The organism is Stenotrophomonas sp. WZN-1, assembly GCF_002192255.1.
Classification (GTDB): domain Bacteria; phylum Pseudomonadota; class Gammaproteobacteria; order Xanthomonadales; family Xanthomonadaceae; genus Stenotrophomonas.
Window position 1 is genome coordinate 2,075,331 of the sequence record NZ_CP021768.1, and the last position, 225,249, is coordinate 2,300,579.

The 225,249-nt window shown below is 65.7% G+C and carries 207 protein-coding genes and 3 pseudogenes (2 of these 210 running past the window's edge); 69 read left to right on the forward strand and 141 right to left on the reverse strand.

The features are described 5' to 3' along the window. The 4 genes from CCR98_RS09805 to betI all read right to left on the reverse strand — a co-directional run. On the reverse strand, positions 1 to 624 hold the beginning of the coding sequence (locus CCR98_RS09805) for a long-chain fatty acid--CoA ligase (RefSeq protein WP_087922447.1). Its footprint begins 1,053 nt before the window's first position; the window shows 624 of its 1,677 coding nt (coding positions 1–624); its start codon is at positions 622 to 624; the stop codon falls past the left edge of the window. A gap of 222 nt (positions 625 to 846) precedes the next feature. Beyond that, entirely contained in the window at positions 847 to 2,529 is a 1,683-nt protein-coding gene (betA, locus tag CCR98_RS09810) for a choline dehydrogenase (protein WP_049429885.1), read from the reverse strand. A 99-nt stretch (positions 2,530 to 2,628) separates the two neighbouring features. Then, positions 2,629 to 4,101, reverse strand: a complete 1,473-nt coding sequence (gene betB, locus CCR98_RS09815) for a betaine-aldehyde dehydrogenase (protein ID WP_087922448.1) — start codon at positions 4,099 to 4,101, stop codon at positions 2,629 to 2,631. A 39-nt stretch (positions 4,102 to 4,140) separates the two neighbouring features. Then, the gene (betI, locus tag CCR98_RS09820; protein ID WP_087922449.1) at positions 4,141 to 4,731 is read right to left on the reverse strand and encodes a transcriptional regulator BetI; all 591 of its coding nucleotides are present in this window, start codon (positions 4,729 to 4,731) and stop codon (positions 4,141 to 4,143) included. A 170-nt stretch (positions 4,732 to 4,901) separates the two neighbouring features. On the opposite strand from betI, the gene CCR98_RS09825 reads away from it, so the two are divergent. Further along, positions 4,902 to 6,452, forward strand: a complete 1,551-nt coding sequence (locus CCR98_RS09825; RefSeq protein WP_087922450.1) for a BCCT family transporter — start codon at positions 4,902 to 4,904, stop codon at positions 6,450 to 6,452. Between the two features lie 337 nt (positions 6,453 to 6,789). Here the strand turns inward: CCR98_RS09825 and acnA are convergent, their stop codons facing one another. Then, positions 6,790 to 9,543, reverse strand: coding sequence for an aconitate hydratase AcnA (gene acnA, locus CCR98_RS09830; protein ID WP_087922451.1), 2,754 nt, complete (start codon positions 9,541 to 9,543; stop codon positions 6,790 to 6,792). A 300-nt stretch (positions 9,544 to 9,843) separates the two neighbouring features. Between acnA and CCR98_RS09835 the strand changes: the two genes are divergently transcribed. Genes CCR98_RS09835 through acnB form a run of 3 tightly spaced genes read left to right on the forward strand, consistent with a single transcriptional unit; the run spans position 9,844 to position 13,105 of the window. Continuing rightward, positions 9,844 to 10,068, forward strand: coding sequence for an AbrB/MazE/SpoVT family DNA-binding domain-containing protein (locus CCR98_RS09835; RefSeq protein WP_005409505.1), 225 nt, complete (start codon positions 9,844 to 9,846; stop codon positions 10,066 to 10,068). A 6-nt stretch (positions 10,069 to 10,074) separates the two neighbouring features. Beyond that, positions 10,075 to 10,473 carry a type II toxin-antitoxin system VapC family toxin gene (locus CCR98_RS09840; RefSeq protein ID WP_010482492.1) on the forward strand — a complete coding sequence of 133 codons (399 nt, stop codon included), beginning with the start codon at positions 10,075 to 10,077 and terminating at the stop codon, positions 10,471 to 10,473. Positions 10,474 to 10,513: 40 nt separating this feature from the next. After that, complete coding sequence (gene acnB, locus CCR98_RS09845; RefSeq protein WP_049463414.1) at positions 10,514 to 13,105, forward strand: bifunctional aconitate hydratase 2/2-methylisocitrate dehydratase; 2,592 nt, start codon at positions 10,514 to 10,516, stop codon at positions 13,103 to 13,105. Between the two features lie 92 nt (positions 13,106 to 13,197). Here acnB and CCR98_RS09850 read toward each other — a convergent pair whose 3' ends face one another. From CCR98_RS09850 to CCR98_RS10175, 66 genes and pseudogenes are all read right to left on the reverse strand, one after another. Then, positions 13,198 to 14,682: an XVIPCD domain-containing protein gene (locus tag CCR98_RS09850; protein WP_087922452.1), complete on the reverse strand. Its 1,485-nt coding sequence runs from the start codon at positions 14,680 to 14,682 to the stop codon at positions 13,198 to 13,200. Continuing rightward, the gene (locus CCR98_RS09855) at positions 14,679 to 15,317 is read right to left on the reverse strand and encodes a hypothetical protein (protein ID WP_087922453.1); all 639 of its coding nucleotides are present in this window, start codon (positions 15,315 to 15,317) and stop codon (positions 14,679 to 14,681) included. The genes CCR98_RS09850 and CCR98_RS09855 overlap by 4 nt, the downstream gene beginning before the upstream one ends. 273 nt (positions 15,318 to 15,590) lie before the next feature. Next, positions 15,591 to 16,394 carry an alpha/beta fold hydrolase gene (locus CCR98_RS09860; protein ID WP_087922454.1) on the reverse strand — a complete coding sequence of 268 codons (804 nt, stop codon included), beginning with the start codon at positions 16,392 to 16,394 and terminating at the stop codon, positions 15,591 to 15,593. Between the two features lie 317 nt (positions 16,395 to 16,711). Then, on the reverse strand, positions 16,712 to 17,785 hold the full coding sequence (locus tag CCR98_RS09865; RefSeq protein ID WP_087922455.1) for a chemotaxis response regulator protein-glutamate methylesterase: 1,074 nt from the start codon (positions 17,783 to 17,785) through the stop codon (positions 16,712 to 16,714). Continuing rightward, positions 17,782 to 18,378, reverse strand: coding sequence for a chemoreceptor glutamine deamidase CheD (gene cheD / locus CCR98_RS09870; protein WP_087922456.1), 597 nt, complete (start codon positions 18,376 to 18,378; stop codon positions 17,782 to 17,784). Before cheD ends, CCR98_RS09865 begins: the two co-directional genes overlap by 4 nt. Then, entirely contained in the window at positions 18,375 to 19,244 is an 870-nt protein-coding gene (locus CCR98_RS09875; RefSeq protein ID WP_087922457.1) for a CheR family methyltransferase, read from the reverse strand. The genes cheD and CCR98_RS09875 overlap by 4 nt, the downstream gene beginning before the upstream one ends. A gap of 37 nt (positions 19,245 to 19,281) precedes the next feature. Next, the gene (locus CCR98_RS09880) at positions 19,282 to 21,552 is read right to left on the reverse strand and encodes a methyl-accepting chemotaxis protein (RefSeq protein ID WP_087922458.1); all 2,271 of its coding nucleotides are present in this window, start codon (positions 21,550 to 21,552) and stop codon (positions 19,282 to 19,284) included. A 748-nt stretch (positions 21,553 to 22,300) separates the two neighbouring features. Further along, the gene (locus tag CCR98_RS09885) at positions 22,301 to 24,679 is read right to left on the reverse strand and encodes a methyl-accepting chemotaxis protein (RefSeq protein WP_087922459.1); all 2,379 of its coding nucleotides are present in this window, start codon (positions 24,677 to 24,679) and stop codon (positions 22,301 to 22,303) included. A 101-nt stretch (positions 24,680 to 24,780) separates the two neighbouring features. Next, positions 24,781 to 25,164 (reverse strand): hypothetical protein, encoded by a 384-nt coding sequence (locus tag CCR98_RS09890; protein ID WP_014037087.1) that lies wholly within the window; start codon positions 25,162 to 25,164, stop codon positions 24,781 to 24,783. Between the two features lie 136 nt (positions 25,165 to 25,300). Further along, positions 25,301 to 25,792: a chemotaxis protein CheW gene (locus CCR98_RS09895; protein ID WP_014037088.1), complete on the reverse strand. Its 492-nt coding sequence runs from the start codon at positions 25,790 to 25,792 to the stop codon at positions 25,301 to 25,303. Positions 25,793 to 25,977: 185 nt separating this feature from the next. Further along, positions 25,978 to 26,751, reverse strand: coding sequence for a flagellar brake protein (locus CCR98_RS09900; protein ID WP_087922460.1), 774 nt, complete (start codon positions 26,749 to 26,751; stop codon positions 25,978 to 25,980). A gap of 158 nt (positions 26,752 to 26,909) precedes the next feature. Continuing rightward, positions 26,910 to 29,159, reverse strand: a complete 2,250-nt coding sequence (locus CCR98_RS09905) for a methyl-accepting chemotaxis protein (RefSeq protein WP_087922461.1) — start codon at positions 29,157 to 29,159, stop codon at positions 26,910 to 26,912. A gap of 382 nt (positions 29,160 to 29,541) precedes the next feature. After that, positions 29,542 to 31,530, reverse strand: coding sequence for a chemotaxis protein CheA (locus tag CCR98_RS09910; protein WP_087922462.1), 1,989 nt, complete (start codon positions 31,528 to 31,530; stop codon positions 29,542 to 29,544). A gap of 45 nt (positions 31,531 to 31,575) precedes the next feature. Next, a complete protein-coding gene (locus CCR98_RS09915) occupies positions 31,576 to 31,941 on the reverse strand; it encodes a response regulator (RefSeq protein WP_087922463.1) in 366 nt (121 codons plus the stop codon). Continuing rightward, a complete protein-coding gene (locus tag CCR98_RS09920; RefSeq protein WP_087922464.1) occupies positions 31,938 to 32,246 on the reverse strand; it encodes an STAS domain-containing protein in 309 nt (102 codons plus the stop codon). Before CCR98_RS09920 ends, CCR98_RS09915 begins: the two co-directional genes overlap by 4 nt. 329 nt (positions 32,247 to 32,575) lie before the next feature. Beyond that, positions 32,576 to 33,856, reverse strand: coding sequence for a chemotaxis protein CheW (locus CCR98_RS09925; protein WP_087922465.1), 1,281 nt, complete (start codon positions 33,854 to 33,856; stop codon positions 32,576 to 32,578). Further along, on the reverse strand, positions 33,853 to 34,635 hold the full coding sequence (locus CCR98_RS09930) for a ParA family protein (RefSeq protein ID WP_087922466.1): 783 nt from the start codon (positions 34,633 to 34,635) through the stop codon (positions 33,853 to 33,855). The genes CCR98_RS09925 and CCR98_RS09930 overlap by 4 nt, the downstream gene beginning before the upstream one ends. A 175-nt stretch (positions 34,636 to 34,810) precedes the next feature. Continuing rightward, positions 34,811 to 35,656, reverse strand: a pseudogene (gene motD / locus CCR98_RS09935) (flagellar motor protein MotD); the annotation flags it as partial. Between the two features lies 1 nt (position 35,657). Beyond that, positions 35,658 to 36,398, reverse strand: a complete 741-nt coding sequence (locus CCR98_RS09940; RefSeq protein ID WP_005409527.1) for a flagellar motor protein — start codon at positions 36,396 to 36,398, stop codon at positions 35,658 to 35,660. A 90-nt stretch (positions 36,399 to 36,488) separates the two neighbouring features. Beyond that, positions 36,489 to 38,339 (reverse strand): chemotaxis protein CheA, encoded by a 1,851-nt coding sequence (locus tag CCR98_RS09945; protein ID WP_087922468.1) that lies wholly within the window; start codon positions 38,337 to 38,339, stop codon positions 36,489 to 36,491. 2 nt (positions 38,340 to 38,341) lie between these two features. Next, on the reverse strand, positions 38,342 to 38,947 hold the full coding sequence (locus tag CCR98_RS09950) for a protein phosphatase CheZ (RefSeq protein WP_087922469.1): 606 nt from the start codon (positions 38,945 to 38,947) through the stop codon (positions 38,342 to 38,344). Then, positions 38,947 to 39,339 carry a chemotaxis response regulator CheY gene (cheY, locus tag CCR98_RS09955; RefSeq protein ID WP_005413247.1) on the reverse strand — a complete coding sequence of 131 codons (393 nt, stop codon included), beginning with the start codon at positions 39,337 to 39,339 and terminating at the stop codon, positions 38,947 to 38,949. Before cheY ends, CCR98_RS09950 begins: the two co-directional genes overlap by 1 nt. Before the next feature lie 57 nt (positions 39,340 to 39,396). Next, positions 39,397 to 40,140: an RNA polymerase sigma factor FliA gene (locus CCR98_RS09960; protein ID WP_049443479.1), complete on the reverse strand. Its 744-nt coding sequence runs from the start codon at positions 40,138 to 40,140 to the stop codon at positions 39,397 to 39,399. Further along, positions 40,137 to 41,024, reverse strand: coding sequence for a P-loop NTPase (locus CCR98_RS09965; RefSeq protein ID WP_005416424.1), 888 nt, complete (start codon positions 41,022 to 41,024; stop codon positions 40,137 to 40,139). The genes CCR98_RS09960 and CCR98_RS09965 overlap by 4 nt, the downstream gene beginning before the upstream one ends. Further along, positions 41,011 to 42,633, reverse strand: a complete 1,623-nt coding sequence (flhF, locus tag CCR98_RS09970) for a flagellar biosynthesis protein FlhF (protein ID WP_087922470.1) — start codon at positions 42,631 to 42,633, stop codon at positions 41,011 to 41,013. The genes CCR98_RS09965 and flhF overlap by 14 nt, the downstream gene beginning before the upstream one ends. A gap of 145 nt (positions 42,634 to 42,778) precedes the next feature. Further along, complete coding sequence (gene flhA, locus CCR98_RS09975; RefSeq protein WP_198361086.1) at positions 42,779 to 44,839, reverse strand: flagellar biosynthesis protein FlhA; 2,061 nt, start codon at positions 44,837 to 44,839, stop codon at positions 42,779 to 42,781. Between the two features lie 44 nt (positions 44,840 to 44,883). Further along, a complete protein-coding gene (gene flhB, locus CCR98_RS09980; RefSeq protein WP_014037101.1) occupies positions 44,884 to 46,014 on the reverse strand; it encodes a flagellar biosynthesis protein FlhB in 1,131 nt (376 codons plus the stop codon). Between the two features lie 133 nt (positions 46,015 to 46,147). Beyond that, the gene (locus tag CCR98_RS09985) at positions 46,148 to 48,277 is read right to left on the reverse strand and encodes a bifunctional diguanylate cyclase/phosphodiesterase (protein ID WP_087922472.1); all 2,130 of its coding nucleotides are present in this window, start codon (positions 48,275 to 48,277) and stop codon (positions 46,148 to 46,150) included. Between the two features lie 164 nt (positions 48,278 to 48,441). Further along, positions 48,442 to 49,233 (reverse strand): flagellar biosynthetic protein FliR, encoded by a 792-nt coding sequence (gene fliR / locus CCR98_RS09990; RefSeq protein ID WP_014037103.1) that lies wholly within the window; start codon positions 49,231 to 49,233, stop codon positions 48,442 to 48,444. A 13-nt stretch (positions 49,234 to 49,246) separates the two neighbouring features. Continuing rightward, positions 49,247 to 49,516: a flagellar biosynthetic protein FliQ gene (locus CCR98_RS09995; RefSeq protein WP_005413254.1), complete on the reverse strand. Its 270-nt coding sequence runs from the start codon at positions 49,514 to 49,516 to the stop codon at positions 49,247 to 49,249. A 60-nt stretch (positions 49,517 to 49,576) separates the two neighbouring features. Then, positions 49,577 to 50,356 (reverse strand): flagellar type III secretion system pore protein FliP, encoded by a 780-nt coding sequence (fliP, locus tag CCR98_RS10000; RefSeq protein ID WP_087922473.1) that lies wholly within the window; start codon positions 50,354 to 50,356, stop codon positions 49,577 to 49,579. Position 50,357: 1 nt separating this feature from the next. Then, a complete protein-coding gene (fliO, locus tag CCR98_RS10005; RefSeq protein WP_014037105.1) occupies positions 50,358 to 50,777 on the reverse strand; it encodes a flagellar biosynthetic protein FliO in 420 nt (139 codons plus the stop codon). After that, entirely contained in the window at positions 50,774 to 51,109 is a 336-nt protein-coding gene (gene fliN / locus CCR98_RS10010) for a flagellar motor switch protein FliN (protein ID WP_005409543.1), read from the reverse strand. The genes fliO and fliN overlap by 4 nt, the downstream gene beginning before the upstream one ends. Beyond that, positions 51,106 to 52,110 (reverse strand): flagellar motor switch protein FliM, encoded by a 1,005-nt coding sequence (gene fliM / locus CCR98_RS10015; protein ID WP_014037106.1) that lies wholly within the window; start codon positions 52,108 to 52,110, stop codon positions 51,106 to 51,108. Before fliM ends, fliN begins: the two co-directional genes overlap by 4 nt. A 10-nt stretch (positions 52,111 to 52,120) precedes the next feature. After that, positions 52,121 to 52,636 (reverse strand): flagellar basal body-associated FliL family protein, encoded by a 516-nt coding sequence (locus CCR98_RS10020; RefSeq protein ID WP_087922474.1) that lies wholly within the window; start codon positions 52,634 to 52,636, stop codon positions 52,121 to 52,123. Positions 52,637 to 52,808: 172 nt separating this feature from the next. Beyond that, positions 52,809 to 53,981: a flagellar hook-length control protein FliK gene (locus CCR98_RS10025; RefSeq protein WP_087922475.1), complete on the reverse strand. Its 1,173-nt coding sequence runs from the start codon at positions 53,979 to 53,981 to the stop codon at positions 52,809 to 52,811. Further along, a complete protein-coding gene (gene fliJ / locus CCR98_RS10030) occupies positions 53,981 to 54,448 on the reverse strand; it encodes a flagellar export protein FliJ (protein WP_005416437.1) in 468 nt (155 codons plus the stop codon). Before fliJ ends, CCR98_RS10025 begins: the two co-directional genes overlap by 1 nt. 3 nt (positions 54,449 to 54,451) lie before the next feature. Next, positions 54,452 to 55,846 (reverse strand): FliI/YscN family ATPase, encoded by a 1,395-nt coding sequence (locus CCR98_RS10035; protein WP_087922476.1) that lies wholly within the window; start codon positions 55,844 to 55,846, stop codon positions 54,452 to 54,454. Further along, entirely contained in the window at positions 55,843 to 56,484 is a 642-nt protein-coding gene (locus CCR98_RS10040) for a FliH/SctL family protein (protein ID WP_087922477.1), read from the reverse strand. The genes CCR98_RS10035 and CCR98_RS10040 overlap by 4 nt, the downstream gene beginning before the upstream one ends. Further along, a complete protein-coding gene (gene fliG, locus CCR98_RS10045) occupies positions 56,481 to 57,467 on the reverse strand; it encodes a flagellar motor switch protein FliG (protein WP_024958226.1) in 987 nt (328 codons plus the stop codon). The genes CCR98_RS10040 and fliG overlap by 4 nt, the downstream gene beginning before the upstream one ends. Before the next feature lie 7 nt (positions 57,468 to 57,474). After that, complete coding sequence (fliF, locus tag CCR98_RS10050; RefSeq protein ID WP_087922478.1) at positions 57,475 to 59,121, reverse strand: flagellar basal-body MS-ring/collar protein FliF; 1,647 nt, start codon at positions 59,119 to 59,121, stop codon at positions 57,475 to 57,477. Between the two features lie 13 nt (positions 59,122 to 59,134). Next, positions 59,135 to 59,500: a flagellar hook-basal body complex protein FliE gene (gene fliE / locus CCR98_RS10055; RefSeq protein ID WP_014037113.1), complete on the reverse strand. Its 366-nt coding sequence runs from the start codon at positions 59,498 to 59,500 to the stop codon at positions 59,135 to 59,137. A gap of 463 nt (positions 59,501 to 59,963) precedes the next feature. Continuing rightward, positions 59,964 to 60,380 carry a hypothetical protein gene (locus CCR98_RS10060; RefSeq protein WP_087922479.1) on the reverse strand — a complete coding sequence of 139 codons (417 nt, stop codon included), beginning with the start codon at positions 60,378 to 60,380 and terminating at the stop codon, positions 59,964 to 59,966. 185 nt (positions 60,381 to 60,565) lie between these two features. Beyond that, positions 60,566 to 62,068 carry a sigma-54 dependent transcriptional regulator gene (locus tag CCR98_RS10065; RefSeq protein ID WP_087922480.1) on the reverse strand — a complete coding sequence of 501 codons (1,503 nt, stop codon included), beginning with the start codon at positions 62,066 to 62,068 and terminating at the stop codon, positions 60,566 to 60,568. Beyond that, positions 62,065 to 62,442 carry a response regulator transcription factor gene (locus tag CCR98_RS10070; protein WP_010485922.1) on the reverse strand — a complete coding sequence of 126 codons (378 nt, stop codon included), beginning with the start codon at positions 62,440 to 62,442 and terminating at the stop codon, positions 62,065 to 62,067. The genes CCR98_RS10065 and CCR98_RS10070 overlap by 4 nt, the downstream gene beginning before the upstream one ends. Before the next feature lie 14 nt (positions 62,443 to 62,456). Then, the gene (gene rpoN / locus CCR98_RS10075; protein WP_087922481.1) at positions 62,457 to 63,866 is read right to left on the reverse strand and encodes an RNA polymerase factor sigma-54; all 1,410 of its coding nucleotides are present in this window, start codon (positions 63,864 to 63,866) and stop codon (positions 62,457 to 62,459) included. Positions 63,867 to 64,150: 284 nt separating this feature from the next. After that, positions 64,151 to 64,783 carry a response regulator transcription factor gene (locus CCR98_RS10080; protein WP_005413261.1) on the reverse strand — a complete coding sequence of 211 codons (633 nt, stop codon included), beginning with the start codon at positions 64,781 to 64,783 and terminating at the stop codon, positions 64,151 to 64,153. Between the two features lie 92 nt (positions 64,784 to 64,875). Next, a complete protein-coding gene (locus CCR98_RS10085) occupies positions 64,876 to 65,454 on the reverse strand; it encodes a PilZ domain-containing protein (protein ID WP_087922482.1) in 579 nt (192 codons plus the stop codon). Continuing rightward, the gene (locus tag CCR98_RS10090; protein ID WP_087922483.1) at positions 65,451 to 65,744 is read right to left on the reverse strand and encodes a hypothetical protein; all 294 of its coding nucleotides are present in this window, start codon (positions 65,742 to 65,744) and stop codon (positions 65,451 to 65,453) included. Before CCR98_RS10090 ends, CCR98_RS10085 begins: the two co-directional genes overlap by 4 nt. Beyond that, on the reverse strand, positions 65,741 to 66,157 hold the full coding sequence (fliS, locus tag CCR98_RS10095; RefSeq protein WP_005416447.1) for a flagellar export chaperone FliS: 417 nt from the start codon (positions 66,155 to 66,157) through the stop codon (positions 65,741 to 65,743). The genes CCR98_RS10090 and fliS overlap by 4 nt, the downstream gene beginning before the upstream one ends. 128 nt (positions 66,158 to 66,285) lie before the next feature. Continuing rightward, positions 66,286 to 67,704, reverse strand: a complete 1,419-nt coding sequence (gene fliD / locus CCR98_RS10100) for a flagellar filament capping protein FliD (protein WP_087922484.1) — start codon at positions 67,702 to 67,704, stop codon at positions 66,286 to 66,288. Between the two features lie 440 nt (positions 67,705 to 68,144). After that, the gene (locus CCR98_RS10105) at positions 68,145 to 69,323 is read right to left on the reverse strand and encodes a flagellin (RefSeq protein WP_049442739.1); all 1,179 of its coding nucleotides are present in this window, start codon (positions 69,321 to 69,323) and stop codon (positions 68,145 to 68,147) included. Positions 69,324 to 69,409: 86 nt separating this feature from the next. Then, a complete protein-coding gene (locus CCR98_RS10110) occupies positions 69,410 to 70,600 on the reverse strand; it encodes a flagellin (RefSeq protein WP_087922485.1) in 1,191 nt (396 codons plus the stop codon). 72 nt (positions 70,601 to 70,672) lie between these two features. Next, positions 70,673 to 71,893 (reverse strand): flagellin, encoded by a 1,221-nt coding sequence (locus CCR98_RS10115; protein WP_014037121.1) that lies wholly within the window; start codon positions 71,891 to 71,893, stop codon positions 70,673 to 70,675. 416 nt (positions 71,894 to 72,309) lie between these two features. After that, a complete protein-coding gene (flgL, locus tag CCR98_RS10120; RefSeq protein WP_087922486.1) occupies positions 72,310 to 73,512 on the reverse strand; it encodes a flagellar hook-associated protein FlgL in 1,203 nt (400 codons plus the stop codon). Then, on the reverse strand, positions 73,509 to 75,389 hold the full coding sequence (gene flgK, locus CCR98_RS10125) for a flagellar hook-associated protein FlgK (RefSeq protein WP_087922487.1): 1,881 nt from the start codon (positions 75,387 to 75,389) through the stop codon (positions 73,509 to 73,511). The genes flgL and flgK overlap by 4 nt, the downstream gene beginning before the upstream one ends. Positions 75,390 to 75,397: 8 nt before the next feature. Further along, entirely contained in the window at positions 75,398 to 76,597 is a 1,200-nt protein-coding gene (gene flgJ / locus CCR98_RS10130) for a flagellar assembly peptidoglycan hydrolase FlgJ (protein ID WP_087922488.1), read from the reverse strand. 1 nt (position 76,598) lies between these two features. Then, complete coding sequence (locus CCR98_RS10135; protein WP_087922489.1) at positions 76,599 to 77,735, reverse strand: flagellar basal body P-ring protein FlgI; 1,137 nt, start codon at positions 77,733 to 77,735, stop codon at positions 76,599 to 76,601. Between the two features lie 2 nt (positions 77,736 to 77,737). Further along, on the reverse strand, positions 77,738 to 78,430 hold the full coding sequence (flgH, locus tag CCR98_RS10140) for a flagellar basal body L-ring protein FlgH (protein ID WP_087922490.1): 693 nt from the start codon (positions 78,428 to 78,430) through the stop codon (positions 77,738 to 77,740). A gap of 22 nt (positions 78,431 to 78,452) precedes the next feature. Beyond that, entirely contained in the window at positions 78,453 to 79,238 is a 786-nt protein-coding gene (gene flgG / locus CCR98_RS10145) for a flagellar basal-body rod protein FlgG (protein WP_087922491.1), read from the reverse strand. A 103-nt stretch (positions 79,239 to 79,341) separates the two neighbouring features. Then, positions 79,342 to 80,091 (reverse strand): flagellar basal body rod protein FlgF, encoded by a 750-nt coding sequence (locus CCR98_RS10150; protein ID WP_087922492.1) that lies wholly within the window; start codon positions 80,089 to 80,091, stop codon positions 79,342 to 79,344. 32 nt (positions 80,092 to 80,123) lie between these two features. Next, on the reverse strand, positions 80,124 to 81,347 hold the full coding sequence (gene flgE / locus CCR98_RS10155) for a flagellar hook protein FlgE (RefSeq protein ID WP_087922493.1): 1,224 nt from the start codon (positions 81,345 to 81,347) through the stop codon (positions 80,124 to 80,126). Between the two features lie 32 nt (positions 81,348 to 81,379). Beyond that, positions 81,380 to 82,063 (reverse strand): flagellar hook capping FlgD N-terminal domain-containing protein, encoded by a 684-nt coding sequence (locus CCR98_RS10160; protein WP_087922494.1) that lies wholly within the window; start codon positions 82,061 to 82,063, stop codon positions 81,380 to 81,382. A gap of 23 nt (positions 82,064 to 82,086) precedes the next feature. After that, positions 82,087 to 82,494, reverse strand: a complete 408-nt coding sequence (gene flgC / locus CCR98_RS10165; RefSeq protein ID WP_087922495.1) for a flagellar basal body rod protein FlgC — start codon at positions 82,492 to 82,494, stop codon at positions 82,087 to 82,089. Positions 82,495 to 82,497: 3 nt separating this feature from the next. Next, positions 82,498 to 82,893, reverse strand: a complete 396-nt coding sequence (gene flgB, locus CCR98_RS10170) for a flagellar basal body rod protein FlgB (RefSeq protein WP_005409576.1) — start codon at positions 82,891 to 82,893, stop codon at positions 82,498 to 82,500. Positions 82,894 to 83,011: 118 nt separating this feature from the next. Continuing rightward, entirely contained in the window at positions 83,012 to 83,956 is a 945-nt protein-coding gene (locus CCR98_RS10175) for a chemotaxis protein (RefSeq protein ID WP_014037130.1), read from the reverse strand. Between the two features lie 129 nt (positions 83,957 to 84,085). On the opposite strand from CCR98_RS10175, the gene flgA reads away from it, so the two are divergent. From flgA to CCR98_RS10195, 4 genes are all read left to right on the forward strand, one after another. Then, positions 84,086 to 84,742: a flagellar basal body P-ring formation chaperone FlgA gene (gene flgA, locus CCR98_RS10180; protein ID WP_087922496.1), complete on the forward strand. Its 657-nt coding sequence runs from the start codon at positions 84,086 to 84,088 to the stop codon at positions 84,740 to 84,742. A 75-nt stretch (positions 84,743 to 84,817) separates the two neighbouring features. Then, a complete protein-coding gene (flgM, locus tag CCR98_RS10185) occupies positions 84,818 to 85,123 on the forward strand; it encodes a flagellar biosynthesis anti-sigma factor FlgM (protein ID WP_014647067.1) in 306 nt (101 codons plus the stop codon). Beyond that, complete coding sequence (locus CCR98_RS10190) at positions 85,120 to 85,458, forward strand: FlgN family protein (RefSeq protein ID WP_014037132.1); 339 nt, start codon at positions 85,120 to 85,122, stop codon at positions 85,456 to 85,458. The genes flgM and CCR98_RS10190 overlap by 4 nt, the downstream gene beginning before the upstream one ends. Positions 85,459 to 85,549: 91 nt before the next feature. Next, a complete protein-coding gene (locus CCR98_RS10195) occupies positions 85,550 to 86,770 on the forward strand; it encodes an ATP-binding protein (protein ID WP_014037133.1) in 1,221 nt (406 codons plus the stop codon). A 94-nt stretch (positions 86,771 to 86,864) separates the two neighbouring features. Here CCR98_RS10195 and CCR98_RS10200 read toward each other — a convergent pair whose 3' ends face one another. Beyond that, positions 86,865 to 88,637, reverse strand: a complete 1,773-nt coding sequence (locus CCR98_RS10200; RefSeq protein WP_087922497.1) for an EAL domain-containing protein — start codon at positions 88,635 to 88,637, stop codon at positions 86,865 to 86,867. 4 nt (positions 88,638 to 88,641) lie between these two features. Continuing rightward, the gene (locus tag CCR98_RS10205; protein ID WP_087922498.1) at positions 88,642 to 90,744 is read right to left on the reverse strand and encodes a PAS domain-containing sensor histidine kinase; all 2,103 of its coding nucleotides are present in this window, start codon (positions 90,742 to 90,744) and stop codon (positions 88,642 to 88,644) included. A 130-nt stretch (positions 90,745 to 90,874) separates the two neighbouring features. Between CCR98_RS10205 and CCR98_RS10210 the strand changes: the two genes are divergently transcribed. Next, positions 90,875 to 93,634, forward strand: a complete 2,760-nt coding sequence (locus CCR98_RS10210; RefSeq protein WP_087922499.1) for an EAL domain-containing protein — start codon at positions 90,875 to 90,877, stop codon at positions 93,632 to 93,634. Between the two features lie 109 nt (positions 93,635 to 93,743). Here the strand turns inward: CCR98_RS10210 and CCR98_RS10215 are convergent, their stop codons facing one another. The 8 genes from CCR98_RS10215 to CCR98_RS10250 form a co-directional block, all read right to left on the reverse strand. Then, the gene (locus CCR98_RS10215; protein WP_087922500.1) at positions 93,744 to 94,271 is read right to left on the reverse strand and encodes a hypothetical protein; all 528 of its coding nucleotides are present in this window, start codon (positions 94,269 to 94,271) and stop codon (positions 93,744 to 93,746) included. A 245-nt stretch (positions 94,272 to 94,516) separates the two neighbouring features. Continuing rightward, on the reverse strand, positions 94,517 to 94,756 hold the full coding sequence (locus CCR98_RS10220) for a hypothetical protein (protein WP_087922501.1): 240 nt from the start codon (positions 94,754 to 94,756) through the stop codon (positions 94,517 to 94,519). 103 nt (positions 94,757 to 94,859) lie between these two features. Further along, positions 94,860 to 95,075 (reverse strand): hypothetical protein, encoded by a 216-nt coding sequence (locus CCR98_RS10225; RefSeq protein ID WP_014037139.1) that lies wholly within the window; start codon positions 95,073 to 95,075, stop codon positions 94,860 to 94,862. 98 nt (positions 95,076 to 95,173) lie between these two features. Continuing rightward, on the reverse strand, positions 95,174 to 96,364 hold the full coding sequence (locus CCR98_RS10230; protein WP_087922502.1) for a methyl-accepting chemotaxis protein: 1,191 nt from the start codon (positions 96,362 to 96,364) through the stop codon (positions 95,174 to 95,176). Between the two features lie 171 nt (positions 96,365 to 96,535). Beyond that, entirely contained in the window at positions 96,536 to 97,150 is a 615-nt protein-coding gene (gene hflD / locus CCR98_RS10235) for a high frequency lysogenization protein HflD (RefSeq protein ID WP_087922503.1), read from the reverse strand. Further along, on the reverse strand, positions 97,147 to 98,289 hold the full coding sequence (gene mnmA, locus CCR98_RS10240) for a tRNA 2-thiouridine(34) synthase MnmA (protein WP_087922504.1): 1,143 nt from the start codon (positions 98,287 to 98,289) through the stop codon (positions 97,147 to 97,149). Before mnmA ends, hflD begins: the two co-directional genes overlap by 4 nt. Beyond that, positions 98,286 to 98,747: an NUDIX hydrolase gene (locus tag CCR98_RS10245; RefSeq protein WP_014647078.1), complete on the reverse strand. Its 462-nt coding sequence runs from the start codon at positions 98,745 to 98,747 to the stop codon at positions 98,286 to 98,288. Before CCR98_RS10245 ends, mnmA begins: the two co-directional genes overlap by 4 nt. Position 98,748: 1 nt before the next feature. Continuing rightward, the gene (locus tag CCR98_RS10250; RefSeq protein ID WP_087922505.1) at positions 98,749 to 99,222 is read right to left on the reverse strand and encodes a hypothetical protein; all 474 of its coding nucleotides are present in this window, start codon (positions 99,220 to 99,222) and stop codon (positions 98,749 to 98,751) included. 112 nt (positions 99,223 to 99,334) lie between these two features. On the opposite strand from CCR98_RS10250, the gene clpS reads away from it, so the two are divergent. Then, positions 99,335 to 99,661 carry an ATP-dependent Clp protease adapter ClpS gene (gene clpS, locus CCR98_RS10255; RefSeq protein ID WP_006444529.1) on the forward strand — a complete coding sequence of 109 codons (327 nt, stop codon included), beginning with the start codon at positions 99,335 to 99,337 and terminating at the stop codon, positions 99,659 to 99,661. Positions 99,662 to 99,796: 135 nt separating this feature from the next. On the opposite strand, the gene CCR98_RS10260 is transcribed toward clpS, so the two are convergent. Continuing rightward, positions 99,797 to 100,609, reverse strand: coding sequence for an APH(6) family putative aminoglycoside O-phosphotransferase (locus CCR98_RS10260; RefSeq protein WP_087922506.1), 813 nt, complete (start codon positions 100,607 to 100,609; stop codon positions 99,797 to 99,799). A gap of 138 nt (positions 100,610 to 100,747) precedes the next feature. On the opposite strand from CCR98_RS10260, the gene clpA reads away from it, so the two are divergent. Next, positions 100,748 to 103,033: an ATP-dependent Clp protease ATP-binding subunit ClpA gene (gene clpA, locus CCR98_RS10265; protein WP_010485852.1), complete on the forward strand. Its 2,286-nt coding sequence runs from the start codon at positions 100,748 to 100,750 to the stop codon at positions 103,031 to 103,033. A gap of 72 nt (positions 103,034 to 103,105) precedes the next feature. Here clpA and CCR98_RS10270 read toward each other — a convergent pair whose 3' ends face one another. The 4 genes from CCR98_RS10270 to CCR98_RS21295 all read right to left on the reverse strand — a co-directional run bounded on the left by CCR98_RS10270 (position 103,106) and on the right by CCR98_RS21295 (position 105,397). After that, positions 103,106 to 103,600 carry a hypothetical protein gene (locus CCR98_RS10270; protein ID WP_332454997.1) on the reverse strand — a complete coding sequence of 165 codons (495 nt, stop codon included), beginning with the start codon at positions 103,598 to 103,600 and terminating at the stop codon, positions 103,106 to 103,108. A gap of 89 nt (positions 103,601 to 103,689) precedes the next feature. After that, positions 103,690 to 103,908, reverse strand: a complete 219-nt coding sequence (gene infA / locus CCR98_RS10275; protein WP_005409596.1) for a translation initiation factor IF-1 — start codon at positions 103,906 to 103,908, stop codon at positions 103,690 to 103,692. Between the two features lie 86 nt (positions 103,909 to 103,994). Then, complete coding sequence (aat, locus tag CCR98_RS10280; protein ID WP_332454998.1) at positions 103,995 to 104,780, reverse strand: leucyl/phenylalanyl-tRNA--protein transferase; 786 nt, start codon at positions 104,778 to 104,780, stop codon at positions 103,995 to 103,997. Then, on the reverse strand, positions 104,780 to 105,397 hold the full coding sequence (locus CCR98_RS21295; RefSeq protein ID WP_232463107.1) for a hypothetical protein: 618 nt from the start codon (positions 105,395 to 105,397) through the stop codon (positions 104,780 to 104,782). Before CCR98_RS21295 ends, aat begins: the two co-directional genes overlap by 1 nt. A gap of 40 nt (positions 105,398 to 105,437) precedes the next feature. On the opposite strand from CCR98_RS21295, the gene CCR98_RS21300 reads away from it, so the two are divergent. Next, positions 105,438 to 106,064 (forward strand): hypothetical protein, encoded by a 627-nt coding sequence (locus tag CCR98_RS21300; protein WP_232463108.1) that lies wholly within the window; start codon positions 105,438 to 105,440, stop codon positions 106,062 to 106,064. Positions 106,065 to 106,194: 130 nt separating this feature from the next. Here the strand turns inward: CCR98_RS21300 and CCR98_RS10290 are convergent, their stop codons facing one another. Next, complete coding sequence (locus tag CCR98_RS10290) at positions 106,195 to 107,319, reverse strand: GNAT family N-acetyltransferase (protein ID WP_087922508.1); 1,125 nt, start codon at positions 107,317 to 107,319, stop codon at positions 106,195 to 106,197. Between the two features lie 583 nt (positions 107,320 to 107,902). Here CCR98_RS10290 and CCR98_RS10295 point away from each other — a divergent pair. Beyond that, a complete protein-coding gene (locus CCR98_RS10295; RefSeq protein ID WP_232463109.1) occupies positions 107,903 to 108,994 on the forward strand; it encodes an N-acetylmuramoyl-L-alanine amidase in 1,092 nt (363 codons plus the stop codon). Positions 108,995 to 109,115: 121 nt separating this feature from the next. On the opposite strand, the gene trxB (CCR98_RS10300) is transcribed toward CCR98_RS10295, so the two are convergent. Then, entirely contained in the window at positions 109,116 to 110,087 is a 972-nt protein-coding gene (gene trxB / locus CCR98_RS10300) for a thioredoxin-disulfide reductase (protein ID WP_014037154.1), read from the reverse strand. Between the two features lie 233 nt (positions 110,088 to 110,320). On the opposite strand from trxB (CCR98_RS10300), the gene CCR98_RS10305 reads away from it, so the two are divergent. From CCR98_RS10305 to CCR98_RS10325, 5 genes are all read left to right on the forward strand, one after another. After that, the gene (locus CCR98_RS10305; RefSeq protein WP_014037155.1) at positions 110,321 to 112,681 is read left to right on the forward strand and encodes a DNA translocase FtsK; all 2,361 of its coding nucleotides are present in this window, start codon (positions 110,321 to 110,323) and stop codon (positions 112,679 to 112,681) included. Between the two features lie 39 nt (positions 112,682 to 112,720). Then, positions 112,721 to 114,664, forward strand: coding sequence for a DUF3857 domain-containing protein (locus tag CCR98_RS10310; protein ID WP_087922509.1), 1,944 nt, complete (start codon positions 112,721 to 112,723; stop codon positions 114,662 to 114,664). A gap of 111 nt (positions 114,665 to 114,775) precedes the next feature. Further along, positions 114,776 to 115,414: an outer membrane lipoprotein chaperone LolA gene (gene lolA / locus CCR98_RS10315; protein ID WP_087922510.1), complete on the forward strand. Its 639-nt coding sequence runs from the start codon at positions 114,776 to 114,778 to the stop codon at positions 115,412 to 115,414. A 287-nt stretch (positions 115,415 to 115,701) separates the two neighbouring features. Further along, positions 115,702 to 116,979 carry a replication-associated recombination protein A gene (locus CCR98_RS10320; protein ID WP_014037159.1) on the forward strand — a complete coding sequence of 426 codons (1,278 nt, stop codon included), beginning with the start codon at positions 115,702 to 115,704 and terminating at the stop codon, positions 116,977 to 116,979. 175 nt (positions 116,980 to 117,154) lie between these two features. After that, complete coding sequence (locus CCR98_RS10325) at positions 117,155 to 117,526, forward strand: DUF805 domain-containing protein (RefSeq protein WP_087924167.1); 372 nt, start codon at positions 117,155 to 117,157, stop codon at positions 117,524 to 117,526. A 73-nt stretch (positions 117,527 to 117,599) separates the two neighbouring features. On the opposite strand, the gene CCR98_RS10330 is transcribed toward CCR98_RS10325, so the two are convergent. Further along, a complete protein-coding gene (locus CCR98_RS10330; RefSeq protein WP_087922511.1) occupies positions 117,600 to 117,974 on the reverse strand; it encodes a hypothetical protein in 375 nt (124 codons plus the stop codon). Between the two features lie 279 nt (positions 117,975 to 118,253). On the opposite strand from CCR98_RS10330, the gene CCR98_RS10335 reads away from it, so the two are divergent. The 9 genes from CCR98_RS10335 (at position 118,254) to CCR98_RS10375 (ending at position 128,311) form a co-directional block, all read left to right on the forward strand. Next, positions 118,254 to 119,282 (forward strand): alpha/beta hydrolase-fold protein, encoded by a 1,029-nt coding sequence (locus CCR98_RS10335; RefSeq protein WP_087922512.1) that lies wholly within the window; start codon positions 118,254 to 118,256, stop codon positions 119,280 to 119,282. A 122-nt stretch (positions 119,283 to 119,404) separates the two neighbouring features. Further along, complete coding sequence (locus tag CCR98_RS10340) at positions 119,405 to 120,781, forward strand: ATP-binding protein (RefSeq protein ID WP_087922513.1); 1,377 nt, start codon at positions 119,405 to 119,407, stop codon at positions 120,779 to 120,781. A gap of 51 nt (positions 120,782 to 120,832) precedes the next feature. After that, positions 120,833 to 121,879 (forward strand): ABC transporter substrate-binding protein, encoded by a 1,047-nt coding sequence (locus CCR98_RS10345; protein ID WP_087922514.1) that lies wholly within the window; start codon positions 120,833 to 120,835, stop codon positions 121,877 to 121,879. After that, positions 121,876 to 122,919, forward strand: coding sequence for an iron ABC transporter permease (locus CCR98_RS10350; RefSeq protein ID WP_087922515.1), 1,044 nt, complete (start codon positions 121,876 to 121,878; stop codon positions 122,917 to 122,919). Before CCR98_RS10345 ends, CCR98_RS10350 begins: the two co-directional genes overlap by 4 nt. Then, a complete protein-coding gene (locus CCR98_RS10355) occupies positions 122,916 to 123,677 on the forward strand; it encodes a heme ABC transporter ATP-binding protein (RefSeq protein WP_087922516.1) in 762 nt (253 codons plus the stop codon). Before CCR98_RS10350 ends, CCR98_RS10355 begins: the two co-directional genes overlap by 4 nt. Before the next feature lie 64 nt (positions 123,678 to 123,741). Continuing rightward, positions 123,742 to 124,491 (forward strand): hypothetical protein, encoded by a 750-nt coding sequence (locus tag CCR98_RS10360; protein WP_087922517.1) that lies wholly within the window; start codon positions 123,742 to 123,744, stop codon positions 124,489 to 124,491. A gap of 414 nt (positions 124,492 to 124,905) precedes the next feature. Then, the gene (gene fusA, locus CCR98_RS10365) at positions 124,906 to 126,942 is read left to right on the forward strand and encodes an elongation factor G (RefSeq protein WP_087922518.1); all 2,037 of its coding nucleotides are present in this window, start codon (positions 124,906 to 124,908) and stop codon (positions 126,940 to 126,942) included. A 230-nt stretch (positions 126,943 to 127,172) separates the two neighbouring features. Then, positions 127,173 to 127,445 carry a hypothetical protein gene (locus CCR98_RS10370; protein ID WP_005409616.1) on the forward strand — a complete coding sequence of 91 codons (273 nt, stop codon included), beginning with the start codon at positions 127,173 to 127,175 and terminating at the stop codon, positions 127,443 to 127,445. A gap of 110 nt (positions 127,446 to 127,555) precedes the next feature. Next, entirely contained in the window at positions 127,556 to 128,311 is a 756-nt protein-coding gene (locus CCR98_RS10375) for a SapC family protein (RefSeq protein WP_087922519.1), read from the forward strand. Here CCR98_RS10375 and CCR98_RS10380 read toward each other — a convergent pair whose 3' ends face one another. The 11 genes from CCR98_RS10380 to CCR98_RS10430 form a co-directional block, all read right to left on the reverse strand. Beyond that, positions 128,312 to 130,600, reverse strand: a complete 2,289-nt coding sequence (locus CCR98_RS10380; protein ID WP_198361087.1) for an ATP-binding protein — start codon at positions 130,598 to 130,600, stop codon at positions 128,312 to 128,314. Between the two features lie 32 nt (positions 130,601 to 130,632). Beyond that, entirely contained in the window at positions 130,633 to 131,259 is a 627-nt protein-coding gene (locus tag CCR98_RS10385) for a response regulator transcription factor (RefSeq protein ID WP_087924168.1), read from the reverse strand. Between the two features lie 313 nt (positions 131,260 to 131,572). After that, positions 131,573 to 132,106, reverse strand: a complete 534-nt coding sequence (locus CCR98_RS10390; protein WP_087922521.1) for a lipocalin family protein — start codon at positions 132,104 to 132,106, stop codon at positions 131,573 to 131,575. An 8-nt stretch (positions 132,107 to 132,114) separates the two neighbouring features. After that, positions 132,115 to 133,188, reverse strand: coding sequence for a cyclopropane-fatty-acyl-phospholipid synthase family protein (locus CCR98_RS10395; protein WP_087922522.1), 1,074 nt, complete (start codon positions 133,186 to 133,188; stop codon positions 132,115 to 132,117). Then, complete coding sequence (locus CCR98_RS10400; protein ID WP_087922523.1) at positions 133,185 to 133,970, reverse strand: DUF1295 domain-containing protein; 786 nt, start codon at positions 133,968 to 133,970, stop codon at positions 133,185 to 133,187. The genes CCR98_RS10395 and CCR98_RS10400 overlap by 4 nt, the downstream gene beginning before the upstream one ends. Beyond that, a complete protein-coding gene (locus CCR98_RS10405) occupies positions 133,967 to 134,512 on the reverse strand; it encodes a DUF2878 domain-containing protein (RefSeq protein ID WP_087922524.1) in 546 nt (181 codons plus the stop codon). The genes CCR98_RS10400 and CCR98_RS10405 overlap by 4 nt, the downstream gene beginning before the upstream one ends. A 1-nt stretch (position 134,513) precedes the next feature. Beyond that, positions 134,514 to 135,773 carry a cyclopropane-fatty-acyl-phospholipid synthase family protein gene (locus CCR98_RS10410; RefSeq protein ID WP_087922525.1) on the reverse strand — a complete coding sequence of 420 codons (1,260 nt, stop codon included), beginning with the start codon at positions 135,771 to 135,773 and terminating at the stop codon, positions 134,514 to 134,516. After that, on the reverse strand, positions 135,770 to 136,537 hold the full coding sequence (locus tag CCR98_RS10415; protein WP_087922526.1) for a DUF1365 domain-containing protein: 768 nt from the start codon (positions 136,535 to 136,537) through the stop codon (positions 135,770 to 135,772). Before CCR98_RS10415 ends, CCR98_RS10410 begins: the two co-directional genes overlap by 4 nt. Beyond that, on the reverse strand, positions 136,534 to 137,811 hold the full coding sequence (locus tag CCR98_RS10420; RefSeq protein ID WP_087922527.1) for an FAD-dependent oxidoreductase: 1,278 nt from the start codon (positions 137,809 to 137,811) through the stop codon (positions 136,534 to 136,536). The genes CCR98_RS10415 and CCR98_RS10420 overlap by 4 nt, the downstream gene beginning before the upstream one ends. Position 137,812: 1 nt before the next feature. After that, positions 137,813 to 138,763, reverse strand: a complete 951-nt coding sequence (locus CCR98_RS10425; RefSeq protein ID WP_087922528.1) for an acyl-CoA desaturase — start codon at positions 138,761 to 138,763, stop codon at positions 137,813 to 137,815. An 81-nt stretch (positions 138,764 to 138,844) separates the two neighbouring features. Then, on the reverse strand, positions 138,845 to 139,612 hold the full coding sequence (locus CCR98_RS10430; RefSeq protein ID WP_087924169.1) for a hypothetical protein: 768 nt from the start codon (positions 139,610 to 139,612) through the stop codon (positions 138,845 to 138,847). Positions 139,613 to 139,745: 133 nt separating this feature from the next. Here CCR98_RS10430 and CCR98_RS10435 point away from each other — a divergent pair, with 133 nt between their 5' ends. From CCR98_RS10435 to CCR98_RS10445, 3 genes are read left to right on the forward strand one after another with little or no spacing between them, the layout of a single operon-like run. Next, complete coding sequence (locus CCR98_RS10435) at positions 139,746 to 140,369, forward strand: sigma-70 family RNA polymerase sigma factor (RefSeq protein WP_087922529.1); 624 nt, start codon at positions 139,746 to 139,748, stop codon at positions 140,367 to 140,369. Then, the gene (locus CCR98_RS10440; RefSeq protein WP_087922530.1) at positions 140,366 to 141,040 is read left to right on the forward strand and encodes a ChrR family anti-sigma-E factor; all 675 of its coding nucleotides are present in this window, start codon (positions 140,366 to 140,368) and stop codon (positions 141,038 to 141,040) included. The genes CCR98_RS10435 and CCR98_RS10440 overlap by 4 nt, the downstream gene beginning before the upstream one ends. A 13-nt stretch (positions 141,041 to 141,053) precedes the next feature. Next, complete coding sequence (locus CCR98_RS10445) at positions 141,054 to 141,743, forward strand: oxidoreductase (protein WP_087924170.1); 690 nt, start codon at positions 141,054 to 141,056, stop codon at positions 141,741 to 141,743. Between the two features lie 2 nt (positions 141,744 to 141,745). On the opposite strand, the gene CCR98_RS10450 is transcribed toward CCR98_RS10445, so the two are convergent. Genes CCR98_RS10450 through CCR98_RS10460 form a run of 3 tightly spaced genes read right to left on the reverse strand, consistent with a single transcriptional unit; the run spans position 141,746 to position 146,839 of the window. After that, positions 141,746 to 144,145 carry a response regulator gene (locus CCR98_RS10450; protein WP_087922531.1) on the reverse strand — a complete coding sequence of 800 codons (2,400 nt, stop codon included), beginning with the start codon at positions 144,143 to 144,145 and terminating at the stop codon, positions 141,746 to 141,748. Beyond that, positions 144,138 to 144,605, reverse strand: a complete 468-nt coding sequence (locus CCR98_RS10455; RefSeq protein ID WP_049422003.1) for a response regulator — start codon at positions 144,603 to 144,605, stop codon at positions 144,138 to 144,140. The genes CCR98_RS10450 and CCR98_RS10455 overlap by 8 nt, the downstream gene beginning before the upstream one ends. After that, complete coding sequence (locus CCR98_RS10460) at positions 144,602 to 146,839, reverse strand: ATP-binding protein (RefSeq protein WP_087922532.1); 2,238 nt, start codon at positions 146,837 to 146,839, stop codon at positions 144,602 to 144,604. The genes CCR98_RS10455 and CCR98_RS10460 overlap by 4 nt, the downstream gene beginning before the upstream one ends. A 251-nt stretch (positions 146,840 to 147,090) precedes the next feature. Here CCR98_RS10460 and CCR98_RS10465 point away from each other — a divergent pair, with 251 nt between their 5' ends. Next, positions 147,091 to 147,384 carry a hypothetical protein gene (locus CCR98_RS10465; RefSeq protein ID WP_032127324.1) on the forward strand — a complete coding sequence of 98 codons (294 nt, stop codon included), beginning with the start codon at positions 147,091 to 147,093 and terminating at the stop codon, positions 147,382 to 147,384. A 16-nt stretch (positions 147,385 to 147,400) separates the two neighbouring features. On the opposite strand, the gene CCR98_RS10470 is transcribed toward CCR98_RS10465, so the two are convergent. After that, positions 147,401 to 147,886: a TspO/MBR family protein gene (locus tag CCR98_RS10470; RefSeq protein ID WP_087922533.1), complete on the reverse strand. Its 486-nt coding sequence runs from the start codon at positions 147,884 to 147,886 to the stop codon at positions 147,401 to 147,403. Between the two features lie 72 nt (positions 147,887 to 147,958). Beyond that, on the reverse strand, positions 147,959 to 150,154 hold the full coding sequence (locus CCR98_RS10475; RefSeq protein ID WP_087922534.1) for a hypothetical protein: 2,196 nt from the start codon (positions 150,152 to 150,154) through the stop codon (positions 147,959 to 147,961). 134 nt (positions 150,155 to 150,288) lie between these two features. Here CCR98_RS10475 and CCR98_RS10480 point away from each other — a divergent pair, with 134 nt between their 5' ends. Then, positions 150,289 to 150,768 (forward strand): GNAT family N-acetyltransferase, encoded by a 480-nt coding sequence (locus CCR98_RS10480; RefSeq protein ID WP_087922535.1) that lies wholly within the window; start codon positions 150,289 to 150,291, stop codon positions 150,766 to 150,768. Between the two features lie 19 nt (positions 150,769 to 150,787). Here the strand turns inward: CCR98_RS10480 and CCR98_RS10485 are convergent, their stop codons facing one another. Further along, on the reverse strand, positions 150,788 to 150,994 hold the full coding sequence (locus tag CCR98_RS10485) for a hypothetical protein (protein WP_232463111.1): 207 nt from the start codon (positions 150,992 to 150,994) through the stop codon (positions 150,788 to 150,790). 31 nt (positions 150,995 to 151,025) lie between these two features. Between CCR98_RS10485 and CCR98_RS10490 the strand changes: the two genes are divergently transcribed. Beyond that, positions 151,026 to 151,487 carry a DUF6265 family protein gene (locus CCR98_RS10490; protein WP_087922536.1) on the forward strand — a complete coding sequence of 154 codons (462 nt, stop codon included), beginning with the start codon at positions 151,026 to 151,028 and terminating at the stop codon, positions 151,485 to 151,487. Between the two features lie 236 nt (positions 151,488 to 151,723). Here the strand turns inward: CCR98_RS10490 and CCR98_RS10495 are convergent, their stop codons facing one another. Then, on the reverse strand, positions 151,724 to 152,122 hold the full coding sequence (locus tag CCR98_RS10495; protein ID WP_087922537.1) for a hypothetical protein: 399 nt from the start codon (positions 152,120 to 152,122) through the stop codon (positions 151,724 to 151,726). Between the two features lie 343 nt (positions 152,123 to 152,465). On the opposite strand from CCR98_RS10495, the gene CCR98_RS10500 reads away from it, so the two are divergent. Next, complete coding sequence (locus tag CCR98_RS10500; RefSeq protein WP_087922538.1) at positions 152,466 to 152,930, forward strand: hypothetical protein; 465 nt, start codon at positions 152,466 to 152,468, stop codon at positions 152,928 to 152,930. Positions 152,931 to 152,933: 3 nt separating this feature from the next. Here the strand turns inward: CCR98_RS10500 and CCR98_RS21070 are convergent, their stop codons facing one another. The 3 genes from CCR98_RS21070 to arsH all read right to left on the reverse strand — a co-directional run bounded on the left by CCR98_RS21070 (position 152,934) and on the right by arsH (position 154,367). Further along, positions 152,934 to 153,074, reverse strand: a complete 141-nt coding sequence (locus CCR98_RS21070) for a hypothetical protein (RefSeq protein WP_157721525.1) — start codon at positions 153,072 to 153,074, stop codon at positions 152,934 to 152,936. A 115-nt stretch (positions 153,075 to 153,189) separates the two neighbouring features. Beyond that, a complete protein-coding gene (arsC, locus tag CCR98_RS10505) occupies positions 153,190 to 153,630 on the reverse strand; it encodes an arsenate reductase (glutaredoxin) (RefSeq protein WP_087922539.1) in 441 nt (146 codons plus the stop codon). Continuing rightward, positions 153,627 to 154,367: an arsenical resistance protein ArsH gene (arsH, locus tag CCR98_RS10510; protein WP_087922540.1), complete on the reverse strand. Its 741-nt coding sequence runs from the start codon at positions 154,365 to 154,367 to the stop codon at positions 153,627 to 153,629. Before arsH ends, arsC begins: the two co-directional genes overlap by 4 nt. 40 nt (positions 154,368 to 154,407) lie before the next feature. Here arsH and CCR98_RS10515 point away from each other — a divergent pair, with 40 nt between their 5' ends. The 5 genes from CCR98_RS10515 to CCR98_RS10535 are packed head-to-tail and all read left to right on the forward strand — an operon-like array spanning position 154,408 to position 158,404. Then, complete coding sequence (locus CCR98_RS10515; RefSeq protein WP_087922541.1) at positions 154,408 to 154,722, forward strand: metalloregulator ArsR/SmtB family transcription factor; 315 nt, start codon at positions 154,408 to 154,410, stop codon at positions 154,720 to 154,722. A 26-nt stretch (positions 154,723 to 154,748) separates the two neighbouring features. Next, positions 154,749 to 155,240 carry an arsenate reductase ArsC gene (locus CCR98_RS10520; protein WP_087922542.1) on the forward strand — a complete coding sequence of 164 codons (492 nt, stop codon included), beginning with the start codon at positions 154,749 to 154,751 and terminating at the stop codon, positions 155,238 to 155,240. 20 nt (positions 155,241 to 155,260) lie between these two features. Beyond that, the gene (gene arsB, locus CCR98_RS10525) at positions 155,261 to 156,319 is read left to right on the forward strand and encodes an ACR3 family arsenite efflux transporter (RefSeq protein ID WP_087922543.1); all 1,059 of its coding nucleotides are present in this window, start codon (positions 155,261 to 155,263) and stop codon (positions 156,317 to 156,319) included. A 3-nt stretch (positions 156,320 to 156,322) separates the two neighbouring features. Further along, a complete protein-coding gene (trxB, locus tag CCR98_RS10530) occupies positions 156,323 to 157,309 on the forward strand; it encodes a thioredoxin-disulfide reductase (RefSeq protein ID WP_087922544.1) in 987 nt (328 codons plus the stop codon). A 24-nt stretch (positions 157,310 to 157,333) separates the two neighbouring features. Continuing rightward, positions 157,334 to 158,404, forward strand: coding sequence for an ArsO family NAD(P)H-dependent flavin-containing monooxygenase (locus CCR98_RS10535; protein ID WP_087922545.1), 1,071 nt, complete (start codon positions 157,334 to 157,336; stop codon positions 158,402 to 158,404). Positions 158,405 to 158,654: 250 nt separating this feature from the next. Here CCR98_RS10535 and CCR98_RS10540 read toward each other — a convergent pair whose 3' ends face one another. After that, positions 158,655 to 159,077 (reverse strand): MerR family transcriptional regulator, encoded by a 423-nt coding sequence (locus tag CCR98_RS10540; protein WP_087924171.1) that lies wholly within the window; start codon positions 159,075 to 159,077, stop codon positions 158,655 to 158,657. A 42-nt stretch (positions 159,078 to 159,119) separates the two neighbouring features. Here CCR98_RS10540 and CCR98_RS10545 point away from each other — a divergent pair, with 42 nt between their 5' ends. Genes CCR98_RS10545 through CCR98_RS21305 form a run of 3 tightly spaced genes read left to right on the forward strand, consistent with a single transcriptional unit; the run spans position 159,120 to position 159,992 of the window. Further along, positions 159,120 to 159,476 (forward strand): mercuric transporter MerT family protein, encoded by a 357-nt coding sequence (locus CCR98_RS10545; protein ID WP_087922546.1) that lies wholly within the window; start codon positions 159,120 to 159,122, stop codon positions 159,474 to 159,476. A gap of 8 nt (positions 159,477 to 159,484) precedes the next feature. Then, a complete protein-coding gene (locus tag CCR98_RS10550; RefSeq protein ID WP_087922547.1) occupies positions 159,485 to 159,778 on the forward strand; it encodes a cation transporter in 294 nt (97 codons plus the stop codon). Then, positions 159,771 to 159,992: a GDCCVxC domain-containing (seleno)protein gene (locus CCR98_RS21305; protein WP_087922548.1), complete on the forward strand. Its 222-nt coding sequence runs from the start codon at positions 159,771 to 159,773 to the stop codon at positions 159,990 to 159,992. Before CCR98_RS10550 ends, CCR98_RS21305 begins: the two co-directional genes overlap by 8 nt. A gap of 6 nt (positions 159,993 to 159,998) precedes the next feature. Here CCR98_RS21305 and CCR98_RS10560 read toward each other — a convergent pair whose 3' ends face one another. The 3 genes and pseudogenes from CCR98_RS10560 to merR form a co-directional block, all read right to left on the reverse strand. Next, positions 159,999 to 162,959, reverse strand: coding sequence for a Tn3 family transposase (locus CCR98_RS10560; protein ID WP_087922549.1), 2,961 nt, complete (start codon positions 162,957 to 162,959; stop codon positions 159,999 to 160,001). Positions 162,960 to 162,981: 22 nt separating this feature from the next. Then, positions 162,982 to 163,932: pseudogene (locus CCR98_RS10565) on the reverse strand (tyrosine-type recombinase/integrase); the annotation flags it as partial. Positions 163,933 to 163,945: 13 nt separating this feature from the next. Further along, on the reverse strand, positions 163,946 to 164,347 hold the full coding sequence (merR, locus tag CCR98_RS10570; RefSeq protein WP_087922550.1) for an Hg(II)-responsive transcriptional regulator: 402 nt from the start codon (positions 164,345 to 164,347) through the stop codon (positions 163,946 to 163,948). A gap of 326 nt (positions 164,348 to 164,673) precedes the next feature. On the opposite strand from merR, the gene merT reads away from it, so the two are divergent. The 4 genes from merT (at position 164,674) to merA (ending at position 167,710) form a co-directional block, all read left to right on the forward strand. Continuing rightward, a complete protein-coding gene (merT, locus tag CCR98_RS10575; RefSeq protein ID WP_087922551.1) occupies positions 164,674 to 165,024 on the forward strand; it encodes a mercuric ion transporter MerT in 351 nt (116 codons plus the stop codon). 18 nt (positions 165,025 to 165,042) lie between these two features. Continuing rightward, positions 165,043 to 165,330 carry a mercury resistance system periplasmic binding protein MerP gene (merP, locus tag CCR98_RS10580; protein ID WP_087922552.1) on the forward strand — a complete coding sequence of 96 codons (288 nt, stop codon included), beginning with the start codon at positions 165,043 to 165,045 and terminating at the stop codon, positions 165,328 to 165,330. Further along, positions 165,330 to 165,764, forward strand: coding sequence for an organomercurial transporter MerC (gene merC, locus CCR98_RS10585; RefSeq protein ID WP_087922553.1), 435 nt, complete (start codon positions 165,330 to 165,332; stop codon positions 165,762 to 165,764). The genes merP and merC overlap by 1 nt, the downstream gene beginning before the upstream one ends. A 218-nt stretch (positions 165,765 to 165,982) precedes the next feature. Further along, the gene (gene merA / locus CCR98_RS10590) at positions 165,983 to 167,710 is read left to right on the forward strand and encodes a mercury(II) reductase (protein WP_087922554.1); all 1,728 of its coding nucleotides are present in this window, start codon (positions 165,983 to 165,985) and stop codon (positions 167,708 to 167,710) included. A 197-nt stretch (positions 167,711 to 167,907) separates the two neighbouring features. Here the strand turns inward: merA and CCR98_RS21310 are convergent. Next, positions 167,908 to 168,075, reverse strand: a pseudogene (locus tag CCR98_RS21310) (Tn3 family resolvase); the annotation flags it as partial. Next, positions 168,072 to 168,485, reverse strand: a complete 414-nt coding sequence (locus CCR98_RS10595) for a helix-turn-helix domain-containing protein (protein ID WP_046982964.1) — start codon at positions 168,483 to 168,485, stop codon at positions 168,072 to 168,074. The gene CCR98_RS10595 and the pseudogene CCR98_RS21310, both read right to left, overlap by 4 nt. An 819-nt stretch (positions 168,486 to 169,304) precedes the next feature. On the opposite strand from CCR98_RS10595, the gene CCR98_RS10600 reads away from it, so the two are divergent. From CCR98_RS10600 to CCR98_RS10660, 13 genes are all read left to right on the forward strand, one after another. Then, positions 169,305 to 171,143: a copper resistance system multicopper oxidase gene (locus tag CCR98_RS10600; protein WP_046982963.1), complete on the forward strand. Its 1,839-nt coding sequence runs from the start codon at positions 169,305 to 169,307 to the stop codon at positions 171,141 to 171,143. 4 nt (positions 171,144 to 171,147) lie between these two features. Then, the gene (locus CCR98_RS10605) at positions 171,148 to 172,185 is read left to right on the forward strand and encodes a copper resistance protein B (RefSeq protein WP_046982962.1); all 1,038 of its coding nucleotides are present in this window, start codon (positions 171,148 to 171,150) and stop codon (positions 172,183 to 172,185) included. Positions 172,186 to 172,196: 11 nt separating this feature from the next. Continuing rightward, positions 172,197 to 173,060 (forward strand): cytochrome c, encoded by an 864-nt coding sequence (locus CCR98_RS10610; protein WP_087922555.1) that lies wholly within the window; start codon positions 172,197 to 172,199, stop codon positions 173,058 to 173,060. A gap of 21 nt (positions 173,061 to 173,081) precedes the next feature. Next, positions 173,082 to 173,573 carry a nuclear transport factor 2 family protein gene (locus tag CCR98_RS10615; protein ID WP_087922556.1) on the forward strand — a complete coding sequence of 164 codons (492 nt, stop codon included), beginning with the start codon at positions 173,082 to 173,084 and terminating at the stop codon, positions 173,571 to 173,573. Between the two features lie 239 nt (positions 173,574 to 173,812). Continuing rightward, positions 173,813 to 176,161: a heavy metal translocating P-type ATPase gene (locus CCR98_RS10620; RefSeq protein ID WP_265350065.1), complete on the forward strand. Its 2,349-nt coding sequence runs from the start codon at positions 173,813 to 173,815 to the stop codon at positions 176,159 to 176,161. Positions 176,162 to 176,186: 25 nt separating this feature from the next. Continuing rightward, positions 176,187 to 176,546, forward strand: a complete 360-nt coding sequence (locus CCR98_RS10625) for a hypothetical protein (RefSeq protein WP_087922558.1) — start codon at positions 176,187 to 176,189, stop codon at positions 176,544 to 176,546. A gap of 61 nt (positions 176,547 to 176,607) precedes the next feature. After that, positions 176,608 to 177,081 (forward strand): DUF305 domain-containing protein, encoded by a 474-nt coding sequence (locus CCR98_RS10630; protein WP_198361076.1) that lies wholly within the window; start codon positions 176,608 to 176,610, stop codon positions 177,079 to 177,081. A 337-nt stretch (positions 177,082 to 177,418) separates the two neighbouring features. Next, positions 177,419 to 179,377 (forward strand): cytochrome c/FTR1 family iron permease, encoded by a 1,959-nt coding sequence (locus CCR98_RS10635; protein WP_087922559.1) that lies wholly within the window; start codon positions 177,419 to 177,421, stop codon positions 179,375 to 179,377. Between the two features lie 24 nt (positions 179,378 to 179,401). After that, a complete protein-coding gene (locus tag CCR98_RS10640) occupies positions 179,402 to 180,019 on the forward strand; it encodes a cation transporter (RefSeq protein ID WP_087922560.1) in 618 nt (205 codons plus the stop codon). Then, positions 180,016 to 180,372: a hypothetical protein gene (locus tag CCR98_RS10645; protein ID WP_087922561.1), complete on the forward strand. Its 357-nt coding sequence runs from the start codon at positions 180,016 to 180,018 to the stop codon at positions 180,370 to 180,372. The genes CCR98_RS10640 and CCR98_RS10645 overlap by 4 nt, the downstream gene beginning before the upstream one ends. Positions 180,373 to 180,428: 56 nt before the next feature. After that, a complete protein-coding gene (locus tag CCR98_RS10650; protein ID WP_087922562.1) occupies positions 180,429 to 181,709 on the forward strand; it encodes a TolC family protein in 1,281 nt (426 codons plus the stop codon). Then, positions 181,706 to 182,653, forward strand: a complete 948-nt coding sequence (locus tag CCR98_RS10655; protein WP_087922563.1) for an efflux RND transporter periplasmic adaptor subunit — start codon at positions 181,706 to 181,708, stop codon at positions 182,651 to 182,653. The genes CCR98_RS10650 and CCR98_RS10655 overlap by 4 nt, the downstream gene beginning before the upstream one ends. An 8-nt stretch (positions 182,654 to 182,661) precedes the next feature. Next, a complete protein-coding gene (locus tag CCR98_RS10660; RefSeq protein WP_087922564.1) occupies positions 182,662 to 185,835 on the forward strand; it encodes a CusA/CzcA family heavy metal efflux RND transporter in 3,174 nt (1,057 codons plus the stop codon). Positions 185,836 to 185,896: 61 nt separating this feature from the next. Here the strand turns inward: CCR98_RS10660 and CCR98_RS10665 are convergent, their stop codons facing one another. The 5 genes from CCR98_RS10665 to CCR98_RS21320 all read right to left on the reverse strand — a co-directional run bounded on the left by CCR98_RS10665 (position 185,897) and on the right by CCR98_RS21320 (position 193,132). Next, the gene (locus CCR98_RS10665) at positions 185,897 to 186,307 is read right to left on the reverse strand and encodes a copper-binding protein (RefSeq protein ID WP_232462994.1); all 411 of its coding nucleotides are present in this window, start codon (positions 186,305 to 186,307) and stop codon (positions 185,897 to 185,899) included. Between the two features lie 102 nt (positions 186,308 to 186,409). Then, positions 186,410 to 189,574 (reverse strand): efflux RND transporter permease subunit, encoded by a 3,165-nt coding sequence (locus CCR98_RS10670; RefSeq protein WP_087922565.1) that lies wholly within the window; start codon positions 189,572 to 189,574, stop codon positions 186,410 to 186,412. Next, positions 189,571 to 191,019, reverse strand: a complete 1,449-nt coding sequence (locus CCR98_RS10675) for an efflux RND transporter periplasmic adaptor subunit (protein ID WP_087922566.1) — start codon at positions 191,017 to 191,019, stop codon at positions 189,571 to 189,573. The genes CCR98_RS10670 and CCR98_RS10675 overlap by 4 nt, the downstream gene beginning before the upstream one ends. Then, the gene (locus CCR98_RS10680) at positions 191,016 to 192,323 is read right to left on the reverse strand and encodes a TolC family protein (protein ID WP_087922567.1); all 1,308 of its coding nucleotides are present in this window, start codon (positions 192,321 to 192,323) and stop codon (positions 191,016 to 191,018) included. Before CCR98_RS10680 ends, CCR98_RS10675 begins: the two co-directional genes overlap by 4 nt. 71 nt (positions 192,324 to 192,394) lie before the next feature. Next, positions 192,395 to 193,132, reverse strand: coding sequence for a hypothetical protein (locus CCR98_RS21320; protein ID WP_232462995.1), 738 nt, complete (start codon positions 193,130 to 193,132; stop codon positions 192,395 to 192,397). On the opposite strand from CCR98_RS21320, the gene CCR98_RS10690 reads away from it, so the two are divergent. Continuing rightward, positions 193,110 to 194,156: a DNA-binding protein gene (locus CCR98_RS10690; RefSeq protein WP_087922569.1), complete on the forward strand. Its 1,047-nt coding sequence runs from the start codon at positions 193,110 to 193,112 to the stop codon at positions 194,154 to 194,156. The two genes, CCR98_RS21320 and CCR98_RS10690, sit on opposite strands and share 23 nt — an antisense overlap. A gap of 72 nt (positions 194,157 to 194,228) precedes the next feature. Here the strand turns inward: CCR98_RS10690 and CCR98_RS10695 are convergent, their stop codons facing one another. From CCR98_RS10695 to CCR98_RS10715, 5 genes are all read right to left on the reverse strand, one after another. After that, a complete protein-coding gene (locus tag CCR98_RS10695; RefSeq protein ID WP_087922570.1) occupies positions 194,229 to 194,825 on the reverse strand; it encodes a hypothetical protein in 597 nt (198 codons plus the stop codon). After that, positions 194,825 to 195,214 carry a hypothetical protein gene (locus CCR98_RS10700; RefSeq protein WP_157721528.1) on the reverse strand — a complete coding sequence of 130 codons (390 nt, stop codon included), beginning with the start codon at positions 195,212 to 195,214 and terminating at the stop codon, positions 194,825 to 194,827. The genes CCR98_RS10695 and CCR98_RS10700 overlap by 1 nt, the downstream gene beginning before the upstream one ends. Positions 195,215 to 195,385: 171 nt before the next feature. Continuing rightward, positions 195,386 to 195,802, reverse strand: a complete 417-nt coding sequence (locus CCR98_RS10705) for a hypothetical protein (protein WP_087922572.1) — start codon at positions 195,800 to 195,802, stop codon at positions 195,386 to 195,388. Continuing rightward, positions 195,799 to 196,317 carry a hypothetical protein gene (locus CCR98_RS10710; protein WP_232462996.1) on the reverse strand — a complete coding sequence of 173 codons (519 nt, stop codon included), beginning with the start codon at positions 196,315 to 196,317 and terminating at the stop codon, positions 195,799 to 195,801. Before CCR98_RS10710 ends, CCR98_RS10705 begins: the two co-directional genes overlap by 4 nt. A gap of 113 nt (positions 196,318 to 196,430) precedes the next feature. After that, positions 196,431 to 197,351, reverse strand: a complete 921-nt coding sequence (locus tag CCR98_RS10715; protein WP_087922574.1) for a DNA-binding protein — start codon at positions 197,349 to 197,351, stop codon at positions 196,431 to 196,433. Positions 197,352 to 197,457: 106 nt separating this feature from the next. On the opposite strand from CCR98_RS10715, the gene CCR98_RS10720 reads away from it, so the two are divergent. Further along, positions 197,458 to 198,537: a site-specific integrase gene (locus tag CCR98_RS10720; protein ID WP_232462997.1), complete on the forward strand. Its 1,080-nt coding sequence runs from the start codon at positions 197,458 to 197,460 to the stop codon at positions 198,535 to 198,537. Positions 198,538 to 198,544: 7 nt separating this feature from the next. On the opposite strand, the gene CCR98_RS10725 is transcribed toward CCR98_RS10720, so the two are convergent. Both CCR98_RS10725 and CCR98_RS10730 read right to left on the reverse strand, forming a co-directional pair. Continuing rightward, positions 198,545 to 199,246 carry an adenylate/guanylate cyclase domain-containing protein gene (locus CCR98_RS10725; RefSeq protein ID WP_087922576.1) on the reverse strand — a complete coding sequence of 234 codons (702 nt, stop codon included), beginning with the start codon at positions 199,244 to 199,246 and terminating at the stop codon, positions 198,545 to 198,547. A gap of 2 nt (positions 199,247 to 199,248) precedes the next feature. Beyond that, positions 199,249 to 200,169: a TIR domain-containing protein gene (locus CCR98_RS10730; RefSeq protein WP_087922577.1), complete on the reverse strand. Its 921-nt coding sequence runs from the start codon at positions 200,167 to 200,169 to the stop codon at positions 199,249 to 199,251. 133 nt (positions 200,170 to 200,302) lie between these two features. On the opposite strand from CCR98_RS10730, the gene CCR98_RS10735 reads away from it, so the two are divergent. The 3 genes from CCR98_RS10735 to CCR98_RS21085 are packed head-to-tail and all read left to right on the forward strand — an operon-like array spanning position 200,303 to position 203,179. Further along, positions 200,303 to 201,835, forward strand: a complete 1,533-nt coding sequence (locus CCR98_RS10735; RefSeq protein WP_087922578.1) for an adenylate/guanylate cyclase domain-containing protein — start codon at positions 200,303 to 200,305, stop codon at positions 201,833 to 201,835. Further along, complete coding sequence (locus CCR98_RS10740) at positions 201,835 to 202,710, forward strand: E2 domain-associated cysteine-rich protein (protein ID WP_087922579.1); 876 nt, start codon at positions 201,835 to 201,837, stop codon at positions 202,708 to 202,710. The genes CCR98_RS10735 and CCR98_RS10740 overlap by 1 nt, the downstream gene beginning before the upstream one ends. Continuing rightward, a complete protein-coding gene (locus CCR98_RS21085; protein WP_157721529.1) occupies positions 202,655 to 203,179 on the forward strand; it encodes a Pycsar system effector family protein in 525 nt (174 codons plus the stop codon). The genes CCR98_RS10740 and CCR98_RS21085 overlap by 56 nt, the downstream gene beginning before the upstream one ends. Positions 203,180 to 204,607: 1,428 nt before the next feature. Here CCR98_RS21085 and CCR98_RS10745 read toward each other — a convergent pair. The 5 genes from CCR98_RS10745 to CCR98_RS21325 all read right to left on the reverse strand — a co-directional run bounded on the left by CCR98_RS10745 (position 204,608) and on the right by CCR98_RS21325 (position 209,849). Further along, on the reverse strand, positions 204,608 to 205,621 hold the full coding sequence (locus CCR98_RS10745; protein ID WP_087922580.1) for an ATP-binding protein: 1,014 nt from the start codon (positions 205,619 to 205,621) through the stop codon (positions 204,608 to 204,610). A 7-nt stretch (positions 205,622 to 205,628) separates the two neighbouring features. Continuing rightward, positions 205,629 to 207,566, reverse strand: coding sequence for a hypothetical protein (locus tag CCR98_RS21090; protein WP_157721530.1), 1,938 nt, complete (start codon positions 207,564 to 207,566; stop codon positions 205,629 to 205,631). Next, positions 207,550 to 208,080, reverse strand: coding sequence for a hypothetical protein (locus CCR98_RS21095; protein ID WP_157721531.1), 531 nt, complete (start codon positions 208,078 to 208,080; stop codon positions 207,550 to 207,552). The genes CCR98_RS21090 and CCR98_RS21095 overlap by 17 nt, the downstream gene beginning before the upstream one ends. Positions 208,081 to 208,632: 552 nt before the next feature. Next, entirely contained in the window at positions 208,633 to 209,385 is a 753-nt protein-coding gene (locus tag CCR98_RS10755; protein ID WP_087922582.1) for a hypothetical protein, read from the reverse strand. Between the two features lie 29 nt (positions 209,386 to 209,414). After that, positions 209,415 to 209,849, reverse strand: a complete 435-nt coding sequence (locus CCR98_RS21325) for a hypothetical protein (protein ID WP_087922583.1) — start codon at positions 209,847 to 209,849, stop codon at positions 209,415 to 209,417. Between the two features lie 553 nt (positions 209,850 to 210,402). On the opposite strand from CCR98_RS21325, the gene CCR98_RS21100 reads away from it, so the two are divergent. From CCR98_RS21100 to CCR98_RS10780, 4 genes are all read left to right on the forward strand, one after another. After that, positions 210,403 to 214,125, forward strand: a complete 3,723-nt coding sequence (locus CCR98_RS21100; RefSeq protein ID WP_157721532.1) for a hypothetical protein — start codon at positions 210,403 to 210,405, stop codon at positions 214,123 to 214,125. Positions 214,126 to 214,355: 230 nt separating this feature from the next. Beyond that, a complete protein-coding gene (locus CCR98_RS10770) occupies positions 214,356 to 215,111 on the forward strand; it encodes a tetratricopeptide repeat protein (protein ID WP_087922585.1) in 756 nt (251 codons plus the stop codon). 457 nt (positions 215,112 to 215,568) lie between these two features. Continuing rightward, positions 215,569 to 215,925 (forward strand): hypothetical protein, encoded by a 357-nt coding sequence (locus CCR98_RS10775; RefSeq protein ID WP_087922586.1) that lies wholly within the window; start codon positions 215,569 to 215,571, stop codon positions 215,923 to 215,925. After that, positions 215,926 to 216,396 (forward strand): hypothetical protein, encoded by a 471-nt coding sequence (locus CCR98_RS10780; RefSeq protein ID WP_087922587.1) that lies wholly within the window; start codon positions 215,926 to 215,928, stop codon positions 216,394 to 216,396. A gap of 518 nt (positions 216,397 to 216,914) precedes the next feature. Here the strand turns inward: CCR98_RS10780 and CCR98_RS10785 are convergent. From CCR98_RS10785 to CCR98_RS10820, 8 genes are all read right to left on the reverse strand, one after another. Then, entirely contained in the window at positions 216,915 to 217,370 is a 456-nt protein-coding gene (locus CCR98_RS10785) for a hypothetical protein (RefSeq protein WP_087922588.1), read from the reverse strand. Positions 217,371 to 217,563: 193 nt separating this feature from the next. Then, a complete protein-coding gene (locus CCR98_RS10790) occupies positions 217,564 to 218,295 on the reverse strand; it encodes a hypothetical protein (protein WP_087922589.1) in 732 nt (243 codons plus the stop codon). A 54-nt stretch (positions 218,296 to 218,349) separates the two neighbouring features. Further along, positions 218,350 to 218,976, reverse strand: a complete 627-nt coding sequence (locus CCR98_RS10795) for a nucleotidyltransferase family protein (RefSeq protein WP_087922590.1) — start codon at positions 218,974 to 218,976, stop codon at positions 218,350 to 218,352. After that, on the reverse strand, positions 218,952 to 220,013 hold the full coding sequence (locus CCR98_RS10800) for an XdhC/CoxI family protein (protein WP_087922591.1): 1,062 nt from the start codon (positions 220,011 to 220,013) through the stop codon (positions 218,952 to 218,954). Before CCR98_RS10800 ends, CCR98_RS10795 begins: the two co-directional genes overlap by 25 nt. Before the next feature lie 9 nt (positions 220,014 to 220,022). Next, on the reverse strand, positions 220,023 to 222,227 hold the full coding sequence (paoC, locus tag CCR98_RS10805; protein ID WP_087922592.1) for an aldehyde oxidoreductase molybdenum-binding subunit PaoC: 2,205 nt from the start codon (positions 222,225 to 222,227) through the stop codon (positions 220,023 to 220,025). Continuing rightward, positions 222,227 to 223,177, reverse strand: a complete 951-nt coding sequence (locus tag CCR98_RS10810) for a xanthine dehydrogenase family protein subunit M (protein WP_087922593.1) — start codon at positions 223,175 to 223,177, stop codon at positions 222,227 to 222,229. The genes paoC and CCR98_RS10810 overlap by 1 nt, the downstream gene beginning before the upstream one ends. Beyond that, complete coding sequence (gene paoA, locus CCR98_RS10815) at positions 223,174 to 223,821, reverse strand: aldehyde dehydrogenase iron-sulfur subunit PaoA (RefSeq protein ID WP_087922594.1); 648 nt, start codon at positions 223,819 to 223,821, stop codon at positions 223,174 to 223,176. The genes CCR98_RS10810 and paoA overlap by 4 nt, the downstream gene beginning before the upstream one ends. Before the next feature lie 73 nt (positions 223,822 to 223,894). Then, positions 223,895 to 224,164, reverse strand: coding sequence for a hypothetical protein (locus CCR98_RS10820; RefSeq protein ID WP_087922595.1), 270 nt, complete (start codon positions 224,162 to 224,164; stop codon positions 223,895 to 223,897). A 149-nt stretch (positions 224,165 to 224,313) separates the two neighbouring features. Here CCR98_RS10820 and CCR98_RS10825 point away from each other — a divergent pair, with 149 nt between their 5' ends. Next, on the forward strand, positions 224,314 to 225,249 hold the 5' portion of the coding sequence (locus CCR98_RS10825) for a PAS domain-containing sensor histidine kinase (RefSeq protein WP_087922596.1). The gene runs 198 nt beyond the window's last position; the window shows 936 of its 1,134 coding nt (coding positions 1–936); its start codon is at positions 224,314 to 224,316; its stop codon lies off the right edge, out of view.

Below are 225,249 nucleotides of genomic sequence, written 5' to 3' on the forward strand. Positions count from 1 at the left end.
GTCGTCGTGGTCGATCTCGACCTTGGGCAGGCTGTGGCGGCTGCCGAGCTTGAGCGCCTGGCGGAAGCGCACGGCGCCCTTGAGATGGTAGTTGGGCACCATCTTCTTGATGTACTTCAGCACGAAGTTGACGATCACGCCCTTGGTGCCGAGCAGGTCGCCCAGGCCGGTGGTGATCACATGCTTGACCGGCGTATCGGCGATGACCTGCTCGACGGTGTCGCCGAAATTGTCGACCACCACCAGCGCGGTCACGCCGGCATCGACCAGCTGGTGCTTGAGTTCGCGGGCGGTGTACAGCGGATTGACGTTGACCACGGTCAGGCCGGCGCGCAGCACGCCGAAGGTGGCCACCGGGTACTGCAGGCAGTTGGGCATCATCAGGGCGACGCGGTCACCCTTCTTGAGCTTGAGCTCACCCAGCAGGTAGGCCGCAAACTGTTCGACCAGCGCGTCGGTCTCGCCATAGGTGAGCACCTTGCCGAAGCTGGAGTAGGCGGGACGGTCGCGGAATTTCGCGACGGAAGCGTCGAAGACCGAAGCTACCGAATGGAACTCGTTGACGTCGATCTCGGCGGGAACGCCTTTCGGATAGCTCTGCAGCCAGGGACGATCCAGACTCATATTCCCCCTCCAGGAATCGTGATGTATTAGGTTCCGGCCCTGAGCGTATCGACAACGGCCGGTCATTGCAGCATACCCCGCCGTAGGGAAAACGCGAAGAGGCCCCGAAGGGCCTCTTTGCTTGGTGGTGCCGGCCGCTGGCCGGCATCTGCGCTCGATCGGGATTCCGGTGGATGCCGGCCAACGGCCGGCACTACCGTGGCGCCAAGCGGGCCGCCTGCGTCAGCCCTGCTTGCGCACCGGTGCGCCGTTGGCCTTGTAGTAGGGCGCGGTGCTGCGGGCCAGCGGGGTACGGCCGCGGATCACGTCGGCCAGCTTCTCGGCCATCATGATGGTCGGCGCGTTGAGGTTGCCGGTCACCACCTGCGGCATGATCGAGGCATCGACGATGCGCAGGCCTTCCAGCCCGTGCACGCGGCCCTGGCCGTCGACCACGGCCATCGGGTCATCGGCGTGGCCCATCTTGTTCGAGCACGACGGGTGGTAGGCGGTCTCGGCATGCTCGCGCACGAACGCATCGATCTGCGCGTCGGTCTGCAGCGCGCTGCCCGGCGAGATCTCGCGGCCGCTGTACGGCGCCAGTGCCGGCTGCGCGAAGATCTCGCGGGTGATGCGGATCGCCGCGCGGAACTCGCGCCAGTCCTGGTCGTGCGACATGTAGTTGAACAGGATGCTCGGATGTTCGCGCGGGTCCTTCGAGCGCACATGGATGCGGCCGCGGCTGGGCGAGCGCATCGAGCCGACGTGCATCTGGAAGCTGTGCGCCTTGATCGGGTTGGAGCCGTTGTAATTGATCGCCACCGGCAGGAAGTGGTACTGCAGGTTCGGCCAGTCGAACTCGGCGTCGCTGCGGATGAAGCCACCGGCCTCGAACTGGTTGCTGGCGCCGATGCCGGTGCCCAGGAACAGCCATTCCGCGCCGATTGCCGGCTGGTTGTACAGCTTCAATGCCGGCGCCAGCGACACCGGCTTCTTGCACTCGTACTGCAGGTACATTTCGAGGTGATCCTGCAGGTTGGCACCGACGCCCGGCAGGTGGTGCACCAGGTCGATGTCCAGGCTGCGCAGCAGGTCGGCCGGGCCGACGCCCGAGCGCTGCAGGATCTGCGGCGAGGCGATGGCGCCGCCGCACAGCAGCACTTCGCGGCGGGCGGTGGCGCGCTGCGGCTGGTCGTTGTGCAGCCACTGCACGCCCACCGCGCGCTTGCCAGAGAACAGGATGCGGTCGGTCAGCGCGTGGGTGACGATGGTCAGGTTCGGGCGCGGCTTGGCCAGGTCCAGGTAGCCGCGGGCGGTGCTGGAGCGACGGCCCTTCGGGGTCACCGTGCGGTCCATCGGGCCGAAGCCTTCCTGCTGGTAGCCGTTGAGGTCGTCGGTGCGCGGGTAGCCGGCCTGCACGCCGGCTTCGACCATCGCAGCGAACAGCTCGTTGTTGCCGGCCTTCGGCGTGGTCACGCGCAACGGGCCGTCGCCACCGTGGTAGTCATTGGGGCCGATGTCGCGGGTTTCCGCCTTTCGGAAGTACGGCAGGCAGTCCAGGTAGGTCCAGTCTTCCAGGCCCGGCATGCTGGCCCAGTTGTCATAGTCCATCGCGTTGCCGCGGATGTAGCACATGCCGTTGATCAGCGACGAGCCGCCCAGGCCCTTGCCGCGGCCGCAGTCCATGCGGCGGTTGTTCATGAAGGGCTCGGGATCGGTCTTGTACGCCCAGTTGTAGCGCTTGCCCTGCAGCGGGAAGGCCAGTGCCGCCGGCATCTGGGTACGGAAGTCGAGCCGGTAGTCCGGGCCACCGGCTTCCAGCAGCAGCACGCTGACATCGGCATCTTCGGTGAGGCGGGTGGCCAGCACGTTGCCGGCCGAACCGGCGCCGATGATGATGTAGTCGTACTCGTTATGGGTGCTCATGGGTGTCTCCTGCAGGCCGGGGCGCGCTGCATGCAGGCGTCCCGGCGGAATGTCGGATCGGCGCGGTGGCCGGACGGAGGTGCGCGCTCAGGGCGCCGATCAGAACACGCTGGCGTAGTCGCCCAGTTCGACCTGCACCGACTTGATGCGGGTGTAGTGGCCGAGGGTGGAGATGCCATTCTCGCGGCCGACGCCGGATTCCTTGTAGCCACCGACCGGCATTTCGGCCGGCGATTCACCCCAGGTGTTGATCCAGCAGATGCCGGCTTCCAGGCGGTGGATGATGCGGTGGGCGCGGCTGACGTCCTTGCTGACCACACCGGCGGCGAGGCCGAAGGTGGTGTCGTTGGCGCGACGCACCACTTCGTCTTCGTCGTCGTAGGCGAGGATGCTCATCACCGGCCCGAAGATCTCTTCCTTGACGATGGTCATGTCATCGCGGCAGTCGGAGAACACGGTCGGCAGCACGTAGGCGCCGTTGGCCAGTGCGCCTTCGGTGGCACGGCCGCCGCCGGTCAGCAGGCGGGCGCCTTCGGCCTTGCCGCTTTCGATGTAGCGCAGCACGTTTTCCATGTGCGGGAAGCTGGTCAGCGGGCCGAAGTTGGTTTCGGCGGCCATCGGGTCGCCGATGCGGATGCGCTTGACACGCTCGACAACGGCGGCCTCGAATGCGGCCAGCATGCTGCGCGGCACGAACACACGGGTGCCGTTGGTGCAGACCTGGCCGGAGCTGAAGAAGTTGGCCATCACCGCGATGTCGGCGGCGCGGTCGAGGTCGGCGTCATCGCAGATCACCAGCGGCGACTTGCCGCCCAGCTCCATCGTCACTTCCTTCAGCGACGAGGACGCGGCGCTGGCCATGACCTTCTTGCCGGTGGCGACGCCGCCGGTGAAGGAGATCTTCTCGATCACCGGGTGCTCGGTCAGCCACTGGCCGATCTCGCGGCCCGGGCCCTGCACGACGTTGAACACGCCGGCCGGCACGCCGGCTTCGGCGTAGATCTCGGCCAGCCGGATCGCGGTCAGCGGGGTCACTTCGGACGGCTTGAATACCATCGCGTTGCCGGCGGCCAGGGCCGGGGCCGACTTCCACATGGCGATCTGGATCGGGTAGTTCCAGGCGCCGATGCCGGCGACCACGCCCAGCGGCTCGCGGCGGGTGTAGAAGAAGCTGGAATCGCGCAGCGGCAGCTGGATGCCTTCGATGGCGGTGGCCAGGCCGGCGTAGTACTCGACCACGTCGGCACCGGTGACGATGTCCACGGTGGTGGTTTCGGCCAGCGCCTTGCCGGTGTCCAGGGTTTCGAGGTGCGCCAGTTCGTCGTTGCGCTCGCGCAGGATCTCGACGGCGCGGCGCAGGATGCGCGAACGTTCCATGGCGGTCATCGCGGCCCACACCTTCTGGCCTTCGGCCGCGCTCTGCACGGCGCGCTCGACGTCGGCCTGGCTGGCGACCTGCACTTCAGCGATCACTTCACCGGTGGCCGGGTTGACGGATTTGAAGGTCTTGCCGCTGGTGGCATCGACCCGCTGGCCGTGGATGTAGAGCTGTTGGATGGGCAGGGCGGTCATGGGACGTACTCCTTGGAAGGGGGCGGGGTGCTGAAGCGCTTATAGCGCGACAGCCTGCAACTGGAAGTCGATATAGCCGTAAGCGATACGCCGGGACTTCTCGGCGTTGAACTGGCCGCCGACCAGGCTGCCACGCAGCCACAGGCCGTCGATCATCGCGGCCAGGCCGCGGGCGGCCAGGCGGGCCTGCGGGTGGGGCAGCAGGCGGTTGAACTGGTGGCACAGGTTGGAGAACAGGCGCTGGTCGTTGGCGCGCTGCAGGCGGGCCAGTTCCGGCTGGTGCATGCTGGCGGCCCAGAAGGTGAGCCAGACGCGCATCGCGGTGCCGTTGATCTGGCTGTCGTCGAAGTTGCCATCGACGATGGCGCGCAGCTGGTCGCGCGGGTCGTCGCCGGCTTCGGCGCGGTAGCGGGCAACGGCGTCTTTCAGTTCGCGCAGGATCTGCCGCATTGCAGCATTAAGCAGACCGTCCTTGTCGCCGAAGTAGTGGGCGACGATGCCGCTGGACAGCCCTGCCTTCTTCGCGATGGTGGCGACGGTCGCATCGGCCATGCCGATCTCGTCGATGGTCTGGAAAGTGGCCCGGATCAGCTGCTCGCGCCGTACCGGTTCCACGCCTTTCTTCGGCATTGTCTCTCCACGGATTGCGACCCGAAGGATCGGGTTGCCCACCATTATGCTTTTTATTGATTGAACGTTCAATCAATAAACCCTAGGATGCGCTCGCGCCCCACGCCATGGGCCCGGTTTACCGGTCCGGCCCCGCCCATGTGCTCCCTCGGACTTGATGAGACGACCCCATGTCTTCCCTGGCTCATCCCAAGCGTTCGCCCCTGCGCTTGAACCGTTTTGTCTTCTTCAGCTCCTCGGTGTCGATCGGCATCCTCGGGCTGCTCACCGTTCTCTATCCCGAATGCAGCGAGCACTGGCTGCAATGGGCGCAGGCCGAGGTGTCGGCCGCGTTCGGCTGGTGGTACATGCTGCTGATCGTGCTGTGCCTGGGCTTCGTGCTGTGGCTGGCGTTCTCGCCCTATGGCCGCATCCGCCTGGGCCACAACGAGGAATCACCGGCCTTCGGCTACGTCGCCTGGGTCTCGATGCTGTTCTCGGCCGGCATCGGCATCGCGCTGCTGTACTACGGCGCCTACGAGCCGCTGGACCACTTCCTGCATCCGCCCGGGCAACCCGGCGGGACCGTGGCCGCCGGCCGCGAAGCGATGGTGCTGACCTTCCTGCACTGGGGCCTGCACGGCTGGGCGTTGTATGCGCTGGTCGGCGTGGCCCTGGGCTATTTCGCGTACCGCCGCGACCTGCCGCTGGCGCTGCGCTCGGCGCTGTACCCGATCTTCGGTGAGCGCATCCACGGCCGCATCGGCGACATGGTCGATGGCTTCGGCATCCTGGCGACGCTGATCTCGATGGTGACCAACCTCGGCATCGGCGCGCTGGTGGTGCAGTCCGGCCTGGTCTACCTGTTCCATATCCCGGATACGCCGCAGGTGCTGGTGGCGATCGTGCTGGTGATGATGGTGGTGGCCACCATCGGCGTGGTCGCGGGTGTGGAGAAGGGCATTGCCTGGCTCTCCAACCTCAACGTTCGCCTGTTGTGTGGCCTGCTGCTGTTCGTGCTGGTCACCGGCCCGACCCTGCACCTGTTCGATGGCCTGATCCAGAACACCGGCGATTATCTCGGCGCATTCGTGCGCAAGAGCTTCGACATGTACCTCAACGACCCGAAGGGCCGTGAGTGGATGGGCTCGTGGACGCTGTTCTACTGGGCGTGGTGGATCGCCTGGGCGCCGTTCGTCGGTCTTTTCGTGGCGCGCATCTCGCGTGGCCGCACCATCCGTGAAGTGATCATGGGCGTGCTGCTGATTCCGCTCGGCTTCACCCTGGCGTGGCTGTCGATCTTCGGCAACACCGCCATCGACCTGGTGCTCAACCACGGCCAGGCGATCCTGGGCGACGTGGCCCAGCACGATGCGGCAATGACGCTGTTCAAGCTGCTGGAATACCTGCCCGCTGCGCCCTACGTGGCCGGTGCCGCGGTGGTGATCGGTTTCGTGCTGTTCCTGACTCCCGTCGATTCGGGCACGCTGATGATCGCCAACCTGTGCACCCGTCGCGTTGATGATGGCGTGGAAGACGGCCATGACGCGCCGATCTGGCTGCGCGTGTTCTGGGCGGCCGGCATCACCGTGGCCAGCGTCGGCCTGCTGCTGGCCGGCAATTTCAGCGCGATGCAGACTGCGGTGGTGCTGTGCGGCCTGCCGTTCTCGTTCACCCTGGCGTTCTACATGTGGGGCCTGCTGAAGGCGCTGCGCACCGACCCGGATGCACCGCGGCGGTGATCGGGCACCTGGCATCTATCCCGATGCCGTCGGTGACGCAGTAGAGCCAGGCCATGCCTGGCTGCGGAGAAACAGGAAGGGCCGGATCTGTGAGGATCCGGCCCTTCTTCCTGTAGAGCCGAGCCATGCTCGGCTGATGCAGTGGCAATGTAGCCGAGCGCGGGCTCGGCTCTACAGGTGACGCGTTACTTGCCTGCCAGCTGGCGCAGCACGTACTGCAGCAGGCCACCGTGGTGGGCGAGGAGGCGCGCTTGCGAACCACTGGTTCGCGCGTCTCCGCAGCGCCCCCGCGCTGGCGCGGGGGCCGGGCTTCCGCCCGTTGGTACCGCAGGACGGTTCAGCGACCTGCCAGCTGGCGTAGCACGTACTGCAGCAGGCCACCGTGGCGGAAGTACTCGACTTCCTTCGGGGTCAGCAGCATCACCGAGACTTCAAAGGTCTTCTTGGTGCCGTCGGCCTTCGTGGCGGTAACCGTGGCGCGCTTGCTGGCACCGTCCTGCAGGCCGGTGATGTCGATCACTTCCGAGCCGTCCAGGCCCAGAGACTGTGCGTTCTCGCCGTTGCGGAACTGCAGCGGCAACACGCCCATGCCGACCAGATTGGAGCGGTGGATGCGCTCGAAGCTCTCGGCGATGACCGCCTTCACCCCCAGCAGCAGGGTGCCCTTGGCCGCCCAGTCGCGCGACGAGCCGGTGCCGTATTCCTTGCCGGCCAACACCACCAGCGGCACCTTGTCGGCCTTGTACTTCATGGCCGCATCGTAGATCGCCAGTTTCTCCGGCTGGCCACCGCCGGCCGGGTAGTACAGGGTGTTGCCACCTTCCTCGCCACCGAACATCAGGTTCTTGATGCGGATGTTGGCGAAGGTGCCGCGGACCATCACGTCATCGTTGCCGCGGCGGCTGCCGTAGCTGTTGAAGTCGGCCGGCTGCACGCCGCGCTCCTGCAGGAAGCGGCCTGCCGGCGAGTCCTTCTTGATGTTGCCGGCCGGGGAGATGTGGTCCGTGGTGATCGAATCGCCGAACAGGCCCATCACGCGCGCGCCGTGCACGTCGTCGATGCTGCCGGTCTGCATGGTCATGCCATCGAAGTACGGCGGGTTCTTGATGTACGTGGAGGCATCGCTCCACTCGTACAGGTTGCCGTCCGGCGAGGCGATGGTGTTCCAGCGGGTGTCACCCTTGAACACATCAGCGTAGTTCTGCTTGAACATCTCCGGGCCGATGGTGGCGGCGATGACATCGCCGATTTCCTTGTTGCTCGGCCAGATGTCGCGCAGGAACACCGGCTGGCCATCGCTGCCGGTGCCCAGCGGCTGGGTGGTCAGGTCAATGTCGGTGGTGCCGGCGATGGCATAGGCCACCACCAGCGGCGGACTGGCCAGGTAGTTCATCTTCACTTCGGGGTGCACGCGGCCCTCGAAATTGCGGTTGCCGGACAGTACCGAGGTGACCACCAGGTCGCCGGTGGCGATGCCGGCGCTGACTTCGGTCGGCAGCGGGCCGGAGTTGCCGATGCAGGTGGTGCAGCCGTAGCCGACCACGTAGAAGCCGATCTTCTCCAGCTCCTTAAGCACGCCAGCCTTTTCAAGGTAATCGGTGACCACGCGCGAACCCGGCCCGAGCGAGGTCTTCACCCATGGCTGGCGGTTCAGGCCCTTGGCGGCCGCGTTGCGGGCCAGCAGGCCGGCGCCGATCATCACCGCCGGGTTGGAGGTGTTGGTGCACGAGGTGATGGCAGCGATGACCACCGCGCCATCCTTCAGGCGCACCTTGCGGTTCTCGATCTCGATATCGGCGAAGCCCTTGGCCAGCTGCTCGTTGCCGACCGCAGCACCGCCGCCCTCATTGACGAACGAGGAGACATCGTCGCTGCGCTTGTCACGGTTGGCGGTCATGCCGACCAGCGCTTCGCGGTAGTTCTTCTGCACGTCTTCCAGCAGCACGCGGTCCTGCGGACGCTTCGGACCGGCCAGCGACGGCTTCACCGTGCCCATGTCCAGTTCCAGCGTGGTGCTGTACTGGGCATGCGGGCTGCCCGGTTCGTGCCACAGGCCCTGTGCCTTGGCATAGGCTTCGACCAGGTCGATCTGCTCTTCGCTGCGGCCGGACAGGCGCAGGTAGTTCAGCGACTCGGCGTCGATCGGGAAGATGCCGCAGGTGGCGCCGTATTCGGGCGCCATGTTGCCGATGGTGGCACGGTCGGCCAGCGGCAGGTGCTGCAGGCCGTCACCGTAGAACTCGACGAACTTGCCGACCACGCCCAGCTTGCGCAGCATCTGGGTGACAGTCAGTACCAGGTCGGTGGCGGTGGCACCTTCGGGCAGCTTGCCGGTCAGCTTGAAGCCCACCACCTGCGGGATCAGCATCGACGACGGCTGGCCGAGCATGGCCGCCTCCGCTTCGATGCCACCCACGCCCCAGCCGAGCACACCGATGCCGTTGATCATGGTGGTGTGGCTGTCGGTACCGAACACGGTATCGGGGTAGGCGACCGGCTTGCCGTCCTTGTCTGCCGTCATCACCACGCGGGCCAGGTTCTCCAGGTTCACCTGGTGGACGATGCCGGTGTTCGGCGGCACCACCTTGAAGTTGTCGAAGGCCTTCTGGCCCCAGCGCAGGAAGCCGTAGCGTTCCTGGTTGCGCTGGAATTCGATCTTGCCGTTGAGGTCCAGCGCGTCCGGCTTGCCGAACACATCGACCTGCACCGAGTGGTCGATGACCAGTTCGGAGGGAATCTGCGGATTGATCTGCTCCGGCGAGCCGCCAAGCTTGACCACCGCATCGCGCATCGCGGCCAGGTCGACCACGCAGGGCACGCCGGTGAAGTCCTGCAGGACCACGCGCGCCGGCATGAAGGCGATCTCGGTGTCCGGCTCGGCGGCCGGGTTCCAGCGGGCCACGGCTTCGATGTGGTCCTTGCCGACGGTGACGCCACCATCCTCGTGCCGGAGCAGGTTCTCCAGCAGGATCTTCATCGAGTAGGGCAGGTGGGAGATATCGAAGCGCTGGCCCAGCGTGGGCAGGCTGAAGTAGTCGTAGGTCTTGCCGCCGACGTTCAGCTGGCTGCGGGTGGAGAACGAATCGCTCATGCGGGGTAACTCCTTCTTGCGGATGGCTTGCAGTGGCCCGCGCATGGGCGGGCCTGCTTGCGGTCGCCGTGGCCTGGGGGCCCCGGTGGTCCCAGTATGAACCCCAGACTGAATGGATTCATCCGGGCCGGGTCCCGGCCTGCGGCATCGGTTCCAGACTACAGGGGAAGGTGTATGGCGTATGTCACGTTTGTGGCCGATCCTTTGCGAGGCAAGGGCTGGCGGGTGCCGGTCCTGTTCAGGGTGGAAGTATGCCTGGGGAAGTATGTATAATTTGTGCATACTCTGGAGGGACTACCGATGGAAGCCACTGTTGCAGAACGCGGACAGATCACCCTGCCCAAGGCGGTGCGTGATGCCCTCGGCCTGACCAAGGGCACGCTGCTGAAGGTCGAGCTGGACGGCAGCCGCATCATCCTGCGCAAGAGTGTTGACGATGCCATTTCACGGGCGCGCGGCAAGTTCGCGCTGGACGGCTTCGAATCGTCCGACGCAGCGGTACGCGCGGTGCGTGACGAGGAATAAGCCGTGATGATCGCCGTCGATTCACCGGTGCTGGTCGAGCTGCTCAGTAATGGCCCGCAGGCCGATGCCGTGGAGGCCATCCTCAGGCAGAGCCTGGTCGGTGGCCGCGTGGTGGTCTGCGGGGCGACCCTGGCCGAGGTCTGCGCGTCGCTGCGCGGCGGCGCCGAGGTGCTCGAAGCGCTGGAAGAAATGGGCGTGCACTTCAACCCGATGGAAGCCAAGTCGGCGCTGCGCGCCGGCGAGATGCACCGCCGTCACCGCCAGCGCAGCGGCAGCCGCCGCAGCCTGGACGAATTCATGGTCGGCGCCCACGCACTGCTGCAGTGCGATGGCCTGATCACCTGGAACGACACGTTTTACCGCGACTACTTCAAGGGCCTGAAGCTGATCGTGCCGCACGCCTGAGCCCACTTTTTTTCAACCTACGCATTACCCGGGAGTTGTCATGTTGGAAGCCTACCGCCACCACGTCGCCGAGCGCGCTGCGCTTGGCATCCCGCCGCTGCCGCTGAGCGCGCAGCAGACGGCCGATGTCATCGAACTGCTGAAGAACCCGCCGCAGGGCGAGGCCGAGTTCCTGCTCGACCTGCTGACCCACCGCGTGCCGGCCGGCGTCGATGACGCGGCCAAGGTCAAGGCCTCGTACCTGGCGGCGATCGCCCTGGGCAGCGAGCAGAACCCGCTGATCAGCCGCGAGCGCGCTACCGAACTGCTGGGCACCATGCTCGGCGGCTACAACGTCGCGCCGCTGGTGCAGCTGCTGGACGACGCCAGCGTCGGTACCATCGCCGCCAACGGTCTGAAGAAGACCCTGCTGGTGTTCGATGCCTTCCACGATGTTCAGGAAAAGGCCAAGGCGGGCAACGCCAACGCCCAGGCCGTGCTGCAGAGCTGGGCCGACGCCGAGTGGTTCACCAGCAACCCGGAAGTGCCGCAGAGCCTGACCGTCACCGTGTTCAAGGTGCCGGGCGAGACCAACACCGACGACCTGTCGCCGGCGCCGGACGCGACCACCCGTCCGGACATCCCGATGCACGCCCTGGCGATGCTGAAGAACAAGCGCGACGATGCGCCGTTCACCCCGGAAGAAGACGGCAAGCGCGGCCCGATCCAGCAGATCCTCGACCTGAAGGACAAGGGCCACCTGGTCGCCTACGTCGGCGACGTGGTCGGCACCGGCTCCTCGCGCAAGTCGGCCACGAACAGCGTGCTGTGGTGGACCGGCGATGACATTCCGTTCATCCCGAACAAGCGCGCCGGTGGCGTCTGCCTGGGTTCGAAGATCGCCCCGATCTTCTACAACACCATGGAAGATGCCGGTGCACTGCCGATCGAGCTGGACGTGTCGAAGATGGAGCACGGCGATGTGGTCGAGCTGCGTCCGTACGAAGGCAAGGCACTGAAGAACGGCGAAGTGATTGCCGAGTTCCAGGTCAAGTCCGAAGTGCTGTTCGACGAGGTGCGCGCCGGTGGCCGCATTCCGCTGATCATCGGCCGTGGCCTGACCGGCAAGGCGCGCGAAGCGCTGGGCCTGGCCCCGACCGACCTGTTCCGCCTGCCGGTGCAGCCGGTCGATACCGGCAAGGGCTTCTCGCTGGCGCAGAAGATGGTTGGCCGCGCCTGTGGCCTGCCGGAAGGCCAGGGCATGCGCCCGGGCACCTACTGCGAACCGAAGATGACCTCGGTCGGCTCGCAGGACACCACCGGCCCGATGACCCGTGACGAGCTGAAGGACCTGGCCTGCCTGGGCTTCTCGGCCGACCTGGTGATGCAGTCGTTCTGCCACACCGCCGCCTACCCGAAGCCGGTGGACGTGAAGACCCACCACACCCTGCCGGAGTTCATCTCCACCCGTGGCGGCGTCTCGCTGCGCCCGGGCGACGGCGTGATCCACAGCTGGCTCAACCGCATGCTGCTGCCGGACACCGTCGGTACCGGTGGTGACTCGCACACCCGTTTCCCGGTGGGCATTTCGTTCCCGGCCGGTTCGGGCCTGGTCGCCTTCGCCGCTGCCACCGGCGTGATGCCGCTGGACATGCCGGAGTCGGTGCTGGTGCGCTTCAAGGGCAAGATGCAGCCGGGCGTGACCCTGCGTGACCTGGTCAACGCGATCCCGCTGTACGCGATCAAGTCGGGCCTGCTGACCGTGGCCAAGGCTGGCAAGAAGAACATCTTCTCCGGCCGCATCCTGGAAATCGAAGGCCTGCCGGAACTGAAGGTCGAACAGGCGTTCGAACTGTCCGACGCTTCGGCCGAGCGTTCGGCGGCCGGTTGCTCGGTGCGCCTGAACAAGGAGCCGATCATCGAGTACCTCAACAGCAACATCACCCTGTTGAAGTGGATGATTGCCGAGGGTTACCAGGATCCGCGTTCGCTGCAGCGTCGCATCGAGAAGATGGAAGCGTGGCTGGCCAACCCGGAGCTGCTGGAGCCGGATGCCGACGCCGAGTACGCCGCTGTCATCGAGATCGACCTGGCCGACATCCACGAGCCGATCGTGGCCTGCCCGAACGACCCGGACGACGTGAAGACCCTGTCCGAAGTGGCCGGCGCCAAGATCGACGAAGTGTTCATCGGTTCGTGCATGACCAACATCGGTCACTTCCGCGCGGCTGCCAAGCTGCTGGAAGGCAAGCGTGACCTGCCGACCCGCCTGTGGGTGGCACCGCCGACCAAGATGGATGCTTCCGAGCTGACCAAGGAAGGCGTGTACGGCACCTTCGGCGCTACCGGCGCACGCATGGAAATGCCGGGCTGCTCGCTGTGCATGGGCAACCAGGCGCAGATCCGCGAAGGTTCCACCGCGATGTCGACCTCGACCCGCAACTTCCCGAACCGCCTGGGCCGCAACACCAACGTGTACCTGGGTTCGGCGGAACTAGCCGCGATCTGCTCGCGCCTGGGCCGCATCCCGACCAAGGAGGAGTACATGGCGGACATCGGCGTGATCAACGCCAATGGTGCGGAGATCTACCGCTACATGAACTTCGACCAGATCGAGGAATACCAGGACGTGGCCAAGACGGTTGCTGCCTGATGCGGTAACGCCAGCCACTGGCCGGTAGCCCGTTGAAACGAAGAGCCCCCGGTGAAAGCCGGGGGTTTTTTGTGTGTGCCGGGCCAGGTGGCCTAGCCCATGCGCATCGCTGTCCGGGTCTGCTCCTGGATCTGCTCCAGGGCGTGGTCCTGCTGGGCAACCTGCTGTACCTGCGACATCTGTTCGACCTTGGCGAGCGACTGCTCCACGGGCGTGCTGATTGCCTCGCTGATCGCGACCGACGCCCGCAGGTGTGCCGGATTGTCGAGCGCTCCCTGCACAACGAACATGCGAGAGTCCGAGCCATCGCTGGTTGGATTGCCCAGGACCACATGATCGATGCGTTCCAGGCCGCTGCTCTTGGCCGCCGCCAGCAGGCTGGCCGTCATCCGCTCGCTGGTTTCATCGAAGCTGCGGCCGTGCCTGGCATCCACAGCGGATACACCGTCGCGAATCTGCCGGTAGAGAGGTTGGTCTGGGTGGCCTTCCTTCCTGGGATCCAGGCCCGCCTTGTCCAAGGTGGATTCGATGCTCTCCTGCAATGGGTTCCTGGGGGAGAAGCCGGGATTGCCGAGGGAGGGCGAGCCCTGGTCGGTTGCATCCTGGATCAGTTGCTCTCCAGGCTTGAGCGCATTGCGGGCCTGCTGCGCGACTTCGGCTTCGTGGCGGGCATGCGCACCAGCTTCCTCGGTGCCGCGCAGGTAATTGACCCCGTCGCGCAGCAGACCCGGTCCACCACCGACAAGCACGGTCGCCGCCGCGCGCAGCTGATGAACATCACTGCGGTAGTCGGCAATCCGGCGCAGGTCTTCAGGATCCGTGGCCCGGGCCTGGGGGTTGTCCAGTACAGACTGCACCGGACCCTTGTCGGTCATGCGATCAAGGAAATGAACCAATCGATGGGAGTCACCCAATTGGACCGCCACGGCGGCGGACATGACATGGCCGCTCTTCATCCCAAGCGTTCCGAGCGAGGCGATGCGCTGGCCGTGCTCGGCGTTGCGCAGAACCTCCAGTTCCCTGGGCAGCGCATACATCTCGACCTTGCCGTAATGAGGGCCGCCCGCACTGACCAGGTCGCCTGCCATCACATGGTTGGTGAAGGGCGCCGCATTGGCCGGCTGGCCTTCAGGGAGGCGATACGCCAGCCCCGCGGCACCGTAAGGATTGAAGGCGTCGCCGGGGAGGTTGTAGTGATGGGCGGTGATCTGCGCGAGGGCGCCGCCGAGGGAGTGACCGGTGACGTGTACGGGCCCAATCCCCCTTTCATCAGCCAGCTTGATGGCCTGCTTGGTCAGGGCGAGGGCATCGCCGAGTTGCGCGTTGACTCTGGCAGTGACCATCGCAGCGTCAATGCCGCCGTCCAGAAGGGGCTGGCGATCAAACTCGGTGCCGCGATGGGCAATGATGACTTCGTCGGTTTCAACTTTGCGATAGACAATGCCCTGGTAACCAGTGCTGGAATCCCGTCTAACTAAGATCTCGTAATCGCTTCCTGCAATGGTGACGGACGTGGCATCCGGAGATAATCCATTGTAGACATGGTCCGAGAGTGTGGCGCTGGTAATAGGGTTCATGGGGCATCTCCTTCAATCCGGGAGGAGATTTCTATGGGGAAGTACTTTGGGCGGTCGGCGAGTGGGCGCTTGTCAAACATCGTCTTTGACAGCGTCCAGGCTCGTTCAGGTGTCTGCCCTGGGATGAGAGGTTTTAGTTCCTTCTCTACGTATGTCGTAGAGCCTCCCGTGTCTTCAATTCTCTGGAAAGGGGCGCCGACTGTTGCGTAGATTGTGCGTCCATCACTGATCATCGGGAACGAAGCTTGCACAGTATTCGGCATCCATTTGCATGGGCCGCGCCCGTAATAGTCAGCGACCGCCATCCCGTCTTTGAACACGGTGGTGGTGAACTCGGTGTCGCTTATTCGCTGTGCTTTGAACTCGATTGAATGCCATTTGGGTTCGTAATGCACGCCCTCGTAGTTGTTGATCGGGGGGAGGCAAAGCGAGTCGATCTCGTACAAGACGGTGATCGTGGGGGTTGGGACATTCACGGGTGCGTCGTGGACCCGAATCACAATCGGCAGCGCATCCTTGGGTGCAGGGTTCTCGCGGTAGACCGGATATGAGCGTTCCTTGTTGCAGCCTGGAATGGCCAGTGTGATCAATGCGATCAACGCAACATGAGCAAAGCTGGGGGCGGATTTCAGCATGAGCGGTCCAGGTCGCTGATCAAGGTTTTGCGGGGTGCGGCGACACCATGAAGGGCACCTCGGGGCAAATGCGACGGATTGTGCATTTCATGCTGGGGGCACGCCGGTACTCCATCCTTGCGTACCCGTGCCACGGGGCATTGCGGCGTATCGTTCATCGGCGTTCCATTGCTCTGCGACGTCTGACTATACGACCCGGTGCAGCTGTACTCCAAGGCCGAGGTCCAGCGCCGGGGGCGTCGCGTGGGACGCCGCCCAGCATCCGGCCGCTTGCTAGCAGGCGACGTGCAGCGACTGCTGCAACCATGCATCAATGTGCACGCTGGCGAATGCCGGATTCTCCAGCGTGGAGATATGGCCGGCATCGGGGATCGATTGCAGCCGGCAGCCGATCTGGCCCGCCATCTGCCGCGCTTCGGTCAAGGGGCGTGGCAGGTCGTGTTCGCCACTCAGGATCAGCGTTGTTTCCGGGTCCAGATCCTTCAATGCGCCCAGCCGGTCCGGGCGGCCGAAGATCAGGCGACCCAGCGGCACGATCGCGTCGAGCAGGCGCTCGCGGGGCCAGGACAGCAGCCGTTGCAGGAACAGCACCCGGATCGGATCGTCGTTAGCGATGCCTGGACGGAAGAACAGCGGCACAATCTGTTCGGCTATGGCTTCGGGGATGCAGCCCAGCTGTTCGATCATGTCGAGCATGCCGAAATAGCGTTGCCGGGAGGCCTCCGGTTCCGCACCGAGGTAGGTGTCCATCAGGACAAGCGAGCGGACCTGCTCGGGGCGCTGCAGCGCCAGTTCCGCTGCCCACATGCCGCCGACCGACAAGCCAGCCACCGCGTACTGCCGGATGCCCAGCGCATCCAGCAAGCGGCCGACTTCGCGCGCGAGGCACGCAGGTGTGGTGAGGGCGGCGGACAGGGGCAGATCGTTGTCGTGGCCGGGCAGCTCCGGAAGGATCAGGCGATAGCGCCGCGACAGCAGCTCGATCTGTGGTGCCCACATGTCGCGGCCCCAGAGATAGCTGCCGCCGAGGACAAGCGGAAAGCCGGTGCCGATATCGTGATGGGTGAGAAGGGGCAAGGGGAGGCTCCATGGAAGGGAGCCTCACGCTGCGGGGGTAGGGGAAGCACGTCCAATGTGGCGGATCGACGAGGGGCCATCCCTGGGTGCAAGTGAGGTGATTACGACACCGATGTACGCAAGGCGCACTGTTGAAACGCCGCTGTCCGAGGTTGCTGCAAGCGCAAACGGGTTGAATGCGACGTCTGGCCTGTGTGTTTGGCCGATGCGGAGCCGAGCATGGGCTATGCCGGGCGTCCTTGCCCGGCCCCCTGCGGGCCGTCGCAAGCGACGTTGGCAACGGCTCCTGCCGTTGCCTTCGGCTCTACAGCTCCCCATCAGCCGCGGGCGAGTGACAGCAACCGCTCGGCAATCCGTTCCAGCGGTACCTGTTCCTCGGCGGCGCCGAGCTTGAACGCTGCACCCGGCATGCCCCAGACCACGCTGGTGGCCTCGTCCTGCACCAGTGTCGGCGCGCCGGCCTGGCGCATTTCCAGCAGGCCGCGTGCGCCGTCGTCGCCCATGCCGGTGAGGATGGCGCCGATGGCATTGCCGCCGGCGTTCTGCGCGACCGAGCGGAACAGCACATCGACCGCTGGCTTGTGCCGGTTCACTGCCGGGCCATCATCGACACGGCAGCGCCAGCGCGCACCGTCGCGGATGATCCGCAGGTGCTTGCCGCCCGGCGGCAGGTAGGCGTGGCCGGGCAGCACGGCTTCGCCGTCGCTGGCCTCACGCACGGCCATGGCCGAGTGGCGGTCCAGGCGCTCGGCGAAGGCGCTGCTGAAGCTGGCCGGCAGGTGCTGGGTCATCACCACGGCGGGCGCGTCGGCCGGCATGCCTTCCAACACCACGCGCAACGCTTCGGTGCCGCCGGCCGAGGAGCCGATCGCGATCAGCCGGTCGGTGGTGCGGAACTGCGGAGCAGCGGGGCGCATCGCAGGCGCGGCGTCCAGCAGGAGCTTCGGTGCGGCAGCGCGCACCAGCGGGCGAACGCGCGAACGCGCCGCCATCTTCACCTTTGCGATGATTTCATCGGCGTAGGCCTGCAGGCCACGCGCCACGTCCAGCTTCGGCTTGGAGACGAAGTCCACCGCGCCCAGCGCCAGCGCCTGCAGCGTGGTGTCGGCGCCGCGTTCGGTCAGCGAGGAGATCATCACCACCGGCAGCGGATGCAGGCGCATCAGGTTTTCCAGGAACGCGAGCCCGTCCATGCGTGGCATTTCCACGTCCAGGGTGATCACATCCGGGGCCAGGCGCTTGATCTTCTCGCGCGCCAGCAGTGGGTCGGCGGCGGTGCCGACCACGTCGATGGACGGATCGCTGGACAGGATCTCGGTGAGCATCTGGCGCACGACGGCGGAGTCGTCGACGATCAGGACCCGGCAGGGGGCGTTGCCGGTCAGGGTCATTCGAACAGCTCCACGCCACCGGTGACCGGGGCCCTGGACAGGCGCGCACGCACGGCCGATTCGGTCGCGGCCACTTCGGCTTCGTGAGCGTGCGGCAGGCGCTGGACGACCACGCGGCCGGTATCGGCAAAGAACCAGATCTTGCGCGGATGGATGCCGCACAGGTCCTCGGCAATGATCGGGATGTGCTCGGCCTGGAGGTACTGGCGCACGAATTCGGCGTTGCGGGTGCCGACCGGGTTGCTGGTGAAGCCCTTCAGCACGTTGGCGCCGCCGAACACCTTGGCTTCAATACGCTTGCGGTGGGCGCCGCGCTTGAGCATGTCGTTGATCAGCAGTTCCATCGCATAGCTGCCGTAGCGCGCGGGTGCGCCGTCGCCGGCGTTGCCTTCGGGCAGCAGGAAGTGGTTCATGCCGCCGATCTTCAGCACCGGGTCGCGCAGGCACGCGGCCACGCAGGAGCCCAGCGTGGTGGTCAGCGCAGTGGTGTCATCGACCACCAGGTACTGGGTCGGCAGCAGCTTGGCGGCGATGGTCTGGAAGCGCGCGTCCTGGTAGCGCATCACATCGTCGGTACGCAGCGAGGCATTCATATGCCGGCCTTTGCCGCACGGCGGTACAGGGTGCGGCCGCAGGGCTGGATCAGGTCGGCGGCGTGCAGGTAGTTCTCCGAGTGGCCGGTGTAGAGCAGGCCATCGTCGGCCAGGTGCTGCACCAGGCGGCCGAGTATGGCGCGCTGGGTCGGTTTGTCGAAGTAGATCATCACGTTGCGGCAGAACAGCGCGTCGAACGGGCCGCCAACGTCGTAGCGCGGCGCGAGCAGGTTCAGGGGACGGAACTCGATCAGCTCGCGCAGTGCGGGCAGCACGCGGCACTGGCCCTCGTTGGGGCCGCTGCCGCGCTGGAAGTAGCGGCGGCGCAGGTCCGGATCCAGGCTGGTGACGCGATCGATGTTGTAGACGCCGCGGCCGGCGGTGGCCAGCACCTGGGTGTCGACGTCGGTGGCGATGATGCGCACCGGTGGCTTCAGCGTGCCGAAGGCCTCGCAGGCAGTGATCGCCATCGAGTAGGGCTCTTCGCCGGTGGATGCCGCGCACGACCACAGCAGCAGCGGCGTGCGGCTGGAGCGCTGCTGCAGCTCCTCGCGCAGCTTGTCGAAGTGGTGCGGTTCGCGGAAGAACGAGGTCAGGTTGGTGGTCAGGGCGTTGGTGAACGCCTGCCACTCGTCACCATCTTCCTGCTCCAGATGGTCCAGGTACTGCTGGAAGCTGCGCATGCCCAGCGTGCGCAGGCGGCGCGACAGGCGGCCATAGACCATGTCGCGCTTTGCCGGCGCGAGGGCGATGCCCACGCGCTGGTAGATCAGGTCGCAGACGCGGCGGAAATCACGGTCGGCGAACTCGAATTCGCGCGGGCCGGTAACGATGGGAGTAGGACTTTGCACGGGGGACGTGTCCATCGGCGAGGGCGGTGGCCGCAGCCACCGCGGGTGGGTCTCAGAATTCCTGCCAGTCGCTGTCGGTGGCGACGAAGGTGCTGGCGTTGCCGCTGCGGCGGACCGGAGCGGACGTGCTGGCCGGCTGCGGACGTGCCATGGTGGCGATACGGGCCGGCTCGACGCGCGCGGCCACGGCCTTTACTGCGGCGGACACCTGGTTGTCGAGGCGGAAGATCGCCACGGCGTCGGCCAGCTGCGCGGCCTGGTCTTCCATCGCACGTGCGGCGGCAGTGGCTTCTTCCACCAGTGCGGCATTCTGCTGGGTGGTTTCGTCCATCTGCACCACGGTCTGGTTGACCTGCTCGATGCCGGCCGACTGTTCCTGCGAGGCGGCGGAAATCTCGGCCATGATGTCGGTCACGCGCTGCACCGAGGCGACGATCTCACCCATGGTGCTGCCGGCCTGGTGGACCAGGCTGGAGCCTTCGGCGACCTTGCCGACCGAATCGTCGATCAGGCCCTTGATCTCCTTCGCGGCGGCGGCCGAGCGCTGGGCGAGGGTGCGCACTTCGCTGGCGACCACGGCGAAACCACGGCCCTGTTCACCGGCACGGGCGGCTTCCACGGCGGCGTTCAGCGCCAGGATGTTGGTCTGGAAGGCGATGCCGTCGATGACCGAGATGATCTCGGCGATCTTCTTCGACGAGGCTTCGATGGCCGACATGGTGGTGACCACCTGGCCGACCACGTCGCCGCCCTGCGAGGCGACGCCATGCGCGCCGATGGCGAGCTGGTTGGCCTGGCGGGCGTGCTCGGCGTTCTGGCGCACGGTGGAGGTCAGTTCCTCCATCGACGCGGCGGTTTCCTCGAGGTTGGCAGCCTGCTGCTCGGTGCGGCGCGACAGATCGCTGTTGCCCGACGCGATCTCGCCAGCGGCGAGGGTGATGCTGGAGGCACTGGCCTGGATCTGGCCGACGATCTGGGTCAGCTGGGTGACGGTGGTGTTGGCGTCGTCACGCATGCGTGCGAACACGCCCTGGTAGTCGCCGTGCATGCGCGCGGTCAGGTCACCCTCGGCGATGGCCGACAGCAGCTGCGAGAGCTTGCCGAGGTTGTCATCGCTGACCGCCATCATCGCGTTTAGGTTTTCCAGCATCAGGCGGAAATCGTGATCGAAGCGCTGCGCATCGCCACGACGGCTGAAGTCGCCGGCCGCGGCGGCGCTGGCCAGCTGCTTGATCTCGGCGTTGATGCGGCCGAGGTTGGCCTTGACCGTATCGACGGTGGTGGTCATCGCGGCCTTCTCGCCCGGGTAGCGTGCGATGTCGCGGCTCAGGTCACCGACCGCGTACTGCTGCACCACGTCCAGCACGTCGTGCAGGGTCTGCACGTGGCCTCCGACCAAGGCGTTGGTTTCCTGCACCATCAGCCCGTACTCGCCGGGGAAGGCGCTGGCATCGATGCGGTAGCTCAGTTCGCCACCGTCGTGGCGGCGCGCCATTTCGCGCTGGCCGGTGATGACCGCATGCAGCTGCTGCTGCATGCCGGCCATGGCGTCCAGCAGGCGACCGGTTTCATCGTGCGGCTGCGGGCCGATGTGGCTGTCGAGCTTGCCGGCGGCGATGCCTTCGGCGACGGCCGTGGCCTGCTTCAGCGGTACCGCGATACGGTTGCCGATGACCCAGCTCAGGGCCAGCACGATCAGCACCAGCACGCCGCCGGAGACCGTCATGATGGCGGTGAACACCAGCGCCTGCTTCTGCACGTCGTCCATGTAGACGCCGCTGCTGACCACCCAATTCCAGGGCGCGAACAGGCCGGCGTAGGCGACCTTCTCGACCACGCCCTCGCTGCCCGGCTTGGCCCAGCGGTAGGTGACGAAGCCACCACCGGCCTTGGCTGCTTCGACCTGGTCGTAGTAGATGCGCACGCCGTCGTCGGTGCGGAAGTCCTTCATGTCCTTGCCGACCAGATCCTTGCGGAACGGGTGCATCAGCAGGCGGTAGCCGGTGTCGTAGATGTTGAAGTAGTAGGCATCGTTATCGGCGCGCATCACTTCCAGCGCCTGCAGGGCGGCGGCCTTGGCAGCGTCCTCGCTGAGCTCGCCGGTACCGGCCAGGCGATGGTAGTGCTGCAGGATGCCGTAGCTCAGTTCGACCTGGGTCTTCAGTGCGGTCTTGCGGGTCTCGGTCAGGTCCAGGTACTGCATGCGGGCGGCGATCACCGACAGCGCGATCACGCCGAGCGCGATGAGCAGCGTCAGCAGGTTGAGCTTGCGCCGGACGGAAAGATTGCGGAAGTAGTGTTGCCAGCGATGCAGGAGATTCATCGAGCAGGACCAGGTCGAAGCGGGCGGGCGGCGCCGTGCCGGTCACAGCGGGACAAGCGGTGACAACCCCGTTATCGGCCGCGCTGGCGGGGGATTGAGGTGCGGTGTCCGAACGTATTCAGGTTTCCTTGCAGCGGCGGCTGCGGCGCTGCCTGCGGCAGGCTTGTGAAGCGACGGCAAAAGCAACAGCAACAGCAACAGCAACGGCGGTTGGTCGGCTCTGACTTTTCAGTGGGTGGCTGGGGCGGGGTGGGCTGGCGGGACACGCCGTAAACCCATCCTTGGGGGCTCGATGGCGCCATCCATGGCGCCAACGGTCCCGCCAGCCCACCCCGACCCAACCCTCTCGGCATTTCGATGTCGGACGGCAAGAGCGTTGGGTTTCCAAGTGGAAAGAGGGGTCAGATCCGTTTTCCTGCGGAAAACGGATCTGACCCCGGAAGCGACCAGACTTCTGCTTTTTGCTCTTCTTTCTTCAATCCGGGGTGGACGCGCACGGAAAGTGTCCGTGGCCGGGAGGGTGGGTTGCGCAGGGGTGTCCGCGGCATGGATGCCGCGGCCAAGCCCCCAGGGATGGGTTCACGGCGGCCCCTGCGCAACCCACCCTCCCGGCCCAAACGAAGGAAATCCGCCGCTCTCCGCGACCACCCCGAGGGGCTTCGCCGTTGGCTGGATATCCAGATAACTCGTAAACAAAAACGCCCCAGCGCAGGGCCAGGGCGTTCTCGTACATCAGGTCAGGCAGGCATCAGAATTCCTGCCAGTCTCCATCGGCCAGTTCGGTGGCCATCGGACGACCACCTGCCGTGCGGCGGGCCGGCGGCGCGACCGGGGCCGGTGCGGCCGGTGCGGCAGCACGCGGGGCCGGGGCTGCGGCGATGCGCGGGGCGGCCACGGCCTCGGCTTCGTCCACCACGAAGATCGACACGGCCTCGCTGAGGTGACCGGCCTGTTCTTCCATTGCACGTGCGGCGGCGGTGGCTTCTTCCACCAGCGCGGCGTTCTGCTGGGTGGTTTCGTCCATCTGCACCACGGTCTGGTTGACCTGCTCGATGCCGGCCGACTGTTCCTGCGAGGCGGCGGAAATCTCGGCCATGATGTCGGTCACGCGCTGCACAGAGGCGACGATCTCGCCCATGGTGGCGCCGGCCTTGTGCACCAGCGCCGAGCCGTCGTTGACCTTGCCGACCGAATCATCGATCAGGCCCTTGATCTCCTTCGCGGCGGCAGCCGAGCGCTGGGCGAGGGTACGCACTTCGCTGGCAACCACGGCGAAACCGCGGCCCTGTTCACCGGCACGGGCGGCTTCCACCGCCGCGTTCAGTGCCAGGATGTTGGTCTGGAAGGCGATGCCGTCGATGACCGAAATGATCTCGGCGATCTTCTTCGACGAGGCTTCGATGGCCGACATGGTGGTGACTACCTGGCCGACGACCTCGCCGCCCTGCGAGGCGACGCCATGCGCGCCGATGGCGAGCTGGTTGGCCTGGCGGGCGTGCTCGGCGTTCTGGCGCACGGTGGAGGTCAGTTCCTCCATCGACGCGGCGGTTTCCTCGAGGTTGGCAGCCTGCTGCTCGGTGCGGCGCGACAGGTCGCTGTTGCCCGAGGCGATCTCGCCGGCGGCCGAACTGATTGCGCGGCTGGACTGCTTGATGCGGGTGACGATCTCGCTCAGTTGCGCGGCGGTGGCATTGGCATCGTCACGCATGCGGGCGAACACGCCCTGGTAGTCGCCGTGCATGCGCACGGTCAGGTCACCCTGCGACAGTGCGGCGAGCAGGCCGGAGATCTGTTCGATGCTGCCGGCGTTGGCGTCCAGCAGGCCGTTGATCTGCTGGGCCAGCTGCAGGAAGAAGCCTTCCTTGTCGTTGGCGTCGATGCGGCCGGACAGGTCGCCTGCGGCGGCCTGGGCGATCACGCGCGCCACTTCGGCTTCGACCTGCGCTTCCTGGGTGCGGTCGCGCCACTCCACCACGTAGCCGACGGTGTCGCCGCCTTCATTGCGGATGGTCGACACCACCTGGGCGAACTGGGCATCGCCGTACTGCATCGGGCGACGGGCGACGCCGTGTGCTTTCAGGTTGCCCAGCAGGGTCTGGTCCATCTCGCCGCGGTGTTCGAGCACGGTAACCGGCTTGCCGATCAGCGAGGCCTGCGCATCGAAGTCCGGCAGGTCGCGGCGCACTTCGTCCTGGTACTGGCTCAGAGTCTGCTGCAGGGCGCGGTTGCTGTAGACGATGGTGTTGCTGGTGTCGGTCAGGTAGACGCCGGTCGAGCTGTAATCCAGTGCGGTGCGGATGCGCAGGTTCTCGCGCGCCACGGCCTGGTCGGTTTCGATGCGCTCGCGCAGGTCGCGCTGCATGCGCTGCATGGCCTGCATCAGTTCGCCCACTTCGTCCTGGCGGCTGACGTCGATGTGGCCATCGAGCTTGCCGCCGGCCACGTCGTTGGCCACCGAGACGGCGCCACGCACGCTGCCGACCAGGGCGCGGGCGAACAGCCACACCAGCACCAGGCCAAGCGCGGCGCCGCCAAGCAGGGCGATCACGGTCAGCACGGCCGAGGCGGAATAGGTGGATTCGGCCTCTTCGCGCGAGGCCCGGGCGAGGCGGTTGTCTTCGGCGATCAGCGCTTCCAGCGCCGAAGCGGCCTTGCGGTGCTTGGTGCGGGTTTCGCCGACGAAGGTATCAATGGCGTCGTCCGGAAGGTCCAGTTCCAGCATCTCGGTGACGCTGTCATAGGAGGCCAGGGCGTCCTTCCATTCCTTGGCGAAGGTGTCGAACAGCTTCTTCTGCTGTGCGTTGTCGACCAGCTTCGGATAGTCCTTGATCGACTTGTCCATGCTGGTACGCAGATCCACGGTCTGCTTGCGCGCATCGGACTTGACGTCGTCGCTGGCGCGGATCAACTGCTGGTAGGCGGCATTGCGGTATTCACCCAGCATGCCGCGCATCTCGCCGGCCATGCGGATGCTCTCCATGCGGGAACCCGCCAGCTCGGTGGTGACGTTGTTCAGCGAGTGCAGGCCGCGATAGGCGACGATGCCCTGCAGCAGCATCACCAGCAGGAGGACACCGAAGGTCAGCAGCAGCTTCGGCATCAGTTTCAGGTTGTTGATCCACGGCATGGGCGTTGCGAGCTCCTAAGGCAGACGCGCCCGGGCATCGGGCCCGGTTGCAGCAGAAACCACGCCGGTACCAGGCCCGGCGTGGTTCGACGGACAGCGGATTACTTGATGTTGGCCAGCTTCAGTCCAGCCGGCGAGCTGACTTCGATTTCCGCGCGCGAGGCGTCGCGCTGGATCTTGCCGATGACGCAGACGGTCTTGCCTTCCAGGGTTTCCAGCGGGAAGGAGAACTTGCCGCGGTTCTCACCGGCGATGCGGGCCGAGAAGGTGTGGCGCGGGAAGGCACCGCCCATGTACAGGAAGGTCGGCTGGCCTTCGGAACCTTCTGCGTAGCGGGCCTTTTCGACCTTGCCACAGACCATGCCGTCCTTGCCGACCGAACGCGGTGCCATTTCCGGCGGAATCATGTCGGCCGACTGGGCGAAAGCGGAGGCGGCGGTAGTGGCCAGGACAGCGGCCGAAACGAACGCAAGCAGGGACTTCATCGAGGGGTATCTCCGGGGATGGTAACGGTCGGGCCGGTCCTGCGCGCTCCTGCGCGACCGGCTTCTGTCCCCCTATCGGCATCGCCGGAGGGAACTGAAGGGCTTTGTGACTGGAACGTGAAGCAGTTCCGTTTGCTCAGGCGGCGACGTCTTCGGCGAGGCTGGCCTGGCCCATGTCGGCGCTGTCGAGCAGGGTCTCGATGTCCAGCAGGATCAGCATGCGATCGTCGTGGGTACCGATGCCGGAGATGAAACGGGTGTCGACGGCGGCGCCGAATTCCGGGGTGGGGCGGATCTGCTCGGCCGACAGCGGGATCACGTCGGAGACGCTGTCGACCACGATGCCGACCACGCGGTCTTCCACGTTCAGCACGATCATCACGGTGAAGGCGTCGTAGCGGGCGTTGTCCAGGCGCAGCTTCAGGCGCAGGTCGATGACCGGGACGATGGTGCCGCGCAGGTTGATCACGCCCTTGATGTAGTCCGGGGCATCGGGCACGCGGGTGACGGCGTCGTAGCCGCGGATTTCCTGCACCTTGAGGATGTCCACGCCGTAGTGCTCGTCACCAAGGGTGAAGCTGAGGAATTCGCCACCGGCGCTGGCGGCGGAGCTGGTCTTGTCGTTCATCGAGGGGTCCTGGTTCTGCCGGAAGTCCCGGTGTCAGGCTCGATATCGGCCCCGCTGGGGGGGACTTTAGGTGCCGGGGAAGGCATCCATGCATGGCGTGGATGGTTCCTTGGCGCCGGGCCATGCCCGGCGGTGCGTGGGCGACCCGCCGGGCATGGCCCGGCGCTACCGTGCCTGGCTTCCCCTTACAGCTCGCCGTTGCGGCGGGCCTTGCGCTGGCGGTCGATGCGGAAGATGTAGCGCTGGATGGCGCTGTCGGCGCCGCGCGGCAGGCTTTCAAAGCGCATGCCCACGCGCTTGACCTCGATGCCATTGGGCTGGCGCTGCGGCAGCAGGTTGCAGACCACCAGTTCGATATCCAGGTCGGGGCCGTCCGGCAGCGACAACTGCGCCGGATAGCGCTTCTGCAGACCAAACACCGCACAGTCATTGGGGACCACCACGGCCAGGCCGCCACCGCTGATGTCCACCACCCGCATCGACAGCGCTTCTGCCCGCGCTTCGCCGGGCGGCAGCAGCAGCTGCGGCGAATCAGTGACCGGCGTCTCCAGCCGGTACAGTTCGCGGCGCTGCAGGTGCACCAGTTCGTCTGGCAGCGGGGCGCGGAAGGCCACGTGGCCGTCGTTGTCCACGCGCTGCAGTTCGTGCAGGCGGAACCGCACCAGCACGCGTTCGAGCTGGGCGAAGCACAGCAGGTGGTCGGCCTGTTCGGCGGCGCGGTTGGAGGCTTCCTGCGGGCTGCCATCGAGCAGCAGGTAGTCCTCGTCCTCGTCGAGATCAAGCAACGCGGTAGGGAACGAGCGGTCGCGGCCGTCGATATGCGCATTGATCAGTGATCGCTGGTCGATCAGCGAGCGCAGCAGCTGGCGCAGCTGGCGCGGGTTGCGGACCAGGAAGCGTTCGTCGGCGGCATCAGCCGCGTGGACATCATGCACTGCAGTGTCGTTGCCGTCGGACATGGAATCTACGGTCAGGGGCGGGCGCCAGCACGCGTTGGCGCGAGGCTCGATGGGGATATCGGCCTCTGCCACGGATTATGAAGTGAGAATCACATCACTTTCCATGCGTGTGGGGTCAGGACCCTCTTCCGCAGAAGAGGGCTCTGACCCCGGGTACATCAGAACTCCTGCCAGTCGCCGTCGGCGGCCAGTGCCGGCTGCGCTGCCGATGCACGTAGCGGGCGTGCGGGGGCGGGCCTGGCAACCGGCGCTGCGGTCGCCACCTGGCGCGGCTGCGGCGCGGTGGTCAGGCGAGCCGGCGCGACGGTGGCGCCCTGCGATGCCAGCCGGAAGCGGGCCACGGCTTCACCCAGCTGCACCGCCTGGTCTTCCATCGCACGTGCGGCGGCAGTGGCTTCTTCCACCAGTGCGGCATTCTGCTGGGTGGTTTCGTCCATCTGCACCACGGTCTGGTTGACCTGCTCGATGCCGGCCGACTGTTCCTGCGAGGCGGCGGAAATCTCGGCCATGATGTCGGTCACGCGCTGCACCGAGGCGACGATCTCACCCATGGTGCTGCCGGCCTGGTGGACCAGGCTGGAGCCTTCGGCAACCTTGCCGACCGAATCGTCGATCAGTCCCTTGATCTCCTTCGCGGCAGCAGCCGAGCGCTGGGCGAGGGTGCGCACTTCGCTGGCGACCACGGCGAAACCACGGCCCTGTTCACCGGCACGGGCGGCTTCCACGGCGGCGTTCAGCGCCAGGATGTTGGTCTGGAAGGCGATGCCGTCGATGACCGAAATGATCTCGGCGATCTTCTTCGACGAGGCTTCGATGGCCGACATGGTGGTGACTACCTGGCCGACGACCTCGCCGCCCTGCGAGGCGACACCATGCGCGCCGATGGCGAGCTGGTTGGCCTGGCGGGCGTGCTCGGCGTTCTGGCGCACGGTGGAGGTCAGTTCCTCCATCGACGCGGCGGTTTCCTCGAGGTTGGCAGCCTGCTGCTCGGTGCGGCGCGACAGATCGCTGTTGCCCGACGCGATCTCGCCAGCGGCGAGGGTGATGCTGGAGGCACTGGCCTGGATCTGGCCGACGATCTGGGTCAGCTGCGCGACGGTGGTGTTGGCGTCGTCACGCATGCGTGCGAACACACCGTTGAACTGGCCGTCCATGCGCGCGGTCAGGTCGCCGGCGGCGATCGACTGCAGCAGCTGCGAAAGCTGGCCCAGGTTGCCGTCGGCCACCTGCATCATGCTGTTGAGCTGCTCGATCATCACGCGGAAATCGTGATCGAAACGCTGCGCATCACCGCGCTGGCTGAAGTCACCGGCGGCTGCTGCCGAGGCCAGCTGCTGGATCTGCGTGTTGATGGCCAGCAGGCTGGCCTTGGCCGCATCCATCGACTCGTGCAGGATCGCGCGGCTGCCCGGCAGGCGGCGGGCGTCCGGGGCGAGGTTGCCGGTGGCGTACTGGTTGAGTACTTCAATGGCATCGACGATTGCATCGAGGTGTTCGAAGATCACCGTGTTGATGCCGTTGGCCAGCTGGCCATAGACACCCGGGAAATCTTCCGGAATGCGGTGGCTGATGTCCGGCCCAGCGTGCATCTGTGCCATCAACTGGGTCTGCTCGCTGAAACGGCGCAGCATTGCGGTCATCTCGGCGGTGGCGGCCAGCATCTTGCCGGCTTCGTCCTTGCTGGTGGCCTGGGTGCTGACGCTGAGGTCGCCGCGGGCAACCGCCTGGATGGCATGCACGGCCTTGCCCAGCGGGCCAGTGACGGCGCGCGAGATGACCGTGGCCAGTGCGGCGGCCACCAACGAAAGCAGCACGATGCAGCTGACGATCGCGATCATGCTGGTGCGATGGGTGGCGTTGGCGTCGGCAATCTTGCCGTCCATCTGCCCGGCGATGTGGGTGCCCAGTGCCTTCATTGCAGCGAACAGGTCACGACGCGCCGGGCGTGACTGCTCATCGGAGATCTGCTGGGCCTGCACGCCATCGCCGGCGGCCACGGCTTCGCGCATCGCCTTGTTGGCGGCGAAGTAGCGATCCAGCTGCGTGCTGGCCGCGCGATACAGTTCGCGCTCCTTGTCCAGCGCCGGCAGCGCCGAGTACGCCGCCAGTTCGTCATGTACGGCTTTGGCGGTGTCGTCCATGCGCTTGTTGTAGTCGGCGACCTTCTCCGGCTGGTCGAGCATGCTCAGCTGGGCCAGTTCGTAGGTGCGGAACTCACCGAGCTGCGAGCGCGCCTCGCCCAGGTGCTGGACAGAGGGGATATCGTTGTCGGCCATCTCGCGCAGCTGCGCGTTGGCTTCGCTCAGGCGCAGCAGGGCGAACGCGCCCAGGACCAGGGTCATCAGGGTGGTAAGGGTGAACCCCACGGCCAGCTTGCGGGCGATGGGCAGATCTTGGAACCACTTCATGCAGGGTGCTCCAGGTGGGCAGAGTGCCGGCGTCTGTGCGCCGGTTCGGGGGGGTTGCAGAGCGAACGGGGGTGCCCGGTGGGGTTCGGTGACAGCCGTCAAAGCGAAATAGCGGCGCAGTTCGGGTGGACTTTATGGACGCAGATCACATTCGGCTGCGTAGGGATGACGGCGCGAAAGTGCACGCCTGGCGGGGCTTGTGCTTGAGTGACGTGGTTGCGCGCGAAACCATCGCGTCGACAGAGTTCACGGAATGCGGAGCGCTGTGGGTCCGGGTCGGGTCCCTTTGCGCAGGGAAGGAATCCGACCCATTGGCAGGGCGCACACAAACAAAAACCGCCGCCCCGAAGGGCGGCGGTCCGGTACACGCATGCAGTGTGGATCAGGCGGCCTGCGGCATCCGCAGCGAACGCACCAGCCCGCCGATGTCGACGATCAACGCGACGCGGCCGTCGCCGAGGATGGTGGCACCGGACACCCCGCCGATGCGGCGGTAGTTGTTCTCGATGTTCTTCACCACTACCTGCTGCTGGCCAACCAGCTCGTCCACTTCCAGTGCGATCTTCTGGCCATCGCCTTCGACCACCACCACCAGCGATTCGCTGCCGGGTGCGCGGTTGCCGTAGCCGTAGTACTCGCTCAGCGACAGGATCGGCAGATACTCGCCGCGCACGCGCAGCACGCGGCCTTCGCCGGCCATGCTGCGGATGTCCTCGGCCTGCGGCTGCAACGCCTCAAGCACATAGGCCAGCGGCAGGATCAGGGTTTCACCGGCCACCGCCACGGTCATGCCATCGAGGATGGCCAGGGTCAGCGGCAGGCGGATCAGCGTGCGGGTGCCGGCGCCGAGGCTGCTTTCGATCTGCACCTCGCCCCCCAGTGCCTGGATGTTGCGGCGGACCACGTCCATGCCGACGCCACGCCCGGACAGATCGGTCACTGCATCGGCAGTGGAGAAACCGGGCTGGAAGATCAGGTCCCAGACCTGCGAATCGGTCGGGTTGTCCGGCACCGCCAGGCCGCGTTCGTGGGCCTTGGCCAGGATCTTGGCACGGTCCAGGCCGCGACCGTCGTCGCTGACTTCGATGACGATGTGGCCGCCCTGGTGCGAGGCCGCCAGGGTGATCGTGCCGGTTTCGTCCTTGCCCGCGCCGCGACGCACGTCAGGCATTTCCAGGCCGTGGTCGATCGAGTTGCGAACCAGGTGCACCAGCGGATCGGCGATCTTCTCGATCAGGCCCTTGTCCAGCTCGGTGCCTTCGCCGACGGTGCGCAGGCGCACCTGCTTGCCGAGGCGGCTGGACAGGTCGCGGACCAGGCGCGGGAAGCGGCGGAACACTGCATCGACCGGCAGCATGCGCACGCCGATCACCGCTTCCTGCAGGTCGCGGGTGTTGCGTTCAAGCTGGTCCAGGCCGGCGAACAGGCTCTCGGCGTGGACCGGGTCCAGCGCGTGCGAGACCTGCTTGAGCATGGCCTGGGTGATGACCAGTTCGCCGACCAGGTTGATCAGCGCATCGACCTTGTCGACGCTGACGCGGATCGAGGTTTCCGCTTCCTGGCTGGCACCACCGCTGGCGGCAGGCGCGGCGGGAGTGGGGGGGGCTGCTGCCGCCGGAGCGGAAGCAGCCGCGGCCGGCGCCTGGGTCGCCAGGCTCGGCGGCGCGGCCGGACGGATGTCCAGTTCGCAGTCGTCCAGTACCCAGGCGAAGGTGTCTTCGATCTTGCTGCGCGGCACCTTGCCGACCAGGCCCAGGTCCCACGCCAGGTGGGCTTCGAGCGGATCGAGCTGGGCGAAGCCCGGCAGGCGGTCCATGCGCGCGGCGACCTGCAGCGAACCGAGGTGTTCCAGTTCGCGGATGATGCGCAGAGGATCATTGCCGCTCATGAACAGCGACGGTGCCGGGGTGAAGCCGATCTGCCAGGCTTCCGGCGTATCGTCCACCTTGGCGGCGGCGGCCGCCGGGGCGCTCGCTGCGGCCTGGCCGGAAAGAACCGCTTCCAGGCGTGCCTTCACCGCGGCGACTGCGGCGGGGTCGGCAGCCTGGCCGTGTTCGGCTTCGCGCAGCAGGGCGCGCAGCACGTCCACCGAGGACAGCATGGCGTCGACGGCGTGGCCTTCCAGTGCCCGCTTGCCGGCGCGCAGCTCATCGAGCAGCGTCTCCAGCACGTGGGTCAGGCCGGCGATCGCGTCGAAGCCGAAGGTGCCGGCGCCGCCCTTGATCGAGTGGGCAGCGCGGAACACTGAATTGATGATCTCCGCGTCCTGCTGCCCCGATTCCAGGGCCAGCAGGCCAGCCTCCATCGCGTCGAGGCCTTCGCGGCTCTCCTCGAAGAAGGTGGCGTGGAAGCGTTGCAGGTCCATGCTCATGGCAGTGGTGGTCCGGAAGCGAAGAGGGGGAGCGGTGCGGGGCGATCAGCCCAGCACTTTCTGCACGGTGGCGACCAGCTGTTCGGGATTGAACGGCTTGACCAGCCAACCGGTTGCACCGGCGGCCTTGCCTTCGGACTTCTTGTCGGCGGCCGATTCGGTGGTCAGCATCAGCAGCGGGGTGAACTTGTAGTCCGGCAGCTGGCGCAGTTCGCGGATCAGCGCGATGCCATCCATGTTCGGCATGTTGACGTCGGTGACCACCGCATTGAAGCGCTGGCCCTTGGCGCGACCGAGCGCTACCGCGCCGTCTTCGGCTTCTTCGACGGAAAAACCGGCCGAGGTGAGGGCGAAGGACACCATCTGGCGCATCGACGCCGAATCGTCCACCACCAAGATACGTGCGCTCATGCAGCGTTCTCCACAGATTTCAGGTTGTCATGGGTTACGTCCAGGCCCAGGGCCTGGGTGACGCCCAGCAGGCGCGCGGCGTCACGGAAGGTTGGGGTGCAACCGTGGAAGCCGGTGCCCAGGCCTGCCTCGCGGCGCGCCTGTACGAACGCACACAGCACCTGCACGGCGGCCGTGTGGATGCGGGCGACCTGGCTGGCATCCAGGGTCAGCTCGCCTGCCTGCTCCACCAGGGGGGCGAGGCGGTTCTTGAGCTCGGTAGTGCTCTCGATGCCGAGATCCCCACCCAGTTCGACAGTGCTCATCGTTACTCCGGACAAACGGTTCCGTGATCCATAACGGCACCCCGGTGGGGTTCTTTAGGGGAATCGACGCGGTGCGTCGATGCGGTGTTTTTCGGGTCGCCGTTGAAAAGGGGACGGAGGGGATCAGGTCGCAAGCGGCCGCGCCCCTCTGCGGCTGCCAGTAGCAATGGCGACTGCGCAGTGGGGACGTAATGGGTTGATCCAACGGACCAACGCCTTGCGTCCCCGGCAGGCAACGCCTCGGCGCGATGCGCCGACCCAGTTGATGTCGGGCGGATCACGGGGGCCGCTTGCGACCTGATCCCCTTCGTCCCCTTTTTCGTTGCGGCTCAGCTCAACAGCCGGGTGGCGTCGAGCAGGATCATCGGGCGCTGGCTGACCCGGGCCACGCCACGGAACAGATCGTTGGAAATCTGGCAGATGCGTGCGGTATCGGGTGGCTCGATCTGCGAATCGGTGAGGTTGGCGACATCTTCCACCGCAGATACGCGCAGGCCGATGGTTTCGCCGTCTTCTTCCAGCACCACGATGCGGGTCTGCGCGTCGTCCTCGGCGGCGGCCGCGCCCAGGTGCAGGCCCAGGTCCATCACCGGGACCACCTGGCCGCGCAGGTTCATGATGCCCAGCATGGCCGCAGCGGTGCCGCGCAACGGCAGCAGCGGCACCGGCAGCACGACCTCCTGGACCTTCAGCAGTTCCAGGGCATAGGCCTGGGTGCCGCAGCGCAGGCGCAGCCAGCGCGAGGTGCGTTCGCCGGCGCGACGGTTCTGCGGATGCGGGCTGCGGACCGGTTGGTGGGCCTGCGCCTGCAGCTCCTGCCAGGTGCCGGGGCGGTTGCCTGCGGGGGCATCGACGGCGACGCGCGGCGGCGGTGTGGCGGCGGCGCGTGCGGCCGGGGCCGGTGCAGGACGTGCCGCCGGTGGTGCCACCGGCGCTGCGACCACGGCGGGCGGCGGCGTAGGCACGTCTTCGCCACCAGCGGCCGCCTCGAAGGCGGCCTGCAGGCCGGGGCTGTCGGTGTGGGCGAGACGATGGCTGTCCGCCGGATCGGTCTCGTAGATCACTTCGTCCGGCAGATCGTCCCAGGTGGGTTCCGGGCCGGTGTTCGCAGCGGCTGCAGCGGGTGCCGGCGCGGTTTCGTGGATGACTTCGTCGGGCAGGTCATCCCAGGTCGGCTCGCGTTCGGCGGCCGCGGTGCTGGCCGGTGCGGCGGCGGCCTCGAAGGCCGCCTCCAGCGCTGCCTCATCCTCGGCGGGGGCAGCGACGACGGCATCCGTTTCGTAGATCACTTCGTCCGGCAGATCGTCCCAGGTGGGTTCGCGTTCTGCATCGATCACGCTGACGGGCGCGGAGGCAGCGTCGAAAGCGGCTTCCAGTGCGGCGTTGTCCACGGCAGGCGCGGCGGCGACGGTCTCGGTTTCGGTTTCGGTTTCGGTTTCGTAGATCACCTCGGCCGGCAGGTCATCCCAGGTCGGCTCGCGTTCGGCGGCGGCTTCGGTGGCCTTGGCCAGGTCGGTGCTGATCGGCGCGGGCAGGGGAGCGGCGGCCGGGGCGATCGCCTCGCCCAGCAGTTCATCCAGGTAGTCGTCGAGGATGCCGGTGCTGTTCATGCGGCCTGCTCCAGGGCGCGGGCATCCTCGCCGAGGATCCAGTTCAAGGCGCGCCGGTAGGCAGCCAGGCCACGGCCCGGGTAGTCCTCGCCGACGCTCGGCAGGGTCAGGCCCGCCGCGTTGCTGATGCGGGTATCGATCGGAATCGCGTCTTCCCACACGCGGCCGCCATGGCGGTCCTGCATGGTGCGCAGCGACTCGTTGCCGGCGCGCGTGCGGCGGTCGAACAGGGTCGGCAGGATCGAGATCGGCAACGGGCGGCGGCGCGAACGTTCGACCATCTCGCCGGTGCGGACCATGCCATCCAGACCGTGCAGGGCCAGCGGCTCGGCCTGGGTCGGGATGATCAGGCGATCAGCTGCGGCCAGCGCGTTGATCATCAGCAGGCCGAGGGTCGGTGCGCAGTCCAGCAGGATGTAGTCGTGCTGGCCCTGGTGGCGCGCCAAGGCGTTCTGCAGGGCCAGGCCGAGGCCGGGCTGGTTGGCGCTGCGGCGCTCCAGCGTGGCCAGCGCGGACTGTGCGCAGACGTAGTCCAGGCCATGGATGTTGCTGGCATGGCACAGGCTGGCAAGGTCGGCCGGCGGGGCGCCGAACAATTCCAGCACGCCGGCCGGCGGCGGATCCACCGGCACGCCGAAGGCGCGGCTGAGCGAGGCATGCGGATCGAGGTCGATCAGCAGCACGCGATGGCCGAGCGCGGCCAGGCCGCGGCCGAGGGCGAGGGTGGTGGTGGTCTTGCCGACTCCGCCCTTCTGGTTGGCGACTGCCCAGATGCGCATCGGATTACTCCTTCATTGCCGGGGGAACGGCGGCGCCGACGCGGCTGCCAGCCGGCACGGGCGGCAACGTCACCGGTGCGATGGGGGAGGTGGGGGCGCTGGCCGGCGTTGCTGCGGCCTGTTCGGTGGCGGTGCTGTCAGTGGCGCCGGTGGCCGCGTTCAGGCGCTGGCCCAGCGGATCCACCGCGTGCGAGGTGTCGGCCAGGATGATGACCATCACCCGGCGGTTGCGGTTGCGGCCCTGCGCGCTGTCGTTCTCTTCGCGCGGGCGGAACTGGCCATAGCCGACCATCGCCAGTCGCGACGGCTGCACGCCCTGGTCGGCGAACAGGTGCACCACGCTGGCTGCGCGTCCGGCTGACAGCTCCCAGTTGGACGGGAAGGTGGCGGTGGCGATCGGCACGTTGTCGGTGTGGCCTTCCACGCGCACGCTGTTGGGTACGTCGCGCAGTACCTCGGCCAGGCTGGCCAGGGTCTGCCGCGCGTGCACGTCCAGCGCGGCCGAGCCGGTCGGGAACAGGATGTCGCTGTTGATCTCGACTTCGATCCACAGTTCGGTGCGGCGCACGCTGATCATGCCGCGGTCGATCAGCGGCGCCAGCGCGGCGGTGAGGCGGTCGGCGATGCGGTTGAGCTGGCGCTCGGCGCGCGCGATCTGTTCCTGGTTGTGTACCGAGACCGGCATGCGCATCTGCGAGGCCATCGACGGCAGCAGGGTTGGGTCGTGCGAGGGCGCCGGTGCGGACGGGCCGACCTTGGTGCCGGACTTGATCACCGACGGGCTGTCCCAGCCGCCGCCCTGCACCTGCTTGTTGCCGACCTGCACCGGATTGATCGTGCGCGGCGCGCCACCGAAGGCATCGGTGAGCGCGTCGGCCATGATCCGGTACTTGCCCTCGTTGACCGAGGAAATCGCGTACATGACCACGAAGAAGGCGAGCAGCAGCGTCATCAGGTCGGCATAGGGGATCGCCCATGCTTCATGGTTGGCGTGCTCTTCGTGGTGCTTGCGGCGGGCCATGTCAGTGCAGGAAGCCGGAGAGGTTGGTTTCGATGTTGCGCGGGTTCTCGCCCTGGGCGATCGAGATCAGGCCCTCGATGACCATTTCGCGGTCGCGCGTGTTGTGCGAGATCACGCTCTTGAGCTTGGCGGCGATCGGCAGGAACAGCAGGTTGGCCGAGGCGATGCCGTAGATCGTTGCGGTGAACGCAGCCGCGATGCCGTGGCCGAGCTTGCTGGGGTCGGCCAGGTTCTTCATCACCGCGATCAGGCCCAGCACGGCGCCGATGATGCCGAGCGTCGGTGCGTAGATGCCCATCGCTTCGAAGACCTTGGCACCGGCCTGGTCCTGGTGTTCCTGGCTGCCCAGTTCGATTTCCAGCATGTGCCGCATCGATTCGGGCTCGACGCCGTCCACCAGCAGCTGCAGGCCCTTGCGCAGGAACGGGTCCTGCTGTGCTTCCACCTGCGATTCCAGGCCCAGCAGGCCCTGGCGGCGGGCGATGTTGCTCCACTCGACGATCTGCTGGATCAGCTCGCGGCGATCACTGTGCGGCGGGCGCACGACCCAGCGCACGATCTTGAACGCATGCTTGAACACCGCCGGCGAGGTGTGCAGCAGGATCGCGGCGACGGTGCCGACGATGACGATCACGAATGCCGCAGGCGACCACAACGACGCCAGGCCGGCGCCCTTGAGGATGCTGCCACCGACCAGCGAGGCCAGGGCGAGAAAGAGTCCAATGAGGCTGAGTCTATCCATGGATCCGGTATCGGCTTGTATGAATGGGACTTGAGACACCGGTACGGGCTACTGGTGCGACTTCACAGTTTTTCGGGTTCAGCAAGCGGGTCAGTCGTGCGGGCTGCGCAGGCCGTCCACATCCAGGATCAGCGCCATGCGACCATCGCCGATCAAGGTGGCACCGGCGTAACCGCGTAGGCCGCGCAGGGCTTTCGGCAGCGGCTTGATGACCACTTCCTCGCGCCCGCGCACCTGGTCCACGACCAGGCCGAAGCGCGCTTCACCGGCCTGCAGCACCACGATCGTCAGCAGGGTCGACGCAGCGGGCGTCACATCCAGCCACTGGCGCAGATCGACCAGCGGCAGCGTGTGCGACCGGCGGTCGAGCACGGCGCGGCCATCGAACCAGCCCAGCGAGGTGGGCGGTGCGTGCAGCACTTCCATCACACGCGCCAGCGGCAGCGCATAGACGTCCTCGCCGGCCTGCACCAGCAGGGTCGGCAGGATCGCCAGGGTGAGCGGCACGCGGATCAGGAAGCGGCTGCCGCGGCCGAGCTCCGACTGGATCTGGATCTGGCCACTCAGCTCGCGGATGCGCGACTGCACCACATCCATGCCAACGCCGCGGCCGGAAATATCCGTGACCTGCTGCTTGGTCGAGAAGCCGGGCAGGAACACCAGGTGCAGGCACTCCTCGCTGCTCAGGCGGGCGGCGGCTTCCGGATCGATCAGGCCCTTCTCGCGCGCCTTCGCACGCAGCTTTTCCGGATCGATGCCGGCGCCATCGTCCTGCACCTCGATGCTGACGTAGTCACCTTCCTGCTGTGCCGACAACCGCACATGGCCCATCCGTGGCTTGCCCTGTGCTTCGCGCAGGTCGGGCATTTCCACGCCATGGTCGATGGCATTGCGGACCAGGTGCACCAGCGGGTCGGCCAGCGCTTCGACCAGGTTGCGGTCGAGCTCGGTCTCGGCGCCGATCAGCTCCAGGTCCACTTCCTTCTTCAGCGAGCGGGCGACGTCGCGGGCGACCTTGGGGAAGCGCGAGAACACCTTGCCCACCGGCTGCATGCGGGTGCGCATCACCGCCGACTGCAGGCGCGCGGTGGCGATGTCCAGGGTGGACACGGCGCGGTCCAGTTCTTCGTCGCGCAGGCGCGCACGCAGGGTCTTGAGCCGGTTGCGCGACAGCACCAGTTCGCCGATCAGGTTGACGATCGCATCCAGGCGCTTGGTGTCCACGCGCACGGTGTGTTCGGCTTCGGCCAGCGGCTTGGCGGCCGGCTTGGCCGCCGGTGCCGGTGCGGCCGCCGGGCGCGGGGCGGCGATCGGTGCCGGTGCTACCGCAGCCGGAGTCGCAGGCTTGGCGCCAGGTGCGGCGCCACCGTGCAGCTGGTCGAGCAGGGCTTCGAACTCGTCTTCGCTGATCAGCCCGTCGTCGGCCTTCTTTGCCGGCGCCACCGCAGTCGGTGCGTTGCCGCCGTGCAGCTGGTCGAGCAGGGCCTCGAATTCGTCGTCGGTGATCAGGTCGCTGCCGCCCGCAGCGGGTGCTGCTGCGGCAGCGGGTGCAGCCACGGCACCGCCATGCACGTCGAACTGGGCGATCAGGTCCGGCGGTGCATAGCCCGGCTCGGTGCCGGTAGACACGGCATCCAGCATCGACTGCAGGTAGTCCAGCGATTGCTGGGCGGCATCGAAGTGATGGGCCTGCAGCACGGCCTGGCCGGCACGTGCTGCGCCCAGCGCTTCCTCAGCGGCGTGGCACAGCTCGACCATGGCGGTGACGCCGAGGAAGCCGGCACCGCCCTTGAGCGTGTGGTAGCCCCGGAACACCGCGTTGAGCTGTTCGGTGTCCTGCGGTGCCTGCTCCAGCGACACCAGCTGTTCGCCGAGGCGATCCAGGATTTCCTGTGCCTCGATGATGAAATCGGCAGTGATGTCGTCGGATACCGCGCTCATACTTACAGCCCCAGATCCGACAACAGGTCGTCGGCGTCGTTCTGCGAGACCGCGTGGCGGTCCAGTCCCTTCAGTGCCGGCCCGGCCAGTTCCGGGTCGGTGCGATGCTGTTCCGGCGGCAGGCCGAGCGCGCCGAAGCCTTCGTGCACGCGGCGGACGATGCCCACCACGCGACGGATGATCTGCCCGGTCAGGTCCTGGTAGCTCTGGGTCAGGGCGATCTCGGTGAGGTTGTGGCGGATGCGCTCGAGCTGAGCGTCCTGGCCCGGCTGCAGGCCTTCGGCGCGCAGCTCTTCGGTCAGGCTGCGGCATTCCTCGGCCAGGTCCAGGGTACGGTGGGTGGCCTGTTCGGTCATCGCCACCACGTGGTCCAGGCGTGCGCAGGCATCGTCCAGTTCGCCGGCTTCGCTGGGCACGGTCGGCAGCTCACCCAGGGCCTGCCCCAGCTCGCGGGCCAGCCGCGAGAGGCCGCTCATCATCGGCTGCGTGCGCAGCGCGACCAGTCCGTCGATGCGTTGCCGCCACGCGGCTTCGTCGCCGGACTCCAGTGCGTCCAGGGCCTCCTGCAGGCGCAGGGCGAGGGCATTTTTGTCGACCGTGGTATCCATCAGGCGCTGGCCGCCAGGCGTTCGAAGATCTTGCCGAGCTTTTCTTCCAGCGTCTGCGCGGTGAACGGCTTGATGATGTAACCGTTCACGCCGTTCTGGGCCGCTTCGATGATCTGCTCGCGCTTGGCTTCGGCGGTGACCATCAGTACCGGCAGGGTCTTCAGCTTGGCATCGGCACGGATCGCCTTGAGCAGTTCGATGCCGGTCATCACCGGCATGTTCCAGTCGGTGACGACGAAATCGAACGGCTGGCTCTGCAGCAGCGACAGCGCGGCATGCCCGTCCTCGGCTTCGGCGGTGTTGGTGAAGCCCAGATCGCCCAGCAGGTTCTTGACGATTCGACGCATGGTCGAGAAGTCGTCGACGATCAGGATGCGCATGTTCTTGTTCAAAGCAGAGTTCCTTTGTTGTTCATTCCGGGTGGCCGGGGGCAGCCGCCTCGGGGATGTTCATTCTTCCAGGCCGGCGTCGACGGCCTCGAATATCTTCAGCCGGCCGCGCAGGCGCAGCACGGCCTGGCCGTGGATCTGGCAGACCCGCGATTCGCTCACGCCGAGCACCGCGCCGATCTCCTTCAGGTTCAGCTCCTGCTCGTAGTAGAGCGAGAGCACCAGCTGTTCGCGCTCAGGCAGGTGGCCGATGGCCTTGCCCAGTTCGCGGCCGAACTCGCCACGCTCCAGCACCTGCTGCGGGGTTGGGCCACCCTGGGCGACGGTGTCCAGCTCGCCCTGGTCTTCGATGCGCGACTCCAGGCTCAGCACCTGGCCACGTGCGGCGTCTTCCATCAGCCGCAGGTATTCGGGCAGCGGCATCTCCATCGCGGCGGCGACTTCGGTGGCGCTGGCGGCACGGCCCGTGCTCTGTTCCAGGCGGCGGATGGTGGCGGCGGCATCGCGGGCACGGCGGTGCACCGAGCGCGGCACCCAGTCGCCACGGCGGATCTCGTCGATCATCGAGCCGCGGATGCGGATCGAAGCATAGGTCTCGAACGAGGCGCCCTGGTCGGCGTCGTAGCTGCGCGAGGCTTCGATCAGGCCCATCATGCCGGCCTGGATCAGATCGTCGACTTCGACGCTGGCCGGCAGGCGTGCGGCCAGGTGGTGGGCGATGCGCCGCACCAGGTCCGAGTGCTGGGCGATGACCTCGTTGGCCGCCGAGCGCTGGACTTCCCTGTACTGGGCTGCGCCTTTCATGCGGCCACCCCGCGCTGCTTGAGGATGCGTTCGAGGAAGAACTCGACACCGCCTCGCGGTTCGGTCGGTGCCTGCCAGCGTGCGGTGCGGCGCGCGATCTCGGTGATCGCAAGCGCCGAAGGGCTGGACGGATAGGCCTTCACCACCGGCTGCTGGCGCTGCACCGACAGGCGCAGCCAGTCATCCTGCGGCACGCAGCCCAGGTAGTTCAGCGAGACATCGGCAAGGAACTTCTCGCAGACGCGGGTCAGCTTCTCGTACAGCACGCGACCCTCGTTCGGGTCGCGCACCATGTTGGCCACCACCTGGATGCGGTCCACGCCGCGCTCGCGCGACAGCACCTTGATCAGTGCGTAGGCGTCGGTGATCGAGGCCGGCTCATCGCAGACCACCACCACGGTGTCCTGCGCGGCCTGGCAGAAGGTCAACACGCCGTCGGTGATGCCGGCGGCGGTATCGACCACCATGATGTCCAGCTCGCGTTCCAGTTCGGAGAACACGTTGACCAGGCCGACATGCTCGGCCGGGGCCAGCTCGGCCATGTGGCGGCGGCCGGATGCGGCCGGGACCACCAGCACGCCGTTCGGGCCTTCGACGATGACGTCGTCCAGCGAGCAGCGGCCGGCAACCAGGTCGGCCAGGGTAAAGGTGGGGTTCAGCCCCAGGATCACGTCGATGTTGGCCAGGCCGAGGTCGGCGTCCAGCAGCAGCGTGCGCTTGCCCATGCCGGCCAGCGCCACGGCCAGGTTGGCCGACACGTTGGTCTTGCCCACGCCGCCCTTGCCGCCCGTCACGGCAATGGTGCGCACAGGGCCGAGCGGCTCGCTGCGGGTGGCCGACAGCGGGAAGGTCTTGGTCAGCTTGGCGTACTCACGCGACGGCATGGTTCAACTCCGGGTTGCAGGGCATATCGGCCGCTCGGCGCAAATCTTCAAGGCGAAGTACAAGATTGGCTGCACTGGCCCGGTGCAGGTCCTCCGGGACGTCCTGGCCATCGGTCACCCAGGTGATCGGCAGGGCGTGGTCCACGGCCACCGACAGGGCGTTGCCGAAGCGGCCGGTCTCGTCCAGCTTGCTCAGCACCAGCCCCTGCAGGTTGGCCGCACCGAACCGGCGCACCACCTCGTCCATGTCGCCGAAGCTGGTGTTGGCCGGCAGCACCAGCAGGGTGCGGACCTGGCGCGCGGCGCGCAGCCACTGCAGCTGGGCAGCCAGGGCGCGGTCGCGCGGGCCAAGGCCGGCGGTATCGATCAGCACCAGCTTGTAGTCCTTCAGGCGTTCCAGCAGCTGGTCCAGGTCGGTGCCGCTGTTGGCCTCGTGCACGGCGATGCCGAGCTGGCGGCCGTAGCCATACAACTGCTCGCGGGCGCCGATGCGGGTGGTGTCGGTGGTGACCAGGGCGACGTCACGCGGCGCGTGCTTCTCGGCGAAGCGCGAGGCCAGCTTGGCGATGGTGGTGGTCTTGCCGGCGCCGGTCGGGCCCACCAGAGCGATCACGCCGCCTTCTTCCAGCGGGTCGACCGGGGCGATCGGCAGCTTGCGCGAAATCAGCCCCAGCATCAGGCCGCGGCCGCGGTGGGCCTCGGTCTCCAGCGGGATCTGCATGGCCACGTCGCGGGCCAGGCCGGCATCGAAGCCATATTCGTCCATCAGGTCCAACGCGGTGGCGCGCACCGGGCAGCCACGCAGGCGCTCGTCGGTGAAGCGGTTCATCTCGCGCTCGATCACCTGGCGCATGCCGGCCACTTCCTGGCGCAGCTGGCGGATCTCGGCGTCGTCCTGGGCGACCACGGTCAGCGTCGGTGCCGGGGCCAGCACCGGGGCCGGGCTGGCCTCGACGACGGCTTCGACCGCTGCCGGTTCGCTGGCGGTGATCCCGGGCTGTGCATCGGTCACGGCAGCGGTCGGCAGCGGTGGCGGCTGCACGGCCGCCGCCGCGCTTTCGTGATGCGCCTCGTGCGGCGGGTCGATCTGGAAGCGGGCGCGGTTGGCCGGCGTGGCGCTGGCGGGTGCCGGTGCGACGATGGCGTCGGCGAACGGGGCGAAGACCTGGTCCGGCAGCGCCGGTTCGTTGACGACGGCACGCGCCAGGGTGGCGGCGAAGCCGGTGCTGCCGCGGGTCGGCACGATCTCGTCGGCGCTGTCCAGGGTGCGGCCGGTGGCACCGACGGCGGCGCGGGCGAGGGCAGCCACGGCCGAGGTGGTGGCGGCCACCGGTTCCGGCGCCGGGGTGTTGCTGCGGCGACGGGTGACGGCGGCGATCACCGCGTCGGCGGCGGTGCGCGGCTTCGGCGCCGGCGGCGGAGCGATGTCACGACGCGAGGCTTCCAGTGCACGCTGCACAGCGCTCTCATCGTAGTTGGCGGCGGCGACGATCTCGATGCCTTCCTCGATCCGGCGGTTGGACAGGATCACGGCGTCAGGACCATGTTCCTTGCGCACGAGGTTCATGGCCGAGCGCATGTCGGCGGCGACGAATCGTTTGATTTTCATGCTGTGGTCACGGGGCGAAGACGGCGGGGTGGCGGTCGGGGAACTCGGGTGGTCGGTGGTCTGCACGGTGCGGGTTCCCCTTGGTATCTGTCTGCTGCGTTGGTTCGAAAGTGGTGTCTGTTTTCTGGCGCATCGGAGGGCGGCGTCAGCTGATCGTTCCGACCAGCTTCAGGCGCTTGTCCTCCGGCACCTCGCTGTAGGCCAGGACCGACAGCGACGGAACGCTGTGGCGGACCAGGCGGGCCAGCGCGGCGCGCACCGGGCCAGGTACCAGCACGACCGCGGGCTCGTTGCGGGCTTCCTGCTTGCTGACACATTCGGCCAGGCTCTGGTGCAGTCGTTCAGCGAGTCCGGGTTCCAGCGCGGCGCCGTTGCCCTGCGTGGACTCCTGCAAGACACGTTCCAATTGCGGGTTGAGGGTGAACACCGGCAGCTCCGCCGACATTCCGGCGATCTCCTGCACGATGAAGCGGCCCAGCGCGGTGCGCACGGCGGCGGTCAGCACGGCCGGGTCCTGGCTGCTCGGAGAGTGTTCGACCAGTGCTTCGGCGATCTTGCGCAGCTGGCGGATCGGAATGCGCTCGACCAGCAGGTTCTGCAGCACGCGCACCACCGCCGACAGCGGCAGCGCCTTCGGCGTCAGATCTTCGACGAGCTTCGGCGCGCTCTTGGCCAGGTTGGCCAGCAGGTGCTGCACTTCTTCGTGGCCGAGCAGTTCCGGCGCGTGCTCGCGGATCAGGTGCGACAGATGGGTGGCGACCACGGTGGCCGGATCGACCACGGTGTAGCCCAGCGTTTCGGCCTGGGCGCGCTGGTGCGGCTGGATCCAGGTGGCATCCAGGCCGAACGCGGGGTCCTTGCCGGCGATGCCGTCCAGTGCACCGAGCGCACTGCCCGGGTCCAGCGCCAGTTCGCGATCAGGGTGGATCTCGGCGGTGGCCACCGGCACGCCATGCACCAGCACGCGGTAGCCGTTGGCAGGCAGTTCCAGGTTGTCGCGGATGTGCACCGACGGGATCAGGAAGCCGACATCCTGGGTCAGCTTGCGCCGCACGCCCTTGATGCGCGCCATCAGTTCGCCGCCCTGGTTGCTGTCCACCAGCGGAATCAGCCGGTAGCCGACCTCCAGGCCCAGCGGATCGACCGGGCGCAGTTCGTCCCAGCTCAGTTCGGCGGTCGGTGCCGGTGCCGCCGGGCGGCCGAGTGCGTTGAGTGCGGCAGCGTCGCCGCTCGTGGCCGCAGCATTGGCTGCCGGTGCCTTCTCCTTGCGGTACAGCTTCCAGGCGATGAAACCGAGGATCGCCGCCAGCGTCAGGAAAGCGACGTTGGGCATGCCCGGCACCAGTCCGACCAGGCCGAGGATGCCGGCGGTGATCGCGAGCGCGCGGTACTGGCCGAACACCTGGCCGGTCATCGCCTGGGCCATGTCCTGCGAGCGCGATGCGCGGGTAACCAGCATCGCCACGGCGCTGGAGACCAGCAGGGCCGGCAGCTGCGCCACCAGTCCGTCACCGATTGACAGCAGGGTGTAGGTGGCAGCGGCGTCGCCGAACGGCATGCCATGCTGCAACACGCCCACGGCCAGGCCGCCGAGCATGTTGATGAACAGGATCAGGATGCCGGCGATGGCGTCGCCGCGGATGAATTTGCTTGCACCGTCCATTGCGCCGTAGAAGTCGGCTTCCTCGCGGACTTCCTCGCGGCGCAGCTTGGCCTCTTCGCGCGTCAGCAAACCGGCGTTGAGGTCGGCGTCGATCGCCATCTGCTTGCCGGGCATGGCGTCGAGGATGAAGCGCGCGGTCACTTCCGAGACGCGGCCGGCGCCCTTGGTGATGACCACGAAGTTGATGATGGTCAGGATCGCGAACACCACGATGCCGACCGCGTAGTTGCCGCCGATCACGAATTCGCCGAAGGCAGCGATGACCTTGCCCGCGGCGTCGTGGCCATTCTGGCCGTTCAGCAGGATCACGCGGGTGGAGGCCACGTTCAGCGCCAGCCGCAGCATGGTGGTGATCAGCAGCACGATCGGGAAGATCGTGAAGTCCAGCGGGCGCTTCACGTAGACCACCGCCAGCAGCACCATCAGCGAGATGGCGATGTTGAAGGTGAACAGCGCATCGAGCACCGGCGCGGCCAGCGGCACCACGACCATGGCCAGCAGGGCCAGCACGATCAGCGGCGCGCCAAGGCCCTGGCGGATCATCTCCAGGGCGCGGCGGGTGTTGAAACCGGCGGAGGGCTGGGCGCTCACGGGCGGCCTCCCTTGCCGAATTCATCCACCTGGATGTGCGGGGCGTCCGGCATCGGGCCAGTGCGCCAGGCGCGCAGCTGGTAGACGTAGGACAGGACCTGGGCGACGGCCGAATACAGTCTCACGGGGATTTCCTTTCCGAGTTGGCCTTCCCGATACAAGGCGCGTGCCAAAGGCGGGGCGGAGACGATCGCGACCTTGTTGCCGTCGGCCACTTCACGGATGCGCAGGGCGGTCTCGTCCACGCCCAGGGCGACCACGGTGGGGGCGTTCATGGCGCCGCCCTCGTACTTCAGGGCTACCGCATAGTGGGTCGGGTTGACCACCACCACGTCGGCGGTGGGCACCGCTTCCATCATCCGGCGGTTGGCCATCTGCTGCTGCAGCTGGCGGATGCGGCCCTTCACCTCGGGGCTGCCCTCGCTTTCCTTCATTTCCCGGCGCAGCTCTTCACGGGTCATCTTCAGCTTGCGCATCCAGTTCCAGCGCTGGTACGGCGCATCGATGGCGGCCAGCACCAGCATCGCGCCGGCGGTGGCCAGCAGCAGGCGCAGGGTGAAGCCGAGGCCGTCGGTGATGGCGGTCTCCAGCGGGTGGTGGATCAGCCCGCGCAGGGTGTCGAAGCCGGTCCAGACCACCAGTCCGGCGGCCACGCCGACGAAGGCCACGCGCAGCAGCGATTTGGTGAACTCGGCGATGGCTTCCGGACCATACAGGCGCTTGAGCCCGCTCATCGGGTTCATGCGGTTGATGTCGGGCAGCAATGCCTTCTGCGACCAGCGCAGGCCGCCCATCACCAGCGGGGCGACGAAGCTGGCCAGCAGGCAGACCAGCACCAGCGGCGCGATCACCAGCATGAACTGCAGCAGCAGGTCGCCGAAGTGGCCGAACAGTTCCTTCGGGTTCTGCCGCAGGCTCTGTTCCGGGCTGAGCGCGTGCTTCATCCAGGCCGTGGCGCCACGGCCGATCGAGCCGCTCATGGCCATCACCGCCAGCACGCCGGCGCCGAACACGGCGGCGGTGCCAAGTTCGCGCGAGCGCGGCAGGTTGCCCTGTTCACGGGCATCGCGCAGGCGTTTTTCGGTAGGTTGTTCGGTCTTTTCGCCGGCGGATTCGTTCTCGGACATCACGGGCACTGCGGCAGGGGATGCCCCGGGGCGTGCAAGAAGTGTTCCGTGACCGGGCCCATCGCAGGTAGCGCCGGGCCATGCCCGGCGGAATCAAGGGCCGCGCTGGGCGCTCGCCGGGCATGGCCCGGCGCTACCCCGGGGGCCGGTCCTGCGGGCTCTGCGCCAGTTCCACCCGAGGCCGGGGCAGGTCGTGCAGTTGCATGAAGCGGGGGGCATCGACCGGGCGGCCAAGCAGGTAGCCCTGCAGGAAGTCGCAGCCCAGGCGCTCCAGGTAGGCGCGCTGGGCGGCGGTTTCCACGCCCTCGGCCACGATGTCCATGTCCAGCGCATGGCCCAGTGCCACGATCGCCGAAACGATCACCACGTCCTCGGCGCTGTGTTCCAGGTCGCGCACGAACGCATGGTCGATCTTGATCTCGGTGGCCGGCAGCCGCTTCAGGTACAGCAGGCTGGAATAGCCGGTTCCGAAATCATCGATGGAGATGCCCACGCCCAGCGCCGATAGTGCCTGCAGCAGGCGCAGGCTGGTGTCGGTGTCGCGCATCACCGTGCTTTCGGTGATCTCCAGCACCAGGTGGCGCGGGGGGATGCCATGGCGCTCGATCACCTCGCGCACATCCTGCAGCAGGTGTGGCGAGCTGAACTGCACCGGCGACAGATTTACCGACATCGACCAGCCTTCATGCCCGGCGTCGTGCCAGCGCCGCAGCTGCTGGCAGGCCTGGTCCAGCGCCCAGCGCCCGATCTCGTTGATTGCGCCGCTGCGCTCGGCCAGGCGGATGAAACGATCCGGCGGGATCAATCCCTGCTCCGGGTGTCGCCAACGGATCAGTGCCTCGGCTCCAGCCACCTTCTGCGTGGCCACGCGGATCTTGGGTTGGTAGTTGAGGAACAGCTGTTCGCTGCCGATTGCCCGGCGCAGGTCGGCAAGCAATCGGAACTGTTGCTCGGCGCTGTCGTTCATCCAGTCGGCGAACAGTACGAATGCGTTGCGCCCCGATTCCTTGGCCTGGTACATCGCGGCATCGGCGAAGGCCATCAGTTGCCGCTCGCTGGCGGCGTGGTCCGGGCAGATCGCCACACCGATGCTGGCGGTCACCTGCAGTTCGTTGTCCGGCAGCAGGGGGCCGCTGCCGACCGCCTGCAGGATGCGCCGGGCCAGGGTCGGCAGGTCTTCATCGTGCTCGATGCGCACCACCAGCACGAACTCGTCACCGCCCAGCCGTGCCAGCATATCGTGAGGGCGCAGCAGCTGGCGGGTGCGCTCGGCCACCGCCACCAGCAGCGCGTCGCCGGCCTGATGGCCATACGCATCGTTGACCTGCTTGAAGCCGTCCAGGTCCATGAACATCACCGCGAAACGGCTGCCGCCCTGTTCGGCCTCGGCCAGCGCCTGCACAATGCGACGCTGCAGCAGCAGGCGGTTGGGCAGGCGGGTGAGCGGATCATGCAGCGCGGCCTGGGTCAGTTCCTGCTGGGCGTCTGTCAATGAGGTGCTCAGCATGGAGTTGCGCAGCCGCAGCAGTTGCGCTTCCACGCGCTGGTCCAGCCATGAGACCACCAGCACCACGGCCAGGATCGCCACGGTCAGCACCACCACCAGCATCGCCAGCCACTCGTTCTGCAGGCCATCGCCGACCGCCGCACCGCAGATGCTGCCTTCCGGGAAGCGCGCGGCGGCCATGCCGGTGTAGTGCATGCCGACGATGGCCAGACCAAGCAGGCCGGCCGCGGCCAGGCGATCACCGATGCGGGTGCGCTGGGCGCGCAGGCGGAACGCCACATACAGGGCCGTCCACGAAGCCGCGACTGCCACCATCAGCGAAAACAGCAGCCAGCCCGGGTCGTAGTCGATGCCCGGCTGCATGCGCATGGCCGCCATGCCGACGTAGTGCATGCCGGCGATGCCGGTGCCCATCAGCAGCGCGCCGCCGGCCAGCCGCGGATGGGGCAGCGTGCGCAGCGAAACCAGCCACAGCGCGAACACCGACGAGGCGATGGCGAGCGCAAGCGAAAGCAGCGTGATGGGAAGGTCGTAGCCGAGCGGAATGGGCAGGTCGAAGGCCAGCATGCCGATGAAGTGCATCGACCAGATGCCCAGGCCCATGGCGAAGCCACCCCCCAGGCGCCACCACCAGGCGGCGCCCTTGCCGGGTGCGGTCACCGTGCGCCCAGCCATCGCCAGCGCGGTGTATGAGGCCATCACGGCGACCAGCAGCGAGATCACCACCAGCCACGGGTTGTACGTGCCTACCAGCATTCGTCAGTCTCCCGGACCTGCCTGTCGACGGAAACTACGGTGGGGCATGCATGAGGCAGGCAGACGCAGGGCGCCGGCCACGTGCGGCATCCCCCCGGTTGCCGCGCATTCACTCTAACGCGCAGACCGGGGGGGACTTCAAGCGGCAATTCGTGATGATCGGGTCAGTGTGTGACCGCGTCCGCAGCCTGGAAGGCGGCGTCGAACAGGCGCTGTACCGGCGGCCCCATTTCCCCGGCCAGCAGGGCCAGCAGGAACAGGCCCAGCAGCAGCGAGACCGGCAGGCCCAGCTGGATCGGATTCAGCGCAGGCGCGGCGCGCGCCAGCACGCCGAAGGCGAGGTTCACGGCCAGCATCGCCACGGTGAGCGGAATGGCCAGCGTCAGCGCGCCACGCAGCACGGTCAGCAGGAAGGTCGGGGCGATGCTGAAGAAGGCGTGCGGGTCCGGCAGCGGGGCGCCGATCGGCAGTGCGCGGTAGCTGTCCACCAGCAGCGAGATCAATGCGAGGTGACCGTTGGCGGTGAAGAACAGCAGTCCGAACAGCAGGTAGAACCACTGGCCGATCACACCCGAGGTGCCGCCGCGCAGCGGATCGCTCATCTGCGCGAAGGCCAGGCCGGTGCCCTGGGCGATCAGTTCGCCGGCCATCGCACCGGCTTCGAACACCAGCCGCAGCATGAAGCCGATGGATACGCCGATGGCCAGTTCGCGGGCGATGGTCAGCACGGTGGCGGCGTCGAAGCCGGTCCAGTCCGGTACCGGTGGCAGCAACGGCGCCAGTGCAATGGCCAGTGTACCGGCCAGTACCACGCGCACCCGCGACGGTACCGCGCGGGTCCCGACCATGGGCATGGCCATGGCCACCGCACCGATGCGCAGCATGGTCCACAGCACGGTGCCGATCATGCCGAAGGCCTGCAGGCCGTCGGCAGCCATCTGGGTGGCGGCGTCCATCGAAGCGCGTGTCCTAGCCGATCAGATGCGGAATGCGCTGGAACAGCAGCGTGGTGAATTCAACCAGGTGGCCGATCAGCAGGCTGCCCAGCGCGAACAGCACCGCGGTCAGCGCTGCTGCCTTGGCGACGAAGGCGATGGTAGGTTCATTGAGCTGGGTCGCGGCCTGCACGACACCGACCACCACGCCCACCACCAGTACGGTGAGCAGCAGCGGGCCGGCCACCCACAGCACGGTGATCAGGCCGCCACGCAGTTCGGTCAAGGCAAGTTCGGGAGACATTCGGGTTCCATCTGCTCATGTAGCGCCGAGCGCATGCTCGACTGCGCTTTACGGGGAAAATCAGGCCGGATTGAAGCTGGCCGCCAGCGTGCCCACGGTCAGCACCCAGCCATCCACCAGCACGAACAGCAGGATCTTGAACGGTGCCGACACCAGCATCGGCGACAGCATCATCATGCCCATCGACATCAGCACGCTGGCCACCACCAGGTCGATGATCACGAACGGGATGAAGATCAGGAAGCCGATCTCGAAAGCGGTCTTCAGTTCGCTGGTCACGAACGAGGCGACCAGCACCGGGAACGGGATCGCATCGGGGCTGGCGTAGGTGCCGTGCCCGGCGATGCCGGCGAAGGTCATCAGGTCGGTCTCGCGGATCTGCGCCAGCATGAACCCGCGCAGCGGCTGCGTGGTCAATGTCCAGGCGGTCTGGAAGTCGATGTCACCGTTGAGATAGGGCGCCATGCCGGTGCTCCACGCCTTGTCCCAGGTCGGCATCATCACCATCGCGGTGAGGAACAGGGCCAGGCCCAGCAGTACCTGGTTGGACGGCGTCTGCCCGGTACCCAGCGCCTGGCGCAGCAGGCCCAGCACAATGATGATGCGGGTGAACGAGGTCAGCACCAGCAGCATCGACGGGATCAGGGTGATCGCGGTCATCAGCAGCAGGGTCTGCAGCGGCAGGCTGACCGGCGCGCCTCCGATCTTGCCGACGTTGATGTCCGGCAGCGGGGTGGTCGGTGCGCCGGGCGCGGCGAACGCCAGTGCCGGCAACAGGCACAGGGCGAGCATCAGCAGCCACGGCATCAGGGTGGCAGGACGGGTACGGGTGACACGCATGTCAGGGATCCTTGCGCAGCCGCTGCTGCAGCAGCTGGGCGAAATTCGGCAGGTTCTTGAAATCCGGCACGCGCACCGGCGCCGGTGGCGGCAAGGGTTCGGGCAGGGTATGCAGGGTGTTGATGCCGCCGGCGGTGACGCCCAGCAGCAGTTGCTGGCCGTTGACCTCCACCACCACCACGCGCTCCTTGGCGCCGACGCTGAGGCTGGCCACCAGCTTCATGCCTTCGGCAGGGCGGAAGCCGCTGCCGGGCATGCGCTTGAGCAACCAGCCCAGGCCGATCACCAGCGCCAGCACCGCCAGCAACGCCAGCACCGCACCGAACAGGCTGGGTGCAGCGGCCGCGTGCTGGCCGACCTGTGGGCCGATCGGCGCGGCGGTCTTGCCGACCGCCAGCAGGGTGGAGGCCAGCAGGCTCAACGCAGTCTCCGGATCCGCTCGCTCGGGCTGACCACGTCGGTCAGGCGCACGCCGAAGCGGTCATTGATCACCACCACTTCGCCGTGGGCGATCAGGGTGCCGTTGACGAATACGTCCAGCGATTCGCCGGCACCGCGCTCCAGTTCCACCACCGAACCCTGGTTGAGCTGCAGCAGGTTGCGGATCGGCAGGCGGGCACGACCGACTTCCAGAGACAGGGTCACCGGCACGTCGAGGATCACGTCCAGGTTCAGGTCCGGACCGTTCGCCTCATCGGCCTGCAGGCTGCTGAACTGGGCCGGGGTCGGTTCGAGGGCGTCGATATCGTTCATTGCGGGTCTTCCTGGATGACGGGTACGCGCGGGCGGGTGCCCGGCGGATGGGTAGCGGTGATCTTCACGGCGTTCATGCCGTTGGCGATGCCGAACTCGCCGGTGAATACCGGGATGTTCTCCACGCACAGCGGCACCTGCGGGCTCAGGTCGATCGGCAGGATGTCGCCGACCTTCAGCTGGGTCAGGTCGCGCAGGGTCATGCGCTTGCTGGCCAGTACGCTGGACAGGGTGACTTCGGCGATGTTGAGCTGTTCACGCAGGGTCTTGCCCCAGCTCTCGTCGCGGTCGTTGCGGTCGCTCTGGATGCCGGCGTCGAGCAGTTCGCGGATCGGTTCCAGCATCGAGTAGGGCAGGGTGACGTGGATGTCGCCGCCACCGCCGTCGAGCTCGACGTGCAGGCGGCACACCACCACGTACTCGCGCGGCGTCACGATGTTGGCGAAATGCGGGTTGATCTCCGAGTTGATGTACTCGAAGTCGACGTCCATCACTGGTGCCCACGCTTCGCGCAGGTCGGCGAAGGTCTGCTTCAGCAGCAGGTGGATCACCCGCATTTCGGTGGCGGTGAATTCGCGGCCCTCGATGCGGGTGGGGTAGCGCCCGTCGCCGCCGAAGAAGTTGTCGACGATGGCGAACACCAGGGTCGGCTCGAACACGATCAGGCCGGTACCGCGCAGCGGCTTGAAGCGGATCAGGTTCAGGTTGGTCGGCACATACAGCGAGTGCATGTAGTCGTTGAACTTGATCAGTTCGATGCCGCGCACCGACAGCTCGGCCGAGCGGCGGATCAGGTTGAACAGGCCGATCCGCCACAGGCGCGCGAAGCGCTCGTGGACCATTTCCAGGGTCGGCATGCGACCACGGATGATGCGGTCCTGGCTGGCGAAGTCGTACGAACGCGCTTCGCCTGACGGGGGCTCCGCATCGGTCTCGACCGCGCCACTGTCCACGCCGTGGAGCAGGGCATCGATCTCGTCCTGGGACAGCAGATCATTCATCGGTGGGCCCTTACTGGGTCACGAAGCTGGTGAACAGCAGATCGTCGGCGCCGTTGCTGCCGGTCTCGGCCTTGAGCACTTTCTGCACCTCGGCCAGCGAAGCGGCCTGCAGCTTCTGCTTGCCGGCGACATCGGCGATCTGGTCCGGGCTGACCTGCGAGAACAGCATCAGCAGGCGCGCGCGGATGGCCGGGGCATGGGTCTTGATCGCTTCCAGCGCGGCCGGGTCGCGGGTCATCAGCTGCACTTCCAGCTGCAGGTAGCGCGGGCCGTCGAGCGGGCCGTTGAGGTTGACCACGAACGCCGGGTCCAGCGCGAAGTACTGTGCCGGGGCCGGGGTGGCACTCTTCTTCGGCGCCTGCGCGGTCTTCTCTTCGTGCTTGGACTGGGTGAAGAACCACACGCCGCCACCAGCGGCAGCGGCGGCCAGTACGGCCACCAGTGCGGTGATCAGGATCGGACTACGCGGCTTGGCGGCCTTGTCCTTCTCGGCGGTCTTCTTGGTTTTGTCAGCGGCTGCGGCCACGGGGTGAAGCTCCTGAGGGTTGCTTCACCGGGATATGCAAGGGGTGTGCCGAAGGCGGGGCAGAGGGGTGCGACGGAATTCCGTCGGAGGCCTGCGTCGGTAGCGCCGGGCCATGCCCGGCGGAAGATATCCGCGCTTCGCGCTCGCCGGGCATGGCCCGGCGCTACCGCGGTCAGGCGTAGGCGTCCAGCAACCCGCGCTGGCGGATCAACTGCGCGGACGACACGCTGGCATCGCCCGGCGACGGTTCTCCGTCACCGGCCATGCCGCCGCCACCGGCCTGGCCCGACCCATTGCCGTCACCGCCGGGCGCCTGGTGGCCGACATCGGCGTGGGCCAACTGGAAGCCCTGTTCGCCCAGCAGCTCGCGCAGGCGCGGCAGGCTGCTTTCCAGTGCCTGGCGCACGTCCACGTGCGGGCTGCTGAAGCTGGCATGCACCTTGTCGCCGTTCAACTGCAGGCGCACATCAACCGGGCCCATGTCGTCCGGGCTCAGGCGGATGTGGGCGTGGCCGATCTTCTGGTCGGCCAGCCAGCCCAGGCGCGCACCGATGGCCTGATCGAAACCATCGTCACCCAGCACGGGCTTCGGCGTGGGTTCGCCATTGAAGATCGCATTGCCGGTGGCCAGCGCGGCCTTCAGGTCCTGTACGGCGGCCGCGGCCGGTGCATGCAGCAGCGGTGCACTGGCGCGGTCGCCGAGGGCGGCTACGTCGCTGCCTTCGCCACGCTCGCTGCGCTTGCCGGGCAGGATCATCTCCGGCAGTGGCAGTGCGGTGGCATCGTCAGTGCTGGTCGCCGTCAGTTTGCTGTCGGGGGCCACTGGGGCTGCAGTTCCCGCTGCTGGCGCGGCTGCAGGCAGTGTCGGGGTCGCGGCGGGGGTAGTGGGCAGCGCCGTACTGTCGCTGGCCAGTGATGGTGCAGCGGTGCCCGGCAGAGCGACGGCCGGATCGGCAGGCGCCGGCATCGCCAGCACCAGGCCGGCCAGGCCGAGCGGTGGCCACGGGGCGTCCTCGGTCGCTGCGGGCGTGTCCTTGTCGGTGCCGGGTCCAGCCGGGGTCAGGGCAACGGGGGGCGGCGGCAGCGTTTCAGCGGTTGTCGCTTCGGCGTCGGCGCTGCGTTCGCCCGGTGCCTGGCCACTGCTGTCGGCGGTCGACGGCTGGCTTGGCGTGGATGGCGTCTGCGTCGGCGTCGTGGCGCTGCCGGAAGGCGCCGGCGCGGAGGGCGCACCGCCCTGAAGCAGCTGGCTGAAGTCCTTTCCGCCTTCGCTGCGCGAGGCGCGCGCGGCACTGTTGCTGGTGGCGGGCGTGGCCGTGTTGGCACTGCTGGCGAGCGGGGCGGGCATCACGAGCGGCCTCCCTGCTCGGCGCCGTCCTGGTCTTCGGCCTGCACCAGGCGTGCACGCCGCGCACCAATGTCGTCCATCTCGCGCTGGTCGCGGCGGTCGGTCACCACCTTTTCCTGCGCGCGGTAGCTGGCGGCCAGCTGCTCCAGCACCGCCTTGTCACGGCTGGCCAGGATCAGGCGGGCGCGCTCGGCCTCTACCTTTTCGCGGTTACCGTTGACCGTGGCCTGCTGCTGCTCGACCGCACTGTCCAGGCGATCAAGGAAGGCGCGGCGGTTCAGCAGTTGCGCCGGGCTGGTCGCTGCCATCTGCGCGTTCGCGTACTCCTCGGCATAGCGGCGCAGTTCGTCCAGTCGCGATAGATGGGTGTCGAGCACGCGCTGGCGTTCGGCCAGGTCGCGGGCGACCGCGTCCTCGTGTTCCTGGGCCCGCTTGAGCAGGGGATCGATGCGCTTGGACTGGTTCATGGCTTAACTCTCTTGTTCCACCAGGCGCTGCAGCGCCGCCTGGCTGTGCGGGAGATCTGCGGCCTTGGCAACGTCCTGGCCGAGGAACTCCATGATTTCCGGCCAGCGTTCCAGGGCTTCGTCGGTGGCCGCGTCGTTACCACGCTGGTAGGCACCGATCGCGATCAGGTCACGGTTGGCCGAGTAGGCCGAGACCAGCCGCTTCAACTTGCGGATGCGCAGGCGCCACGGTTCGTCAGCGATTTCCGTGACCACGCGGCTGACCGACGATTCGACGTCGATGGCCGGGTACAGGCCGCTGTCGGCCACGCGGCGCGAGAGCAGGATGTGGCCATCGAGGATCGCGCGCGCGGCGTCCGCGATCGGATCCTGCGGATCATCGCCTTCGGTCAGCACGGTATAGAACGCGGTGATCGAGCCGCGGCCCTTGGCGCCGTTGCCGGCGCGTTCGACCAGCGCCGGCAGCTTGGCGAACACCGACGGCGGGTAGCCGCGGGTGGTCGGTGGTTCGCCGACCGACAGGCCGATCTCGCGCTGCGCCTGCGCGAAGCGGGTCAGCGAGTCCATCAGCAACAGCACGTTCAGGCCCTGATCGCGGAACCATTCGGCAATGGCGGTGGCGCGGTAGGCACCGTGCAGGCGTGCCAGCGGCGGCCGGTCGGCGGGGCTGGCGACCACCACGGCGCGGCGAAGTCCTTCCTCGCCCAGCGTGGTTTCGACGAAATCGCGCACTTCGCGGCCACGTTCACCGATCAGGCCGACCACGATCACGTCGGCGGCGGTGTAGCGCGTCATCATGCCCAGCAGCGTCGACTTGCCGACGCCGGAGCCGGCGAACAGGCCGACACGCTGGCCGCGGCCGATCGGCAGCAGCGCGTTGATCGCGCGCACGCCCACGTCCAGCGGCTGGGTGATCGGTTCACGCGCCAGCGGATTGATCGAGACGCCGGCCATGCCGACATGGCCTTCGGCGCGGATCGGGCCCTTGCCGTCCAATGGCACGCCGTCGCTGTCGATGACACGGCCGAGCAGGCCTTCGCCGACTTCCACGCCACCGCGTCGCGCCGACGGTACCACCCGCGCATTGGGCAGCAGGCCGTGCAGTTCGGCGCTGGGCATCAGGTAGGTGCGCTCGCCGGCGAAGCCGACCACTTCGGCATCGACCCAGCCACCATCAACCACTTCCACCTTGCAGCTGGCGCCGAGCGGCGCCTCGCAGCCGACCGCTTCCAGGGTGAGCCCGACCGCGCGGCGCAGCACGCCCTCGCGGATCAGGCCGCGACCATGCGCGGTGTCCACGCGCAGGCCATCCAGGCGGCTGGCCAGGCGCAGGTTGCGGGCCACGGCCCAGTCGGCCGCTGGCGCCGGTTGCGGCGCGGCTTGCGATTCCGGGCTCATGCGCCTGCTCCGGTCTGGCGGATCACCGCATCCAGCGCGCCGCGCAGGCGGGCTTCCAGGGTGCCGTCGATGCGCACCGCTTCAGCGTGCACGCGCAGGTCGCCACGGCTGAGGCTGGTATCGGGTACCAGGCGCTGCGCCGGCGACAGGTTCAGCAACGGGGCGAGCGCGGCGATGTCATCCGGGTGCAGCCGCACTTCCACCTCGCGGGTGCTGCCGCCGACCGCGTCGATCGCCTCACCGACCAGCTGTGCCAGCAGTGCCGGCTCGGCTTCGTAGGCGCGGCCGACCAGCGCGCCGGCGATGCGCACGGCCAGTTCGCCAAGGGCGCCGACCACTTCGTTCTCCAGCCGCACCAGCGGCCGGCTGAAGTTGTCGAGGATGCCTTCGATCTGCGCGGCGAGGCGACGCACCTCGGCCTGGCCCTGGCCGTAGCCGTCGGCATGACCCTGATCGAACCCTTCCTTCTCGGCGCTGTCCTGGATCGCCTGGATCTCTTCCAGGGTGGGCAGCTGCAGCGGCGGCTCCGGTTCGTGTTCCGGGTCCGGCTCGGTGAGTTCGAACGCATCCTCCTGATCCAGCGCCGGTTCGGGCTGGGCCAGCAGGTCCGGGGCAAGCCAGCGCACGACGTTGCTCACAGCATGGCCTCCGCGCTGCCACCGATGGTGACGGTGCCTTCATCGGCCATGCGCTTGACGATGGCCAGGATCTCGCGCTGCGCGCCTTCCACGTCGGACAGGCGCACCGGGCCGCGGGCTTCCATGTCTTCCAGCAGGATTTCGGCCGCGCGCTGCGACATGTTGCGGGTGATCTTGTCGCGCACCTTGATGTCGGCACCGCGCAGGGCCAGGCCCAGGCGCTCGCCGCTCACTTCGCGCAGCACCAGCTGCATCTCGCGGTCGTCCAGGTCGACCAGGTCGTCGAACACGAACATCAGGTCCTGGATGCGGTTGCTCAACGGCGCGTCGATACGGGCGATCTCGCCCAGGATCGCCTGGTCCTGGCCGCTGTCCATGAAGTTGAGGATGTTGGCCGCGCACTGCACGCCGCCGATGTTGGACGACTTCAGGTTCTGGTTGCCGGCGAACTGTCGTTCCATGATCTCGTTGAGTTCATTGAGCGCGTTCGGCGGAATGCCGTCGAGGGTGGCGATGCGCAGCAGGACATCCACGCGCGTGCGGTCCGGCAGCAGCTTCAGCGCATCGGCGGCCTGGTCGGTTTCCAGGTGCGCCATCACGATGGCGATGATCTGCGGGTGCTCGTTGCGCACCAGGTCGGCCACCGCCCGCGGGTCCATCCACTTCAGTGCGTCCAGGCCGGTGGTGTTGCGGCCGAGCAGGATGCGGTCGATCAGGTTGCCGGCCTTCTCGCTGCCCAGCGCCTGCACCAGCATGTTGCGGATGTAGTCGTCCGAGCCGACGCCCAGCGAGGTCTTCGAGCCCAGCTCCTGGCCGAACTGGTCCATCACCCGTTCCACCTGCTCGCGGGTGATGTCGGTCATGGTGGCCATGGCGATGCCGATTTTCTGCACCTCCTTGGGTTCCATGTGGCGCAGCACTTCGGCCGCGTCCAGCTCACCCAGCGAAAGCAGCAGTACGGCGGCGCGCTGCACGCCAGTCAATGCGGCCTCAGTCATTGGCCACCCAACCCTTGACCACCTGGGCCACGCGCTTGGAGTCGGTCTTCACGGCTTCACGCGCCATCCGCAGTCGTTCCTCATATGAATCCACCGGCAGGGCCAGCGTATCCGGCCCGCCCAGGCTGGCCCGGTCGGCACCCAGCGCCGGCAGCGGCAAGCCATCGTCATCGACCAGTTGCACGTCCGCGGTGTGCGGTTCCAGTGCCTGTTCGTCGTTCTTCCTGTTCTGGCCGGTGATCGCGCGCAGCGCGGGGCGCAGCACGCCGAACAGCAGTGCCAGCACCACCACGGCGCCCAGCAGCATGCGGCCGGCATCGTGCACCCACGGCAGTTCCCACCAGGCCGGGCCTTCGACCGGCGTGGTGTCACGCACGAACGGGGCATTCATCACCGACACGGTGTCGCCACGCTCGGCGTTGAAGCCGACGGCCTGCTTGACCAGCGCCTCGACGCGGGTCAGTTCGGCGGCTGACAGCGGCTGCGGTGCGACCTTGCCGTTGGCACCGGCGCGCGGCACGTTGTCCACCAGCACCGCCACCGACACGCGCTTGATGCGGCCGGCCGGCTGGCGGGTGTGCTGCAGGGTGCGGTCCAGCTCGTAGTTGCGGGTCGCGTTCTTGCTGCTTTCGGTCGGGGTCTGCGCGGTGGCCGGTGCGGCCTGCTGGCCCGGCGGGCTGTTGCTGGTCGCGCCCGGCACGCCCTGCGGGCCCGGCGTGCTGGTGGTGTTCTCGCTCATCTGCTCGCTGCGCAGCTTCTGCGGCTCACCGTTGTAGAGCTCGCGGGCTTCCTCGGTCACCGAGAAGTCCATGTCCACGCTCACTTCCGGGTTGACGCGGCCGGGGCCGGTCATCGGTTCCAGCAGTTCGCGGATGCGCTGGTTGAACGAGGTTTCCTGGCGGCGCACCTGCTCGAACTGGGCCGCGTTGACCGCAGCCTCGCTGTTCGGGTCGGTGATGCTGAGCATGCGCCCACTCTGGTCGACCACGGTCACCCGTTCCGGGGCAAGGTCCGGAATGCTGGCGGCGACCATGTGCACGATGGCATCCACCTGGCTGCGTTCCAGCTGCTGGCCGCCACGCAGTTCCAGGGTGACCGAGGCGCTGGCCACGTCACGCTGGCGGGTGAAGGCGCTGGGCTTGGGAATGGCCAGGTGCACGCGTGAATCACGCACCGGGCGCAGCGTGTTGATGGTGCGCGACAGTTCGGTTTCCAGTGCATGCTGGTAGCGCGCGCTTTCCACGAACTGGCTGACGCCGAAGCCGGGGTCGCGTTCCATCAACTCGAAGCCGAGCTTGCCGCTGTCGGTCAGGCCGGAGCCGGCCAGCTTCAGGCGGGCGTCGTGCAGGTTCTTTTCCGGCACGGTGATGCCACCGGTGGCCGGGTCAAGCGCGAACGGAATCTGCGCGGCGCGCAGCAGGTCGGTCGCTTCAGCGGTCGCCTTCTGGTCCAGGCCGGTGTACAGCGGCACCATGCCCGGCTTCTGCGACCAGAAGAACACGGACAGGCCTGCCGCCACCGCCACCGCGATCATCGCCATCAGGCCCAGCCGACGGGTGATCTGCAGACTCTGCAGGCGGTCGAACCATTGCCCGGCCTTCTCGGCGTTCAGGCTGTCCTTGGAGAGCGTCAGTGCCATGCGTCAACGTTCCTTACAGCGGCATGTTCATCACGTCCTGGTAAGCCTGGACGAGACGGTTGCGGACTTCCACGGTGGCGCGGAAGGCGATCTGGGACTGCTGGGAGGCGACCATCACCTTGGCCAGGTCGGCGCTGGGGTCGCCCATTTCGAAGGCCTTGGCGAGGGCGCCGGACTTCTGTTGTGCATCGTTGACGCCGGCAATCGCACCACGCAGGGTTTCGGTGAAGCTGGCCGGCTGCACCTGCGGCGCATCCAGCACCGTGCCCGGCAGGGCATTGCTGCGCGGCGTTTCGCCCAGCGGGTTGAGCGCCGGCTGTCCCATCTGGGTCTGATAGGAGCGGATCTGCGAAAGGATCGAAGTGACGGAGTGGGACATCTGCAACGGTTCCAGAAACAGGGGATGGGGTTGTCTGCTGGAGCAGGTGCAAGTGCCGTGCCGAAACCGGTTTTCGATTCAGTGAAGTGAGGGTTGTGGGTGTGCTGGCAGGGCTGCGCCCTGCTCCCGCCGAAGCAACGTCAACGGCGGGCCATCCGTGGGGTGGTGGGGTGGGTCCGGTTGCGGGGGACGCTGCAAGTCCCCCTCCGGGGCCCGGCCCAGCCGCTGGCGGCTGTGCGTTCGGGCGCTTGCGAAGCGGTGCTTCGCATGCGGCTCACGCCCCTGCAACCGGACCCACCCCGCGTTCGACAGTTTCCCGCTGCTGCTGGAGCGGCAGGAGCTGCTCTCGGTGGGTGTCGACCTTGGTCGACACGCTCTGGTCGGCACGGGGTCGGATCCCGTTGCGGCGCAACGGACTTTGACCCCATTGGAGGCGCCATTTATCCGGCGTCGGTTTTCTGGCCTACGGCTGCAGGGTCCAGCGGCCGGAATTCTGGCGCTGGCGCGGTGCGATGGGGCCGTCGTGCTGGGTGTAGATGAAGCGGCCCTGGCGGTCGCCAAGGCAGGTCAGCAGCAGGGTGTAGCGGGCCGGTCCTTCGGGATGGGCTTCGGTCATCTGGATTTCCCCGATATGCGGGGCCAGGCGCTGGTAGCGGTAGCTGCCGCCGATGCGGAGGTCGGTGCCGAGGATGTCCAACACGTACTGGTTGTTGTCAAAGCTGACCTGGACCATGCGTCCGGCGTTCGGATTGTCTTGCGCGTACAACGGGTCGCTGATGTTGGTGAACTGGCGTTGGTCCAGCGTGGTGGGAAGGGTGCAGGTGGCGGCGGTGGCGATTGCCGGGAAGAGCAGGGTGGCGATCAGAGTAAGGCGATGCATGGTGGAACCTCCTTGGGATGTCCTTGCCATGCTCCGCAGTGCGGCCGTGCTGTCTCTAGGAAAACGTGCAAATGCAGTGGGGTCGGATCCCTTTCCGCAGGAAAGAGAGCTGACCCCGGGCGCCACAAACACCAACGCCCGGGCAAGCCCAGGCGTTCGTGCCCCCTTCATGCTGGCAACGCGGTTCAGCCGGCCAGTTCGGCCTGCTCGCGTTCGATGCCGTACTTGCGCAGCTTTTCCACCAGGGTGGTGCGGCGCAGGCCGAGCAGCTGGGCGGCATGGGCGACCACGCCCTGGGTGCGCTCCAGTGCTTCGTTGATCAGGCCCAGTTCGATGTTGGCCATGTGGTTGCGCAGGTCCAGGCCGTCGTCGGGCAGTGCCGCCGGGGCGGCGGCGCGATTGACCGCGATGCCGTGCTCCAGCGCTGGTTGGCTGCCGCTGCCAGGGGTATGGAACGAGAAGCTGCGCAGGTCCAGGCGCTCTTCGCTGGCGACCGGGGCCGCCGGCGCCGGTGCCGGGACGGCCAGCGCCGCATCGCCACGATAGCGCGCCGGCAGGTCCTGCACGCGCACCGAACCACCGGGATGCAGCACCGCCAGGCGCTCGACCAGGTTGGTCAGCTCGCGCACGTTGCCCGGCCATTCGTAGCCGGCCAGGGCCTGCAGCGCTTCCGGGGTGAAGCGCACTTCACCGCGGCCGGTACGGGCCAGCTGCGCGGCGATGGTTTCCACCAGCGCCGGCAGGTCCTCGCGGCGCTCGCGCAGGGCGGGCACGTCGATCGGGAACACGTTGAGGCGGTAGAACAGATCCTCGCGGAACTTGCCCTCGGCGATGCGGGTTTCCAGGTCGCGGTGGGTCGCGGCCACGACGCGCACGTTGCAGCGGATGGTCTGGTTGCCACCGACACGCTCGAAACTGCGTTCCTGCAGCACGCGCAGCAGCTTCACCTGCATCGGCAGGCTCATGTCGCCGATTTCGTCGAGCAGCAGGGTGCCTCCCTCGGCCATTTCGAAACGGCCCTTGCGCGCAGTCAGCGCACCGGTGAAGGCGCCCTTTTCGTGTCCGAACAGTTCGCTCTCCAGCAGGTCGGCCGGAATGGCGCCGCAGTTGATCGCCACGAACGGGCCATCGCGGCGCGGCGAGCGCTGATGGATCGCGCGCGACACCACCTCCTTGCCGGTACCGGATTCGCCCAGCACCAGCACGGTGGTGTCGAACGCGGCCACCTGTTCGATCATGGTGCGCAGCGCGGTCACCGCCGGGCCGTTGCCGGTCGGCCCCTGGTCCTGCGCGGCGCCGGCCTGGTGCTCGGCGTCCAGGCGCTTGAGGCTGGCACGGCGCAGCAGGGCCTCCATCTGCGCGTGGCGCAGCGGCGTTTCCAGCGGCCAGATATTGGCTTCGTGCAGCCCGTGCTGCTGGGCAAACGCTGCGGCATCACCATCGGCCAGCAGCACCGGCGGTGGCAGGCTGCTGCCGCCCAGCCAGTGGTACAGGGCAGTGCTGGCAGCGGTGTCGTCCAGGCTGCCGACGATCACCGCCATCCAGTCGTTCTGGCGCTGGCGGCCCAGGTCGAAGTCGGCCGCGTCGGAAACCCAGCGCGGGTTGAAGTCCATGAATTCCAGCAGGGCAACGGTGCGCTCTGCGCGCACGGCGTCGTTGTCCAGCACCAGGATGCGCGATTCGCTCACGATCGATCCTCCCTGAGGCCTTCCAGGATCGGCATGACTTCCTGGATGTAGGACAGCTTGCTGACAAAATTGTCGGCGCCGGCACGCAATGCGTGTTCGCGGTGTTCGGCGTCGTCGAAGTGGCTGGCGATCACGATGTACGGTGCATCGTCCTGCGACTTGATCAGGCGGGTGGCTTGCAGGCCGCCCATTTCCGGCATCGCCAGGTCCATCAGCACCACCTGCGGGCGCAGTGTTTCCGAGCGCTCGATCGCTTCCAGGCCGTTGCCGGCGCTACCGACGATCTGCAGCCAGTCGATCTTGCGGAAATGGCGCATCGCCGCGTTGATGAAGCCCTCGTGGTCATCGACCAGCAGGACCGTGAGCTTGTTCATGTCCAACATCCTTTTCAGCCCACCCGGGCCAGCTGGGGTTGCCTGGCGCTGAGCCGGCGCCGTTCGCGGGCCGGGGCGATATCCAGTTGTTCTCGGTATTTTGCGACGGTTCGGCGGGCAATGTTCACCCCCTGGCGTGACAGCAGGCCGGCAATGGCCTCGTCGGCCAGCGGCCGGCCGGCCGGTTCGGCGTCGATCAGGCGGCGGACCATGGCCTTCACCGCCTGGCCGGAGACGCTGGCACCTTCCAGACGCACGGCGAAGAAGTGCTTCAGTTCGAAGGTGCCGCGCGGGGTCTGCAGGAACTTGCCGGTGGTGATGCGCGAGACGGTGGACTCGTGCATGCCGATTTCTTCGGCCACTTCCTTCAGGGTCAGCGGCGCCATGGCCTCTTCGCCACGGACCAGGAAGGCGGCCTGGCGCTCGACGATCACCCGCGCGGTGCGCAGCAGGGTGTCGTAGCGCATCGACAGGCCGCGGCTGAACCAGCGCGCTTCCTGCAGCATCTCGCGCAGTGCCGGGGCGGCGTCGCTGGTTTCGGCCAGGGCCTGTTCGTACTGGCTGTTGATCGAGACGCGGCGGCTGGTGGCCGGGTTCAGGGCGACCTTCCATTGCCCATCGGCGTGCCAGGCGACCACGTCCGGCACTACCACGGCGTTGCGTTCGGGCAGCAGGCTGTCACCCGGGCGCGGCTGCAGCGAGAGGATCAGGCGCACCGCCTCGCGCACGTCGTCGATCTCGGCGTCGTGCAGGCGGGCGAGGGCAGGGTAGTCGTGGGCCGCGAGCGCGTCGAGCGCGCCATCGAGAATGCGGGCCGCCAGGTGGCGGGCGGGCACCGCACCGTGCAGGCTGCGCAGCTGGGCCTGCAGGCCTTCGCGCAGGTCCTGCGCGGCCATGCCGGCCGGCTCGCCATGCAGCAGTTGCTGGCGGATGGCTTCCACGCCGTCGGCGGCGATGTCGAACTGGGCGCTGGCCAGCAGCTGCAGCTGGGCCAGCGGCGCCTGCAGGTAGCCGGCCTCATCGCAGTGGTCCAGCCAGAACGCGGCCACCGCCAGCTGGCGATCGTCCATGTCCAGCGACAGGCGCTGCAGCACGCGCAGCTGCGGGTCGGTCGACTCGCCGGCGGCGATGCGCGCCATGCGGTCGTCGTCACCGTCCTGCCAGCTGGCACCGGCCACGTCCCACATCGACGACTCGGGCAGCTCGTCGAAGGCGGCGGTGTCGAGGGGGGTGGCACTCGCTTCGGTGGCCTCGGCAGCAGGCGCTTCGGCCTCTTCGATCTCCAGCAGCGGGTTGGAGTCCAGCAGGCGCTGGATTTCCTGTTCCAGGTGCAGGCCATCGAGCTGCAGCAGCCGGATCGACTGCAGCAACTGCGGGGTGAGGTGGAGTTGTTGGCCCAGCTGGGTCGAGAGTGCAGCCTTCATCGTGGTTCCCCGGCACCGCTCCCCGGCGCCTTGTGGAACGCATCTTGCTTTTGATCCAGCGGGGGCGGAATCGGGGGGTTCCTGAGGGCTTTCGTAGATATCCCGACAGGATGTAAGGGTTTCCCCTACATTGGCGCGGGATATTGGCGAAGGTTGCCGCCAAGTCATTGATTCGTGGTGCCGAGCCGACCGTATCCGTGGTGCGCCGTGTACGGATTCCTGTCGGGGCCTGTCAGGGTGACGGGAATTCGTCGCCGGTGCAGTGCCGGGCAGGGGTCAGGCAATCATTCCAGCTCGTGCTGATGACGCGCGGCCAACAGCAACAGGTCATTGGCGCGCCGGCAACCCAGCGACTCCATCATGCGTGCGCGGTGGGTCTCCACCGTCTTGACGCTGATGCCGAGATCGGCGGCAATTTCCTTGTTGCTTTCGCCTTTGCCGATGCGGCGCAGGATCTCGCGCTGGCGCGGCGACAGCGCGGCGATGCCGGTGGGCTTCTCGCGGCCCAGCATGGGTGCCAGCATCTTGGCCGAGATCTGTGGGCTCAGGAACACTTGGCCGGCGTGCGCAGCGCGCAGCGCCAGTTCCAGCTCCTGCGGTGCTGCATCCTTGACCACGAAACCGACCGCGCCGCGATCCAGCGCGTCGCGCACGTGCGCGGCGTCGTCGTGCATGGTCATCATCACCACGCGGGTGCCGGGCGCGCGCAGGCGGATGTCGCTGAGTGCTTCCAGGCCGGTGCGGCCGGGCAGCGAGAGATCCATCAGCACCACGTCCGGTGCGTGCTGCAGGGCCAGCTGCAGGGCCTGCTCGGCGTTGCTGGCCTCGGCGACGAGCTGCACGTCGGCAAACCCCTGCAGCAGCCGCGCCAGGCCGGCGCGGACGAGGGTGTGATCGTCGACGATGAGAACTCGCACAGGCACGCAACGGATCCGTGTAGGGGAGTCCACCTTAACTTAGCTGAACGGGCGCGCCAAGGGTCGGCCGTGCAGTGCCAGGGTGGCGGGTTTCAGCGTGCGCGGCGCGCCTCGGCCACCTGGCGGCGGTGCAGGCGGAACAGGTGCCGTTCCATCGCCATCTCCAGGCCGTCGCCCAGGCGCTGGAAGCGCAGCCACAGGAAGTGGCCGCCACTGCCGTCGGCCGCCTCGGCGATGACTTCCACCGGCAGGTCGATGTGGTCGGGCAGCCAGTCGCTGGGCTGCAGGCGCACCACGCCGGCCTGGCCGGGGCTGGCGCCACTGCGCGGGCCCAGCTGCAGGCGGATGCCTCGGCGCGACCAGCGCACCGGGCGCAGGGTCAGCTCCTGTCCCTGCTGGCGCACCAGCCGGCCGAGCAGCACCATCGCCAGGTCCAGCTTGGCTTCCAGGCGCTGCAGCTGCAGGCTGGCTTCGTTGCGTTCGTCATGCTCGTCGACGCGGCTGTCCTCGACCAGCGCCAGGCTGCGCAGCAGGCCTTCGGCGCTGCTGGTGCGGCCAGCCGCGCTGCCCGCCTGGAATTCTGCGGGCAGGGCCAGTTCGCAGCTGAGCGTCTCGTCGAACAGCTCGCTTTCGGCCGGGTGGTGCAGCGAGGTGGTCGGCAGCAAGGTCATGCCAGCGATTCTGCCTGCAGGTAGGCATGCGCCGCGCGAAGGGAGCGCTGGCCGTCGTTCATCAGTGCGGCCACGGCATCACGGCGCTGGCGCAGCAGGCCGAGCAGATTCTGCTGGCGCTCGAACAGGGCCGTCAGCGGAGCCTGGTCGGCGGCGGTCAGCGGCTGGCTGAGCAGGGCGTGCAGGGTGCTGTCATGGCCGTCGAGCAGGCTGTCGGCCTGGTCGAGGGATTCTTCGCCCAAGGCCTTCTCGAAGGCATCCAGCTGCGCATGCAGTTCGTGCAGGCTCATGGTGCCACCGCGGCCGGGCGGCGCTGTTCGTGCGGGATCGCATTCCAGGCGCTGTCGATCTCGCCCAGCAGCTGCAGCGATTCATCCAGCGCGGCACGGTCGTTGTGCAGGTTGGCCTCGGTCAGGCGCTGCAGCACGTAGTCATAGAGTGCCGACAGGTTGCCGGCGATCTCGCCACCGGCCTCATGGTCCAGCGAGCCGTTGAGGTGGCCGACGATCGCGCAGACTTCGCCGATCGCCTTGCCCTTGCCGGCCTGGTCGCCACGCTCGAGGCTTGCCAGGGCACGCCGCACGCGCTCCAGCGCACCGGCCAGCAGCATCGCCACCAGCTTGTGCGGATCGGCATCGGCGACCGCACTGGTCACTCCCACCTGGCGGTACTGCTCGGCATATTGACGGCTGGAACCGTACATTCGTGATTCTCCTTGCGCGGGGTGCCGTCGGGTGATCGTGGGGATCGGTGCCGACGGCGCGGCGATGATTGCTGTTGCGTCCGTTATCGGTGCGTTGCGCGGCAAACTTGAGTGCCGCGCACGCATCGTCAGCGGTTCAACTGTGCCAGCTGCTGCTGCAGCGCGGTATTGCTCTGCTGCAGCTTGCCCATCAGGCTGTCCAGCGCCAGGAACTGTTTCTTGTAGCGCTCTTCCACGCTCTTCATGCGCGTGTCGAGGTCCTTGCGGCGCTTGTCGATGTTGTCCAGCGTGGTGTTCAGGCCCTTGGTGCGGGCGACGAAGGCGCCTTCCTTGCCGACCGTGGTGCTGACGTAGCCGTCGACCATGGTGTACAGCGTGCCTGCGCCGCCGGTATCGCCGGTGATGGCCGAGCGGATCTTTTCAGGCTGGCTGGCCAGCGCGGCGGCAAACTTGGTGGTGTCCAGCACCAGGGTGCCGTCGGCGTTCGGATACCCGCGCGTCTGCAGGCCCAGCACCTTCGGGTCCAGGCCATCGGCGGAAAGCGCCTTCAACACCCCCGACATCACCGAGCGCAACTGGCTGGAGGCACCACGCATCTGCGCGTCGCCAGTCAGCGTGGCGGCTTCCTTGGTCTTGGCGTCGTACTTGGTTTCGGTATTGATCGCTGCGATCGCCGCGTTGTAGGCGGTCACGAACTCCTGCATGACCTTGGTCGCGGCAGCCGTGTCGGTACTGATCACCACCGTGCTCTTGCCGGGAACCTTGAGATTCAGGGTCAGGCCCGGCACGGCATCGGTCACCGTATTGCTGGCGCTGACCACCTTCACGCCATCGATGGTCAGTTCGGCGTCTGCTGCAGGCGTGTTCTCTTTCAGGCTGCCGACCAGCGCGCCCAGCTTGGGGTCACTGCCACCATATTCCAGCTTGATCGCATTGGCGGCGCCGGTCTTTTCCTGGGCGATCGACAGGTACTGGTTGTCGCCGGAGCTGATCAGCGTCGCCTGCACGCCTTCCTTGCGGCCCGCGGCATCGATCTTGTTGCGGATGGTGGTCAGCGTATCGCCGTCCTCCACCGCCACGTTCATGGTCTTGGCCTTGTCGCCAACGCCTACGGTCAGCGTCAAGGTTCCGGCGCCGAAGGTGTCGGTCTTCGGGAACGAGGTGTCGGCAATCAACTTGTGCGCGGTGGCGAGGGATTTCACTTCCACCTGGTGCGTGCCGTTGGAAGCCGCCGCCTTGGTCGTGCCGACGTCATACAGGGCCACCGATGCCGTCAGCACGTCGTCGGCGTTGGTCGGGCCAGCCTTGCCGGTCGCGGTCACGGTACGGGTGTCGAAGGCGGTGGTGGCCTTGAGCGCGGTCAGCGCAGTCTTCAGCTTGTCGAACGCCGCAGTGACGGTGCCGATCGACGACAGCTGCATCTTGGCCTTGGACTGCTGCAGGTTCAGCGCATTGTCGGCGGGCTTGCGGTCAGCTGCGACCAGCTGGTTGACGATGCTGGAAATATCCAGTCCCGAGCCGATGCCACCGTATCCAAAGTCTGCCACGTCGTTTCTCCTGGTATCCGGGCCTGGCCGCCGTGCGGTGGCCCGTCGTCAACGAAAATAGCGGCCTGCGCCGCTGGGTCTTGAGGACTTCGTTGATGCATGTGCCGTGCCAGAGGTCTGGCGCAGGTTCTGGCACGCAGGTTGCAGGAGGGCTGGGGCAGGTGCGGGTAGGTTCACCGCGGGCTGCCGGGAGTCTGCAAAAAGCCCTCCCCCAATGCAGGGGAGGGATCAGGCTACTGACAATCGGGGGGAGACGAAGCCACCCGGTACGTACAGTCAAAGGTACAGCGCTGAAAGAGAGGTCCGCAGGAGCGGGCGATGCCAAGCCGGTTCGGGAGTGATCCCGGGCCGGGCATGGCCCGCGCCTTCGTGCATCGTGGTTTCCCGGTTGCCGCTACCGTCGGTTCGATCCGACGGTAGCGGCGCCTTCTTGCCGTGGATCAGCGCAGCAGGCTGAGCACGCCCTGCGGCACCTGGTTGGCCTGGGCCAGCATGGCCGTACCGGCCTGCTGCAGGATCTGGGTGCGGGTCAGCTCCGCGGTTTCCTTGGCGAAGTCGGTGTCCTTGATGCGGCTGCGCGAAGCCGACAGGTTTTCCGACGAGGTCTGCAGGTTGGCCACGACCGAGGTGAAGCGGTTCTGGATCGCACCGAGGTCGGCGCGGGTGCTGTTGATCGCACCCAGGGCCTTGTCGACCACTTCCAGCGCCTGCTGGGCGCCGAGCACGGTGCTCACGTCCAGCTTCTGCACGTTGGCCGAGGTGTCGGTGCCGGCGGTGTAGGCGCCCGCAGCCGCCGCGGTGCCCCAGGTCTTGGCGGTCGCGTCGTAGTCGCTGCGCATCAGGGCGATATCGGCGGTGGCGACAGCCTTGCCTTCCTTCACCGAGCTCAGCTTCAAGGAGCCGTCGGCATTGGCTTCGGCGTAGATGCCGGCCTCGCCGATCTTGGCGTTGATGGCGGTGGCGACGGCCTTGGAGGCATCCGCCGTGGTGGCGCCGGCCTTCACTTCAACCGTGCCGATGTCCACACCCATCACGGTGCCGGAGAAGCGGGCACCGTCGGTGCTGGCGGCCAGGGCAGCGGTCGCACCGGTGGCGAAGGTCGAGGTGCCCAGCGAGCCGGCCTTGGCATCGATGGTCTTGTCGATGGCGATGGCCTGGCCGGCATTGGCGCCAACCTGGAACAGCTGGCTGGAGAAGGTGCCGTCCAGCAGCTTGGTGCCGTTGAAGTCCGACTGCTTGGCAACGCGGTCGATTTCCGAGACCAGCTGGGTCACTTCGGCCTGCAGTGCCTTGCGGTCGCTGGCCGAGTTGGTGGCGTTGGAGGCCTGCACCGACAGCTCGCGGACGCGCTGCAGGTTGTTGCCGATCTCGGTCAGCGAACCTTCTGCTACCTGGGCCAGCGAGATACCGTCGTTGGCATTGCGGATGGCGACGTCGGTACCGCGGATCTGCGTGCCGAAGCGCTCGGAGATCGCCAGGCCGGCGGCGTCGTCCTTGGCGCTGTTGATGCGCGAACCGGAGGACAGGCGCTGGATGGTGGTGGCCAGCGAGCTGCCGCTGGTGCTCAGGTTGCGCTGAGCATTCAGGGACATGGTGTTGGTGTTGATGACTTGTGCCATGGTGCTTTTCCTTTGGCGAAGGTGGAACGTGTTTCAGGATCCGGGCGCCGCGTCATGCGGCGCCCGGAGGTCGATCAGCGAGCGGATCAGCGCAGCAGGCTGAGCACGCCCTGCGGCACCTGGTTGGCCTGGGCCAGCATGGCCGTGCCGGCCTGCTGCAGGATCTGGGTGCGGGTCAGTTCGGCGGTTTCCTTGGCGAAGTCGGTGTCCTTGATGCGGCTGCGCGAAGCCGACAGGTTCTCCGACGAGGTCTGCAGGTTGGCCACGACCGAGGTGAAGCGGTTCTGGACCGCACCGAGGTCGGCGCGGGTGCTGTTGATCGCACCCAGGGCCTTGTCGACGATTTCCATCGCCTGCTGGGCGCCCTTCACGGTGCTGACGTCCAGGTTGCTGGCGTACTTCGCAGCCGGAGCCGTAGCAGCGGTGGTGGCGGTGAAGGTCGGCGCGGTGGCACCGGTCCAGGTGCCCGGGGTCGCGGTGATGGCCTTGAAGGAGCCGTCGGCGTTGGTGCTGTCCTTGACCGAGGTCAGGGTCACGCCGGTGGTGCCATTCACTTCAGCGTAGACGCCGGTCTCGCCGATCTTGGCGTTGATCGCGGTCACCAGCGCTTCACGCGAGGCCTTGCCGGTAGCAGCAGCATCGGCGCCCTGCTTGACCGAGACGTCGGCGATGGCCACGCCGTTGATGGACAGGCCGCTGGTGCTGAAATCAGCGTTGGTGCCCGGGTCCGCGAGGGCCAGCGAGTTGGTGTCGAACCTGGCGCCGCCCAGGGCATTGGCCTTGGCATCGATGGTCTTGTCGATGGCGATGGCCTGGCCGGCGTTGGCGCCGACCTGGAACAGCTGGCTGGAGAACGAACCGTCCAGCAGCTTGGTGCCGTTGAAGTCCGACTGCTTGGCGACGCGGTCGATTTCCGAGACCAGCTGGGTCACTTCGGCCTGCAGTGCCTTGCGGTCGCTGGCCGAGTTGGTGGCGTTGGAGGCCTGCACCGACAGCTCGCGGACGCGCTGCAGGTTGTTGCCGATTTCGGTCAGCGAACCTTCGGCGACCTGGGCCAGCGAGATGCCGTCGTTGGCATTGCGGATGGCGACGTCGGTACCGCGGATCTGCGTGCCGAAGCGCTCGGAGATCGCCAGGCCGGCGGCGTCGTCCTTGGCGCTGTTGATGCGCGAACCGGAGGACAGGCGCTGGATGGTGGTAGCCAGCGAGCTGCCGCTGGTGCTCAGGTTACGCTGAGCATTCAACGACATCGTATTGGTGTTGATGACTTGTGCCATGAGGAGAGGTCCTTGAGCGGTTGCACGTGAGTTGGGTTAGACGCCCCCGACGTGCCCCGGGGGCGGCTCATGTCAGCGCTGCAACAGGCTGAGCACGTTCTGCGGTACCTGGTTGGCCTGGGCCAGCATGGCCGTACCGGCCTGCTGCAGGATCTGGGTGCGGGTCAGTTCGGCGGTTTCCTTGGCGAAGTCGGTATCGCGGATGCGGCTGCGCGATGCGGACAGGTTCTCCGAGGAGGTCTGCAGGTTGGCCACCACCGAGGTGAAGCGGTTCTGGATCGCACCGAGGTCGGCGCGGACGCTGTTGACCGATTCCAGGGCCTTGTCGACGATCGACATCGCCTTCTGTGCTCCTTCGGCGGTGGTGACGTTCAGGTCCTTGACGAAACTGGCCGCTGCACCGGTCAGGGTGCCGCCGTTGGTGCTGGTCTCGGTCAGGCCCAGGCCGGCGATGGTCGCGGCGGTGGCGCCGGCCGGCGGAGTCGCCGCGCTGACACCCAGGGCGAAGGTCTGGCCATCCTTGACCGAGGCCAGGCTGACGACGCCGGCATTGACCGAGGCAACCACGCCGGTTTCACCCAGCTTGTTGTTGATCGCCGCCGCGGTGGCCGAGGTGATCGACTCGCCGGCCTTCACCGTGAAGTCGCTGATGGTGACCGTGGTGGCGGTGCCGCCCGGCGGGGTTACCGAGACCTGCAGGCCGGAGTAGGTGGTGTCGGCGGTGGCCTTGTCGGCCGCTGCCAGGCTGGTGCCGGTGTAGCCGTTGGCGAAGGTGGCCGCGCCCAGCGAATCCGCCTTGGCGTTGACCACGCTGTTGATGGCGATGGCCTGACCGGCGTTGGCGCCCACCTGGAACAGCTGGCTGGTGAAGCTGCCGTCCAGCAGCTTGGTGCCGTTGAAGTCGGCCTGCTTGGCGACGCGGTCGATCTCGCTGACCAGCTGGGTCACTTCAGCCTGCAGGGCCTTGCGGTCGCTGGCCGAGTTGGTGGCATTGGAAGCCTGCACACCCAGTTCGCGGATGCGCTGCAGGTTGTTGCCGACTTCATTCAGCGAACCCTCGGCGACCTGGGCCAGCGAGATACCGTCGTTGGCGTTGCGGATGGCCACGTCCAAGCCACGGATCTGGGTGGTGAAGCGCTCGCTGATGGCCAGGCCGGCCGCGTCGTCCTTCGCGCTGTTGATGCGCAGGCCGGACGAGAGGCGCTGGATGGTGGTAGCGAGCGAGCTGCCGCTGGTGCTCAGGTTGCGCTGAGCGTTGAGCGACATCGTATTGGTGTTGATTACCTGTGCCATGGGGTCGTCTCCTCTTATATGGAACCCGTTGGTGAATGAAACGAAGCGCCGCCTGTTTTTTTGTGTGGCTGTGTGCTTCGCCGTTGCCAAATGAATAACGGCGCTTTGTCAACAACCTTTAGCCGTGAATTCCGCTGGAGCCAGAATTCGTTGCCGGAGGCTGTTTTCCCGGGGTTTTTCAGCCTTGGTCGGGCGTGAAGGCGACCCCGGAAGGGGCGGTTGGGCATGCCCAACCAGCGCTGATGAGGGTATCGGCGGGGCAGGGCCGGGCTTGATGGGAAATCACGGAAAATGCGCCGGGGCACCTTTCCGGTAGCGCCGGGCCACGCCCGGCGCGCGATGGAATGGGCACGCAGAAACGAAAAAGGCCGCGATGCAGGGCATCGCGGCCTTCAGAGGGTGGCGCTTGGGAAGCGTCAGCGGAGCTTGTTGAACAGCGACATCGACTGCATCTGCGAGAAGATCGTCTGTGCCGCCTGCAGCGCGGTGCTCTGCAGCTGGTACTGGCTCAGCGCATCGGCGTAATCCAGGTCGCGCATCTGCGACAGCGTGGTCTTCAGGGTCACGCCATTGGCCTCGCGCATGTCGGCCGCGTTGTCCAATGCCTTCAACTGCGCACCACCGGCAGCGCGCGAATCGATCATCCGCTCGGAGGCGCGTGCCACGTCGCGCAGTGCACTCTGCAGCTGGTTCTGCTGCGCGGTCATCTGCGCGGTGGTGCCGGTGTCGGCACCCAGCGCTGCCACCAGGTTGTCCATGGTGGCGAAGATGTCGCGGCTGCTGGCGGCCTGTACGCTGAAGCTGTCGCCCGCCGCCGGTGCGCCCGTGATGCGCAGGCGCACACCGTTCACTTCCAGATCGTCGCCGGCCTTGTAGGTGCCGGTGCCGGTCACGTTGCCTGCGCCATCCACCACCTCGTACTGGTTGCCGGTGGTGAAACGGACGCTGAAGCCCTGGCCGTTCCAGCTGTCGCTGCCATCGCGGGTGACGTTGGTCAGCACGCCGTTGCCGGTGTTGCCGGCTGCGGCGCTGCCGTCAACGAAGCCATCGCCGGTGGGAATGCGCATGAAGATCTCGCTGCCTGGCAGGGCATCGCGCACATAGGTATCGGGGCCGACTTCGATCTGGCGCTGTGTCTGGTCACCGCGGTAGACCACCTTGCCGTTGATCTTGGCAAACGGCGGGTCGCCATCGTTGGTGCCGCCGAACACGTAGCGGCCGGTGCCGTCGTCGGCGTTGGCCAGCGACAGCAGGCCGTCGCGGATCTGGTTGACCTCGGTGATCAGTGTCTTCTTGTCGGCCGCGCTCAGCGCTGGATTGCTGGCCTGGATGGTCAGATCGTTGACGCGTGCCATCAGGTCGTTGACCTGGGCCAGGGTGTTTTCCTGCACGCCCAAGCGGTTCTGCACGTTGCCGGCGTTGAGCTTCATGCGGTCCAGCGCGGCAAGGCTGCGGTCAAGGCCGACCGCAGTACCGGCGGCAACCGGATCGTCCTTGGCGCTGACGATCTTGCTGCCGGTGGCGATCTGCTGCTCCAGATGGCTGAGCTTGGCCTGCTTGGCCATCATCAGCGACACCGACTGGTTGAACATCATGCTGGTGGAGATACGGCTGCTCATCGGCGGACGGCTCCCAGGATGGTCTGGAACATGCTGTCGGCGGTGGAGATCAGCTGCGAGGCGGCCTGGTAGGCCTGCTGCAGACGCAGCATGTCGGCGGCTTCCTCGTCCAGGTTCACACCGGATACTTCATCGCGGGCTTCCTGCGCCTTGTCATTGATCACCAGCTGCGCGTCGAGCGAGTACTCGGCCGAACGGGCGGCGGCACCGACCTGCGTGGTCAGGCCCCCCAGCGCGCCGTTCAGTGTCACCGTTCCGGCGTTGAACGCCTTCGCGCTTTCCACCTTGGCCAGCTTGGAGGCGTTGCTGTTGTCCGACGAACCGGCCGGAGTCGGGGTGATGTTGAAGGTATCGCCCACCTTCGGTGCACCGTCCAGCACGAAGCTCCAGCCGTTGGCACTGATGGTCTGGCCGGGCGTGTAGGTCTGCGGCGGGCCACCGTCGATGGTGTAGGTGGTGGCCGAGGTGAACACGATCGCCGACGGATTGCGCAGGTTGGCGTTGGTCGAATCGGTGACGGTGACGCCGCTCAGCTTGCCGGTACCGGTATTGGCGGTGGCGGCCGCGCCCTTCACCGCTGCAGCGGCGGCGATGCGCGAGGGGTCGGTGATCGCCATTTCCAGGCTGCCGGCCACGCCGGCGGTCGGCTGCAGCAGGAAGCGGTCATTTGCAGCCGGCGTACCGCCGACGACCAGCTTGACGCCGTTGATCACCAGCGGATCAGCGGCGGTGCCGGTGCCGGTCAGCGGAATGCTGGCGCCGGTGTCGGCGCGGCTGGCCTTCCAGTTGGTGCCATCGAACTGCAGCACCACGTTCTGCGCATCCAGCTTGCCCAGGTCGCCATAGGTTGCGCTGAGGCTGGCGGTGCCGGCATTGCTGTTGTTGGCGGTGACACGCGGATTGCCGATGTTGAAGAAGTCGCCGCCCATCTGGCCATACAGGTCGACGCCCTGGTGGTGTGCCTGGTTGAAGCTTTCGGCCAGGCCCACCGCCAGCTTGCCGAGTTCAGCCTGGGCAGGGGTCAGCACGGTGTCGCGGAACTCCAGAAGGCCGCCGATCTGGCCGCCGACGGCCTTCGGATCGAGGCGGATGGTGTTGCCCTGGGTCTCCAGTGCCAGCTGCAGGCGCTCGGGCTGGTACGGATCGGCCACGGTGGTGACCTTGGTCGCCGTGGTACCCACCACCAGCGCGTTGCCGCCGGCGGTGTAGACATTCATGATGCCGCCGTCCTGGATCACCGCCGTGCCACCGGTGTAGCCGATCAGCTGGGTGATCAGCTGGTCGCGGCGGTCGAGCAGGTCGGGTGCGGCAGAGGCGATGTTGGTGCCGATGGCGCCGTTGATCTGCGCGATTTCCTGCGCCAGGCGGTTGACCTCGGTGGCACCGGCCAGCAGGCCGTTGTTGACCTCGCTGTTGAGGTTGTTCAGGTGCGTGTTGAGCTGCACGAAGCGGTTGGCCAGGGCCTTGCCGCCGTCGAGCATGTTCTGGCGGTCGGCGGTGCCGGCCGCGTTGGACGACAGTCCGCTGACCGAATCGAAGAAGTTCGACCAGACGCCGGCCACGTTGGTTGCCGCATCGGAGAACAGGGCATTGACCCGGTCGGCCATGCCCGATAGCTGCTTCAGGCGCGCCAGTTCACCGCTGCTGTCCAGCAGGCGGGAGATCGCCAGCTGGTCGGCGGTGCGACGGATGTCGGTGATGCGGGTCCCGTTGCCGACCGTGCCATAGCCGTAGTTCTGTGGATCGGCGGTGGCGAAGTTGACCTTCTGCCGGCTGTAGCCGGGCGTATTGAGGTTGGCCACGTTGTGGCTGGTGGTCGCCAACGCACGCTGGAAGGCGAGCAGGGCACCGGTACCGGTGGAAAGTACGCTGGACATGGTGTTCCTCAACGACGAGTGATACCCAGCGCCGCGGTCGCGGTGCTGGCGAAGGTCTGGCCAAGGCGCGAGCCGGCGTCGGCCACGGCGGCGACGGCGCGCTCGATGGTCGGGCCACCGGCGATCGCGGCGATCTTGGCGGCGTAGCGCGGGTCGGTGGCATAGCCGGCGCGCTGCAGGCCACGGGCGAAGCCCTGCACATCGGTGCCGGCCTGCAGGGCCTGCTGGTAGCGCGGGCTGGTCTTCAGCAGGCGCACGTAGTCGGCGAAGCTTTCGGCCGGCGAACTGTAGGCGCGGAAGCTGGCGGTCTCGTTGCGGCGCACACCGTCCACATACTCATGGGTGCCGGCCGTGGCGCGCTGGCCGTTCCAGCCATTGGCCTTGATGCCGAACAGATTGTGCGAGGTGCTGCCGTCGGCATGCTTGATGTGCCGCTTGCCCCAGCCGGTTTCCAGTGCGGCCTGGGCGACGAGCGCACGGGCGTCCACGCCCAGTTCCCTGGCCGCGCTCTGCGCGTGCTGCCAGATGCTGGCGACGAAGCCCTCCGGGGTATGCTCGCCGAGCTGGGCCACGGCGGTACGGGTGGCCATCGCATCAGCCGGGTTGATCGCCGTACCGCGATTGCTGGCCGTTGCGGACCACTGGTCGTTGCTGGCCGCCCAGTCATTGCCCTGCAGGCTGCCGATGTACGGATCTTCGGTGCCCAGCGAGCGGTGCAGGCTGCTGCTTTCGCGCCCGGCGATCAGGTCCAGCGCCTGTTCCATCGGCGCAACCACGGCCTGTGCGCCGTGCTGTGCACCGGCCGCCATCTGCTGCAGCATGCGCACGGCCTGGCTGCCATCTTCCAGTGGCAGCGACGGGGCGGGCTTGGCCGGTGCGTTGAGCTGGTAGGCACGACTGGCCTTGGCCGCATCCACACGGGTATCCAGGGCCGGGCCTTCGGCGGCCTGGCCGGACAGCTGGCGGGTGATCATGCCGGACAGGCCCAGACCCTTGCCTCGGGTCATCGCCTCGGCGATCTTCTGGTCGTACATGTCGCGGAACATCTTGTTCTCGCCGGGAAACAGCGAGTCGCCGAAGCTGGCATCGCGCATGCTCTTGACCAGCATCTGTGCGAACTGGCCTTCCAGCTGGCGCGCGACCTTGTCGATCCTGGCCGGGTCGTTCTGCTGCGCCGGGTGCAGATCAAATGCGGGATTGATGCGCATGTCAGATCACCTCGAGCTCGGCGCTCAGTGCACCGGCCTGCTTCAGGGCTTCCAGGATCGCGATCAGGTCGCCCGGTGCCGCGCCCACGGCGTTCACCGCGTGCACGATCTCGTCCAGGGTGGTGCCGCCGCTGAACTTGAACATGCGGCTGCCATCGTTGGTGGCGGTAATGGTCGACTGCGGGCTGGCCACGGTACGGCCGCCGGACAGGGCATTGGGCTGGCTGACGTTGGTGTTTTCCTGGATCGTCACCGTCAGCGAACCATGCGAGATGGCGGCCGGGCCGACCCGCACCTGCTGGCCGATGACCACGGTGCCGGTGCGCGAATTGACCACCACCTTGGCCGGCGCGCTGCCCGGGGTCAGCTCCAGGTTCTCGATGCGCGCCAGCAGGCCGATGCGTGCGCCCGGATCGGTGGGCGCAGTGACGGCTACGGTCACGCCGTCAACCGCACGCGCAGCGCCTTCGCCGAACGCGTTGTTGAGCGCGGCGACCATGCGCGAAACGGTGGTGAAATCGTTGTTGTGCAGGTTCAGGGTGATGTCGCCGCCATTGGCGAGCGGATCGGGCAGGGCGCGTTCAACGGTGGCGCCATTGGGAATGCGGCCGACGCTGGGCACGTTCACCGAGACGCGCGAGCCATCCTTGCCCTGCGCGCCAAAGCCGCCGACGATCAGGTTGCCCTGCGCGATGGCATAGATCTGGCCGTCGGCGCCGCGCAGCGGGGCCATCAGCAGCGAACCGCCACGCAGTGACACCGCGTTGCCGATCGAGGACACGGTGATGTCGATCGGCTGGCCCGGCTTGGCGAACGGCGGCAGCTCGGCATGGATCGCCACGGCCGCCACGTTCTTCAGCTGCGGATTGACGTTCGCCGGCACGTTCACGCCCAGCTCGCCGAGCAGGTTCTTCAGGCTCTGCACGGTGAAGGGTGCCTGGCTGGTGCGGTCGCCGCTGCCGTCCAGGCCGACCACCAGGCCGTAGCCCACCAGTGCATTGCCGCGCACGCCACCGACCTGGGCCAGGTCCTTGATGCGTTCGGCGCTGGCCGGGGCTGCCATTGCCAGCAGCATCAGTGTGACGAACGACGCCACGCGGCGCTGCCAGGAAGAAGAGAGGAAGAGTTTCATGGCCATGCTCAGAACGGCGTCAGGCCGGAGTTGAAGAAGCGGCTCAGCCAGCCCATTGCGTTGGACTGCGCGACCGGGCCGCGGCCGCCATAGACGATGCGGGCTTCGGCTACGCGGCTGGAAGGAATGGTGTTGTCCTGGCTGATGTCACCGGGGCGCACGATGCCCTGCACCTGCACCAGTTCATCGCCCTGGTTCAGCCGCAGGTTCTTCTGCCCCTGTACCACCAGGTTGCCGTTGGGCAGGCGCTGGATCACCGTGACCGTGACGTTGCCCTGCAGGCGGTTGCTCTGCGCGCTGTTGCCCTTGCCGGTGAAGTCACGCGCGCCCTTGGCCGTGGCACTCAGGATGTCCTTACCGCCCAGGGTGACCGGGGCGCCGAGGATGGACGGGGTGCCCAGGCTCAGGTTGGATTCCTTGTTGGTGGCGGTGTTGGCACTGGTCTGCGCGGTGGTGTTTTCCAGCAGGGTGATGGTCAGCAGGTCGCCGACGTCGCGCGCGCGGCGGTCCGAGTACAGCTGCAGGGTCGGGCCGGCGGCGTAGATCGCGCCGGCGGTCGGCGCGGCCTGCGGCGGCATGATCGGCTGGATCGGCGCCATCGCCGGATAGGGGCGCACGTCGCCCGCGATCACGCAGCCACCGAGCAGGGCGGGCACGACGCAGGCAAGGGCAGTGCGGGTGAGTTTGAAGAAGGGCGACATGGCGGGTTCCCGGTTGGGCCGGTCAGATCTTGTTGTTGAGGTAGCCGAGCATCGAGTCGGTGGTGGAGATCGCCTTGGCATTCATCTCGTAGGCGCGCTGGGTTTCGATCATCGACACCAGCTCTTCGACCACATTGACGTTGCTGCCTTCCAGCGCACCCTGTACCACGGTGCCGAGGCCGTTCAGTCCGGGGTTGCCGTTCTGCGCCGGGCCCGATGCGGTGGTTTCCAGGAACAGGTTCTCGCCGCGTGCCTGCAGGCCGGCCGGGTTCACGAAGTCGGTCAGGGTCAGCGCGCCCACTTCCACCGATGCGGCGTCGTCGGCCATCTTCACGCTGATGGTGCCGTCGCTGCCGATGGTGACCGACTGCGCGCCCTCGGGAATCTGGATGCCCGGCTGCACCGGGTAGCCGCTGTTGGTGACCAGCTCGCTGTCCTGGTTGATCTTGAACGAGCCATCACGGGTATAGGCCGAGCTGCCATCCGGCATCTGCACTTCGAAGAAGCCGCGGCCGTTGACCATCACGTCCAGCGCGCGGCCGGTCTGCTGCTGGCCACCCTGTTCGAAATTCTTGGCGGTGGCGACCACGCGCACACCGGTACCCAGCTGCAGGCCGGTCGGCAGCTGGGTCTGCGCCGACGAAGAGCCGCCGGGCTGGCGCACCTGCTGGTACAGCAGGTCCTCGAAGCTGGCACGGTCCTGCTTGAAGCCGGTGGTGTTGGTGTTGGCGAGGTTGTTGGAAACCACCGACATGCGCATCTGCTGCGCATCCAGTCCGGTTTTCGCGATCCACAATGCCTGGTTCATCTTCGGTGTCCTGTCTGGGTGAAGCCGGCCGCGCGATGCGGCCCTTGGTAACGGGTGTGCAAGCGGTGTGCCAGCGCCGCGCCCGGGCGGCGCCGGAATTCCGTCAGCTGCCCAGGCGCAGCAGGCTGTTGGCACTGCGCGCGTTGTCGTCGCCGTGCTTGATCACCTGCACCTGCATTTCGTACTGGCGCTGCAGCTGGATCATCTGCACCAGTGCGCCGGCGGCGTCGACGTTGCTGCCTTCCAGCTGGCCGCTGTGCACGGCGGTGCCCTGCGCCGGGGCGAACGGCTGGCGCGGGTCGGTGTTGCGGAACAGGCCATCCAGGCCACGCTCGAGGCGCTCGTCCGGCGCCTGCACCACCTTGATCCGGCCGATCTGCGCCATCGTCTGCGGGCCTTCGCCCTGCGGGATGATCGAGATCGTGCCGTCGCCGCCGATCTCCATCGCCTGGTAGGGGGGAATGGCGATCGGGTTGTTGTTGTCATCCAGTACCGTGCGGCCGCCGGAGGTCACCAGCTGGCCGTTGGGTGTCACCGACAGCGCCGCGCCGCGCGTGTACGCTTCGCTGCCGTCGCTGGCCTGCACCGCCAGCCAGGTGCCGCTCTGCAGGGCAAGGTCCAGCGGCTTGCCGGTGATGTGCTGCGCGCCGGGCCGGCGGTTGAAGCCGGCGTCGACGTGCAGCGCATCCACCCGCGAGGCAAAGCCCGGGCCCTTGATCGGGAAGGCTTCGGTGTTGGCCAGCGCTTCCTTGAAGCCAGGGGTGTCCGAGTTGGCGAGGTTGTGGCTGAGCGTTCCCTGCGCCTGCAGGGAGGCGCGGGCACCGGTCATCGCCACGTAAAGGGCTTTATCCATGCGGGGAGTTCCGTGACAGGGTCAGCCGCTCATCAACGGATGTTGATGACGGTCTGGGTGATCTGGTCCTGGGTGGTGATCATCTGCGCGTTGGCCTGGAAGTTGCGCTGCGCGGTGATCATGTTGACCAGCTGCTCGGTGAGATCGACGGTGGACGCTTCCAGCGAGCCGGCCTGGATCTTGCCGAGGTTGGAGGTGTCCGGCATGCCGGTGCGCGGCGTGCCCGATTCGAAGGTCTCCACCCACAGGTTGTTGCCCTTCGATTCCAGGCCCTGCGTGTTGTTGAAGGTGGTCAGTGCGACCTGGCCCAGCGGCTTGTCGTCGCCGTTGGAATAGCGGGCGTAGACCACGCCGGATTCGGACACGGTCACTTCGTTGAGTTTGCCCGCGGCGTAGCCGTCCTGCTGGGTGTTGCGCAGCGCGAACTTCTCGCCGTACTGGGTCGAGCCACTGATATCCAGCGTCATGTTCAACTGGCCGGCACCGGTGGTCGGGGTGAAGGTGCCGAGGCTGACCTTGCCGTCGGCCGGTGCGACCAGCTTGCCGCTGTTGTCGAAGGTGACCGGGGTGGGTGCGCCTGCCGGCTGGCCATCGACGTAGTTGCGCACAGTCCACTCGTTGGGGTTGGCGCCCTTCACGAAGTACGAGACCTGGATGTGGCTCACGCCCAGCGAGTCGTACACGGTGATGCCACCGCTGGAGTGGTTGTAGCTGTTCGAATCGGTCGGGTCGAAGGTCGCCACCGTCGGTTGCTTGGCGTTGGCCGGCAGGGTGAAGCCAACCTTCACTTCGCTGGTCTGCTTCGGCGGGCTGTCGGTGGTCAGCAGCTGCAGGTCGACCAGGCGGCCGGCATCGAAGTTGGTGCCATCGGCATTCGGTGCGAACACCTGCAGGCGTGCACCCTGCGGATTGACCACGTAACCGGCCGAGTCGGTCTGGAAGTTGCCGGCACGCGAGTACACGCGCGAACCGTTCATGTTCATGGTGAAGAAGCCTTCACCGGAAATGGCCATGTCCAGGCTGCGCCCGGTCTGCTCGTTGTGGCCCTGGATGAACTGCTGGGCGACGTTGGAAACGCGCACGCCCGAGCCGGTCTGGTTCTTCGACAGGCCGTAGCTGGTCGAAGCGAACAGGTCGGCGAACTCCGCGCGCGACTGCTTGAAGCCGGTGGTGTTGACGTTGGCGACGTTGTTGGCGGTGACGCTCAGGTCGGTGTTGGCGGCATTGATGCCGGACAGCGAGACATTGAAGCCCATGGGATGCTCCTGGTTGATGCGGAATGTGCGGCTCAGCTGACGCGGAGCACGTAGTCGATCGGGGCCGTGCCCAGGCCCTTGAGGTTCAGGTACAGGCCGTCGGAACCGACGGTCACGCTTTCCACCGGCGCCTGCACGTAGGTGGACAGCTTGGTGCTCTTGCCAGCGGTGTCGACGTGGTTGGCGACGATGGAATACTTGCCCGGTTCCATGCGCTTGCCGTTGGCATCCTTGCCGTCCCACTGGAAGGCGGTTTCGCCGGCGGCCTTGGCCTCCACGCTCAGCGAGGTGACCTTGGCGCCGTTGGCATCGGTGATGTCCACGGTGATGATGCCGGCCGACGGCGCGGCCACCGTCCCTTCAACGCTGCCTTCCTTCTCCAGCACCAGTTTTTCCGAAGGCACCAGCACCTGGTGGCCGACCAGCGCCGCACCACGCAGCACCTGGTCGCTGGCCATCGATTCCTGGAAGCCCTTCACCGTCTTGTTCAGATCGGTGATGCCTTGCACAGTGGACATCTGCGCCATCTGCGCGACCATCTGCGTGTTGTCCATCGGCTTCAGCGGATCCTGGTGCTGCAGCTGCTCGGTCATCAGGCGCAGGAAGTCGGCCTGGTCAAGCGTGTTCTTCTTTTTCGTGGCATTGCTGTTGGGGGCATTCAGGCCCAGCGCGGAATAGACGTCCTGGCTGGTCTGGTTGTTGACGGCGGTGGTCATGGCGGTGTCCGGTGCTGCGGGCCTCAGCGGCCCATGGTCAGGGTGGCCAGGGCCAGTTCCTTGGCGGTGGTCAACATCTCCACGCCGGCCTGGTAATTGCGCGAGGTCGAGATCAGGTTGACCATCTGCGCCACCGGATCGACGTCGGGCTGGTAGATGTAGCCATCGGCGTCGGCCAGCGGATGACCCGGCTCGTAGCGCTTGATCGGCGCGGCCTCGCTCTGGCTGATCTCCTTCACCTTCACCGAGGTGATGTTCGGATCGTTCCTGCTGGTGACGGCCTGGAAAATCGGTTCCAGCGGCTTGTACACGGCGTCGGCGGAACCGGCGACGGTGTCGGCGTTGGAGAGGTTGGAGGCGATGGTGCTCATGCGCACCGACTGCGCCTGCAGCGCGGAGCCGGCGATATCGAAGATCGGCAGGTTGCTCATGGCTTATTGCCCCGTGATCGCGGTCAGCATGGAACGCACCTTGCTCTCGACGAAGCTGAGCGAGGCGCGGTATTCCAGTGCGGCGCGACCATAGGCGGCACGCTCGGCATCGGGGTCGACGGTGTTGCCGTCCAGGCTGGGCTGCACGCCTTCGCGCGCGATCTGGAACGGGTTCAGGCCACTACTGATCTCGTAGTGCTGCTCATGGGTGGTGGCCATCAGGCCGTTGGCATCCTGCCCCTGGGCGTGGCGCAGGGCGGCATCGAAGTCCAGGTCCTGGGCCTTGTAGCCGGGCGTGTCGGCATTGCCGAGGTTGCTGGCGATCAGCTTCATCCGCTGTTCGCGCAACGGCATGGCCTGGGCGTGGACGCCCAGGTAGTCGGTAATCAGGTTGCGCACGGTGCACTCCCACGGGAACGTTGCCCGGGAAGCTGCAAGGGGTGTGCCAAAGGCGTGGGGTCGACACGTTGCGATGCGGGGTCGGAGCCCGTTCCGGGTTCCGACCCCGCGGCCGGCCTTACGCCGCCAGCGCCACCTTGCGCAGGCGGTCCAGCACGAAATCGGCCAGTTCGTGCGGCGAGTACTTGGCGACGAAGGCATTGGCGCCGACGCGCTCGACCATGGCGTTGTTGAAGACGCCCGACAGCGAGGTGTGCAGCAGCACGTACAGGCCGGCCAGGCCCGGATGGCGCCGGATTTCCGTCGTCAGCGTGTAGCCATCCATGGCCGGCATCTCGATGTCCGAGATGACCATGGCATAGCGCTCGGCCGGGTTCTCGCCCGAGGCGTGGACCTGCAGCAGATGGTCCAGCGCCTGCTTGCCGTCGGAAAGCAGGGTGGCACCCACGCCCAGCTGGTCCAGCACGCTGCGGATCTGCTGGCGGGCCACGCGCGAGTCGTCCACCACCAGCACCTGCAGTTGCGGGCCGTCGGCGGGCATGGCCATCGCCGGGTCGAGTACCGCTTCACCGCGCACCTGCGCGATATCGGCCAGCACGCTCTCAACGTCGATTACCTGGATCAGCTCACCCTGGAAGCGGGTGACCGCAGTCAGGTAGCTCGACTCGGCGCCCAGCTCCGGCGGCGGGTGAATGTCTTCCACCGCGATGTTGACGATGCGTTCGACGCCACTGACCAGGAAGCCCTGGATCGAGCGGTTGAACTCGGTGACGACCAGGTAGCCCGGCGAGGTGTCCGCATCGGGTTCGCGCTCGGGGTGGCCGATCGCCAGGCCCAGGTCCAGTACTGGCACCGAGCGGCCGCGCACGTCGGCCACGCCGGAGAACTGGCTGGGCAGGCCGGGCACCTGGAACAGCTCCGGGCGCCGCAGGACTTCCTGCACCTTGAAGACATTGACGCCAAAAAGCTGACGTCCGCCGAGACGGAACAGCAGCAGCGCCAGGCGGTTGTGGCCGGCCAGTCGGGTTCGCTGGTCGATCCGGTTGAGCAGGTCATGGGACATGGCTGCTGTATCGGCGTGGTGGGTGCGGAACTTGAGCGTTTTTGTCGAGACCAGCCACGCTCGACTGCTCTGCTCTGGCACACCCCTTGCACGCACCTGGGCCAGGTCATGCCCATTGAAGGAGGCGCCATGCGCCGGGTCACATCCCTATTCGCCATCGTGCTCGGCATGGCCGCGCCGTGGGCGGCCGCTGCGGACTGGCAGCCGGTGGCCAGCATCCGCGCCGCGGCGCTGTCGACGCTGCCGGCCGGCAGTGAAGGTGAGGCACAGGTGGCCGATGCGCTGCGCCTGCCGAAATGTGGCAGCGCGTTGCAGGTGCAACCCACCGCCAACACCACGGTGGAGGTCAGCTGTCCCGATGCGGGCGGCTGGCGCCTGTTCGTGCCGGTGAAGGTACGACGCAACCAGACCGTGCTGGTGCTCAACCGTGGAATCGGTACTGGAGAAACCCTCACTGCCGCCGATATCACCACTGCCCAGCGTGACGCCGCCCGGATTGCTGGCGCGGTGCTGTCCGATCCCAATGCGGCGATTGGCCGCATCGCCCGCCGTCCGTTGCAGGCTGGAGCCCTGCTGTCGAACAACGATCTGGTGGTTCAGCGTCTCATCAAGCGAGGAGACAATGTGGCCCTGGTGTCGCGTCGCGGCTCGGTCGAGGTCCGCATTGCTGGCCGTGCGATGGGTGATGCCGGTGAGAACGAACGGGTTTCGGTCGAGAACCTGTCCTCGCGGCGGATCGTGCAGGGCACGGTCGATGCCGCAGGTGACGTAATCGTGGCGCGTTGAATTACCGCAAAATATCCCTAAAGATCACGGCCCTGCGGCCGTTATCCCTTGTGAACGGCAACTCCAGGACACCCCATGAGCCAGAAAATCGACGGCAACCTGCAGGTCCCCCAGGCACTGCGCAGCGTGACGACCCCGGCCAGCAAGCCCGGCGTCAGCACCGATGCGGCGGCGCGCCCGGTCGAGGCGGCCGACAGCCTGCGCCTGACCGGCGAGGCCACCAATCTGCAGGCCATCGAGCGTGAGCTGACCACCGCCCCGGCGATCGACGCCCAGCGTGTGGCGGCCGTGCGCGAGTCGCTGCAGAACGGCACCTACAAGATCAATCCGGACGCGATCGCATCGCGCATGCTCGATCTGGACCAGCAGCTGCACGGATGACTGCGGCGATGAGCGAGCCGCTGCAGCGTCTCGCCCAGGCCCTGGACGTTGAGCGCCAGGCCCTGGTCGAGCACGACGTGCACGCCCTGATCCGGGCCACCGGGGCCAAGCTGGAAGCGCTGCGTGCGCTGGAAGGCGCGCCGCCGGTGGGCGAGGGCGAACAGCTGCAGGAACTGGCCGAGCGCAACCGCGCCAACGGCGTGCTGCTGTCGCGCCGCCGCCGCGAGGTGAACTGGGCGCTGCGCCAGCTCGGCCGCACCGAAGACGCCTCGGCCTACGATGCCAAGGGCCAGTCGCACACGGTCAGCATCGGCCGGCCACTCGCCGTCGCCTGACGCGACGGCGGTCGCACAACGCCTCCCGGCGGGCTGAAGCCCGCTGCATGACCGCGTATATTGGGCGCCTGTTCGAACGCCCCGAGTCGCCGTGTCCGCCGCCAACGCCCTGGTTACCGCCCCCCTTCCGCCGCAGCCGGTGCTGCAGGCCCTGCTTGAGCGCCTGCGCGAAGGCCTGCTGCTGTTCACCGATGACGGGCAGGTGGCCCTGGCCAATCCGGCCGCACAGAACCTGCTGGCCAGTGGCGAGGACGGCGGATTGCCGCCGCCGCAGCGGCTGCGCGAACTGCTGCCCCCCGATGCACTGGAGCAGGCCCGCCAGCATGGCCACTGGAATGGCAGCCTGCCGCTGGGCGAGGGCGTGGTCATCGCCCACCTGTACCACCACGGTCCGGTCGGCGAAGGGCATTTCCTGGCCCTGTTCCGCCACATCGAAGGGCAGGAAGACTACGAACGCGAACTGCAGCAGCGCCACGCCGAGCTGCGCCAGGCCTACCTGCGCCTCAATGGCACCCAGGAGAAGCTGCTGCAGTCGGAGAAGATGGCCTCGATCGGCCAGCTGGCCGCCGGCGTCGCGCACGAGATCAACAACCCGATCGGTTACGTGCACTCCAACCTGGGCAGCCTGCAGGAATACCTGCGCAGCCTGTTCACCGTGATCGAAGCCTACGAGCGCGCCCTGCGCGCACCGGATCCGAAGGCACTGATTCCGGAAATCGACGACATCCGTGACCGCCTCGACATCGATTTCATCAGCCGCGACCTGCCGCAGCTGATGGCGGAATCGCGCGAAGGCATCGAGCGCGTCACCCGCATCGTGCGCGACCTGAAGGACTTCTCGTATTCCGGCCGCGACGAATCGTGGAAGCTGGTCGACCTGCACGCGGGCCTGGAATCGACCATCAACATCATCTGGAATGAACTCAAGTACAAGGTCACCCTGGTACGCGAGTTCGGCCAGTTGCCGCTGGTGGAGTGCCTGCCGTCGGAGTTGAACCAGGTCTACATGAACCTGCTGCTCAACGCCGGCCATGCCATCGCCGAGCGCGGCACGATCACCGTGCGCACCGGCGTCGATGGCGATCACGTGTGGGTTGAATTCGAAGACACCGGCGGCGGCATCTCGCCGGAACTGCGCCAGCGCATCTTCGACCCGTTCTTCACCACCAAGCCGGTGGGCAGCGGTACCGGCCTGGGGCTGTCGATCTCCTACAGCATCATCAACAAGCACCACGGCCGCATCGACCTGGACAGCACCCCGGGCGTGGGCTCGCGCTTCCGCGTGGTGCTGCCGGTGAAGCAGCCGCGCTGACCGCACCTGGTAGTGCCGGCCGCTGGCCGGCAACCTCATCCAACCCGACACCCCAGAGCAGCCGGCCAGCCGCCGGCTCTACCGGGCCGCATCATCAGCGCGGCGGCCGATCCTCGCCAACATCCCCAGCGTCCACCGGCGCCGGCCCGGCATTGCTGCGGCGCTGTTCCTCGTAGGTGCGGAATGCCTGGTGGATGTGCTTGCGCAGCTCGTCATCGTTCCACGGCTTGGTCAGGAACCGATAGATCGCGCCGCGGTTGATCGCATCGGTCACCGTGTTCAGATCGGTGTAGCCCGACAGCACCAGGCGGATCGTGTCCGGGTACAGCATCTTCACCCGGCCCAGGAATTCGGTGCCGCTCATGTCGCTCATGCGCTGGTCGGACAGGATCACCTGCACGTCGTTGATCGCCAGCAGGTCGAACGCATCACGCACGTTGCCGGCCGCCAGGATGCGGTAGCCGTCGCGGCGGAACAGGCGCACCAGCGAGCGCAGCACGTTTTCCTCATCGTCCAGAAGCAACAGCGTCCGGTCCGGGCGCGTCTCGGCGAAGGCTTCCGGACGCAGGTAGCGGCGGCGCAGGGTCATGCCGGCGGCATCGGCCGACATCGGTTCGCCGAACAGGTAGCCCTGGAACACATCGCAGTCGTTGCGGCGCAGGAAGCCCAGCTGGGCCTGCGATTCCACGCCGTTGGCGATCACGGTCATGCCCAGCTGGTGGCCCATGGCAATGATCGCGCGCGCGATGGCGGCCTCGCGGTTGCCGGCCGGTGCGCTCTTGATGAAGCTGCGGTCGATCTTCAGCTTGTCCACCGGGTAGCGCACCAGCGCGCTGAGGCTGGAGTCGCCGGTACCGAAGTTGTCCAGGCTCAGGCTGATGCCTTCGTTGCGCAGGTTGGCCAGCGTTTCATGGACGAAATTGACGTTGTTGGTCAACGCACTCTCGTTGATTTCCAGCGTCAGCATGTGCGCCGGCACGCCCGCCGCCTGCAGCAGGGACATGACTTCGGCGAAGAAGTTCGGCCGCAGCAGCTGCAGGGTGGACACGTTCACCGCGATGGTGAAGTCATCAAAGCCCTGGTCGCGCCACAGCCGCGCCTGCTTCAACGCGCCTTCCAGCACCCAGGTGCCGATCTGCACGATGATGCCCAGGCGCTCGGCGGTGCGCATGAAGCGCTCCGGCACCAGCATGCCCAGGGTCGGCGACTGCCAGCGCAGCAGCGCTTCCATGCCCACCACGTGGCCATCGCGAGCACTCACCAGCGGCTGGTAGCGCAGTTTCAGCTCGCCATTGGGAATGGCATCGACGATCTGGCGCGCGATGATGCTCTCGCTGTGCGCGCTCGGCGGAGTGTCCACCGCATGGATGCGCACGGCATTGCCGCCTTCGCGGGCGGCCTGGTACAGCGCATCTTCCGCATGGTCGAGCAGGCGTGAGGCACTGCTGGCATGCTCCGGGCACAGGCTCACGCCCAGCTTGCCGGTCATGAACAGCGTGTACGGCAGCACCGACAGTGGCAGCTCCATCTGCTGGCGGATCTCTTCGGCGAAATCCTCCGGCAGCGGAAGGTCTGCGGTGCGTGGCACCGCGATCAGGAACTCGTCGCTGCCATGCCGCCACAGCTTGCCGCGCCCGCGCAGGTAGGACTGCAGGCGCTGGGCGACCAGCACCAGTGCCTGGTCGCCCACTTCGGCACTCATGTTCTCGTTGACCGACGCAAAGTGGTCGATGTCCACATGCATCAGCATCAGCGCGATGCCGCCGGAGGCCGCCTCGGCAACCATCGCCTGCAGCTCGGGGTTGCCGGCGCCAAGGCGGTCGGGGGCATCATCGATGCTGACCGGGGGCAGGTTGGGATTCCACATAGGCTCAGTATTCCGGTGAATCGACGGCGGCCATGCTGGTCGCCTGGTAGGGGAGATGGACGTCGATCAGGGTGCCCTCGCCATGCGCGGACTCGATCCGCACGTGACCACCGACGCTCTGTGCGCGCTCGCGCATCACGATCAGGCCGAGGCCGCGCGGGCCGTCCGGATCGAAGCCCTCGCCGTCATCGCGGATCTGCAGGTGCAGCCCACGCTGGCCGACATCGCGCAGCTGCAGCAGGACCTGGCTGGCGCGCGCATGGCGCAGCGCGTTGGTCAGGCTTTCCTGGGCGATGCGGAAGCAGGCCTGTTCGATGCTGGTGTCGGGGCGGTGCGGCAGCGGCTCGATCTCGGCCAGCAGCTCCACCGGCGAAGAGCGGAACAGCACCCGTGCCTGCCAGCTCAGCGCCGCCTCCAGGCCCAGTGCATCCAGCTGCGGCGGGCGCAGCAGGGTGGAGATGTCGCGCAGCTTGGCCACGGTGGTGTCGGCCAGGCTGACGATCTGCGCCAGATCCTCGCCACGACGCTTTGGATCGTCCTCATCCTGCGCCGCATGCGCCGACAGCTTGATCGCGGTGATGGCCTGGCCGATGTCATCGTGCAGGTCGCGCGAGATCGCACGACGCTCGTCCTCCTGCAGCGAGAACAGCCGCCCGGCCATCGCCTGCAGTTCGCGGTTGCTGGTTTCCAGCGCGCTGCGGGTGCGTTCGGAATCACTCAGGTCGCGCACGATCAGCAGCTTGCAGTCGCGGCCGCCGTAGCGCACTTCGCCCACCGCCAGGCCGGCATGGAAGCTGCGGCCGTCGCCACGCTGCATGGCCACCACGCTGCTGTGGCCGGGCCCCAGGTGGGGCTGGCCAGCGCGCAGCTGGCTGCGTACCCGTGGCAGGTCGGCGGCAGCGACCAGGGCCGACAGCGGCTCGCCCAGCAGGGTATGGCTGCCGTAGCCGAACAGGCCGGCGGCCCAGGCGTTGGCGTACAGCACATGTTCGTCGGAGAGGATCACCACGCCGTCGGGCAGTACCCGCACCAGCTCGCGGAACTGTTCCTCGCGCTCGCGCAGCAGGCGCCGCGACTGCTCGCGCTCGGTCACGTCCTGCAGCGTGCCCAGCACGCGGCTGCGGCCGGCTTCGTCGATGCCGCTGGCCGCCCGCAGGTGCACCATCAACGCACGCCCATCCATCGACAGCAGCGGCAGCAGCACGTCCACCTGCACGGGATCGCCGGAGCACAGTTCGGCCAGCAGCTGCTCGGTCTGGGTGGCGGTGGCCGGATCGGCCGGCACCAGCAGCTCGTCGAAGCGGTGCCAACGACGGGCCTCGGGCGGGCGGCGGCCGAGCAGGCGGTAGACCTGGTTGGAATAGCGGCCCAGCCCGGTGGACGGGTCCAGTTCCCAGGCGCCGATGCGGGCCAGCTCATGCGCTTCCTCCACCCGGGCCAGCGCCTGGTCGCGGCGCAGCTGGGCCAGGTCCTCGGCGGTGCGGTCGATGGCGATCAGCAGGCGGGCGTTGTGGCCGTCGTAACTGATCGCGTTGGAGCGCAGTTCCATCTGCCGCAGTGAGCCGTCGCGCAGCTGCAGCTGCGCGCGCAGGATGCACAGCTCCTCGGGCGCTTCGCGGATCGCCTCCAGCTTGGTCTGCAGCGCCTGGTCCTGGCCTGGCGGCCACAAGGCGTCGATGGTCTGTTCCAGCAGCTCGTCGCGGTCCCAGCCGAAGGCGCTGCAGGCGGCGGGGTTGGCATCGAGGATCGCAAGCGTGTCCAGGTCATAGACCAGGATCGGGCCGGGGTTGCCCTCGAACATCTGCCGCAGGCGCAGCTCCGAGGCCTGCTGGCGTGCATGGGTATGCAGCACGTGTTCGGCCAGCGGGCGCAGCAGCAGATACAACAGGCCAGCGCTGGCCAGGGCGAAGAACGAACCCTTCAGGCCCTGCCACAGGGCCGCCTGCTGCGGGTCCGGCACCAGCGCCTGCACCACGCTGTCGGTGGAGATCATCCAGGCCAGCGCCATCACCAGGTAGCTCAGCACCACCCGGCGCCGGTCACGGCTCAGCGCCTGCGCCATCCGCGGGTCGGGAACTGGGGCGTTGCCGGTCGGTTCTGCGGGCATGGACGGGGCGGGTGAAAGGGGCGCCGGTCATCTTACCCCGCAGCGTGCCGTGACCACTCAATTATCCGTCGCAGGCGCCGTTAACCACTGCGTGCCCCGCTGACGGGCGTGTCATCCGGAGCAAGATCGCGTGGACCAAGGGATCATCGCCAGCCTGCTGCAGCACCCGCTTGCGTCGGCGCTGGTCATCGTCGACCGTACCGGGCGCCCACTGGCGGCCAACCCGGCTGCGCGCGAGCATGGCCTGCCGGCCACCGTGGCTGCCTACGCGCCGATGCTGGAAGATCTGCGCCTGATGGCTGCCGATGGCGGCATCGTGGCCTGCACGCTGCCGGGTGGCCCGCGTGGACACTACGACGGCCATCTGCGCGCCGTGCACGACGGCGCCGGCAATCTGCTGGCGTTCACCCTGAGCATTCCCGAGCCGGTGCCGGTCGATGGTGGCGGGCGCTGGGAGCTGGCACTGGACAGCGCCGGCCACAGCCTGTGGGACTGGGACATTCCCAGCGACCGCGTGGCGCGTACGCCGGCGCTGGGTGACGAGACCGCCACCGAAATGCTGTCGCGCGTGCACGGCGAGGACATCGCCCAGGTGCGCGCCGCGCTGGACGAGCACCTGCGAGGGCGCAGCGAGCAGTACAGCGCGCAGTTCCGCTTCCGCCAGGCAGACGGGCAGTGGCGCTGGGTGTTGGATCGCGGCCGCGTGGTTGCGCGCACCGCCGATGGCCAGCCATTGCGCATGGTCGGTACACATACCGATATCGAGCAGCAGAAGCAGCTCGAATCGCTGCTGCAGGAACAGCAGCTGCACCTGAGCGAGGCCCAGCGCATCGCCAGCATGGGCAGCTGGTCGTTCGACCCCAACAGCGGCCACTTCTGGTGGTCGCCGGAACTGCGCTCGCTGCTGGCGCTGGAGCAGGGCGCCGTGCCAGGCCAGCGGCGCTGGCTGAAGCAGCTGCACCCGCGTTCACGGGGTGCGCTGCGCGCGGCATGGCGGCGCCTGTGGCGTGACGGCCGTGCCGCCAATCTCGAGCTGGAGCTGACCCGCGGCCATGAACCTTCGCAGCACCTGCGCCTGTGGATGCAGCCATTGCTGGACATGGACGGGCAGCCCAAGCGCCTGCTCGGCCAGGTCCAGAACATCACCGAGCAGCACCAGACCGACGCGTTGATCCGCTGGCGCACCGAACTGCTCAACCGGGTTTCCGCGCTGGGCCGCATCGGTGGCTGCGAGATCGAGGTGCAGACCCGGCACATGCAGTGGACCGAGGAGTGCTATCGCATCCATGGCCTGCGCAAGGAGCCGATCACCCTCGCTCAGGCGATGGCGCTGTACACCGAAGACTCACGCGATGCGTTCGAGGCGGCGCTGGTCCGCATCGCCGGCGGCGGCCTGCCGGAGCAGCTGGACCTGTGCTTCTACCGCCAGTCCGGCCTGCGTGTCTGGGTGCAAGTGCTGATCGAGCTGGATCGTCGTGATGGCCTGCCACCACGCTTCGTGGTGCTGTTCCGTGACATCACCCGCGAGCGCGAAGCCAACGAGCGCATCGAGCTGCTGGCCCACTACGACCTGCTGACCGGCCTGCCCAATCGCGTGCTGCTTGGCGAACAGACCGCCGAAGCCATCGAGGAAGCCCGCGACCGCGGTACCTCGCTGGCGATGCTGTTCATCGACCTGGACGGCTTCAAGACCATCAACGACAGCTTCGGCCACGCTACCGGCGATGCGCTGTTGAAGGCCGCTGCCACCCGCCTGCACCAGAACCTGCGCAACAACGACCTGTTCGGCCGCTTCAGTGGCGACGAGTTCATCGTCGTGCTGCGCGACCTGGCCGAGCCGGAAGATGCGGGGCATGTCGCCCGCAAGCTGATTGCCTCGCTGGCCGAGCCGCTGCGCCGTGGCGAGACCACGCTGAAGGTCGGCGCCAGTGTCGGCATCGCGATGCTGGGCGATGCCCAGACCGACTTCGATTCACTGCTGCGCGCCGCCGACGCCGCGATGTACGCGGCCAAGGAAGCCGGGCGCAACACCTACCAGTATTACAGCCAGGACGCATTGGCCCGCATCCAGCGCAAGCTGGAGCTGGAGCACGCGCTGCACGGTGCGATCGAGCGCGAAGAGTTCAGCCTGGCGTACCAGCCGCTGCTGCACGCCCACCACGGCGAGCCACCGGCGATCGAGGCACTGTTGCGCTGGCACCGGCCCGGCATCGGCTACTGCAGCCCCGCCGAGTTCATTCCGATTGCGGAGAAGTGCGGCGAGATCGTGCGCATCGGCGACTGGGTGCTGAATGAAGCCTGCCGCCAGGCGACCGCCTGGGACCGTGCTGGACTGCATTTCGACCGCATCGCGGTCAATGTGTCGGCGGTGCAGCTGCGCGACCGCGGGTTCGCCGAGCGCGTGATTGAGATCTGCCACGCCCACGGTTGGCCGCCGCAGCGGCTGGAGCTGGAGCTGACCGAGTCGGCGCTGATCCGTGACACCGACATCCTGCGCCACTGCTTCGATGTGCTGGAACGGCACGGCGTACCGCTGGCGGTGGACGACTTCGGTACCGGCTTCTCCAACCTCAATTACCTCAATCGATTCCCGGTGGGGCGCCTGAAGATCGACCGCAGTTTCGTGCAGGGCATGCTGCATGACTCAGGCACGGCCGAAGTCACCCAGGCCATCGTGCACCTGGGCCACGCCCTGGGCATGAAGGTGGTGGCCGAGGGCGTGGAAACGCACCAGGAAGAAGACATGCTGCGCCGCCAGGGCTGCGACGAGATCCAGGGCTACCTGTACTCGCGCCCGCTCAGCCCGCGCGACCTGGCACAGTGGCTGCGCCAGCAGCACCCGGCACCGATGCGTACCGACGCCAGCAGCGAAGCCGTGCTGGTGCGCTGACAGTCTGCGCTGGCAGGCACGTGCTCTGGTAGGTGCCGATTTTTGGTGGGTGCCGACCGTTGGTCGGCACGGATGCCTGCGCTCGCGATCACCCGCGCATGGCGTGGTTCTACCGCCGCGGGTCGATGAATCGTCGAGGAAGCTCGCATCGCACCCGGGCGCGCACCACTTCCACAACTTCGGCATAGCCCCGCAGCTGGATGCGGTAGCCCATGTAGAACACCAGCAGGAAGGCCAGCATCGGCCATGCCACCGGATGGATCAGAATGATCGGCAGCAGCACCACCGTCATGGCCAGTGCGAACCAGCTGCACCGTCCGATCACCCGCACCTCACGCCGTCGCTTGTCGACCACCAGCTGCCCGCGCATCAGCGGGAAGTAGCGGCCAGCAAAATGCGGTGCGAAGCTTTCGCGGAAGGCCACGCTGCCATCGGGCAGTGCATGGAAGGCCTGGCTCATCCACCGCTCAGTCGGCAGGTCTTGCTCCAGGCCCGACAGCGACAACCGGGCCAGCTTGGCAGGGGAGGCGGCGATGCGCTGGTTGAACAGGACGATGCCGGTACGGAAGAAGAACGGCGCCCAGAAGATCAGCAGCAGGAGTTCCATCAGCATCACTGCGATCAGGGCGATGGCCATCGGTCTTCCATGAGCGGGACCGGGGCATCATGCCACAGCGATTACGTCACGCCAGTAGATCCACGCCATGCGTGGATGTTGCGGCGAGAGCCAGGCGGCACACCGGTAGATGAGAACCACCCCCGCAAGCCGTGGACCTACCGGTTCATCAATGCGATGCCTGCAATGGAATAGCTTGCGATCAGCAGTCCCAGCACATACGCCGCGACGATGATCAGCCAATACGTCACCGACTGGATTTCTCGTCATACATCAATGGTGCCGGCGCGGTGATGGCTCAGATGGACATGCCCGGTGCTGATGGCAGCTGCTGCCATCCAGGCGCACAGAAAGGCCATCAGCACGAAGAGCAGGCTGCCGAACAGGAACGCGACAGGTCGATGCCGGGGCGGCCGCAAGGTGGCGTAGGCGGGACGCCAGGTAAAGGTGACCGCGATGAGCGCCATCGCGGCAAATCCCGGCCAGGTCATGAACGTGGTGCTCATGCGACGACACTCCGTGTCCAGCCGTAGGGGGGGGGGGCGTGGGCGGATCATGCCATGGGTGTCGAACGGATGGCGGTGAATGCCATCCACGCATGGCGTGGATCTACTTCAGCGCTTCCCCGTCCAGCCCCAGATCCCACGCCAGTCCCAGCAGCGCTTCATCCGCCCGCGACGGGCCAGGCCGCGCATCCGCCAGCTGCTGCAGTTCGCGGATCTCCTCGCGTGCCACCTCTTCCAGCTGCTGCAGCTGCTCACGCACGCTCGCGTTGCGCGGGCGGTCGGTGTCGGCGAGGGAGGGCAGGGCGCGGATCAGGGTCATGGTGCGCGTACAGGATGCATCCAACGGCGGGTCACAGGCAAAGGCCCCGGACGAACCGGGGCCTTGCGGGCTGCCGGCGAGGGCAGCGGACATCAGGATCAGAACAGCTCGACGGTGCCGGCGCCCATGCTCTGCTGGGCGACCGGCTTGTGCGGCGGGCGCTCCCACTCGCTGCGCAGTTCGCGCAGGCGGCTGCCGGTGCGCTGCAGGGCGGTGGCGATCTCTTCGTCGAACACGCCGCCATTGCGGTGCAGCAGTTCCTGCAGGGCCACCGCTTCGCGGTTGATCGCGGTCAGGCGGTCCAGGTGGGTGTGCACGCCGCCCAGCGCCTGGGTGGCGATGTCTTCGAACTGCAGGGCGCGCACGGCTTCGGCCACGCTGCCATCGATCGAACGGGCGCACTCGGATACTTCACGCATGCCGTCACCCAGCGAGGCGTTGATCTGCGCGACGTTGTCGAGCATCGCCGCTGCTTCCTGGCGTGCTTCGCGGGAGCGGTCCATGTCACGCGAGGCCATGTGCGAGACCGTCTCGCGCACCTTGGCGATGGCGTCCTTGGAGCTGTGCGCCAGCTTGCGGATCTGCTCGTTGAAGGTGGTCGAACGCTCGGACAGGTTGCGTACTTCGTCGGCGACCACCGCGAAGCCACGACCGGCTTCACCGGCACGCGCAGCTTCAATGGCAGCGTTCAGGGCCAGCAGGTTGGTCTGGTCGGCAATCGACTTGACGTCTTCCAGCAGCGCGAAGATGCCATCCAGGTGCTGCGCCATCTGGTCGATGTGCTGCACGGTGGTGCTGCTCTGGCCGCTCACCTGTTCCAGCGCTTCCACCAGCTGCTCCATGCGGTGGCTGGCGTGCTGGGCGAAACGGGCAACGTCAAGGCCGGCATTGCCTTCGTCACCGGCGCGGTCGACGATGCGCGACAGGGCCTGGCTCTGCTGGCGCGACTTGCGGTTCATCGCATCGAAGCTGCCGCCCAGGCTGGACACCGCCTGGCGGATCAGGTCACGGGCGCGTTCCACTTCGCCGCGCGAGCCGTCGATCTCATTGCCGACGAAGCTGCGCAGCTCGGTCAGCAGCTGGTCCTGCTCACGCAGGACGCGGGCATGTTCCGGGGAGCGATGCGCCTGGGCGCGGGTGGTCCACCACGCAAAGCCGAGCCAGCTCAGCGTCATCGTGGTCAGGATCGCCCAGCGCAGGGCGGCCGGCCATTCGAAACCGATGGCGAAGGGGAGCAGCAGGGTCAGAGCCAGGGGGGCGGCCAGACGGATGAAAATGCGTGAGTACATGGACGTTCTCGGGAGGTGCACGGAGGATGTATCGGCCGTACCCCCCTTCTCTTTAACGTCGATGTGCTCTCTGAATGCGCCGGATTTCTGGCGCCGTCCGCCGGGCATGGCCCGGCGCTACCCTAGCGGTCGGTCGGTAGCGCCGGGCCATGCCCGGCGGACTCCGTGGCCTCACGCCAGCTGCCGGTCCACGGCCTCGATCATCGCCTTGCGGCCGAACAGGAAGTCCCAGTAGCTGCCGCCCAGCTGGCGCCACAGCACCGCCGAACGCACCGCGGCCAGCAGCAGGGCGCGGATCTCGGCGACCACGCCGGCCTGGCCCAGGTAGTGCGGGTTGCCCTGCACCATCACCCGCGGCTTCAGGTGGCTGATGGTGTCGGCATACAGGCCGCCCAGGTTGGCCAGTACGTCCGGGTGGCCACTGTCGCCCAGCTCGACGGCCTGGCGCTGGGCGCGCTCGATGCCCGAGGCGACCTTGTTCACGGTCGCCCCGTCCTGCACGAAGCGGCGCTCCAGCTGCAGCACCGACAGGGCCAGCTTGGGCAGGATCGGGTCCTGGCCCTGGCTGCGGAAGTAGTTGTGCAGCAGGCGCAGCCCAGCCTTCAGTGCATGGCGGTCACCGAACACCTCCTGCGGCGAGGACGCATCGACGCGGAACACGCTGTCCACGGCGGTGCGCACGGCGGCGGCGTCGGAATGGCCGGTATCGGCGATGCGGCGTACCTGCTGCAGGGCCTGGGCAATGCCGGCCAAAGCCAGGACGCGGTCGTCGACAGTGAAACTCATGCAGCGATTACCTCAAAAGGGGAAGGGGTGGTGCGCAGGCGCTGTTCCAGCGGCGCATCGGTGGCGGCGATCACCGCGCCACCCAGGCACACATCACCGTCATACAGCACCAGCGATTGACCGGGGGTAACGGCGCGCTGCGAGCGCGCGAAGCTGACCAGCACACTGCCGTCGTCCAGCACCTCGACCGTACACGGCTCGTCGGGCTGGCGGTAGCGGGTCTGGGCGGTGCATTCGAAGCGCCGTGCCGGCGGTGAGCCGGTGATCCAGTGCGCGGTTTCCGAACGCAGGCGGTCGGACAGCATCCATGGGCTGTCGCGGTCCTGGTCCACGTACAGCACGTTGCTGGCCACATCCTTGCCGACCACGTACCACGGCGCGGCCGGGCGGCCACGCACGCCGCCGATGTTCAGTCCCTCGCGCTGGCCCAGGGTGAAATAGAACACGCCCGGATGCTCGGCAATCACGCTGCCGTCGGCCGGGTCGAGGATCTGGCCCGGCTTGGCCGGCAGGTAGCGGCCGAGGAACTCGCGGAAATCCCGCTCACCGATGAAACAGATGCCGGTGGAGTCCTTCTTGGCGTGGGTCGGCAGGCTGACGTCACGCGCGATCCGGCGCAGGTCGGTCTTTTCCAGGTCGCCGATCGGGAACAGGGTGGCCGCCAGCTGCTCCTGGCCCAGCTGGTGCAGGAAGTAGCTCTGGTCCTTGGAACGGTCGGCACCACGCAGCAGCAGCCACTGGTGGCCGCGCTGGGTCACGCGCGCATAGTGGCCGGTGGCGATGCGCTCGGCGCCCAGCTCGCGGGCGGCGTCCAGGAAGTGCTTGAACTTCACTTCGCGGTTGCACAGCACGTCCGGGTTCGGGGTGCGGCCGGCCGCGTACTCGGCCAGGAAGTGCTCGAACACGCCCTGCCAGTACTCGCTGGAGAAGTCGCGGAAGTGGAACGGGATGCCCAGCAGGCCGCACACGGCTACCGCATCGCGACGGTCATCCTCGGCGCGGCAGTCACCGCTGCCGTCGTCGGCCCAGTTCTGCATGAACAGGCCGGCCACGGCCTCGCCCTGCTGTACCAGGCGCCAGGCGGCGACCGAGGAATCGACGCCACCGGAGACGCCCACCATTACACGTGGAGTGCTCATGCGACCTCCCGGACCAGCGAAAGGGGATGGCGCTGGCCACCCAGGTAATCCGCCACCACCTGCCACACCAGCGGGCTGCGCTGGCGCTCGCCGGCGGCCTGCAGCTCGGCCGGGGTCAGCCACAGCGCGCGGTCGATGCCAGTGTCCAGCGGCTGCGCCGGGTCATGCGAGACCGGGCGCGCCGCATAGCAGAAGCGCAGGAAGGCGGTGCCGTCGCCGGCGGTCCACTGGTAGCAGCCGATGAAATGGGTCAGCTGCACCGTCCAGCCGGTTTCCTCGCGGGTCTCGCGCAGGGCCGCCTCGGCCAGGCTTTCGCCCGGCTCGAGGTGGCCGGCCGGCTGGTTCAGCACCTGGCGGCCGTCGATGGTCTCCTCGACCAGCAGCACGCGGCCGCCGTCGATCACCACCGTGGCGACGGTGGCGTGCGGTGCCCAGCGCGGGTCCGGCGTGGCGTTCAACTCAGAACTCGTCCTTCTTGGTCAGTTCCAGCTCCATCGCGTCGGCGGTGCGGATGGCCGCATCGATGGCGTCGCTGAGCTGGTCGGCGGTGGCATCGGCGTCGATCTTCACCACGAACATGGCGGTGGTGTCCTGCTTTACCCAGCCGCCCATCTTGGCGTCCTGCGAATCTTCCAGCAGGCGGTTGGCCACGGCCACCGGGAACAGCTTGGTCTTGGCGCTGTAGGCGGGCGACCAGATTTCGCGGATGTTGTGGCTGCCGAAATCTTCCACCGCCGAGCGCACGTAGACCATCTGGGTGCGATCACCCTCGACGTCGAAGACCATGCGGTAGTCGCCATCCTCGTCGACTTCGTAGGTGTAGCCCAGCTTGTCCAGGTGGCGAGCCACGGACTTGTCGGCCTGGGTCTCGGCGGCGGCGGAGCCGGCGGCGGCCAGGGCGATCAGCAGGGCGGGAAGAAGGGTCCTTTTCATGAAGATCCTGTGAAACAGTGTTGAGAGAGGGTGCAATTGTGACGGTGGGCGTGCGTGCCGTCCAATCTGCGTCGGGCCGACGCAGGCTTGCGCGAGCCTTTATAATGGGCAGATGCCCCATGAGTCTTCCCCCGATTCCCATCACGAGCACGGCGTAGCCGTGGAGCCCGCGCGCCCGGAAGTGGCGCCGCCGCCGTTCTACCAGGTGATGCTGCTCAACGACGACTACACCCCGATGGATTTCGTGGTGGACGTGCTGCAGCAGTTCTTCAGCATGGACCTGGACAAGGCCACGCAGGTGATGCTGCACGTCCATACCCGCGGCCGCGGCGTCTGCGGGGTATTCACCCGTGAAGTGGCCGAGACCAAGGTTGCCCAGGTCAACGAGTACTCGCGGATGAACCAGCACCCGCTGCTGTGCACGATGGAAAAGGCCTGACCGGCTGCCGATTCTCGTCCGGGCACATTGTTCCCGGATGGGTGTGCCCACCAAGGTGGGCACCTGCCAGGGCATGAGGCCTGTATCGATCCCGAGCGCGCTTGCCCACCAACATGGGCACCTGCCAGGCGCGGGTCAGCCCTCCGCCAGCGCCTCCAGCGCCATCCGTGCCACCGCCTCGTCCACATCGGCCGGGTCGCCGTCATCCCTGAACCACACTGCCGACAGCGCCGTGCTGGCCGCGACCCAGCGCAGCAGGCGCGTGCGCTCCAGGCCGGCCAGTGCGCTGACCTGTTCCAGCCGGGCGGCAAACCGCTCGGGCCGGGTGGCCACATGGATGCCGGGGCCGCACAGGTCCGGATTGCTGAACATCGTCGTGTAATCGAACGCGCGGTCGCCCAGCAGCCGCTTCGGGTCGATCGCCAGCCAGCCACGCGCGCCGAAATCCAGCACGTTGTCGTGATGCAGGTCGCCGTGCAGCGGCCGGATCTCGCGCTCGTCCTGCAGCAGGCCTTCCGCCAGCAATCTGCACTGTTCCAGCAGTGGTGGCAGCGCCGCCCTTGGCTGCAGCAGGTCGACGAACCATCTACGCAGGTAGACCAGGTCGTCTGGCGGCGCGCTCCGTGGCCGGTGCAGCCGCTGCAGGACCTGGCACAGGAGGGTGGTGCAGGCGTCATCGTCGCCGTCGATCGAGCGTTGCCGCAGCGAGTCGCCGCCGGCACGCTCGATCAGGATCGCCGGTCCCTCGTGGGCCAGCAGGCGGGCGGCGCCGTCACCGTCCCACCAGCGCAGCAGGCGATGGCTGTTCTGCTCTTCGGTTTCGCTGCTGACCTTCAGCATCGCCGGTTCGCCGGCGGTGGTCAGCACCGGCCAGAGCTGGGCATGGGGCGTTTCGATGGCCGGGCCATCACGCCGCAATCGCCAGCGGCTCAGGTAGGGTTCGCTCATGCCGGGTGGGCTGTCCTGGAGTGAATGAAGATCAAGCGATTCGCACTGCTAACGCCATCTGAACGCAGCAATCCGCTAGGGTGATGGAAATCGCGTAGTCAGGCCGCATATTGTCCCCATCTGCCGCCGGAGTAATCCATGTTCAGCAAAGACCTCGAACACACCATCGGCCAGTGCTACAAGCGCGCCCGTGAGGCCCGGCATGAGTTCATGACGGTCGAACACCTGCTGTTGGCACTGCTCGACAACCCGTCCGCCCAGGCCGTACTGAAGGCCTGTGGTGCCGACGCCGAACGCCTGCGCCAGGAGCTGGAGCAGGCCATCGAGGCCTCCGTGTCCCGCCTGGCCGAAGATGACGGCCGCGATACCCAGCCGACCCTGGGCTTCCAGCGCGTGCTGCAGCGGGCCGTGTACCACGTGCAGTCCTCGGGCAAGAAGGAGGTCACCGGCGCCAACGTGCTGGTCGCCATCTTTGGCGAAAAGGACTCGCATGCCGTCTACTACCTCAACCAGCAGGATGTGACCCGGCTGGACGTGGTCAATTACCTGTCCCATGGCATCGCCAAGCTGGGCGAGGAGGGCGAGCAGCCGTCCTCCTCCTCCGAAGGCGAAGGCCGCATCGAAGGCGGGGAGGGTGAGCCGAAGGGCGATGCCCTGACCGAGTTCGCCAGCAACCTCAACGAGCAGGCCCGGGCCGGTCGCATCGACCCGCTGGTTGGCCGTGCCGACGAGATCGAGCGCACCATCCAGGTCCTGTGCCGCCGCCGCAAGAACAACCCGCTGTACGTGGGCGAGGCCGGCGTGGGCAAGACCGCGATTGCCGAGGGCCTGGCCCGCCGCATCGTCGAGGGCTCGGTGCCCGAGGTGCTGGCCGACGCGGTGATCTATTCGCTCGACCTGGGCGCGCTGGTGGCTGGCACCAAGTACCGCGGCGACTTCGAGAAGCGCCTGAAGAGCGTGCTGACCGCGTTGAAGAAGGTACCCAATGCGGTGCTGTTCATCGACGAGATCCACACCATCATCGGTGCCGGTTCGGCGTCGGGCGGCACCATGGATGCGTCCAACCTGATCAAGCCGGCGCTGGCCTCCGGTGAGCTGCGCTGCATCGGCTCGACCACCTTCCAGGAATACCGTGGCATCTTCGAGAAGGACCGGGCGCTGGCCCGTCGCTTCCAGAAGATCGACATCGTCGAGCCGACCGTCGGCGAGACCTACGAGATCCTGCAGGGGCTGAAGTCCAAGTACGAACTGCACCACGGCGTGACCTATTCCGACGAGGCACTGCAGGCAGCGGTGGACCTGTCGGTCAAGCACATCGGCGACCGCCTGCTGCCGGACAAGGCCATCGACGTGATCGACGAGGCGGGCGCCCGCCAGCGCCTGCTGCCGGAAGGCCAGCGCAAGGAGCTGATCGACGTCGAGGAAGTGGAGGCGATCGTCGCCAAGATGGCGCGCATTCCCACCAAGCAGGTCAGCGCCACCGACAAGGATGTGCTGCAGCACCTGGAGCGCAACCTGAAGATGGTGATCTTTGGCCAGGATCCGGCCATCGAGACGCTGTCCTCGGCGATCAAGCTGGCACGCTCCGGCCTTGGCAACCCGGAAAAGCCGATCGGCAACTTCCTGTTCGCCGGCCCGACCGGTGTCGGCAAGACCGAGGTGACCAAGCAGTTGGCGCTGCAGCTGGGCATCGAGCTGGTCCGCTTCGACATGTCCGAATACATGGAGCCGCATTCGATCAGTCGCCTGATCGGTGCCCCTCCGGGCTACGTCGGCTTCGATCAGGGCGGCCTGCTGACCGAGAAGATCGTCAAGACGCCGCACTGCGTGCTGCTGCTGGACGAAATCGAGAAGGCGCACCCGGACATCTTCAACATCCTGTTGCAGGTGATGGACCGCGGCGTGCTGACCGATACCAACGGTCGCGAAGCCAACTTCAAGAACGTGGTGCTGGTGATGACCACCAATGCCGGCGCGGCCCAGGCCTCGCGGCGCTCGATCGGCTTCACCAAGCAGGACCATGCCACCGACGCGATGGAGACCATCCGCCGCAGCTTCACCCCGGAATTCCGCAACCGCCTCGACGCGGTGGTGCAGTTCCAGGCGCTGGGCTTCGAGCACATCCTGCGCGTGGTCGACAAGTTCCTGATCGAGCTGGAGATGCTGCTGCAGGACAAGCACGTCAGCCTGTCGGCCACGCCGACCGCGCGCGACTGGCTGGCCCACCACGGCTTCGACCCGCTGATGGGTGCGCGCCCGATGGCCCGCGTGATCCAGGACAAGATCAAGCGTCCGCTGGCCGACGAGCTGCTGTTCGGCAAGCTGGTCAACGGCGGCAAGGTCAGCATCGATGTCCGCGACGACGAGCTGGTGGTCGAGACCCAGGCCGAACCGGAGCGCCTGCTGCCGGTCACGGTGGAGTGAGCTGACGCCGGGCCTGGCCCGGTGGACCTGAAACGACAAGGGCGGCTTCGGCCGCCCTTGTCATATGCGCCGTCAGCGGCTGCGCTGGCGGGCCTTCTTCTTGAAGGTTGCCGCGTCGACAGGCTCGATCTGCGCCACGGTGCAGCGACTGGAATCGGTCTGCAGCTGGCTGCGCCCGGCGGTGCACAACAGGCCCTGCTGCCCTTCCGTGGAAAAGCTCAACTTCCGCGAGTAGCCCGCAGCGGAACAGTCGTCCTGGAAATGCACGACGTAGTGGTCCTGGCCATTGCGCAGCAGGATGTTGCGCGAGGCGCCGGCGCGCACCAGTTGCTGATCGCTGCCCAGCTGGACGCAGTTGCTGGCGGCGGAGGGGGTGTCAGCGGCGCGCGCGGGCGATGCGCTGGCGGACGCGACAACGGCGACGAGCAGAGCGGTCAGCGGGAGCATGTTCATGGCGGGGCAGGGGGATGGCGATCCGGACTGGATCGGCTCCCACGATGCCGCCACGCGTGCAGGGTCGAATCTGCCGCAAGCTGGGCTGACCGACGTCACGGTGCGTTCGGTCACGATGACCTCCGGCAGGGCCGGATTTCAGGCATGACAAAAGGCCAGCAACCAGGGCTGGCCTTGTCGAAGTGGCGCAGCGCGCCGACCGCTTACTTCATGCGGTAGGTGATACGACCCTTGGTCAGGTCGTACGGGGTCATTTCAACCTTGACCCGGTCACCGGTGAGGATGCGGATGTAGTTCTTGCGCATGCGGCCGGAGATGTGGGCGATGATTTCGTGCCCATTTTCCAGACGAACGCGGAAAGTGGTGTTCGGCAGCGTCTCGCTGACGGTGCCCTCGAACTCGATGGAATCGTCTTTCGACATGTAGTCCTGTGCGGTTCAGAAAACGGCCACGCTGGGCCTAAGGCGCGGTATTTTACGCGTGACGGGCCCAGCTTGCAAAGTTTGTGTTAACCCCCGGCCAAACGCTGTGCTGGCAAGCGTCCTACCGCCTGGGTCCAGGGGCCTTCACGGCCGTCACGGTGCACGGCCTGGCGGACGTGCTCCAGAAAGTCCGCGCGCGGCAGGTGTTCGGCGCCCATCCGCAGCAGGTGCGGATTCTCCACCTGGGCATCGATCAGCGCCCAGCCCCAGCCGTGAAGCGTGGATGCCAGCGCGGCCAGGGCGATCTTGGAGCCGCCGCTGGCGCCACTGAACATGCTCTCGCCGAAGAACATCGTTCCGATCGCTACCCCGTAGATACCGCCGACCAGCGTCTGCCGGTCCCAGACCTCGAAGGAGTGGGCAAAGCCGAGGTCGTGCAACTGGCTGTAGGCCTCGACCATGTCGGGGCTGATCCAGGTGCCGTCCTGGCCGGGCCGCGGCGCTGCCGCACAGGCGCGCATCACGCGGCTGAAGGCGGTGTCGGCGGTGACCTCCCAGGTGCTGCCGCGCAACTGGCGCCGGAAGCGGCTGGACAGATGTACGCCATCGGTACGGAACACCATGCGCGGGTCCGGCGACCACCACAGGATCGGCTCGCCCTCGCTGAACCATGGAAAGATGCCGCCGGCGTAGGCATTGAGCAGGCGTGCCGGATGCAGATCGCCACCCACTGCCAGCAGGCCATCGGGCTGGCGCAGCGCGGTCTCGGCCGGCGGGAAGGGGGCGTCCGGCGCGTCGGCCAGGCGCCAGGGCAGCTGGCGGGTCATGCCACCATTGTATTCGCCGTGGTGATGGGGGATGTCTGGCACCATCAGCATCCAACGGCAAGGAGCCCCGCATGAGCGACCCGATCAGCGCCATCCTCGACCTGCATGACACCCCGCGCACGCGCAACGACAGCCAGAGCATGCTGCTGGCGCTGGCCACTGAGCAGCCGGACCAGCTCGGTGCGCTGATGCTGCTGGCCCTCGCCCGGCGTTCGCCCAGTTCGGCCTTTCTCGACATGGCGCTGGATCTGCTGCCCGACGAAGCGGTTGCGCCGGTCTGTGTCGAGGCCTGGCGTCGCTATCGAGATGGCGAGCGCGGCGAGCTGCTGGCCAGCGTGATGGAGTTCGCCAGCTATCAGGCGCCAAAGCTGCTGCAGGACGACTGGGAGGCATTGCTGGCGGTCGCCACTGAGGATGAGCTGCAGCTGGCGTCGCAGGTATGGCGTGGCCTGCCCTCTGCCATTGCCGCACCGTGGGCGCAGATCCTGGCCGAAGCCGATGACGATCGCGAGATGGCGCGAGCCCGGGCGCTGTTGCTTGCAGCCCAGCCGGAGGCCTACGCCGTTGCCCGCGGCTACGCGGTCGACTGGGGGCGGTTGGATGCCGAGGTCTGGGCGCACTGGGCCGGCGTCGCCGACGGACCGCAGCCGCGGCGCCTGCATGGGGAGCGGCCGTTGCACATCCGCTTCGCATCGCGCGCAGGTGGCCGAAGAGCCGAGCTGGCGCAAGCGCATCTGGCGCCTGCACCCGACCTGGAATGGCGGGCAGGTACAGCACGCCGGGCAGATGGGAGGGCGGCTGCAATCGTTGTGTGGCAGCTGCCATGCGCCGCTGCAGCGCCTGCTGCGAACCGATGCTGCCGCGCTGCAGCCGGGCGCGGCGGGCGAGATCACGCTGGGCCTGTGCCTGGACTGCTGCGGTTGGGAAGAGCCGCCCGTGCGCTTCTATCGCCACGACGCGGACGGCCTGCCGAGCTGCCACCCCAGCCAGCACTGCGCGGTGCCGATCAGTCCCACCGACAGCGGCGATCTGATGCAGTCCGAGGTGGGCCTGGCGCTGATGGACAGTCCGCGCTGGCAGCAGCAGGACTGGGGGCAGTCCAATCACCGGCAGAACCTGTCGCGGGTGGGTGGCGCGCCCAGCTGGGTGCAGAGTGCGCAGTATCCGGCGTGCATCGATTGCGGCGAGGAAATGCCATTCGTGATGCAGCTGGATTCGACACTGCCGACCACAAATGAAGGCACGCTGCTGTGGGGCAGCGGCGGTATGCTCTATTCGTTCTGGTGTGCGAAGTGCCAGGTGAGCGGGCACTTCTGGCAATGCACCTGAGTACAGCGGCCCCGCCAATGACCCCGGTAGATGCCAACCTTGGTTGGCATGCCTGGCCCATTGCCCTGGTAGGTGCCAACCTTGGTTGGCACGGCCTGGTAGCCGCTCCGCAGATCAAGCAACCTGGACGCTACAGCTCTGCGCGGAACGGCCCATGCGCCTGCAGCTCCTGCTGGTAACGCCGCACATCGCGCCGCTCCTGCCGGCACCACTCCCGCAGCGCTTCCGCGAACTCCGGATCGGCCACCCAGTGCCGGCTGCGCACCAGTGCGGGCAGGAAGCCGCGCGCCAGCTTGTGTTCACCCTGCGCGCCCGGCTCGAAACGGGTCAGCCCTTCGCGCAGGCAGTATTCGATGCCCTGATAGTAGCAGGCTTCGAAGTGCAGGCCGGGCAGGGTGGCGCCACCCCAGTAACGGCCATACAGCGTGTCACCACCGCGCAGACACAGCGCACCGGCAATGGGCTCGCCGTCCTGTTCGGCCAGGAACAGCACCAGTCCACGGCCCAGTGAAATCGCCAGATGGCGCAGGAAGGCCTCGGTCAGTGCTGGCGCGTTGCCGTATTCCAGGAAGGTCTGCAGGTAGAAGCGGTACATCGCCTGCAGATCGGCGCGGCTGGCTTCGTCGCCGTGCACCACCCGGAAGCTGATGCCTTGGCGGCTGACCTTGGCGCGCTCCTGGCGGATGTTCTTGCGGTGCTTGTGGTCCATCGCGCCGAGGAACTGATCGAAGGTCGCCCACTCACCCGGGTTCTGCCACTGGAACTGCACGTCCTCGCGCAGCAGCCAGTCATCGCCGAACAGCGCCTCGTCACCCGCGGAGTGGAAATTGATATGGGCCGACGACACGTCCAGTGCCGGCAGCGCATCACGCAACGCCGACAGCAACGCGGCGCGTTCCGAATCGTGACGGGCCAGCAGCCGCGGACCAGTGACCGGCGAGTACGGCACCGCGCCCAGCCATTTCGGGTAGTAGTCACGGCCATGCCGGGCATAGGCGTTGGCCCAGGCGTGGTCGAACACGAACTCGCCGTGGGAGTTGGTCTTCAGGTAACCCGGTATGGCGCCAACCAGGCGGTCGCCCTCCCACAGCGTGAAGTGCCGGGGCCGCCAGCCCCAGTCCTCGCGCAGGCAGCCGTGTTGTTCCAGGCCAGACAGGAAGGCATGGCTGACGAACGGGTTCTGGCCGTCGTGCAGGGCATCCCAGTCGGTGGCGGGAATGGACTGAAGAGAGTCGAGGAAGCGGGCGGAGGGCATGGTTGGCAAGGATAGGCCAGGTGGATCGCGAACGGTGTTGGCGGGGCTGGGTTGGTTTGTTCCGGTTGGGGGTGAGGGAAGTTTGAAATCTCCATCCGTGTGCGCTTGGTGCGGAATCACCGGCGCACGGCTCGGCAGGGTGGCGGGGCGCTGCATGAGCGGCGCGCATCCCACCCATGGAGGAATCAACAATAAAGGGAGCTAATCTCGTCGTGCTGGCACTTACGCTTGCATGCGGCTCGGCGTTTGCAACGTATGCTTCGGCCCCTGGAATCGAAGACTTGTCCCCAGTCGAAGATCCGGGATTGTATGCCGAACTGGTGGCAATGCTTGAGCGAGAAGCCGGAACCCGTTTGACGCATCATTTGCAGGAGCGAGGGAAGCTGCGTCAGGTGACTATCGGCATAGCGATTGAACCGCGAAAGCACAGGATGGTTGTCAACTTCGGTCCGCGGTACCTTCCGGGCAAAAAAGATAGCTATGGCGAGCTTTTCCTGGAGCCTCTGGCTGCGGATCTGAGACGCTATTCAGAGCGGTCTGGGATGGGATTCTTGGATGTGACGTTCTCTTCCAGGGGAAGTCGATGGAAGAGCACTTCCCCGATGATCACCCGCAGCCAGCGTTGGCAACACCTCGGTCAGCGCACAGCAAAGCCTTGGTTTCCTCGAGTCATGGATACATTGCCTTGCACCCGGGCAGAGAATGGGAGTTTCAGCGGCCGTCTCCGCTCGGGCTACAAGAGGATGTACTGAGCCCGATGTATGGTGACGCGCTTGAGGATCTGTTGGAGCAGCGGAGTGGTCTGGTCGTGTATCGCGCCCGAAGCCGCTCGGCTGAACCTCATCCAGAGGCTGCACATCCGTGGGAGCACATGTCGGCACGCTATCACCTCAAAGCGCTCTTCCCTGACCGTGCTGACATTTGGAATGAATTCCCAAATAGTCCCGACAGTGATCGCGAGGTGAAAGAGGACATCCGTGCCCGTCCAAACTATGCCAACCATTTGGCTGTGGACGTGATGCTGAGCTTGCACACCAATGGCAGCGATTCAGCCAGTACGCGTGGCACCGAGGTCTATTACCATCAGGCGAAACCACAGGATAAGGCCTTGGCGGACAGCATCCTGTGTTCGATGCGGGAGGTCATACGTGCGCAGCCTGGTTATCAGGATTTCCCGCTTCGCGAGAGTTCGAACGCGGGTGCGCACGGCGAAAACCGCATCGGGAGGATGCCCTCGGTGATCGTTGAAACCGCCTACCACTCCAATCCTGATGATGTGGCGGCATTGCAGGACCCCGTCTTCCGCTCGGCGTCCATGAAAGGCGTGGAGAAGGGCTATCGCCTGTGGGCAACAGGAAAGACCTGCGAGCCCCTGGCACTGCGTCCGGTGCCGGATACCGACGTGCCGATCCAGGCGGCCCGGGACATTGAACTAAGCTATGCCGGGAATCCCCAGTATCCGTTGTCGGTGGAGCTCTCACTGGCCTCCTGTTCGGAGGAAGGCGCATGCACGCCATCGGCGACGACGTTCGATGACCCTGCCAAGCCGCTGACCATCAATCTGGCCTGCAATGGCCCAGACCCGGGTGTCGCGCGCTGGAGTGCTGTATTGCGCGACGCGGATGGCGTTGCCACGACACCCGTCGAGTTCTCGCAGGCGTGCGTGCGAGCGTGAGGGCAGGCTTCGGTCTGCCAGGCATGACCTGGCACTACTGAAAGCACAAAGGCCGGCGCTCTCGCGCCGGCCTTTGGTCGGGGTCGAGCATGGCTCGACGCCACAGAGTGCGGTCAGCGACTCAGCTGGCCTTGCCCTGCGCGTCCAGGTAACGCTCGGCGTCCAGTGCGGCCATGCAGCCGAAGCCGGCCGAGGTGATCGCCTGGCGGTAGTGCTGGTCGGCCACGTCGCCGGCGGCGAACACGCCTTCCACCGAGGTCTGGGTGGCGTTGCCGCCCAGGCCCGAGCGGATTTCCAGGTAGCCGTTGTTCATCGCCAGCTGGCCGTCGAACAGGGTGGTGTTCGGGTGGTGGCCGATGGCCACGAAGAAGCCGTGGGCGTCGATGTCGCGGGTGCTGCCGTCCAGGGTGGACTTCACGCGCACGCCGGTCACGCCGGCGTCGTTGCCCAGCACTTCCTCCACCTGGTGGTGCCAGACGGTCTCGATCTTGCCTTCGGCCACCTTCTTGAACAGCTTGTCCTGCATGATCTTTTCCGCCTTCAGGGTGTCGCGGCGGTGGACCAGGTAGACCTTGCGGGCGATGTTGGACAGGTACAGCGCCTCTTCCACGGCGGTATTGCCGCCGCCGACCACGACCACGTCCTGGTCACGGTAGAAGAAGCCGTCACAGGTGGCGCAGGCGGACACGCCGCGGCCCTTGAACTCGTCCTCGGTCGGGATGCCCAGGTACTTGGCGGTGGCGCCGGTGGCGATGATCAGGGCATCGCAGGTGTACTCGTGGCTGTCGCCGATCAGCTTGAACGGGCGCTGCGACACATCGGCGGTGTGGATGTGGTCGAAGATGACCTCGGTCTCGAAGCGCTCGGCGTGGGCCTGCATGCGCGCCATCAGGTCCGGGCCCATCAGGCCGTGGGCGTCGCCCGGCCAGTTGTCCACCTCGGTGGTGGTCATCAGCTGGCCGCCCTGCTGCAGGCCGGTGATGACAACCGGCTTCAGGTTGGCGCGGGCGGCGTAGACGGCGGCGGTCCAGCCGGCCGGGCCGGAACCGAGGATGACGAGGCGCTGGTGGCGGGAGGGCAGGCTGGTGCTCATGTAGACTCGCGAAAAGGTAGATGGGACAAGGCGCTGGCGATGTTTGCGCAGCATCCGTGGCTGGTCATAGAGTGGCGGCTGGGGCAGGGCGATTCAAGCCGATGAACAGAACGCCGTCATCCAGCGGTGGTTCCGGCCCTCTGATTGCCCTGCCGGACGTCGCATAACTGAAAACTGACGCCGTCTCATTTATTATCAATCACTAACAGCGCATTCCAAAGGTATGGTCTAAGGTGGCGAAGCAGGTCCCCGAACGCTCCAAGTCCGACGACAGCAAGGCGTCACGTCGCACGGCCGCGGCGGCGACGACCGACAATCCACGCCGCCAGCGCCTCTGGCGCGATCTGGGCCTGATCGCGATCGCGCCGGCCCTGCTGTACCTGGCGGCCAGTCTTTTCACGTATTCAGCCACGGATCCGGGTTGGTCGCACACCGGCAGCGTGGTCGCACCGGTGCACAACCTCGGTGGCCGCGCCGGGGCCTGGATCGCCGATGTGCTGCTGCAACTGTTCGGCTACATCGCCTTCCTCTTGCCGGTGGTGCTGGGCGCGCTGGCGTGGATCGCCATGTTCGGCCTCAAGCGCGAGAGCAAGGGCGAGAACGACCTGGACCCGGCGCTGCGCCTGGTCGGCCTGGTCGGTTTCCTGATCGCCGGCACCGGCTTCCTGCATGTTCGCCTGTTCAGTGGCGACGTCTCCAGCGCTGGCGGCATCCTCGGCAAGCTGGTCGGCAATTCACTCACGGTGGGCTTTGGGGCGCTGGGTGCGAACCTGTTCGTGCTGGTGCTGCTGCTGGCCTCGATCACCCTGGCCACCGGGCTGTCCTGGTTCACGGTGATGGAGAAGATCGGCCGCGGCGTGATGTCGCTGGCGCCGTTGCTGGCTCGCAAGAAGGAGGAAGTCACCGAGTGGCAGCAGACCCGGGTGATGCGGGAGGAGCGCCAGGAAGTGCGCAAGGCCGATGCCGAGGTGCGCGCCAAGCGCGAGCCGGTGAAGATCGAGCCGCGCCCGGAGCCGGTGATCGAGAAGAGTGACCGGGCCAAGCGCGATACGCAGATCCCGATGTTCCGTGGTGTCAATGGCGACGGATCGGACCTGCCGCCGCTGGCCCTGCTGGACGACCCCAAGCCGCAGCCGGTGGGCTACGACAAGGAAACCCTGGACGCGCTGTCGCGGCAGATCGAGTTCAAGCTGAAGGACTTCCGCATCGACGCCCAGGTGGTCGCTGCCAACCCGGGCCCGGTGATCACCCGCTTCGAGATCGAGCCGGCGCCGGGCATCAAGGTCAGCCAGATCAGTTCGCTGGACAAGGACATCGCGCGCGGCCTGTCGGTGAAGTCGGTGCGCGTGGTCGACGTGATTCCGGGCAAGTCGGTGATCGGCCTGGAGATTCCCAACGTCACCCGCGAGATGATCTACCTGTCCGAGCTGCTGCGCTCGAAGGAATACGACAAGTCGGCCAGCGTGCTGACCCTGGCGCTGGGCAAGGATATCGCCGGCCGCTCCACCGTGGCCGACCTGGCGCGCATGCCGCACCTGCTGGTGGCCGGTACCACCGGTTCGGGCAAGTCGGTGGCGGTCAACGCGATGGTGCTGAGCCTGCTGTTCAAGGCCTCGCCGAAAGACCTGCGGATGCTGATGATCGACCCGAAGATGCTCGAACTGAGCGTCTACCAGGGCATCCCGCACCTGCTGGCGCCGGTGGTCACCGACATGAAGGAGGCCGCCAACGGCCTGCGCTGGTGCGTGGCCGAGATGGAGCGCCGCTACAAGCTGATGAGCGCGGTGGGCGTGCGCAACCTGGCCGGCTTCAACAAGAAGGTGAAGGAGGCGCAGGACGCCGGCCAGCCGCTGATGGATCCGCTGTTCAAGCCGAACCCGGAACTGGGCGAGGCGCCGCGTCCGCTGGAGACGCTGCCGTTCATCGTCATCTTCATCGACGAATTCGCCGACATGATGATGATCGTCGGCAAGAAGGTGGAAGAGCTGATCGCGCGCTTGGCGCAGAAGGCGCGTGCGGCCGGCATCCATCTGATCCTGGCCACGCAGCGCCCGTCGGTGGACGTCATCACCGGCCTGATCAAGGCCAACATCCCGACCCGCATCGCCTTCCAGGTCAGCTCCAAGATCGACTCGCGCACCATCCTCGACCAGTCCGGCGCGGAAACCCTGCTGGGCCACGGCGACATGCTGTACCTTCCGCCGGGTACGGCCATGCCTGAGCGCGTGCACGGCGCCTTCGTCTCCGACGAAGAAGTGCATCGCGTGGTCGAACACCTCAAGGCGATGGGCCCGGCCGACTATGTCGACGGCGTGCTGGACGAAGTGCAGACGATGGGCGACGGCGTGGTCGTCGGTGCCACCGGCCTGCCCGAGAACAGCTCTGCCGGCGATGAGTCCGACCCGTTGTATGACGAAGCGCTGCGGGTGGTCACCGAGACCCGCCGCGCTTCGATTTCCGGCGTGCAGCGCCGGCTGAAGATCGGCTACAACCGTGCAGCGCGACTGATCGAGGCCATGGAAGCGGCCGGCGTGGTCAGCCCGCCCGAGCACAACGGCGACCGCACGGTGCTGGCACCGCCGCCGCCGAAGTAAGGCCCGACGTATCCCCCACGACGTCCAAGGAACCGACGCATGCTTCACCCCGTACCAAGCGCGCTGGCACTGGCGCTGGCAGCCCTGATGGCTGCCGGCCCGGCACTGGCAGAAACCGCCACCTCCGCGCCCGCCACGGCGCCGCCTTCCACCAGCGGCGATACCGAAGCCAGCAATAATTTCAGCATTGTCCGTTACCGCGCCGACTACCAGGTGCGGCCGGATGCGGGCAATGTGCAGACCGAAACCTACGAAGTCCTGCTCAAGACCAAGGCCTCCGTCGAGCAGTTCAGCCAGGTGCGGCTGAGCTACAGCGAGAAGATGGAAACCCTGGAGGTGCTTGGCGCCTACACCATCACCGCCGACGGCCAGCGCCGCGACGTGCCGGCTGACCGCATCTACACCCAGGAAAGCTATTCCAGCGCCTCGGCGGCGATGTATGCCGACCGCAAGGTGCGGGTGATCGTATTCCCGAACCTGGCCCCGGGCACGCGCCTGTACTACCAGGTGCGCCGCACCCAGGCCACGCCGTACTTCCCGGGCTACTTCGGCCTGTGGGAGACCTTCAATGTCTTCACCGAGTACGAGGACGCCGAGGTCACCCTGAGTGCGCCGGCCAACCTGCCGATGTTCGTCGACAGTCGCGGCGTGCAGGGCAGCGATCGCCCGACGGTGAAGAACGGCCAGGCGCAGTGGCGCTGGCGCTACCAGCGGCGCGAAGCCATGCCGGCACAGAACTGGTCGGCGGCGGGCTGGGAGTTCGGCCCGAACATCATGGCCAGCACCTATCGTGACTGGTCGCAGATGGGTCGCGCCTACCAGCTCAAGGCGGGGCCGGCGGCGCAGGTCACCCCGGAACTGCAGGCGCTGGCCGACCAGGTCACCACCGGCATCAGTGACCGTCGCGAGCAGGCCGATGCACTGTATCGCTGGGTCGCTCAGAACATCCGCTATGTGGCGGTATACCTGGGCAATGGCGGCCTGGAGCCGAACAGCGCGCAGAGCATCCTCGACAACCACTACGGTGACTGCAAGGACCATGTGACGATTCTCGAGGCGCTGCTGGCGGCCAAGGGCATCGCCAGTTCGCCGGTGCTGATCGGTGCCGGCGGTGGCCCGACGCTGCCGAAGATTCCGGTGCTGGGCCGCTTCAACCACGCCATCACCTACATCCCCGAGTTCGATCTGTACCTGGATTCGACCACCGCGTGGGCGCGCTTCGGGCAGTTGCCCGAAGGTGACCTGGGCGCCCCGGTGATGCGTACCCGCGACGCTACGCTGGCGCGCACCCCGGCCAACACGCCGGAGCGCAATGCCACCTCGATGGAAGTGCGGTTCACCTTCGACGCCAACGGCAACCTGCGCGGCGAGACGATCCCGAAGCTGGGCGAGAACGCCGAGATCGGCATGCGTGCGCAGTTCTCCCAGCTCAACGCGCAGAACCGTGCGCGCGCCGAAGAGCAGATCATGGCCGCGTCCGGTTTCGACGGGCGAGGGCAGCTGCAGATCCAGGGTGTGCCGGTCGACCTGACCCGGCCGTTCGGCTACCGCATGGCCTTCCAGGCCGAGGACTACGCCGACTTCAGCGTGGCCGGCGGCATGGCCGTGCCGGACCCGCCGGGTGGCGAGTCGGTGCGTGGGCTGTACGCCACCGCCTCGGCGCCGGCCAACGAGACACCGTTCTACTGCAATGCCAGCCTGCGCGAGGAAACCTACCGCCTGCAGTTCCCGGCCAATGCGCCGATCATCGCCATCCCGGCCAGCCAGCGTTTCACCAACGCCGCCGGTGAGTACCGGGTGGACTGGAGTCGCGAGGGCCAGGATGTGATCGTGCATCACCGCCTGCAGCAGAACGCGGTGCGCGGCCCGGAGGCATTGTGCCAGCCGCAGGACTATCCGGCGTTCCGCGCGCTGTACCGCGAAGTACGGCGTGGCTTCCGTGGCCAGGTGCTGTACGGCAAGCTGCCGGGCTCCGGCGGCTGAATCGCCGATGGACGTTCAGGGCGGCATAATGTCGCCCTGATCGCCCATTCATCTTTATTTGGGCACACTGGCAACCACCTTTCCTGGCGCCCGCGCCCACAGGATTCCCGCATGAACTTCCGCTTCCGCCGTTTCCTTGCCACCACCACCCTGGCCGTGGCCTGCGCCGCCGCCGGCAGCGCCTGGGCTGGCGCCCGCGATGACCTGAAGACCTTCACCAGTGGCCTGAAGGGCCTCGATGGCCAGTTCAGCCAGCAGGTGTTCGACAGCCGCGGCAAGGTGAAGGAATCGACCAGCGGCCGAGTGGCTCTGTCAGCGCCGCGCCTGTTCCGGTGGGAATACGTGCGCCCGCACGAACAGCTGATCGTGGCTGATGGCACGAAGGTCTGGATGTACGAGCCGGACCTGGAACAGGCCACCGTGCGCGAGCAGGGCAAGGAAGAGCAGAACAGCCCGCTGACCGCGCTGATCAACCCGGCGCTGCTGGAGCAGCAGTACGACGTCAGCGAAGAGGCCGCGCAGCGCGATGGCCTGCAGTGGCTGTCGCTGTCGCCGAAGCGCGATACCGAAGCCAGCTTCCAGTACGCCGCGCTGGGCTTCAACGCGCAAGGTCTGGCCAAGATGGAGATCACCGACGCCGTCGGCCAGCGCACCGTGATCAGCTTCACTGGCTGGAAGCGCAACCCAGGCTTTGCTGCCGGCACCTTCAGCTTCACCCCGCCGAAGGGCACCGACGTCATCGGCAACTGATCGGGGACGCCGGGCATGGCCCGGCGCTACCTGGGTGCCAACCTGCACCGCCTTGAAGTGCCAACCGGCACCGCCTTGGTGGGTGTCAACCTTGGTTGACACGCTCTTGGTCTGCCGGCCAGCGGCCGGCACTACCGATCATGGCCCGGCCGCCGTGGTGGGTGCCAACCTTGGTTGGCACGCTCTCGCGGTACAATGAGCGGGTGGCAAGACATCGTTCAACTTCCTTCCCTGGCCCCGATCTGCTGAGCGTTGATCGGGAACATCTGCGCCCGCTGGCCGAGCGCATGCGCCCGCGCACCCTCGACGAGATGGTGGGGCAGAAGCGCCTGCTGGCGCCGGACAGCGCGCTGCGTCGTGCGGTCGAATCCGGGCGCGTGCATTCGATGATCCTGTGGGGGCCGCCGGGCTGTGGCAAGACCACGTTGGCACTGCTGCTGGCCGAGTATTCCGATGCCGAGTTCCGTGCCATCTCTGCGGTGCTGTCCGGCCTGCCGGAAGTGCGCCAGGTACTGGCTGAGGCTGCGCAACGGTTCGCCGAAGGTCGCCGCACCGTGCTGTTCGTGGACGAGGTGCATCGCTTCAACAAGGCGCAGCAGGATGCGTTCCTGCCGCACATCGAGCGCGGCACCATCCTGTTCGTCGGCGCCACCACCGAAAATCCGTCGTTCGAGCTGAACTCCGCACTGCTGTCGCGTTGCCGCGTGCATGTGCTGGAGGGCGTTTCGCCCACGGATATCGTCGAGGCGCTGGAGCGTGCGCTGGGTGACCGCGAACGCGGCCTGGGCGAGGAGGGCATCGAGGTCGCCCCCGAGCTGCTGCTGGAAATCGCTACCGCCGCCGACGGCGACGTGCGTCGTGCGCTGACCCTGCTGGAAATCGCCGCCGAGCTGGCGGGCGGGGAGGGTGGGCGTATCACGCCGCAGACCCTGACCCAGGTGCTGGCCGATCGCACCCGTCGCTTCGACAAGGGCGGCGAGCAGTTCTACGACCAGATCTCGGCGCTGCACAAGTCGGTTCGCAGTTCCAACCCGGATGCCGCGCTGTACTGGCTGACCCGCATGCTCGACGGTGGCTGCGATCCGTCCTACCTCGCGCGCCGGCTGACCCGCATGGCCATTGAGGACATCGGCCTGGCCGATCCACGCGCGCAGAGCATGGCGTTGGAGGCCTGGGACATCTACGAGCGGCTGGGCAGCCCGGAAGGCGAGCTCGCCTTCGCTCAGCTGGTGCTGTACCTGGCCAGCACCGCCAAGTCGAATGCCGGCTATGCGGCCTTCAACCAGGCCAAGGCCGATGTGCGCGAGAGTGGTACCGAAGAGGTGCCGCTGCACCTGCGCAATGCGCCGACCAAGCTGATGAAGGAGTTGGGCTACGGCGCCGAATACCAGTACGACCACGACGCCGAGGGCGGTATCGCGCTGGACCAGACCGGTTTCCCGGATGCGATGGGCGAACGGGTGTACTACAACCCGGTCCCGCGCGGGCTGGAAATCAAGCTGAAGGAAAAGCTGGACCGGCTGCGTGCCGAGCGCGAAGCGGCGCGGGCCGCGAAGGGCCGTTGAGCCGGCTTAGGTTGAGTCGAGCCATGCTCGACTCCGCGCTTGCACGGGCTGCAGGTGCCTTCTGGAACAGCAGTCGAGCATGGCTCGACTCTACACATGCATGGCTCGATTCTACGTTGTCCTGCGCGGCGGTCTTTGGCACACTGCGCGGCTACTTTTTTCAAGGATGGATGCCGTGCAGGAAATGATTCTGCCGTTGAAGCGTTACGCCCAGTTCGATGGTCGTGCCAACCGTCGCGAATACTGGATGTTCCAGCTGTTCATGTTGATCGTCTCGGCCGTGCTGATGGTACCGCTCATCGCCGGGTTGGTGATGCAGTCCGATGGCCTGGGCATCGCGTCGATCATTCTGTTCGTTGTGTTCTGGCTGGCTACCTTCCTGCCGGTCATCGCTGTCACCGTGCGCCGCCTGCATGACTGCAACCAGTCGGGCTGGTTGTACCTGCTGGCCTTCGTTCCGTTCGGTGGCCTGGTGATCTTCGTGTTCGCGCTGATGCCGGGTACGCCGCAGGAGAACATGTACGGCCCGGTGCCGACGGGGCCGTAAGGCTGCGGGAGTCGAGCATGGCTCGACGCTACAGAGGCAATGAACTGAAGCCGGCATTTCGCCGGCTTCGTCTTTACTGGATGCTGCAGTCACCGAAGGACAGGTAGTCCGTGCCGGAGCTGAACTGCAGCGTGCAGCTGGCGGTGAACGTTGCGCCTTCTTCCAGCGCGCCCAGCTTGGCCGCCTGCTGCTCGTCGTCGGTGGTCAGCCGGGCCAGGACATTGCCCTGGTCATCGCCGGCCTCGACCAGCGGCTCGCCCGCCAGGTTGCTGGAAACGCCGACTGCTACGGCAGTGAACGTCACCGTCTGGTTGAGTTGGTCCATGCTCAACGTCGAATTGCCGGCCTCTTCAAAGGCCTGGTAGAGCGACGGCAGATCCTGCGCGGCGTGGGCGGCCAACGGGGCGAGCAGGCCGAGGGTAAGTGCGATCAGTGCGGTGTGCTTCAAGGGCTCTCACAATCATGGGATCCAATCCCATGGCGGTTGTGTGCAGATGAACGCGACCCGGATGGCGACAAGTGCCTGCCATCCCTGGTTGCGCTGGAAGCGGGGCGATCCAATGCCCCGATGGGCGGCAAAATAGGGGAATTGCTGCCCCTTGCGCAACCCGGCATGCGCGCGCGTGATACACATCGTGACGTTCGATCGATGTGATAATCATTCGCGTTTAAGGTAGACTGCGGTCCCTTGTGAACCGGCGGCCTTGAGCCGCTTCTGCCGCCGCTGATGAAGCATTTCGTCCCGCCTTCGCGCCGTGGTCCGCTGGCCCGCGGCCTGGCCGCCCTGATGATGGGTCTGCTCCTGGCCACTCCGTACGCCCATGCGCAGCAGCGCAACCCGCTGCAGAAGATCGGCCATACCGTGCTCGATGAGCCGGCGGCGAGCTATCGCTTTGAACAGTTCGTGGTTAACAGCCCGGACCAGCAGCGGCGTTGGCGAGTGAACCTGGCGATTCCTGCCAAGGCCGCCAGTGCGCCATCCCCGGTGCTGTACGCGCTGGACGGCAATGCGGTGGCGATGGTGCTGGACCAGCCACTGCTGGCCGAGCTGGCCGCACGCAAGGCGCCGCCGGTGCTGGTGCTGATCGGCTACGACAACGACCTGCGCATCGATTCCAAGGCGCGCACCTGCGACTACACCGCGTGGATCGACCGCGCCGACGACGAGAGTGGTACGACCCAGGCGGTTGGCGGCGGTGCTGCGGCCTTCCTCGATGTGATCGAACGCCGCATCAAGCCCGAAGTCGAGCGTCGCGCACGCATCGATACGCAGCAGCAAGCGCTGTGGGGCCACTCACTGGGCGGCTTGTTCGTGCTTAATGCGCTGTACACCCGCCCCGCCGCCTTCCAGTCCTATCTGGCCGCCAGCCCGTCGCTGTGGTGGAGCCAGGGCGCGGCGCTGGGTGATCCGGAACAGCAGTTCGTGCAGAACGTGCACGGCCAGCCGGCAAAGCTCTGGCTGATGCTGGGCGGTGCCGAGCGTGTCGGTGATCGCGGCAAGCGTGACATGAACAATCCGCGCGTGGTCGCGCACCTGCGCCGCATCGGCGGCGCCACCCCGGATGCGGCGATGCAGCTGTCCGAGCGCTTGGCCAAGGTGCCGGGCATGCACGTGCAGTACCGCGAGTTCCCCGGCCTCGGCCACGGCCCGATGCTGCCGGCTTCGTTCCACGCTGCGCTGCATGAGCTGTACGGCGTGACCGACCGCAGTGCTGGTGACGGCGCGCCCAACGGCGGTGACAACGCCGCCGAGTGAATCCCTTCGCATGCCAAGGCGTGCGACCCCACTACCCAGGCGAGGCTGCCGACGTGCAGCGGCCCAGGCAACCGATGAATCCCGCGCCACGTGGCGCGGCCTACGTGTGCAAGGAGCCTTCCATGTCGTTCCGTCCGTCTTTCCGTCTTACCTCCCTGGCCGCTGGCCTGTTGCTGGCGGTGACCGCCACCGCACAGCCGGTGTTCGATCAGCCGGCCAATGCCACCTTCAAGGGCCAGGTGGTCTCACGCGGTGAGAATGTGGTTCCCGGCAGTACGGCCGACGTGGTCGGTCGCGGTTTCGTGCCGGGCCAAAAGGTCAGCCTGCTGCGTGGCGACAGCGTGCTCAACGCGCAGCCCGTGGTGGTTGATGCCGACGGCAACTTCAAGACCCAGCTGAGCATTCCGACCGACGCGGTGCCGGGCACCCATCCGGTGGTGGTGCGCGCCAGCCAGCCGGCTGCAGCCACCGTGCTGAAGCTGCGCGTCTCGCCGCGGCTGCCGCTGTCCGGCCAGGCGCAGTTCGCCACCCAGTCCAACAAGCTGGTGCCGGGCCTGTACCAGTCCGCCTACAGCGCCGCCAGCAATGCGGTGTTCGTGACATCGGCCGTGGGTCGCCCGCCGGTGACCCAGTCGCAGCTGTTGAAGCTGGACCCGAAGTCGCTGAAGGTGACCAGGGCGATCACCCCGGCGCAGGTGCCGGGCAGCACCACTGGTGCGGTGTACGCGGTCTACGGCGTGGGCGTGGATGACACCAACGGCAACGTGTGGGTCACCAACACCCGCCAGAACTCGATCGCGGTCTATCGCCAGAAGGATCTGTCGCTGGTCCATCAGTTCCCGGTCGACGCCGTGCCGCACGCACGCGACGTGGTGGTTGATGGCACCCACGGCAAGGTGTTCGCCTCGGCCACGGGTGAGGACCACCTGTCGGTGTTCGATGCGAAGACCTTCAAGGAGCTGCCGGCGGTGACGCTGGAGTCCGGCGTGGATGACGGCAAGTTCACCCCGATGAGCCTGGTGCTGGACGAGAAGGGCGGCAAGCTGTTCACCGTCAGCATCGGCACCCCGGAAGCGGCGGTGGTCGACGTGGCCAGCGGCAAGGTCGAGAAGGTCATCGACCTGGGTAATTCGATCAGCGCCTCCGGCGTGGCCTTCGATGCGGCGCGCAACCGCCTGTACGTGGCCTCGCAGGGCACCGACAACCTGCTGATCGTCGACGTGGCCGCCGGCAAGGTGCTGCATGACGTGCCGGTCGGCGCTGGTGCGCTGAACGTCGCCTTCGATGATGCCTCCGGCCTGGCCTATGTCAGCAACCGCGGCGCCGGCACCGTCACCGTGGTCAACGGCGACGGCAAGGTGGTCGCCAACCTCGATGGCGGCACGCTGCCGAACCATGTCCGTGCCGATGGCAAGGGCAACGTGTTCGCGGTGAACAAGTCGCGTGGCGCCGAAGACCCGAAGGGTGACCGCATCACCCGCATCACCCCGAAGCAGTAAGTCACATGGCGGGGCGGCGTGCGCGTCGCCCTGCCAGCAAGGAGAACGAGCATGAACATCGCGTCCCGTCTGCGCCTGTGTGCGCTTCCGTTGGCTGTCTCGCTGGCACTGGCTGCCTGTGGCGGTTCATCGACGCCCTCGGATACCGGCAAGCCGGCTGAGCCCGCCGCCGCAACCGCATCTGGCGAAGCTGCGTTGCCGGCTGGCTGGCAGCGCGTGGCCGGCACCGATATGCCGTCCGTGCGCGACCAGAAGGCCGTGCTGCCGGCCAAGGTGCACTCCGACGACGGCGCCGACGTCGAGGTGGCCGATACCAGCCGCATCATCGCCGGTGGTGACGACGTGATCGCGGTGATCGAAGCGCTGGGATTGGACAAGCAGGTGTTCGCCGCGCCGACCAACACCACCACCCGGGCCGGCCTGGCCGCGCCGCACCAGTTCCTGTTCAACCGCACCACTGGCGTAGAGGGCGTGCTGAGCCTGCAGGGCTCGCTGTTCCTCGGCAACAGCCTGCGCCGCCACACCGAGCTGGCGAAGAAGCTGCGTGAGGTGGGCGAACCGGCGGTGGTCATCGACGACCTGCAGCCGGCCCCGGACAAGGTGCGCAAGGTCGCCGCCGCACTAGGGCTGGCCGAGGCAGGGCAGGCGCTTGCCACGCAGGTGCAGCGTCAGCTCGACGAGGCTGCAGCGATTGGCAAGGGCCTGGGCCATGCGCCACGAGTGATCCACGTTTCGGCCACCGGCGCCGGTGGCTCCCCGACCGTGGCCGGTGCCGACAGTGCGTCGGCGCAGCTGATCGCACTGGCTGGCGGCATCAACATCGGCACCGAGGCGGGGGTGAAGAACTACTCGCAGCTGAGCAATGAGGGTGTGGTCGCGGCGGCACCGGAAGTGATCCTGGTGACCGAGCATGACCTGCAGCTGTTCGGCGGTCCCGAAGGCCTGTGGAAGGCGTACCCGACGCTGAAGCAGACGCCGGCCGGGCAGGCCAACCGGGTCTGGGTGATGCCGGATGTGCAGCTGAAGTACACCAGCGTGGGCTCCGGTGCTGGCGCGCTGGCGCTGGCCAAGGCCCTGGCGGCGTTGCCGAAGGCATGAGTCCGGCGGATCGGCGCCGCCGTTGCGGGCGGACCATGTTGCTGGTGGCATTGCTGGCACTGCTGGGGGCAGTGCTGGCCTCGTTTGCCGTGGGCCCGCTGCGGCTGCCGCCGCTGGAGGTGATGCAGGCGCTGGCGGTCAAACTGGGCCTGCTCGATCCGCAAGCGGTCAGCAGCCGTGATCTGGCGGTGGTGTGGCAGCTGCGTATTCCGCGCGCCCTGTTGGGCGCGATGGTCGGTGCGTCGCTGGCGATGGCCGGTGCCAGCCTGCAGGGCCTGTTCGGCAATCCGCTGGCCGATCCCGGCATTGTCGGTGTCAGCCAGGGCGCCGCACTGGGTGCAGTTGCCGCCATCGTGCTGGGTGCTGCGGGTGCGGCCGGTTGGCTGGTGCCGGTGGCCGCGTTCGCTGGCGGCGCACTGGCCATCGGCCTGACCTACGCATTGGCCCGGCCCGGCAAGGGCACGGGCAACGCCACGCTGCTGCTGGTCGGTATCGCGATGGCCGCGTTCTGCTCGGCGTTGATCGGCTTCCTGACCTATATCGCCAGTGAAAGCGAACTGCAGTCACTGGTGTTCTGGCAGATGGGCTCGCTGGCGCGCGCCAACTGGGCCGACGTGGCGGCGGTAGTGCCGTTGTTCGCCATTGGCGTGTTTGCGTTGCAGCGGCTGGCCACGCCGCTGGACATGCTGGCGCTGGGTGAACGCCAGGCACAGCACCTCGGGCTGGATGTGACCCGCACGCGTCGCCGCCTGGTGGCGTTCAGTGCGCTGCTGGTGGGTGCGGCGGTGGCGTTTGCCGGTTCGATCAGTTTCGTCGGCCTGGTGGTGCCGCACGTGGCACGCCTGCTGGTCGGCCCGGGACACCGCTGGTTGCTGCCGTTGTCCGGGCTGCTCGGTGCGCTGCTGATCGTGGTGGCCGACACCGCCGCGCGCACATTGGATCCACCGGCCGAGATTCCGCTGGGCCTGTTCTCGGCCGCACTGGGTGCGCCGTTCTTCCTCTGGCTGGTGCTGCAGCAGCGCCGCAAGGCAGTGCCATGAGCGTGCTGTTGAAGCTGCACGAGGTGGTGGTCCGTCGCCAGCAGCGCGAGATCCTGCATGGCATTTCGCTGGCGTTCGAGCCGGGTACGGTGACCGCGCTGGTGGGCCCGAATGGTGCGGGCAAGTCCACGTTGCTGGCCGTCGCCGCCGGTGACCTGCGCGCTGACGCAGGCGAGGTAAGCCTGCTCGGCAAACCGTTGGCCACCTACAAGGCCGGGCCGCTGGCCCGTGAGCGCGCGGTGATGCCGCAGGAGCACGGCGTGCGTTTCGCCTTCAGCGTGGAAGAAGTGGTGGCGATGGGGCGGCTGCCGCATCCGCCGGATCCAGCCGTGGACGACGCTCGGGTGGAAGCGGCAATCGATGCCGCTGAACTGCAGGCGCTGCGCCTGCGTGAGGTGCAGCAGTTGTCCGGCGGCGAGTCGGCCCGGACCACGTTCGCGCGCGTGCTGGCGCAGGACACGCCGCTGCTGTTGCTGGATGAGCCGACCGCCGCGCTGGATCTGCGCCACCAGGAACGCACCCTGCGCAGCGTGCGCGCCTGCGCCGAGGCCGGCGCGTGCGTGATCGTGGTGCTGCACGACCTCAATCTGGCTGCCGGCTATGCCGACCGCATCGTGCTGCTGGAGCAGGGCAGGGTGGCGGCCGATGGCACGCCGCTGCGGGTGCTGACCGAAGACAACCTGCAGCGGGTCTACCAGCAGGATGTGGTGGTGCTGGAGCATCCAAGGCGTGGGGTGCCGCTGGTGGTGGTGACCTGAGCGAGGGCCCGCCAGGTTGCTCCGGGTATCATGATTGCTTCGTTGTCTTCAATGGACTGATGCCATGTTCCGCACCGTTACCCGCAGCGTGCTGCTTGCCGCGATGATTGCTTCCGCTTGCGCTGCCAATGCGGCGTCGACCTCTCAGGTTTCGCTGACCGACGCGGCCGAGAACGCCTCGCTGATCGAGACCCGGCATTCCAGTAGCGACGGTGCCGCTGTGACGTCGATGAAGACGCAGTACTTCGCCAACGAGGAAATGTCGGTGAGCTGGGGCGACCAGCAGGTGCTGGTGCTGTGCAGGGAGGCGGCGTACCTGAGGATTCCTGCGACCAAGCTCAAGGCCGGAGCGTTGACCCCCGAGCAGCGGCAGATGATCGTCTATCAGGCACTGATGTCAGGCCTGGGGGCTGTCGCGGGCGTCATCGGGCCGGCAGGCGAGGTGGTGGCCGTGGCTGATGACGGCAGCGAGACCCGCAGCGTTGGCGAAAACAGCTGGGCCTATGGTGTTGAGCGATACGAGGTGATCACCCAGCGGCTGCAGGACGGTGCACTTCGGGTCCGGACCCGCAAGACGGAAACCGTGAATACCACGCCTCCGGCGGGCCCGGACGATATGTTCAGCACCGAGGACGACCAGGCGGCACGCTTGTCCGAGCTGGCGCCGGTGGGGAGCTGGACCGAAGTGCTGATCTACGGTGGCGCACGGCAGCCGCATGTGGATCCGGCAATGCCATTGAAGGGCTGGATCTCGATGGGGGACGACCAGGCTGCGACCGTGGCTGAGGCCCGCAAGCTGCATGAGTGCAAGTGAGCTGAGCTGGGGTCAGAGCCCTTTGCCCGTGTCAAAGGGATCCGACCCCGAGGCCCGTCGGCCTCATCGTTCTATTTATGTGCGCAATATTCACTTGCGCGCCAGATTGGCAGGTCTAGAATGCGCCCCATGAACCGGATGCCGCTCCTGAAGTTTTTCACCCTGACCCGCGCAAGCGCGGAACGGGCGTGTCTGCCTGGAGCCCCACGAGGCCGTTGAAGCGGCCATCGCTGGACCTTCGACAGAGCGCCCTCCGGGGCGCTCTTTTCGTTTCCGCAGCTCCATTCCCCGTAACCCGATGTACCGCAAGGAGAACGTGCCATGCACCAGATCGCCGAGACCGAACGCTAGCCGCGCACCCTGTCGCCAACCGGGGTGTGCGGCCCCTGAAGTTGGCTTTGCAGGAACCTCTTTATGAACACCCAGACCCTTTCCCGCCGTCGCAACCTCGGCATCATTGCCCACATCGACGCCGGCAAGACCACGCTGACCGAACGCCTGCTGTGGAAAAGCGGCGAGATCCATCGCGTCGGCGAAGTGCACGATGGCAATGCGACCACCGATTTCTCGGCGATCGAGCGCGAACGTGGCATCACCATCGGCGCCGCCGCCGTGCAGGCGCAGTGGGCGCCGCGCGACCTGCCGCCGCATCGGCTGACCCTGATCGACACCCCCGGCCATATCGACTTCGCCATCGAAGTCGAACGTTCACTGCGCGTGCTCGACGGTGCCGTGGCCGTGTTCTCGGCCGTGGATGGCGTGCAGCCGCAGTCCGAGACGGTATGGCGCCAGGCGCGTCGCCACCGCGTGCCGCTGATCGCCTTCGTCAACAAGATGGACCGCGTCGGCGCCTCGTTCGAGCGGGTGCTGGAGCAGCTGCAGGACAAGCTGCAGGCGCGGCCGTGGGCGCTCGGTGTGCCGCTGGGCAGCGAAAACGGCTTCAACGGTTGGGTTGACCTGGTCGATGAGCGTGTACTGCACTGGCAGGACGCTGCGGTGGCGACGATCACTGCGTGGGACGATGCGGCGCGCATCCAGTGGCAGCCGCAACGCGACGCACTGGTCGAGGCCGTGGCCGACCATGACGAACAGTTGGCCGATGCCTGGCTGGAAGGTCGCGTGATCGATGCCGAGCTGCTGCGCGCGGCGATCCGACGGGCGACGCTGGCGGGTGCGGGCGTGCCGGTGTTGGCCGGTGCCGCGTTCAAGGACAAGGGCATCGAGACGCTGCTGGATGCGGTGGTCGATTACCTGCCGTCACCGCTGGATCGGCCTGCCGTGACCGCCGAAAGCGAGAGCGGCGAGGTGGTGCTGCCGCCGGATCCGGACGGTCCGCTGGCCGGCCTGCTGTTCAAGATCACCCACCAGCAACACGGCGCCCTGAGCTTCGTGCGGCTGTACTCGGGCACCTTGAAAGTGGGCGACGCGGTGTCCAGTTCGCAGCATCCGCAGGGGCGGCGTGTCAGTCGCCTGGTGCGGGTGCAGGCCGACCAGACCCACGACATTGAACAGGCCGTGGCCGGTGACATCGTGGCGGTGCTGGGCTGGAAGGATGCGGTCAGCGGTGAAACGCTGAGCGACCGCGCGCAGCCGCTGCGCCTGGAGAACATCCAGGCACAGCCGCCGGTGCTGGCCTGGCGGCTGGAGCCGGCACGGGCGGCCGACCTGATCCGGATGGCGCAGGGCCTGGCCAGTCTGGCCCAGGAAGATCCGTCGTTCCGCGTCGAAACCGATCGCGACACGGCGGAGACCCTGGTCTGGGGCATGGGCGAGCTGCACCTGGAGGTGATGGTCGAGCGCCTGCGCAGTGAATGGAAGGTCGACGTGGGTGTAGGTGCGCCGCGCGTGGCTTACCAGGAGACGCCGATGCGTGCCATGACCGGCGTGGTCGGCCGACTGGTCAAGCAGACCGGCGGCCAGGGTCAGTTCGCCCACGTGGTGCTGGATGTGTCGCCGCGCGAGGACGACCTGGTGGTGTTCAACGACCGCATCGTCGGTGGCGTGGTGCCGCGCAGCTTCATCGCGGCGGTGGAAAAGGGCGTGCGTGCCGCGCTGTCGGAAGGTCCGCAGGGGCATCCGGTGGTCGGTATCGAGGTCAGTCTTGTCGATGGCCAGACCCACGCCAAGGACTCTTCGGAGATGGCGTTCCATCGCGCCGGTGCCGAGGCGATCAAGGCAGCATTGGCAGAGGGCGGCACGCAGCTGCTGGAACCGGTGATGGCGGTGACGGTGCACTCGCCGTCGGCGTCGGTGGGCGATGTGGTCGGCGATCTCAATCGACGCCACGGCCGTATTGCCCGCATCGACGACCAGGACGGTCGCGCCGAGGTCAATGGCTTCGCACCGCTGGCGCAGCTGGTGGGCTACACCACCTCGCTGCGTTCGCTCAGCCAGGGCCGGGCCAGCAGCGAGGCGCACCTGCATGGCTACGAGCCGGTACGCGCGGCATGATGAAGGTGAGGGGAGCCCGTTCGCGGGCTCCCTTTTTTTGTAGGCGTTGATAGGGTTCCTTATCCACGCATGGCGTGGATCTACTGCGAAGCGGCGCGAATGATGGATCCGCATCGGCACGCGAATATTTGCACTGCATCGCAACAAAACTGCAGAAAAAGCTGGATTAAAGTGATGCCTCACGATAAATTGCGCACCCCCCGTTGCTCGCCGCCGCCCGCACCCTGCCCATGCGTGATGACAAAGACCCCGGAACCCTGGAGCTGACCCTGCCGCGCAAGCGCGGTCGTCCGCCCAAGTTCGGGTACGCGATGAGCGATGCGCAGCGGGCGGCGCGCTACCGTGCGCGCAGGGCAGGGCAGGCCAACCATGCCGACGTGCGCTCCTGCAGCGACATGGTGCTGCTGGACAAGATCCGTGCCGCGGTGAGCGCGCGCGACACCGAACTGGCCGGATTCCTGGTCCACGTGCTCTGGCAGCGCTACCCCCTGCAGCTGAAATAGTTCGCCGACGGGGTGGCCGTTGTCATCGAGCTTGTTGATAATGCGGGATTCAGGTTGTTCCCGCTGGCGTGCCCGGGATGGCAGGCGCGCATGATCGAACGGTTCCCAAGATGACCACCACCAGCGACACCACCACCGAAGCGGCGCCGAGCGGCGCCCCCCTGTTCTATACCCGTCCGGTGCCGCTGCAGGCCGATGTGCATGCCGATCTGCGCATCCTGCCGGGCAAACTCGAATTCGCCGCTGGCAACAACGCGATTCCGCTGGTGCTGGGCGAGTTTTCGCTGGCCCTGCACCACTTCCCGATCCTGTTCGCTGGCCCGACCGCGGTGCCGATGGCGGCCGTGGGCGTGTCCGACCAGAACCTGTTCATCAAGGACGGCCTGTGGGAAGACGAGGCCTACATTCCGGCCTACCTGCGTCGCCACCCCTTCATCTTCATCGACACCGGCGCGGAGAATGACTTCCTGCTGGGCATCGACGAGGCAAGCCCGCGCGTGGTCAAGGGTGGCGAAGAAGGCCAGCCGCTGTTCGTTGACGGCAAGGCCACCGAAATGGTGCAGCAGGCGCTGGAGTTCTGCGGCCAGTACACCCGCGAGCACGAACAGACCCAGGCCTTCTCCAAGGCACTGATCGACAACGGCCTGCTGGTCGAGCGCAATGCGACCGTGCGTACCCCGGATGGCCGCGAGTTCAACCTCAATGGCTTCCTGGTGGTGGACGTCGAGAAGTTCATTGCCCTGCCGGAAGCGACCGTGGTCGAGTGGCACCGCAGCGGCTGGCTGGCACTGATCCACCAGCACTTGATGTCGCTCGGTCGTTTCAACGATCTGACGCGCCGCCAGGTCGAGCGTCTGGCCGCCTGATCAGGGCGCTGACAGGGTTCCCGCTGCGCGGGAACCCTGTCCGGCCTTCAGTACGTCCAGCAGGCGCCGCGCATCGGCCCAGTCCGGCGCGGCGTCATGTGCCAGGTCGACCAGCTCCGCGGCGATGGCCGCGTGCTCGCATTGGCCCAGCATCTGCAGCGTGCCCTGCAATCGGTGCGCGTGATGGCCCAGTGCCGATCCGTCTGCGCGATCGATAGCCCGCTCCATGCTGCCGAGCTCATCGTGGATATCGGCGATGTAGGCCGCGTCCATTTCAATCGTCTGCGCGGGCACGTCCTGGCACTCTGGCCGCACAATACCAAGCGCAGGCAGCAGCTGGGCGGCGCGCAGCGGCTTGGCCAGCACCGCGTCGAAGCCCGAGCGGTGGCAGCGTGCGCGATGACGCCGTCCGGTGCGGGCAGACAATGCGATCAGGCGGACGGCGTGCCCGGCACGGCCACGTAGTTCGCGCGCCAGCGCGTGACCATCGATGCCACGCAGCCCAATGTCGATCAGTGCGACGGGACGGGGCTCTCGCGCCTGTTCGGCCAGGGCGCTGGCCGCATCTTCCACAGCGCACACCTCTGCGCCCCAGCGCCGCAGCTGTTCGGCGATGACGTGGCGATTGAGCTCGTGGTCCTCGACCAGCAGCAGATGCAGTCCGGCCAGTGGCGTACCGCCTGCGCACAGGCCCTCGGCATCCTCGCTGGCGCTTGCCGGACACACCGGCAGGCGCAGGATGAAGCGACTGCCGCGGCCCAGCACGCTGTGCACGGTGAGGTCGCCCCCCATCGCGCGGGCCAGCTCGCGCGCGATGGAAAGCCCCAGGCCACTGCCGCCACGCTGCCGTCCGCTGCTGCCTTGCTGGAAAGGCTGGAACAGGGCGGCCACCTGCGCCGGTGCGATGCCGATGCCGCTGTCGATTACCTCCAGCAGCAGCTCCCGGGGCCGCGCCGCCGGCATCAGCTGCAGCCGCAGCTCGACGCCGCCGATATCGCTGAACTTCACCGCGTTCGCCAATAGATTGCTGGCAATCTGGCGTAGCGCATCGGCGTCCACCAGGATGTTCGACGGGAATGCGTCCGGAGCATCGAATTGCAGCTGCAGGCCTTTCCGCTGGGCTTGTGGCCGGATCGCCTCCAGTGCCTGCCGGCACAGCTGAGCTGCATCGCAGGCTTGCGCATGCGGCTTGAAAGCACCGCTGGCAAGGCGCGAAAAATCCAGTGCGCGGTTCAACAGGCTGCGCAGGGATTGGCTGGCCGTGCTGGCAGCGGCCAGTAGATCGCGTTCACCCTCCGGCAGCGGCGATTGCCCCAGCAGCTCGATCGAGGTCAGCACGGCCTGCGCCGAGTTGCGCATCTCGTGGCTGATCACGCCGATGGCATGCGCGCCGCTTCGGTCACCGCGTGCCCGCAGGTGGCGCATTGCGAGCCACAGCAGCGGCAGGGCGATCAGCAGTGGGGCCAGCAGCAGCCACCCGCGCGGGGGCGACGCCTGCATCCAGTCCAGTGCATTCCCGGCCGCGGCAGGCAGCGTCTGTCCCGCCCAGAGTCGAAGGAGGCCCGCATGCTCCTCGAGTGTGATCTCCCGTAATGCCTGTTGGATGCGGCCCAGCAGCTGCTGGTCTTCGTGGCGGACAAGCAGATAGAGGTCGGTGGAGAAACCGCTATCGAACGCCTGCAGGCGAAGGCTGCCATTGAAATGGCGTCGAACCAGGGGGCGCAGTGTGGGCTCCAGGCCAATCGCCACGTCCGCCAGGCCGGATTCGACCGCCGCCAATGCCGCATACCGGTTTGGCAGGTGCCGCAGCCGGACCTGTGGGTGATGGGCACGCAGCCAACCGGCGTAGGGGCCGCCTTCAACGACGGCGATGACCCGTGCGTCGAGTTCGCGCATCTCCCGTGGCAACCACTCGCCGGCGCGCCCGGCCAACAGGGTGGCGCCGCCGCGAAAGCGGCGGGACACGGCAAGTTCGGGGCAGGGGAGGGCCTGGTGCATCGCACCGCCAAAGACCATGACCAGGTCGGCCTCGTGATGGCACACCGCGAGGATCGATGCGGCGGTGGTCGGGTAGGGCCGTTCCAGGAAACTCAGTTGGGCGTGCCGGGCCACCAGGTTGGCGTAGCCATGGGCAAGCGTCGGCGGTGATGACGCGTCGTCCAACGCTGCGGGCAGGGGGCGCAGGGAAGGGGTCGTGGCGACCCGCACGCTGCTGCCCGGCAGCCAGCGTGGCGACCGGATATCTTCGGCCGAGGCAGCCGGCAGGAGAAGGAGCGCCAGCAGCCCCATGGACAGGAGGCGGCGTAACGGCGGCTGGCGCCTCACGGCGTCTCCAGTCGTTCGCGCAGCGCGTAGATCTCCACATCGCTGCGCAATCCCAGCTTGCGCAGCACGGCAACCTTCTGCGTGCTGACGGTCTTGATGCTGCGGTGCCGGCGCAGTGCGATCTCGGAGACGGTCAAGCCTTCCAGCAGCAGGCCCAGCACCTCGCGCTCGTTGCGGCTGAGCTCGCCGCGATCGCCGGCCAGCCTGATGTCCGGCGGAACCCGGGTCAGGCCCTGGGAAACCCGCACGATGGCGTCGGACAACGCAGGAAGCGGCTCGGACTTGCTGACGAACCCGCTGAGTCCGGCATCGATCAGGCTGTTGAGGTTGGTGGTGGGGGAGAGCGTAGCGAAGGCCAGCAGCGGTGTTCGCGGGAACTCCTGGCACAGCCGGGCAACCAGCGCGATGCCGCCCAGGTCGCCACGGGCTAGCGTGAGGTCGATGATGGCCACATCAACGTGCGTGCCTTGCAGGCTGCAGAGCAGATCATCGCTGCAGCCATGGCTGGCGACGATATCGAAGCGGAGGTCGCCTGACAGATGGAGGGCGGTGCCGCGGCGGACCACTTCGTGGTCGTCCAGGAGCGCCAGGCGAAGCCGACGCGGTGCAGGAAATCCATTCATGCGCGGGAGGTGGTCGGCGCCCATGGGCGTGGCCGTCATTCTGGCGCCGCTGTCGCGTCGAACATCGAATTCGTTGCGTTTTTACGACTATTCCTAAAGATCGATGGATACTCTGCATCGATACCGGCTGATCCATGGGCTGGGCGTATCATCGCGTTGAAAGTCGCCGGAATCCCTTGTCCTGGAGTGCACTGCCTGGGTGCAGGTGGCCTGGGTGCAAGGCTGCCGATACCCTTTGAAGGGGTATTAATGTGACGCGTCACGCCGAGGTGCGTGACCCCGGACGGGACGGGCCGAGGGCGGCTTCCGCGATCTATCGCACCGACTGCGGTACACGCCTCAGCTTGCCGGTGTCGTAGCCCATGGCCGCGATGCGTTGCACGGCCTGCTGGTAGTCGCTCTCGGATACCTGCGGCGTGCGTGCCATGTACCACACATAATCGCGCTTGCTGCGCGCGATGATGGTCTGGCCGTAGTCATCGCGCAGCCAGGCAATCACATACTCGGCCTGGATCGGCCAGATGAACTGCATGCCCCAGATGGCGCCGTTGCCGTTCTTCTCGACCCGTCCAACAGGGTGCATCGACTTCTGCGGGGCGTCGAAACTGCCCTTGCGATAGGTGAAGGTCGTCTGGATGCGCCCGTCCGGCTTCAATGTGTAGCTCTCCAGTGCGTCGAAGGCTTCGCGCTCCGGCCATGACGGGATGTGGGCGATCACATACCAGTCGCCCATGAAACGTGGCACGTCCACCGACGGCGGGCGGGGCAGGGGACGGGTATCGCTGGAACTGCAGCCGGAGCCAAACAGGCTCAATGCCAGCAGGGGAAGCAGCGAGCGCATGCGCATGTCACACCTCAACGAGGGCGGAAGAGATAGTGGGCGACCAGCCACTGCTGGCCGTCGTCGTAGCCGAACAACTCGGCGCACGCCATCCAGAACATGCGCCAGCGCTGCCACCAGATCTTCGCCGCGGCCTGGCCGTAGGTGGCGACCAGTATCGGCATCACTCTCTCGCGGGCCGCATCCTGCCTGGCCAGCCAGTGATCGGCAGTGCGCTGGTAGTGGGTGCCGTCCAGCAGCCAGCGTTGATCGAGCCGCAGGTCGCGCTGGAAATGCAGCAGGGTGTCAGCCGCCGGCATCAGCCCGCCAGTGAAGAAGTGTCGCCCCATCCAGTTGTCGCCACCCTCGGTTTCAAACGGGTACATCAGCGTGCGATGGGCGAAGATGTGCACGAACAGCGCGCCGTCGGGCTTCAGCCACTGGCTGATGCGCGCGAGCAGGCGTTCGTAGTTGCGCACATGCTCGAACATTTCCACCGAGACACAGCGATCAAAGCGCGCGGTGGGCAGCTCGAGCTGGTTGACGTCGCGGGTCAGTACCTCGACGTTGTGCAGCCCCCGGGCCTGGCATTGCGCCAGGATGTGCTGGCGCTGGCTATGCGAATTGGACACCGCCGTGATCGCAGCGGTGGGGTAGCGTTCGGCCATCCACAGGGTCAGCGAACCCCAGCCGCAGCCCAGCTCCAGGATGTGCTGGCCATCGGCAAGGCCGCCGCGCTGGCCGTACAGGTCCAGCATCGCTTCCTCAGCCTGGTCCAGCGTTTCCTGCCCGGTGGGGTAGTAGCAGCTGCTGTACTTCAGGCGCTTGCCCAGGCAGGCCTGGAAGAAGGCTGCGGGAACTTCATAGTGCTGGCGGTTGGCTGCGTCGGTGTGCAGCGCGAGCGGGCTGTCGGCGAGTTCTGCGATGCGACGGCTGAACCGCGCGGACTGTGCTTCGATACCGCCCAGCAGTTCCTCGTGCAGGCGTTGCGCGCACAGGCGACGGATGCCGGTGCGTAGGGCCGCATCGGGAACCAGTCCGCGCTCGGCCCAGGCGATCAGCCCGGTTTCCGCATCTTCGGCCGGCTTCAGTGACGGGATCGCGCTCATGCGGAATGCTCCTTGGAAGAACGGGGGAACCAGGGGAAGAACATCGGCGTGCTGCGCTGGTAGGCGCGGTAGTCGTCGCCGCGGCTGCGCAGCGCCTGCTTTTCGGTGAACGGGATGCCGCTCAGGTAGCGCAGGAACACGTACATCAGCAGCGGCCCGGCCCACGCCAGCCACCACAATGGCGAGCCGACCGCGAGCAGGGCATAGCTGAACCAGTGCAGCCATTCGAAGAAGTAGTTGGGGTGGCGGGAGTAGCGCCACAGCCCGTCGCGGCAGGTGCGGCCCTTGTTCGCTGGATTCGTGCGGAACCGGGCCAGTTGGCGGTCAGCCAGGCTCTCGCCGCCGACGCTCAGCAGCCAGACGAGTGCGGCGGCCCCGATCCACAACGTCATGCTTGTCTGCGGATTGGCAGCCACCGCGACGAAGGGCAGGGCGAACAGCACGACCAGCAGCGCCTGGGCCATGAAGAAGCCGAAGATCCTGCCTTGATGCCCCTGCCAGTGCTCGCGCAGATAACGGTAGCGGCCGTCTTCCTGTTCGTGGCGGACCCGATGCCACAGGTGCAGTGCCAGTCGGCTGCCCCACAGGCCACCGAGCACGCCGAGCGCCATCCGTGGCGCCGCCGCACCATCGCCGAGCCACGCCAGCAACAGGGCCGAAGCGCCCACGCCCTTGGCCCAGAGCACATCGACCACGCCGATGTTGTGGTGGCGGCGCTGCCAGGCCCAGCCCCAGCTCATCACCAGCACGGCATACAGCAGGACCCCCAACAGATTGATCATGACGGTGCTCCGGCCAAGGGCGGCGGGATGGTGCGGGAACCGCGGCGAGCGGCGGCGCACAGCAGTGAAAGCGCGATGCTCCAGCCCACGCCGAGCACCAGCAGGCCCTGCCATAGCGGCGCAGTGAATCGAACCGCATCGAAACCGCGCGCTGCAGAGAGATAGGCCAGCGGCGCCAGCAGCAGGCCGAACAGGGCTGGCAGGGCAGGGTGGCGCAGCAGAAAGCGCATCGAAGTGGTGAGCGTCATCGCAAACGCGGCCCACAACGCCATGATCCAAAGGGGCGGCGTCCAGCCCAGCGGGGCAGCAGCGTAGCGCACGGTGCCGCTGGCGGCGGCACTGGCGTCGACCAGCCACGCGCAGGCCAGCGCCAGCAGCATCAGCCGAAGATCCAGTCGAGGTTGCGGCGAGCTCAGCAGCTGGCTGCCGATGTAGAGCGACGCTGCCAGCAGCGCCGGCCATTGCCAGCCGCGCCCGGCGCCGGCCACGGCGCACAGCCAGACCAGCTGGTTGCCAAGCAGATTGGCCCAGAACCGGCGCATCTCAGCCGCCTTGACCCGATGCGCCAGCGGGGCGATACCCCGGGCGCGCCAGCAGTAGATGCGAAACGCCGATCGAACGCTCCAGGAAGCCGCCCTCGCAATAGGCCAGGTAGAACTCCCACATCCGGCAGAAGCGCGCATCAAAGCCCTGCGCCTGCACGGCGGGCAGCTGGGCAAGGAAGCGTTGGCGCCAGGCGCGCAGGGTCAGTGCGTAGGAGTGGCCGAAATCCTGCTGGGCGACCAGCTGCAGGTCACTGGATCGGGTCTTGGCGGCCATGATCGCGTTGATCGACGGAATGAAACTGCCCGGGAACACATAGCGCTTGATGTAGTCGACGCTGCGCCGCGCCTGCTCGTAGCGGTGATCTTCGATGGTGATGGCCTGCAGCAGGGCGACACCATCGGGCTTGAGCAGGCGCTGCAGCGTTGCCATGTAGGTGTCCAGGTATTCGGCGCCGATGGCTTCGATCATCTCGATCGATACCAGCTTGTCGAACTGGCCGTGCAGGTCGCGGTAGTCCTGCATCAACAGCGTGACCTTGTCCTGCAGGCCGGCGATGCGGACGCGCTCGGTGGCCAGCGCATGCTGCTCGGCGGAGATGGTGGTGGTGGTGACGTGGCAGCCATACTGCTGCGCCGCGTGCAGCGCAAAACCACCCCAACCGGTACCGATCTCCACCACGCGGTCGCCGGGTTTGAGCTGCAGTTGCTGGCAGATGCGGTCCAGCTTGCGCCGCGAGGCGGACTCCAGCGGCTCGCTTTCGCTGGCGAACAACGCCGAGGAATACATCAGGTCCGGCGACAGGAACAGAGCGAAGAAGTCGTTGCCCAGGTCGTAGTGCGCAGCGATGTTGCGGCGGCTGCCTTCACGGCTGTTGCGTCGCAGGCGGTTCCAGCCGCGCAGCAGCCAGCCTCCCGCGCGCGCCGGGCCGTGTTCCATGCTGTCGAGTAGATCGCGATTGCGCACCAGCAGCCGTATCAGCGCGACCAGGTCATCGCAGTGCCACTCGCCCTGGATATAGCTTTCGCCGGCGCCGACGCTGCCCTGTGCCGCCACCTTGCGATAGAACGCCGGGTCTTCGATGGTGACGGTGACATGCAGTTCGCCGCGGGCGTCGCCCAGCCAGGCCTCGCCCAGTGCGTCACGCACGCACAGGCGGCCATCGCGCATCGGGGCGAGCTGGGCCAGCAGGCGGCGGCGCAGGAAGGCATCCAAGGCGCCGGGGCGCGGCAGCGCGACCGAAGGAGTCATCGAGTTCATCGCGGTTTCTCGGCAAGGGTGGGGTGGTCGTGCACGGGATTGCGTTTCAGCCACAGCCGCAGCGCGTGCCAGTGGATGGCGGCCACCACCTGGGTGGTCATCAGTGGATAGCAGGCCAGGACGCGGGCCAGCCCGCGGCCATCCAGGGCGCGCCGTTGCATCACCTGGGTGGCATCAAACTGGCGCGCGCCGTCGCGCCAGACCTGCATGTGCACGCGCAGGCCCTCATCGGGGCGGCTGAACCGCCAGTCGTAGTGGCAATCCATCGGCATGAAGGGCGAGACATGGAAGCATTTGTCGAACTGCCAGCGCAGCGAGGTGCCTTCGTGCGTGGCCGTTGCGACTGGCAGCACGTAGGCGTGCCGTTCCTTCCAGGGCGTGTTGGTGATCTCGGCGACGATGCAGTCCAGCGTGCTGCCATCGGCGCGGTAGCAGTAGTAGAAACTGACCGGGTTGAACACGTGCCCGGCGAAGCGGAGATGGGTAAGCAGGCGGACCGGGCCGGTGGGCCGGTAGCCGAGGGTGGATGCAGCGTGGTCGCGCACTGCATCGGCCAAAGGCCGCGCGGGATCGCCGAAGTAATCGCTGCGACGGAACTCGGCCAGGTTGCGGCGATTGACCGACCACAGCCAGCGCCCGGCAAACACGCTGTCGAGTTCATCCAGGTCGAGCAGCAGCTGTGCGATCGGATAGCGGAACGCATGGGGGTGCGGGAGGTGCCGGCGGTGCATCACCTGCCCGAAGTAGAGCGCACTGGCGCTCATGCGGCCACCTCGCCGGGAGCCGCCATGACGCGGTGCGGTTCGCAGGTGCGCAGTGCATCGACCACGCGGCGGGCGCTGCGGATGCCGTCCTCATGGAAGCCCCAGCCCCAATAGGCGCCCGCGAACCAGGTGTGGCGGCGGCCCTGCAGTTCGGCCCAGCGCTGTTGCGCGCGCACTGCGGCATGGTCGTGCACGGGGTGGGCGTAGCGCAGGGTGCGCAGCACCTTGCCGGGGTCGATCGCCGCGCTGCGGTTGAGCGTTACCACCAGGGGCGTGCTGCCGGGCAGGCCTTGCAGCAGGTTCATGCAGTAGCTGACCGTGCACGGCGCGGCAGGATCGCGGGGCACATGGGCGTTCCATGCCGCCCACGCCTTGCGGTTGCGCGGCAGCAATGACGCATCGGTGTGCAGCACCGCTTCATTGGCCTGGTAGCGGATGGCGCCGAGCACGTCGCGCTCGATGGAGTCGGCGTCACGCAGCAGCGCCAGGGCCTGGTTGCTGTGGCAGGCCAGGATGACCTCATCGAAGCCTTCCACGCCGGCCGCGCTGTGCACGCGCGCGCCCCAGGGCATGCGCTCGACCGACTGCACCGGGCACTCCAGCCGCTCATGCACCCGCCAGCGGGCGCGCAGGGCATCGACATAGCGCGCCGATCCGCCGCTCACCACCCGCCACGGCGCACGCCCGGCCATCTGCAGCATCTGGTGGTTGGCCATGAACTGGGCCAGATAGCGCGCCGGGAAGTCCATCACCGTGGCCGTCGGGGACGACCACAACGCCGAAGCCATCGGCAGCAGGTGCTCTTCAATGAACGCCTCGCCATAGCGCTGGCTGCGCAGGTACTCGCCGAGCGTTGGGCCGTCTTCCTCGGCCAGCAGCAACGGCGCATCCCGATAGAACCGGCGCAGGTCGGCCAGCATGCCCCAGAACCGCGGCGATACCAGGTTGCGCCGCTGGCAGAACAGGCCATCCAGCGAAGTGGCGTTGTACTCCACACCACTGCGCTCGCTGTGCATCGAGAAGCTCATCGTGGTCGGCTGCGAAGCTACGCCAAGCTCGTCGAACAATGCGGTCAGCAGCGGATAGTGCTGAGGATTGAACACGATGAAGCCGGTGTCCACCGCCATGCGCATGCCATCCACCTGCACGTCGTGGGTGTGGGTATGGCCGCCCAGGTAATCGTTGGCCTCGAACAGCGTGACGTCGTGTTCGCCGTCCAGCCACCAGGCGCTGGCCAGTCCTGCAATGCCAGAACCGATGATCGCGATGCGCATGTCAGTACCTCGCCTTGGCCAGCACCCACTGGGGAATCGGCTTGAGCCCTTTGACCAGCCCCAGCGCCGCCATCGCGCGCAGCCCATACCAGGTCAGGTCCACTTCCCACCAGCGGAAGCCCTGGCGGACGGTGCCCGGGAAGAAGTGGTGGTTGTTGTGCCAGCCTTCGCCGAAGGTGAGCAGCGCCAGCCAGAAGTTGTTGCGGCTGTCATCGCGTGTGTCGAAGCGGCGGCGACCGAAGCGGTGCGCCAGCGAATTGATGGTGACCGTGGCATGGAACAGCACGATGGTGGAGATGAAGAAGCCCCACACCAGCAGCTGCGGGCCGGAGGTGTGCAGGCCCGGCGCCCAGCGCTCCAGCCCGGCGCCCAGTGCATACAGCGCTGCGGCCAGCAGTACCGGCACAGCCGTATCGAAGCGGTCCAGCCAGCGCAGTTCCGGGAAGCGTGCCAGGTCCGGTACCCGCGACAGATCGGTGGCAAAGGCCTCGTGGGTCAGGAACCAGCCCATGTGGCTGCGCCAGAAGCCGCCTTCACGGGGGGAGTGCGGGTCCAGCGGCTGATCGGCGTGACGGTGATGGTGGCGATGGTGGGCGGCCCACCACAGCGGCCCGCGCTGCACGCTGGAGGCGCCGATCACCGCGAACACGAACTGCACCGGCCGCGATGCCTGGAAGGTGCGGTGCGAGAAGTAGCGGTGGTAGAACGCGGTGATGGCGAACATGCGCACCGCATAGAGCGCTGCGGCGACGATCACCGCTGTCCACGAGATACCCACCCAGAGCACTGCTATGCAGGCCAGGTGCATCAGTGCGAACGGCACGGCGCGCACCCAGTCGATGCGGCCCGGCCGTTCGCCGCTGCTTTCTGCGGCGTTGCCGGTATCGAACCAGCGCTGCAGTGTGCGCAGCAGGCGCCAGCGTCGACGGGGGAGGGGCGCTACAGAGGCCATGGCGGATCTCGGCGGGTGTCGTGACGTCCTGTACGCAACAGGATGCGCATTGGATGCGCCACGGCGCATTGAATTTCGACTTCACCTGAACGTCACGGCGCAACGCTCCGCCAGGGGGTGCGCCCACGCCTGTTGCCAGTCGCTTACTGATCGCCCGATGGGCGGAGCGTTGAAGCGAACGATCACCTGCGGGTAGCTGCCGCGCGCATCGCGCAGGTTGCTGGTGCCGCGGAACTCCAGCAGGCGGCGGTCGGCAGTGGCGTAGACAAGCGCCAGGCGCGGCGCGATGCCGCCGTACCAGGTGTCCAGGCTGACCTCGATGGCCTGGGCGTCGATGCCCTGCCAGCGAACAGGGCCGGTACGCCGCACCTGCACCGGGAAGTAGCGCTGGCGCGCGGGCACCAGGAATGGCAGCGTGATGCGCTCGCCCCGCAGCAGCGCTGGCCAGTGCAGGCGCACCGCCGCGTCGAATCCTGTATCGATCACCGCATCCGGTGGCAATTCAAGCCGGCGCTGGCGCGGCTCAGTGCCCGAGTCCTCTTTCCAGCTGATCGACACCGAATCGCTGGCGGCCTCCACCTCTGCGGTCTGGCCACTGCGGCGGTCCTCCAGCGAATAGCCCCGTGCCTGCGGCCGGGCGCTTGCCGGCAGATGCTTGCGGGCGAAGGGCTTGCCATCCGGACACTGGTACAGCACCCAGCGCTCGGCGCCCTCCGTTGCCTCGCGCTGCCAGTGCACTTCTCGGTAGAGGATGTCGCCCTGTGCGGAGGTGGCCACGCCTTCGCTTCGCAGCCAAGGCGCCGCCAGCGCGGCATGGGGCAGGCACAGCAGCAGCCAGGCAATGCGCATGGCGTTCATCCGGAAGGGGAGGGTTCAGGTCATACGGCGGGGATGGCCGGTTGGATGCGCAGTGCTGGCTGCATCCAATTGCTGCCCCCGCGCGTAAAGAGGACAGACCTTCACCCGCCCGCCGCGAACGCCGATGTACCTTGACGCCGCCAGCCACCTTCTCAACTTCGATAGCGTACGCATCGTGTCCAGCGCCCAGCAGCCGAGCAACGAGCCGACGAACTGGGCCGGTGACATGGACGGCGTGGCACGGCTGCGTGACCGCGACTGCTTCATGCGGATCTACGACCATTTCATGCCGCGGCTGTGCGTGTACCTGCGTGGCCTCGGCGTGCCTGACGCGGTGGCCGAGGAGCTGGCACAGGAGAGCCTGCTGCGGCTATGGCTGCGCGCTGCCGACTTCGATCCTGCGCAGGGGGCGCTGAGTACCTGGCTGTATCGCATCGCCCGCAATCTGCATATCGATCGCATACGGCGCGAACGCAGCTGGATGCAGGTGCAGGCCGCGGTGGAAGATGCGGCAACGATGGATGTGATTGAGCGCAGCAGCGCTGAGCAGTTCGCCGACCAGGCACGGCTGCGCCAGCGCATCAACGAGCTGCCTGCGGTGCAGGCGCGACTGGTGCGCATGTCTTACTTCGAGGCCAAGAGCCACAGCGAGATCGCCGAGGCACTCGGCATGCCGCTGGGTACGGTCAAGTCACACCTGCGCCGTGCGTTCCTGCAGCTGCAGGCCAAAGTGGGAGGTGCGCTGTGAATCCGCACCACCACCTGCACGAATCCACCTTGATGAGCTACGCCGCCGGCGCGCTGCCGGCGCCGTTGAGCATCGTGGCCGGCGCCCACCTGGAGCAGTGCCCGCATTGCCGCCAGCGCCTGCGCGAGGCTGAGGCGATCGGCTCTGCTCTGCTGGAACAGACACAACCGTCCACCGCCGATTCGCGGCGTGAGCAGTTGCGTGAGGCCATGCTGATGCAGCTGGCCTCGGAATCGCCGATCGCCATGGCGGAAACCATGCGCCCTGTACCGAAGGAGCGGCCCGAGGCCAATCCGGACCATCTACCTGCCTCGCTGCACCCCTACTTTGGTGCTTCACTCAGTGGGCTGCGCTGGCGCTGGATGGCGCCCGGCGTCCACTGCATCCGTGCCGAGCAGATGCCTTCGCTGATCATGCTGAAGATCGCCCCGGGCAAATGCCTGCCCATGCACAGCCATGGCCGCAGCGAGCTGACCCAGATCCTGCGCGGTTCCTACAACGACGCGCTGGGACTGTTTGCGCCGGGCGACGTTGCGGACCTGGATGAGGATGTGGAGCATCAGCCGGTGACGGCGCCGGGCGTGTCGTGCATCTGCGTGTCGGCGCTGGACGCGCCACTGGTGTTCAGTGGCTGGCTGGCGCGGAAGATCCAGCGTTTCGTGAAGCTCTAGGATGAGTGCGGCGATGGCAACGGGCGCACTACGGGTTCTGTTGACGGGTGCCGCGGGGCTGGTGGGGCAGGGGGTGGCCCTGGCCTGCCAGCGCTCGCCCAGGGTCGCCGATCTGACCGCACTGGTCCGGCGCCCCGGCAGTCTCAATGGCAGTGGCAACGAACTGATCGTGCCGGACTTTCTGCGCATCCAGGAACAGCAGGATGATCTGCTGGAGTTCGACGCCTGCTTCTACTGTGCCGGCGCTCCACCGGTGGGCACGGCCGAGGCCGAGTACCGGCGGGTGACGCTGGACACCACCTTGGCCGTCGCCCGCGCCTGGGCCACCGCAAATCCGCAGGGGTGCTTCCTGTATGTGTCCGGCGCCGGCGCGGATGCGCGAAGCCGGGTAATGCCATTGCAGGTGAAGGGCGAGACCGAGCGGGCACTGCAGGAACTACCGGTCCGCACGGTCATGCTGCGCCCGGGCGGCGTGCGGCCTGTCGAGGGCACGGGTACCCGCCATGGCCTGCTGAAACCGCTGTACTGGGGTGGCGCGCCCTTGATGAAACTGGCGGGCGCGATCGCGCCTTCGCTGGTGACCAGCAACCTGGCGCTGGGCCAGGCGATGATTGCACTGGCCGGCAGGGAGCATCCGCCGGCCACGGTGGAGTGCGCGGACATCAACCGGATCGCGATGGGCGTGAGTGACCCGGTTGCCTGACCTCAGTGCGTGGCGCCCTCCAGCGCGGCACGCACTGCCTGGGCCAGGTCGCTGCGGGTGAACGGCTTGGGCAGCAGTGCGGCTGCCCGGCCCTGGCTGCCCACCTGGTCGTGGTCGCGTGGATACCCCGAAGTGAACAGCACGGCGACTTCTGGCCAGCGTTCCCGCACTTCACGCACCAACTCCCAGCCCGACATGCCGGGCATCACCACGTCCGAGAACAGCAGGTCCACCTTGGTGTCGGGACGTTCCAGCAGCCGCAGCGCGGAGGGGCCGTCGTGTGCTTCCAGCACGCGATAGCCGAGCAGGCGCAGGGCATCAACGGTGTGCGCACGCACATCATCGTTGTCCTCGGCCACCAGGATGGTTTCCTCGCGCGGCGAGTAACCGGCCAGGCCGGTCTGTGGTGCGCTTGCCTCGCAGGGCAGGGCCAGTGCTGAACGCGGGAACATCATGGTGATGCTGGTGCCGCCGCCTTCCACCGAGTCGATCAGCACATGGCCGCCGGACTGCTTGACGAAGCCGTGCACCATCGACAGGCCCAGGCCGGTGCCGCGGCCAACCTGCTTGGTGGTGAAGAAGGGCTCGAACACGCGCGCGAGGGTGGCCGCATCCATGCCGTGGCCGTTGTCGCGGACGCGCAGCATCACGTATTCGCCAGGCGCTGCATCGGGGAACAAGGCGGCGTAGTCGTGGTCGAGATGGCTGTTGTCGACTTCGATCACCAGCCGGCCGCCGTGGGGCATGGCATCGCGGGCGTTGACGGCCAGGTTGAGTACCGAAGCCTCCAGTTGGCTGACGTCGATCTCGACGCACCAGACGTCCTCGGCCGCGCGGATTTCCAGCTGCACCAGCTCGCCCAACGCACGCTGCAGCATGTCATGCATGTCCAGCAGCCGGTCGTTGAGGTTGGCGGCCTGGCTGTGCAACGGCTGGCGCCGGGCAAATGCCAGCAGGCGCTGGGTCAGGCTGGCGGCGCGGCCCACGCCCTTGAGGGCGTTGTCCAACGCACGGCTGACCATGGCGCCCGGCTCGCCGGCACGCTCGCTGAGCAGCATGGCGTGTTCGACGTTGCCGGAAATCACCGTCAGGATGTTGTTGAAATCGTGGGCGATGCCGCCGGTGAGCTGGCCCACCGCTTCGATCTTCTGTGACTGGCGCAGCGCATGCTCGGCCTGCAGGCGGGCAGTGGTTTCCACTGCCTCCGACACCACCGCCGTCACCGCGCCTTCGGAATCCAATAGCGGACGGAACGAAAAATCGTAGCTGCGGCGGCCGGTGGGCAGCTCCAGCTCCAGTGCATGCAGCGAGCTTTGCCCCTTCGCGGCATCGGCAACGGCCAGGTCCACCAGGGTGCCAACGTCGCGGCGGGTGGCGAACCACAGCGATTGCCCATAGCGCTGGCCTACAACGTCGGGCTTGTCGGCCAGTACGGCAGCCAACGAGGCAACATTGGCATCGACCACGCAGCCATCCAGGTCCAGCAGCACCTGGTGCTGGAAGCTGGATTCGAAGATGGCCTGCAAGCGTCGCTTGCTGGCCCGCAGCTCGGCAGTACGCGCCTGCACCTGCCGTTCGAGCAGCTGGTTGTCTTCGCGCAGGGCGAGCTCGGCCTGCCTCAGCCCGGAGACGTCGCTGCCCAGGCAGATGTAGCCGACCACGGTGCCGTCGGCGCCTCGTTCCGGCACGCAGTCCATCTGCACGAATCGTGACTCGCCGCTGCGATGGGCCAGTTCCACCTGGAAGCGGGTGCGCTCGCCCTGCAGCACCCGTTCAATGCTGGGCAGGGCATGTTCGAACGCGGAAATGCCGCTGACATCGCGCGCCGTACGGCCCAGCAGTTCGGCCAGGCTGACGCCGTGCCAGTCCAGGAAGGCCTTGTTGGCGAAGCGGTAGCGATGCTCCCTGTCGAGCTGGGCAATCAGTGCCGGTACGGCATCGGTCACCTGCTGCAGCTGGGCCTGGCTGTCGTTCAGCGCGGCCTGCGCATTGGCCAGCTGGGTGCGCTCGTGCGCCTCCTGGCGGGCGCGGCGGATCGCATCCGGCAGGCGTTGCAGGCGCTGCTTGACCACGTAGTCGCGCGCCCCGCGGGTCAGGGCCTGTACCGCAAGCTCCTCGGTAAGCGTACCGGAGACGAAGATGAAGGGCGTCTGCGGGATCCGCTCGCGCGCCAACGCAAGGGCAGCGTCGCCGTCGAATCCGGGCAGCACGTGATCGGCCAGGATGACATCGAAGGCGCGATTCTCGATTGCCTCGATGAAGGCATTGCGGGTCCACAGGCGCTCGGCCTCGAAGTCGAGGCCAGCCCGTTGCAGTTGTGCGGTGATCAGTTCCGCGTCAAGCGCACTGTCCTCAAGCATGAGGATGCGCAGGCGCTCGCTGCGGCGCGATCCATCACGCATTGTGCTGCCCCGAGCCGTTGGGGCGATGCGGCGGTGGCTGGTTGGTGATGCCCCAGAACATGCCCAGGCCCTGGATGGCGTCGAAGAACTCCTTGAAGTCCACCGGCTTGACCACGAATGCGTTGACGCCCAGTTCGTAACTGCGCACCAGATCCTGCTCTTCGCGGGAGGAGGTCAGCATCACCACCGGCGTGCTGCTCAGGTTGGAATCGCCACGGACCTGCTCCAGCACTTCCAGGCCGTTCACCTTGGGCAGCTTCAGGTCAAGCAGCACCACCACCGGGCCGCCGTGGTTGGTGCCGGCGAATTTGCCTTCGCAGCGCAGGTAGTCCAGCGCTTCGGCGCCGTCACGTACATGGATGACATCGTTCAGCAACTGGCAACGCGACAGCGCCGCCAGCGTCAGCTCTGCATCCTTGGGGCTGTCCTCTACCAGGAGGATCGGCCGCAGGTCCCTCATGGGTGATCTCCTGTGGAACGGGGTAGGGTGAAGTGGATCGTGGCGCCCTTGCCGGGCTCGCCCTCGGCCCAGGTCCTGCCGCCGTGGCGGCCGACGATGCGGCGCACGTTGGCCAGGCCAATGCCGGTGCCTTCGAATTCCTCGACGTGATGCAGGCGCTGGAATACGCCGAACAGCTTGTCGACGTAGCGCATGTCGAAGCCGCAGCCGTTGTCGCGTACGAAGAAATGGTCTTCGTCGACGTTGCGCTCGTGACCGATCTCTATCACTGCCTGGTCGCGCTCGCGGGTGAACTTGAGCGCGTTGGCCAGCAGGTTCTGCCAGACCAGGCGCAGCATCGTCGGGTCGGCCTCAACCTCCGGCAGCGGTGCCAGACTCCACTGTACGTCGCGGCCGCTGTAGTCCAAGGCCAGGCTCCTGCGGACATCTTCGGCCAGAGCGGCCATGTCCAGCCGTACCCGGCCAAGCGTGGAACGGCCCATCTGCGAGAAGCTCAGCAGGTCGTCCACCAGCGTTCCGGCGGATTTGGCCGACTCCACGATCGTATCCAGGAAGCGGCGCTCGGTATCGTTGAGGCGTTCGCCGGCCGAGCTGCCCAGCAGCTCCGAGTAACCGACGATATGGCGGAAGGGCGCGCGCAGGTCGTGGCTGACCGAATAGGAAAACGCTTCGAGTTCCTTGTTGCTGCGGACCAGCTGCTCATTGAGCTCGGCCATTTCCTCGGCCTTGCGCAGCACGATGTCGACGATGGCGGTGCGCATCTCGTGGGCGGCATCGCGGTCGGCGTCGTTCCACGGCAGGCTGCGCTGCTGAACGGTTTCCTTCCAGGCCTCGAAGGAGCTGCGCGGCGACAGTGCCACGTCGGGTGCCGCGGTCTTGCGTGGATCGCCGCCCCAGCGCACGGTACGCACCACTTCGGGGCGGAACCACATCAGGTAGCTGTCATGCAGTTGCGAAATGGACACCGCCAGGACGCCGCTGGCCACGTCGGACAGGCGCGCGCCGGGCGCCCAGTCGGCCGCCAGGTGGTCGCTACAATACGTTTCCTGCCCGGCCTGCTGTGCGGCCAGCCAATCGGCCAGGGCCAGCACGTCGGTTGCGGGCGGGCACTGGCCCACACGCATGCAGTCGCCCTTGTGCACGATGGCGGCGCCTGCGGCACCGGTCAGTGATAGCAGGCTGGCTTCATCGTGGCGCAGCGCAGCCATGAAATCCTCGTCGCCGGCCATGCGTGCCAGCAGCTTGACCAGCACCGAGCGGCGCGCCACGCGCTCTTCGATGGCGCGTGCACGCTCCTTCAGCGCGATCTGCAGCGACAGGATCTGGCCCATGAACTCACAGGCGGTGCGCACGTGGTAGGGCAGGCGGCGCGGCTGCACCGTGTGGCAGGACACCAGGCCCCACAGCTGGCCCTCATGCACCAGCGACACCGACATCGACGCGCCGGTGCCCATGTTGCGCATGTACTGCAGGTGCACGGGCGAAACGCTGCGCAGCACGGCCAGGCTCAGGTCGGTGGCCGGCGCGTCGCGGTGCTCCTCGCTGCGCATCAGTGGGGCAGGGGTGTAGTTGTTGTCCGCGATCAGTCGCACCCGGTTGCGCCGATACAGCTCGCGGGCCTGGGCCGGAATGTCCGACTCGGGGAAGCGCAGGTCCAGGTAGGACGGCAACAGGCCGTTGCCATCCTCGGCGACCACGATGCCGTTCCAGCCGGCATCGAACTGGTAGACCAGAGTGCGGTCGAAGCCGGTCAGCCGACGCATGTGCGCGGCCGCCAGCTGGCACAGATCTTCCACGGTGGTAGCCGATTCGATGCCGGTCATCAGTTCGCGGATCGACGGATACAGTTCTTCCAGCGAACCCGGCTGGCCGGGAACCGGTGCCTCCAGCTCGATCAGCAGATCGCTGGCGGAGCGATGCACCAGCAACTGATGCCGGCCGTGGCCATCCAGGTGCACAGCGCCGACTTGGGCGCTACTGCCCACCGTGGCCTGCTGGAACAGCGCCTGGAAGGGCGCCAGCACGCCGCCCAGTACCTCGCTGACGTGCTGCATCAACGGTTCGCCGAACTGCTTCAGCAACCCCGGCTGGCTGATGGCGCGCTCACGCACCCGCAGTGACTGCGGCTCCACTACCAGAAGCACCCCATATGGCTGGATGGCACCGGGCGTATGAATCGGTTCGCGCGCACAACGGGACTGGGCGGTGTCGTGCGTGGACTCGGCAGAAGGCATCAAAGGCGGGACTCATGATTCGTGGATGGCTGGAAAGGCCCAGCGTCGCATCCGGCATGCATGGATGGTGAAGCAAAATCGTGCATTCGCCTACCAGCACGTGCGCGTGAAGAGCGTTTCATTCAAACCTGAATTCTTCATCTGACCATTCCAACAGCACTTGCATGTTTCGCGAAAGGTACATGTGCGCTGCACGCGCGCTCGACACCGACTTGCCTAGGGTGAACGCACATTCCTGAGTGACCACGCCCGTGAACCTGCAGACCTTGCCTTCAACGCCATACCGCATGCTTGCCGACAGCTGCCAGTTTGAGCTGCTGGATGTGGATGCCCTGCAGGATCCGGCCAGTGGGCGCCTGCTCCACCTGTACTCGCTGGTTGCGCGCTGCCTGTGCTGCGAGACGGTGTTCAAGGCGGAAGAGGGGCAGGGATTGGTCAGCCACACCGCCGCGCGGGTGGTGCGATGCCCCACGGGTTGTGGCCAGCAGGCGTTCAAGCCGGCATTGCTGCGTGCATGGCAGCCGCAGCGCGTCGCACAGGCCTGAGAGCACTGATACTGGGTCACAGCAACCCGGGATTGGCGCGCCACACCGCGAAGTTCAGCGCCGAGGCAAACGATATCCAGGCCAGGTAAGGTAGCAGCATCACCGCCGCACCGCGATGGATGCGTGCGAAGGCAACGATCGTTGCGCAGACCAGTGTGATCAGTACCAGGATGTCGACGAAGGCCAGCGCTCCCAGCTTCCAGCCGAAGAACAGCCAGCTCCAGAGGGCATTGACGGCCAGCTGCAGCAGATAGAGCACCAGGGCCGGTTGCGCGTTGCGCCAGCCGCGTTCGCGCCAGACCAGCCACGCCGCAACGGCCATCATTGCGTAGAGCAGGGTCCATACCGGGCCAAACACGCTGGCAGGCGGTGCCCAGGTGGGCAGGGCGAGGGCAGCGTAGAAGTTGGCAGCGGATGTGGATGCCCACGCACCGACTCCCGCCGCCGCAAAAGTGACCACGCCCCATCCCAGAAGACCCAAAACCTGTGAACGCCGCTTCATTCCGTACCGCTCCTTCATGCCTATACCCATGCATACGAACAGAAGCGGCGCATGGATGCAGGCCGGGTGCGATCAGTCTGAAGTGCCCCCGACGCTGCCGCCTTGGCTGGCCGGCAGCAGCGATGGCTGCTGATCGAACCATTCGCGCGCCTTGGCCAGGTGCCACTGGCGCTGGTCGCCATTGAGTTCGATGCCAGCGCCCAGCAGCCCCCAGCGGAGGTAGAGATCGCCACGCTTGCGCTGCTCCAGAAGATCCAGCCGCGCACGTACCGACAGGCGATCGTTTTCGGCCTGCAGGCCGTCGATGAGCAGATGGCCCGGGCGCCAGCGCAGCATGGCCTGTGCATCGACCTGGCCGGAGTCGAGCAGCGACAACGTCCAGCGCGGGTAGTCGGTGCGCTTGGCGAACACGGCCAGCAAGGGGCGTGCATCGCTCAGGGTCAGATCGGTGGTAGCGTCCACCTGGAACGGGGACTGCGCGTCGATGCGGCCCCGCTTGAACACAGCACGGCCTTTCCACGCGCTGTTGGAATCGGTGCCCGCCACCTGCACATTGCGCAGCTCCACGGTGGTACCGGACAGATCAAAATGGCGCTGGTTGAAGTCCCCGCGGCGAAGCGTCGCGTTCACGTCGACATCGCCGCCCATGTCCAGGCCGGCCACCTTGGCGCTTGCATTGCGGCCCAGCAACCGCGCGGTGCCATGGCCGACGCGGCCATCGGTGTCGAGCGTGGCGTCGCCGCTGAGGCTGCCGGTGCCACGCAGCAGGCGCACCTGTTGAGAGCCGAGGTAGCGGTTGTAGGCGGCGAGGTCCGGAATGGTCGCTTGGCTGAAGCGCAGCCGCGCACGAACGCCCTTGCGCAGTTCCTGCAGGCGTCCATCGCCAGTGAGGTCCACGGCCAGGTCGCGCCCGTCGAACAGCCGCACGTCCCGGGCATCGTCGGGGCGCGCGGTGAAGCGGGGCAGCCGGATGGCCAGCTGTGCCTGATTGGGGCTGCCTGCCTTCAGCTCGCCATGCGCGCTGGCGGTACCGGCCAGACGCACGCCGGCCACTTCGGCAACTGCTGCGGCCGAGGGAATATCCACTGTGCTGCCTTCGATCAGCTCGCCACTGCGCAGGCGCAGATCGGCTTTCAGCGTGCCGCCGCCGTCGAGCTGCAGCCATGGCTTGCGCACGAACAGGGCAGGGATCCAGTTGAGCGAGGTGAAGGCCCATTCGCCTCGCACGGTACCGGAGCTGCGTTCCAGCAGCTGGGCAGGGTGCTGGAACGGGATCTCGCGCCCGGTGATGTGCAGGTCGGCATCGATGCCAGCGGCCGAATCCGGGCGTGGCGGCAGGCGTGCCTGCAGGCGCAGGTCGTTGGCCACATTGAGCTGCAGGGCCAGCACGCCGCGATTGGGTGCGCCATCGCCGAGGAAGAGCGGTACCTGCCAGAGCGCGTGGTCACCGGGTTGCAGCTGGCCGTCGATCAGGTGGAGCGCCAGCTGCAGGCGTCCGGACACCGGCGCGCTGGAGAGCTTCGGCGATGTGGCATCCGTATCCATGCGCAAGCCCTGGCTGCGCGCATCCACCTCAAGCTGCGCATGCAGCAGTTCCAACTTGGCCAGGCCGGGCGCCTGGTCGCGATAGTGCCCCGGATAGCTGAAGCGCGCGCTCAGATCCATGTCGCCCAGCAGCTGCACGCCGTCATAGCTGGTGTCTGCCTTGCTGAACGAAACCTCGGAATCGAACAGTTCGGACGGACCGCCGCGCAGCTGCTTGAGGAACCCGACCGTGCCCTGGCCCTTGCCGATGATCAGCAGCTTGCCGAGCCGGGTGCTGCGAATGCTGTCGCTGTGGATGGCGTCGAAACGCAGGGTCCAGCCTTGGTCGCTACGCGGCGGTGACGGAATGGCGTCCTCGACGCGACTGATCTCGGCCGACACGCCAGTGGCCTGCAATCGGGGAACCTGCACTTCGCGGCGGAACAAGGGCAGCACGGCCAAGCGAGCGCTGGCACGCTCGGCGTGCAGTACGTAGACGGTATGGTTGACGTGACCGCGCATATGCACGTTCCAGGCAATGACGTGGCCGGGCAGCAGCGTGATGGCCGGGCCGGTGGTCATCACGAACTTGTGCGGCTTGCGGTTGGTGACCTGGTCGAACAGCGGGGTATTGAGGAAGATGTTGCCGGCCAGCAGGTAGAGAACGTACACGCTCAGCAGGAAGTAGCCAGCGACGCGCCATCGGCGGAGCCGGTGCGGGATGCGCGCGGAAGTAGGGGGCATGTACTGCTCTAAGGGCCGGAATTCACTCAACTATTGCCGAACCGATGGCGGTGGCGCGTGAAGCGGGTGCCGGCGCACGTGCTGGATTCTGCTAGTGTCCGCCTTGCCCGCTACGCCGAACCGCGAGGAAATGCATGGAAATCCGAGCTGCCACCGCCGGTGACTTCGACGCCATGTGGGCGATCTTCAAGGCGGCCATTGCGATGGAGGATTCGTTTCCATTCGCCGGCACCTTCGAGGCCGGCACCTTCCGGAGCCATTGGTTCGGAGTGCAGGCGGCCTTTGTGGCCGTTCTGGAAGGGCGCGTAGTCGGAATGTACAAGATGGGCGCCAACTACCCGGACCTGGGGGCGCATGTGGCCAGCGCCACCTACGTGGTCGATCCACTGGCGCAGGGGCGTGGCATCGGGCGGGCGCTGGTGGAAGACAGTCTGATCCGGTCCAGATCGGAGGGTTTCCTGGCCATGCAGTTCAACTACGTGGTCAGCACCAACGCGCCAGCGGTTGAGTTGTATCGGAAGCTGGGCTTCGCTGTGGTCGGGACGCTACCGGCGGCGTTCCGGCATCGGGCGCTGGGGTTGGTTGACGTGTATGTGATGCACCGGTTCCTGTAGGACGACGCAGGGCAGGGGCTCACGGTGAGCGGGCGACACTGCTTCCACGAACGAAGGCCGCTGCCAGCCGCAGTGCATCGTTACTGGCACGATCACTGCGCAGCGCGTGGGCCAGTCGACCGGGAGTGACGCCGGTCCAGCGCACCAGATCATGCGTGGCATGGGCCTGGTCGCTGTAACCGTGGCGCGCTGCAGCGGAGGCGATGCTGGTGGCTTCTCCATCCAATGTGCAGCCAACCCATCTAGGAGGTCAGAACATGTTGAAGTCGAAGGTTGCCGTGTTGGGCGCAGGCCTTGCGTTTGGAAGTGGCGTGGCTATGGCCGCACCGGCCGAGTTTGACTGGCTGGCCGGGCATTGGTGTGGCGGTACCGAGGAGCGCAGGCTTGATGAGGTCTGGCTGCCCGAGGCCGGCGGCGCCTTGCTTGGCATGTCGCGCACGTTGAGCCACGGCGATATGGAGTCATTCGAGTACATGCGCCTGGTGCCTGCAGGCAAAGCGGCTGGCCTGCATGTGCAGCCCAATGGCGTGGCGGCAACCACGTTCGTCATTGCCGAACATGGCGCGAACTGGGTGGTGTTCGAGAATCTGCAGAATGACTTCCCGAAACGCATCGAGTACCGGCGGGATGGGACTGCGCTGAAGGCGAGCATCTCTGGTCCGGGAGATGATGGGAAGATCCTGCGGATTCCGTTTGACTATCGGCGCTGCGGGGAGTGAGTGGGAACGCTGGCTAGGAGTGAGGTCAGGGATCTGAGGACTGGGGAGGCTCTGGCCTCTTGGGTAGCAAGCTTGCCCGGAACATAATATACATTATGCGAAATGCCGTATCGGGCTGCGGCTGCGTTCGTATCCTCCGCGTGGCAATGGCTGGTGACGGGACAACTAAATCTGTACTTCTGCGCCAAGTAAATTTGTACTCTTCGGTACGACTGCGTTTTCGCTGGGAGGCGCAACTAAGTTTGTACTTTTTTGCCCTGACTCCGCAGCTCGATCTCGCGCCTGGACAGGATATCCTCTCGGCGCAGCAGGTCTGATTCCCAAGCACTGAGCAGATCTATGAGTCTTCGCCACGGACTATCCACCGGGATTGTGACTGCCGCCAATACCGGCGTACCCAAATCATCCGGCCGGAGCGATCGATGCTCATCCGCGCCCTCAGGTTCAGCGTTCGGCGGCGTCACCATCAGATGGCCAAACTGAGCGTAGAACGCATCGATGTACTGCTTTAGCGTGGGGCCCGAGCCGCGCCCGCCGAGTTCTTGTCGAAGATTGCGCTGATTAGTCACCCTCCCCCTCTCAAGTAGGGAGGTAAGCGCCAAGAAAGCTTCCTCTTGCGTGATTGAGGTCGGCATTGTGGTCCTCCGGAAGCTGGCGTCCGAGCCTCATTGTGCGCCGATTGCGGCTCCCTTCAAGTGCCCTTGCCTATTCATTCGCAAGCTCAAACATCCTTGCGGCATCGGTGTACATGACCGCATCTAGCTCGGCGAATTGAGACATTTCCCCCACACGTTTGCAGCGTGTAGACAGCGGCACTCTTACACCAGTAGCTCATGCAGCAGGCAAACAGTGCGCACTGATTCTCCGGCTGAGACCCCGGCGGCTCAAGCGACGGCGGAGACTGTGGCAGATTCGCCGCCGAAACTTTGGCTTGCTAGACTCACATCCTGTGTAGTCATCATTGATCGAGGGGCCTGAATGCACTTCGACACCCTTACGCCGGCTCAACGGATCCTCCGCGATGCGGCTACGGCGCGCCAAACAGTTGCTGCGCAATGGCCGAGTGCCGCGCAGGTCGGTCACATGCTTGACTCTGATGCTCCCAACGGTAGTGAGCTTGTCAGCCAGTTGCGCCGCGCGGGCAAGCTATTAGGGGTGTACGTCACCCAGTCCTCGCCCGGCTACCGCTATCCGACTTGGCAGTTCCACGCCAATGGCCAGCCTGTTGCTCACTTGGCTGAGATTCTGGAGGTTCTGCGCGAATTCGGCCCGTTCGAGCACGAGTCGGGCGGGCTGCGCCGCACCACAGGCTGGGGTGAGGTCGAGTGGTTCCTCACTCCGCACGCGATGCTCGATGGTGCAACTCCAGCCGAAATGTTGGCCACTGATCCGTGCCGCGTTTTGCGGGCTGCGTGCGTCGAGTTTCACGGCGAAACTGAGTAGGGTTTAGCGTTGGCGTCGGGCAATTGCCCGGTCGGTCTGGGTGGACATGATCCGCCACATCCCAACGATCGGCGAGAAAAATCCAGCGGGCGTTTCTCTTGCGCCCTGGACGAACGCGCGGAGCATTTCCTGCATCAGGTTCATGGTCGTCGCCTCTCCTAGATGTGCTTGTAGCTCAACTATAGCGGCGGAGGTCGTCACGCCCAAAACTTCTCAGCAGTCATTAACCAATGAACTAACGCCCCCTCCAGCGCAACGATCAGTCGGGGCAGCTTCTGCGGCTGACTGGGCGCGTTCCGTCCTGGCCGATCACCACTTCGCCATCTTCCTTCGTAAACGGCTCGTGCACTGCTGGCAGGATGTCGAGGACCATCTCGGAGGGCCTGCACAGGTGCGTGCCCATGGCGGTCTGGACGAAGGGCCGATTGATGAGAATAGGATTGGCCAGCATGGCATCCAGCAGTGCGTCTTCGCTCAACGCGGGGTCGTCCAACCCCAGTTCCAGATATGGCGTGCCCTTCTGGCGGATGGCACCGCGAACATCCAATCCAGCAGCGGCAATCAGCTCAACAAGCCGCGCTCGGCTGGGCGGGTCGACCAGATACTCGATCACTTCCGGCTCAATGCCGGCGTGGCGTATCAACGCCAATGTGTTTCGCGAGGTTCCGCACTCGGGGTTGTGATAGATGACAGCGTTCATGCGTTCTCCTTTTCATTCAATGCGGTCTCGATGACGCCGGCCGCGGCGGTCAGGCCGGCCGCTTCGACAGCCCCCTTCCGTTCGCTGTAGCGATCAACCAGGTAGTCACTGCGACCACGCACCAGCAGGGTGAACTTGACCAGTTCTTCCATCACATCTACGACGCGATCGTAGTAGGCCGACGGTTTCATGCGCCCCTCGTCATCGAACTCCTGCCAGGCCTTGGCCACCGAGGACTGGTTCGGAATCGTGACCATCCGCATCCAGCGGCCGAGTACGCGCAGCGCATTGACCACGTTGAAGGACTGGGAGCCGCCACAGACCTGCATCACGGCCAGGGTGCGACCTTGGGTCGGGCGTACGCTCCCCTCTTCCAATGGCAGCCAGTCAATCTGGTTCTTGAACACAGCAGTCAGCGTCCCATGCCGTTCCGGGCTGACCCATACGTGCCCTTCGGACCACAAGGAGGCCTGACGCAGCTCCTGCACCTTGGGGTGGGAGGCGGGCACCGAATCGAGCATCGGCAGCTCATGCGGATCAAAGAGTCGGGTCTCCGCGCCCAGATGTTCCAGCAACCGCTGCGCCTCCAACGCCAGCTTGCGGCTGAAGGACTGCGGGCGCAGGGAACCGTACAAGATCAGGATGCGGGGACGGTGCGGCGCGACATTCGGCTCGCTCAGCTTTTCGGCCACCGGAGGGTTCAAGGCACCGGGGACGACATTGGGAAGGTGTTGCATGGGGGTTGTCCTGGCTATTTGATTCGACTATTCTAGAATCATGGAACATAAAAACGCAACCGAAGCCCTGGCCGCCCTGGGTCACGCCACCCGGCTGTCCATCTTCCGCCTGCTGGTCCAGGCCGGAAGTGGCGGCAAGCTGGCCGGCGACATCGCCCAGTCCCTCTCCCTTCCCGGTGCCACCCTCTCCTTCCATCTGAAGGAGTTGCTGGCCGCTGGCCTGATCACCGCCGAGCAGCGCGGTCGCACCATCTGCTACCGGGCCGAATTCGAGGCGATGAGCGCGCTGGTGGCCTACCTGACCGAAAACTGCTGCGCCGATGAACAAGCCTGCGAACGTCCTGCTGGCTGCTGACCTCCCCCTTCTTAGAGATCGCTCAAATGACCCGTCGTGTTCTGTTCCTGTGTACTGGCAACTCCGCCCGCAGCGTACTTGCCGAATCGACCCTTAAAAAGTGGGGCGAAGGCCGCTATCTCTCCTTCAGTGCGGGCAGCCAGCCGGCCGGTCGCGTCAATCCCTTTGCCATTGCCCAGCTGGAGCGCGAAGGCTTCCCGGTCGAGGGCATGCGCAGCAAGTCTTGGGACGAATTTGCCGAAGCCGATGCCGCTGCCATGGACCTGATCGTCACCGTGTGTGACAGCGCGGCGGCCGAGGCATGCCCAGTGGTGTTTGGTGACTTCGTCCGCGTGCATTGGGGCCTGTTCGACCCGGCCGGCGTGGAAGGTTCGGATGCGCAGAAGGCAGAAGCCTTTGACCGTGCCCATCAGACCATCAAGCGACGCCTGCAGGCGTTCCTGGAGATTCCTGACAGCGCCTGGGACGACCGCGTGGCGCTGAAGGCCCGCCTCGACCCGATCGCTCAGATCGACTAACCGCTTTTCCGAGACCTGCCATGACTGCTGATTCCCCCCGCCTGTCCTTCCTGGACCGGTACCTTACGCTCTGGATTTTCCTGGCGATGGCCCTGGGCGTCGGCTTGGGCGCGATGTTCGAAGGCGTGCCCAGCGCGCTCCACAGCCTGTCGATTGGATCAACCAACATCCCCATCGCCATTGGCCTGATCCTGATGATGTATCCGCCGCTGGCCAAGGTGAAGTACGAAGAGCTGCCCAAGGTGTTCGCCGACAAGGGCGTGCTGATGCTCTCGCTGGTGCAGAACTGGATCATCGGTCCGTTCCTGATGTTCGGCTTGGCGGTGCTGTTCCTGCGCGACTACCCCGAATACATGACCGGCCTGATCCTGATTGGCCTGGCACGCTGCATTGCCATGGTGCTGGTCTGGAACCAGCTCGCCCGCGGTGATGGGCAGTATGTGGCCGGCTTGGTGGCCTTCAACTCGATCTTCCAGATCGCGCTGTTCAGTGTGTATGCCTGGTTCTTCCTGTCGTGGCTGCCGCCGGTGTTCGGGCTGCAGGGCAGCGTAATTGACGTCAGCTTCTGGACCATTGCCGAGGCGGTGTTGATCTACCTGGGCATTCCCTTCCTCGCCGGGTTCCTCACCAGCCGCTGGCTCAAGGCGCGCAAGGGCGTGCGTTGGTATGAAGAGAAGTTCCTGCCGGCGATCAGTCCGATCACGCTAGCGGCGCTGTTGTTCACGATCGTTGCCATGTTCAGCCTGAAGGGGGGAGATGTGCTGCGCATCCCGATGGATGCAGTGCGCATCGCGATCCCGCTGACGCTCTATTTCATCATTCAGTTCGTGCTGAGCTTCTTCATGGGCAAGTTCATTGCGAAGGACTACCCGCGCACGACCGCAATCGCCTTCACTGCGGCAGGTAACAATTTCGAGCTGGCCATTGCCGTCGCCATCGCCGCCTTTGGTCTGGCCTCGCCGGTCGCCTTCGCTGCGGTCATCGGTCCGTTGGTGGAGGTGCCGGTGCTGATCCTGTTGGTCCACGTCGCCCTGCGGCTGGGCAAGCGCTACTTTCCTGCCGACGCACGGAGTTATTGAATCATGAGCACGACCCGACACATCCCGTTGTTGATCCTCGGTTCCGGCCCGGCCGGCTGGACCGCAGCCGTCTACGCCGCCCGGGCCAACCTGAACCCGGTGGTGATCACCGGCCTGCAGCAGGGCGGCCAGCTGATGACCACCACCGAGGTGGACAACTGGCCGGGTGACGCCCACGGCCTGATGGGCCCGGACTTGATGGCACGCATGCAGGCCCACGCCGAGCGCTTCGAGACCGAAGTGATCTTCGACCACATCCACACCGCCGATGTGACCCAGCGCCCGTTCAAGTTGATCGGCGACAGCGCCGAATACACCTGCGACGCGCTGATCATCGCCACCGGCGCCACCGCCAAGTACCTGGGCATTCCGACCGAAGAGGCCTTCAAGGGCCGCGGCGTGTCGGCCTGCGCCACCTGCGATGGCTTCTTCTATCGTGACCACGACGTGGTCGTGGTCGGCGGCGGCAACACCGCCGTGGAAGAAGCGCTGTACCTGTCCAACATCGCCCGCAAGGTCTACCTGGTCCACCGCCGCGACAGCCTGAAGGCGGAAAAGATCATGCAGGACAAGCTGTTCGCCAAGGTCGCCGCAGGCAAGATCGAAACCGTTTGGCACCACCAGGTGGATGAAGTGCTGGGCAATGAGGCCGGCGTCACCGGCGTGCGCGTGAAGTCCACCCTGGACGGCAGCACCCGCGACATCGACGCCCACGGCTTCTTCGTGGCCATCGGCCACCACCCCAACACCAGCCTGTTCGAGGGCCAGCTGACCATGAACAACGGCTACCTGGACATCCGATCGGGCCTAGGCGGCAATGCCACCCAGACCTCGGTGGAGGGCGTGTTCGCCGCCGGCGACGTGGCCGACCAGCACTACCGCCAGGCCATCACCTCGGCCGGGTTCGGCTGCATGGCCGCACTGGATGCGGAGCGCTACCTGGATGCACTCAAGATCTCCGATCAACAGCAGCGTAAGAGCGCCGCCTGAGTGCGGCGGCGCGAGGGAGCACCGATGGACAGCGTCGATGTGGTGGTTATTGGAGGTGGCCAGTCGGGTCTTTCGGCCGGCTATTTCCTGCGACGCAGCGGGCTGTCCTATGTGATTCTCGATGCGCAAGCGTCGCCCGGCGGCGCATGGCAGCATGCCTGGCAATCGCTGCATCTGTTTTCCCCGGCGGGCTGGAGCTCCATTCCCGGATGGCCCATGCCCGCCAGCCAAGGCCCCTACCCTGCGCGTGCGGAGGTGCTGGCCTACCTGGCGCAGTACGAAAAGAAATATGCGCTGCCGATCATTCGCCCCATCCGCGTGCAACGAATCACTCGCGTCGGCGAACGGCTGCGGGTGGAGGCCAGCGACGGTCGGCAATGGTTGGCGCGGGCGGTGATCAGCGCCACCGGAACATGGGGAGAACCCTACACCCCTGAGTACGAGGGGCTGGACTCCTTTGCCGGGATCCAGCTGCACTCTGCCCACTACAGTATCGCTGCGCCGTTTGCCGGAATGCGGGTGGCCATCATGGGCGGTGGCAATTCAGGTGCGCAGATTCTGGCCGAAGTATCGATGGTGGCTGAAACCACCTGGATCACCCAGCACGACCCGGCGTTCCTGGCCGATGACGTCGATGGCCGCGTGCTGTTCGAACGCGCCACTGAGCGATGGAAGGCGCAACAGGAAGGCAGGGAGCCCGAGCTGCCGTCAGGCGGTTTCGGCGACATCGTGATGGTGCCGCCGGTGCTCGACGCACGGGCGCGAGGGGTGCTTGCCGCCGTGCCACCGCCGGCCCGCTTCTCCCACACCGGCATGCAATGGGCCGATGGCACCGAGCGGGTGTTCGATGCGGTAATCTGGTGCACTGGCTTCCGCCCGGCGTTGTCGCACCTGAAGGGCTTGGACCTGGTAACCCCGAAGGGCCAGGTGGAGGTCGACGGCAGCGGCCTGCGAGCGGTGGCGGTGCCCTCGGTCTGGTTGTTGGGATACGGGGATTGGAACGGCATGGCCTCTGCCACGCTGATTGGGGTCACGCGGTACGCCCGCGAGGCCGTCAGGCAGATAACGGCCTATTGCACAGCAAGGGACATCTAGCGAGAGAGGCGTCTCAACAGCGCCTTCGCGCCGCTGCTTGCCCACTTCAGCGGTAAGGGTCCAACACCATCCTGAGTACGACCCACCACGTGATGACAATGGGGAAGGTCCCAAGCTGTTGATCGCTTAGTAGTCCGTGAGCGTAGCGGTTGCGGAGATTGCAGCCTGCGCGGTGCGTCATCAGGGGGTTCAGCCGAGATACGTGTAAAAATGCCCCACGGAATTCAAATAATTCCTTTGGCACAACAACTTAGCCGATATTTTTCTTCTCGGCCGGTTGCGCCAGCAGATCGAGCGTCGGGCACGGCGCGCCGGTCGCCACGTGGCGACACTCCGCCACCAAATGCTCAAGGTCGACTTCCAATTGTCGTAGCTCGTCCAGACGCCGGCGCACCTCGGCCAATTTCAGTTCGGTCAGCTGCCGCGTCTGCTCGCAGGCGCGCTGGCCTTTGACCTCCAGCAGCCCCGCTATCTCGTCGAGACTGAATCCCATCGCCTGTGCTCGACGGATGAACTGAAGTCGGCCGACTTCGTTGAGGCCGTACCGGCGCACGCTGCCCATTGGGCGCTCAGGCTCCGGCAGCAGGCCTCGCCGCTGGTAATAACGGACCGTCTCGACGTGCACACCAGCGGCTGCGGCCAGCCGGCTGATCGTCATTACGTGGGTGACCATCGGCTTGACTCCGTACTTAGGTACGGAGATTAACATGCGGATATGGCCCAACGTCCCCCACAGTCCTCCTTACCTGCCCTTTTGGGCGCCGCGATCGCGGCGATTGGCGCGTCCGTGTGTTGTGTCGTGCCTCTGGTGCTGGTCCTGATGGGCATCAGCGGTGCCTGGATCGTCAATCTCACCGCCCTGGACGCGTGGCGTCCTTGGTTCAGCGCGGCCACGTTGGTGTGCCTGGCCTGGGCGTTCTGGATGCTCTATGGCCCAACCTCGCGCTGCCGCATCGACGGCATCTGCGTCGATCCCACGCAATTGCGACGCCGGCGGCGCTGGCTGTGGTTCGCCACCGCCCTGATCGCGCTGCTGCTGCTCTTTCCTTACTACATCGGCTGGTTCCTGTAGGAGTCCCCATGCGCAAGATCCTTCTCAGTTTGGTATTCACGGCATGGATGGGCCTGGCTTGGGCGGCGACTCCAAAGCAGGTTGTCCTGCAGGTGGAAAACATGACCTGCCCAGCGTGTCGCATCACGATCGAAAAAGCGTTGGACACAGTGCCAGGGGTGACGGCGAAGCATATTGATACCCAAGCCGGCACCGTGACGGTGGCATTTGATGCCGAGCGCACCAACGCGGCGGCCATCGCGAAGGCCATCACCGACGCCGGTTTTCCAGCCACGGCCAAGGCGGGCGCGAACGGTGGCTGAGGTGCAATTGCAAAGCACGCTCACGTGTCCTGCATGCGAGCACCAGGCGACCGAAACCATGCCCACCACGGCATGCCAATTCTTCTACGAGTGCCCGGCTTGCCACACCCTGCTGCGCCCCAAGGCCGGCGATTGCTGCGTATTCTGTTCCTACGGCACGGTGCCGTGCCCGCCCATCCAGCAACATAGTCCCTGCTGCGGCAATACAGGTTGATCCGCGCTACGCCGCCAGGGCCAGCTCGATTTCGTACGGTTCCGGCAGAGCATCCACATCGATCAGGTAATCACCGAAGCGCTTCACGTGGCTGGTCACGTAGGGACTGAGTGCAGCCACGTCTTCCTGAGTGATCTTCCAACCTGCTCGCATCAGCGTCTTGATGATGCGGGTCTGCTCGACCACGTTGTGGAAGATAACGGCATTGGCGACCAGGTCGTTGTACTTGACTGCCTTCTCCTGTTCGAGCGGATCGTTGTCGGCGATCACGCCCTCTCCGCCGAAGAAGAAATACTTGGAGAACCCGTTATAGGCTTCGACCTTATTGGTGGAGGCTGTGATCTGCTCGCGCAACTCCCGGTCGGAAATGTATTGCAGCAGGAACAACGTGCGCACTGCGGCACCGAGTGCCCGGAAAGCCTGGTACAGCCGATTCTTGCGGCTGTAGTTGCCCAGTTTGCGCAGCAGCGTCGAGGCGGCGATCTTGCCGGACTTGATCGACAACACCACCTGCATCAGATCCTTCCAGTGGGTCTCGATTAGGTCCCAGTCCATGTCCTCCCGGAACAGCGCATCGATGTGCTCGTAGCGGCTGTCCTCGTCCGGACGGAAGAACCGGTAATCGCGCCAGTTGCGGATGCGCGGCATCAGCTGGATGCCCAGCAGGTGCGATAGGCCGAAGACCGGCAGCGACTGACCCTGGGTATCGGCGTGAACGGTGTCGGGTTGGATGTCGGAGGTGTTCTTCAGCAGCCCGTCGATGATGTACACCGCTTCCCAGACGCCGCACGGAATGAAGTGACTGAACAGCGCCACATAGGTGTCCGAGACGTGGTGATAGGCGATGCCGCCATAGCCTCCGTAGCGGATGTGATACGACGCCAGCAGGTTCTGGTCGTACGAGTCGTACTTGGTACCGTCGGCCGCGGCACGCTTGCCATCGCCCCAGAATTTGGGAAGCTGCAGGCCGGCGTAACTGTTGATGATGTCGCGGCAGGCCGCTGCCAGCTTGTTCGCATCCACGTGACGGCGATTGACGAACGACAACATGTGCGCGGATGCGGCGCCACGCAGATGCCGTGCCGCCTGGGCCGGGCCGAGGTTGCACCCATAGGTGAACGCCGTCAGCACGTAGCGCTCGGTGGGCTGGTCGATCTTGGTGTCGGACCCGGACAGCGGTCCGAAATGTCGCGGCCAGCGGGTCCAATGGGCCACGTCGCACAGGATCTCGATGACGCTGCGCTCACGCAGGCGGCCGAGGATCGCGGTCTCCAGGGCGCGGGCGCCGCTGCTCATGTCCTTGGCCTTGTGGCGCTTGAGCACCGGTAACCCGTCGTCGCCGATGATCACCTGGCCGTTCTCCAAGTACCCCTGATCGGTCAGGTCCGCGACTTGCATCAGCTTGGACTGCAAGGCATTGACGAATCCCACCGCAGAGGGCGGCAAGCCCACCTGGCGACAGTAGTCGTCCAGCAGCGGTTCGCATTGCTCCCAGGGCAGCAGCTGCTCGCGGTAATCGGCGTAGGTTTCCGACCCGCGCACGGCCACGTCACCAGACTTCAGTTCGTTGGCCAGTGAAGAGAACACGCACACCTCGAACAGACGGCGGCGAATGCGCTCCTCGCCCTGCTCGGTACGATGGGTGATCGTCTTCCGCCAAAGCTGGGTCGTGAATGCCAGGTCGACCGGTTCGTCGAGCCAGTCGCCGCGGGCGCGCTCCTGCGACAGGATTAGCTCGATCGCATCGATCAACGAGCGGTCTTCGGTGGTGGACTCCAGGTCCAGCATGCGCACCATGCGCAGGATGGTGGCGCGGTGGCTCTTGTAGAACGGCCACAGCAGCGGCAGATGATTGTCGCCGCTGTGGGCGGCGATGGCATCGCAATCGGCCTGCAGGGTCTGAACGCCCCCGCGCGTGCTGACCAGGCGGCGAATTTCCCGCCCGGCATCGGTGTCGCCAGGGTGACGGTCGAGCACCTGGATCACATCCGACATCGTGGCGACGATGGCCTCGGTCTTCTCACGATAGCGCGCACGCAGCCGCTCTAGCTCCTCCTTGCCGCGGTTGTGGAGGTTGCCCATGCGTTTGATGAACATCTCGGCCAGGTCGTCACGGGTTTGCACCCGGGCGCGATGGATCAGACACAACAGGAGTGCGTGTCGCTTGGCCGGACCGAAGTCGCGCAACTCGGCGGCGTCCAGCACCCGGGCCTCGGCGGCGAAGTGCTTGCGCTTGAGCTCGGGTACGTCCGCCAGATGCAACTCGCTGCCGACCAGTTCGTCCAACGCCGCGATATGGTCGATCAATTCCTGGAAGTGCTGTAGCGACGAGCGTTTGGGCAAGCGCTTGATTGCTTGCAACGGGCTCTTGATGCGGGCATCGGTGACGACCAGCAGATCGTCCAGCCGTTGTTTCTCGTCCGCCGTCAGCCGCGCGCCGATGAGGGTGAAGTAACGGCCATTGACCAGGGTGCGAATCCGGCGCCCTAGGCGATCCAGCGCGGAAAACGCAGGCAGTTCGATGCGGTCGCGGACAAGCTGTTCGATCGCCACGTTGATCAGGTCGGCCGGATTGTCCATGACGGCGGCGGCCTCATGGATGGCACGGGCCGCCACGTCGAGGCCGCCGTCGGCATAAGCACGCACCTGCAGATAATCCCGGATGCGCTGGAAATAGCGGTAGCGCTTGTTCGGCGCGATGTCGGCGGGCTTGATCTGGACCCGGTACCGCAGCGCGTTACGGAGGTGCCGAACGACCGCGGTGGGCACTTCATCGATTGCGGGAAAATAGCCCAGCCGCTGGAAGGATTTCAGCAGAAGGGCCAAGGTCAATCGGTGGCCCGGTTGCCGAGCGTTGTCGGCGATGAAGGTCAGTTCGGCGTCGGTCGGCGTGTAGGCGGCGACCAGTTCCCGGACGACGGGGTTGCGCTTGAATTGCGGGTACGCAGTCCGTTCGATCGACGCCATTGAAGCCTCATTTCGGTCAGGGAGTGGGTAACGCCGGCAGTGGCAGGCTCGCCTCGATGCGCTGGCGCGCAAACGGATCGCCGCCATCGAGGTAGCGCATGGCCGAGTGCACGTCGCGCCAGCCGACGTACTCCATTAGTGCCTTCACGTCCCAGCCGTTCGCGTTGGCCCAGCCGGCGAAACCGCGGCGCAGGGAGTGGCTGCTGTATTCTTCGGCATTCGGCAGTCCGGCGCTTGTCAGCAGGCGGCGGAGCATGGGGATCAAGCTGTTTGGGTGCAGCGCGTCCTCCGCGACGTGGCCCCAACGGTCGATGCCACGGAACAGCGAGCCTTCGGTCAGTGCGGCTGCTTCGGCCCACTCCCAGGTCGCCTTGACGGGACACAGCCGTGACAGCGCCGGCACCTTGTACGTGGCGCCCTGCGCCTGCCGATCGCCCTTACTGCGTGGCAGGAAACAGGTCATGCCTTCGCCGGGCACGAGATGCAGGTGCTCGACCTGCACGCGGATCAGCTCGTCACCGCGAAACCCGCGCCAGAAGCCGAGCAACACGAAAGCACGATCGCGCTGGTGGCGTAATTCGTCCGCCCTGGCGCCGCGGTCCCGTGCCGTCATGATCGCGCCTGTGAGCCAACTGTCCACTTGCGCCAGCCGGGAAAGCTGCAGTGGTTCGGCCTGCTTTTCCACCGACGGATGCAGCGTCTGGATGCCCCTGAGCACCTTGCGCACCAACGGTGCCCGGGTCGGATCGACGAAGCCATGCTCGCGATGCCAGCCTGCCAAGGCCGCGAGCCGGTGTCGAAGGGTATTGGTGGAGAGCTGGCCCGCGTGATCGGCCAGGTAGCGGGCCACACTGTCCGGCGTTGCCGGCAGGTGGCCCCCCCATTCGACCTCGAAATGCCGCAGCGCGGAGGCATAGCTGCGCTGCGTGTTCGCGCGGGTCGCGGCGTCGAGATAGCGGTCCAGGTTCGCCATGCCGGTTCGCCCCTTAGTGCATTGCGGCAATCAGCGGGCACGACACCTGGCCGTGATGCGTATTGCACGCGACCACCAGTTGGGACAGCGCCTTTTCCATGCGCCGCAGGTCCGCCAGGCGAATGCGCACATCGGCCAGTCGCAACGCCGCGAGTTCGGCCGCTTCGTGGCAATGGGTGCCGTCGTCCAGCTTGAGCAACTGCGCGACCTCGTCGAGGCTGAAGCCCAACCGCTGGGCCGATTTCACGAACTTCACTCGCGCCACTTCCGTTGGACCGTAGCGGCGGATGCCGCCGTAGGGCTTCTTCGGTTCGAGCAGCAACCCTTTGCGCTGATAGAACCGGATCGTCTCGACATTGACGCCGGCTGCCTTGGCGAAGGCGCCGATGGTCAGGTTTTCCGGGTTGTTGTCCATGCCGCTCGATCCCGTACTTGACTACGGAAGTAGTTTACGGCCGTTCGGCCCGATCGGAGAAGCCCATGCCCGCCTCCGTTGGTTTCTACTCTGCTGTGCTGGTGTGTGCCGGGCCATCCTGCAGGTCGGCTGTGGTTGCCTCGCCCGTACTGCCCGGCTAGACAACCCACCATCGAGCGCACCTGGCTGCATCGTCGTGGTGACGTGACCCTCGCCACGCTGCTGCATGCAGACTCGGCCCAGCCCCCGAGCAGGGGGCGCTTGACCCCGTACTGAAGTACGGCAGTAAAGTGCAAGCTCAACACAGATGAATCAACGACATTTCGATGAAAAACACTAAAACGGGTGCCGCGGCCCTGCTCGCCGGTGGCGTCACCGCGATTCTGGCCTCGGCGTGCTGCCTCGGCCCATTGGTACTGGTGACCTTGGGATTTAGCGGGGCGTGGCTGGGCAGCCTCGCGGCGCTCGAACCCTACCGTCCGCTCTTCATCGGTGCGGCCCTGGTCGCAATGGTCTTTGCCTGGCGCCGTATCTACCGGCCGGCCGGGACCTGCGCGCCGGGCGAAGTCTGCGCGGTGCCCCGGGTCAGGACGGCCTACAAAGTGTTGTTCTGGATCGTCGCGGCCTTGATTCTGCTGGCACTGACGTTCCCCTACCTCGCACCGTTGTTCTACTGACATCCGGAGGATCCGCACATGAAGAAACTCGCCGCCGTTCTCGTCCTGGGCCTCGCGTTCACCGCACCAGCCTGGGCCGCCCTCAAGACCGTGACGCTTGCCGTGCCGGGCATGACCTGCGCGACCTGCCCGATCACCGTCAAGCGGGGACTGAGCAAAGTCGAAGGCGTGACCAAGATCGAGGTCAGCTACGAATCGAAGGAAGCCGTTGTGACCTTCGATGACGCCAAGACCTCCCTCAAGGCGCTCACCGACGCGACGACCAACGTGGGCTATCCGTCCACCGTCAAGCGGAAGTCGCCCTGATGCGCGCCACCCGTCCCGGTTCCGTCACTCGTGCGGCCGACAAGGCAGGCGTCGTTGGTTCCATCGTGACGGCGATTGGCTGCGCAGGATGCTTTCCCGCCCTCGGCAGCTTGGGCGCCGCTATCGGCTTGGGCTTCCTGAGCCAATACGAAGGGCTGTTCATCCGCTACCTGCTGCCACTATTTGCCGGCATTGCGCTCCTGGCCAACGTGATCAGTTGGCGTCGTCACGGGCAATGGTTCCGGGGCGCGCTGAGCGTGACAGGCCCACTCCTCGTGTTGGCCGCGGTGTTCGTGATGCGGATATTGGATCAGCGCAGCGGCTATCTGCTGTATCCCGGCTTGGTGCTGATGGTTGCGGTTGCGATCTGGGATCTGATTTCCCGGCCACGCAAGGCCGGCGCCACGACCGATGACAAGACAGAGTGCTGTTAACCCGACCATGAGGCGTTGCGGTACATGAAGGCGTGGCTGCGTTCGAAGAAAGACGATCTCTATGCGATCGGGATCATCGTCGGCATCGCGCTCCTGCTGATCGTGGCTGCGCCGTATTGCTGCTGAAGCAAGGGCGCCTCCGCGCCATGGCAGGCGGCCCTCCCGTTGCACCGAGCACAGACGCCGCTGCCTCATCCCCACTGGAAGTTAGGAACACCATGAACGAACGCATCTTGAACGTGACCGGCATGACCTGCGCGGATTGCGCCCATCACATCGAGAAGGCGCTGCAAGCCGTGTCGGAACTCGCGGAGGTCACGGTCAGTTATCCCAAGCGGGAAGTCCGCATTCGCAGCACGCAACCGCTGACGCTGGTGCGGTTGAACGAGGCCTTGCCCCGCAACTACCGACTGGTGGAGCCTGCAGTGGCTGAGGCCACGACCACCGCCGCCACGAGGCCCTCGACCGTGGGCAAAGTCCTGGGCGCCTTGGGCGGTCTGCTCAAGCAGCCGCGCAACACGTCCAACGACGCTTCGGGAGAGTCACCGGCGCCCCTTCGGATCGCCGTCATCGGCAGCGGCGGTGCCGCCATGGCTGCGGCGATCAAGGCGGCGGAATCCGGGGCCCAGGTCACGCTCATCGAACGCGGCACCATTGGTGGCACCTGCGTCAACGTCGGCTGTGTGCCCTCGAAGATCATGATCCGCGCCGCGCACGTCGCGCACGTGCGGCGGACCAGCTCCTTCGACACTGGCATCGCGGCCTGCGCGCCCGCCATCGACCGGACCCGCTTGTTCGCCCAACAGCAGGCCCGCGTCGACGAGCTGCGTCAGGCGAAGTACGAAACCATCCTGGAAGTGAACCCGAATATCGAACTGGTACGGGGCGAAGCGCGTTTCAAGGACGGCCACCATCTGACCGTGAACCTGACTGACGGCGGCGAACGCGAAGTCGCATTCGACCGTTGCCTGGTCGCGACCGGCGCCAGCGCGGCGGTGCCACCGATCCCGGGTCTCAAGGACACGCCGTATTGGACTTCGACCGAAGCGCTGGCCAGCGACACGATTCCCGCGAGGCTGGCCGTCATCGGCTCGTCGGTGGTGGCGGTGGAGCTGGCGCAGGCCTTCGCCCGACTGGGCAGCCAGGTCACGATCCTGGCACGCAGCGCGCTGTTCTTCCACGAAGATCCGGCGGTCGGCGAAGCCGTGACGGAGGCCTTCCGTGCCGAGGGCATCGAGGTGCTGGAGCAGACCCAGGCCAGTCAGGTGTCCTACCGGGACGGCGCGTTCGTCCTTGCCACCAACCACGGCGAGCTGCGCGCCGAGCGACTGCTCATTGCCACCGGGCGCTCGCCCAACACGCGCAGTATGGCGCTGGAGAACACCGGTGTAACGCTGGATGAGCGCGATGCCATCGTGGTCGATCGGACCATGCGCACCAGCGCCACAGACATCTACGCCGCCGGCGACTGCACCAGCCAGCCGCAGTTCGTCTACGTGGCCGCCGCCGCCGGCACCCGTGCGGCGATCAACATGACCGGTGGTACGGCGGCATTGGACCTCGACACCATGCCAGCGGTGGTGTTCACCGATCCGCAGGTGGCCACCGTCGGCTATAGCGAGGCGGAAGCGCATCACGACGGGATCGAGACCGACAGCCGCACCCTCACGCTCGACAACGTGCCGCGAGCGCTCGTCAACTTCGACACGCGCGGCTTCATCAAGCTGGTCGCCGAGACCAGCACCGGCCGCCTTATAGGCGTGCAGGCGGTCGCGCCAGAAGCGGGCGAGATCATCCAGACCGCGGCGCTCGCGATCCGGGCACGAATGACGGTGCAGGATTTGGCCGACCAGTTGTTCCCCTACCTGACGATGGTCGAGGGACTGAAGCTCGCCGCGCAAACCTTCGTCAAGGACGTGAAACAGCTGTCGTGCTGCGCAGGCTAGTTGCCGACACCGATTGAGATGAACGCCTACACGATTTCCAGACTGGCCGAAGACGTGGATTGATAGTGCCATGCTCACATCGCAGCTTGGCCAAACAAGCGGAATGCCAGCCTGGCGCGCGGTCCAAAGGAATCGTTCGAGATCCCTGGCGAGCTTAGCCATCGAAGGGCGGAACAGACCGCCCTTCGGGCATCCCTGCTGGTCGCCAAGGTCTGCGCATAAGCGGCCAGGTACCGGGCCACGCTGTCAGGTGTCGCTGGGAGGTGGCCCTGCCACTCGACTTCAAAGTGCCGCAGCGCCGACGCATAGGTGCGCCCCGTGTTCTGGCGCGTGGCCGCATCGAGGTAGCGGTCCAGTTCGGTCACTGGCGCGTGGCCTCCACGGAGGTCGGCTGGCGCAGGGTCGACAGGATGGTGCATTCGGCCCGCTGGCCGCCATTGCAACTGGCAATCACCCGTTCCAGCTCGCTGGCCATGCGCTGCAGATCGGCCATGCGTGCGCGAACGTCGACCAGATGGCTGCGGGCCAGCCGATCCACGTCCCCGCACGAAAGCTCCTCATCGCCGGCCAGCTGCAGCAGGCTACGGACCTCCTCCAGGCTGAAGCCTAGGTCCCGGCCGCGCGCAATGAAGCGCAGCCGCTCGATGTCTGCCGGGCCATAGACCCGGTAGCCATTGCCCGAGCGCCCCGGGCGCGGCAGCAGGCCGATCCGCTCGTAATAGCGGATCGTCTCCAGGTGGCACCCGCTGGCGTCGGCGGCCTCACTGATCTTCATTCGTACGCTTGACTCCGTAGTAACTACGGACTTTACCCTCACTGGCGCTGCCATACCAGCGGCGTGGCTATGGCAGTGATCGGCAGCATTTGTCGGCTGGATGGTCCATTCCGGTGCCCTGCTGGCCATTGCCGTGGAAATGTTTCGGCCTGCTTGTGATCAAGGCAGCAGGCGAGATCTTGGGTGATGGGCCGTCAAGCACGTGGCTTGGTCCGCGCCTCAACCTGCACTGAGGTTCCAATTAGGGCTTGCATCCCGCCATCACAACAATCGGGTATCCTTTGCCGAATGTGGCATCCCATCCTCTTTCGTGTTGTGCTGGCTCTAGCCCTCATCCTGAATGGGACGAGTTCGGCTGCGTCTTCCGTGCACATGATGGGTTCGGCCTTCCATACGCAAGGCGCCAGCGAAGCGATATCAGTGGCACTGGCTAATGAAGATCCAGCTTGCGCACAGCACCATATTGCCGCGGCAAAGGGGCACAGCCAGGAAGTGAAATCGCCCCAGGCGCCACGCCATCGTGGCGACCACACCGCGTCAGACTGCTGCAAGTTGAGTGCCTGCCGCTGCGCATGCGTACAGGCCTGTGCGTCTATTCCTGTTGTATTCGCACTAGTGCCAATGGATGTGGTGCGTGACCCAGTCCAGCGCTTTCTGGCCGTCGGTCGTCCATCGCCGGCGCTGCCTCATCTGATCCGACCTCCCATCGGCTAATTGCTTCAGGTGCCTAAGGCGCCTTGATAGAGCATGTCGTCCCCTTATTGGGGAAGAGCGTTTCTGTGCCCGCCGCGCGGGCATCCTCGATGCTTGGAGTGTCCCATGTCTTTCGATCCCGTCGATGACCGGCGAAGCGTATCGCGTCGCCGTTTTGTTCAGGGTCTTGCTGCCGGTGGCGCATTTGCTGGGCTCGGCCTCTGGCCAAAATCAAGCTGGGCCCTGAAGGGGGCCGGCCAGCTCAATGTCCTTAGTGGGACCGAGTTTGACCTGACGATCGGCGAAACTCCGGTGAACTTCACCGGACGCGCCCGTTCGGCAATCACGGTGAACGGGTCGCTGCCTGCACCGCTTCTGCGCTGGCGTGAAGGTACTACGGTCAATCTGCGGGTGGCCAACGCATTGCCTGTCGGGTCCATTCACGGTAGTGAGACCTCTATCCACTGGCATGGGATTTTGTTGCCAGCCAACATGGACGGCGTCCCAGGCCTGAGCTTCCACGGCATCAACCGTGGTGATGCCTATCACTACCGCTTTACGGTTCAGCAAGGCGGAACTTATTGGTACCACAGTCATTCAGGCACTCAGGAACAGGCAGGTCTATACGGCCCGCTGGTGATAGATCCGATCGAACCGGAACCCTTTGCCTTCGACCGCGACTACGTGGTGATGCTCAGTGATTGGACCGACCTGAGCGGCGACGCGCTGTTTGCGCGATTGAAAAAAATGGCCGACCACGACAATTACTACAAGCGCACCGTAGGCGACTTCCTCCGCGATGCCCAACAAGACGGTCTTAAGGCAACGTTGGCCGACCGTCGCATGTGGGGCTCGATGAGGATGACGCCCACTGATCTTTCAGATGTGAATGCCAACACCTACACGTACTTGATGAACGGCACAACCGCGCTGGGCAATTGGACCGGCCTGTTCCGTTCCGGCGAGAAGGTACGGTTGCGCTTCATCAATGGCTCTGCAATGACGTATTTCGACGTCCGCATTCCTGGCCTGAAGATGACGGTGGTCGCCGCTGACGGCCAGTATGTGCACCCGGTGACGGTCGACGAGTTCCGCATCGCGGTAGCCGAAACCTTCGATGTGATCGTAGAGCCTAGCGGCCAGGATGCCTTCACCATATTCGCTCAGGACTCAGGGCGAACCGGTCATGTCAGCGGCACCCTTGCCGTCCGCGAAGGCCTGCGAGCACCGGTGCCAGAGCTCGATCCGCGCCCGATCCTGACCATGGCGGACATGGGCATGGCGCACGGAGCCATGGCCGAAATGAACAGCGGTAGCGGCGACAAGAAGATGTCTGACACTACGGACGATCCCCATGCCGGGCACGACATGGGGGGGATGCAGAGCCATGCAATGGCCGGCATGGACATGTCCACGGGAAGCATGGATATGGGCGGCGATATGCAGTCGCACCCCGTTGGAGAGGCCGGCAACCCATTGGTTGATAACCAGGCAATGAAGCCGACCTCTCGCTTAGACGATCCAGGCAACGGCCTGCGTGGAAATGGTCGCAAGGTGCTGTCTTATTCGATGCTCCGAAGTGCTTTTGAGGATCCTGACGGCCGAGATCCGGGCCGCGACATCGAGCTGCACCTCACCGGGCATATGGAGAAATTCGCCTGGTCGTTCAATGGGGTCAAATTCTCGGCCGCCGAACCACTGCGATTGAACTACGGTGAACGCCTGCGCATCGTGTTGGTCAATGACACGATGATGGCCCATCCAATCCACTTGCACGGCATGTGGAGCGACGTGGAGGACGATCAGGGCAACTTCATGGTTCGCAAGCACACCGTAGATATGCCCCCCGGTAGCAGACGCAGTTATCGAGTGCGAGCTGATGCGCTGGGCAGTTGGGCCTACCACTGCCATCTGCTGTTTCACATGGAAGCCGGCATGATGCGCGCCGTGCGGGTGGAGGAATAACCTGATGAAAAACCAGATGAAGCCGACGAGGTCGGCATTCACCCTGCTCATCGCGGTTGCATTGGCATCACCCGCGTTCGGACAGACCATGGATCACTCGAAAATTTCCATGACAATGCCCGAGGCGCCTAAACCCGAGCCCCAAGCTGACGCGTCCAAGACGTCTGGCCCAAATGCATCCAAGCGCGGCACTGATCACTCGGGCATGCAGCACGAGACGCCTGAGCCAAAAGGCATGGATCATGATATGTCGTCCATGCAAGAAGGCGACATGGCCACTGACGCCATGGACCATTCAAAGATGGTCCACGATGCTCCGTCCTCGACCATGCCACGCACACCAATCCCTGTTGTCACCGACGTCGATCGTGCTGCAGCGGTGGCGCCTTCGGAGGGGCACGCCACGGGTGACAACGCGATCCACAGCTATATGTTGCTGGACCGCTTGGAGGCCTGGGATGCAGATCCAGGGACCGGACTTGCGTGGGAAGGTCAGGGCTGGATCGGTACCGACCTCAACCGTCTCTGGTTGCGCAGCGAGGGTGAACGCAGCGATGGGCGCACTGAGGCAGCAGACCTTGAGCTGCTCTACGGGCGAAGCATAGCCACCTGGTGGGACTTGGTGGCTGGTGTGCGCCAGGACTTCAAGCCAGGACGGGCACAAACATTCGCAGCCATAGGCGTGCAGGGTCTTGCTCCGCAGAAGTTCGAGGTCGAGGCAACAGCCTATTTTGGGGAGCGCGGCCAGTTTGGGGCACGCTTCGAGGCCGAGTACGAACTACTTCTCACCAATCGCCTGATTCTTCAACCCATGGTCGGAATCGAGGCGTACGGGAAGAACGACCCGGCGCGCGGCATCGGCGCAGGACTCAGTACCGCCGAGTTTGGATTGCGTCTTCGGTACGAGTTCACCCGCAAATTTGCGCCGTACATTGGCCTGGTTCACGAGCGCGCCTTGGGCAACACAGCCGACTTGCGTCGTAACGAATTGGAAAGCGCTGACGATACTCGCATTGTCGTCGGTCTACGCACTTGGTTCTGAAGAGATAATTCATGACAACCACCGCTAACAAAAAGACTCTGCTTATTACCGGTATCGCGCTCGCCGTTCTGGCTATCGGCGCCGCCGGTGTTGTGTACTCCGGAATCTATAATGTGGCTGCCGACGATCCACACACGCGCCCCGTCTATGCCCTGCTGGAGGCGGCGCGGAAGCAGTCGATTTCAGCACGGGCCACCAAGCTGGAGGTGCCTGCAGATCTGAATGATCCAGAGCGAATCCGGCAGGGCGCGGGAAACTACAACGCGATGTGTACCGGCTGTCATTTGTCACCTGGCGCCGCAGAGACCGAGCTGAGCAAAGGCCTGTACCCGTCCCCGCCGAACCTGACCAAGGAGACCATTGATGCAGCCGAGGCGTTCTGGGTCATCAAGCATGGTGTCAAGGCCAGTGGCATGCCTGCTTGGGGCAAAAGCATGGGCGATGACTACATCTGGAACATGGCCGCATTCCTGCAGGAACTGCCGAAGCTCGACAAGACGCAGTACGACGCGCTTGTAGGTAGTAGCGGAGGTCATTCTCACGGGGGCGGTGAAACCGGCGGGCACGCCCATGCGGACGGAGGCAAGGACCACCACGATGAAGCCGAGGCCGATCACCATGGTGAAGGTGAAGCACATCCGGAAGGGGCGCACGCGGAAGGCCACGGCATGACCGCCCAGGAAAGTGCAGGCAAGGCTGACGCTCCTGCAGCACCAACCCACGTCCATGCCGATGGCAAGTCCCACACCCATTCTCCGCAGGCACCGACAACGCCGACAGCATCTGACCCCTCTAAGAATCCGCACGATGGCATGTCCATGCAGGGTACGGAATCGTCCCAATCGGCTGATGACGGCCATAACCATAAACATTGACCCACTGAACTGGAGCTACGCATGACTATGCGATTGATGAGGAGCTTGAGCCTGCTTCTGCTAGTGGCGATCCCAGGCCTTTTGCATGCGCATGAGGGGAAGAATTCGACAACAGCGACCACTGCCATTGCGCCCGAAGCACAGCCAGCAGTAGCTATCGTCGAGCAATTCTCTACAGCCCTGCAGACCGGTGACCTTGACCGGGCCGGGGCCTTCCTGGTCGATGATGTTTTGATCCTCGAGAACGGTGGCGCCGAGCGCTCTCGCAAGGAATACCTGGATGGTCACGCTACACACGATGCAGCGTTTCTGAAGACCGCCCATGTGGAAGTTCTCCGGCGCACCGCCCACGCGCGAGGCGATCTAGCCTGGGTCGGTAGCGAAAGTGAACTGCACGCGACGAAAGATGGGAAGCCGATGGCGTTGCTGAGCACCGAAACCATGGTGCTTGAGCGTACTTCGCAGGGCTGGCGAATCGCCCATATCCACTGGTCCTCCAGGCCCAAGCGCTAACGGACCTGTCACAAAGTGCGGAGTTTACTGACCAAGGAGGCTGGCGCTTGCAGCGGACCCAAGCGCCTCGTTGAACGTGGTCTGGTTGAGACTGCGGCAACCTGCGGTCCAATTCTGAAATCCGTCGGAGAAATGCAGTCATGAATCCGCACGACCCTCATCACCACCATACGGGTGTGGCATCGCGGGGCGACACCCAATCCAAGTCTGCAACCGGCCGCGCGCCCGGCGCTCCGGCAATGGTTGTTGACCCGGTCTGCGAGATGCAGATCGATCCGCAGACCGCGGTACATCATGCCACCCACAACGGCATGGACTATCACTTCTGTTCGGCCCGCTGCCGACAGCGCTTCACGGCCGATCCAGGCACATACTTGTCACCCGAAGTTTCCAAGGCCAGCATCGATGAGGAGCTCGTGCCGGCGGGCGCGATCTACACCTGCCCCATGCACCCGCAGATTCGCCAGGACCACCCGGGGACGTGCCCGATCTGCGGCATGGCATTGGAACCGGAGATGCCGGGCCTGGACGACGAAGAGAATCCTGAGCTGCGTAATTTCTCCCGACGTTTCTGGTGGACATTGCCACTGACGCTGGTGGTACTTGTCTTGGCCATGTTCGGGCCAGGTCTGGGCATCCTCACTGTCAGATCACGGACCTGGCTGGAATTTGCTCTGAGTACCCCGGTAGTCCTGTGGGCAGCGTGGCCCTTCTTCGAACGATGCGTGCAGTCGATCCGCAACCGCAGCCCGAATATGTGGACCCTGATCGGCATTGGCGTCGGGGCCTCCTTCCTCTATAGCGTGGTAGCGACCATAGCTCCAGGCCTGTTCCCGGTGTCGTTCCGCGAGCACGGTCGAGTGGGGGTCTATTTTGAGGCGGCTGCGGTCATCGTATCCCTGACTCTGGTCGGCCAAATCCTCGAACTGCGAGCACGCTCCAAGACGTCGGCGGCGATCAAAGCGCTGTTGGGGTTGGCCCCCAAGACCGCTCGGCGGGTGAAGGCGGACGGCAGCGAAGAAGACATTCCGCTCGAACACGTCCACGTGGGCGACCGCTTGCGCGTTCGCCCCGGAGAGAAGGTGCCGGTGGACGGCACTGTGGATGAAGGTCGCTCAAGCATCGACGAGTCAATGCTGACTGGTGAGCCTATTCCGGTTGAGAAGATGCCGGGGGAGCGTGTCATTGGCGCCACTCTCAATGGCACCGGCAGCCTGATCGTCCGTGCCGACCAAGTAGGCTCCAGCACCGTGCTGGCGCAGATCGTGCAACTCGTTGCCCAGGCGCAGCGCTCGCGTGCGCCCATGCAGCGCATGGCGGACAAAGTTGCGTACTGGTTCGTATTGGCCGTGCTGGGTGCAGCCGTGCTGACTTTGCTTGTCTGGGGCCTGTTCGGACCGGAGCCATCATGGACCTATGCGGTGCTCAATGCCGTGTCGGTACTGATCATTGCCTGTCCCTGTGCACTGGGCCTGGCCACGCCCATGTCGATCATGGTTGCCACGGGGCGTGCGGCCCAGGCAGGTGTGCTGTTCCGCGACGCACAGGCCATAGAACAACTGCGCACTATCGACACCCTGATCGTTGACAAAACAGGCACCCTGACCGAAGGGCGCCCCGCATTCAGGGATTCTATTTCTGCCGCCGGATACGATGGCGACACGCTGCTGCGCTTTGCTGGCAGCCTTGAGCAGGGCAGCGAGCACCCGTTGGCCGAGGCGATTTTGACCGAAGCCCGGCGGCGCGGTCTGGCCTTGTCCGCAACGGACGATTTCGCATCCATCACCGGTCAAGGTGTGCGTGGCCGTGTTGATGGCCACATGATTGCACTGGGCAATCAGGCGCTGATGGAAGCGACTGGTGCAGACATTGCGCCCGTGCTTGAACCCGCCGAGAACCTGCGCAAGGAGGGGGCAAGCGTGATGTACCTCGCTGTTGACGGGCGACTGGCTGGCGCGATCGCTGTCGCAGATCCAATCAAGCCCACCACATCGGCGGCGCTGGACGCGCTGCGTGCCGAGGGCCTGATGTTGGTCATGGCCTCGGGTGATGCACTGGCAACAGCCGCAGCGGTGGGGCGCACGCTCGGCATCGAGGATGTGCGAGGCGGAGTGCGTCCGCAGGACAAGGTCGCGCTGGTGAAGCAAATGCGGGCGCAAGGCCGCCGCGTAGCAATGGCCGGCGACGGAATAAACGATGCGCCCGCGCTGGCTGCAGCCGATGTCGGTATTGCGATGGGCACTGGGACTGACGTGGCAATGTCCAGTGCACAGGTAACGTTGGTCAAGGGAGACCTGCGCAGGATCGTGCAGGCGCGAGCCATCTCCACTGCAGCTGTCGCCAACATGAAGCAGAACCTGGGTTTCGCCTTCATCTACAACGCTATCGGGGTGCCAATCGCAGCCGGAGCGCTGTACCCGACTTTTGGGCTACTGCTCAGCCCAATGATCGCCGCCCTGGCGATGAGCCTCAGCTCGGTTTCAGTGGTGACCAACGCGTTGCGGTTGGCGAGAACCAGCACCCCTGAGCTCCCTTCACCCGATGACCGCCACGCTGAGCCGGTGCGCGGTACATCCTCTCATCACTGACGGCTCTTTTCTCCTAGGATTTCCCATGAAACGCGTTGCCCCACTTTCCCTGCTGACACTCTCCTTGATTGCCGGTCCCACCATGGCCGCGGATCAATCCACTCCTCCCCCAACGACCCAACCCAAAACCGAACACAGCCAGATGCAGCACGACCAGATGGACCACAGCAAGATGATGGACCACAACGATAAAGAACAACATAGCGGTCATGGCCAACAGGATGCGGCACCCGGCGAATTCACTGCGCTGGACGCGAACAGGGATGGCAAACTCTCGAAGGCGGAGATGGCCAAGCACAAACTCGCGCCGCATTTCGGCATGCTTGACCTCGACAAGAACGGCTCCTTGAGTTCGGCAGAATTTGCAGCTGGCAAGACCATGTAGTTATTGACGCGCGCAGGGGAGAAAAATCGCCCCTGCGCCGCCCTCAATCAGGAGCAATTCGATGTCGAATCACCCTCCTTCCATGAACCATCGAAGCCACTACGCCCGCCTGATCGTCATGATGGTGCTTTCGTTCTTGGTGATGTACGCATTCATGTACGCAATGGTGGATCGTTGGGAGAATGTCTACGGAAACGTCAACCAGTTCTACATGGCAGGATTGATGGCTTCTCCGATGTTGCTCATCGAAATTGTGCTGATGTCCACCATGTATCCGAATCGTAGGTGGAACGTCCTGCTTTGCCTCGGCGCATTGTTCTTCATGGCCGCATGTTGGATTGGCATCCGCGAGCAGGCAGCCGTCAGCGACCGTCAATTCATACGGTCAATGATCCCCCATCATGCCGGCGCAATCTTGATGTGCGAGCAAACAAACCTAAGTGATCCTGAACTCCAGGCGCTATGCAACGAAATCGTCGACTCTCAACGTGCTGAAATCGCGCAGATGAAGGCGCTACTTGGGGAAGAGATCTAGCCGGTTATTCAGGGCAACGCTTGAACATGGACCGGCTGCATATCTCGCCCAAAACCCGCTATGTGCCGTGAGTTCGCTAGGTGGAACCTCAGCTCCCCGACGCCCAAGCGCAGCCGCCGATGTAGGCAGGCGCATACGGCGGTAGCGCCTGCCCGAGCGTGCAGACGCTGCAGTGGGACGATCTGCTCGTAGTAGCGGATGATCGACAGATGTCCCTTGCTGGTGTCGGCAGCCTCACTAGTTTCATTCGTAGTACGCTTGACTCCGTAGCGGCTACGGACTTTACGCTGTACCCGTACCCGCCGCCACTCCGGCAGCGCCGCCGCGTGTGACGACAATGCCACTGCCCATCGCCTTGATTCGCTACTGCCTGATTGCCTTGCTGATCGGCTGGGTTTTGCCCGCTTCCGCTCAGGCGGAGCCCGCCGCAGCAGACCTGCGCCAAACGTGGCAGATGCTCGATTACATCGCGGTCGACTACCCCGGCGCGGTCCAGGCCGGCCGCGTTATTGCCCCCAGTGAATACGCCGAAATGCGCGAGTTTGCGGGCGCGGTGCGCAGTCAGCTGGCAGCATTGCCCGGTGGCCAGAACCAGCACGAGTTGACGGCCCAGGCCGAACTCCTGGTCCAGGCAGTCGCAGAGAAGGCCGACCCTACGCAAGTGGCAACGTTGGCGCGCGGGCTCGGCACGGCGCTGTTGGCTCGCTACCCGATCGGCGCTGTTCCGGCGAGCCCGCCGAGGACCTCCCAGGCCGCGTCCATCTACAGCCAGCATTGCGCGGCCTGCCACGGCCCCACAGGTCACGGTGATGGCCCCACCGCGCAAGCGTTAAGGCCGCCGCCGATCGCGTTCACCGATGCCACTCGCGCCGCGCAGCGCACCCCGCTTTCGTTGTACGAGGTCATTTCCCAGGGTGTGCCGGGTACCGGCATGGTCAGCTTCTCTGGGCTATCAGAAAGTGATCGCTGGGCGTTGGCATTCTATGTGGGCAGCTTGGGGTACTCCTCGCAAGCCAAGGCTCAAGGTGAGGCGTTATGGCGCACCAGTGCCGAGGCCCATACGCACATTCCCTCGCTCGAAGCGCTGACACGCACGCGAGAGGCCGATCTTGCCACCACGATGCCCGCCGATCAGGCAAACGCGATCATCGCCTACCTGCGTTCGCAGCCACAGGCTGTTAACGAAGCGGCACCAGGAGCCGATCGCTTTGCGGTGGCGCGGCAGCGACTGGCCGCCAGCCAGCGCGCTTACGCTGCTGAGGACCTGGCCCAAGCCAAAAAGCTTGCGCTCTCGTCCTATCTTGATGGTGTAGAGCCACTTGAGCCGACGCTGGCCACGCGCAATCCGTCATTGCTGCGAGAGATCGAAACGGCCATGGCAGGCTACCGCGCGCAGCTGGATCAGCACGCCCCGGCGGCTGACGTGGCCGTGCAGGCGGCGCAAATTGCCCAGCTGTTTGATCGGGCGGACGTGGCGCTGCAGGACACCCGAATAGAGGCCAGTACCGCGTTTCTGGGCAGCTTTACCATCCTGGTACGCGAAGGACTGGAAGCGCTGCTGATCGTGATTGGCATCGTGGCATTCTTGCGTAAAGCCGAGCGGTCGGATGTGTTGCCGTATGTGCATGCGGGTTGGATCTGCGCGTTGTTGGCAGGCGCAGCGACCTGGGCAGTGGCCACTTACTTCGTCGATATCAGCGGTGCGAACCGGGAGGTCACTGAGGGCGTCTCGGCCTTGTTCGCTGCCGCTGTCCTGCTCAGCGTAGGCATCTGGATGCACCAAAAGAGCCTTGCAGGACGGTGGCAGGAGTACCTGCACGCCAAGCTGACGACTGCGCTGACACGGCGCTCGGCTGTTTTGCTGTTCATGCTGGCCTTTGTCGCGGTGTACCGCGAGGTGTTTGAGTCGATCTTGTTCTACATCGCGATGTGGAGCGATCAGGCGTCCACCGCCATCCTCGCAGGCTTGGTGGCGGGAATCGCGGTGTTGGCTGCGGTGGCGTATTGGATGCTGCGCATGAGCAGGCGGCTGCCGATTGGCCGGTTCTTTTCGATCAGCTCGATTCTCATCGCGGTGATGGCGGTCATCCTGATCGGTAAAGGCGTGGCCGCGTTGCAGGAAGCGGGCTGGATATCTCAAACACCGCTCGCGTTGCCGCGCATCGAATGGATCGGCCTGTATCCCACCTGGCAGTCGCTGCTGGCGCAGGTATTGGTAGGCACCGCCGCCATCGTGGGGTTCCTCGCCAATGCCCGTTCCGGTGTACGCAGGCGACCAGGCGCAAACAAGCAATGAAACAACACAGCAGAGGACCATGACATGAGTGATTGCGGGTGCCACCACGAAGCCAAGAACAAGGAGGAGCGGCGCATCCTCTGGATCGCCTTGGTGCTGAATGCAGCGATGGCCGTGATCGGCGGCATTGCCGGCTGGATTGCCCATTCCACCGGCCTGCTGGCCGACGCCCTGGACATGCTGTCCGACGCCACTGCCTATGCCATTGGCCTGGTCGCCATCGGGCGCACAGCCCGCTTCAAGGCCAATGCCGCGTGGGTCAGCGGCAGCGTACTGCTGGTACTGGGGGTGGGCGTGTTGGTCGAGGTCGGCCGTCGCGTAATGTTCGGCGCCGAGCCGGTCAGTGGCTGGATGATCGGGACCGCCCTGCTGTCGCTGGTGGTCAATATGACCGTGCTGCGCATGCTGGCGCCGCTGAAGTCCGGCGAAGTGCATCTGCGAGCCACCTGGCTGTTCACCCGGGCTGATGTGGTCGCCAATGTTGGCGTGGTCCTGGCCGGCCTGCTGGTCTGGTGGCTGGCCAGTCCGTTCCCGGATTTCGTGATCGGCGCCCTGATCGGCCTGTACGTGATCAAGGAGGCCTTCGAGATCTTGGGTGATGCCCGCCGGGCACGTGCCGACGCGCGCAAGACGGCTGCATGACCAGGCTTGGCTGGCTGGGTTCTGGCCTGCGCTGGCTCCTGCTGGCGCACTTGGCCGTGGGTCTGGTGGCGCAGCCGGTGCTGGCAATGGTCGGCGAGCTACATGTTCAAACCCATCTGGCCACTGCCGACCGCGGCCCGGCAGTGTCGCCGCCAGCTGCCGAGCGTGGCATAGACGTTGCCCTGCACCGGCTTCAGCAGCTGGTGCTGTGTTGCGGCCAAGCCGTGCCGGCCCCTGAGATCCTGCTGGCCGTGGCGGACATCGGCCGGTATTTGCCCGTACTGAACGCCGATACGCCGACGTATCCGCACGCACACCCGATTGCGCCATTCCGACCGCCGATCGCAGGGTGAGGTCGGCCGGCATGCGCCGGGCCCCTGTCGATATCGAGAACCTTCGGAGTACTTCCATGCATGTGCGATTGGCGGCTATAGCCGCATGGCTGCTGTTGGGCGGCGCGGTGACGACGCCGGCGGCGGCCGCCGAGTTGATGACCTTGGAAGACGCGTTCGCGCGCGTGGCCCAAACCCACCCCGAGCTGCGCCTGGTCGATGCGCGGGCCACCGTGCTCGCTGCCGAGCGCGATCAGGCGGTGCAGCGCCCACCGTGGACGGTCGGTGCCGAGGTCGAAAATGCCTTAGGCACGGGCGCGGCCCGTGGCCTGGACAGCGCGGAGTTGACCTTGAGCCTGAGCTCGGTCCTGGAGCGCGGCGGCAAGCTCGACGCCCGCCGCACCTTGGCCCAAAGCCGGATTGATGCACTGGCCGTGCAGCGCGAGACCGGGCGGCTGGACCTGCTCGCCGAGACGGCGCAGCGCTATTTGGCCGTTGTCGGTGCCGACCGGCAACGCAGCTTGGCGGACATGGATGTTGGCCAGCGCCAGCGAACCGTGGCCGCTGCCCGGCAGCGCCTGCAGGCTGGCGCGTCGCCCGAGTCGGTGCTGCTGACCGCGCAGGCGGCGCTGGCGCGCGCAGAGTTGACCCGTGATCGCGCCGAGCAGCAGCGAATCGCCGCCCGTCAGCACCTGGCCGCACTGTGGGGCGAACGGGCTCCCGGCTTCGAGGTGGCGGCGGCCGATCCCATGGCCTTGCCGGCGATCGCGTCTATGCAGACGCTGGCCGAGGAATTGGAGCGCACTCCCGAGTTGGCGCAGTTTGCCGACGCCGGCCGGATCGCGCAGGCACGACTGCAGCTGGTGCGTTCGGCGGCCTCACCGGACCTGTCCTGGCAGCTCGGCGTGCGCCGCCTGCAGGAGACCGACGACACCGCGCTGGTGGCCAGCCTGTCCATGCCGCTGGGCAGCCGCAGCCGCGCACAGCCGGGGATCCGCGCGGGCGAAGCCGAGCTGGAGGTTCTGACGATCGAACGCGAGGCCAAGGGCCTGTCGCTGTATTCCACGCTGGTTGAGGCCCATGGCCGCTATACGGTGGCGCAGGCCGAGGTGGCACGGCTGCAAGGCGAGGTGCTGCCGAAGCTGACCCGGGCTGAGCAAGCCGCCGAGCGCGCCTATCGCGCCGGCGCGATCAGCTACCTGGAATGGGCACAGTTGCAGTCCGAACGCACGGCCATGGCCCAGCAGCAGCTGGACGTGGCGCTCGATGCGCAGCGCGCCCTGATCGAAATTCAACGACTGACCGGCCAGGCGTTTGTAACGCCGCCGTCGGCCGCATCCATTGGAGAAACCCCATGAATCGCTTTTCCTGGACCGCACTGGGCATGGCCCTGATGCTGGCCGCCTGCAACGCGTCGGCCCCCAACGAAGCCTCCGAGAGCGGCGCCGCCGCTGAGGGCGAAGAACACGGCGAGCACGAGGAGGCGCCGCTGGAAACCAAGATTGCCGCCAAGGCGGCGCAGGCGGCGGGTATCCAGGTCGCACCGGCAGGCCCCGGTGAGATTGCCGATGAGCATGAGGTGCAAGGGCTGCTGACACCGATCGACGGGCGCATCGCGCAGGTCACGGCACGCTTCCCCGGACCGGTCCGCTCCGTGCGAGCGGGCGTGGGTGATCAGGTCCGGGCCGGCCAGGCACTGGCCACCGTGGAGAGCAACCTGAGCCTGACGACCTATACCGTCACCGCGCCGATCAGTGGCGTGGTCATGGCGCGTACGGCCGCTGTGGGCATGGCAGCCGTTGAGGGCGCGCCGCTGTTCGAGGTCGCCGACCTGTCCACGCTGTGGGTGGACCTGCACATCTTCGGCGCCGACGCCCAGCACATCGGTGCTGGCGTGCCGGTGACGGTTACCCGCTTGAGCGATGGCGTCACCGCACAGACCACCTTGGAGCGCGTCCTGCCCGGCACCGCCACCGCCAGCCAAAGCACCATTGCGCGCGCTACGGTGGCCAACACCGATGGCCTGTGGCGGCCGGGGTCGGCGGTCAAGGCGCGGGTCACCGTGGATCGCCAATCGGCCGCGTTGGTGGTGCCGATCACGGCGCTGCAGACCGCAGAGGACCAGGACGTGGTCTACGTGCAGCAGGGCGAAACCTACCACACCCGGCCGGTAAAGCTGGGGCGCCGCGATGCCGAACGCGCCGAAGTGCTGGAAGGCCTCAAGGCCGGTGAACAGGTGGTGGTGGCCCAAAGCTTCCTGATCAAGGCCGACATCGAAAAGTCCACCGTGGAAGAGGAATGAGGCCCGCCATGCTCGAACGCCTCATTGGGCTGTCCATCCGCCATCGCTGGCTGACGCTGGTGCTCACCGCTGCGCTGGTTGCGCTGGGCGTGTGGAGCTACCGTCACCTTTCCATTGACGCCACACCCGACATCACCAACGTCCAGGTCCAGATCAACACCCAGGCCCCGGGGTATTCGCCGCTGGAGGCCGAACAACGGGTCACCTTTGCCATTGAAACGGCCATGGCCGGCTTGCCCAAGCTGGACTACAGCCGCTCGCTGTCGCGTTACGGGCTCTCACAGGTCACCGTGGTGTTCAAGGACGGCACCGACCTGTACTTTGCCCGCCAACAGGTCGCCGAGCGCCTGCAGCAGATCGCCTCCCAGCTGCCCGACGGATTGGACCCGGAAATGGGGCCGATCTCCACCGGGCTGGGCGAGATCTTCATGTACACCGTGGAGGCCGAGCCCAACGCTCGCAAGCCCGACGGCACCCCGTACACCGCCACGGACCTGCGCACCCTGCAGGACTGGGTGATCCGGCCGCAGCTGCGCACCACGCCTGGCGTTACCGAGGTCAACACCATCGGCGGCTTTGAGCGGCAGATCCACATCACCCCGGATCCAGCCCAGTTGGTGGCCTTGGGGTTTACGTTGAATGACGTGGTCGCTGCTGTCATGCGCAACAACCAGAACATTGGCGCCGGCTACATCGAGCGCAATGGACAGCAGTTCCTGGTGCGCGTGCCCGGCCAGCTGGCCAATCTGGAGGCGATCGGCAACATCGTGCTGGACCGCCGCGATGGCGTGCCCATCCGGGTGCGCGATGTGGCCAGCGTCGGCGAAGGCAAGGAGCTGCGTACCGGCGCGGCCACCCAGAATGGCCACGAGGTCGTGGTCGGTACCGCCTTCATGTTGTTCGGCGCCAACAGCCGGGAAGTCTCCCAGGCGGCCGCGGCCAAGCTGGACGCCGCCAACGCCAGCTTGCCCCCGGGCGTGCATGCCAAGGCCGTCTATGACCGCACCGCGCTGGTGGACCGCACCATCGCCACGGTATCCAAGAACCTGATCGAGGGCGCGCTGCTGGTGGTGGTGGTGCTGTTCCTGCTGCTGGGCAATGTGCGCGCCTCGTTGATCACTGCGGCGGTGATTCCGCTGGCGATGCTGTTCACCATCATCGGCATGGTGCGTGGCGGCGTATCGGGCAACTTGATGAGCCTGGGTGCGCTGGACTTCGGCCTGATCGTGGACGGGGCGGTGATCATCATCGAGAACTGCCTGCGCCGGTTCGGGGAGGCGCAGCACGCGCTGGGCCGCCAGCTCAACGATGAAGAGCGCTTTGACCTGACCGCCTCGGCCACCGCCGAGGTGATCCGTCCCAGCCTGTTTGGCCTGGGCATCATCGCCGCGGTCTACCTGCCGATCTTCGCGCTCTCAGGGGTGGAAGGGAAAATGTTCCACCCGATGGCGATCACGGTGGTGCTGGCCCTGACCGGTGCCATGGTGTTGTCGCTGACCTTCGTGCCGGCGGCGATTGCCACCTTCCTGCGCGGCCGCGTCGCCGAACACGACAACTGGCTGATGCGCTGGTCGCGCGCCCGCTATACGCCGCTGCTGGATTGGGCACTGCGGAGCCGGGTCGTGGTGCTGACAGGCGCGGCCGTGCTGGTGGTGGGCTGTGGCGTGCTGGCCACCCGCCTGGGTTCGGAATTCGTGCCGAGCCTGGATGAAGGCGACATCACCTTGCAACCCATGCGTATTCCCGGCACCAGCCTGGAGCAGTCGGTGGCCATGCAGGAGACGCTGGAGAAGCGCCTGGCCCAGTTCCCGGAGGTGGCCAATATCTTTTCCAAGATCGGCACCGCCGAGGTGGCCACCGACCCTATGCCGCCGTCGATGGCCGACACCTTCCTGATGCTCAAGCCCCGCGACCAGTGGCCCGACCCGCGCAAGCCCAAGGCCGAGCTGGTGGAAGAGCTGGAGGCGGCGGCCAAGGAAATCCCCGGTAGCAACTACGAGTTCACCCAGCCCATCCAGATGCGCACCAACGAGTTGATCTCCGGCGTCCGCTCGGACGTGGCCGTCAAGGTCTATGGCGACAACCTGGACCAGCTGACGCGCCTGGCCAGTCGGGTCGAGCGGGTCATGCGCAGCGTCCCCGGCGCCGAAGACGTCAAGGCCGAGCAGGTCTCCGGCCTGCCGCTGCTGACCATCACGCCAGATCCGGCGGCATTGGCACGGTATGGCCTGAACCCGGGCGATGTGCAGGAAACGGTGGCCACCGCCATTGGGGGCAGTGTTGCCGGCCAGTTGATCGAGGGCGACCGCCGCTTCGACCTGGTCGTGCGCCTGCCCGAAGCGCAGCGCCAAGACCCCGCTGTGCTGGCAGATCTGCCCATTCCGCTGCCGGCAAGCACCAGTGTCGATGAGTCCAGCCGTCTGGCCGCCGGCGCCAATGGCGGGCCTCGTACGGTGCCGCTGCGGGAAGTGGCGAAGATCCAGGTGGAGCGTGGGCCCAATCAAATCAATCGCGAGAACGGCAAGCGGCGCGTGGTGATCACCGCCAACGTGCGCGAGCGCGATCTGGGTGGGTTCGTCGGCGAGCTGCGCACGCGCATCGGCCAAGATGTGACGCTTCCGGAGGGCTACTGGATCGACTACGGTGGCACCTTCGAGCAGCTGATCTCGGCCAGCCAACGTTTGGCCGTCGTCGTCCCGGTGACGCTGGCACTGATCTTTGCCTTGCTGTTCCTGGCCTTCGGGTCGGCCAAAGATGCGGCGATCGTGTTCAGTGGCGTACCGTTGGCACTGACTGGCGGGGTGATCGCGCTGGCGTTACGGGGGATTCCGCTGTCGATTTCCGCCGGCGTGGGCTTCATCGCGCTCTCGGGCGTGGCCGTGCTCAACGGCCTGGTCATGATCGCCTTCATTCGTAAGCTGCGCGAACAAGGTGATCCCTTGATCGAAGCAATCATCGACGGTGCGCTGGGACGCTTGCGCCCCGTCCTGATGACCGCACTGGTAGCTTCACTTGGGTTCTTGCCCATGGCCCTGAACGTCGGTGCGGGCTCGGAAGTTCAGCGCCCGCTGGCCACTGTGGTGATCGGCGGCATCGTTTCCTCGACCCTGCTGACGCTGCTGGTGTTGCCGGCGTTGTACCGATGGTGGCACCGGGACGCGGATACCAAAGTGCAGCCCTAAAACACCTGATAGGCCACAAAGACATTCGAGAGGCGGCCTAAGCCGCCTCTCGAAGCGTGCATCACTGCTGCTGCACGATCTTGGTAATGGTCGCGTCCATGGCCTTGGCTTGAAATTCGAATTGGACCTTTTGTCCCACCTGCACCGAGGCGATCTGTTCTGGCGTTGCTTTAAATCCCATCGTCATAGCCGGCCAAGCTAGTGCTTCTACGGGGCCATGGGCGATGGTGATCTTGCCTGTGTCAGCGGCAATGGATTCAACCGTCCCCGTCGCGGAAGCGATCTTGGCCGGCTGCGCCATATCGCCCGATGTAGATTTCACCGCATCGGCCATCTGCGCGTGTTCACTAGCGGGCATCGCCATATCGGCGGCGGCCGCGTCCTTGGCGGTAGCCGTGTCGCTACTGGGCGCTTGCGAGCAGGCCGCCAGCAGCAGCGCGGTCAGGGTGGGAACGATAAGTGTCAGTTTCATAGGGATCTCCTCGGGTTGAAGGTTGATTGGACTGCGGATCAGTACGGCAGCAGTGCAGTCGGTCTGCCGCCGCAACTTCAAAATGAGCGGATTGAACGCGCCTCACGTCGCGACGTCCGGCGGCGGTGCCGCGCGTGAAGTTCGGGACAAGGCGCGACCCTGCAGCAGGCGGAACGCGGCCGGAATCACCAGCATGGACAGCAGCGGCGCGGTGACCATGCCGCCGATCATCGGCGCGGCGATGCGCTGCATCACTTCCGAACCGGCACCGCTGCCAATGAACAACGGAAACAAGCCCGCTAGAATCACGGCGACCGTCATTGCCTTGGGCCGCACGCGCAGCACCGCGCCTTCGCGGATTGCCGCTTCCAGTGTGGCGACCGTGGCCGGCTCGCCTGCGGCCAGCCGATGCTCCCAAGCCTGCCGCAGGTACAGCAGCATGATCACGCCGAACTCGGCGGCGACGCCGCCCAGCGCGATGAAGCCGATCATCGTTGCGATCGACACGGCATGCCCAAGAATCCAGATCAGCCACAGCCCGCCGACCAATGCCAGCGGCAGGCTGAGCAGGATGATGGCGACCTCGCCGAAGCGGCGGAACACCAACCAGAGCACCAGGAAAATGATCGCCAGCGCCGCCGGCACGACCCACTGCAATCGCGCCACGGCGCGTTGCAGGTATTCGTATTGGCCAGACCAGGCGAGGCCGTAGCCCGGCGGAAGTTGCACTTGCTTACCGACGGCCTGCTGCAGGTCGGCGACTACAGAGCCCAGATCGCGGCCGGCGACATCGACATAGACGTAGCCGACCAGGCGGCCGTTATCGCTTTTGAGCATGGGCGGACCGGGGCTGAGCGACACGTCGGCCACCTGTCCCAACGTCAATTGCACGCCACCCGGTGCAACCAATGGCAGTTGCACCAGCGCATCCAACGAGTCGCGCTCAACGCGTGGGTAACGCAGGACGATCGGATAGCGCTCGCGGCCTTCGATGGTCTCGCCAATGGGGTCGCCGCCAACGATGGTAGCGATCAGCCGTTGTAGTTCGGCCTGACTCAAGCCATAGCGCGCTGCCGCGTCCGGCCGGATGCGAACATCAACATAGCGCCCACCGGTGACGCGCTCGGCCAACGCCGAGCTCACGCCGGGGACGGTCTTGGCCACGCGTTCCACCTGGGCACTGAGCCGCTCGATGACGTCGATATCTGGCCCCGATACCTTGACGCCGATCGGGCTCTTGATGCCAGTGGCGAGCATGTCGATGCGGTTGCGGATCGGTGGCACCCACAGATTGGTCAGGCCCGGCACTTTCACCGCCGCGTCAAGTTCGGCGCGCAGTCTTTCTGGCGTCATGCCCGGCCGCCACTGATCGCGCGGCTTGAACGTCACCGTGGTCTCGAACATCTCGATCGGCGCTGAGTCAGTGGCGGTGTCGGCACGGCCCGCCTTGCCGAACACATGCGCGACCTCGGGCACGGTCTTGATCATCCGGTCGGAGAGCTGCAGCAGCTGGCGCGCCTTGTCCGCCGATAGTCCTGGCAGTGCCGTTGGCATGTACAGCAGCGTGCCTTCCTCCAGCGGCGGCATGAACTCGCTGCCGACGCGGGCGTACGGAATCAGCGTCAGCACCAGAAGGGCACCGCTCAAGCCCAAAGTCAGGCGCGGATGTAGCAGCACCCAATCCAGCACCGGCCGGTAGCCGGCGATCAGCACGCGGTTGATCGGGTTCTGGGCTTCAGGGCGAATGCGGCCGCGGATCAGGTAACCCATCAGCACCGGAATCAGCGTCACCGACAAGCCGGCCGCGGCTGCCATCGCATAGGTCTTGGTGTAGGCCAGCGGCGCGAACAAGCGGCCTTCCTGCGCCTGCAACGCGAACACTGGAACGAACGACAGCGTGATCACCAGCAGGCTGGCGAACAGTGCCGGACCGACCTCGGACGCGGCTTGCGCCATCAGTTGCCAGCGGGCATCCCCCTCCGGCTCGCGGCCGTGCTCTCCCCGCCAGTGCTCCAGATGCTTGTGCGCGTTCTCAATCATCACCACGGCCGCATCCACCATCGCGCCAATAGCGATGGCAATGCCACCCAACGACAGCAGATTGGCGGTGATGCCCTGCTGGTGCATGACGATGAAGGCAGCCAACACGCCCAGCGGCAACGTAATCACTGCCACCAGCGCCGAACGCAGATGCCACAGGAACAGTGCGCACACCAGCGCGACGACCAGGAACTCCTCGCCGAGCTTATGGGTGAGGTTGCGTACCGCCTCATGGATCAGCTCGGAGCGGTCGTAGACCGGCACGATCTCTACGCCCTTCGGCAAGCTGGCCTGCAATTGCTTCAATCGCGCCTTGACGTTCTCAATGGCGGTCAGCGCGTCCTTGCCGGTGCGCAGTACGACCACCCCGCCGGCGACTTCACCGTCGCCGTCCAACTCGGCGATGCCACGGCGGAAGGTCGGCCCACGGGTGATGGTCGCCACATCGCCCAGCAGCACCGGCACGCCGTCCGCAGCGCTCGTGATCGGCACCTGCTCGAACGCGGCCTGACTGCGCAGGTAGCCCTCGCTGCGCACCATCAGCTCGGCTTCGCCTTGTTCGATGACCGAACCGCCGGTGGCGCCGTTGGCAGCGCCTACCGCTTCGATCAGCTGCGCCACGGTCAAACCACGAGCGGCCAGCGCCTGCGGGTCCGGTACGATCTGCCAGGCGCGCACGGCGCCGCCGACACTGGCAACCTCGGCCACATCGGGGATGGTCTTGAGCTCGTAGCGCAGGAACCAGTCCTGCAATGCCCGCAGTTGGCCGAGATCGTGTTGGCCGGTGCGGTCGACCAACGCGTATTGGTAGATCCAACCCAAGCCGGTCGCGTCCGGCCCCAGCGCCGGGCTCACGCCTTGCGGCAGTCGATCACGCACCTGGCTGAGGTATTCCAGTACCCGCGAACGCGCCCAGTACAGATCGGTAGCATCGTCGAACAGGATATAGACGAAAGAATCACCGAAGAACGAAAACCCGCGTACGGCCTTGACCCCCGGCACCGACAACATGGTCGTCGCCAACGGATAGGTGACCTGGTCTTCGACGATGCGCGGCGTCTGGCCAGGCCATTGCGTGCGGATGATTACCTGCGTGTCGGACAGGTCGGGCAGCGCATCCAATGGCGTTTGCCGCACCGACCACACGCCAGCGATGGCGAGCAGTGCAGCCGCCATCAGCACCAGCACGCGGTTGGCGATGCTAGCGTGGATCAGGCGGGCGATCACGGTTGCACCTCCGAATCGACCGGCTTCACGTCGTGGACGGTGCAATCGGGATCCGCGCCCGGCACGAACTTCGGCACCAACTGCATGTCCATGAAAGGCGACTTGCCGGGCTGGTCGAGGTGCTTATCCGGGACCATCGGGTCGTACCAGTACTGCACCGAGCACGATCGTGACTTGGGTGCCGCCGAGGCCTGATCAATCCGGTGGGGGGCTGGCATTACCGCGGGCACGTCGCCCAAGCGCTCCAGCGCGCCCGATAGGCTGGCTTCCGAATCGATCAGGAACTGGCCGGACACGACGACACGTTCGCCACCCGAGAGTCCCGCGAGGATCTCGGTGCGGCCCTCACCGCTGCGTCCGGTGCGCACGCGCACGGGGCGGAAGCTGCCGTCGGCATCCTGTACGATCATCCGGCTGTCGGCGCCGGTGGCGATCAGTGCTTCGGTCGGTACCAGCGGCATCGCCGCGCCGGCCTGCGGTTGCAGCGTGACCTCGGCGAACATGCCGGGGGCGAGCACGCCGTCTGGATTGCGCAACACGATGCGTGCCTGCTGTGTGCGGCTGGCGACATCGACCTGTGGTAACAGCGCTTCGACTTCGCCGACGAAGGTCTGACCCGGCACAGCGCCAACCAGCGCTTCGACCGGCGTGCCGGGACGCAATTGTGCCGTGCTTGCCTGCGGAATCGCCGCTTCCAGCCATAGCGTGGTGGTGCCGTTGAGGCGGAACAGTGGCGTGCCGGGCATGACCGTCTGGCCTTCGCGCGCCAACACTTCGGTGACGATGCCATCGCTGGGCGCACTTAACGCCACGCTACCGTCGCGGCCCATGCCACCGGGCACGCCGAGCACGCGCAGGCGTTGTTGCGCGGCCCATTGCAACTCCCGCGCCGAGGATGATTGCGCCTGCCGCAAGGCCTGTGCTTCTGCCAGCGCGCTGCTCCAGCTCGGCGCCAGCAGCGTGGCGAGCGGCTGGCCGCGGCGCACTTGCGTGTACGGGGCCTTGACCTGCATCCGGGCGATGAGGCCCTCGACACGGGCGCTGACCACCGACTCCTGGCGCAGATCCCAGGCCAATGTGCCGGGGACACGTATGCTCTGGGCCAGTCGACCCATCTCGACTACCACTGTGCGGATGCCCACATTCTGTTGCAACCCCGCATCGATGCGTACGCCACCGCCGCCGACGCCGATTTCATCGGCGTACTTCGGCACCAGTTGCATGTCCATGAAAGGTGACTTGCCGGGTTTGTCGAAGTGCTGATCCGGCACCATCGGGTCATACCAGTACAGTGCCTGCCGCTCGGCGGTCGTGGTTGGTGCAGTAGCCTTTGCCATCTCGTGATCAGCGCTGCGCTGCGCCCACCAGTAACCACCACCCAGGCCCACGGCCAGCAGTGCGAGGGCGGTAATCGCCATCGATATACGAGTCATCGTGCGCGTCATGGTGCGGTCTCCTTTTCGGGCAGCAGGTAGGCCAAGGCTGCCCAGGCGCGACCGAGTTCGCCCAGGTGACGGGCATGTTCGATGTGCAGTTCGATCTCATCGCGGCGTGCCTCCAGCCAAGGCTGCAAGTCGCCGCCGCCGGCGTAGAGGGCCAGCGCCGTCTTCGCCCTGTCACGGGCCAGCGGAAGGGTTTCGGTTTCCTTGCGCATCACTTGGCTCTGCAGACCCTGCCATTCGGCCAAGGTCCGCCGCACGGTTTCGGTCTGGGCACGACGGGCGTCTTCGCGTTCGGCCGCTACCGCGTCCAACTCGGCGCGACGGGCGGCGACGCCGCGATCTTGTCGGTTGCGTGCAAACAGCGGCAGGTCGACGGCGACCTCGACCATTAGCATGTCGCTGCGGGACATACCTTCTGGCGTGCGATCGCGCTGACCGTAGCTCACGCCGAGGCTCCAGTCCGGGCGTTTTTCAGCAATCGCCGCGTCGACTTCCGATTCGGCCAGGGCTTCGCGTGAGCGCCACGGCAGCAACGGTCCTTGACGGTCGATCGAGGTCAGTAGCGCGGCCGGGGCGACAGGCAGAGTCGCTAGCTCTGGCGGTACGCCCTCGGTTTGGATATCCGCCGGGTCCATGCCCAGCCAGCGCGCCAGACTGGCGCGAGCCGCTTCTTGCGCTGCCTCGGCGGCATCGATTCGGTTCTCCAGTTCGAGCGCCGCCGCTTGCGTAGCCAACGTATCGGTCACAGTTGTGGTGCCGCTCGCTAACCGTGCCTTGGCAGTGCGGACGGCGACAGTGGCCGGCTCTCGCAGAGTCTGCAGCGCGGCGACTTCGCGTTGCGCCGCCCACAGGGCGATCCAGGCCGTGGCGGCCTCTCGCTGTACGACCGATGCCTCGGCCGTTGATAGTGCTTGGGCCTGTTCGATGCCGCGATCAGCCACGGCCTGGCGCGCTTGACGCTTGGCACGGGCGGGGAATTCCTGCATCACACCGATCTGCTTCATGGTCATGTCATCGGCGCGAAAGTCGAACGCGTCGGCGCCCGTGACGGGCCAGTTGGCAAGGCCGAGGGTCAGCTTCGGATCGGGCAAGGCGGCCGCGCGCACCGCTTCTTCGCGGGCGGCGAGGGTTTGCGATCGACGCGCAGCGAGTATCGGCGCTCGCTCTGTGGCCAGTCGCACAGCATCGTCAAGGGACAGTCCGGGGGGAGCGGACCAAGCAGGGGTGGCAATCAGACCGAGGACCAGCACCAAGGCGGCCCAACGGCGTTGCCTGCACCAACGGTACAGGGGATAAAGGGCGAACATGAGACCTCCGAACACGCAACGACGAACATGCCGCCAGGAACGGCAGCGCGAGGACGGGTTGGGGTCGGGGTTTAGATCTGCAGGCTACAGAAGCGCTGCGACGGCGGTGGATCGGACCGGCAGGTAGGAACGTCTTTGTAGTACTGGGCTTCGGCGGGCGGCAACAAGGCCGCGCTCAAAGCGAAGTTCAGCGGCGGCAAGGCCAGTGAAGGTACCTGTAGGGCCTTGATGTCTTGGCTAGTGACGTGGTCACGCAGACAATGCTGGTCGCATAGCGCCGGCGCCTGCGGATCGGGCATCTCCATTCCTTCGCAGCCCGCCATGATCGTCCGGGGTTCCGGCGGCGCCTCGTTGATCGGGCACGCATACGCTGCTAGCGCGACCTGTTGGAACAACAATGCCAATAATGCCAGCCAAGCGAAGCGCAGCCGCAGTGACCGAGTCCGGAACTGGCGTAATTTCATCGGCGTTTCCCGCAGCACAACACTGTGCCATGGCGAACGAGCGCCATGGTCGGGATTCGCGCGAAACGGGCCAAGGACGAGGACATCGCTAAGAAGTGTACTGCGGACGAGTCCATTTGGAAGCGCGACGAATTCAGAAAGTTCCCGAGATCCAGCGGTTTCGTACTGGTCAAGGGCTGGCAGAAGGCGCCTGCGGGCTATCAGGCGGGATAATTCAATATTATCCCGTGTAAATTTATAGCCGAAGTTATGACCACTTCCGTACTTTATTGTTATGTAATTACGTGGTATGTAATACATTACGAAATAGTCGGAGAGGGCGATGGCACGCGGCGGCTTGTACAAGAGCGACATCCAGAAGGCCCGCGATACGCTGCGGGCGCAGGGCAAGCACCCGTCAGTGGACGCGGTGCGGGTGGCGCTGGGCAACACCGGCTCCAAGACCACCATTCACCGCTACCTGAAGGAACTGGAAGAAGAGGAAGGGCAAGGCCTGGGCGCCAAGGTTGCGGTCAGCGAAGCCCTGCAGGATGTAGTAGGCCGGCTCGCCGGGCGCCTGCACGAGGAGGCTGAGATCGTCGTCACCGAAGCACAGCAGCGCTTCGCGGCCCAGCTACAGGAGCGTACGGGCGCATTGGAGCAGGCTCAGCAGAAAACAGCCGCACTCGGCGATCAGTTGCAGCGGACCGAGACGATCCTGCAGGAAGAGCGCGCCGCCCATGCGTCGACCCAGCAGACCTTGGCCGATCGGGTGACCGAGGTGGCCCGACTCAATGAGCGCATCGCCGGCCTGACCGCCCGCCTGGGCGAGCACGAGACCCATGCGAAGTCGCTGGAAGAAAAGCATGCCCACGCCCGCGACGCACTGGAGCACTACCGAACCTCGGTGAAGGAGCAGCGCGAACAGGAACAGCGGCGCCACGAGCACCAGGTGCAAGAACTGCAGGTCGCGCTGCGCCAGGCTAACGAGGCCCTGACGGCCAAGAACCACGAATTGCTCCAGCTCAACCGCGACAACAGCCAATGGCTGGAGCGCCACGGGCGCCTGGAGCGGGAGCTGACCGAAGTCCGCCGCGGCATCGAGGTCCAGCAAAAGGAACTGGACGCCTTGCGGCTGATGGCCGCAGAGCATCAGGCATTGCAGGGGCGGTGGGCCGAAGACGCACAGGCTCTGGAGAGGGCGCGGGCCGAGTTGGCCAGTGTTCGTGCCGAAGCGGCCAAGGAGCGGGAACGCCGCGAGCAGGCCGAGATCGAGGCCTTGCGTGCCGGCGTACGACTGGAAACACTGGAACAACTACTGGTGCAGCTGAAACCCGATCAGGCCGCTGCCGACACCGCGTCAGGCGAAAAGGGGCGGGGTCGTGGATAGCCTCGACAAGGTACCATTTTTTTCCGACATCCTCATGATTCATAAGAGGAAATTTGATTCTATGGGGCATTTTTACACGTATCTCGGCTGAATCCCCAGGGCCTTGAGCTCGAAGTTCAGGCCGCGCGGAAGAATGCCGACCTCGTCATCAAGCTCCAATAGCTCTGACAGCGAGCGCTCCTGTTCGCCTTTCACCTTGTTGAGCACCAAGGTGTTGATGCCGTGCGCCTTCAGCTGAGCACGAACCATCGGCTCGACCATGGGAAGTAGGTTGATCCCGGTCGTGTCCCACTCATGCTGCAGGCCTGCCACCAAGCCCCGTGCGATCTGCTTGTGGTGCCCCTCGGGAGCGCCCGGACTTCTACCCACGAAGGACAGAACGTCATTGAAGGAGCTGCTGAATCGCTCAGAGAGCTTTCGCACGCTGGTTAGAATGAATGGTGCCAGCAAGAAGGTGTAGCGGGTCTGGCAGACATTTTCGACCGCAGCCGTTTCGAGGTGTGCGGGATCCGTGGGATCAAACGGTGGGTGCGAGCGTAGCGGTACGCCGTCGGCGTCCAGCTCAGTGCTGCCAAACCAAGCGCTGAAGTAGTCTGCCTTGAGTGCTTTGGCGTGTTCCACTTCGGTAGTGAAGTCCGAATAGTCGGTGAAGCTGAACGCAATTCGCATCAGCGAGGTTGGATAGTCCGTCGCTGCGAGGTGTTCGTCCACCCATTGGCGCTGATGTGGTCCAGTCCGGCGGAGGATCCCTCGGGGCTGATGATGCGCGGCATGAACAGGGTGGTGCCGCCGACCTGCAGGCTCATTGAGCTGATCCTGGCGACAAACTGCAGAAGCGCTGAGGCGGTGGCCTGGCCGCTCTGCTGGGCCTGGGTGGCGCGTTGGGCAATCCGCTGGGCGAGGTCCCAGTCGTTTTCGGTCCAGTCCAGGTTGGCCAGACCGTCCTCCCAGCCGGGCGCGCTCAGCAGTCCCGGCTCAAACGGGACGCTGAGCAAAGACAACGGCGATTGCGGGCGCGGTTGCCCGTCAGCGGGGTCAGCAGGGTGGAAAGTTGACATGGAATACCCCTGTCAGGGCCTGGGGAGGATGCCGGTCAGGCGTCGGTGACGTACGGTCGCGTGCCGGCCAGGCAGTAATGCCGCCAGGTGGCACCGCGCTGGTTGCAGCGGCCCCCAGTGGTGGATGGTGTCCTGCATTGCACGCAAAGAGCAGATCGCCGCTAGACGTCGTTAAAGGCCCAGCGCTCGTTTGTGAGCCAGCGCCGCCTTGGCGCGCCAGCCCATCACCGCTCCGCCAGCGGAGAAGCCGATCGCGTAGTGCAGGCCGACGTTGGGTGCGGTGCCCACCAGTGCAATTACGCCACTGACCAGCGCGAGCGCGGGGTACACCATTCCCAGCAGCAGCACCCGCAGCGAACGGGAGCGTTCAATGCCCGCCACACCGGCGTAGCGCCAGCGCACGAAGCCATCGTGTAGCAAGGCGTGGCTGAGCGCGGCGATCCCGCCGAGCAGCAGGCCCGCCAGAACGTGATACAGCTCACTCGGTACCCGGGCATGCAGCGTTGACATGATCGGAAACAGCGCGATGAAGAGCGCGAGCATGGTCATGTCGGCTGCGTGCGCGCGTCGGGAGATGGTGGTTGTCATCGGTGTGTCTCCTTTCGTTGTGCAATGAATTGGGCGATGGCATCGGGGTCGTCCCACAGCGGCCGTACGTGTGCCCGGTCGGCGTGTTGCTGTGCAGCCAGGGCGTGGTCAGCCGACCAGTCATGGCACGCCCGCCAGGCCTTGGATGGACGATAGAAATTGGCGTGCTGCAGTTCGATAAACCCTTTGCGTCTGAGGAAGGCGGGCAGCCGGGGATTCTGTACGCGCTCCACGAACAGCGCCGGCCACGGAATCAAGGTATCGCACAGCTCAATGAATTCGGTCAGCCAACCGCGGCCTTTGAGGCGGGGGTTGAGCTGGATATTGCTCAGGGTCAGTACCGGAACCGCATCCCCCAACCCGGCCAACGGCTGTCGTGCGTGCTTGATCCAGATCCGGGTGCCGGCGCGCTTGAGCTCTACACAGTCGGGGATCTCGGCGGCATCGACCAGCGAGATCCACTTGAACAGCTGTAGTTCGATGCTGGGGATCCGGTTCAACTGGGCATTGCTCATCATTGATCGGGTGCCTGGTGGGTCTGTTGGGCCAGTGGAGTGGCGGCGGGAGCGCTGCCCTGCCCCGCCGGCGGGTGATCGCGCGGGAGGGGCTGCTCGCAGCGGTCATCGGCCTACCGCGGGCGCGCCTTGCGGAGCGGTTTGGGTTTGGTTGGCACCGGCGCTGCCGGCGGGGTCAGTGCAGCGCGCACCTGCTCGGGCAGATCGCCCAGGCGCTCAAGCTGGCTGGCATAGGCGCTGGCCAGTGCGCGCTGGATGTCGCGCTCGCGCAGCGCCTGGGCGCTGGCCTGTTCGGCCTGCTGACGGGCCGAGCTCAGCTCGCTGAGCTCACGCTGTTGCTGGCGGGCTTGTGTGGTGACGCTGTGCTGAAGCTGCTGCAGGGCCTGGCGCGCCCGGTCCACCTCGGCCACGGCGCGGTCCTCGGTGGCGCGCAGGTGCGCCAGCAGCTCATCGCGCTCGGCGCTGTGCTGGTCGGCTTTCTGCGCCAGCTCGGTGCGCAGCGCGGCCAGTTGACCTTCCAGGTGTTCGTTACGCCTATACGCGCCGTCGCGTTGCCGGAGCAGGTCGTCGCGCTGGTTGTGCAGCTGTTGCAGCTGCTCGCGCAGGGCGGCTGCGCTGGCCTCGGCTGTGCGGGCCTGGTGCTGGGCCTGGGACAGTTGCTCCAGCGCCTGGCTGCGCTCTTGAGCCAGCACGTCCTGCTGGCTGGCCAGGGCGGCCTGCGCCGCCTGCAGATTGGCGCGTTCGCCGGCCACCACGGCCTGCGCGTGTTCGGCGGCGGCCTCCAGCGCGGCGGCCCAGCAGCGTTGCGCCAACGCGTCCACCGCCGCCGGCACGTCCGGGCGGCCCTGTTCCTGGGCGCGCTGGCGCAGGCGTGCGCCGACGCTGGCCCACCAGGTCTCCAAGTGACGGGTCACGGTATTGGGGGAGCCGGTCCCCAGGTGGGCACGAATGCGCTCCACGGTGGGCCGCTCCCCGCCGGCGACGAGGTCATCGGCGGCGTTATGCACATCCAACTCGGTCAGGCCACGGGCCATGCGGGTCTCCTGGGTTCAAACTTACGGCGGCAGGCGCTGCACTTCCGATAATGTAGAATTATCGGAAGTAGCGAAGCTACTGTGTAGCGAGGAATACATAGTACATATGAAAAACATCACTTCTACGACCGTTGATCGGACGCTCGCCCTGCCCGAGCCGGCCCGGCTGTCGGCGCAGGCCGCCACCGCCGCCGATCAGATCCTGGCGGCGGCGCGCAGCGCCAATACCACCCGTAGCTACCGCACCGCCCTGCGCTACTGGGCCGGCTGGTACCAGGGCCGCTACGGCCAGTCGCTGCGGCTGCCGGTGCCGACGGCAACGGTGGTGCAGTTCATCGTCGACCACGTGGCCCGCGACACCGCCGAGGGCGTGCGCTGGGAGTTGCCGGCCGCGTTGGACCAGGCGCTGGTGGCGGCCAGGTTGAAGAGCCGCCCCGGCCCGTGGCGCTTGGCCACCCTCACCCACCGCGTCTCGGTGCTGAGCAAGGTCCATCAGCTGCAGCAACTGGCCAACCCCATCGACAGCGCCGAGGTGCGCCAGCTGCTGGCCAGCGCCCGCCGGACCGCGCACAAGCGTGGCGAGCGCCCACGCAAGAAGGTTGCGATCACCCGGGTGGAGCTGCACGCGCTGCTGGCCACCTGCGGCCCCGACCTGGCCGGAGTGCGCGATCGTGCCCTGCTCTACTTCGGCTTTGCTACGGGCGGTCGCCGTCGCAGCGAGGTGGCGGCCGCGACCCTGGCCCATCTGCGTGCGCTGCCCGAGGGCGGCTTTGTCTACCACCTGGACCAGGGCAAGACCCTGCAGGACGGGCCCAAGGCCGGCGGCAGTCCGGACAAGCCGCTACTGGGCGCGGCCGCGACCGCGTTGCAGGCATGGCTGGACGCCGCCAAGCTCGCCGAAGGGGCGCTGTTTCGCCGGGTGTGGGGTAACCGGGTCGGCCCGGCGTTGAGTGATCGCGCCATCGCCCTGGTCATCCAGCGCCGTGCCGCGCTGGCCGGCCTGGAGGGAGACTTTGGCGGGCACAGCCTGCGCTCGGGCTTCATCACCGAAGGGGCGCGCCAGGGCGTGGCCCTGCCCGCCCTGATGGCGATGACCGATCACCTCTCGGTAGCCAGTGTGATTGGGTACTTCCAGCAAGGCGGCGCGGTGAACAACCCCGCGGCGCGACTATCGGATGCGCCCTGATCGCGGGCTAGACCTTCCACGTCCAGTTGGAACCATGAATGCGGCGATTGCCCTGCTGGTTCCAGGTGTAGGGCTTCCACATCAACGCCGGCGGCGCGCCACCGTACTTTGACTCATCCGCCAGCCGGGTGAACACCTCGTCGGTAATCCACGTGGACGGTTCCAGGTCCAGCTCGGTCAGCTTAGCAGCGTGATTGGCAGCGCGCCCCACCCATACGATGTCATTACCGCCGCGCACCCCGGTGCGCGCAGCGCGGATTGTACTGCTGTCGATTCCGACCACCTGCTTCACGGTGCCGGCCCAGTGCGGATACTGGCACCGCAGTGCCGGCACGACGATATTCTTGACCGCGTAGTTGATTTTCAACCCTGCCTTGGCTGCTGGCGTGGCTTGCCGGTCACCGACCCAGATACCCATGACGCGGTCACCGTCGTAGGAGGTAATCTTGCCGCCCTCCTTCTTGATGATGGTGGCGGCGCAATGCAGGAACGCTTTGTAGATCTCCGCGCTCAGCCACCAATGTTCGGCATCGACCATCTTGGTAGAACCCTTGAGGTCTGCGTACAGCACGGTGGCGCGATCGAACTCGACCGCCTCATTGCCCAGCCGCAGATCCTCAGGATCGGGCACAACCTGCCCTTGCCGAGTTGACCACCTACTTTGCGCAATCGCTTCCACTGCCGCCGTCATCTCTTCCAGCAAGGCCATGGTCAGTCCCTCGGTCCAGCGGCGAGAATCCGGGCGCGGATCTGCTCGCAAGCCGGTGCCAGCAAGGCACGGGCATCGGCACCTGGTTTGTAACGATAGGGAACGGTCGTCAGCCCGGCCAGGTCACTCGGCAGCTTCAACTTGTCCTCGCGCGGCTCCATTAGGAAGGCGCGCCGACGTCCCAAGAAGCCAATGAACATGCCCAGCTCGAAGACGACGTTGTCGCGCATGACCGGCCACTCGTCGCCACGGCTAATCACCATGTCATCGGCATGCGCCACGGCAATCGCAAAGTCGGCCTGTTCCAACTGACTTTCCAGCTCATCCAGCGTGTAGTTGGCCGCGCGGAAGACACCGTGGTCCCAGACCACCGTCAGGAAGGGGTCATGCTCGAAATGCTGAACCAGCAGGCGGGTGACCGGCAGCGCCTCCACTGAGGACATCACGAAGACCCGGACCTGTTCGCGGGGCGTGGTGATCATCCGGTTGCGCTCCTTCAGCCGGCGCGACAGGTTAGCCGCCAGCCGTCGCCAGATCACCGGGTGCGCATCGGCGATGCGACTGAAATCGCTTTCAGGCACCTTCAACACCACAGTAGGTTCGGTGGCGGTTATGGTCGCCGCACGCAACTGGGTGGGTTCGATGGCTGCCATCTCTCCAACGTGGTCGCCGACGCGGCGGGTGTTGACCACCTTGCCATTGACGACCACGTTGACCGCGCCCGCCACAATAAAAAACACATCGGTCTCAGCGTCGTCCTGGGTAATAAACGAGCCGCCAGCCGGCACTTCCAAGATTTCTCCGGCTTCGGCCAGCTGAACCGCCGCCCCCTCCAGCCCAGCCAGCGTCCGGAACTCGGCCAAGGCCGCCACCAGTCGCCTGCCGCCGTCCGCAGAAAGTCGCTCCACAATGCTTGCCGCCATACTCCCCCCTTGAAAGTGTGAACTGTCTCCCAATATACGGCAAATGAACCAGTCGAAACCCGGCTGGCACCCGGCCCGAGAGCGATGCGACCCGCTCTGGCCCGGTCTCCAATTGGCCGCAGGGAGCTGGACGATGGGACATAGCTGGAAGGAAGACCGCACCAAGAAGCGCCTCGCCACCCGGTACGAGGAAGTCCGTAAGGTCGACATTCGTGACTACACTCGCGAAACCTCGCTGGACAACATAGCGGTCAACCGCGCCTATCGGGTTAACGGCGCGCATGTCTATATCGACATTGTCAATCTCCAGGACATGCTCAACTGCACCAATGTCGAAGGCGAAACGTGCCACAAGCGCACTCTCCGCTTCCTGAATCAGCACTATCGCGCCGTCCACCGCATCTTGGTCGAGAGCGAGGCAGTCCGCGTTGACTTCCACAACCAACGGTTGCATGCGGTGGTCACCAAGCCCTATGGCGATGCTGACGAACGTGCACGGGTTGAGCGCGCGGTGGCCATTGCCCAGCTGACGATCGACGTGCTGGCCGAAACGGGCGATACCGATGAGCACATCCCCAATGCCCAAGTCCGGGTGGGCATCGACAGCGGCATGGCGCTGGCCGTCAACAACGGTCGCCGCGCCAGCCGCGAGCCGCTCTTCCTGGGCTCCCCGGCCAATCAGGCTGCCAAGTGCGCAGGCCATGGCGTGGCGGAGGGCATTTACCTCACCCATGGTGCACGGGCGCTGCTCGAGCTGCCGGCGCTGAGCGGCGACAAAGACCGCACCACGCCACTGACCCAGGACCAGGTCGCGGCCTGCGTCGAGGCTGCAGATCTGGGCGTGTCCAAAACGCGGATCATCGAGCTCTGGAAGGAGGAGCAGGAGGACCTGCCCATCGGCGACTTCGAGTTCAGCCGACCTGCCCCGCCGATCTCCGATCTGAACTTTAGTCTGCTTAGCGCTGCTAACTCCAAGCGCTTCGAAGGTGTGTCGCTGTATGCAGACATCGACGGCTTCACCAACTTCGTCGACAAGCATCTGGAAGAGGATCCGGAGCATCTGGTACGTGCTCTCCATGTGCTGCGCTCAGAGCTGGATGCGGTTGTGCACCTGGACTTCGCCGGGCGGCGTATTCGCTTCATCGGCGACTGCCTGCAGGGCGTGCTGCTGGAGGGGACCTCGTATGAGACCGATACCGAAGCGACGGTGAGTACAGCTGTGCAGTGCGCGGGTGCACTGCGCAGCAGTTTCGCTGCGGCCATTGATCACCTCAACTCCGAGGGTTCGACCACTGAGCAGTTGGGGCTGGCGATCGGCTTTGAGCTGGGCCCGCTGGCACTGTCCAGGCTGGGCATGAAGGGAAGTTTGCTGCGGTGCGCAACCGGGAGGGCCGTACTGGCCTCGGAGGCAGAACAGCGACAGTGCAATGGCGTGCAGACCGCGATCGGCGAAAAGGCCTTCAATGCCGGTACCGACGCAGTTCGCCGCGTCTTCACATCTGACCGAAAGGTGGACAACCTCGACTACGCAGCGGCGGTTGAAGAGCTTGCCGCGTCGGGTGACCGGGTAGCCAAGGCGGTGTTGGCGGCCCATTACGCAGAAGCAGCACCCGCAGTGGTTCCCGCCCTTGAACAGCCAATCCGTCCGCACGCAGATATCCGCTGATGGCGCTGGCCTTCGATCTGCTGCAAAGCGTGGCATCGGACTACGGTGCCACGCTGCACCGCGCTGCAGGCGGTGGACGGGCTGAGATCTCGATCACTCCTCCAGGCGGAGCTGTGCGCGTGTTCACCCTGGCGATCACCATCATCGGGGTGAACGTGGCTGCCCGGGAAGTCCCAGGATATGACCAACTTCCGCATTTCTGCCCTGATCGACACATCAACGCTGACGCAACCTTCTGCTTGGGGTGGGGTGAAGACAAGCCGGGGCACATCATCGACGATGCCGCAGCTAGACAGTGGTGGTCGACCGTGTATCGCTTCTTGGCCCAGCAAATCATCGCAAATGTACGCAGGGTCTTCCCCGGCGCTGAAAACGGCCGCGCCCATGGCGACGCAGCCAGGCACCAGGCTATCGCAGAGCAAGCGGCCGAATGCTTGGGCCCAGAATTCAAGGCGGCGGCGCAAGCCGGACTTTTCGAAGTCCGGAAAGATGAGCGGCCGGGCAAGCATCGTCTTGAACTCTGGCGTAGCGGTCGACTGCTCGCTCGCGTTTCGCTCCGCAGCAAAGCCCTGCTTTCGGAGAAGCTGCCCTGCCCTTGCGGCTGCCAGCCGGAGCGCACGATAGCGGAATGCGGGGACCACGCCCAAGCTTTGGCGACCTTCGTCTTGGAGCGGCACCGCTGTGCGGTCGCCGACAGGGCCTTCCTTGATCAATTCGCCGCAGCGGGAGCGACGTGCTGCGGAACCCTGGAAACATGCGGTATTCGCAAGGCCATCCGGCGTAAGCAACTCGCATCCATGAAGAATGAGGGCTCTCAACATGCAAGAAGTTCCAAGTACTGGCGACCACCTGCCAAGTCAAAGCGACCGCGTTAGTGCTGCATGGCAGCAGCTGCAACTTGTCCTTGGCTTCTTTTCGCGAGTAGACACGAAGCTATCGGTCGGCCTTGGCATTAACCTGGGCATGCTGGCTATGCTGGCCACCCGACTCCCTAAGCCGGAAGAGCTTACGTTACTTGTCTCTGTCGTCAGCGTACTGTTCCTGACGCCACTCACATTGAGCTTCTGGAACTTGTGGTGGGGTTACTTCCCCGACCTTCGTGGCGGATCCGATTCGCTGATCTTCTTTCGTCGAATCGACAGATTGACAGAATCCGACTTCCTGCGCGCCTGTGAGACCAGAACACTGGATGGGCTGGAGCGCGATCTGCTGAGTCAATGCTGGAGAAATTCTAAGATATTGTCTTCAAAGTTCAGGTCTTTGAAGCGAACATATCTTGCCACTAGCCTGGCCATTGCACCTTGGATGGCGCTCATTACCGTATTGCCGCCCCCTCCAAAGTAAGAGCGGCCGCTTGAGCCAGTCCCCACTCTCGCCTCATCCTTTTGATGGAGTGCTGTCATAGATACTAGATTGGTGGGTGAACAACCGCGATTCCGCGGCCTTCTCTAGGTCCACGAAACGACCTGATCTCCCTCAGTCTGGATACCACTCGCTCATGTTCCCGTCGCCGCACGCTACCTTTATCGCAGCGACCAAGAGTTCTCAGGCTTGGATGCCGAAAGTGGATTGGGCAACTATAGGATGCCTCCCGTTGAAGCAGCGCCCAGTGCGGTCTATCGGTTACTCCATCCAGAATCGCGCGTTGATCAGATCCACAGAACGCCTCCTGGATCTCCGCGAGCGCGCGAACCCAATGTTGGAATGAACTGATCAGGCAGAGCTGCGCCGCGTGCAAGCTTGCAAGCCCAAAGTCAGAACCAGTGCTGGCCTCAGACGCTCGAGCCAGCCATCGCTCCATTCGCTCGAACTCGCGGCTCCACTGAAGTCGCCAAAGTGTATAGGCCTGTCCCAAGCAGCACATGTCTGGCTGAATGTAGATCTGCTTGCTCCTCCCATGCCCAAGCCCTCCCATAGCAGCTGTTGCGTATTTCCAACACGCGCCATGACCTCGCAGATAGCTTCGGCGGAGGTGGCGCGCAACGCATCTAAAGAGAAGCTCGTACGGCTGGAGCGTGTTGTCGGCTGACCGCTGAAATTCAGCTTCCAGCAGACGTGTCACCCTAGCGACATTCGGGACCAACTGGAAGCCTACAGGTGCCGGCTCCATGGCGGCAGCGATTCGTGAATTTGGGTTCAGATCCAACGCTCGCCAGTTCCATGCGGCCCTGTCGTTCGGCGATCGGGAGCCCCATAGAGGGAAAGCGCGCCCAGTTCCTGGCTGCTGATAGCCAGCACTGAGTTGCTCAGTGTGTGACTGCCAACCCTCCAGCTCATCGAGCGCGATAACCACAGAGTCAATCTGGCGACTGTCTCTTAGTACCGGGGCGGGCAGAGGCAGAAGAGATTTCCCGCAGCGCAGACAAACGAATCCATTGCAGCTCACGCCTTTGGTTTCCAGTGCATTGCCGCAAATCGGACAACGCTCTTGAAGCGGCCGGCCATGAATGAAGCAGTTTCGAAAGATGCGATCTTGCTGATGCCCATAGTGCATGCCGAAACCAATGCACACTGGGCAGTACCGCAATTCATCCTCAGGGAGCCATCGTCGCGGGTCGGCAAGCATGCGAGCCACCTCGCGCAGCTCTTCCTGCTTGGCCAAGCACGTGGCTGTACCCGTGTCAGGCAAGAGCACCGACTGATCAGTCAAATGGAATCGCCATGCTCGTTTCGTCTTTAGCCAAGCTACGCGGGAGTGATTCAGCCAACCCAGAATCTGAACGATCGACCACGATGAGCAGTAGTCATCGATCAGGAGTCGACTCCAGGCAATCATGCGCGTTCCTGGCGACCGACTCGACTACGGCGGCCGGCGGTGATTAACGCAGGTGGACTGCGTGCACCATAGTCCGAATCTGCGATTGCTCGTTCCCAGTCACCGCGGGAAAGTACGAGGTCATCGGCATCGCTGGCCTCCGCGTCGAGTCCCACCAACATCAGCGCTTCGGCTATCCATTGCATGCTCACACCCTCTCGCTCTATTGAGCCTCCAGAGCGTGCACGGAACGCCTCAAACATATCGTTGGCACACTTCTCAAGTCGAAATCCATGGTTGTAGGCACGCGGCCATAGGTACTGGGTGTAGGACCACCCAGATCCCGCCGGATACTCCGTTTCCTCATCGCAACAGCGCAGGCACACCCGAATATCCGTCGCATCCTGCAGGCTTCTGAATTCATTGAGTCGGGACATGAACCTCTCGCTAAGATCAGGCATCTGAACTTTGAGTCTGTCATGCAGTGCGCACAACTGGCTTTGACCAAAGAGGACCACTGTCACCTTGATATCGCGCACGGAGAGCCAATTGACCAATCGCTTCAGCCATCCGAGCTCTTTCGCATGGAGGTTCTGGGCTTCGTCGATCACGAAGAAGAGACGTCTCCCGACTATCGCTAGGGAATAGAGCGCTCGTTCAATCTGATTTCGCTTTCCAGTCAGCGTGCGATCGATGCGCCCCTCATAGCCGATCTCGGACAGTAGGTCCTCAATCAGTGCACCTTCTGCTGGCACCTCCTTGGATGAGGGTTCGTAGACTATGAAGCCACAGCCCGGAAACTGAGTGGCCGCAAGCTTTCGCAGAGCAGCTATGCAGGATGACTTGCCAGAAAGTGGGTGGGCCCAGAAGGCAACTGAGGATCGCGCACGCCTAGCTTTGTCGAAGGTAAGTGTGGCCGCCTCCCTTACGACAGGTGTAGCAAGTACCGCATTCGCTCTCAGAAGCGGATGATCGGCGAGTAGATCTGGATAGGTTGCGCGGATAGCCGCCACATTGTCATGAGCGCACATAAGAACCTCAAGTTTTCCCAATGACGCTGAAGTCAATTGTTGTTGGCTTGCGAATTCGGCGCACAAGCTGCCGCGTGGATTCGCGTGTCGAGCGCGTAATTTGCGACTGCTCAGAGCTATAGCCTTTGCGAGCCTCCTCGGCCACGATGGAGGCCGCCCGAGTCACCCGGACGGACTTCTCGTTAGCTTCTAGTGCAGATTGCTCCTGGCCTATCAGAAATACTTGGGCTGGATGTTGGTCCAACATGTCGTGCGCGCTCTTTATTTTTGCCTTGAGCAAGCGCCGGATTTCGCGCGAATGAGGGTGTTGCCATCGGGAGGAGATCGGCATCAGTTCATCCAAGCTCTCTCCCTCTGCGGTGTAGGCTTGGACAACTGAAATGTCATTGGGATCGGCGTGAATGCGGATCTTCTTGCCAACCAGCTCCCACCGCGCCGCTAGCTTCTGGGATGAATACTCAACCGACGCGTAGGTGATATACGGAAGCCTGCCTTTCGCTTGACTGCCACGCACAGTAGGCCTGCAGATCTCGAGCCTCAGTGGCAGGGACATGGAGTCACGGGACGGGCAAAGCGGCGGCAGCGCCCCCTTGGTGCTGGAAAAATAGTCCAGCAGCTGCTGTGCGGGGCTGCACCCGTAATTGGCCTCCGTGGGCTTGTTGTTCCACAGTCCGACGGCCTTGTCTATTCCGCGCATGATGTCCTCCATGGAAATTTTCAAGCGCACAGCTGCACTCTCTGGGTGGAACCGGCGAGTGTCTACAGGATTGTTACCCGTTGTTGCGCGTGAACGATGAAATACCTCTCGCGCCATCCAGCTGAACACACGTTCAACCAATGAGCGGCGTTTGGGGCGTCTGAGGGCGCCAAAGCTAACGGAAGCACCAGCGGCCTCACGAATCCTGGCACATACGGAGTCGGACAAGTGGGAGAGTGCGTTGTCAACGAAGAGCGTATCAAAGCCGACTCGAATTCCATCGCGCCTATGATCTCCACCGTGTGGAAGCAGCGCTTCCCTTGCTTCTGCCGACAAGCACTGGCCTCCAATTGCCCCATCTATGCATTCCAGGAAATCGGCGCTGGATGGCTGGCGACGCACGACGAGATTCCATGCCAAGATGTGGCTCGTATAACGATCCACCACCACAATGAGACTCAATCTGCGACACGGCACATATCTCATGCCTTTGGGCGTTTGAATCCCGACGGAGAAGATGATGTGCGCTTCATGCTCATCTGCCTCTACCGCTTCGAAAGGGGCCTTCACCCTCATCTTCGCCAATGGCGACGTGCCTCGCTTGGAGCGGTCTCGGCTGATCTCCCCGAACTGGAGCAGCGCAACCCTCTGATGGTTGTCTGCAAAGAACCGATGTACGTATCGATCGAGACTAACCCTTCCTTGGCGCTCAACGCAGAACGGCCAATCTGATGGCGCGAACCCCGCTTCCGTGCAGAGTTTCAGAAATACCTGGTGAGCTGTGCGAGGCGTGACCCGCCCCTGATCCTTTCCCGCTGGGGAGATGCCGGTTGCCAGGTACTTTTCTAAGGCAACTCGTATGCTCGGACAAACAGAAAAGGTTTGCTCAAGTGCACCGGCGTAGCCGCCGTGCGACAGATGCGGCATTGAGCGGACAGGGCGCGCGCGAACATTTGGCTTTGTCCGAATGCCTTTTACCAAACCCATGCAACCCACTAGTCGGCCATCTTGCATCGTTTGGAGACATCGATTCAGGAACAGCACAATCTGATGGCACTGATAACCGTAACGCCCCTTGATTTGTGCGACCGAATCGCCGGCCAGGTAGCAAGCAAGTGCAGCCCTGCGGCGGTTCCATACGACTAGATCCTCCGGATCAAGCGCGCTGAAATCAAATGGCGGCCATGCCTCCATGTCTGCAAGCTCTGCAGGCAAGGTTCTTCTTGTGTACCTAAATGCGGCGGCCATGATTGAGCCTCATCAGCCGCGTGTGCATACACCACGGGGTGGTGTCTAGGTTCGATAGAACCGCGCGTGAGCGCAACGCTAGTACAGCTGCGCCGAGCACAAGCGAAGGATCATGGGCATCGAGATCGTTGACAAGATTTCCTAAGGTAGTGAACCGACGAAGCCGGACGTAGGATTCCACCTCTTCTGCAAGCGGACCTAGATCCATTCCTTGGCAGCGGTGAAACGCTGCGATCGCAGCCCTCCAGTTTCGGACGCGCAGGGACGCGCCAAGTAGATCGCCAACGGCAATTAAGGTAATTGGGCGACCGCAGACTTCCTGAAGCACGGCAATGTTGCCCAGGGTTTTGGGGGAGCCGTCATCCACTACCCGACATTGGGAGGATCCGTCCTCCAAGACAACAACGGCATCAGCAATCGCTTCCTGGCTGCCTATCGAAAGGTCTACTTCTGCTCCCGCGTACTCGGCTCTGTAGACCACTGGATCACCCTCGCAGTAGTAGAACAGGAGCATGCTCAGGTCTCCACTGAGCGTGACAGCGTGGCTGGCGATTGGCGACTTAAGATGCCAGAGGTTCGCAGAGTTACTGGTGCGCGCCGCCCTCACGCCCAAGAACTGTTTTCGCGCTCGCGTCGCCAAACTCATCTGAAGAGATCCCGTCCAAGCCTCACCAAGTAAAGCTTCTTCGGCTGTCGATGAGGGCGAGACTGATGTCACGGTCAGGATCTGACGTGACGCAGGTCGCCTGCTTGATCGCCAGGCCCTGAGAGTCGGCTGCAACCGTACTCCTAGAGTGTCCGCCTGACAATTATCCCGGTGAAATCGGTAGGTCTAGGTATGGAATTAGTTGCAAATTCCGGACTAGATTCACTTTTAGTGGAAAGAGCCACCTGTTCATACTCCCTCCTTACAGACTCAATGTCCGGCAAGCAGATGTTTCGCGGTGCCCGGCTGGCTACGGAAACAGTTGTCCCGTCAGCTGGGCCTCTGGCTCGGCTCTTGCCTGCGCCGAGGCCTCGCCAGCGCGTATGAGGCGCTTCCGTAGGGGCGCTGCCCCTACACCCCTCACTTCACTTCAGATGCGAGATTGCTGTCGGCCGGATCCTCATGGCCATCAATTAGCTCAAAATTGAGAAATTTCTGGCCTGGGAAGCGCAGGCTTAGCACTTCCCGGAATCGGGTCTTCACTTGATCTAGCGACTCAAGCGTATCGTCAACATCCTTAATGATGAACTTTGTTGTTCTTTGAAGCTCATTGACAATCATAGGCCCGAGCAGCTTGCGAATTTCATCAAGCGAAAGCTGCCCTCTTGAGTGCAGTCCATGGGCTTCGGCTTTGGGCTGAAACTGCTCGAGATGCAACTTAGAGCGCCTGTCAATTGCCTGCATTAAGTTCCGAAAACGACGCTCCTCTAACCACAGGTCTGCGACGAGCTGCTGCTCTTCAAGGCCTGACAGAAAGCTGAGGCTTGCCATGTCAAATCGCTCTCGACTTACATCCTCCGAAAGGCTGGCGGCCAAGTTTATTGCAGCCATGTCCCCCATCTCACGAACAGGGTCAACGAAGCTGGTCTTGTATCCTCCGACGATGTTCGTCATTCGGAAGAGGCATTGAAGCGCGGCGCCAGCTTGTGCGATCTCCTTCTCTCGCCGCTCCCTATCCTTCTCCTTCTGCTGATAACGAAATGCGAAGCTGGCACCGAAGAAGGACGCAGCCAGCGTAGCGACTGCTGATAGCCAGTCTTTCTCTAACAGGCTGGCTATCCCGTTTCCAACGATTGTCTGCGCTTCATGCAGTAGTGCGTAAATGCTATTCATTCTGTCACTCCATGATGATTCAAGCTTCCTTACTTGCAGGCCGACCACACCATGTCGTCCATGCGGCGGCCGACCATGTAAGGTCGGTTGGAGCCGTACATGCGGAACACGCGCTCTCGCTCGGCCTTGGCGGCTTCGCATGCGTCCGGGTCCTTGTACTGGGAAATGCTGTGGAGGCGAGCGCCGCCACCGCCGTTTCGATACACAGGGCGCGTTGGTGCAGGTCGAGGCGCGATAGACGCTGAATTCTGCTGCCGAATGGCGTCCAGGCGGCGCTCATTCTCAACTACGCCCTCAGATCGAGGTGCTACCCCGACCGCCCACGTCTTGGTGGCCTCACCGCTGGCGCACGGCGTTGACTGGTATTCGGTCCCGGCCTTGCTGACGCACTTGTAAATCTGCTGGGCGACCGCAGGCGCGGCGAGTGCACACAGCAGCAATCCGGCTGCAATCCTTGTGAACATGGCATCCCCCTGATGCTTGAGCGCCAAGGGAATGGCTGGCGCTCACGGCGGCAGTATAAGCGCCACCAGCCCAAGGCAGGCCAGATGGCCCACGCAGTAGCCGTAGAAGGCCCAACGCCACCGGGATGGCCGCCAGCGCCCACAGGTTGCCGTTGAACCAGCAGATCGCGGCGAACGCGGGTACCAACAGACAGTGCTGGCGCAGATGGAAGGCCAGCCACGCCAGCAACACGAACCCTACCCCGGCCCATTGGTAGTCCATGAATGCCGGCAGTACCGCCGCGGCGAATGCCAGGACAACCCACCTGCGTTGGCCGGCTGCATAAATGGCAGCGGCGTACAAGGCTGCTTGCGGTTAAAATCAGCGGAAATTCCCGTGCACGCTGCAGTACACTTACAGAGGCCCTGAGACCACCGTCAGGGTATTTTTGTCCGATCCCCAAAACAGGTGGACTGTCATATAGGCTGGTGGCGGAGCGTTTTTTTCGCCTCACGTCTGCTTCTCACGGATGATGTATCAGAACGGGCGCAAACAGCGAAGCGGAGGCTCGGTTTGTCAAGTAACGATCTTCAGTTCCCAACGCCGAGCGAAGGGCAGTTTGAGGAGCTGGTTCTCCATCTGGTTGAGGCAATTTATAAGCCAGCACTGCCGGCACAGCTCGTGGGCCGTCGAGGGCAACGTCAAAAAGGGATCGACGTAATTGTCCAGAGTCAGGACGGTCGATGGATCGGCGTTCAATGCAAGCGCTACCTGAAGAAGAAGCTGACTGGAAAGATCATTGCTGACGATCTTGAGAGCGCGCATGACGTAAAGCCCCCGCTTTCATTGTTCATTGTTGCAACTAGAGCTGATCGCGACGGCTCACTGCAGGAAGATGTTCGGCAAATGACCCTGCACGGAAAGCAGGGTGCTGTGCACGTGTGGTCATGGCCTGATTTGGTCGCACTGCTGGATCAGCACGACTTGGCCCACCTCCTCCTTGCTAGCGTCGCGGCAAAGCATCTGCTGCGGGCTTATGAGCACCAGGTTGGGCCTCTACTATTGGGGGCATCAGTATCACTGTCAGCTTCGCCCTCGGTGGACGATCCGCCCTGGCTGGCTAGCATTAGCAAGCTGCTCGCACGGTTTAAGCCATACACGGCACTTGAACAACTAGATGCAATCTCACCACAGGCCGGCGAACAAGTCGCGTATGCACTTGCAAAGATTCGCTGCCTTGTTGGCACTGCTGCTTTTGACGAGGCGGTACAGTTTGTCGATGTGCTGGCGACTCCCACGGCTGCTCAACTTGCGTTTGGCGCGTTCGCCGCTGCCCGTGCCGGTGATCACTCAAGGGCCAGAAAGTGGATTGAGCGTGCCAAAGCATCTACGAGCGACAAGGATCGCAAGCAAGTTTGGTCGCTTGTTGTTTCGGTAGCTATGATCATCGGCGATAGCCCTTACGAGGATTTAATTGAGAGCATTCCGAACGCATTGCTCGATGCTCGCGAAGTGGCACAAGCATTGGGTGACTTGGCAAGCAGTCAAGATCGAGACGAAGAGGCGATAAACTGGTTTGAGAAGGCCGAAGCCCAGGACCCCGGTGGGTCACTTCCCCGCCAAGTGAAGCTGGCTTCCGCGAAAGTATCTCTGGCCTTCGCGCGCGCGCCATTCGGCTCACTCAGAGTGTCGCACCCTAATGACATCAGCTTGGCTGAGGCCGGGAGATCAACACTAGCATCCATCGCGAATGACTTGGCCCAGATCGAGGACCCGCAGGCTCGTGTCGCTGTGCTGAACAACCTATCGCTGGCCGAATCACTTCTCGGTAATGGGATTGGCGCGATCAAGCATGCCGAGGCTGCACTGCGTGAAGACCTGTCAAACGTCGAGATGTGGCAGCGCTACACATCGATGGCCCTGAGGACTGGGCAAGACTCTAATCAAGAGCTTCTTCTGGCAGTTCCTGATGATGCTGAGTTGCTGTTTAGAGTTTCAGTGCTCTACAGGGTAGCGGGAAAGCGCGACCTTGCTCTTGCGAGCTTACAAAGCGCGCAGGAGCTCGGGTTTCAGGACGAGGGGCTAGAGACGGAAATTTTCCGCTCACAGCACCAAAGCCCCCTGGGCAATGAAGCTGTCGCGATCCTAATGGAACGGCTCCGTGGTGCTCCGGCAGTGCCCTTGGCAACTTTGGTGCTTGAGCACATTGACGACCCTGCTATGGCCCCCCTGCGCGAGGAAGCGCTAGGCATCATTCGTCAGATGGCTGACCGAAGCGAGCTTTCCGTGGAAGCCAGAGCTCTTGTTGCAGCTATGCTTCGCGACGGGGGGCATGATAGGGAGGCCGCTGCTTTTATCCCTGTTGCCGAACAGATGTTGAGCCGCCAAGGGCGCCTCGACCCAACAGCTGCAGACCTCCTAACCTCTCTTCTCCTAACGCAATGGCGGCACCATCGTGCGGACGCAGTGACTGAAGAATGGATTGCGACCTATCCGAAAGACATAAACGCGATTATCGCTCGGGCGAACGTACTTACTTCAAGGGGGCGATTCGGGGAGTTCTGGGACTTTGTTGATTCAGTCTTAGAGCGCGCCATATCTACGCCAGCCGTCTTGGAGAATTATGCGCGCGCTTCCATTCTCACTGGGCGTCTGCGCCGCGGCGCGCGACGCCTGCGAAATGTTGAGCTACCCCCAACCTGCACGGCAACTGCGTTCAGACGAGTGTTCTTCGCTCTGAGTGTATTCAGGGATCCAAGGCTTCAGGATCTCCTCACAGAAGGCCTTGCGCCGGGGCGAGTTGATGCAACGAACGCGGCGGCCCTGCTAGGACTCGGCCTGCGGCGATTTCGTGGCTCGCCAAGTCGAAGCGCGGGCGCTAATACACTAGTGACGCTTTCGGCGCCGAATAGATCTCAGCGAACAATTTGGATTGGCTCAACGCCGAGCCCCGTTCCTGGTGTTGTCCAGCTCGATCCGAAGGGGTCTTGGGCATCCTCGCTCATTGGCCTAAGCGCGGGAGATCACGTCACTCCTTCCAGTGGACCGCTCGCTGGACTCGATGTGTCGGTTGTAGATGTGGAAGACACTGTACAACTGTTTATCAAGGCATCTCGAGACGTTGCGGTTGGCGTTGGAGTGGCAGAAGGCGGGGCCGATGAGATTTCCGCCCCTTCTACCACTGAAATGCTGAATCAGATGAAGGCGATGATCTCAGAGCACGATGCGCAGAGGAATCGCATGCTTAGCATCGCGCATCAACATTGCCTTCCCGCAACTGTAATGGCGTCGCTCTTCAAGAAGCCCGCGCGTGCCTTTATTCAGAAGGTCGATGACTGGAGGCCGAGTGTTCATAGCGGCTCAGAGATCGATCAGCAATACGACGATCGCGTCATCCGAAGCGCCGATAGATTCGTGGTCGACCCCGTCGCCGTCATGACCATTGTCCAATGTGAATGCGAGGATATAGTTCGAAGCTTTGGTGTGCCCGTGATTACCCCGCAGACCCTAATCACTCTCCGGCAGTTCTATTTTCAAGAGCGCGAAAGTCTGAAGGCCGTGGCTCAGGCCCGCGTGGCACCTGGCGGCAAACTGCAGTTTGTGGAGGTTCGGGCCAAGGAACGCGTGGAACATGTCAGATACTGGAAGAAGGTTACTAGATTCGTGGGTAGCTGCGAGACGATTGAATGCGGGAGCGATGAGTGTCTTTCTGCGGTGGGGCACTACGATAGTTTTGTTGACGCCGGACTTGCTTCTTCTTTCGCTCTTGCAAACGAACGGGGCTGGACCATCCTTTCCGAAGAAAAGGGTGTTCGAGACTTGGCTGCCGAAGCGGGAGTGGCTAATCGTGCAAGCCTTCAACGGTTGATCGCGGCTTCGGCTGATTTGCGTCCAAACTCTCTCCTGGCCTCGACAAGGGCTCTTGCTACTCTCGTATCGCTCGGCGGCCACTTTACGGCTATCCCGATGAGTATTCTATTCGCGGCTCTTAAGCTCCCAGCTTTCGAAAGACAAGCTGCATTCAAAGCACTTTTAGGGTCGTGTAGAGAAGCGACGATTCAATCAACTTTTCCAATTCTTGCTGCGCTGTACGCTCATAACAAGGAGCGCTCCAGGGTAGATCGAAAGAAATCTTTAAGCTCATCATGGCTGTTAAAGGAGATTACCCGCGTTCTGCCTCGTGTCCCGCCTCCGCTAGCTAGGCCGCTTAGTGGGTTTATGCTCGAAACATTCCCGGGGCGGGCCAATCGGAAGTTCCGTAGGGCGATGTTGAGATGGATAGGCGAAGGAAGTTAGGGGCAACTTCCTTCTCGGGATGGTCGGCACATGCCCGGCCCTTCAGGGCCCTTGCTCCTTACGTCACGGGGTGCTTTGGGATCAGCTCGCGCAGACGGACGGCATGCGACGCACCGCCCCGCAGAACCCAACCTGTTAACGTGACGCGTCACGCCCGATCACCCCACCCCATTGGCGCCTCACCCCACCCCCACTATAGTTCCACCCCTCACAAGGACGAGGCGGCACACATGCCCTATATCGGAATCGGACTCCACGTACTGGCGGCCATCTACTTCGCGGTGCACGCCATCCGCTCGGGCCAGAGCCTCTACTGGCTCATCCTGCTGTTCTCGTTCCCGCTACTCGGCAGCGTCGTCTACTTCCTGGCGATCTACTTCCCGGAAGTCCGCCATTCGCGCGGCGCCCGGCAGGTCGTCCGTTCCGCCAAGCAACTCATGGACTCGGGCCAGGACCTGCGTAACGCCCGGGCCGAACTGGCGCGCACGCCGACCGTGCAGAACCGGGTTCGCCTGGGCATGACGCTGCTGGATGCCGGCCAGGCGGAGGAAGCCAGAACCCTGCTGGAGCAGGCAGCCAGCTCGCCGCTGGGCGACGATCCCTACATCCTGACCGGTCTGGCGCGTGCCCGCCTCGATTCCGGGCACGCTGCGCTTGCGGTGGAGACGCTGGACGGCCTGTTCGCCCGCCACCCGGATGTGCGCCGCAAGCCGGAACAAACCCTGCTTTACGCGCAGGCACTGGCGGCTACCCAAGCGCCCGGCACCCGCGCCGCATTCGAGCGCGCCGTGGAATGCGGAAACGATGCGGCTGCCCGCTGCCTCTACGCCGAATGGCTGATGGCGCAGCCGCAACCCGACGACCGCGAGCAGGCCCGCAGCCTGTTCGCCAGCATCATCGACGATGCCCAACACTGGTCGCGCCACGCGCGCAGCCACAATGCCGTCTGGTTGGAGCGGACCAAGGCCGCGTTGAAGGGCTACTGACGCCTGGCAGCCGTTGGCAATCCTGTCGCATCTGCCTCGCTCACAGCCTCGCCGGGCAGATGCCGACACTCGCTAGGCTTGCACCACCGACATCGCCGATAGCGTTGCAGCGCAAGGCTCCAGCTTGGTTGCGTCGTATGCAACGATTCTGAAAATATTGAAAGTAGTGACGTCATCAGCCCTACTGCATTGGCATCACGCATAGGTCCGCGTATTCCTTGCCCTGCCACCGTGCATCGGTGGTCGGGATTCGAAACCCCGGTTGTGTGGATGTTGCTCGCACTTGCCAGCCGGCACTGCTTCGCGCGGTGCCGGCTGGCAATCCGTCAGTCGGCTATGGCGGGCGGTGCGTGGAGGCCTTGCGCCTGCCCGGTCATCCACACACGGGGTTTCGAACCACGCATCGTCCGCCACCTTTATCGGTGGCGGCTTCTGCATGCACGCAAGGAGCCCCGCCATGACCCAGCCCCACTCCCCTGCCCCGCACCCGATCCACGACGCGCCCGTCAACGGCCCCGCGCTGGATCCGAACACGCTCATCGCCCTGCTGCATAGCATCGGCTCCGGCGCTGCCTCCGATGGCCAGCCCTGGCCGGAGCGCCACCAGATGCCCGGCCGACGGCTCGCCCTCGCCGACACCGACTGTTCGCTGGCCGGCCTTCGCGTCGTGCTGGAGATCCTGTTGGCCGCACAGCGTGCCCGCGAGAACGGCGAGTTGGAACAGTACGTCGGCCCGCGCGTCATGGAGGGGCTGATCATGGCTGGGCTGGGCCTCGTAGCACACGCCAGCACACGGGTACGCCCGGACGGCTGAGTGGCGCGGTATTTCTGGGCAGCCACCGCGCTCTGTCTCGTCGCAGTGGTTGCGGCACAGGCGCAGTGGCCGGCGCCACCGGTGCCCTCGCCTGTCGGGTTTCAAAGCATCAACGACGATCGATTCTCACAACTGCGCCGCCAAGCGATCCAGTTCGTGGAGTCTCGGCCACGACAGGGCTTCCAGTTTGTGGAGTGGCATCGAGATGCCGAGTTCCAGATTCATTGCCGAGGCGTACCAGTGGTGTGGCTGGAGAGGCGCTCGCAACATCTGCTGTTGCGGGTCTCACTGGACGCGGACCAGCGGGCGCCCGCCGTTCTGCAGCTGCGGGCAATCCTCCAATGGCAGTTGGAGCCATTGGATCATCTGGAACAGGTGCTGGCTGGTGTGCCGGAGCCTGTTCTGATGGACCGGATGCTGCAGGTTCTCGCTGGCGAGGTCCCTGATGGGGCGCGATGTGGCGTGCTGTAGTCGAGCGTGGCTCGACTCTACAATGGTGTTGGCTGCAGCCGACGCGGGCCAGGCGTCAGCGCTCCCTCCGTAGCTGCATGTTTCGGCATCCCTTGCCACAGGAGGCTGCATGCTTGCGGCCCTATCGGCAGATTACGTGCCAGCACGGCACGTCCTTGGAAGACCTATGAGGCCTTCGCTTGCCGGAGACGAAGCAGGCCGACAGACCCGACTTTCCACATGGCAAATGCTATGCAAAGAGAGAAAGCCACAAATGCCAAGCCCGCAAACCCATAGTCTCGCCCGCCATCAGCAAGATCAATCAGCACGAAAACAAGGAGTACTGAATTCACGGCAGCCCCAAGGCAGGCAACCAGCCTGAGTGCCCAGAAGAACATGATGTAGTAAGCCCGAAGAAATCTCTTGTATCTACTCATCTCAAGGGCACCCGGACCCTTTCCCCGCCTGCAACCCAATTACGTCGAGCTTGACTGAGTCGCCATGCTCCCATCCCTCGTAGGTAGATGGTCTCTCTCTTCCTATCGTTTTCTGGCACATCGCTGAGCCGTCATGCGAGCCGCTTGCTCAAGCTCGGAATCCGCGTCCCTCACGCCCTTCAGCGCGGCACTCTTGAGCCATGCGTATGCCTCACTGGATGACTCACAGTCCTGTTTGTCCCTCAACATGAAGAACACGTTGTACTGTGCAATCGGGTGTCCCAGTGCTGCGGCATAGACGAGCCACATATGGGAGTTCTCAATCGTGCCGTTGTCCTCAAAGTGGCGTGAAATCCGAAACGCCGCCTCAGCATCGCCTGCATCTGCGCGCCCAATCAACGCAAGTAGCTGCTTGTCGTCAAGCTCTGCGCCATTATCCGTTGCGATCGACCCGTCAAGCTCAACTATCGGCCTGTCCGGTTGAGGGGGCGCCTGCGCATTAGCCAACCCTGTGCCTGCCAGGTACAGGAGAAGACCGGTTGCCCTGAATATGGTCATCTGATGGCGCCGCCCTTGCTCATGAAATCCACCTGTTCCTCAAGATTGCTGTTGTGCTTTCCCCATGGGGGTGTTTTTTCCGCAGTTCCCTTGATCTGGATGCCCGGAGCTTGTCTTGAAGAAGGGGGTGCGGATTCTCGCTTGCGATGTGTCTGGTGGGGCGCGATGTGGTGTAGTCCAGCATTGCTCGACTCTACAGAGGCGCGGGCTGCGGCGGCTCAGGTTCGTGGATGGAGCCTTCGAGCAAGGCGACGTAGGTGTCCAGGCGGATGCGCATGCTGATCAGCATCCAGCCCAACAGGTACAGAAGCACCATGGCGAGGATCAACAACCCGCCGACCAGACTGACGTCGAAGGCGCCTGCCCAGTCGCCCCATTTCCATCCCCGGAACTGCAAATAGAACGCAATGAGCAGCGGGAATGGCCCAAGGCGTTGCAGCCCGCCGTACATCAGGCCCATGCGCTCGATCATGTTGTTGCGCAGCTGACTGACATACTTGAGGCGGCGCTCGCGCTCAATGCGAGGGAAACGGCGAAGCTCGGTAACCACCGCTTGCCAGTGTGCGAAGTCACCGTCCATCTCCTTGGCGTGCGACAGTCGTGGCTGACTGAATTGGCGGATGCCTCTGCGGGCGGCCAGGGCGCCCCCAACAATGAAGCCCCCGATTTCGATTGCCAGGCAGGCAATAACCACCTGGAGTACTGCGCCAATAGGCAGCCATCGATCCGGAACCTGAGCAGTAAGTATGCCGATGATCGCCGCACCCATGCCGATGCGAAACGACCAGGTCTCCACCCTGCCCGCCTTACGGTAGATGCTATGTTCAACCAGCCCTTGCACCCGCTGGTAGAGCCAGTGGAAGGTCAGTTCCTGTTGCTTCGTCCTGTCTGGCGAATCGAATCCGCCCTCTGCCTGCATATCCATTGCGTCCCCCTGCCCGCCGGCGCAGATGCCGGCGCCACCATCGTAGCCGACGACTCACCTCCCGGCATCGATCCAGCCCGCAAGGCGCGCACGCGCGAGATCTTCTGGCGTGTCGATATCCAGGCCCAGCTCCGGCGCTTGAAGGGCATGCACGGCGTCGATGGGAAGCTGCCTCAAGCGCGCTCCGAAGCCGCGGTCACCGCTTGCACCCACCTGATTGAACCATGCGCGCGGCACCACTGCAGGAACGCCAAGGACCTTTCCGTGACGGGTGCCAGCGCACCCTGACGACGAAGCGCGGGCACCCAAAAGCAACGCCTGCAGATGGGCGTACTCGATCGCGGGCTGGTCGCATGCCACGACCATCACGGCGGCCACCGCGGGCAGCAGGTGTGTGCCCGCAACCTGCAGGCTGCTGGCCAGGCCGCTTTCCCAGTGGTGGTTGGTTACCGGGGTGGCATCCAGTCCGGAAATACTGGATGTCACGGCCTGTGCGTGCCCGCCCACCACCACCAACACCTGCGATGGCGCAAGCTCCAGCGCCAACCGCACTACGCGATGTACAAGGGTCTCGCCCTGCCGGGTCAGAAGCTGCTTGGGCTGGCCAAGCCGGGTGCTCCCGCCCGCCGCAAGCACGACGACCGCATGCGCGACCGTCACCTGCCGGCGGTGCTTCGCCATTGCTGCAGCTGCGCGGCAATGCTGAGCGAAATTGCCTCCGGCCCTCGCCCTCCGATGTTGAGGCCGATGGGCGATCGAAGCCTGGAAGACAGGCGATGGCGCTGATCCGGTGTCAGCAGCTTGAACAGATCCTCACGCCTTCGCCGCGGCCCCAGAAGTCCAATGAAGGCAACCTCGGTATCGGCCAAGGCCACCAGCGCCTCGCGGTCCAGTTCGAAATCGTGATGCATCACCAGTACCGCGTCGCACGGGTCGGCATGGAGGGCCTCGGCCGGGCTGGCCTGGAGATGCGCATCCGCGCCCTGCCCCGCTGAGGCCCAGCGCGCCCGCCGTTCGGCCACGCCGACCCGCCATCCCAGGCCCCGCAGTAACGGAACCAGGAAGGGCGTTTCGGGACCGCCCCCCAGCACCAGAGCCCGTGGAAGCCGGGGCAATGGCAAACGCCACGTTGCTTCTCCAAAGGGCTGCGCCCCGTCCATCGGGTTCAGCTGCCATGCCTGCTCGCGATTGCCGGCGCGGAAGACGATCTGCCCCGACGTGCGAAGGTCGCGCTGGAGTGACACCCCCTCGCGGAGCCATGCCTCGATCACGGCGTCGATGCCCGTCATGGCACGCAACGGCAGAAGCGCAATCCGAAGCCGGCCGCGGCAGCCGAGCGCGGACCCACTCAACAGATCGTCGTCACTGCGGGTGTCGATCTCGATCCAGTCGACCTGCCCTGCCGCGCTCACCTGCTCCGCGCGTCGCGCGAGCTCGGGCTCCAGGCATCCGCCGCTGAGCCAGCCGACCTGGCTGCAGTTGCAGAACAGCACCATGTCGCCGGCACCGGCGTAGGTGGAGCCATCGGTTTCCAGCACCAGCGCGAGCACGGCGTGCTCGCCCACGCGCACGCGCGTCAAGGCCGTCTCGAGCACGCCGCGCGGGTTGCCTTCGGTGAGGAAGCCCGGCGCTGCGGACAGGTGCCCAGCAGGATCCCTGCGCTCCACTCCCTCTGCCGCACAGGCCTCCAGGACGGTTGAGGCCACGGGTCGGTCCATGCGCAAGGGTCAGCCTACGTCGGGCAAGCCGGGCAACAGCTTGTCCAGGGTGATGGGATAGTTGCGCACGCGCACGCCGGTTGCGTTGTAGACCGCATTGGCAATCGCGGCCCCGACACCACAGATGCCCAGCTCACCCACGCCCTTGGCCTTCATTGGCGAGATCACCGGATCCAGCGTGTCGAGGAAGACCACCTGCTGGTGTGGAATATCGGCGTGCACGGGAACCTCGTATCCCGCCAGGTCGTGGTTGATGAACAAGCCAAGCCGTTTGTCGACCACCAGTTCCTCCATCAGGGTCGCGCCTGCGCCCATCACCATCCCGCCGATGACCTGGCTGCGTGCGGACAGCGGGTTGAGGATCCGGCCGCCATCGCATACGGCAAGCATCCTGCGGATGCGCGTCTCTCCGGTGTAGGCATGCACGGCAACCTCGCAGAAATGCGCTGCATAGGTACCGACGTCGTAGCCCTGCTTGAACTTGCCGAAGGCAATGCCGTCCTCTGCCGACAGTGTGCCCGCTTCGGCCAGGTCGATGGTCCGCCCACCCGCCTGGATGCGGCCATTGGCGAAGTTTGCGGTATCGCCGTCGAACCCGAGCTTCTCGCCCACCTTGCGGCGCAGGCTGACGCACGCCGCGTACACGCCTGCGGTGGAGCTTGCCGCGCCCCACTGGCCGCCGGAACCGGCGGAGGCGGGATGACGCGAGTCGCCGAGGGTGACCTGGACCCGGTCCAGCGGCACGCCCATGGTCTCGGCTGCCGTCTGCGCGATGATCGTGTAGGAGCCGGTGCCGATGTCGGTCATGTCGGTTTCCACGATCACCCCACCCTGGCCGTCAAGCCGGACCCGTGCCGCCGACTTCATCGTCGGTGCGCCGCGATAGCCCGCGGACACGCCCATGCCGACCAGCCAGTGCCCTTCCCGTACCTGCGCCGGCTTGGCGTTGCGCTTGTTCCAGTTGAAGCGTTCCGCGCCCTCGCGCAGGCAGCGCACCAGGTTACGGTCGGAGAACTTCTTGGACGGATCGCCGGGCACGACCTCGGGCTCGTTGAGGACGCGGAACGCGATCGGGTCGAGACCCAGCTTCTCGGCCATTTCGTCCATCGCCACTTCCAGCGCCATGTGGCCCGGCGCTTCGCCCGGCGCGCGCATTGCATTGCCTTCGGGCATGTCGAGCGTGGCGATGTAGTTGGCCACCAGGCGGTTGGCGCCTGCATAGAGCTTGGGCGTCTGCAGGGTACCGTTCTCGCCGTCCTCGCCGTTGATGTTGCCTGACCAGTTCTCATGGGCGATGGCGGAGATCCTGCCGTCCTTCGCGCAACCGATCCGGACGCGTTGGATGGTCGCGTGCCGGTGCGTGGTGTTGTTGGGCATCAACGGGCGTTGCAGTGCGATCTTCACCGGCCGCCCGATCTGCTTGGCGGCCAGTGCAGCCAGCACCGCATCGGCGCGGATGAACAGCTTGCCGCCGAAGCCGCCGCCGATATAGGGCGAGTCCACGCGCACATTGCCAGCATCGATGCCGAGGATCGCGGCCATGCCCTGCCTGGCCCAGTCGATCATCTGGTTGGAGGTCCACAGGGTGAGCGTGTCGCCTTCCCAGGCGGCGATGGTGGCGTGCGGCTCCATCATCGAATGACTTTCGTCGGCTGTGTGGTAGGTCTCGTCAAGCTTGACCGCCGCGCTCGCGTAGGCGGTGTCGAAATCGCCGAGCGTCTGCCGGTCGGGCTTGCCACCGCGCCCCTTTGCCAGCGGCGCGGACGGCGCCAGCGCCGGGAAATCGAACCGCCCCTTGCCGCGCTCGTAACGGGTGCGGATCAACGCCGCAGCGGCGCGGGCCTGCTCGAAGGTCTCGGCCACCACGCATGCAATGGCCTGGTGGTAATGGGCGACCTCGGGCCCGCCGAAGAGCGGCGCATTGTTCCAGTTGGATGTGCCGACCGGCTTGGTTTCCGGTGCGGTGATGACCGCCAGCACGCCGGGGGCGGCACGTGCGCGGGAGGCGTCCATCGAAATGATGCGCCCCTTGCCGATGCCCGCGCCCACGATATAGCCGTAGGCCTGGTTTGGCGCGACGTCATGACGCTCGTAGGCATAGGGGGCGGTGCCGGTGGTCTTGCGTGGGCCATCAATGCGTGGCGTCGACTTGCCGACCACCTTGGCCTTGTCGAACAGGTTGTCGCCGGCGGGGGCGTTGAATTCGAGGGGCATCAGCGCTCTCCTTCCGCCAGCACAGCGGCGAGGGTGCGCTCGGCGAGCGCGATCTTGAACGCGTTCTCCTGCGTTGGACGGGCACCGGCGAACACCTGTCGTGTCGCGGCCTTGACGCTGTGGCGCAGCACCGGTTCCGCTGCCTCGATCCGCCACGGCTTCGGTGCGACCCCGCCGAAGGCGAACCGCGCCGAGCCGTCACGCTGCACGACCGCGGCGACCGACACCAGCGCGAACGCATAGGACGCGCGGTCACGCACCTTGTGGTACACGTGCCGGCCGCCCAGCGGTTCCGGCAGCGTGACGTGGGTGATCAGTTCACCGCGCTGCAGCACGTTGTCCTGCTGTGGCGTGTCGCCCGGGGAACGATGGAACTCGGCAATCGGAATGCTGCGCGTGCTGCCATCGCCCTTGATGGTCTGGATCGAGGCGTCCAGCACACGCAAGGCCACCGCCATGTCGCCCGGATAGGTCGCGATGCAACTGTCCGAAGTGCCGATCACGCCCATCTGCCGGGAGAACCCTTCGAGCGCGCCGCAGCCTGATCCGGGCAGGCGCTTGTTGCAGGGCAGATGGGGGTCGTAGAAGTACGGGCAGCGCGTGCGCTGCAGCAGATTGCCACCGGTGGTGGCCTTGTTGCGCAGCTGCCCGGACGCGCCTGCCACGATCGCGCGGGTCAGTACACCGTAGTCGCGGCGCACGCGCTCATGCGAGGCCAGCGCGGTATTGGTGACCAGCGTGCCGATCCGCAGGCCGCCGTCGTCTGTAGGTTCGATCCTGTCCAGGCCGATGTCCTGCACGTCGACCAGATGCGCGGGCGTCTCGACTTCCAGCTTCATCAGGTCGAGCAGGTTGGTTCCTCCCGCCAGGAACTTCGCGCCCTCGGTACCGGCGACGGCCTTGGCTGCCTCGGCAGGAGACTTCGCGCGCTCGTAACTGAAGACCTTCATGAGCGCCCCCGTCCAGAGGTCGCGCCAGCGACCTCTTGCATCGCCTCGGCAATGTTGGAATACGCGCCGCAGCGGCAGAGGTTGCCGCTCATGCGTTCGCGCATTTCCATGTCGGTGACCTGGGGCCGTGCGCTGACATCGGCCTGCGCATGGCTGGGGACACCGCGCTTGATCTCGTCCAGTACCGCCACCGCCGAACAGATCTGCCCCGGCGTGCAATAGCCGCACTGGTATCCGTCATGCTTGATGAAGGCGGCCTGCATCGGATGCAGGTCATCAGGTGTTCCGAGGCCTTCGATGGTAGTGATGGCATCGCCCTGGTGCTGCACCGCCAGGCTGAGGCAGGCATTGATGCGTTCACCGTTGACCAGCACGGTACAGGCGCCGCATTGACCGTGGTCGCAGCCTTTCTTGGTGCCGGTCAGTTTCAGATGTTCGCGCAGGGCGTCGAGCAGCGTCGTGCGGGTATCCAGCTCGAGCTCACGATGCGTGCCGTTGACCGTCAACGCCACCGTGCTGATGACCGGTGGCCTGGGCGGCGGAGATGCCGCCAGTTCGGCGGCGAGCGATGACGCCCCCGGTGCGGCGGACATCGCCATGGTCGTGGCGCCGCCGGCGATCACCTGGCGACGCGTCAACTTCATTCCTTCGTCCCAACTTGGCACAGTGACCTCCTGGCGTTCGGGGAAACCCCGTGGCTGGATGGACGCGCTCAGACTACCCAAAGGGCACTATGCCCGCTTGGGCAGTACAGATCTGTGAAGCCTGTCCAGGGTGCGCCGGCATCGTCGGCCGAGCCTGCTGGCCGGTCATCTTCAACGCCGCCTCTGGCAAACGTGCGCCACTGACACTGATCTTCGCCACCCGCTCACTGATGCGTGCCAGTTCGGCTCCATCCAACACCAAATGCACCGCGCCCAGATTCTCATCTAGCCGGCTGATGAAGTCCGCCATGCCGTGAATGTCTTCAATGCGGTGCGACGGCATGTCGACGCTGCGGGGCTGACCGCCGCTGCCGCGCTGGTGCGTGGCAGGCGGCTTGGATGACCATCCGTCGACATGAGAGGCCCACCTTCACTTTCACAAACAACTAACAAACAGAGGCATAGCTTGATCGGCCCGAAGGAGGGCGCTCCATGACTCCACATCCCACGGGCGATCTGGGCGACGAGTCGCAGCAATTTGGACTTCTGGTCAATTCCGTCACTGATTACGCGATCTACATGCTCGACCCTCGCGGGGTCATCCGCACCTGGAACCCCGGCGGAGAGCGCATCAAGGGCTATCGAAAGGATGAGGTGGTCGGCACCAACTACGCCAGGTTCTATACGCCCGAAGACATTGCGGCCGACGTTCCCGCACGCAACCTTGCCATTGCCGCGAATGAAGGCCGCTACGCAGGCGAAGGCTGGCGGCTTCGAAAGGACGGTTCACGCTTTCATGCCAGCGTAGTCATCGACCCGGTAAGGGTGGATGGCGTACTCGTCGGCTTCGCGAAGATCACGCGGGATGTAACCGAGCGCTACCTTGCCCAGGAGCAGCTGAGAAGTGCACAGCATGAGCTGTTGCAGGCGCAGAAGATGGAGGCCATCGGCAAGCTGACCCTGGGCCTTGCCCATGACTTCAACAACCTGCTCAGCGTCGTCACCAACTGCCTGGATCTGATCTCCGCGCAGCCTCATGGCGAGGTGTCTGACAAGTACATCCGCACGGCCCTGAGATCGGTAGAGCGTGGCGCCCTGCTGACTCGGCAGTTGCTGACGTTTGGGCGTGGCCATGAGCTGGCACCGGAAAGATTCGATGTCGGCAAGGCGATACGTGACATGCACGACATGCTGCAACGTTCTGCCGGCGATGCGGTTGCAGTCGAGCTCGACGTTGCGGGCGATCTTCCGTCCGTCAACCTCGACCGTGGCCAGCTGGATTCCGCCATCCTCAACTTGGTGTGCAATAGCCGTGACGCAATGCCAAGCGGCGGATGCATCAAGATTACAGTGCGTTTACAGACAGCACGTCATCCTGATGACCCACACCAGGAACCGGGCAGGTTCCTCTGCATAACCGTGGCAGAC

Bases quoted from the DNA above. Each gene is read 5' to 3' on its own strand.
- betA (WP_049429885.1), bottom strand. From the start codon at position 2,529: ATGAGCACCCATAACGAGTACGACTACATCATCATCGGCGCCGGTTCG.
- betB (WP_087922448.1), bottom strand. From the start codon at position 4,101: ATGACCGCCCTGCCCATCCAACAGCTCTACATCCACGGCCAGCGGGTC.
- betI (WP_087922449.1), bottom strand. From the start codon at position 4,731: ATGCCGAAGAAAGGCGTGGAACCGGTACGGCGCGAGCAGCTGATCCGG.
- CCR98_RS09825 (WP_087922450.1), top strand. From the start codon at position 4,902: ATGTCTTCCCTGGCTCATCCCAAGCGTTCGCCCCTGCGCTTGAACCGT.
- acnA (WP_087922451.1), bottom strand. From the start codon at position 9,543: ATGAGCGATTCGTTCTCCACCCGCAGCCAGCTGAACGTCGGCGGCAAG.
- CCR98_RS09835 (WP_005409505.1), top strand. From the start codon at position 9,844: ATGGAAGCCACTGTTGCAGAACGCGGACAGATCACCCTGCCCAAGGCG.
- CCR98_RS09840 (WP_010482492.1), top strand. From the start codon at position 10,075: ATGATCGCCGTCGATTCACCGGTGCTGGTCGAGCTGCTCAGTAATGGC.
- acnB (WP_049463414.1), top strand. From the start codon at position 10,514: ATGTTGGAAGCCTACCGCCACCACGTCGCCGAGCGCGCTGCGCTTGGC.
- CCR98_RS09850 (WP_087922452.1), bottom strand. From the start codon at position 14,682: ATGAACCCTATTACCAGCGCCACACTCTCGGACCATGTCTACAATGGA.
- CCR98_RS09855 (WP_087922453.1), bottom strand. From the start codon at position 15,317: ATGCTGAAATCCGCCCCCAGCTTTGCTCATGTTGCGTTGATCGCATTG.
- CCR98_RS09865 (WP_087922455.1), bottom strand. From the start codon at position 17,785: ATGACCCTGACCGGCAACGCCCCCTGCCGGGTCCTGATCGTCGACGAC.
- cheD (WP_087922456.1), bottom strand. From the start codon at position 18,378: ATGAATGCCTCGCTGCGTACCGACGATGTGATGCGCTACCAGGACGCG.
- CCR98_RS09875 (WP_087922457.1), bottom strand. From the start codon at position 19,244: ATGGACACGTCCCCCGTGCAAAGTCCTACTCCCATCGTTACCGGCCCG.
- CCR98_RS09880 (WP_087922458.1), bottom strand. From the start codon at position 21,552: ATGAATCTCCTGCATCGCTGGCAACACTACTTCCGCAATCTTTCCGTC.
- CCR98_RS09885 (WP_087922459.1), bottom strand. From the start codon at position 24,679: ATGCCGTGGATCAACAACCTGAAACTGATGCCGAAGCTGCTGCTGACC.
- CCR98_RS09890 (WP_014037087.1), bottom strand. From the start codon at position 25,164: ATGAAGTCCCTGCTTGCGTTCGTTTCGGCCGCTGTCCTGGCCACTACC.
- CCR98_RS09895 (WP_014037088.1), bottom strand. From the start codon at position 25,792: ATGAACGACAAGACCAGCTCCGCCGCCAGCGCCGGTGGCGAATTCCTC.
- CCR98_RS09900 (WP_087922460.1), bottom strand. From the start codon at position 26,751: ATGTCCGACGGCAACGACACTGCAGTGCATGATGTCCACGCGGCTGAT.
- CCR98_RS09905 (WP_087922461.1), bottom strand. From the start codon at position 29,159: ATGAAGTGGTTCCAAGATCTGCCCATCGCCCGCAAGCTGGCCGTGGGG.
- CCR98_RS09910 (WP_087922462.1), bottom strand. From the start codon at position 31,530: ATGAGCATGGACCTGCAACGCTTCCACGCCACCTTCTTCGAGGAGAGC.
- CCR98_RS09915 (WP_087922463.1), bottom strand. From the start codon at position 31,941: ATGAGCGCACGTATCTTGGTGGTGGACGATTCGGCGTCGATGCGCCAG.
- CCR98_RS09920 (WP_087922464.1), bottom strand. From the start codon at position 32,246: ATGAGCACTGTCGAACTGGGTGGGGATCTCGGCATCGAGAGCACTACC.
- CCR98_RS09925 (WP_087922465.1), bottom strand. From the start codon at position 33,856: ATGAACAGCACCGGCATCCTCGACGACTACCTGGATGAACTGCTGGGC.
- CCR98_RS09930 (WP_087922466.1), bottom strand. From the start codon at position 34,635: ATGCGCATCTGGGCAGTCGCCAACCAGAAGGGCGGAGTCGGCAAGACC.
- CCR98_RS09940 (WP_005409527.1), bottom strand. From the start codon at position 36,398: ATGGATAGACTCAGCCTCATTGGACTCTTTCTCGCCCTGGCCTCGCTG.
- CCR98_RS09945 (WP_087922468.1), bottom strand. From the start codon at position 38,339: ATGAGCGCGGTATCCGACGACATCACTGCCGATTTCATCATCGAGGCA.
- CCR98_RS09950 (WP_087922469.1), bottom strand. From the start codon at position 38,947: ATGGATACCACGGTCGACAAAAATGCCCTCGCCCTGCGCCTGCAGGAG.
- CCR98_RS09960 (WP_049443479.1), bottom strand. From the start codon at position 40,140: ATGAAAGGCGCAGCCCAGTACAGGGAAGTCCAGCGCTCGGCGGCCAAC.
- CCR98_RS09965 (WP_005416424.1), bottom strand. From the start codon at position 41,024: ATGCCGTCGCGTGAGTACGCCAAGCTGACCAAGACCTTCCCGCTGTCG.
- flhF (WP_087922470.1), bottom strand. From the start codon at position 42,633: ATGAAAATCAAACGATTCGTCGCCGCCGACATGCGCTCGGCCATGAAC.
- flhA (WP_198361086.1), bottom strand. From the start codon at position 44,839: ATGATCCGCCAGGGCCTTGGCGCGCCGCTGATCGTGCTGGCCCTGCTG.
- flhB (WP_014037101.1), bottom strand. From the start codon at position 46,014: ATGTCCGAGAACGAATCCGCCGGCGAAAAGACCGAACAACCTACCGAA.
- CCR98_RS09985 (WP_087922472.1), bottom strand. From the start codon at position 48,277: ATGCTGGTAGGCACGTACAACCCGTGGCTGGTGGTGATCTCGCTGCTG.
- fliR (WP_014037103.1), bottom strand. From the start codon at position 49,233: ATGGACGCCGCCACCCAGATGGCTGCCGACGGCCTGCAGGCCTTCGGC.
- CCR98_RS09995 (WP_005413254.1), bottom strand. From the start codon at position 49,516: ATGTCTCCCGAACTTGCCTTGACCGAACTGCGTGGCGGCCTGATCACC.
- fliP (WP_087922473.1), bottom strand. From the start codon at position 50,356: ATGCGTGTCACCCGTACCCGTCCTGCCACCCTGATGCCGTGGCTGCTG.
- fliN (WP_005409543.1), bottom strand. From the start codon at position 51,109: ATGAACGATATCGACGCCCTCGAACCGACCCCGGCCCAGTTCAGCAGC.
- fliM (WP_014037106.1), bottom strand. From the start codon at position 52,110: ATGAATGATCTGCTGTCCCAGGACGAGATCGATGCCCTGCTCCACGGC.
- CCR98_RS10025 (WP_087922475.1), bottom strand. From the start codon at position 53,981: ATGCCCGCCCCGCTCGCCAGCAGTGCCAACACGGCCACGCCCGCCACC.
- fliJ (WP_005416437.1), bottom strand. From the start codon at position 54,448: ATGAACCAGTCCAAGCGCATCGATCCCCTGCTCAAGCGGGCCCAGGAA.
- CCR98_RS10035 (WP_087922476.1), bottom strand. From the start codon at position 55,846: ATGAGCCCGGAATCGCAAGCCGCGCCGCAACCGGCGCCAGCGGCCGAC.
- fliF (WP_087922478.1), bottom strand. From the start codon at position 59,121: ATGGCACTGACGCTCTCCAAGGACAGCCTGAACGCCGAGAAGGCCGGG.
- fliE (WP_014037113.1), bottom strand. From the start codon at position 59,500: ATGTCCCACTCCGTCACTTCGATCCTTTCGCAGATCCGCTCCTATCAG.
- CCR98_RS10060 (WP_087922479.1), bottom strand. From the start codon at position 60,380: ATGCATCGCCTTACTCTGATCGCCACCCTGCTCTTCCCGGCAATCGCC.
- CCR98_RS10070 (WP_010485922.1), bottom strand. From the start codon at position 62,442: ATGAACAAGCTCACGGTCCTGCTGGTCGATGACCACGAGGGCTTCATC.
- rpoN (WP_087922481.1), bottom strand. From the start codon at position 63,866: ATGAAGGCTGCACTCTCGACCCAGCTGGGCCAACAACTCCACCTCACC.
- CCR98_RS10085 (WP_087922482.1), bottom strand. From the start codon at position 65,454: ATGACCTTGCTGCCGACCACCTCGCTGCACCACCCGGCCGAAAGCGAG.
- CCR98_RS10090 (WP_087922483.1), bottom strand. From the start codon at position 65,744: ATGAGCCTGCACGAACTGCATGCGCAGCTGGATGCCTTCGAGAAGGCC.
- fliS (WP_005416447.1), bottom strand. From the start codon at position 66,157: ATGTACGGTTCCAGCCGTCAATATGCCGAGCAGTACCGCCAGGTGGGA.
- CCR98_RS10105 (WP_049442739.1), bottom strand. From the start codon at position 69,323: ATGGCACAAGTCATCAACACCAACACCATGTCCCTGAATGCTCAGCGC.
- CCR98_RS10110 (WP_087922485.1), bottom strand. From the start codon at position 70,600: ATGGCACAAGTCATCAACACCAATACGATGTCGTTGAATGCTCAGCGT.
- CCR98_RS10115 (WP_014037121.1), bottom strand. From the start codon at position 71,893: ATGGCACAGGTAATCAACACCAATACGATGTCGCTCAACGCTCAGCGC.
- flgL (WP_087922486.1), bottom strand. From the start codon at position 73,512: ATGAGCAGCCGTATCTCCACCAGCATGATGTTCAACCAGTCGGTGTCG.
- flgK (WP_087922487.1), bottom strand. From the start codon at position 75,389: ATGTCCAGCGTACTTTCCACCGGTACCGGTGCCCTGCTCGCCTTCCAG.
- flgJ (WP_087922488.1), bottom strand. From the start codon at position 76,597: ATGCGCATCAATCCCGCATTTGATCTGCACCCGGCGCAGCAGAACGAC.
- CCR98_RS10135 (WP_087922489.1), bottom strand. From the start codon at position 77,735: ATGGCCATGAAACTCTTCCTCTCTTCTTCCTGGCAGCGCCGCGTGGCG.
- flgH (WP_087922490.1), bottom strand. From the start codon at position 78,430: ATGTCGCCCTTCTTCAAACTCACCCGCACTGCCCTTGCCTGCGTCGTG.
- flgG (WP_087922491.1), bottom strand. From the start codon at position 79,238: ATGAACCAGGCATTGTGGATCGCGAAAACCGGACTGGATGCGCAGCAG.
- CCR98_RS10150 (WP_087922492.1), bottom strand. From the start codon at position 80,091: ATGGATAAAGCCCTTTACGTGGCGATGACCGGTGCCCGCGCCTCCCTG.
- flgE (WP_087922493.1), bottom strand. From the start codon at position 81,347: ATGGGCTTCAATGTCTCGCTGTCCGGCATCAATGCCGCCAACACCGAC.
- CCR98_RS10160 (WP_087922494.1), bottom strand. From the start codon at position 82,063: ATGACCACCGCCGTCAACAACCAGACCAGCCAGGACGTCTATTCCGCG.
- flgC (WP_087922495.1), bottom strand. From the start codon at position 82,494: ATGAGCAACCTGCCGATCTTCGATATCGCCGGCTCCGCGCTGCAGGCG.
- CCR98_RS10175 (WP_014037130.1), bottom strand. From the start codon at position 83,956: ATGTCCCATGACCTGCTCAACCGGATCGACCAGCGAACCCGACTGGCC.
- flgA (WP_087922496.1), top strand. From the start codon at position 84,086: ATGCGCCGGGTCACATCCCTATTCGCCATCGTGCTCGGCATGGCCGCG.
- flgM (WP_014647067.1), top strand. From the start codon at position 84,818: ATGAGCCAGAAAATCGACGGCAACCTGCAGGTCCCCCAGGCACTGCGC.
- CCR98_RS10190 (WP_014037132.1), top strand. From the start codon at position 85,120: ATGACTGCGGCGATGAGCGAGCCGCTGCAGCGTCTCGCCCAGGCCCTG.
- CCR98_RS10200 (WP_087922497.1), bottom strand. From the start codon at position 88,637: ATGTGGAATCCCAACCTGCCCCCGGTCAGCATCGATGATGCCCCCGAC.
- CCR98_RS10205 (WP_087922498.1), bottom strand. From the start codon at position 90,744: ATGCCCGCAGAACCGACCGGCAACGCCCCAGTTCCCGACCCGCGGATG.
- CCR98_RS10215 (WP_087922500.1), bottom strand. From the start codon at position 94,271: ATGGCCATCGCCCTGATCGCAGTGATGCTGATGGAACTCCTGCTGCTG.
- CCR98_RS10220 (WP_087922501.1), bottom strand. From the start codon at position 94,756: ATGAGCACCACGTTCATGACCTGGCCGGGATTTGCCGCGATGGCGCTC.
- CCR98_RS10225 (WP_014037139.1), bottom strand. From the start codon at position 95,075: ATGACCCTGATCCGCGCCCTGCCCTCCCTCGCCGACACCGACCGCCCG.
- CCR98_RS10230 (WP_087922502.1), bottom strand. From the start codon at position 96,364: ATGTACTCACGCATTTTCATCCGTCTGGCCGCCCCCCTGGCTCTGACC.
- hflD (WP_087922503.1), bottom strand. From the start codon at position 97,150: ATGAGTTTCACTGTCGACGACCGCGTCCTGGCTTTGGCCGGCATTGCC.
- mnmA (WP_087922504.1), bottom strand. From the start codon at position 98,289: ATGAGCACTCCACGTGTAATGGTGGGCGTCTCCGGTGGCGTCGATTCC.
- CCR98_RS10250 (WP_087922505.1), bottom strand. From the start codon at position 99,222: ATGAAAAGGACCCTTCTTCCCGCCCTGCTGATCGCCCTGGCCGCCGCC.
- clpS (WP_006444529.1), top strand. From the start codon at position 99,335: ATGCCCCATGAGTCTTCCCCCGATTCCCATCACGAGCACGGCGTAGCC.
- CCR98_RS10260 (WP_087922506.1), bottom strand. From the start codon at position 100,609: ATGAGCGAACCCTACCTGAGCCGCTGGCGATTGCGGCGTGATGGCCCG.
- clpA (WP_010485852.1), top strand. From the start codon at position 100,748: ATGTTCAGCAAAGACCTCGAACACACCATCGGCCAGTGCTACAAGCGC.
- infA (WP_005409596.1), bottom strand. From the start codon at position 103,908: ATGTCGAAAGACGATTCCATCGAGTTCGAGGGCACCGTCAGCGAGACG.
- aat (WP_332454998.1), bottom strand. From the start codon at position 104,780: ATGGTGCCAGACATCCCCCATCACCACGGCGAATACAATGGTGGCATG.
- CCR98_RS21295 (WP_232463107.1), bottom strand. From the start codon at position 105,397: ATGCAGGCGCCGCGGCTGCGGTCCGTCGGCGACGCCGGCCCAGTGCGC.
- CCR98_RS10290 (WP_087922508.1), bottom strand. From the start codon at position 107,319: ATGCCCTCCGCCCGCTTCCTCGACTCTCTTCAGTCCATTCCCGCCACC.
- CCR98_RS10295 (WP_232463109.1), top strand. From the start codon at position 107,903: ATGGAAGAGCACTTCCCCGATGATCACCCGCAGCCAGCGTTGGCAACA.
- trxB (WP_014037154.1), bottom strand. From the start codon at position 110,087: ATGAGCACCAGCCTGCCCTCCCGCCACCAGCGCCTCGTCATCCTCGGT.
- CCR98_RS10310 (WP_087922509.1), top strand. From the start codon at position 112,721: ATGCTTCACCCCGTACCAAGCGCGCTGGCACTGGCGCTGGCAGCCCTG.
- lolA (WP_087922510.1), top strand. From the start codon at position 114,776: ATGAACTTCCGCTTCCGCCGTTTCCTTGCCACCACCACCCTGGCCGTG.
- CCR98_RS10320 (WP_014037159.1), top strand. From the start codon at position 115,702: ATGCGCCCGCGCACCCTCGACGAGATGGTGGGGCAGAAGCGCCTGCTG.
- CCR98_RS10335 (WP_087922512.1), top strand. From the start codon at position 118,254: ATGAAGCATTTCGTCCCGCCTTCGCGCCGTGGTCCGCTGGCCCGCGGC.
- CCR98_RS10340 (WP_087922513.1), top strand. From the start codon at position 119,405: ATGTCGTTCCGTCCGTCTTTCCGTCTTACCTCCCTGGCCGCTGGCCTG.
- CCR98_RS10345 (WP_087922514.1), top strand. From the start codon at position 120,833: ATGAACATCGCGTCCCGTCTGCGCCTGTGTGCGCTTCCGTTGGCTGTC.
- CCR98_RS10350 (WP_087922515.1), top strand. From the start codon at position 121,876: ATGAGTCCGGCGGATCGGCGCCGCCGTTGCGGGCGGACCATGTTGCTG.
- CCR98_RS10355 (WP_087922516.1), top strand. From the start codon at position 122,916: ATGAGCGTGCTGTTGAAGCTGCACGAGGTGGTGGTCCGTCGCCAGCAG.
- CCR98_RS10360 (WP_087922517.1), top strand. From the start codon at position 123,742: ATGTTCCGCACCGTTACCCGCAGCGTGCTGCTTGCCGCGATGATTGCT.
- fusA (WP_087922518.1), top strand. From the start codon at position 124,906: ATGAACACCCAGACCCTTTCCCGCCGTCGCAACCTCGGCATCATTGCC.
- CCR98_RS10370 (WP_005409616.1), top strand. From the start codon at position 127,173: ATGCGTGATGACAAAGACCCCGGAACCCTGGAGCTGACCCTGCCGCGC.
- CCR98_RS10375 (WP_087922519.1), top strand. From the start codon at position 127,556: ATGACCACCACCAGCGACACCACCACCGAAGCGGCGCCGAGCGGCGCC.
- CCR98_RS10380 (WP_198361087.1), bottom strand. From the start codon at position 130,600: ATGGGGCTGCTGGCGCTCCTTCTCCTGCCGGCTGCCTCGGCCGAAGAT.
- CCR98_RS10385 (WP_087924168.1), bottom strand. From the start codon at position 131,259: ATGAATGGATTTCCTGCACCGCGTCGGCTTCGCCTGGCGCTCCTGGAC.
- CCR98_RS10390 (WP_087922521.1), bottom strand. From the start codon at position 132,106: ATGCGCATGCGCTCGCTGCTTCCCCTGCTGGCATTGAGCCTGTTTGGC.
- CCR98_RS10395 (WP_087922522.1), bottom strand. From the start codon at position 133,188: ATGAGCGCGATCCCGTCACTGAAGCCGGCCGAAGATGCGGAAACCGGG.
- CCR98_RS10400 (WP_087922523.1), bottom strand. From the start codon at position 133,970: ATGATCAATCTGTTGGGGGTCCTGCTGTATGCCGTGCTGGTGATGAGC.
- CCR98_RS10405 (WP_087922524.1), bottom strand. From the start codon at position 134,512: ATGCGCCGGTTCTGGGCCAATCTGCTTGGCAACCAGCTGGTCTGGCTG.
- CCR98_RS10410 (WP_087922525.1), bottom strand. From the start codon at position 135,773: ATGAACTCGATGACTCCTTCGGTCGCGCTGCCGCGCCCCGGCGCCTTG.
- CCR98_RS10415 (WP_087922526.1), bottom strand. From the start codon at position 136,537: ATGAGCGCCAGTGCGCTCTACTTCGGGCAGGTGATGCACCGCCGGCAC.
- CCR98_RS10420 (WP_087922527.1), bottom strand. From the start codon at position 137,811: ATGCGCATCGCGATCATCGGTTCTGGCATTGCAGGACTGGCCAGCGCC.
- CCR98_RS10425 (WP_087922528.1), bottom strand. From the start codon at position 138,763: ATGGCCTCTGTAGCGCCCCTCCCCCGTCGACGCTGGCGCCTGCTGCGC.
- CCR98_RS10430 (WP_087924169.1), bottom strand. From the start codon at position 139,612: ATGCGCATTGCCTGGCTGCTGCTGTGCCTGCCCCATGCCGCGCTGGCG.
- CCR98_RS10435 (WP_087922529.1), top strand. From the start codon at position 139,746: ATGTACCTTGACGCCGCCAGCCACCTTCTCAACTTCGATAGCGTACGC.
- CCR98_RS10445 (WP_087924170.1), top strand. From the start codon at position 141,054: ATGGCAACGGGCGCACTACGGGTTCTGTTGACGGGTGCCGCGGGGCTG.
- CCR98_RS10450 (WP_087922531.1), bottom strand. From the start codon at position 144,145: ATGCGTGATGGATCGCGCCGCAGCGAGCGCCTGCGCATCCTCATGCTT.
- CCR98_RS10455 (WP_049422003.1), bottom strand. From the start codon at position 144,605: ATGAGGGACCTGCGGCCGATCCTCCTGGTAGAGGACAGCCCCAAGGAT.
- CCR98_RS10460 (WP_087922532.1), bottom strand. From the start codon at position 146,839: ATGCCTTCTGCCGAGTCCACGCACGACACCGCCCAGTCCCGTTGTGCG.
- CCR98_RS10470 (WP_087922533.1), bottom strand. From the start codon at position 147,886: ATGAAGCGGCGTTCACAGGTTTTGGGTCTTCTGGGATGGGGCGTGGTC.
- CCR98_RS10475 (WP_087922534.1), bottom strand. From the start codon at position 150,154: ATGCCCCCTACTTCCGCGCGCATCCCGCACCGGCTCCGCCGATGGCGC.
- CCR98_RS10480 (WP_087922535.1), top strand. From the start codon at position 150,289: ATGGAAATCCGAGCTGCCACCGCCGGTGACTTCGACGCCATGTGGGCG.
- CCR98_RS10490 (WP_087922536.1), top strand. From the start codon at position 151,026: ATGTTGAAGTCGAAGGTTGCCGTGTTGGGCGCAGGCCTTGCGTTTGGA.
- CCR98_RS10495 (WP_087922537.1), bottom strand. From the start codon at position 152,122: ATGCCGACCTCAATCACGCAAGAGGAAGCTTTCTTGGCGCTTACCTCC.
- CCR98_RS10500 (WP_087922538.1), top strand. From the start codon at position 152,466: ATGCACTTCGACACCCTTACGCCGGCTCAACGGATCCTCCGCGATGCG.
- CCR98_RS21070 (WP_157721525.1), bottom strand. From the start codon at position 153,074: ATGAACCTGATGCAGGAAATGCTCCGCGCGTTCGTCCAGGGCGCAAGA.
- arsC (WP_087922539.1), bottom strand. From the start codon at position 153,630: ATGAACGCTGTCATCTATCACAACCCCGAGTGCGGAACCTCGCGAAAC.
- arsH (WP_087922540.1), bottom strand. From the start codon at position 154,367: ATGCAACACCTTCCCAATGTCGTCCCCGGTGCCTTGAACCCTCCGGTG.
- CCR98_RS10515 (WP_087922541.1), top strand. From the start codon at position 154,408: ATGGAACATAAAAACGCAACCGAAGCCCTGGCCGCCCTGGGTCACGCC.
- CCR98_RS10520 (WP_087922542.1), top strand. From the start codon at position 154,749: ATGACCCGTCGTGTTCTGTTCCTGTGTACTGGCAACTCCGCCCGCAGC.
- arsB (WP_087922543.1), top strand. From the start codon at position 155,261: ATGACTGCTGATTCCCCCCGCCTGTCCTTCCTGGACCGGTACCTTACG.
- trxB (WP_087922544.1), top strand. From the start codon at position 156,323: ATGAGCACGACCCGACACATCCCGTTGTTGATCCTCGGTTCCGGCCCG.
- CCR98_RS10535 (WP_087922545.1), top strand. From the start codon at position 157,334: ATGGACAGCGTCGATGTGGTGGTTATTGGAGGTGGCCAGTCGGGTCTT.
- CCR98_RS10540 (WP_087924171.1), bottom strand. From the start codon at position 159,077: ATGGTCACCCACGTAATGACGATCAGCCGGCTGGCCGCAGCCGCTGGT.
- CCR98_RS10545 (WP_087922546.1), top strand. From the start codon at position 159,120: ATGGCCCAACGTCCCCCACAGTCCTCCTTACCTGCCCTTTTGGGCGCC.
- CCR98_RS10550 (WP_087922547.1), top strand. From the start codon at position 159,485: ATGCGCAAGATCCTTCTCAGTTTGGTATTCACGGCATGGATGGGCCTG.
- CCR98_RS10560 (WP_087922549.1), bottom strand. From the start codon at position 162,959: ATGGCGTCGATCGAACGGACTGCGTACCCGCAATTCAAGCGCAACCCC.
- merR (WP_087922550.1), bottom strand. From the start codon at position 164,347: ATGGACAACAACCCGGAAAACCTGACCATCGGCGCCTTCGCCAAGGCA.
- merT (WP_087922551.1), top strand. From the start codon at position 164,674: ATGAAAAACACTAAAACGGGTGCCGCGGCCCTGCTCGCCGGTGGCGTC.
- merP (WP_087922552.1), top strand. From the start codon at position 165,043: ATGAAGAAACTCGCCGCCGTTCTCGTCCTGGGCCTCGCGTTCACCGCA.
- merC (WP_087922553.1), top strand. From the start codon at position 165,330: ATGCGCGCCACCCGTCCCGGTTCCGTCACTCGTGCGGCCGACAAGGCA.
- merA (WP_087922554.1), top strand. From the start codon at position 165,983: ATGAACGAACGCATCTTGAACGTGACCGGCATGACCTGCGCGGATTGC.
- CCR98_RS10595 (WP_046982964.1), bottom strand. From the start codon at position 168,485: ATGAAGATCAGTGAGGCCGCCGACGCCAGCGGGTGCCACCTGGAGACG.
- CCR98_RS10600 (WP_046982963.1), top strand. From the start codon at position 169,305: ATGTCTTTCGATCCCGTCGATGACCGGCGAAGCGTATCGCGTCGCCGT.
- CCR98_RS10605 (WP_046982962.1), top strand. From the start codon at position 171,148: ATGAAAAACCAGATGAAGCCGACGAGGTCGGCATTCACCCTGCTCATC.
- CCR98_RS10610 (WP_087922555.1), top strand. From the start codon at position 172,197: ATGACAACCACCGCTAACAAAAAGACTCTGCTTATTACCGGTATCGCG.
- CCR98_RS10615 (WP_087922556.1), top strand. From the start codon at position 173,082: ATGACTATGCGATTGATGAGGAGCTTGAGCCTGCTTCTGCTAGTGGCG.
- CCR98_RS10620 (WP_265350065.1), top strand. From the start codon at position 173,813: ATGGTTGTTGACCCGGTCTGCGAGATGCAGATCGATCCGCAGACCGCG.
- CCR98_RS10625 (WP_087922558.1), top strand. From the start codon at position 176,187: ATGAAACGCGTTGCCCCACTTTCCCTGCTGACACTCTCCTTGATTGCC.
- CCR98_RS10630 (WP_198361076.1), top strand. From the start codon at position 176,608: ATGTCGAATCACCCTCCTTCCATGAACCATCGAAGCCACTACGCCCGC.
- CCR98_RS10635 (WP_087922559.1), top strand. From the start codon at position 177,419: ATGCCACTGCCCATCGCCTTGATTCGCTACTGCCTGATTGCCTTGCTG.
- CCR98_RS10640 (WP_087922560.1), top strand. From the start codon at position 179,402: ATGAGTGATTGCGGGTGCCACCACGAAGCCAAGAACAAGGAGGAGCGG.
- CCR98_RS10645 (WP_087922561.1), top strand. From the start codon at position 180,016: ATGACCAGGCTTGGCTGGCTGGGTTCTGGCCTGCGCTGGCTCCTGCTG.
- CCR98_RS10650 (WP_087922562.1), top strand. From the start codon at position 180,429: ATGCATGTGCGATTGGCGGCTATAGCCGCATGGCTGCTGTTGGGCGGC.
- CCR98_RS10655 (WP_087922563.1), top strand. From the start codon at position 181,706: ATGAATCGCTTTTCCTGGACCGCACTGGGCATGGCCCTGATGCTGGCC.
- CCR98_RS10660 (WP_087922564.1), top strand. From the start codon at position 182,662: ATGCTCGAACGCCTCATTGGGCTGTCCATCCGCCATCGCTGGCTGACG.
- CCR98_RS10665 (WP_232462994.1), bottom strand. From the start codon at position 186,307: ATGAAACTGACACTTATCGTTCCCACCCTGACCGCGCTGCTGCTGGCG.
- CCR98_RS10675 (WP_087922566.1), bottom strand. From the start codon at position 191,019: ATGACGCGCACGATGACTCGTATATCGATGGCGATTACCGCCCTCGCA.
- CCR98_RS10680 (WP_087922567.1), bottom strand. From the start codon at position 192,323: ATGTTCGCCCTTTATCCCCTGTACCGTTGGTGCAGGCAACGCCGTTGG.
- CCR98_RS10690 (WP_087922569.1), top strand. From the start codon at position 193,110: ATGGCACGCGGCGGCTTGTACAAGAGCGACATCCAGAAGGCCCGCGAT.
- CCR98_RS10695 (WP_087922570.1), bottom strand. From the start codon at position 194,825: ATGCGAATTGCGTTCAGCTTCACCGACTATTCGGACTTCACTACCGAA.
- CCR98_RS10700 (WP_157721528.1), bottom strand. From the start codon at position 195,214: ATGTCAACTTTCCACCCTGCTGACCCCGCTGACGGGCAACCGCGCCCG.
- CCR98_RS10705 (WP_087922572.1), bottom strand. From the start codon at position 195,802: ATGACAACCACCATCTCCCGACGCGCGCACGCAGCCGACATGACCATG.
- CCR98_RS10710 (WP_232462996.1), bottom strand. From the start codon at position 196,317: ATGAGCAATGCCCAGTTGAACCGGATCCCCAGCATCGAACTACAGCTG.
- CCR98_RS10715 (WP_087922574.1), bottom strand. From the start codon at position 197,351: ATGGCCCGTGGCCTGACCGAGTTGGATGTGCATAACGCCGCCGATGAC.
- CCR98_RS10720 (WP_232462997.1), top strand. From the start codon at position 197,458: ATGAAAAACATCACTTCTACGACCGTTGATCGGACGCTCGCCCTGCCC.
- CCR98_RS10725 (WP_087922576.1), bottom strand. From the start codon at position 199,246: ATGGCCTTGCTGGAAGAGATGACGGCGGCAGTGGAAGCGATTGCGCAA.
- CCR98_RS10730 (WP_087922577.1), bottom strand. From the start codon at position 200,169: ATGGCGGCAAGCATTGTGGAGCGACTTTCTGCGGACGGCGGCAGGCGA.
- CCR98_RS10735 (WP_087922578.1), top strand. From the start codon at position 200,303: ATGGGACATAGCTGGAAGGAAGACCGCACCAAGAAGCGCCTCGCCACC.
- CCR98_RS10740 (WP_087922579.1), top strand. From the start codon at position 201,835: ATGGCGCTGGCCTTCGATCTGCTGCAAAGCGTGGCATCGGACTACGGT.
- CCR98_RS21085 (WP_157721529.1), top strand. From the start codon at position 202,655: ATGCAAGAAGTTCCAAGTACTGGCGACCACCTGCCAAGTCAAAGCGAC.
- CCR98_RS10745 (WP_087922580.1), bottom strand. From the start codon at position 205,621: ATGTGCGCTCATGACAATGTGGCGGCTATCCGCGCAACCTATCCAGAT.
- CCR98_RS21090 (WP_157721530.1), bottom strand. From the start codon at position 207,566: ATGGCCGCCGCATTTAGGTACACAAGAAGAACCTTGCCTGCAGAGCTT.
- CCR98_RS21095 (WP_157721531.1), bottom strand. From the start codon at position 208,080: ATGCTCCTGTTCTACTACTGCGAGGGTGATCCAGTGGTCTACAGAGCC.
- CCR98_RS10755 (WP_087922582.1), bottom strand. From the start codon at position 209,385: ATGAATAGCATTTACGCACTACTGCATGAAGCGCAGACAATCGTTGGA.
- CCR98_RS21325 (WP_087922583.1), bottom strand. From the start codon at position 209,849: ATGTTCACAAGGATTGCAGCCGGATTGCTGCTGTGTGCACTCGCCGCG.
- CCR98_RS10770 (WP_087922585.1), top strand. From the start codon at position 214,356: ATGCCCTATATCGGAATCGGACTCCACGTACTGGCGGCCATCTACTTC.
- CCR98_RS10775 (WP_087922586.1), top strand. From the start codon at position 215,569: ATGACCCAGCCCCACTCCCCTGCCCCGCACCCGATCCACGACGCGCCC.
- CCR98_RS10785 (WP_087922588.1), bottom strand. From the start codon at position 217,370: ATGACCATATTCAGGGCAACCGGTCTTCTCCTGTACCTGGCAGGCACA.
- CCR98_RS10790 (WP_087922589.1), bottom strand. From the start codon at position 218,295: ATGGATATGCAGGCAGAGGGCGGATTCGATTCGCCAGACAGGACGAAG.
- CCR98_RS10795 (WP_087922590.1), bottom strand. From the start codon at position 218,976: ATGGCGAAGCACCGCCGGCAGGTGACGGTCGCGCATGCGGTCGTCGTG.
- CCR98_RS10800 (WP_087922591.1), bottom strand. From the start codon at position 220,013: ATGGACCGACCCGTGGCCTCAACCGTCCTGGAGGCCTGTGCGGCAGAG.
- paoC (WP_087922592.1), bottom strand. From the start codon at position 222,227: ATGCCCCTCGAATTCAACGCCCCCGCCGGCGACAACCTGTTCGACAAG.
- CCR98_RS10810 (WP_087922593.1), bottom strand. From the start codon at position 223,177: ATGAAGGTCTTCAGTTACGAGCGCGCGAAGTCTCCTGCCGAGGCAGCC.
- paoA (WP_087922594.1), bottom strand. From the start codon at position 223,821: ATGAAGTTGACGCGTCGCCAGGTGATCGCCGGCGGCGCCACGACCATG.
- CCR98_RS10820 (WP_087922595.1), bottom strand. From the start codon at position 224,164: ATGCCGTCGCACCGCATTGAAGACATTCACGGCATGGCGGACTTCATC.